The 171,991-nt window shown below is 72.0% G+C and carries 159 protein-coding genes and 4 pseudogenes (1 of these 163 cut by a window edge); 64 read left to right on the top strand and 99 right to left on the bottom strand.

Annotation, left to right across the window (positions count from 1 at the left end):
* Positions 1 to 229 precede the first annotated feature (229 nt).
* Entirely contained in the window at positions 230 to 415 is a 186-nt protein-coding gene (locus ACGFRB_RS02040) for a DUF1918 domain-containing protein (RefSeq protein WP_393237759.1), read from the bottom strand.
* A 433-nt stretch (positions 416 to 848) separates the two neighbouring features.
* Between ACGFRB_RS02040 and ACGFRB_RS02035 the strand changes: the two genes are divergently transcribed.
* Complete coding sequence (locus ACGFRB_RS02035; protein ID WP_393237756.1) at positions 849 to 1,499, top strand: dihydrofolate reductase family protein; 651 nt, start codon at positions 849 to 851, stop codon at positions 1,497 to 1,499.
* 82 nt (positions 1,500 to 1,581) lie between these two features.
* Here ACGFRB_RS02035 and ACGFRB_RS02030 read toward each other — a convergent pair whose 3' ends face one another.
* From ACGFRB_RS02030 to ACGFRB_RS02020, 3 genes are all read right to left on the bottom strand, one after another.
* Entirely contained in the window at positions 1,582 to 2,193 is a 612-nt protein-coding gene (locus ACGFRB_RS02030) for a hypothetical protein (RefSeq protein ID WP_393237753.1), read from the bottom strand.
* A 228-nt stretch (positions 2,194 to 2,421) separates the two neighbouring features.
* A complete protein-coding gene (locus tag ACGFRB_RS02025; RefSeq protein ID WP_393237750.1) occupies positions 2,422 to 3,294 on the bottom strand; it encodes a carbohydrate-binding protein in 873 nt (290 codons plus the stop codon).
* A gap of 47 nt (positions 3,295 to 3,341) precedes the next feature.
* Positions 3,342 to 4,322, bottom strand: coding sequence for an AraC family transcriptional regulator (locus tag ACGFRB_RS02020; RefSeq protein ID WP_393237747.1), 981 nt, complete (start codon positions 4,320 to 4,322; stop codon positions 3,342 to 3,344).
* 256 nt (positions 4,323 to 4,578) lie between these two features.
* On the opposite strand from ACGFRB_RS02020, the gene ACGFRB_RS02015 reads away from it, so the two are divergent.
* A complete protein-coding gene (locus tag ACGFRB_RS02015) occupies positions 4,579 to 5,082 on the top strand; it encodes a hypothetical protein (protein WP_393237744.1) in 504 nt (167 codons plus the stop codon).
* A 68-nt stretch (positions 5,083 to 5,150) separates the two neighbouring features.
* Here the strand turns inward: ACGFRB_RS02015 and nuoN are convergent, their stop codons facing one another.
* The 14 genes from nuoN to ACGFRB_RS01945 all read right to left on the bottom strand — a co-directional run bounded on the left by nuoN (position 5,151) and on the right by ACGFRB_RS01945 (position 21,322).
* Positions 5,151 to 6,812 carry an NADH-quinone oxidoreductase subunit NuoN gene (gene nuoN, locus ACGFRB_RS02010; protein ID WP_393237741.1) on the bottom strand — a complete coding sequence of 554 codons (1,662 nt, stop codon included), beginning with the start codon at positions 6,810 to 6,812 and terminating at the stop codon, positions 5,151 to 5,153.
* On the bottom strand, positions 6,809 to 8,425 hold the full coding sequence (locus tag ACGFRB_RS02005; protein WP_393237738.1) for an NADH-quinone oxidoreductase subunit M: 1,617 nt from the start codon (positions 8,423 to 8,425) through the stop codon (positions 6,809 to 6,811). Before ACGFRB_RS02005 ends, nuoN begins: the two co-directional genes overlap by 4 nt.
* 6 nt (positions 8,426 to 8,431) lie before the next feature.
* Positions 8,432 to 10,348, bottom strand: a complete 1,917-nt coding sequence (nuoL, locus tag ACGFRB_RS02000; RefSeq protein ID WP_393237735.1) for an NADH-quinone oxidoreductase subunit L — start codon at positions 10,346 to 10,348, stop codon at positions 8,432 to 8,434.
* 10 nt (positions 10,349 to 10,358) lie between these two features.
* Positions 10,359 to 10,658, bottom strand: coding sequence for an NADH-quinone oxidoreductase subunit NuoK (gene nuoK, locus ACGFRB_RS01995; RefSeq protein ID WP_361226907.1), 300 nt, complete (start codon positions 10,656 to 10,658; stop codon positions 10,359 to 10,361).
* Positions 10,655 to 11,605 carry an NADH-quinone oxidoreductase subunit J gene (locus ACGFRB_RS01990; RefSeq protein WP_393237732.1) on the bottom strand — a complete coding sequence of 317 codons (951 nt, stop codon included), beginning with the start codon at positions 11,603 to 11,605 and terminating at the stop codon, positions 10,655 to 10,657. Before ACGFRB_RS01990 ends, nuoK begins: the two co-directional genes overlap by 4 nt.
* A complete protein-coding gene (gene nuoI, locus ACGFRB_RS01985; protein WP_393237729.1) occupies positions 11,602 to 12,207 on the bottom strand; it encodes an NADH-quinone oxidoreductase subunit NuoI in 606 nt (201 codons plus the stop codon). Before nuoI ends, ACGFRB_RS01990 begins: the two co-directional genes overlap by 4 nt.
* Positions 12,200 to 13,555 (bottom strand): NADH-quinone oxidoreductase subunit NuoH, encoded by a 1,356-nt coding sequence (nuoH, locus tag ACGFRB_RS01980; RefSeq protein WP_393237726.1) that lies wholly within the window; start codon positions 13,553 to 13,555, stop codon positions 12,200 to 12,202. The genes nuoI and nuoH overlap by 8 nt, the downstream gene beginning before the upstream one ends.
* The gene (locus tag ACGFRB_RS01975; RefSeq protein WP_393237723.1) at positions 13,552 to 16,041 is read right to left on the bottom strand and encodes an NADH-quinone oxidoreductase subunit G; all 2,490 of its coding nucleotides are present in this window, start codon (positions 16,039 to 16,041) and stop codon (positions 13,552 to 13,554) included. The genes nuoH and ACGFRB_RS01975 overlap by 4 nt, the downstream gene beginning before the upstream one ends.
* The gene (gene nuoF, locus ACGFRB_RS01970) at positions 16,038 to 17,390 is read right to left on the bottom strand and encodes an NADH-quinone oxidoreductase subunit NuoF (protein ID WP_363002482.1); all 1,353 of its coding nucleotides are present in this window, start codon (positions 17,388 to 17,390) and stop codon (positions 16,038 to 16,040) included. The genes ACGFRB_RS01975 and nuoF overlap by 4 nt, the downstream gene beginning before the upstream one ends.
* Positions 17,387 to 18,172: an NADH-quinone oxidoreductase subunit NuoE gene (gene nuoE, locus ACGFRB_RS01965; RefSeq protein WP_393238215.1), complete on the bottom strand. Its 786-nt coding sequence runs from the start codon at positions 18,170 to 18,172 to the stop codon at positions 17,387 to 17,389. Before nuoE ends, nuoF begins: the two co-directional genes overlap by 4 nt.
* A gap of 113 nt (positions 18,173 to 18,285) precedes the next feature.
* A complete protein-coding gene (locus tag ACGFRB_RS01960) occupies positions 18,286 to 19,665 on the bottom strand; it encodes an NADH-quinone oxidoreductase subunit D (RefSeq protein ID WP_393237719.1) in 1,380 nt (459 codons plus the stop codon).
* Positions 19,662 to 20,393, bottom strand: a complete 732-nt coding sequence (locus ACGFRB_RS01955; protein WP_393237716.1) for an NADH-quinone oxidoreductase subunit C — start codon at positions 20,391 to 20,393, stop codon at positions 19,662 to 19,664. Before ACGFRB_RS01955 ends, ACGFRB_RS01960 begins: the two co-directional genes overlap by 4 nt.
* Positions 20,390 to 20,944: an NADH-quinone oxidoreductase subunit B family protein gene (locus ACGFRB_RS01950; protein ID WP_363002476.1), complete on the bottom strand. Its 555-nt coding sequence runs from the start codon at positions 20,942 to 20,944 to the stop codon at positions 20,390 to 20,392. Before ACGFRB_RS01950 ends, ACGFRB_RS01955 begins: the two co-directional genes overlap by 4 nt.
* Positions 20,945 to 20,962: 18 nt before the next feature.
* Positions 20,963 to 21,322: an NADH-quinone oxidoreductase subunit A gene (locus ACGFRB_RS01945; protein ID WP_003992243.1), complete on the bottom strand. Its 360-nt coding sequence runs from the start codon at positions 21,320 to 21,322 to the stop codon at positions 20,963 to 20,965.
* A gap of 680 nt (positions 21,323 to 22,002) precedes the next feature.
* Between ACGFRB_RS01945 and ACGFRB_RS01940 the strand changes: the two genes are divergently transcribed.
* From ACGFRB_RS01940 to ACGFRB_RS01930, 3 genes are all read left to right on the top strand, one after another.
* A complete protein-coding gene (locus tag ACGFRB_RS01940) occupies positions 22,003 to 22,893 on the top strand; it encodes a C40 family peptidase (RefSeq protein ID WP_363002474.1) in 891 nt (296 codons plus the stop codon).
* Positions 22,894 to 23,084: 191 nt separating this feature from the next.
* Positions 23,085 to 23,270, top strand: coding sequence for a hypothetical protein (locus ACGFRB_RS01935; protein ID WP_393237711.1), 186 nt, complete (start codon positions 23,085 to 23,087; stop codon positions 23,268 to 23,270).
* A gap of 207 nt (positions 23,271 to 23,477) precedes the next feature.
* Complete coding sequence (locus ACGFRB_RS01930; RefSeq protein WP_393237708.1) at positions 23,478 to 23,891, top strand: peptidase inhibitor family I36 protein; 414 nt, start codon at positions 23,478 to 23,480, stop codon at positions 23,889 to 23,891.
* 97 nt (positions 23,892 to 23,988) lie between these two features.
* Here the strand turns inward: ACGFRB_RS01930 and ACGFRB_RS01925 are convergent, their stop codons facing one another.
* From ACGFRB_RS01925 to ACGFRB_RS01910, 4 genes are read right to left on the bottom strand one after another with little or no spacing between them, the layout of a single operon-like run.
* On the bottom strand, positions 23,989 to 25,371 hold the full coding sequence (locus ACGFRB_RS01925) for an ABC transporter permease (protein WP_393237705.1): 1,383 nt from the start codon (positions 25,369 to 25,371) through the stop codon (positions 23,989 to 23,991).
* Entirely contained in the window at positions 25,368 to 26,132 is a 765-nt protein-coding gene (locus ACGFRB_RS01920) for an ABC transporter ATP-binding protein (RefSeq protein WP_393237702.1), read from the bottom strand. The genes ACGFRB_RS01925 and ACGFRB_RS01920 overlap by 4 nt, the downstream gene beginning before the upstream one ends.
* Entirely contained in the window at positions 26,129 to 27,712 is a 1,584-nt protein-coding gene (locus tag ACGFRB_RS01915; protein WP_393237699.1) for a peptidoglycan-binding protein, read from the bottom strand. Before ACGFRB_RS01915 ends, ACGFRB_RS01920 begins: the two co-directional genes overlap by 4 nt.
* Positions 27,705 to 28,232: a hypothetical protein gene (locus ACGFRB_RS01910; RefSeq protein WP_393237696.1), complete on the bottom strand. Its 528-nt coding sequence runs from the start codon at positions 28,230 to 28,232 to the stop codon at positions 27,705 to 27,707. The genes ACGFRB_RS01915 and ACGFRB_RS01910 overlap by 8 nt, the downstream gene beginning before the upstream one ends.
* Before the next feature lie 293 nt (positions 28,233 to 28,525).
* Between ACGFRB_RS01910 and ACGFRB_RS01905 the strand changes: the two genes are divergently transcribed.
* From ACGFRB_RS01905 to ACGFRB_RS01895, 3 genes are all read left to right on the top strand, one after another.
* A complete protein-coding gene (locus tag ACGFRB_RS01905; RefSeq protein WP_363002460.1) occupies positions 28,526 to 28,942 on the top strand; it encodes a peptidase inhibitor family I36 protein in 417 nt (138 codons plus the stop codon).
* A 163-nt stretch (positions 28,943 to 29,105) separates the two neighbouring features.
* The gene (locus ACGFRB_RS01900) at positions 29,106 to 30,044 is read left to right on the top strand and encodes a hypothetical protein (protein WP_393237693.1); all 939 of its coding nucleotides are present in this window, start codon (positions 29,106 to 29,108) and stop codon (positions 30,042 to 30,044) included.
* A 293-nt stretch (positions 30,045 to 30,337) separates the two neighbouring features.
* On the top strand, positions 30,338 to 30,661 hold the full coding sequence (locus ACGFRB_RS01895) for a helix-turn-helix transcriptional regulator (RefSeq protein WP_393237690.1): 324 nt from the start codon (positions 30,338 to 30,340) through the stop codon (positions 30,659 to 30,661).
* Positions 30,662 to 30,858: 197 nt separating this feature from the next.
* Here ACGFRB_RS01895 and ACGFRB_RS01890 read toward each other — a convergent pair whose 3' ends face one another.
* Together ACGFRB_RS01890 and ACGFRB_RS01885 are read right to left on the bottom strand one after the other, a co-directional pair.
* Positions 30,859 to 32,145 (bottom strand): geranylgeranyl reductase family protein, encoded by a 1,287-nt coding sequence (locus ACGFRB_RS01890; protein ID WP_393237687.1) that lies wholly within the window; start codon positions 32,143 to 32,145, stop codon positions 30,859 to 30,861.
* Between the two features lie 158 nt (positions 32,146 to 32,303).
* On the bottom strand, positions 32,304 to 32,996 hold the full coding sequence (locus ACGFRB_RS01885) for a demethylmenaquinone methyltransferase (RefSeq protein ID WP_361226852.1): 693 nt from the start codon (positions 32,994 to 32,996) through the stop codon (positions 32,304 to 32,306).
* Between the two features lie 146 nt (positions 32,997 to 33,142).
* Between ACGFRB_RS01885 and ACGFRB_RS01880 the strand changes: the two genes are divergently transcribed.
* The gene (locus tag ACGFRB_RS01880) at positions 33,143 to 33,697 is read left to right on the top strand and encodes a SigE family RNA polymerase sigma factor (RefSeq protein WP_393237684.1); all 555 of its coding nucleotides are present in this window, start codon (positions 33,143 to 33,145) and stop codon (positions 33,695 to 33,697) included.
* 9 nt (positions 33,698 to 33,706) lie between these two features.
* Positions 33,707 to 34,504: a hypothetical protein gene (locus tag ACGFRB_RS01875; RefSeq protein ID WP_393237681.1), complete on the top strand. Its 798-nt coding sequence runs from the start codon at positions 33,707 to 33,709 to the stop codon at positions 34,502 to 34,504.
* A gap of 44 nt (positions 34,505 to 34,548) precedes the next feature.
* On the opposite strand, the gene ACGFRB_RS01870 is transcribed toward ACGFRB_RS01875, so the two are convergent.
* Both ACGFRB_RS01870 and mqnC read right to left on the bottom strand, forming a co-directional pair.
* Positions 34,549 to 35,199 carry a hypothetical protein gene (locus ACGFRB_RS01870; RefSeq protein WP_393237678.1) on the bottom strand — a complete coding sequence of 217 codons (651 nt, stop codon included), beginning with the start codon at positions 35,197 to 35,199 and terminating at the stop codon, positions 34,549 to 34,551.
* An 18-nt stretch (positions 35,200 to 35,217) separates the two neighbouring features.
* The gene (gene mqnC, locus ACGFRB_RS01865) at positions 35,218 to 36,417 is read right to left on the bottom strand and encodes a cyclic dehypoxanthinyl futalosine synthase (protein WP_363002446.1); all 1,200 of its coding nucleotides are present in this window, start codon (positions 36,415 to 36,417) and stop codon (positions 35,218 to 35,220) included.
* A 350-nt stretch (positions 36,418 to 36,767) separates the two neighbouring features.
* On the opposite strand from mqnC, the gene ACGFRB_RS01860 reads away from it, so the two are divergent.
* Positions 36,768 to 37,871 carry an alpha/beta hydrolase gene (locus ACGFRB_RS01860; protein WP_393237675.1) on the top strand — a complete coding sequence of 368 codons (1,104 nt, stop codon included), beginning with the start codon at positions 36,768 to 36,770 and terminating at the stop codon, positions 37,869 to 37,871.
* Positions 37,872 to 38,028: 157 nt separating this feature from the next.
* Here the strand turns inward: ACGFRB_RS01860 and ACGFRB_RS01855 are convergent, their stop codons facing one another.
* Positions 38,029 to 38,895 carry a menaquinone biosynthesis protein gene (locus tag ACGFRB_RS01855; RefSeq protein WP_363002442.1) on the bottom strand — a complete coding sequence of 289 codons (867 nt, stop codon included), beginning with the start codon at positions 38,893 to 38,895 and terminating at the stop codon, positions 38,029 to 38,031.
* A gap of 271 nt (positions 38,896 to 39,166) precedes the next feature.
* On the opposite strand from ACGFRB_RS01855, the gene ACGFRB_RS01850 reads away from it, so the two are divergent.
* On the top strand, positions 39,167 to 39,370 hold the full coding sequence (locus ACGFRB_RS01850; protein WP_003948780.1) for a cold-shock protein: 204 nt from the start codon (positions 39,167 to 39,169) through the stop codon (positions 39,368 to 39,370).
* 132 nt (positions 39,371 to 39,502) lie between these two features.
* Here the strand turns inward: ACGFRB_RS01850 and ACGFRB_RS01845 are convergent, their stop codons facing one another.
* Positions 39,503 to 40,369, bottom strand: a complete 867-nt coding sequence (locus ACGFRB_RS01845) for a M23 family metallopeptidase (protein ID WP_393237670.1) — start codon at positions 40,367 to 40,369, stop codon at positions 39,503 to 39,505.
* Between the two features lie 157 nt (positions 40,370 to 40,526).
* Here ACGFRB_RS01845 and ACGFRB_RS01840 point away from each other — a divergent pair, with 157 nt between their 5' ends.
* Together ACGFRB_RS01840 and ACGFRB_RS01835 are read left to right on the top strand one after the other, a co-directional pair.
* Positions 40,527 to 40,934, top strand: a complete 408-nt coding sequence (locus tag ACGFRB_RS01840; RefSeq protein WP_363002437.1) for a DnaJ family domain-containing protein — start codon at positions 40,527 to 40,529, stop codon at positions 40,932 to 40,934.
* A gap of 265 nt (positions 40,935 to 41,199) precedes the next feature.
* The gene (locus ACGFRB_RS01835; protein WP_393237667.1) at positions 41,200 to 41,709 is read left to right on the top strand and encodes a DUF664 domain-containing protein; all 510 of its coding nucleotides are present in this window, start codon (positions 41,200 to 41,202) and stop codon (positions 41,707 to 41,709) included.
* A gap of 48 nt (positions 41,710 to 41,757) precedes the next feature.
* On the opposite strand, the gene ACGFRB_RS01830 is transcribed toward ACGFRB_RS01835, so the two are convergent.
* The 3 genes from ACGFRB_RS01830 to ACGFRB_RS01820 all read right to left on the bottom strand — a co-directional run bounded on the left by ACGFRB_RS01830 (position 41,758) and on the right by ACGFRB_RS01820 (position 43,885).
* A complete protein-coding gene (locus ACGFRB_RS01830; protein ID WP_393237664.1) occupies positions 41,758 to 42,093 on the bottom strand; it encodes a hypothetical protein in 336 nt (111 codons plus the stop codon).
* On the bottom strand, positions 42,090 to 42,959 hold the full coding sequence (locus ACGFRB_RS01825; protein WP_363002431.1) for an isocitrate lyase/PEP mutase family protein: 870 nt from the start codon (positions 42,957 to 42,959) through the stop codon (positions 42,090 to 42,092). The genes ACGFRB_RS01830 and ACGFRB_RS01825 overlap by 4 nt, the downstream gene beginning before the upstream one ends.
* 131 nt (positions 42,960 to 43,090) lie before the next feature.
* The gene (locus ACGFRB_RS01820; protein WP_393237660.1) at positions 43,091 to 43,885 is read right to left on the bottom strand and encodes an alpha/beta fold hydrolase; all 795 of its coding nucleotides are present in this window, start codon (positions 43,883 to 43,885) and stop codon (positions 43,091 to 43,093) included.
* A 271-nt stretch (positions 43,886 to 44,156) separates the two neighbouring features.
* Between ACGFRB_RS01820 and ACGFRB_RS01815 the strand changes: the two are divergent.
* Together ACGFRB_RS01815 and ACGFRB_RS01810 are read left to right on the top strand one after the other, a co-directional pair.
* Positions 44,157 to 44,326, top strand: a pseudogene (locus ACGFRB_RS01815) (DUF397 domain-containing protein).
* Between the two features lie 136 nt (positions 44,327 to 44,462).
* Positions 44,463 to 44,738: a hypothetical protein gene (locus ACGFRB_RS01810; protein WP_363002426.1), complete on the top strand. Its 276-nt coding sequence runs from the start codon at positions 44,463 to 44,465 to the stop codon at positions 44,736 to 44,738.
* 1,111 nt (positions 44,739 to 45,849) lie between these two features.
* Here ACGFRB_RS01810 and ACGFRB_RS01805 read toward each other — a convergent pair.
* The 5 genes and pseudogenes from ACGFRB_RS01805 to ACGFRB_RS01785 all read right to left on the bottom strand — a co-directional run.
* The gene (locus tag ACGFRB_RS01805; protein WP_393237657.1) at positions 45,850 to 46,140 is read right to left on the bottom strand and encodes a hypothetical protein; all 291 of its coding nucleotides are present in this window, start codon (positions 46,138 to 46,140) and stop codon (positions 45,850 to 45,852) included.
* A 7-nt stretch (positions 46,141 to 46,147) separates the two neighbouring features.
* Positions 46,148 to 46,612 (bottom strand): hypothetical protein, encoded by a 465-nt coding sequence (locus tag ACGFRB_RS01800; protein ID WP_393237655.1) that lies wholly within the window; start codon positions 46,610 to 46,612, stop codon positions 46,148 to 46,150.
* A 103-nt stretch (positions 46,613 to 46,715) separates the two neighbouring features.
* Complete coding sequence (locus ACGFRB_RS01795) at positions 46,716 to 47,348, bottom strand: hypothetical protein (RefSeq protein WP_393237652.1); 633 nt, start codon at positions 47,346 to 47,348, stop codon at positions 46,716 to 46,718.
* 593 nt (positions 47,349 to 47,941) lie between these two features.
* The gene (locus ACGFRB_RS01790; RefSeq protein WP_393238213.1) at positions 47,942 to 48,943 is read right to left on the bottom strand and encodes an XRE family transcriptional regulator; all 1,002 of its coding nucleotides are present in this window, start codon (positions 48,941 to 48,943) and stop codon (positions 47,942 to 47,944) included.
* Positions 48,944 to 49,081: 138 nt separating this feature from the next.
* Positions 49,082 to 49,213 (bottom strand): annotated as a pseudogene (locus ACGFRB_RS01785) (multiprotein-bridging factor 1 family protein); the annotation flags it as partial.
* Between the two features lie 218 nt (positions 49,214 to 49,431).
* Between ACGFRB_RS01785 and ACGFRB_RS01780 the strand changes: the two are divergent.
* Genes ACGFRB_RS01780 through ACGFRB_RS01765 form a run of 4 tightly spaced genes read left to right on the top strand, consistent with a single transcriptional unit; the run spans position 49,432 to position 53,036 of the window.
* Entirely contained in the window at positions 49,432 to 50,469 is a 1,038-nt protein-coding gene (locus tag ACGFRB_RS01780; RefSeq protein ID WP_393237649.1) for a dTDP-glucose 4,6-dehydratase, read from the top strand.
* Positions 50,459 to 51,472, top strand: a complete 1,014-nt coding sequence (locus tag ACGFRB_RS01775) for an ATP-grasp domain-containing protein (RefSeq protein ID WP_393237646.1) — start codon at positions 50,459 to 50,461, stop codon at positions 51,470 to 51,472. The genes ACGFRB_RS01780 and ACGFRB_RS01775 overlap by 11 nt, the downstream gene beginning before the upstream one ends.
* A complete protein-coding gene (locus tag ACGFRB_RS01770; RefSeq protein ID WP_393237643.1) occupies positions 51,469 to 52,602 on the top strand; it encodes a DegT/DnrJ/EryC1/StrS family aminotransferase in 1,134 nt (377 codons plus the stop codon). Before ACGFRB_RS01775 ends, ACGFRB_RS01770 begins: the two co-directional genes overlap by 4 nt.
* Positions 52,602 to 53,036, top strand: coding sequence for a low molecular weight phosphotyrosine protein phosphatase (locus ACGFRB_RS01765; protein ID WP_393237640.1), 435 nt, complete (start codon positions 52,602 to 52,604; stop codon positions 53,034 to 53,036). Before ACGFRB_RS01770 ends, ACGFRB_RS01765 begins: the two co-directional genes overlap by 1 nt.
* Positions 53,037 to 53,053: 17 nt before the next feature.
* Here the strand turns inward: ACGFRB_RS01765 and ACGFRB_RS01760 are convergent, their stop codons facing one another.
* Together ACGFRB_RS01760 and ACGFRB_RS01755 are read right to left on the bottom strand one after the other, a co-directional pair.
* Positions 53,054 to 54,229 (bottom strand): glycosyltransferase, encoded by a 1,176-nt coding sequence (locus tag ACGFRB_RS01760; RefSeq protein WP_393237637.1) that lies wholly within the window; start codon positions 54,227 to 54,229, stop codon positions 53,054 to 53,056.
* A gap of 1,087 nt (positions 54,230 to 55,316) precedes the next feature.
* Entirely contained in the window at positions 55,317 to 55,838 is a 522-nt protein-coding gene (locus tag ACGFRB_RS01755) for a hemerythrin domain-containing protein (RefSeq protein WP_393237634.1), read from the bottom strand.
* A 212-nt stretch (positions 55,839 to 56,050) separates the two neighbouring features.
* Here ACGFRB_RS01755 and ACGFRB_RS01750 point away from each other — a divergent pair, with 212 nt between their 5' ends.
* The 3 genes from ACGFRB_RS01750 (at position 56,051) to ACGFRB_RS01740 (ending at position 58,083) form a co-directional block, all read left to right on the top strand.
* On the top strand, positions 56,051 to 56,692 hold the full coding sequence (locus tag ACGFRB_RS01750) for a TetR/AcrR family transcriptional regulator (RefSeq protein WP_393237631.1): 642 nt from the start codon (positions 56,051 to 56,053) through the stop codon (positions 56,690 to 56,692).
* On the top strand, positions 56,689 to 57,291 hold the full coding sequence (locus ACGFRB_RS01745; RefSeq protein WP_393237628.1) for a DUF1707 domain-containing protein: 603 nt from the start codon (positions 56,689 to 56,691) through the stop codon (positions 57,289 to 57,291). Before ACGFRB_RS01750 ends, ACGFRB_RS01745 begins: the two co-directional genes overlap by 4 nt.
* A 201-nt stretch (positions 57,292 to 57,492) precedes the next feature.
* Positions 57,493 to 58,083: a YciI family protein gene (locus ACGFRB_RS01740; protein ID WP_393237625.1), complete on the top strand. Its 591-nt coding sequence runs from the start codon at positions 57,493 to 57,495 to the stop codon at positions 58,081 to 58,083.
* On the opposite strand, the gene ACGFRB_RS01735 is transcribed toward ACGFRB_RS01740, so the two are convergent.
* Positions 58,080 to 58,487 (bottom strand): Zn-ribbon domain-containing OB-fold protein, encoded by a 408-nt coding sequence (locus ACGFRB_RS01735; protein WP_393237622.1) that lies wholly within the window; start codon positions 58,485 to 58,487, stop codon positions 58,080 to 58,082. The two genes, ACGFRB_RS01740 and ACGFRB_RS01735, sit on opposite strands and share 4 nt — an antisense overlap.
* Positions 58,484 to 58,936 (bottom strand): DoxX family protein, encoded by a 453-nt coding sequence (locus tag ACGFRB_RS01730; protein ID WP_393237619.1) that lies wholly within the window; start codon positions 58,934 to 58,936, stop codon positions 58,484 to 58,486. Before ACGFRB_RS01730 ends, ACGFRB_RS01735 begins: the two co-directional genes overlap by 4 nt.
* Before the next feature lie 171 nt (positions 58,937 to 59,107).
* Between ACGFRB_RS01730 and ACGFRB_RS01725 the strand changes: the two genes are divergently transcribed.
* The 4 genes from ACGFRB_RS01725 (at position 59,108) to ACGFRB_RS01710 (ending at position 64,603) form a co-directional block, all read left to right on the top strand.
* On the top strand, positions 59,108 to 60,532 hold the full coding sequence (locus tag ACGFRB_RS01725; protein WP_393237616.1) for a flavin-containing monooxygenase: 1,425 nt from the start codon (positions 59,108 to 59,110) through the stop codon (positions 60,530 to 60,532).
* A 136-nt stretch (positions 60,533 to 60,668) separates the two neighbouring features.
* Positions 60,669 to 62,924, top strand: coding sequence for an acetate--CoA ligase family protein (locus ACGFRB_RS01720; RefSeq protein WP_393237613.1), 2,256 nt, complete (start codon positions 60,669 to 60,671; stop codon positions 62,922 to 62,924).
* Between the two features lie 14 nt (positions 62,925 to 62,938).
* Positions 62,939 to 63,766 (top strand): enoyl-CoA hydratase/isomerase family protein, encoded by an 828-nt coding sequence (locus ACGFRB_RS01715; protein WP_393237610.1) that lies wholly within the window; start codon positions 62,939 to 62,941, stop codon positions 63,764 to 63,766.
* Positions 63,767 to 63,952: 186 nt separating this feature from the next.
* Positions 63,953 to 64,603, top strand: a complete 651-nt coding sequence (locus ACGFRB_RS01710; RefSeq protein WP_393238210.1) for a flavin reductase family protein — start codon at positions 63,953 to 63,955, stop codon at positions 64,601 to 64,603.
* Here ACGFRB_RS01710 and ACGFRB_RS01705 read toward each other — a convergent pair.
* Both ACGFRB_RS01705 and ACGFRB_RS01700 read right to left on the bottom strand, forming a co-directional pair.
* Complete coding sequence (locus ACGFRB_RS01705) at positions 64,590 to 65,147, bottom strand: hypothetical protein (protein WP_393237607.1); 558 nt, start codon at positions 65,145 to 65,147, stop codon at positions 64,590 to 64,592. The two genes, ACGFRB_RS01710 and ACGFRB_RS01705, sit on opposite strands and share 14 nt — an antisense overlap.
* Positions 65,148 to 65,167: 20 nt before the next feature.
* On the bottom strand, positions 65,168 to 66,097 hold the full coding sequence (locus ACGFRB_RS01700) for a hypothetical protein (protein ID WP_393237604.1): 930 nt from the start codon (positions 66,095 to 66,097) through the stop codon (positions 65,168 to 65,170).
* Between the two features lie 371 nt (positions 66,098 to 66,468).
* Between ACGFRB_RS01700 and ACGFRB_RS01695 the strand changes: the two genes are divergently transcribed.
* The gene (locus ACGFRB_RS01695) at positions 66,469 to 66,771 is read left to right on the top strand and encodes a helix-turn-helix domain-containing protein (RefSeq protein ID WP_393237601.1); all 303 of its coding nucleotides are present in this window, start codon (positions 66,469 to 66,471) and stop codon (positions 66,769 to 66,771) included.
* An 11-nt stretch (positions 66,772 to 66,782) separates the two neighbouring features.
* On the opposite strand, the gene ACGFRB_RS01690 is transcribed toward ACGFRB_RS01695, so the two are convergent.
* On the bottom strand, positions 66,783 to 68,171 hold the full coding sequence (locus ACGFRB_RS01690) for an MFS transporter (protein WP_393237598.1): 1,389 nt from the start codon (positions 68,169 to 68,171) through the stop codon (positions 66,783 to 66,785).
* A gap of 169 nt (positions 68,172 to 68,340) precedes the next feature.
* A complete protein-coding gene (locus tag ACGFRB_RS01685; protein ID WP_393237595.1) occupies positions 68,341 to 69,777 on the bottom strand; it encodes an MFS transporter in 1,437 nt (478 codons plus the stop codon).
* Between ACGFRB_RS01685 and ACGFRB_RS01680 the strand changes: the two genes are divergently transcribed.
* The gene (locus ACGFRB_RS01680) at positions 69,776 to 70,765 is read left to right on the top strand and encodes a helix-turn-helix domain-containing protein (RefSeq protein WP_363002389.1); all 990 of its coding nucleotides are present in this window, start codon (positions 69,776 to 69,778) and stop codon (positions 70,763 to 70,765) included. The genes ACGFRB_RS01685 and ACGFRB_RS01680 overlap by 2 nt on opposite strands.
* A gap of 83 nt (positions 70,766 to 70,848) precedes the next feature.
* On the opposite strand, the gene ACGFRB_RS01675 is transcribed toward ACGFRB_RS01680, so the two are convergent.
* From ACGFRB_RS01675 to ACGFRB_RS01665, 3 genes are all read right to left on the bottom strand, one after another.
* Positions 70,849 to 72,132 (bottom strand): MFS transporter, encoded by a 1,284-nt coding sequence (locus ACGFRB_RS01675; protein ID WP_393237592.1) that lies wholly within the window; start codon positions 72,130 to 72,132, stop codon positions 70,849 to 70,851.
* Between the two features lie 153 nt (positions 72,133 to 72,285).
* Positions 72,286 to 73,341: an alcohol dehydrogenase catalytic domain-containing protein gene (locus tag ACGFRB_RS01670; RefSeq protein ID WP_393237589.1), complete on the bottom strand. Its 1,056-nt coding sequence runs from the start codon at positions 73,339 to 73,341 to the stop codon at positions 72,286 to 72,288.
* Entirely contained in the window at positions 73,338 to 74,396 is a 1,059-nt protein-coding gene (locus ACGFRB_RS01665) for an SDR family NAD(P)-dependent oxidoreductase (RefSeq protein ID WP_393237586.1), read from the bottom strand. Before ACGFRB_RS01665 ends, ACGFRB_RS01670 begins: the two co-directional genes overlap by 4 nt.
* Positions 74,397 to 74,497: 101 nt before the next feature.
* Between ACGFRB_RS01665 and ACGFRB_RS01660 the strand changes: the two genes are divergently transcribed.
* Complete coding sequence (locus ACGFRB_RS01660) at positions 74,498 to 75,508, top strand: cyclase family protein (RefSeq protein WP_393237583.1); 1,011 nt, start codon at positions 74,498 to 74,500, stop codon at positions 75,506 to 75,508.
* Positions 75,509 to 75,752: 244 nt separating this feature from the next.
* On the opposite strand, the gene ACGFRB_RS01655 is transcribed toward ACGFRB_RS01660, so the two are convergent.
* The 4 genes from ACGFRB_RS01655 to ACGFRB_RS01640 all read right to left on the bottom strand — a co-directional run bounded on the left by ACGFRB_RS01655 (position 75,753) and on the right by ACGFRB_RS01640 (position 80,192).
* A complete protein-coding gene (locus ACGFRB_RS01655) occupies positions 75,753 to 76,370 on the bottom strand; it encodes an ATP-binding protein (RefSeq protein WP_393237580.1) in 618 nt (205 codons plus the stop codon).
* A gap of 364 nt (positions 76,371 to 76,734) precedes the next feature.
* Positions 76,735 to 77,790, bottom strand: coding sequence for an acyl-CoA dehydrogenase family protein (locus tag ACGFRB_RS01650; protein WP_393237577.1), 1,056 nt, complete (start codon positions 77,788 to 77,790; stop codon positions 76,735 to 76,737).
* An 8-nt stretch (positions 77,791 to 77,798) separates the two neighbouring features.
* Positions 77,799 to 78,932 carry an acyl-CoA dehydrogenase family protein gene (locus tag ACGFRB_RS01645; RefSeq protein WP_393237574.1) on the bottom strand — a complete coding sequence of 378 codons (1,134 nt, stop codon included), beginning with the start codon at positions 78,930 to 78,932 and terminating at the stop codon, positions 77,799 to 77,801.
* Between the two features lie 69 nt (positions 78,933 to 79,001).
* Positions 79,002 to 80,192 (bottom strand): amidohydrolase family protein, encoded by a 1,191-nt coding sequence (locus ACGFRB_RS01640; protein ID WP_393237571.1) that lies wholly within the window; start codon positions 80,190 to 80,192, stop codon positions 79,002 to 79,004.
* A 162-nt stretch (positions 80,193 to 80,354) separates the two neighbouring features.
* On the opposite strand from ACGFRB_RS01640, the gene ACGFRB_RS01635 reads away from it, so the two are divergent.
* Positions 80,355 to 82,031: a class I adenylate-forming enzyme family protein gene (locus ACGFRB_RS01635; protein ID WP_393237568.1), complete on the top strand. Its 1,677-nt coding sequence runs from the start codon at positions 80,355 to 80,357 to the stop codon at positions 82,029 to 82,031.
* 59 nt (positions 82,032 to 82,090) lie between these two features.
* On the opposite strand, the gene ACGFRB_RS01630 is transcribed toward ACGFRB_RS01635, so the two are convergent.
* The 6 genes from ACGFRB_RS01630 to ACGFRB_RS01605 form a co-directional block, all read right to left on the bottom strand.
* Positions 82,091 to 82,759, bottom strand: coding sequence for a class I SAM-dependent methyltransferase (locus ACGFRB_RS01630; protein WP_393237565.1), 669 nt, complete (start codon positions 82,757 to 82,759; stop codon positions 82,091 to 82,093).
* 158 nt (positions 82,760 to 82,917) lie between these two features.
* On the bottom strand, positions 82,918 to 83,385 hold the full coding sequence (locus ACGFRB_RS01625) for a glycine-rich domain-containing protein (RefSeq protein ID WP_393237562.1): 468 nt from the start codon (positions 83,383 to 83,385) through the stop codon (positions 82,918 to 82,920).
* 134 nt (positions 83,386 to 83,519) lie between these two features.
* Positions 83,520 to 84,317, bottom strand: coding sequence for a helix-turn-helix domain-containing protein (locus ACGFRB_RS01620; protein ID WP_393237559.1), 798 nt, complete (start codon positions 84,315 to 84,317; stop codon positions 83,520 to 83,522).
* Positions 84,318 to 84,383: 66 nt separating this feature from the next.
* Positions 84,384 to 84,914: a DUF6879 family protein gene (locus ACGFRB_RS01615; RefSeq protein WP_393237556.1), complete on the bottom strand. Its 531-nt coding sequence runs from the start codon at positions 84,912 to 84,914 to the stop codon at positions 84,384 to 84,386.
* A complete protein-coding gene (locus ACGFRB_RS01610; protein ID WP_393237553.1) occupies positions 84,838 to 85,149 on the bottom strand; it encodes a hypothetical protein in 312 nt (103 codons plus the stop codon). Before ACGFRB_RS01610 ends, ACGFRB_RS01615 begins: the two co-directional genes overlap by 77 nt.
* A 168-nt stretch (positions 85,150 to 85,317) precedes the next feature.
* Positions 85,318 to 85,698 (bottom strand): STAS domain-containing protein, encoded by a 381-nt coding sequence (locus ACGFRB_RS01605; RefSeq protein WP_363002373.1) that lies wholly within the window; start codon positions 85,696 to 85,698, stop codon positions 85,318 to 85,320.
* Between the two features lie 262 nt (positions 85,699 to 85,960).
* On the opposite strand from ACGFRB_RS01605, the gene ACGFRB_RS01600 reads away from it, so the two are divergent.
* The 3 genes from ACGFRB_RS01600 to ACGFRB_RS01590 all read left to right on the top strand — a co-directional run bounded on the left by ACGFRB_RS01600 (position 85,961) and on the right by ACGFRB_RS01590 (position 88,627).
* Positions 85,961 to 86,554 carry a sigma-70 family RNA polymerase sigma factor gene (locus tag ACGFRB_RS01600; RefSeq protein ID WP_363002371.1) on the top strand — a complete coding sequence of 198 codons (594 nt, stop codon included), beginning with the start codon at positions 85,961 to 85,963 and terminating at the stop codon, positions 86,552 to 86,554.
* Positions 86,551 to 87,912: a zf-HC2 domain-containing protein gene (locus ACGFRB_RS01595; protein ID WP_393237549.1), complete on the top strand. Its 1,362-nt coding sequence runs from the start codon at positions 86,551 to 86,553 to the stop codon at positions 87,910 to 87,912. The genes ACGFRB_RS01600 and ACGFRB_RS01595 overlap by 4 nt, the downstream gene beginning before the upstream one ends.
* Positions 87,913 to 88,102: 190 nt before the next feature.
* The gene (locus ACGFRB_RS01590) at positions 88,103 to 88,627 is read left to right on the top strand and encodes a hypothetical protein (protein ID WP_363002367.1); all 525 of its coding nucleotides are present in this window, start codon (positions 88,103 to 88,105) and stop codon (positions 88,625 to 88,627) included.
* An 84-nt stretch (positions 88,628 to 88,711) separates the two neighbouring features.
* On the opposite strand, the gene purU is transcribed toward ACGFRB_RS01590, so the two are convergent.
* Both purU and ACGFRB_RS01580 read right to left on the bottom strand, forming a co-directional pair.
* Entirely contained in the window at positions 88,712 to 89,563 is an 852-nt protein-coding gene (gene purU / locus ACGFRB_RS01585; RefSeq protein ID WP_361226731.1) for a formyltetrahydrofolate deformylase, read from the bottom strand.
* 226 nt (positions 89,564 to 89,789) lie between these two features.
* Positions 89,790 to 90,236, bottom strand: coding sequence for a hypothetical protein (locus ACGFRB_RS01580; protein WP_363002602.1), 447 nt, complete (start codon positions 90,234 to 90,236; stop codon positions 89,790 to 89,792).
* Between the two features lie 183 nt (positions 90,237 to 90,419).
* Here ACGFRB_RS01580 and ACGFRB_RS01575 point away from each other — a divergent pair, with 183 nt between their 5' ends.
* The gene (locus ACGFRB_RS01575) at positions 90,420 to 91,745 is read left to right on the top strand and encodes an ABC transporter substrate-binding protein (RefSeq protein ID WP_393237545.1); all 1,326 of its coding nucleotides are present in this window, start codon (positions 90,420 to 90,422) and stop codon (positions 91,743 to 91,745) included.
* A gap of 120 nt (positions 91,746 to 91,865) precedes the next feature.
* Here ACGFRB_RS01575 and ACGFRB_RS01570 read toward each other — a convergent pair whose 3' ends face one another.
* Positions 91,866 to 93,218 (bottom strand): hypothetical protein, encoded by a 1,353-nt coding sequence (locus tag ACGFRB_RS01570; protein ID WP_393237542.1) that lies wholly within the window; start codon positions 93,216 to 93,218, stop codon positions 91,866 to 91,868.
* A 405-nt stretch (positions 93,219 to 93,623) separates the two neighbouring features.
* Entirely contained in the window at positions 93,624 to 95,006 is a 1,383-nt protein-coding gene (locus tag ACGFRB_RS01565; protein WP_361226724.1) for a transcriptional regulator, read from the bottom strand.
* Between the two features lie 411 nt (positions 95,007 to 95,417).
* On the opposite strand from ACGFRB_RS01565, the pseudogene ACGFRB_RS01560 reads away from it, so the two are divergent.
* The 3 genes and pseudogenes from ACGFRB_RS01560 to ACGFRB_RS01550 form a co-directional block, all read left to right on the top strand.
* Positions 95,418 to 96,068 (top strand): annotated as a pseudogene (locus ACGFRB_RS01560) (bifunctional DNA primase/polymerase); the annotation flags it as partial.
* 589 nt (positions 96,069 to 96,657) lie between these two features.
* Entirely contained in the window at positions 96,658 to 97,500 is an 843-nt protein-coding gene (locus tag ACGFRB_RS01555) for an ABC transporter ATP-binding protein (RefSeq protein WP_393237538.1), read from the top strand.
* Positions 97,497 to 99,164: a transporter gene (locus tag ACGFRB_RS01550; RefSeq protein WP_393237535.1), complete on the top strand. Its 1,668-nt coding sequence runs from the start codon at positions 97,497 to 97,499 to the stop codon at positions 99,162 to 99,164. Before ACGFRB_RS01555 ends, ACGFRB_RS01550 begins: the two co-directional genes overlap by 4 nt.
* 204 nt (positions 99,165 to 99,368) lie before the next feature.
* Here ACGFRB_RS01550 and ACGFRB_RS01545 read toward each other — a convergent pair whose 3' ends face one another.
* Positions 99,369 to 100,217 (bottom strand): alpha/beta fold hydrolase, encoded by an 849-nt coding sequence (locus ACGFRB_RS01545; protein ID WP_393237532.1) that lies wholly within the window; start codon positions 100,215 to 100,217, stop codon positions 99,369 to 99,371.
* A gap of 542 nt (positions 100,218 to 100,759) precedes the next feature.
* Positions 100,760 to 101,452, bottom strand: coding sequence for a metal-dependent transcriptional regulator (locus tag ACGFRB_RS01540; protein ID WP_363002354.1), 693 nt, complete (start codon positions 101,450 to 101,452; stop codon positions 100,760 to 100,762).
* Between the two features lie 150 nt (positions 101,453 to 101,602).
* On the opposite strand from ACGFRB_RS01540, the gene ACGFRB_RS01535 reads away from it, so the two are divergent.
* On the top strand, positions 101,603 to 102,358 hold the full coding sequence (locus tag ACGFRB_RS01535) for an SIS domain-containing protein (protein WP_363002352.1): 756 nt from the start codon (positions 101,603 to 101,605) through the stop codon (positions 102,356 to 102,358).
* 163 nt (positions 102,359 to 102,521) lie between these two features.
* Here ACGFRB_RS01535 and ACGFRB_RS01530 read toward each other — a convergent pair whose 3' ends face one another.
* Positions 102,522 to 103,952, bottom strand: coding sequence for a PAS domain-containing protein (locus tag ACGFRB_RS01530; protein WP_393237528.1), 1,431 nt, complete (start codon positions 103,950 to 103,952; stop codon positions 102,522 to 102,524).
* A 447-nt stretch (positions 103,953 to 104,399) separates the two neighbouring features.
* A complete protein-coding gene (gene pdxH, locus ACGFRB_RS01525) occupies positions 104,400 to 105,026 on the bottom strand; it encodes a pyridoxamine 5'-phosphate oxidase (protein ID WP_393238206.1) in 627 nt (208 codons plus the stop codon).
* 513 nt (positions 105,027 to 105,539) lie between these two features.
* On the opposite strand from pdxH, the gene ACGFRB_RS01520 reads away from it, so the two are divergent.
* Entirely contained in the window at positions 105,540 to 106,649 is a 1,110-nt protein-coding gene (locus ACGFRB_RS01520) for a citrate synthase 2 (protein WP_363002348.1), read from the top strand.
* Positions 106,650 to 106,880: 231 nt separating this feature from the next.
* On the opposite strand, the gene ACGFRB_RS01515 is transcribed toward ACGFRB_RS01520, so the two are convergent.
* The 9 genes from ACGFRB_RS01515 to ACGFRB_RS01475 form a co-directional block, all read right to left on the bottom strand.
* The gene (locus ACGFRB_RS01515) at positions 106,881 to 107,402 is read right to left on the bottom strand and encodes a TetR/AcrR family transcriptional regulator (protein ID WP_363002598.1); all 522 of its coding nucleotides are present in this window, start codon (positions 107,400 to 107,402) and stop codon (positions 106,881 to 106,883) included.
* Between the two features lie 251 nt (positions 107,403 to 107,653).
* Entirely contained in the window at positions 107,654 to 108,376 is a 723-nt protein-coding gene (locus tag ACGFRB_RS01510) for an enoyl-CoA hydratase family protein (protein WP_393237525.1), read from the bottom strand.
* Positions 108,377 to 108,429: 53 nt separating this feature from the next.
* Positions 108,430 to 110,037 carry an AMP-binding protein gene (locus tag ACGFRB_RS01505; RefSeq protein WP_393237522.1) on the bottom strand — a complete coding sequence of 536 codons (1,608 nt, stop codon included), beginning with the start codon at positions 110,035 to 110,037 and terminating at the stop codon, positions 108,430 to 108,432.
* A 287-nt stretch (positions 110,038 to 110,324) separates the two neighbouring features.
* Positions 110,325 to 110,948: an SMI1/KNR4 family protein gene (locus ACGFRB_RS01500; protein WP_393237520.1), complete on the bottom strand. Its 624-nt coding sequence runs from the start codon at positions 110,946 to 110,948 to the stop codon at positions 110,325 to 110,327.
* A gap of 120 nt (positions 110,949 to 111,068) precedes the next feature.
* Complete coding sequence (locus tag ACGFRB_RS01495) at positions 111,069 to 111,497, bottom strand: SsgA family sporulation/cell division regulator (RefSeq protein WP_393237517.1); 429 nt, start codon at positions 111,495 to 111,497, stop codon at positions 111,069 to 111,071.
* Positions 111,487 to 112,314, bottom strand: a complete 828-nt coding sequence (locus ACGFRB_RS01490) for an alpha/beta fold hydrolase (protein WP_393237514.1) — start codon at positions 112,312 to 112,314, stop codon at positions 111,487 to 111,489. Before ACGFRB_RS01490 ends, ACGFRB_RS01495 begins: the two co-directional genes overlap by 11 nt.
* Before the next feature lie 53 nt (positions 112,315 to 112,367).
* Positions 112,368 to 113,231, bottom strand: coding sequence for a helix-turn-helix domain-containing protein (locus tag ACGFRB_RS01485; protein WP_393237511.1), 864 nt, complete (start codon positions 113,229 to 113,231; stop codon positions 112,368 to 112,370).
* Positions 113,232 to 113,421: 190 nt separating this feature from the next.
* Positions 113,422 to 114,252 carry an alpha/beta fold hydrolase gene (locus ACGFRB_RS01480; protein ID WP_393237508.1) on the bottom strand — a complete coding sequence of 277 codons (831 nt, stop codon included), beginning with the start codon at positions 114,250 to 114,252 and terminating at the stop codon, positions 113,422 to 113,424.
* A 181-nt stretch (positions 114,253 to 114,433) separates the two neighbouring features.
* Positions 114,434 to 115,789, bottom strand: coding sequence for a PucR family transcriptional regulator (locus tag ACGFRB_RS01475; protein WP_393237505.1), 1,356 nt, complete (start codon positions 115,787 to 115,789; stop codon positions 114,434 to 114,436).
* Positions 115,790 to 116,329: 540 nt separating this feature from the next.
* Between ACGFRB_RS01475 and ACGFRB_RS01470 the strand changes: the two genes are divergently transcribed.
* Positions 116,330 to 116,833 carry an SsgA family sporulation/cell division regulator gene (locus ACGFRB_RS01470; RefSeq protein ID WP_393237502.1) on the top strand — a complete coding sequence of 168 codons (504 nt, stop codon included), beginning with the start codon at positions 116,330 to 116,332 and terminating at the stop codon, positions 116,831 to 116,833.
* A gap of 51 nt (positions 116,834 to 116,884) precedes the next feature.
* Here the strand turns inward: ACGFRB_RS01470 and ACGFRB_RS01465 are convergent, their stop codons facing one another.
* The 6 genes from ACGFRB_RS01465 to ACGFRB_RS01440 all read right to left on the bottom strand — a co-directional run bounded on the left by ACGFRB_RS01465 (position 116,885) and on the right by ACGFRB_RS01440 (position 125,637).
* Entirely contained in the window at positions 116,885 to 117,889 is a 1,005-nt protein-coding gene (locus tag ACGFRB_RS01465; protein WP_393237499.1) for a helix-turn-helix domain-containing protein, read from the bottom strand.
* 358 nt (positions 117,890 to 118,247) lie between these two features.
* A complete protein-coding gene (locus ACGFRB_RS01460; RefSeq protein WP_393237497.1) occupies positions 118,248 to 119,381 on the bottom strand; it encodes an acyl-CoA dehydrogenase family protein in 1,134 nt (377 codons plus the stop codon).
* Positions 119,378 to 121,306, bottom strand: a complete 1,929-nt coding sequence (locus ACGFRB_RS01455) for an acetyl/propionyl/methylcrotonyl-CoA carboxylase subunit alpha (RefSeq protein ID WP_393237494.1) — start codon at positions 121,304 to 121,306, stop codon at positions 119,378 to 119,380. The genes ACGFRB_RS01460 and ACGFRB_RS01455 overlap by 4 nt, the downstream gene beginning before the upstream one ends.
* Positions 121,307 to 121,403: 97 nt before the next feature.
* Entirely contained in the window at positions 121,404 to 123,005 is a 1,602-nt protein-coding gene (locus tag ACGFRB_RS01450; RefSeq protein ID WP_393237491.1) for an acyl-CoA carboxylase subunit beta, read from the bottom strand.
* Entirely contained in the window at positions 123,002 to 124,786 is a 1,785-nt protein-coding gene (locus ACGFRB_RS01445) for an acyclic terpene utilization AtuA family protein (RefSeq protein ID WP_393237488.1), read from the bottom strand. Before ACGFRB_RS01445 ends, ACGFRB_RS01450 begins: the two co-directional genes overlap by 4 nt.
* Positions 124,783 to 125,637 (bottom strand): TIGR03084 family metal-binding protein, encoded by an 855-nt coding sequence (locus ACGFRB_RS01440; protein ID WP_393237485.1) that lies wholly within the window; start codon positions 125,635 to 125,637, stop codon positions 124,783 to 124,785. The genes ACGFRB_RS01445 and ACGFRB_RS01440 overlap by 4 nt, the downstream gene beginning before the upstream one ends.
* 358 nt (positions 125,638 to 125,995) lie before the next feature.
* Between ACGFRB_RS01440 and ACGFRB_RS01435 the strand changes: the two genes are divergently transcribed.
* Positions 125,996 to 128,557 (top strand): FtsX-like permease family protein, encoded by a 2,562-nt coding sequence (locus ACGFRB_RS01435; RefSeq protein ID WP_393237482.1) that lies wholly within the window; start codon positions 125,996 to 125,998, stop codon positions 128,555 to 128,557.
* A 298-nt stretch (positions 128,558 to 128,855) separates the two neighbouring features.
* On the opposite strand, the gene ACGFRB_RS01430 is transcribed toward ACGFRB_RS01435, so the two are convergent.
* Positions 128,856 to 129,767: a DMT family transporter gene (locus ACGFRB_RS01430; RefSeq protein WP_393238202.1), complete on the bottom strand. Its 912-nt coding sequence runs from the start codon at positions 129,765 to 129,767 to the stop codon at positions 128,856 to 128,858.
* 233 nt (positions 129,768 to 130,000) lie between these two features.
* On the opposite strand from ACGFRB_RS01430, the gene ACGFRB_RS01425 reads away from it, so the two are divergent.
* From ACGFRB_RS01425 to ACGFRB_RS01415, 3 genes are read left to right on the top strand one after another with little or no spacing between them, the layout of a single operon-like run.
* Complete coding sequence (locus ACGFRB_RS01425; protein WP_393237479.1) at positions 130,001 to 130,264, top strand: hypothetical protein; 264 nt, start codon at positions 130,001 to 130,003, stop codon at positions 130,262 to 130,264.
* A gap of 30 nt (positions 130,265 to 130,294) precedes the next feature.
* Entirely contained in the window at positions 130,295 to 130,897 is a 603-nt protein-coding gene (locus tag ACGFRB_RS01420; protein ID WP_393237476.1) for a hypothetical protein, read from the top strand.
* On the top strand, positions 130,894 to 131,250 hold the full coding sequence (locus tag ACGFRB_RS01415; RefSeq protein WP_393237473.1) for a hypothetical protein: 357 nt from the start codon (positions 130,894 to 130,896) through the stop codon (positions 131,248 to 131,250). The genes ACGFRB_RS01420 and ACGFRB_RS01415 overlap by 4 nt, the downstream gene beginning before the upstream one ends.
* A 1,457-nt stretch (positions 131,251 to 132,707) precedes the next feature.
* Here the strand turns inward: ACGFRB_RS01415 and ACGFRB_RS01410 are convergent.
* From ACGFRB_RS01410 to ACGFRB_RS01400, 3 genes and pseudogenes are all read right to left on the bottom strand, one after another.
* Positions 132,708 to 132,952: pseudogene (locus ACGFRB_RS01410) on the bottom strand (DUF397 domain-containing protein).
* Positions 132,953 to 132,983: 31 nt separating this feature from the next.
* Complete coding sequence (locus tag ACGFRB_RS01405; protein ID WP_393238199.1) at positions 132,984 to 133,088, bottom strand: hypothetical protein; 105 nt, start codon at positions 133,086 to 133,088, stop codon at positions 132,984 to 132,986.
* A 626-nt stretch (positions 133,089 to 133,714) separates the two neighbouring features.
* On the bottom strand, positions 133,715 to 136,501 hold the full coding sequence (locus tag ACGFRB_RS01400) for an FAD-binding and (Fe-S)-binding domain-containing protein (protein ID WP_393237470.1): 2,787 nt from the start codon (positions 136,499 to 136,501) through the stop codon (positions 133,715 to 133,717).
* A 198-nt stretch (positions 136,502 to 136,699) separates the two neighbouring features.
* On the opposite strand from ACGFRB_RS01400, the gene serC reads away from it, so the two are divergent.
* A complete protein-coding gene (gene serC, locus ACGFRB_RS01395) occupies positions 136,700 to 137,818 on the top strand; it encodes a phosphoserine transaminase (RefSeq protein WP_393237467.1) in 1,119 nt (372 codons plus the stop codon).
* A gap of 85 nt (positions 137,819 to 137,903) precedes the next feature.
* Here serC and ACGFRB_RS01390 read toward each other — a convergent pair whose 3' ends face one another.
* Positions 137,904 to 138,962, bottom strand: a complete 1,059-nt coding sequence (locus ACGFRB_RS01390) for a WD40 repeat domain-containing protein (RefSeq protein ID WP_393237464.1) — start codon at positions 138,960 to 138,962, stop codon at positions 137,904 to 137,906.
* A gap of 74 nt (positions 138,963 to 139,036) precedes the next feature.
* On the opposite strand from ACGFRB_RS01390, the gene ACGFRB_RS01385 reads away from it, so the two are divergent.
* Positions 139,037 to 139,999 (top strand): GDSL-type esterase/lipase family protein, encoded by a 963-nt coding sequence (locus ACGFRB_RS01385; protein ID WP_393237461.1) that lies wholly within the window; start codon positions 139,037 to 139,039, stop codon positions 139,997 to 139,999.
* Positions 140,000 to 140,008: 9 nt separating this feature from the next.
* The gene (locus ACGFRB_RS01380) at positions 140,009 to 140,602 is read left to right on the top strand and encodes a GNAT family N-acetyltransferase (protein WP_393237458.1); all 594 of its coding nucleotides are present in this window, start codon (positions 140,009 to 140,011) and stop codon (positions 140,600 to 140,602) included.
* A 67-nt stretch (positions 140,603 to 140,669) separates the two neighbouring features.
* Here the strand turns inward: ACGFRB_RS01380 and ACGFRB_RS01375 are convergent, their stop codons facing one another.
* Positions 140,670 to 141,107, bottom strand: a complete 438-nt coding sequence (locus ACGFRB_RS01375) for a carboxymuconolactone decarboxylase family protein (protein WP_393237455.1) — start codon at positions 141,105 to 141,107, stop codon at positions 140,670 to 140,672.
* A 39-nt stretch (positions 141,108 to 141,146) separates the two neighbouring features.
* On the opposite strand from ACGFRB_RS01375, the gene ACGFRB_RS01370 reads away from it, so the two are divergent.
* Both ACGFRB_RS01370 and ACGFRB_RS01365 read left to right on the top strand, forming a co-directional pair.
* Positions 141,147 to 141,728, top strand: a complete 582-nt coding sequence (locus ACGFRB_RS01370) for a MarR family winged helix-turn-helix transcriptional regulator (RefSeq protein WP_393237452.1) — start codon at positions 141,147 to 141,149, stop codon at positions 141,726 to 141,728.
* Between the two features lie 141 nt (positions 141,729 to 141,869).
* Positions 141,870 to 142,457: a Uma2 family endonuclease gene (locus tag ACGFRB_RS01365; protein ID WP_393237449.1), complete on the top strand. Its 588-nt coding sequence runs from the start codon at positions 141,870 to 141,872 to the stop codon at positions 142,455 to 142,457.
* A 108-nt stretch (positions 142,458 to 142,565) separates the two neighbouring features.
* Here ACGFRB_RS01365 and ACGFRB_RS01360 read toward each other — a convergent pair whose 3' ends face one another.
* The 3 genes from ACGFRB_RS01360 to thpR form a co-directional block, all read right to left on the bottom strand.
* Positions 142,566 to 143,558 (bottom strand): aldo/keto reductase, encoded by a 993-nt coding sequence (locus ACGFRB_RS01360; RefSeq protein WP_363002280.1) that lies wholly within the window; start codon positions 143,556 to 143,558, stop codon positions 142,566 to 142,568.
* A 165-nt stretch (positions 143,559 to 143,723) separates the two neighbouring features.
* Positions 143,724 to 145,001, bottom strand: a complete 1,278-nt coding sequence (locus tag ACGFRB_RS01355) for a cytochrome P450 (protein WP_393237445.1) — start codon at positions 144,999 to 145,001, stop codon at positions 143,724 to 143,726.
* Between the two features lie 898 nt (positions 145,002 to 145,899).
* The gene (gene thpR / locus ACGFRB_RS01350) at positions 145,900 to 146,472 is read right to left on the bottom strand and encodes an RNA 2',3'-cyclic phosphodiesterase (RefSeq protein ID WP_363002276.1); all 573 of its coding nucleotides are present in this window, start codon (positions 146,470 to 146,472) and stop codon (positions 145,900 to 145,902) included.
* An 87-nt stretch (positions 146,473 to 146,559) separates the two neighbouring features.
* Between thpR and ACGFRB_RS01345 the strand changes: the two genes are divergently transcribed.
* Together ACGFRB_RS01345 and ACGFRB_RS01340 are read left to right on the top strand one after the other, a co-directional pair.
* Positions 146,560 to 147,075: a GNAT family N-acetyltransferase gene (locus ACGFRB_RS01345; protein ID WP_393237442.1), complete on the top strand. Its 516-nt coding sequence runs from the start codon at positions 146,560 to 146,562 to the stop codon at positions 147,073 to 147,075.
* Positions 147,076 to 147,162: 87 nt separating this feature from the next.
* Positions 147,163 to 147,642: a PH domain-containing protein gene (locus ACGFRB_RS01340; protein ID WP_393237439.1), complete on the top strand. Its 480-nt coding sequence runs from the start codon at positions 147,163 to 147,165 to the stop codon at positions 147,640 to 147,642.
* A 110-nt stretch (positions 147,643 to 147,752) separates the two neighbouring features.
* Here ACGFRB_RS01340 and ACGFRB_RS01335 read toward each other — a convergent pair whose 3' ends face one another.
* Complete coding sequence (locus ACGFRB_RS01335; RefSeq protein ID WP_393238197.1) at positions 147,753 to 149,186, bottom strand: MFS transporter; 1,434 nt, start codon at positions 149,184 to 149,186, stop codon at positions 147,753 to 147,755.
* Positions 149,187 to 149,488: 302 nt separating this feature from the next.
* Positions 149,489 to 149,932, bottom strand: a complete 444-nt coding sequence (locus tag ACGFRB_RS01330) for a MarR family transcriptional regulator (protein WP_363002270.1) — start codon at positions 149,930 to 149,932, stop codon at positions 149,489 to 149,491.
* 131 nt (positions 149,933 to 150,063) lie between these two features.
* On the opposite strand from ACGFRB_RS01330, the gene ACGFRB_RS01325 reads away from it, so the two are divergent.
* Positions 150,064 to 150,288: a toxin-antitoxin system HicB family antitoxin gene (locus ACGFRB_RS01325; RefSeq protein ID WP_363002268.1), complete on the top strand. Its 225-nt coding sequence runs from the start codon at positions 150,064 to 150,066 to the stop codon at positions 150,286 to 150,288.
* On the opposite strand, the gene ACGFRB_RS01320 is transcribed toward ACGFRB_RS01325, so the two are convergent.
* On the bottom strand, positions 150,258 to 151,706 hold the full coding sequence (locus ACGFRB_RS01320) for an NCS2 family permease (protein WP_393237435.1): 1,449 nt from the start codon (positions 151,704 to 151,706) through the stop codon (positions 150,258 to 150,260). The genes ACGFRB_RS01325 and ACGFRB_RS01320 overlap by 31 nt on opposite strands.
* Before the next feature lie 294 nt (positions 151,707 to 152,000).
* Between ACGFRB_RS01320 and ACGFRB_RS01315 the strand changes: the two genes are divergently transcribed.
* From ACGFRB_RS01315 to ACGFRB_RS01305, 3 genes are all read left to right on the top strand, one after another.
* On the top strand, positions 152,001 to 152,300 hold the full coding sequence (locus ACGFRB_RS01315) for a DUF2530 domain-containing protein (RefSeq protein WP_393237432.1): 300 nt from the start codon (positions 152,001 to 152,003) through the stop codon (positions 152,298 to 152,300).
* A gap of 235 nt (positions 152,301 to 152,535) precedes the next feature.
* A complete protein-coding gene (locus ACGFRB_RS01310) occupies positions 152,536 to 155,196 on the top strand; it encodes an HAD-IC family P-type ATPase (RefSeq protein ID WP_393237429.1) in 2,661 nt (886 codons plus the stop codon).
* A gap of 90 nt (positions 155,197 to 155,286) precedes the next feature.
* On the top strand, positions 155,287 to 156,189 hold the full coding sequence (locus ACGFRB_RS01305; RefSeq protein WP_393237426.1) for a hypothetical protein: 903 nt from the start codon (positions 155,287 to 155,289) through the stop codon (positions 156,187 to 156,189).
* A gap of 62 nt (positions 156,190 to 156,251) precedes the next feature.
* On the opposite strand, the gene ACGFRB_RS01300 is transcribed toward ACGFRB_RS01305, so the two are convergent.
* The 5 genes from ACGFRB_RS01300 to ACGFRB_RS01280 all read right to left on the bottom strand — a co-directional run bounded on the left by ACGFRB_RS01300 (position 156,252) and on the right by ACGFRB_RS01280 (position 162,639).
* A complete protein-coding gene (locus ACGFRB_RS01300) occupies positions 156,252 to 156,752 on the bottom strand; it encodes an LGFP repeat-containing protein (RefSeq protein ID WP_393237423.1) in 501 nt (166 codons plus the stop codon).
* Positions 156,753 to 156,857: 105 nt separating this feature from the next.
* Positions 156,858 to 157,307, bottom strand: a complete 450-nt coding sequence (locus tag ACGFRB_RS01295; RefSeq protein ID WP_393237420.1) for a hypothetical protein — start codon at positions 157,305 to 157,307, stop codon at positions 156,858 to 156,860.
* On the bottom strand, positions 157,307 to 157,525 hold the full coding sequence (locus ACGFRB_RS01290) for a hypothetical protein (protein ID WP_393237417.1): 219 nt from the start codon (positions 157,523 to 157,525) through the stop codon (positions 157,307 to 157,309). Before ACGFRB_RS01290 ends, ACGFRB_RS01295 begins: the two co-directional genes overlap by 1 nt.
* Before the next feature lie 266 nt (positions 157,526 to 157,791).
* Positions 157,792 to 161,133, bottom strand: a complete 3,342-nt coding sequence (locus ACGFRB_RS01285; protein WP_393237414.1) for a sacsin N-terminal ATP-binding-like domain-containing protein — start codon at positions 161,131 to 161,133, stop codon at positions 157,792 to 157,794.
* Positions 161,134 to 161,700: 567 nt separating this feature from the next.
* Positions 161,701 to 162,639: a DUF3027 domain-containing protein gene (locus ACGFRB_RS01280; protein ID WP_363002250.1), complete on the bottom strand. Its 939-nt coding sequence runs from the start codon at positions 162,637 to 162,639 to the stop codon at positions 161,701 to 161,703.
* A gap of 330 nt (positions 162,640 to 162,969) precedes the next feature.
* Here ACGFRB_RS01280 and ACGFRB_RS01275 point away from each other — a divergent pair, with 330 nt between their 5' ends.
* The 4 genes from ACGFRB_RS01275 (at position 162,970) to ACGFRB_RS01260 (ending at position 167,373) form a co-directional block, all read left to right on the top strand.
* Positions 162,970 to 164,775, top strand: coding sequence for a hypothetical protein (locus ACGFRB_RS01275; protein ID WP_393237411.1), 1,806 nt, complete (start codon positions 162,970 to 162,972; stop codon positions 164,773 to 164,775).
* 287 nt (positions 164,776 to 165,062) lie between these two features.
* Positions 165,063 to 165,545 carry a DUF2771 domain-containing protein gene (locus tag ACGFRB_RS01270; RefSeq protein ID WP_363002246.1) on the top strand — a complete coding sequence of 161 codons (483 nt, stop codon included), beginning with the start codon at positions 165,063 to 165,065 and terminating at the stop codon, positions 165,543 to 165,545.
* A gap of 14 nt (positions 165,546 to 165,559) precedes the next feature.
* Positions 165,560 to 166,525, top strand: coding sequence for a futalosine hydrolase (locus ACGFRB_RS01265; RefSeq protein WP_393238194.1), 966 nt, complete (start codon positions 165,560 to 165,562; stop codon positions 166,523 to 166,525).
* Positions 166,522 to 167,373 carry a 1,4-dihydroxy-6-naphthoate synthase gene (locus tag ACGFRB_RS01260; RefSeq protein WP_363002242.1) on the top strand — a complete coding sequence of 284 codons (852 nt, stop codon included), beginning with the start codon at positions 166,522 to 166,524 and terminating at the stop codon, positions 167,371 to 167,373. Before ACGFRB_RS01265 ends, ACGFRB_RS01260 begins: the two co-directional genes overlap by 4 nt.
* A 258-nt stretch (positions 167,374 to 167,631) precedes the next feature.
* On the opposite strand, the gene ACGFRB_RS01255 is transcribed toward ACGFRB_RS01260, so the two are convergent.
* Positions 167,632 to 168,015, bottom strand: coding sequence for a cold-shock protein (locus ACGFRB_RS01255; protein WP_363002240.1), 384 nt, complete (start codon positions 168,013 to 168,015; stop codon positions 167,632 to 167,634).
* 181 nt (positions 168,016 to 168,196) lie between these two features.
* Here ACGFRB_RS01255 and ACGFRB_RS01250 point away from each other — a divergent pair, with 181 nt between their 5' ends.
* Complete coding sequence (locus ACGFRB_RS01250) at positions 168,197 to 168,487, top strand: hypothetical protein (RefSeq protein ID WP_393237407.1); 291 nt, start codon at positions 168,197 to 168,199, stop codon at positions 168,485 to 168,487.
* Here ACGFRB_RS01250 and ACGFRB_RS01245 read toward each other — a convergent pair.
* Complete coding sequence (locus ACGFRB_RS01245; RefSeq protein WP_393237404.1) at positions 168,475 to 169,104, bottom strand: HAD family hydrolase; 630 nt, start codon at positions 169,102 to 169,104, stop codon at positions 168,475 to 168,477. The genes ACGFRB_RS01250 and ACGFRB_RS01245 overlap by 13 nt on opposite strands.
* A gap of 261 nt (positions 169,105 to 169,365) precedes the next feature.
* On the opposite strand from ACGFRB_RS01245, the gene ACGFRB_RS01240 reads away from it, so the two are divergent.
* The 3 genes from ACGFRB_RS01240 to ACGFRB_RS01230 all read left to right on the top strand — a co-directional run.
* Complete coding sequence (locus ACGFRB_RS01240) at positions 169,366 to 170,406, top strand: FecCD family ABC transporter permease (RefSeq protein ID WP_393237401.1); 1,041 nt, start codon at positions 169,366 to 169,368, stop codon at positions 170,404 to 170,406.
* Between the two features lie 143 nt (positions 170,407 to 170,549).
* A complete protein-coding gene (locus tag ACGFRB_RS01235) occupies positions 170,550 to 171,572 on the top strand; it encodes a FecCD family ABC transporter permease (RefSeq protein ID WP_393238191.1) in 1,023 nt (340 codons plus the stop codon).
* On the top strand, positions 171,569 to 171,991 hold the 5' end (the start) of the coding sequence (locus ACGFRB_RS01230; protein ID WP_393237398.1) for an ABC transporter ATP-binding protein. Its footprint extends 534 nt past the window's final position; only the first 423 of its 957 coding nucleotides appear in the window; its start codon is at positions 171,569 to 171,571; its stop codon lies off the right edge, out of view. Before ACGFRB_RS01235 ends, ACGFRB_RS01230 begins: the two co-directional genes overlap by 4 nt.

Below are 171,991 nucleotides of genomic sequence, written 5' to 3'. Positions count from 1 at the left end.
GGTGACGGGCTGTGGTGGGCCGTCGACCATGGGCGGGGGGGCGCGCCCGCCCATGACAACGGGTGGCGGCCCGGCACAGGAGTGCCGGGCCGCCACGCGTCAGAGGCCTCGCCGGGCGCGGGTCCGAACGGCTCCGGCTTCCGCGCGGAGTGCGTTCAGCGGCTCATTACCCGGATGGCATCTCGGCCTCCCCGGCCTCGACCGCCAGGCCGGGAGGGTCACACCGGTTCTAAGCGCCGGCGGGCAGGATCACAGCGTCGGGGCCCGGGCTGACGAGGCCCTCGTGCCCATCGGCGAACCGCACCAGGTACGGCGGCGCTCCGTCGAACCCCTTGACCTCGATGATCTCTCCGGCCCTTTCCTGGCCGGGGAGCCCGCCCTTGATGATGATGCGGTCTCCTATGGATGCCTGCATGATGCTGCCTCTCTGCTTGAGCGCGTCCCGCCGGATATCCGTGGGTCACGTGCGATCAGTGATGATCACCTTGGATTGCCTTGTCACTCGGAGCGCCATCGATTGACCGACTTCACCCAAACGAGTGATCGATTCCCAGCCTCGTCGCGGCACCCTGGCGACAACCGTCACGCCCAGGCGGCAGCGCACCCCGCCACGGGGACGCCACAACACCCCGACCGACTGCCGGCCCCAATAATCGAACATGTGTATGAGATGCTGCCGCCGGGGAGCACCGCGCGCGACGGCAGACGGCTGAACCCCGCCCCTTCACCGGTCACGACACCCGGCGTCCGGCCGGATCCCGGGCCGACCGGCCGATCATGGACGCACCGATGAGATTCCCCGACGCGGAGAGTCTCACCCCCTGTTGCCCGACGACACGGAGGAACACGTGGCCCAGCTCCTGAAAGTGCAGAACTTCAACGTCTCCAGCGACGGCGTCGCCGCCGGATTCGACGCGGACCAGAGCCTGGAGAGCCCCTTCGGGATCGAGAAGCCGGAGCGGCTGTTCGGCTGGGCCGGGGCCACCGCGAGCTGGCCCAATCGGACCGACCCCGGCGGCAGCCGGGGGCTCGACGACTACCTCACCCGGGACTTCCACCACAACATCGGCGCCGAGATCATGGGCCGCAACAAGTTCGGCCCGCAGCGCGGACCTTGGGAGAACTACGACTGGCAGGGCTGGTGGGGTGACAACCCGCCGTTCCACACGCCGGTGTTCGTGCTGACCCACCACACCCGGCCGTCGATCACGCTCTCCGACACCACGTTCCACTTCGTCGACGCCGACCCGGTCACGGCGCTCGCCCAGGCCAAGGAGGCGGCGCGGGGCAAGGACGTGCGGCTCGGCGGCGGGGTGAGCACCATCCGCGAGTTCCTCGACGCCGATCTCGTCGACACCCTGCACGTGGCGGTCTCGCCGTTCGAGCTCGGGGAGGGGCAGCGGCTGTGGGACTCCCCCGAGGACCTGCTCGACCGTTTCCACCGGGACGTGGTGCCCAGCCCGAGCGGCGTGACGCACCACCTGTTCTGGCGGAAGTGAACGCGTCTGTCCGCCCGGCCTGGAGGCCGGGCGGACAGAGGGACACACTCCGGGGCCGACACGCGCGCCCCGCACCGGCGCCCTACCCGCGCGCCCTCGCGGGCGTCTCGACGCAGTGGTCGTAGCCGGCGCCGTGGCCGGTGCCGTAACCGGGCTCGCACGGGGGCTCGGGCGGCTCCGGCGGACCCACGGGGACGACCTCCCACGCCGCATGGATGGTGCCGCTGGTGCCCTGCGCGACATTGCCGACCCACGGCGGCATCGCGGCGTTGATGGTGAACTGCGCCGAGCTCTCACCGGGCTGCAACGTCACGTCATGCCAGCCCTCGAATCCGAGCTCGATGAAGGGGGCGATCGTGCCCTCCAGCCACAGGCCCTCGAAGAACACCTCCATCGGCCGGTTGGTGTGGTTGACGACGACACCGGTCCAGCTGTCCCGCCAGCCCGGCTGAATGTTGTCGGCCCCCAGCGCGGAGAGCCCGATCCCGAGCTCCCCCGTGGCGAGCGGGATCGGTGTCATGGTCACTCGGTGCGCGGTCGGCGCGTCGATGCTCACGGTGATGTCGGGTACGGCGCGCGGCGCCCGGGCGTCGCGTTGACCGCCCTCGGCCGACGCGGCTCCCGCGGCGGTCAGGGTGAGCAGCAGGGACGCCAGGACGCTGCCCAGAGGGCGGATGATGCGTCGTAGGGTCATGGATTCATGCCCTTTCGGGGGGAGGAGGACTGGGGAGGACGTCGGGAAATCCTCGGGAATCCGAGAAAACCCGAGAGAACCCAAGAAAAACCCGACAAAACAGACGATGGTCGCGTCATCAGATATACGCGGACCGTCACGGCCCCGCCCCGGGGATGGGCCATCCGTGGCGGCCCTCTCCGGCACCCCGGCCCCGAACCCACCCTCGAACCCGCCCCCGCGCGTGCGTCAGGCCACGCGCCAGAGGGCCGGGACCGACGGCGGCTCCCAGCCGGGCTGGGCGGTGTGCGCCTGGAGGCAGACGTACGCGCGGCCCCCGTACGTGACGGTGTCGCCCGCGCGGTACGCGGTGCCGACCGCCCAGGTGCCGCCCGGCGCGGTCGGAGTGGAAGTCGGCGTCGGGGTCCCCGGGTCCTGGGGGAGGTCCAGGACGAAGTCGAAGGCCGCCTCCTTCGCGCCGCCGCCCGCGTCCCGCACCGTCATCAGCAGCCGCGCGTCGAAGATCGCGTCCGTGTTGTTGCGGGGCTCGCCCGGGAAGTACAGCTGCGTCGTGAGCACCGGGCGGCCCGGCGCCTGCACCTTGACGTGGAGGTGCCGGGTGCGGCCCGGATAGAGCCCCGGCACGATCGTGGTGAGCTTGAACGCCCCGTCGGCGCCGGTGAATTGGTGGCCTCGGAATCTGAACCCGGTGTTGTCGTAGGCGCCGTTGGTGTCGGCCTGCCAGAAGTCCAGCAGGACCCCGGACACCGGCCGGCAGGCGCGGCCGAAGACATAGCCGCTGACGGTCAGCGGCACACCCGGCGTCCCGGCCTCCAACAGACTCGTGCGCAGCGGGGAGTTGGGCTTGAAGTACGGGCCCTCGATCTGCTCGACGGTGGGTCCGTCGCCGTCGTGGCACTCGGGGGTGAGCTGCGGCGGGGTGGCCCCCTCGGTGAGGTTGCGGGCCAGCGCGGGGACGCCCATGAGGACGGCGGGCGCGGCCATGCCGGCCGCGAGGGCGGCCCGCAGCACCGTCTTGCGGGTGACGTGCCCGGCGCCCGTACGACCGCTGCCGCCTATGCCGCCACCGGCGTCGTCGTTTCCGATCTCGTCTCGGTTCATGCCTGCTCCTGGGGAGTGGGGGGTGGCTGAACGGAACGAGCAGAAACCTAGGCGGGACCCGGGCCCGCTTCGATGGACGGAGCGCGGCTGTCGTGGTGCTTTCGGAAGCCGCCGGGACTCATCCCGGTCTCCCGGCGGAAGAAGCGGCAGAAGTACGCGGGGTCGTCGAAGCCGGTCCGGGCGGCGACCTGGCGTACGGACAAGTCGGTGCGGGCGAGCAGGCGTTGGGCCTCGCGGGTGCGGGCCTCGCGGAGCAGGCTGCCGGGGGTGCGGCCGACGGCCGCCCGTAACGCCTCGGTGAGATAGCCGGGGGTGAGACCGAGCCGGTCGGCGCACTCCCGTACCGAACCGAGGGCGCCCGGCTCGGTCGCGGCCAGCAGCCGGGCGAACTCCTCGGCGACGGCGTGCCGTCCGGCCCGTACCTCGGCGCCCCCCGCGTCCGAACCCGCCCCCGAGCCCGCACCCTCGCCCGCCTCCGCGCCTAAAGACCCACCCGGCACCCCGTCCGCCGGCCGGTCCGGGAGCCGGGTCATCCGCACCAGCAGTACGCGCAGCAGCGAGCGCAGCACCGTGGCGAATCCGGGGTCCCCGTGCCCGTACTCCTCGCTCAGCTCGGCGAGCAGCCGGCCGGTGCGGGCGTGCGCGACCGGGTCGAGACGGTGCCAGGGCCGCGCGCCGATCCGGCGCAGCAGATCCGTGTCACCGCTCTGGCCGACCAGGAAGTCCGGGGTGAACAGGACGACGGAGCCGTCGAGCCCGCGGGTGTCCTCCCAGTGGTGGACCTGTCCGGGCACGATCACCCCCAGATGCGGCGGGCTCAGCTCCCAGCGGTCCAGATCGACGACATGGGTGCCGGTGCCCCGGGTGACATGGACGATCTCGAAGAAGGTGTGCCGGTGCGGGAAGGCGGCCCGGGAGTACGGGCCGATCTCGTCGAAGCTGCCGATGGCGAACGGCACATCGTCCGGCAGCCGCAGTTCCAGGCGGTGTACGGGCGGGGTGTCGGGTAACCGGGCGGTCCCGCGCATCGGGCGGCTCCCTCCTCGTCGGGGGCTCGATGGAGACATGGCGACAGAGACACGGTGGAGGCACGGTGGAGACACAGCACGACGCAATTGGTCGAGACCAATCCGTCGCCCCACGATGACACGCCTCACCCCATCGGGTCACCCCCGCGTGGACTCCCCCGGCATGCGCCCGCCCCGCCCTAGGGTGACGCTTCTGTCACCCGCGCCCACCCCACCCCTCTCACCCCGCCCCGTCTCGCCCACGAGGAGTCTCCGCATGCCCCGTTCCCTTGGTGCCGCCTCCGGCGCCGCCGTCCTGGCGCTCGCCGCGTCCCTGCTCCTGCCGGGCTCCGCCCGGGCGGCCGACGACGGCTCCGTGGCCCGTGACCTGGGGCGGGCGTACCACGCCACGGCGAAGTACCGGTACGAGCCGAACGCGGCCAAGGACGGCTTCCTCCCCGCCGACGACTGCAAGTCGGACCCGGTGCTGGGCGGCATGGGCTACCACTACGCCAAGCTCACGAACCTCGGCTCCACCGACCCGGACCGCCCGACCGCCCTCTTCTACGTCACCGGCGAGGACGGCAAGAGGCGGCTGGTCGGCGCCGAGTGGATCGTCCCGAGCACCGGGCAGCCGGCACCGCGGATGTTCGGCCGGAAGTTCGACGGCCCCTTCGACATCGCGGGCCTCGGCCGGGTCTACGACCGCCATGTCTGGCTCTACGAGAAGAACCCGGCCGGCTTCTTCGCCCGCTTCAACCCGCACCTGTCCTGCCCGTAGGCACCGGGGCGCCACAAAAGAAGAGGGGCCCGGCTGCGAAGCCGGGCCCCTCCTTGCCGAAATCGTGTCTACCGCACGAACACCCCCGCCTGGCTCGCCAAGTCCAGGAAGTACTGCGGCGCGAAGCCCAGCGCCAGCGTCACCACGACACCCGCCGTGATGGCGAACGACGTGAAGCCCGACGGCACGGCCACCGTCGGGCCGTCGGGCTTCGGCTCGCTGAAGAACATCAGCACGATCACCCGGATGTAGAAGAACGCGGCGACCGCCGACGAGATCACACCGACCACGACCAGGCCGCCCGCGCCGCCCTCCGCCGCCGCCTTGAACACCGCGAACTTGCCCGCGAAGCCCGAGGTCAGCGGGATACCGGCGAAGGCCAGCAGGAACACCGCGAAGACCGCCGCCACCAGCGGCGAACGCCGCCCGAGCCCGGCCCACTTGGACAGGTGCGTCGCCTCGCCGCCCGCGTCGCGCACCAGGGTGACGACGGCGAAGGCGCCGATCGTCACGAAGGAGTACGCGGCCAGGTAGAACAGCACGGACGAGACACCGCTCGGGGTCGCCGCGATGACACCGGCCAGGATGAACCCGGCGTGGGCGATCGACGAGTAGGCGAGCAGCCGCTTCATGTCGGTCTGGGTGATGGCGACGATCGCACCGCCCAGCATGGTGACGATGGCGACGCCCCACATGACCGGCCGCCAGTCCCAGGTGAGCCCCGGCAGCACCACGTACAGCAGCCGCAGCAGCGCGCCGAACGCGGCGACCTTCGTCGCGGCGGCCATGAAGCCGGTGACGGGGGTCGGGGCGCCCTGGTAGACGTCCGGGGTCCACATGTGGAACGGGACGGCGCCGACCTTGAAGAGCAGTCCCATGACCACCAGCGCGAATCCGATGAGCAGCAGGACATCGTTGCCCATGGTCCCGGCGAGCGCCGGGTCGGCCGAGGTGACGGCGCCGCTGACGACGTCGGCGATGGTGGCGTACGTGACGGAGCCCGCGTAGCCGTACAGCAGTGCCGTGCCGAACAGCAGGAAGGCGGAGGAGAACGCGCCGAGGAGGAAGTACTTGACCGCCGCCTCCTGCGAGATCAGCCGCTTGCGGCGGGCGAGCGCGCACAGCAGGTACAGCGGCAGCGAGAAGACTTCCAGCGCGATGAAGAGCGTCAGCAGGTCGTTGGCGGCCGGGAAGACCAGCATGCCGGTGACCGCGAACAGTGCCAGCGGGAAGACCTCGGTGGTGGTGAAGCCGGCCTTGACGGCCGCCTTCTCCTGCTCGCTGCCGGGGACGGCGGCGGCCTCGGCGGCGAAGGAGTCGACCTTGTGGCCGTGGTCGGCCGGGTCGAGCCGGCGCTCGGCGAAGGTGAGGACGGCCAGGATCGCGGCCAGCAGAATGGTGCCCTGGAGGAACAGGGCGGGCCCGTCGACGGCGATGGCGCCCATGGCCGCGATGTGGGCCTTGGTGGAGCCGTAGCCGCCGGCGGCGAGGCCGACGACCGCGGCGAACGCGGCGGCGAGCGCGAGGACGCTCAGGAACACCTGGGTGCCGTGCCGGCCCCGGCGCGGCACGAACGCCTCGACGAGGACGCTGAGGACGGCCGCACCGACGACAATGAGCACCGGGGACAGCTGGGTGTACTCGATGTGCGGGGCCGGGATCTTGTCGATCGGCCCGGCCGCCGCCGTCCACAGGCTGTGGACGGCGGGGGCGACGGCGGAGGAACTCACTTGGCCGCCTCCAGGTTCTTAGCGGGAACGGACGGAGCCGGGTCCTTCTGCTGGACGTCGGACATGGTGTGCCGGACCGACGGATTGACGATGTCCGTCAGCGGCTGCGGGAAGACCCCGAGGAAGATCAGTACGGCGATCAGCGGGACGACCACCGCGAGCTCGCGCGGCCGCAGGTCGGGGAGCTTCCTCACCTCCTCCTTCACCGGGCCCGTCATCGTCCGCTGGTAGAGGACGAGGGTGTAGAGCGCGGCGAGGACGATGCCGGTGGTGGCGATGATCCCGGCCACCGGATAGCGCGCGAAGGCGCCGACCAGGACCAGGAACTCGCTGACGAACGGGGCGAGTCCAGGCAGCGACAGGGTCGCGAGACCGCCGATCAGGAAGGTGCCGGCGAGCACCGGGGCGACCTTCTGCACGCCGCCGTAGTCGGCGATGAGCCGCGAGCCGCGCCGGGAGATCAGGAAGCCGGCGACGAGCATCAGGGCGGCCGTCGAGATGCCGTGGTTGACCATGTAGAGCGTGGCACCGGACTGGCCCTGGCTGGTCATCGCGAAGATGCCGAGGACGATGAAGCCGAAGTGCGAGATCGACGCGTACGCGATCAGGCGCTTGATGTCGCGCTGGCCGACCGCGAGCAGCGCGCCGTACACGATGCTGACGAGCGCCAGGGCGACGATCACCGGCGTGGCCCACTTCGACGCCTCCGGGAAGAGCCCGAGGCAGAAGCGGAGCATCGCGAAGGTGCCGACCTTGTCGACGATCGCGGTGATGAGGACGGCGACCGGGGCGGTCGCCTCCCCCATCGCGTTCGGCAGCCAGGTGTGCAGCGGCCACAGCGGCGCCTTCACCGCGAAGGCGAAGAAGAAGCCGAGGAACAGCCAGCGCTCGGTGTTGGTCGCCATGTCCAGCGTGCCGTTCGCCCGCGCCGCGATGATCTCGGGGAGCGAGAAGCCGCCGGCGACGACGTACAGACCGATGACGGCGGCCAGCATGATCAGTCCGCCGATCAGGTTGTAGAGCAGGAACTTGACCGCCGCGTACGAGCGCTGGGCCGCCGCGTTGCTGTCGCTGCCCGCGTGGGCGCGGTCGCCGAAGCCGCCGATGAGGAAGTACATCGGGATGAGCATGGCTTCGAACAGGATGTAGAAGAGGAAGACGTCGGTGGCCTCGAAGGAGAGGATCACCATCGCCTCCACCATGAGGATCATGGCGAAGAAGCCCTGGGTGGGCCGCCATCGGCTGTCGACGCGGTCATTGGGGTATCCCCTGCTCGAAGAGCTTGGGGAAGGGTCGGCGTCGTGCCAGCCGGCCAGCACGATGAACGGGATGAGCAGCGCGGTGAGCGCGATCAGCGCCACCCCGATGCCGTCCACGCCCAGTTCGTAGCGGACGCCGAACTCCCGGATCCAGGAGTGGGATTCGACGAGCTGGTAGCGGGCGCCGCCCGGTTCGAAGCGGGCGAAGACGACCGCGGCGCACGCGAGCGTGGCGAGCGAGACGAGAAGCGCCAGCCATTTGGCGGCGGTACGGCGGGCCGCGGGCACGGCGGCGGTGAGGATCGCACCGGCCGCCGGTACCGCTGCCGTCACCGTCAGGAGCGGGAAGGACATCGGGGATTACACCGCCCTCATCAGCAGGGTCACGGCGATGAGTACCGCCGCGCCTCCGAACATGGAGACCGCGTACGACCGCGCGTAGCCGTTCTGGAGCTTGCGCAGCCGGCCGGAGAGCCCCCCGACCGAGGCCGCACTGCCGTTGACCACTCCGTCCACGAGGGTGTGGTCGACGTAGACGAGGGAGCGGGTCAGATGGGTGCCGCCGGCCACGAAGACGGCGTGGTTCAGGTCGTCCTGGAGCAGATCGCGGCGGGCGGCCCGGGTGAGCAGCGAGCCGCGCGGGGCGACCGCGGGGACCTCGGCGCGGCCGTAGTGGAGATAGGCGAGGCCGACGCCCAGGAGCATCACCACGATGGTGGCGGTGGTGACGACTCCGGCGCTGATCGGCGGGTGGCCGTGGCTGAAGCCGGTGACCGGCTCCAGCCACTCCGTGAAGCCGCTGAACTCGAAGACCGCGCCGCCGGCCACCGAGCCGACCGCGAGCAGGATCATCGGCAGCGTCATGGAGCGCGGCGACTCGTGCGGGTGCGGCAGCTCGCCCTTTCCCGCGGCGGAGCCGCTATCAGACGCTGTGGGCTGCCAGCGCTTCTCGCCGAAGAAGGTCATCAGCATCACGCGGGTCATGTAGTACGCGGTGATGGCCGCGCCGAGCAGGGTGACCGAGCCGAGGATCCAGCCCTCGGTGCCGCCCTGCGCGAACGCCGCCTCGATGATCTTGTCCTTGGAGAAGAAGCCGGACAGACCGGGGAAGCCGATGATCGCCAGATAGCCGAGGCCGAAGGTGACGAAGGTGACCGGCATGTACGTGCGCAGGCCGCCGAACTTCCGCATGTCGACCTCGTCGTTCATGCCGTGCATGACCGAACCGGCGCCGAGGAAGAGCCCGGCCTTGAAGAAGCCGTGGGTGACCAGGTGCATGATCGCGAAGACGTAGCCGATCGGTCCGAGACCGGCCGCGAGGATCATGTAGCCGATCTGCGACATCGTGGAGCCGGCGAGCGCCTTCTTGATGTCGTCCTTCGCGCAACCGACGATCGCACCGAAGAGCAGCGTGACCGCGCCGACGATGGTGACGACGAGCCGGGCGTCCGGCGCCGCGTTGAAGATGTCGGCGGAGCGGACGATCAGATAGACGCCGGCGGTGACCATGGTGGCGGCGTGGATGAGGGCCGAGACCGGGGTCGGGCCCTCCATCGCGTCACCGAGCCAGGACTGCAGCGGCACCTGGGCCGACTTGCCGCACGCGGCGAGCAGCAGCATCAGACCGATCGCGGTCAGCTTGCCCTCGCCGGCACCGCCGGCGGCCTCCAGGACCGGCTTGAAGGCGAAGGTCCCGAAGGTGGTGAACATCAGCATGATCGCGATCGACAGGCCCATGTCGCCGACCCGGTTGACCAGGAACGCCTTCTTCGCGGCGGTCGCCGCGCTGGGCTTGTGCTGCCAGAAGCCGATGAGGAGGTACGAGGCGAGGCCGACGCCCTCCCAGCCGAAGTACAGCAGCAGGTAGTTGTCGGCGAGGACGAGCAGGAGCATCGCCGCGACGAACAGGTTCAGATATCCGAAGAAACGGCGGCGGCGCTCGTCGTGCTCCATGTACCCGATCGAGTACACGTGGATGAGCGTGCCGACGCCGGTGATCAGCAGCACGAAGGTCATCGACAGCTGGTCGAGCTGGAAGGCCATGTCCGCCTGGAAGCCCTCGACCGGGATCCAGGTGAACAGCAGCTGGTGCAGGGCCCGGTCGTCGGCGCTCTTGGAGAGCATGTCGGCGAACAGGACGACGCCGATGACGAACGAGACGCCGGCCAGCGCCGTACCGAGCAGATGCCCGATCTTGTCGAGCCGGCGGCCGCCGCACAGCAGGACGGCCGCTCCGAGCAGGGGCGCCGCGACGAGCAGCGCAATCAGGTTGTCCACGGTCAGCCCCTCACAGCTTCATCAGGCTGGCGTCGTCGACCGAGGCCGAGTGACGGGCACGGAAGACGGACACGATGATGGCGAGTCCGACGACGACCTCCGCGGCGGCGACGACCATCGTGAAGAACGCGATGACCTGACCGTCGAGATTGCCGTGCAGACGGGAGAAGGTGACGAACGCGAGGTTGCAGGCGTTGAGCATCAGCTCCACGCACATGAAGAGCACGATCGCGTTGCGCCGGATGAGCACCCCGACACCGCCGATGGTGAACAGCAGGGCGGAGAGATACAGGTAGTTGACGGGGTTCACCGGTGTGCCTCCTCTTCGTCCCGGCGGTCGGCCAGGCCCTCGCCGCGCACCCCGGGCTTGTCCCGCAGGCCGATGCCGGCCTCGCCCCGGACGTCCGCCGCGTCGCGGTTCTCGTCCCGGCCGCCTCGGCCGAGCCGCTCCGCCGAGCGCTGTTCCAGCGCCTTCAGGTCGGCCATCGCCTCGCGGGACACGTCCCGGATCTGGCCCCGCTTGCGCAGGGTCGAGATCACGGTCAGCTCGGCCGGGGTGCCGTCGGGCAGCAGACCGGCGATGTCCACCGCGTTGTGCCGGGCGTAGACACCGGGCGCGGGCAGCGGCGGCAGGTGCGCGCCCTCGCGGACCCGCTGCTCGGACAACTCGCGCTGGGTACGCGCGCGTTCGGTGCGCTCGCGGTGGGTGAGGACCATCGCGCCGACCGCCGAGGTGATGAGCAGCGCGCCGGTGATCTCGAAGGCGAAGACGTACTTGGTGAAGACGAGGGCGGCCAGGCCCTCGACGTTCCCGCCGTAGGCCGCGTTCGCCGCGCCGAGGCCGGTGAAGTCCTTCAGGGAGGCGTGCGCGATGCCCGCGATCAGCAGGATCCCGAAGCCGAGCCCGCACAGGGCGGCCCACCAGCGCTGCCCCTTGATGGTCTCCTTCACCGAGTCGGCGGCGGTGACGCCGACCAGCATGACGACGAAGAGGAACAGCATCATGATCGCGCCGGTGTAGACGACGATCTGGACGATGCCGAGGAAGTACGCGCCGTTGGCGAGGTAGAAGACCGCCAGGACGATCATGGTGCCGGCGAGGCAGAGCGCCGAATGGACGGCCTTGCGCAGCAGGATCGTGCCGAGGGCGCCGAGGACGGCGACGACTCCGAGGACCCAGAACTGGAACGCCTCGCCCGTGGAGGTCGTGTAAGCCGCGGCCAGCGGAGCGGTCGCGAGGTCGAGGTGCGCGCTCACGCGTCCACCTCCTCGTGCTCGCCCGTCTCGCCCTTCTCACCCTGCTCGCCCGTCTCCCCCTTGGAGACGGCGACCTGGCGGACGGTGCCGGGCGCGGCCTCCGTCACCAGGCCCCGGTAGTAGTCCTGCTCGTCCATGCCCGGGTAGATGGCGTGGGGGGTGTCGACCATCTGGTCGTCGAGCCCCGCGAGCAGCTGCTCCTTGGTGTAGATCAGGTTCTCGCGGGAGGAGTCGGCCAGTTCGAACTCGTTGGTCATCGTCAGCGCGCGCGTGGGGCACGCCTCGATGCACAGGCCACACAGAATGCAGCGGGCGTAGTTGATCTGGTAGACCCGCCCGTACCGCTCGCCCGGGGAGTAGCGCTCCTCGTCGGTGTTGTCCGCGCCCTCCACGTAGATGGCGTCGGCCGGACAGGCCCACGCGCACAACTCGCAGCCGACGCACTTCTCCAGACCGTCGGGGTGACGGTTGAGCTGGTGCCGGCCGTGGAAGCGGGGCGCCGTGGTCTTCTGCTGCTCCGGGTACTGCTCGGTCAGCCGCTTCTTGAACATGGCCTTGAAGGTCACGCCGAAACCGGCCACCGGATTCTGGAAATCAGACACCGTCCGTCTCCTTTCCCTCACTCGCAGTAGCAGTATCGGGGCCACCACTGACAATCAGCTCCCGCTCCTGGCGGGACCGGCGCCTCGGTACGGGCGGCAGGGACTGTCCGGGCTTGGGCGGTACGGGGAATCCGCCCGCCATCGGGTCGAAGGGCGTCTCCTCGGCCCCGGCGCCCGCCTTGGCCTTCTTGTCGCGGAAGACGTCCACGACGAAGGAGAGCAGGAGCACTCCGAGGACGGCTCCGGCGACGGACAGCACGATGGTCCGGAAGTCGTAGCCCTCGTTGCCGAGCGCCCGGACGGTGGCGACCATCATCAGCCACACCACGGAGACCGGGATGAGGATCTTCCAGCCGAGCTTCATCAGCTGGTCGTAGCGGACGCGGGGCAGGGTGCCGCGCAGCCAGATGAAGAAGAACAGCAGCAGCTGCACCTTGAGGACGAACCACAGCATCGGCCACCAGCCGTGGTTGGCGCCCTCCCAGAAGCCCGAGACGGGCCACGGGGCCCGCCAGCCGCCCAGGAAGAGGGTGGTCGCGACGGCCGAGACGGTCACCATGTTGACGTACTCGGCGAGCATGAACATCGCGAACTTGATGGACGAGTACTCGGTGTTGAAGCCGCCGACCAGGTCGCCCTCGGACTCCGGCATGTCGAAGGGGGCGCGGTTGGTCTCGCCGACCATCGTGACGATGTAGATGATGAACGAGACCGGCAGCAGCACGATGTACCAGCGGTCGGCCTGCGCCTCCACGATCTTCGAGGTCGACATCGACCCGGAGTAGAGGAAGACGGACGCGAACGCGGCGCCCATCGCGATCTCGTACGAGATCATCTGCGCGGCCGAGCGCAGACCGCCGAGCAGCGGGTACGTCGAGCCGGAGGACCAGCCCGCGAGGACGATGCCATAGATGCCGACGGACGCGACCGCGAGGACGTACAGCATCGCGATCGGCAGATCGGTCAGCTGCATCGTGGTGCGGTGGCCGAAGATCGACACCTCGTTGCCGGCCGGGCCGAACGGGATCACGGCGATGGCCATGAACGCGGGGATGGCGGCGACGATCGGGGCGAGGACGTAGACGACCTTGTCCGCCCGCTTGACGATCACGTCCTCCTTCAGCATCAGCTTGATGCCGTCCGCGAGGGACTGCAGGAGGCCCCAGGGGCCGTGCCGGTTGGGGCCTACGCGCAGCTGCATCCAGGCCACGACCTTGCGCTCCCACACGATGGAGAAGAGCACGGTCACCATCAGGAACGCGAAGCAGAAGACGGCCTTGACGACGACGAGCCACCAGGGGTCCGTGCCGAACAGGGAGAGGTCTTCGGCGGCGAGCGGCGTGTTCACACCTGCACCTCCGTCGGGGTGGCGGCCGGGGCGGCCGGACCGATCCGGACCAGGTCGCCGGGGCGGGCGCCGGTGTCGGCGAGGACGCCGCGGCCGCCCGAGTTCAGCGGGAGCCAGACCACCCGGTCGGGCATCTCGGTGACGGCCAGCGGCAGTTCGGTGGTCCCGGCGGGGCCGGTGACGGCGAGGATGTCGCCGTCCTTGACGCCGGTGGCCTCGGCGGTCGCGACGGACAGCCGGGCGACGGCGGCGTGCCGGGTGCCGGCCAGGGCCTCGTCGCCCTCCTGGAGCCGGCCGAGGTCGAGCAGCAGCCGGTGGCCGGCGAGCACCGCCTCGCCCTCGCCCGGACGGGCCGCGGACCGGCCCGGCTCCGAGGGTCCGGGGGCCCGCTCGCCGCTCCAGCCGCCCAGCCGGTCCAGCTCGCGCCGGATCGACACCAGGTCGGGCAGGGCGAGATGGACGTCGAGCGCGTCAGCGAGCATGTGCAGGACGCGCGCGTCGGTCGGCGCGAGCGCGCGGGTCATCTGCTCCGGCTTCAGCGCGGCCTCGAACGGCCGGGCCCGGCCCTCCCAGTCGAGGAAGGTGCCGGCCTTCTCCGCGACCGCCGCGACCGGCAGCACCACGTCGGCCCGCTCGGTGACCGCGCCCGGGCGCAGCTCCAGGGAGACGACGAAGGTCGCTTCCAGCGCCTCACGCGCGCGTAGCGGGTCCGGCAGGTCGTCCACGTCGACACCGGCGACGAGCAGCGCGGCGAGTTCGCCGCTCGCGGCGCCCTCCACGATGTGGCCGGTGTCGCGGCCGAACCCGGTGGGCAGTTCGCGTACGCCCCAGGCGGCGGCGACCTCCTCGCGCGCGCGGGGGTCGGTCGCGGGCCGGCCGCCGGGCAGCAGCGTCGGCAGGGCGCCCGCCTCGACGGCGCCGCGCTCGCCCGCCCGGCGCGGGATCCACACCAGGGACGCGCCGGTGGCGGTGGCGGCCCGGACGGCGGCGGTGAGCGCGCCGGGGACGCCGGCGAGCCGCTCGCCGACCGCGATCACGGCGCCCTCCTCGCGCAGCGCCTCGGCGGCGGCGACACCGCTCTGCGAGAGGCCGGCGCGGGAGGTGAGGGCGTCCAGCCACTCGGTCTCGGTGCCGGGCGCGGCGGCGAGCAGGGTGCCGCCCGCCTTCTCCAGACCACGGGTGGCATATGCCGCGATGGAGTAGGTCTTCTGCCCCTTCTTCCGCCATGCCTTGCGCAGCCGCAGGAAGACGCCGGGCGCCTCCTCCTCGGCCTCCAGGCCGACCAGGAGCACCGCCGGGGCGGCTTCGAGCGAGCTGTACGTGACACCGTTGCCGTCCAGATCCCGGCCCCGTCCGGCGACGGTGGCGGCCAGGAAGTCGGCCTCCTCGCCGGAGTGGACCCGGGCCCGGAAGTCGACGTCGTTGGTGTCGAGGGCGACCCGCGCGAACTTGGCGTAGGCGTACGCGTCCTCGACGGTCAGCCGGCCGCCGGTCAGGACGCCCGTACGCCCGCGCACCAGACCGCGGGCCGCCGCCTCCAGGGCCTCCGGCCAGGACACGGGTTCGAGCACGCCGTCCGCGTTGCGCACCAGGGGCGTCGTCAGCCGGTCGCGCTGCTGCCCGTACCGGAAGCCGAACCGCCCCTTGTCGCAGATCCACTCCTCGTTGACCTCGGGGTCCTCGGCGGCGAGCCGCCGCATGACCTTGCCGCGCCGGTGGTCGGTACGGGTCGCGCAGCCGCCCGCGCAGTGCTCGCACACGCTCGGCGACGACACCAGGTCGAAGGGGCGGGAGCGGAAGCGGTACGCGGCGGAGGTGAGCGCGCCGACCGGGCAGATCTGGATCGTGTTGCCGGAGAAGTACGACTCGAACGGGTCGCCCTCGCCGGTGCCGACCTGCTGGAGCGCGCCGCGCTCGATCAGCTCGATCATCGGGTCGCCCGCGATCTGGTTGGAGAAGCGGGTGCAGCGCGCGCACAGCACACAGCGCTCGCGGTCGAGCAGCACCTGGCTGGAGATCGCGACCGGCTTCTCGTACGTACGCTTGCGGCCCTCGAAGCGGGACTCGGCCTGCCCGTGCGACATCGCCTGGTTCTGCAGCGGGCACTCGCCGCCCTTGTCGCAGACCGGGCAGTCCAGCGGGTGGTTGATGAGCAGCAGCTCCATCACCCCGTGCTGGGCCTTCTCAGCGACCTTCGACGTCAGCTGGGTGCGCACCACCATGCCGTCGGTGCAGGTGATGGTGCACGAGGCCATCGGCTTGCGCTGGCCCTCGACCTCGACGATGCACTGGCGGCAGGCGCCGGCCGGATCGAGCAGCGGGTGGTCGCAGAAACGGGGGATCTCGATGCCGAGCTGCTCGGCGGCGCGGATCACCAGGGTCCCCTTGGGGACGGAGATCCCGGCGCCGTCGATGGTCAGCGTGACATGGTCCTCGGGCACTGCCTCGGCGCCGCTCCCGGAGGCGGCGGACGTGCTGACGGTCATGCGTTCACCTCCCGGTTCCTGTCGGCCCAGGCGGTCGACTTGGCGGGGTCGAAGGGGCAGCCCTTGCCCCTGATGTGCTGCTCGTACTCGTCGCGGAAGTACTTCAGGGACGAGAAGATCGGCGAGGCGGCGCCGTCGCCGAGGGCGCAGAAGGACTTGCCGTTGATGTTGTCGGCGATGTCGTTCAGCTTGTCGAGATCCGACATCACGCCCTTGCCGGCCTCGATATCGCGCATCAACTGGACGAGCCAGTAGGTGCCTTCCCGGCAGGGCGTGCACTTGCCGCAGGACTCGTGCGCGTAGAACTCGGTCCAGCGGGTGACGGCGCGCACCACACAGGTCGTCTCGTCGAAGCACTGGAGCGCCTTGGTGCCGAGCATGGAGCCGGCGGCGCCGACGCCCTCGTAGTCGAGCGGGACGTCGAGGTGCTCGTCGGTGAACATCGGGGTGGACGAACCGCCCGGGGTCCAGAACTTCAGCCGGTGCCCGGGCCGCATCCCGCCGCTCATGTCGAGCAGTTGGCGCAGGGTGATACCGAGCGGGGCCTCGTACTGGCCGGGCGAGGCGACATGGCCGCTGAGCGAGTAGAGCGTGAAGCCCGGGGACTTCTCGGTGCCCATCGACGTGAACCAGTCCTTGCCCCGGTTCAGGATCGCGGGAACAGAGGCGATGGACTCGACGTTGTTCACCACAGTGGGGCACGCGTACAGACCGGCGACCGCGGGGAAGGGGGGTCGCAGCCGGGGCTGGCCGCGCCGTCCTTCCAGTGAGTCGAGCAGGGCGGTCTCCTCGCCGCAGATGTACGCGCCGGCGCCGGCGTGCACGGTGAGGTCGAGGTCGAGACCGCTGCCCAGGATGTCCCGGCCGAGGTAACCCGCCGCGTACGCCTCCCGCACGGCCTCGTGCAGCCGGCGCAGCACGGGCACGACCTCGCCGCGCAGATAGATGAAGGCGTGGCTGGACCGGATCGCGTAACAGGCGATCACGATGCCCTCGATGAGGGAGTGCGGGTTGGCGAAGAGAAGGGGGATGTCCTTGCAGGTGCCGGGCTCCGACTCGTCCGCGTTGACGACCAGATAGTGCGGCTTTCCATCTCCCTGCGGGATGAACTGCCACTTCATGCCGGTGGGAAAGCCGGCGCCGCCGCGTCCGCGCAGACCGGACGCCTTGACGTACGCGATGAGGTCGTCGGGCGGCATCGCGAGGGCCTTGCGCAGGCCCTCGTAGCCCTCGTGCCGCCGGTAGGTCTCCAGGGTCCAGGAATCGGGCTGGTCCCAGAAGGCCGACAGGACGGGTGAGAGCAGTTTCTCGGGGCTGCTGTTGTTGATCTCGGCCGCCAAGGTCATCACTCCCCCTCCTCGCTGGCTGCCTCGCCGCGCGGGCTCACGACTCGGGCCTGCGACTGCTGCTGTTCCTGCTGCTGTGCTTGGCGTGTGGCCTGGCGGGCCGCCTGCCGCGTGGCCTGCTGCGGGGTCTCGCCCTTGGCGAGCCGCAGACCGACCAGCGAGGCCGGTCCCGCGCCACCGCTCTCCGCGACGGCGCCGGGGCGCTCGTCGGGGAAGCCGGCCAGTATCCGGGCGGTGTCCTTGAAGGTGCACAGTCGCGCGCCGCGGGTGGGCGAGACGGGGCGGCCGGCGCGCAGGTCGTCGACGAGCGCCGTGGCCGACTCGGGCGTCTGGTTGTCGAAGAACTCCCAGTTGACCATCACCACGGGCGCGAAGTCGCAGGCCGCGTTGCACTCGATGTGTTCGAGGGTGACCTTGCCGTCTTCGGTCGTCTGGTCGTTCTCGACGCCGAGGTGTTCCTTGAGCGTCTCGAAGATCGCGTCGCCGCCCATCACCGCGCACAGGGTGTTGGTGCAGACGCCGACCTGGTAGTCCCCGGACGGCTTGCGCCGGTACATCGTGTAGAAGGTCGCGACGGCGGTGACCTCGGCCGTGGTCAGGCCGAGCAGCTCGGCGCAGAACCGCATGCCCGTACGGGTCACATAGCCCTCCTCCGCCTGCACCAGGTGCAGCAGCGGCAGGAGCGCGGAACGGGAGTCCGGGTAGCGGGCGATGATCTCCTTGCCGTCCGCCTCCAGCCGGGCGCGGACCTCGGCCGGGTAGTCGGGCGCGGGCAGCTGGGGCATGCCCAGACTGGTCTGCCCGCGGGTCGCGCGCGCGGCGGACTCGGCCGGGGACTCGGACTCGAAACCGGGCCCGGCCGGGGGTACGGGGGTACGTCCGGCGGTGCTTCCGTCGGTCATCGGTCGACGCCTCCCATCACGGGGTCGATGGACGCGACGGCGACGATGACGTCGGCGACCTGGCCGCCTTCGCACATCGCGGCCATGGCCTGGAGGTTGGTGAAGGACGGGTCGCGGAAGTGGACCCGGTAGGGGCGGGTGCCGCCGTCGGAGACGACATGCACGCCGAGTTCGCCCTTGGGCGACTCGACCGCCGCGTATGCCTGCCCGGCAGGCACCCGGAAGCCCTCGGTGACCAGCTTGAAGTGGTGGATCAGGGCCTCCATGGAGGTGCCCATGATCTTCTTGATGTGGTCGAGGGAGTTGCCGAGGCCGTCGGGGCCGAGGGCGAGCTGCGCGGGCCAGGCGATCTTCTTGTCGCCGACCATGACCGGGCCGGGCTCCAGCCGGTCCAGGCACTGCTCGACGATCCGCAGCGACTGGCGCATCTCCTCCAGACGGATGAGGAAGCGGCCGTACGCGTCGCAGGTGTCGGCGGTCGGGACGTCGAACTCGTAGTTCTCGTAGCCGCAGTACGGGTCGGTCTTGCGCAGGTCGTGCGGGAGGCCCGCCGAGCGCAGGATCGGTCCGGTGGCGCCGAGCGCCATGCAGCCGGTGAGGTCGAGATAGCCGACGTCCTGCATCCGGGCCTTGAAGATGGGGTTGCCGGTGGCGAGCTTGTCGTACTCCGGCAGGTTCTTCTTCAGGGTCTTCACGCACTCGCGGACGGCGTCGACGGCGCCGGGCGGCAGATCCTGGGCGAGGCCGCCGGGCCGGATGAACGCGTGATTCATGCGCAGGCCGGTGATCAGCTCGTACAGGTCCAGGATCAGCTCGCGGTCCCGGAAGCCGTAGATCATGATCGTGGTGGCGCCCAGCTCCATGCCGCCGGTGGCGATGCACACCAGGTGCGAGGAGAGCCGGTTCAGTTCCATCAGCAGGACACGGATGACGCTGGCGCGGTCCGGGACCTGGTCGGTGATGCCGAGCAGCTTCTCCACGCCGAGGCAGTACGCCGTCTCGTTGTAGAACGAGGTGAGGTAGTCCATGCGCGTGACGAAGGTGGTGCCCTGCGTCCAGGTCCGGTATTCGAGGTTCTTCTCGATGCCGGTGTGGAGATAGCCGATGCCGCAGCGGGCCTCGGTGACGGTCTCGCCGTCGATCTCCAGGATGAGCCGGAGCACACCGTGGGTGGACGGGTGCTGCGGACCCATGTTGACGACGATGCGCTCGTCGTCGGCCTTCGCCGCGGAGCGGACGACCTCGTCCCAGTCGCCGCCGGTGACGGTGTAGACGGTGCCTTCCGTCGTCTCGCGCGCGGACGAGGCGTCGGGGCCGGGGGTGGCGTCGGGATCGGCATCGGGGGTGGTGCCGGGGGTGCTGTGGCTGGTGGTCACGAGTACGACCTCCGCTGGTCCGGAGCCGGGATCTGGGCGCCCTTGTACTCGACGGCGATGCCGCCGAGCGGGTAGTCCTTGCGCTGCGGGTGGCCCTGCCAGTCGTCCGGCATCATGATCCGGGTGAGGGCGGGATGGCCGTCGAAGACGATGCCGAAGAAGTCGTACGTCTCGCGCTCGTGCCAGTCGTTGGTCGGATAGACCGACACGATCGACGGGATCCGCGGGTCGGCGCCGGGCGCCGAGACCTCCAGCCGGATCGTCCGGCCGTGGGTGAGCGACCGCAGGTGGTAGACGGCGTGCAGCTCGCGGCCCTTGTCGCCGGGGTAGTGGACGCCCGAGACGCCCATGCACAGTTCGAACCGGAGCGCCGGGTCGTCGCGCAGGGTGCGGGCGACGCGGAGCAGGTGCTCGCGCTCGATGTGGAGGGTCAGCTCGCCCCGGTCGATCACCGTCTTGTCGATGGCGTTGTCGGGGACCAGGCCCTGTTCCTCCAGGGCGCCCTCCAGCTCGTCGGCGAACTCGTCGAACCAGCCGCCGTACGGGCGGGAGGCCGGCCCCGGCAGCCGTACGGGACGTACGAGCCCGCCGTAACCGGAGGTGTCCCCGCCGTTGTCGGCGCCGAACATCCCGCGCTGGACGCGGACCTCCTCGCCGTGGTCGCCACGCTGACCGGGAAGGTTCTGACGGCTCAGATCCTTCTCTGGATTCGGAGTCTCGTCACTCAACGGAGAAGGCCCTTCATCTCGATCGTCGGCAGCGCCTTCAGCGCCGCTTCCTCCGCCTCACGGGCCGCCTCCCGCGCGTTCACGCCGAGCTTGGAGGTCTGGATCTTCTGGTGCAGCTTGAGAATCGCGTCCATCAGCATCTCCGGGCGCGGCGGACAGCCCGGCAGATAGATGTCGACCGGGACGACGTGGTCGACGCCCTGCACCACCGCGTAGTTGTTGAACATGCCGCCCGAGGACGCGCACACGCCCATGGAGATGACCCACTTGGGGTTCGGCATCTGGTCGTATACCTGCCGCAGCACGGGCGCCATCTTCTGACTGACCCGGCCGGCCACGATCATCAGGTCCGCCTGGCGCGGGGAACCGCGGAACACCTCCATGCCGAACCGGGCCAGGTCGTAACGGCCCGCGCCGGTCGTCATCATCTCGATGGCGCAGCACGCCAGGCCGAAGGTGGCGGGGAAGACGGAGGACTTCCGTACCCAGCCCGCGGCCTGTTCGACGGTGGTCAGCAGAAACCCGCTCGGCAGCTTCTCTTCGAGTCCCATGAGTGCTCCTAAAGCCCCTCAGTCCCATTCCAGGCCGCCGCGCCGCCACACGTACGCGTAGGCGACGAAGACGGTGAGCACGAAGAGCAGCATCTCCACGAGCCCGAAAATCCCCAGGGCGTCGAAGGTGACCGCCCAGGGGTAGAGGAAGACGATCTCGATGTCGAAGACGATGAAGAGCATCGCCGTCAGGTAGTACTTGATCGGAAAGCGACCGCCTCCGGCCGGCGTCGGAGTGGGCTCGATGCCGCACTCGTACGCCTCAAGTTTCGCCCTGTTGTACCGCTTTGGCCCGATAAGCGTGGCCATGACCACGGAGAAGATCGCAAACCCCGCTCCCAGGGCACCGAGCACGAGGATGGGCGCGTACGCATTCACGCTCCTCGCTCCTTCCAGTCGTCCTTGACCGTTGGACCGCACTGCCGGGTCGCGGAGCTTCGGGGAGCCTCGCGGAAGATCGCCACCATGTGAGGCAGTTCACAAGCCCGACGTCCGCGTATCTTAAGCCTGACCTTCTGTGATCTGCGACACGGGGTACGCCAACAGCTTTGTGATCTTCACCACCTGACGAACGATCATGAAGCCATATGAGTGGTGATCTTGTCGCGCCAAGCGCGCAAGTGATCACTGGAGGTGAGATTCGCGCTCGAATTCGCTGGTCGGAAGGGGTGTCGCTCTATCAAGAGGTGGGGAGTGCACGCAAATTGGCGACGAGACGGGCCCTGATGATAAAGAACCGGCCATCGCCCGGTCGGGGGGCTCGCTGGACCGAGGTGGACGCGAAGGCTCCAGGGCGACCAAGATCGTGACCTGCGTCACACGCCCGTCGGGGCCTCAAGAACGGGGCTTGGCCATCGAAGTGAAGAGATGGTAAGTGGCGGGCAATTCGGACTTTTCATTGAAAGTGCGTGATCAAGAGCCTCCGAGGTCGTGCCCGTTTTGCCCGTTACGCCGTCAATAAGGCCCGGGAAGAAGCGGATTCAACCCCTCCGAGGGCAACTGTGGCGCAGACCACGTTTCTTGAAGGGAACCCTGATGCCCTGATAGCGGTTGTTCCCATGTCCCACACCACCGCTCACATACCCAGCCACCGGAAGCCCCGCCGCAGCGCTTCGAAGCTCTCGCTGCGTGCCGGAGTCGCCGGTGGCGTGCTCAGCACCATCGCGGTGGCCGGCGCCGCCACCCCGGCGTCCGCCGAAACGGTGACCGAGACGACCCTGGAGATGCCCACCCTGGCCTCCATCGACGTCGACATCGCCAGCGCGGTCTCCGCCTCCGTCGAGGCGAGCCAGCAGGAGGCCCTGCACCAGGACCTCGCGGAGCGGGAGGACGCGGCCCTCCAGAAGGCCGCGAAGGACGCCAAGAAGGCCAAGGCCGAGGCCGAGCGCAAGGCCGAGGCGGAGCGCGCCGAGAAGGCCCGCGCGGAGAAGGAGGCCAAGGCCCGTGCCGAGGCCGAGGCCCGCGCCTCCCGCGACGCCCAGCGCACCTCGCTCGCGCAGACGACCTCGTACTCCGCGGGCTCGACGGTCTCCTCCGCCCCGACCTCCAACGGGACTTCGGCCGGCTCCAGCTCCAGCAGCTCGCAGGTCGCCACCGGTTCCGCCGCCGCGATCGTGGCCTTCGCCCGCGCGCAGATCGGCGACGCCTACGTCTCCGGCGGCACCGGCCCCAACTCCTGGGACTGCTCCGGCCTCGTCCAGGCCGCCTACCGCCAGGCCGGCATCGACCTGCCGCGCGTCTCCAGCTCGCAGTCGATGCGGGGCACCGAGGTCTCCCTGAGCAACCTTCAGCCGGGCGACATCCTCTACTGGGGCGGCCGCAGCAGCTCGTACCACGTCGCCATCTACGTCGGCGGCGGCAACTTCGTCGGCGCGCAGAACTCCTCGACCGGCGTCGTCGAGCGCCCGCTGAGCTACGACCCGCCGTCGGGCGCGGTCCGGATCCTCTGATCCGACGACGTTCGGGCACGGTCCGGATCCGCTGATCCGGCACGGCTCGCACGGACGCACGCACGCATACGTTCGTACGGCGAAGGGCCGTCGCTCCTTGGGGGGAGCGGCGGCCCTTCGGCGTGGTCGGGGCATGGGAAGCTCCGCGTCACGTCGGAGGACTCTCACTCCCTGACGGTACGTTTCAGGGCGTGAGCAGCCACGTATCCCCTGAGGGCGCCGAGCGCACCCGCGAGAGGGGCTTCTTCTCCGCGCTGACCGAAGCCCTGAAGAATGGGCACGCGGCCCGGAGACTTCGCGAGGTCGTAGCCGCCGACCGCGAGGCGTTCGGTCCCGTCCCCGAAAGCGCGCGGCAGCAGGCGGAACGGGAGTGGTGAGGACCTCCGGCGCGCGGCGAGGCTCATCAGGAGGACGGGCGCAAGCGTCACCGGCCCGCCGTCGCACCCAGGACTGTCTCAAGGGGCAGTAGGCGCCGCCTGGTCGGGCTGATTCCATGAGGACCGGTCCATCGTCGGCCGCGGCGACCGCGTCAGCGGCGGCCGCCTCATGGAGAGCACCAACGACAGCACCGGAAAGGCACTGTCATGCAGAGCACCGCACTCCGCAGGATCGCCACCACGGCCGTCGCCCTCGCCGCACTCGGCGCGGGCGCACTCGTCACCGCCGGCTCCGCCTCCGCCGCCACCGGGAAGAACGGGGTGCTGGAGAGCGGCGAGATGGGGTTCTTCTGCTCCTCCAACCAAGCAGGTTCCGTGTTCGACCTGTACGACGGTGACGGAGACTTCAGGGACGACCGGTTCGTCGCCGGTTCGTGCCAGGGACAGCCGGTGTACGGCAATGTCTCGTCGGTCTGGAACCGCGACAGCATGACCTGGTGGGTCTACACCGATCTCCAGGCGGGCGGCATGGAAGGCAGTATTCCGGCCGGCTACGTCGGCAACATGTCGTCGACCTTCAAAAACCAGATCATCGCCGCCTACTCCTACAAGGCCCGCTGATCCTCCCAGCCCCCGTGCGGGTGCTCCGCCGCCTCGCGGAGGTGGCGGAGCACCCGCGTACCCGAGGGCAGCGGGGTGACGGGGTGACGGTGGGGGCTCAGCGGCGCAGCGCCTCCGCCGGTTCGATGCGCGAGGCCCGCCAGGCCGGGTACAGACCGGCGACGACTCCCGTGACGAGGCCGACGACCGGGGCCGCGGCCACCATCCCGGTGTGCATGACCGGGGTCCAGTCCCGTACGAGCGCCACCACGATCACCGTCGACACCCCGAGCGCCGTGCCGACGAGACCGCCCACCGCGCCCAGTGCCCCCGACTCCGTGAGGAACTGGACGGTGATGTGCCGGCCTCGGGCACCGAGGGCGCGTCTCAGGCCGATCTCCCCGGTCCGTTCGAGGACCGCGACGAGCGTGGTGTTGGCGATGCCGACCGCGCCGATCACCAGACAGATCGCCGCGAGCAGCAGGAACAGCTGGTCGAGGTCCCCGGTCACGCCCGCGCGCAGTGTCTTGGGATCCGGCGGCGGGATCGCCTTCAGATACTCCGGGTGGTCCGGGCGCAGCGCGACCGGCGCCTCATGGGCGATCTGGGCAGCGGCGCCCGTCGCCGTCGTGATCAGCATCTTCGCCTCGCCCGGGTCGGGCGCCCCCCACAGCTTCTCGGCGGTGGTCCTCGGCACGGTCACCGACATCAGGACGTCGGCCCGGCGCTTCACGTCGTCGATGATCCCGGCGACCGTGAAGGGCTCGTCGCCGATGAACACCGCCGGCCGGGTCTCCAGGGTCGTGATGCCGAGGCGGGCCGCGACCGACTTGCCGAGCACCGCGACCGGCTGCCCGGTCCGGGACGTGAACTCGTCGTACAGACGCCCCTGGGAAAGGGTCGGCGACGCCGCCCGCAGCACCCCGGGAGACGCCGCGACGACATCGATCTGCTCACTGCCCTGGCTGTCGCCGACCGGCGCCGAACGGACGGCCGTACCGGAAGCCAGCCGGACGGTCCAGTAGACCCCGGCGGCCTCGACCCCGCCGAGCCGCCCGATCCGGGCGTCCGCGTCCGCCGGGAAGGCGGGTCCGGCGAACTCGTTCTGTTCCTGGGCGACGTCCTCGACGCTCACCTCGGTGGCCGTCAGCAGGTTGAACCGCGCGTCGATCTGCGAGGACGTGGTCGCGGTCAGCCCGAGGATCGCCACGAACGTCCCGACGCCGAGGACGGTGCCGAGCGCGGTGAGCACCGAGCGGCCGGGCCGCTGGAGCATGCCGGCGACGGCCTCGGCGAGGACGTCGCGGGTGGTCAGCCGCGAGGGCTCGACGATCCGGTGCCGCCCCCGGCGGCCGGCCTTCCAGCGGGGGCCGGACTTCTGACGTGGGGCCTCGGCGCCGGGGCTGTCGTCTTCCTCGCGGGGGCCTTCGTCGGGTCGGCCGTCGTCCTCGCCGAGGAGGTCATCCAGAAGGGGGCGTTCTTCCTTGCGGGTTCGTCTCATTCCCGTGCCTCCCCCGCCGCTGCCTCACCCAACCGCGCGCCGGACAAGCCGCGTTCGCCCGCTCCACCCGACTCGCTCAGCATGCCGTCGCGGATCGTCACCGTGCGCTCGCCGCGCTCCGCCACCTCCGAGTCGTGCGTGATCACCACGATCGTCATGCCGGAGGCGTGCAGCTCGCCGAGGAGGTCCAGGACCGAACCGGCGTTGTCCGAATCGAGGTTGCCGGTCGGCTCGTCGCACAGCAGCAGCGAGGGCCGGCCGGCCAGGGCGCGGGCGATGGCCACCCGCTGGCGTTCGCCACCGGACAGCCGGCCGGGCTGCGCTTCGGCCCGGTGGGCGAGGCCCACCCGTTCGAGAGCCCTACGGGCCCGGACCCGGCGTTCGGCACGCGGCACCGCCGAGTACACCATCGAGAGCATCACGTTCTCGGTGGCGCTGCGGTGCGGCAGGAGGTGGAAGGACTGGAAGACGAAGCCGATCCGCCGCCCACGCAGGGCCGTCCGCTCGCCGTCGCGCAGCGCCGCCGTGTCGATGCCGTCCAGGAGATACGTCCCGCCGGTGGGCATGTCGAGCAGTCCCGCGACATTCAGGAAGGTCGACTTGCCCGAGCCGGACGGACCGACGACGGTGATGAACTCCCCTTTGCGTACGATCAGTTCGCACGGTCGCAAGGCGGCCACGGGCGGCGGGCCCGGGTAGGTCAGGCTCACCCCCCGGAACTCGATGACGGGGACGTCCCGGTCGCCGACGGCCCGGCTCACGACGACCCCTTGGAGTTCCCCGCCGCTCCGGCCGATCCCGCCGCCCCCGACGAACCGGCCGCCCCCGACGAACCGGCCGCCGCCGCACCCGGGTTCACCCCGGTGACCACCTTGTCGCCCTCCTTGAGGACGCCCGCGGTGCGCGGGACGATCTCGACGTAACCGTCGCCGGTGGTGCCGGTGCGCACCTCGATCCGGGTCTGCCGGCCGGTGCCGTCGACCGTGGTGACGACCGTCTTGCCGTCGACTCCGGCGGAGACCGCCGTGATCGGGACGACCAGTGCCTTGCCGTCGGTGGAGGCGGCCTCGATGGTGAGGCGCACCTCCTGCCCGGCGAGGCCGGAGGGGAGTTCGCGGGAGGGGTCGACGGTGAAGAGGTAGCCGGTGGCGCCGTTGCCCTGGGCGCCGTCCCCTCCCCCGCCTCCCGAGCCGTTGCCCCCGGATCCCGAGTCCTGCGGGGCGGACTGCTGGTCCTGCCGGGTGGGGTCGTTCGCGACCGACACCACCCGGCCGGCCGTCTCCCGCCCTGTCGACTCGTCGACGATCCGCACCTTCTGCCCGGAGCGGACCATGCCCTTCTGATAGTCCTGGAGATAGCCCTGGGCCATCAGCTTGCCGGAGGAGAGCGTCATCGCCGTGCCGGAGACCTGCGACCCCGGCCGGGCCGACACCCCGGCCACCCGGGCCGGGAAGGCCCGGACGAAGACGACCTCGGCCGCCGGGACCATCGGTCCGGCGGCGGCCTCCGCCTTCGCGAGCGCCAGGCGCGCGGTGCCGAGGTCCTCGATGGCCCGATCGCGGGCCTTCTTCAGCGGCTTGTCCTGCGCCTCGTCTTTGTTGGCCGCGAGCGCGTCGCGGGCGTCGACGACGGCCCGTTCGGCGCCGGTGACGGACGCCTGGGCGCCGGTCACAGCCGCGCCGTCGTCGTCGACGGCGGGCCTGGGGTCGTAGCCGATGGCGGAGTAGTACGCCCTAACCGCGCTCTTCGTACCGGGGCCGAAGGTGCCGGCGGCGTCGCCGCCCCGGCCATGGCCGAGGCCGGCGAGCGCGTCCTGGAGCTGCCGCACGTCGTCGCCGGTGGCACCGGGCTTGAGGTCCCGGTACACCGGCAGGCTGCCGGGCAGGACGAAGACGGGGCGGCCGGAGACCTCCATGAGGACCTTGCCCGCGCGCACCGCCTCCCCGCTCTTGACCGACACCTTGGTGACCACGGGAGCGGCACCGCCCTCGCCGCCGGCGGCGACGGGGGCGACCTGGACGGACTGGCCCGCCACGACCGAGCCGCGCAGCACGACGGTCTCCGCGAGGACCCGGTTCTCGACCCGCGCGATGAGCACGTCCTGCGGCGGCGGTTCGGCGTCCGCCGCGACCTGTGCGGGCGACCGGATCAGCGCGGTCGCCGCCACTCCGGCGCCGGTCAGGACGACCGCTCCCGCGACGAGGGCGACGACCCAGACGCGGCGCCGGGACATCCGGGCACCCCCGGCGTCGCCGCCGGGGGTGCCGGGGGCCCCCGAGGCCCCGGGGGTCCCCGGGGTCTCGGGAGCCTTCGCCGTACCGGGCGGGGTGTCGTCAGCCACCGACGACCGTCCCGCCGGAACCCGCGGCGGCGGGGCTGCACGCCTTCAGCGCGGCGATCACCTTCGGGTCGCTCTTCATCCGGGTGGCGAGGTCACCGCTGAGCGGGACGTCGCCGGTCGCCGGATCGGGGTCCGGGTAGTCGGCGATGCCCTTCCCTCGCACGCAGGCGGACACCTTCTTCGCCGCTTCCAGGCTCGCGGAGTCGGGCTTCGCCGGCCCGGGCCTCTTCGTGGCGCACTGCTTCTCCGCCGCGGCCACGGCCTCGCTCGTGTTGGCGTCCTTGTCGACGCGTTTCTCGCCGGCCTTGGTGTCCTGGAGCTTGAGCCCCTGGGCGCCGAGGCAGTCGTAGTACGCGGCCCAGGCCGCGGCGTCCGGCGAGGCACCCGCGGAGGGAGCCGCCGACGGTTCGGCGGGGGCGGCGGAGGTCTTGCCGGTGCTCGGTGCGGACTGGGGTGCGCCATCCCCGTCGCTCGAACACCCCCCGAGCCCGAGGGCGAGAATCAGCACGGGAACAGCCATGAGGCGTCTCATCAGAAACGGTCCTTCCAACGGGAGATCACCCGTCACGGGGCATCATGGGAACGCGCGGTGGGGGGCCGACGCGACGTTGCGCTACGCCACGTACAAGGCCCCTGCGCGAATGGCCGGGCGCCCGGCAGGCGCCCCGACAGTGCCGAGGATAGACCCGCTCGCCTCACCCCGGAACTGTCTCAACGGACAGTAGCGTCCTTCGAGTTGGCGGTGGTCGTATGTGAACCGGCCCGATCGGGCCACAGCGTTCACTCCATCACCAGCTTGGGAAAGGCAACGACATGCAGCGCACTGCACTTCGTCGGATCGCCGCCACGGCCGTCGCGCTCGCCGCGCTCGGCGCCGGCGCGCTCGCCACCGCCGGCTCCGCCTCCGCCGCCACCGGGAAGAACGGCTACCTGGAGAGCGGCGAGTTCGGCCTGTACTACAACTCCAACGAGGCAGGGGCCGTCTTCGACCTCTTCCTCGAGGACACCAACTTCAACGGCGACTACTTCGCGGGCCCGGGCAACGGCGCCGGCCAGTCGGCGAACGACAACACCGCGTCGTACTGGAACCGCGACAGCAACACGTGGTGGGTGTACACCAACGCCGGGGCGGGCGGTTACGAGGGCAGCCTGCCGGTGGGCCACATCGGCAACGCGTCCGCGACCTTCAAGAACGCGATCTCCTCCGCGTACTACTACAAGGCCCGTTGATCCTGACGGTCGGCTTCATCGCCGCGCCGTCGGGGTAGCCTCGCTCCCTTGAAGCACGCGGCAAGCAACACGCGGCACCACAGCAGCCGTTGCTCCGCCCGAATGAGGCGGGCAGAGCAACGGCTGCTCCCATGGTAGACACGCACACGCCCTTGGAGCACCCATGCGTCCCTTCGCCGCTCGCGCGACCGTCCTCTTCCTGAGTGCCGCGCTCCTCACCGCCTGTTCCTCCGAGCCCGGCGACAAGGGCGGCGACAACGCGAAGGAACCCGCGATCGGGACGATTCCCAAGCTGCTGTCGGCGGCCGACCTCTCGTACCCCCTCGACGGCTACGCGGCCACCGCCGAGCAGCGCCGCAAGCTGGACCATGCCCAGTCCCGGGTGACCACAGCCTGCATGGCACGCTTCGGCTTCACCTACACGCTGCCTCAGGTGCCCTCGTCCGGCCGCTCCAGCAACGAGGGCCACTACGGTCTCACCGACGCGGCGGCCGCGGCCCGTTACGGCTACACCCCGAACCGGGGCGTAGCGCCGCCTGCCAAGCCGATCGCCCCGAAGCTCAGCGCGAGCGGCGAACTCGCGCTGAACGGGCCGGACTACAAGGGTGCCCAGCCCATGAGCCTGGAAGAGTCCGAGGCCAAGGACAGCGGCAAGACACTGGGCGGGAAGAAGGTGCCCATCGGCGGCTGCATCCGGGAGGGCTACCTGAAGATCTACGCGCCGAAGAAGGGGGCGGTGGACGTCATGTTCGTCACCAACATGGGGATGGACGCCTTCTCCCGTGCCCACGACGACTCCCGGGTCAGCGCCGCCATCAAGGCGTGGTCCGATTGCATGGCGGAGAAGGGCTACAAGACCGACGATCCGGTCAGCCCGCAGCAGGATCTCGGTCTCGACGCCAACACGTACGGAAGTCCCCGGGCCATCGCCGCCGCCCGGCAGGACATCGCCTGTAAGGAACGGGCCAACCTTGTCGGCATCTGGTACACCGTCGAAACCGCCTACCAGAAGCGGAACATGGAGCAGAACGCGGAAGCCCTGAACCAGGCGAAGGCCGAGCTCGACGAGCGGTTGAAGCTCGCCGCCACTCTGGCCGGCTGAGTTCCGGGGCGGGACACGGGGCGGGGCGCTTCGCCCCCGGACCGCCCCCTTCCAGGGCAGTATCCGGCCACCGGGATGTCGCGGAAACATTTCGGTCCGTTGATATGGGCAATGGTCCGCGACGCGATCCGGTTACCGTTCCGCAAGGAGCCACGCCGGTCGACTCCGTCGTGCCGGTGTCCGCGAACGCCGTCTCTGGGGGGAGACACATGCTTCGTTGCTGCCCGTATTGCGGTCCCATTCCAGCTCAGCCGAACACCCGATCCGCCCGGATCAACCCGGTCACCCGTGCGTTGGACCACCTCGACTCGCTCACCGAGCGCGAGGTCGAGGTCCTCTCCGCGATGCCCGGCGGCGAGTCCAACACGGATCTCGCCGAGTACCTCGGCATCACCGAGCGCACCGTCAAATTCCATGTCACCAACATGCGGGAGAAACTGGGGGGTCTGTCCCGCGCCCAGCTCCATCTGCTCGCCCTGCTCACCGAGGCGGTCTGGCTGTGCCAGACGTGCCGCCAGAAGGTGCCGGAAAAGGTCCTGGGCGGAGCCCCGGCCGTGGCCACTGAGCTGCGCGTTCCCGCGCAGCGGGCCCCGGGGTCCCTGCTGCTCGCCGGCTGACACCGCGCACGCGCCGGCGCCCCGGTAGCCCCGGCCCGCCGCTGACCGGCCCGCCCGTCGTAGACCCTTGCGTCCAGGCCCGACGACCGTGGCCCGCCACCGTGCCCGCCAGCGACGGAGCACAGTGACGGGCCATGGTGACGGGCCACAGCAGCGGACCGTAGCGACGGGCCAGAGCGACGAGCCCCAGCCCCGCCCTACGCCTTCGGCGCCACCTTCGACAGACCGTTGATGATGCGGTCCATCGCGTCGCCGCCCGTCGGGTCGGTCAGGTTGGCCAGCATCTTCAGCGTGAACTTCATCAGCAGCGGGTGCGTCAGACCGCGCTGGGTCGCGATCTTCATGATCTTCGGGTTGCCGATGAGCTTCACGAAGGCGCGGCCCAGCGTGTAGTAGCCGCCGTAGGTGTCCTTGAGGATCTGCGGGTAGTTGCGCAACGCCAGTTCGCGCTGGGCCGGGGTGGAGCGGGCGTGCGCCTGGACGATGACGTCGGCCGCGATCTGGCCGGACTCCATGGCGTACGCGATGCCCTCGCCGTTGAACGGGTTGACCAGACCGCCCGCGTCGCCGACGAGCAGCAGACCGCGGGTGTAGTGCGGCTGCCGGTTGAAGGCCATCGGCAGCGCGGCGCCGCGGATCGGGGTGGTCATGTTGTCCGGGGTGAAGCCCCAGTCCTCCGGCATGGAAGCGCACCACGCCTTCAGCACCTCGCGCCAGTCCAGCTCGCGGAAGGCGGAGGAGGAGTCGAGGATGCCGAGGCCCACGTTGGAGGTGCCGTCGCCCATGCCGAAGATCCAGCCGTAGCCGGGCAGCAGCCGGTCCTCGGCGCCGCGCCGGTCCCACAGCTCCAGCCAGGACTCCAGGTAGTCGTCCTGGTGGCGCGGGGTGGTGAAGTACGTCCGGACGGCGACGCCCATCGGCCGGTCCTCGCGCCGGTGCAGGCCCATCGCGAGCGACAGCCGCGTCGAGTTGCCGTCGGCGGCGACGACCAGCGGCGCGCTGAAGGTGACCTGGCGCTTCTCCTCGCCGAGCTTCGCGGTCACGCCGGTGATCCGGCCCGTGCGCTGGTCGATGACGGGGCCGCTGACGTTGCAGCGCTCGTACAGCCGCGCGCCGGCCTTCTGCGCCTGCCGGGCGAGCAGCTCATCGAAGTCGTCGCGCTTGCGGACGAGACCGTAGTCCGGGTACGAGGCGAGGTCCGGCCAGTCCAGCTCCAGCCGGACGCCGCCGCCGATGATCCGCAGGCCCTTGTTGCGCAGCCAGCCGGCCTCTTCGGAGATGTCGATGCCCATCGACACGAGCTGCTTGGTGGCGCGCGGGGTGAGACCGTCGCCGCAGACTTTCTCGCGCGGGAACGCGGTCTTCTCCAGGAGCAGGACGTCGAGTCCGGCCTTGGCCAGGTAGTACGCGGTGGTCGAGCCCGCCGGGCCCGCCCCGACGACGATCACGTCCGCGGTGTGCTCGGACAGGGGCTGCTCGGTCACGGCAGAGTCTCCCGGAGAGGTCGAAGGAACAAAGGAACAAAGGAACGAAGGGACCCCAGGATCAGGGACCCGGGATCAAGGCCCCCCGGATCAAGGGATCGGAAGATCAGGGGGCGTGCGGTCGCGGAATCGCGGCGATCGCAGTCTATTGCGGCGGTTTACGCCTTGAAGCCCCGGTGCATGGCGACGATCCCGCCCGTCAGGTTCCGCCACGCCACCTTCGACCAGCCCGCCTTGGTCATCTTGCCCGCGAGGGTCGGCTGGTCGGGCCAGTCCTGGATGGACTCGGCGAGGTAGACGTACGCGTCGGGGTTGGACGACACGGCGCGCGCGACCGGCGGCAGGGCGCGCATCAGGTACTCCTCGTACACGACCCGGAACGGCTTCCACGTCGCGTGCGAGAACTCGCAGATCACGACCCGTCCGCCCGGCTTCGTCACCCGGTACAGCTCGCGCAGCGCGGCGTCCGTGTCCTGGATGTTGCGCAGGCCGAAGGAGATCGTCACCGCGTCGAAAACATCGTCCTTGAACGGCAGCCGCATGCCGTCGCCGGCGGTGAACGGCATCCACGGGTGGCGCTGCTTGCCGACCCGGAGCATGCCGATCGAGAAGTCGCAGGGCACGACGTACGCCCCGGCGCGGACGAACGGCTGCGAGGAGGTCGCCGTCCCGGCCGCCAGGTCGAGGACCTTCTGCGCGGGCCGCGCGTCGACCGCCTTCGCGACCTCCTTGCGCCAGCGCCGGTCCTGCCCGAGGGAGAGCACGTCATTGGTGAGGTCGTAGTTCGCCGCGACGTCGTCGAACATCGAGGCGACTTCGTGCGGCTGCTTGTCCAGGGATGCTCGGCTCACCAACCCATTGTGGCAGCCGTCCCCCGGCCGGGCGGGGACGGGCCCCGGGCCCGGCACTCCCGCCGGAAAAAATCTCGCGAACCGCTTCAACCTTTCCCCCACGAGCGTGCTCAAGGAGGGGTGACAGTGCAGACGAAGGGAGCGAGATGCCGTCACCGCTTGGCACGGAGGCCGGGTTCGAGGAGTTCGCCCGCTCCGCGCAGACGCGGCTGTACCGCACCGCATACCTGCTGTGCGGGGACGCGGAGACCGCCCGCGACCTCACGCAGACGACCCTCGCCAAACTCTTCCAGCACTGGCGGCGGGCCACGGCGGCGGACCACCCGCACGCCTACGCCAAGACCGTGCTCACCCGCACGTTCCTCGCCGAACGGCGACGCCGCCTGCGCGATCTGCTCGCCTTCACCAAGACCGGCGGGCTCGGCCCGGCGCGGACCACCGAGCAGCCCGACCTCCGGGTCACGCTGCTCGCCGCGCTGGCCGAGCTCCCGCCCAGAGCCCGCGCCATGGTCGTCCTGCGGTACTGGGAAGACTTGAGTGTGGAGACCGTCGCCTCGCTCCTGCGCTGCAGCGAGGCGACGGTCAAAAGCCAGTGTTCGCGCTCACTGGCCAGGCTCCGGGAACACCTTGGTGAGGCCGAGCTCTACACATCCACCGATCCCCGTCTCGACCACCACCACCGCCACCCCATCGGAAGCTGAGGAGCCCGAATGGACGACACCGACGTCATGATGCTCCGACGTGCCATGGACCGCACGACCGACGAGCTTCCCCCGCTTCCCGACCTCACGCCCGTCGCGGTGCGGCTGGGCCGCAAACGCCGCGCGCGGGCCCGGATCGCCACCGTCGGCGGGGTCTTCGGCACGGTGACCGCCGCCACGCTCGGATTCTCCCTGCTGTCCGGGGGCGACCCCGGCGGCGCGGCGCCCGCGGCCCCGCCCGCCGTCTTCCCCTCCGCGTACCACACGCCCGTACAGATCCGCCCGTCCCCGGGCCAGACCGCGCCCGAGAAGCTCCCGGAAGGGGAACGCACCCGGCGGGAGCAGTTCCAGCAGCAGGTGTCGGCACTCCTCGACGAACTGCTCCCGGCGTCCGTCACGGACATCCGGCCGGTCGCGGGCGAGGTGTCGGACTATCGGATCACGGTGGACGGCACGGCGTTCCCGGTGAAGCTGTCCATCCGGCCGGCCGAGGGCGAGCGGCTCCAGGGATGCCTGAACTCCCCGCAGAAGAAGACCACTTGCGAGGTCGTCGGCCTGGAGGGGAACCGGACCGCGCAGGTGTGGGCGATGCCCGTGAACAAGACCGAGACGCGGGGGGCGATGGTCGTCACCGCGTACGGCAGAAGCCATGTGCTGTTCTCCGTCGGCCCGTCGGAGAACGTCTCGGCGCCGGTGACGCCGGCGCAGTTGCTCGCGGTGGTACGCGATCAGCGCTTCACCGAGCTGCTGCACTACGCGGACGAGTATCCGGTGCAGCGGAAGGGGGAGCCGGTCAAGGGCGGGTGAGCCGGTCAAGGGCGGATGAGCCGGTCGGGGGACCGCCGTACCTCCTACCTCCGGCGGAACACCAGCCGTCCGGCGACCACGGTGGCCACACAGCAGCCCGCGCCCTTCGCGGCGAGGTCACGCGCGTCCTCGGCGTCGAAGGCGGCGAAATCGGCTCGCATGCCGATCAGCCCGAGCGGCATGAGGAAGGACTCCTCGACCGGTCGTCCCGCCTCCAGCGGGTCCAGCGCGGCGGGCCCGTCCGGTGTCGTGAACCGTTCCTCCTGAGAGAGACCGGCCCGGTCCACCGCGTCGACGACGGCCGGCCGCCGCAGGGTGCCCGCCACGGCGACGCACCCGTGCGCGAGCAGCCGCTGAACCCCGCGCCGGGCACTCGCTCCCCAGCGCTTGTCGTCCATGGCGAGCGCCGCGAGGGCCTCGCCCGTCACCGGCTCGACGCCGTGCTCGAAGGCGTCGGCCTCGCGCGGGTCCGGGTGATACGCCCGCTCCAGCAGCTCGGGCCCGTACGGGTTCACCAGACCGGGTGTCAGCACGCCCGGCCAGCGGCGCACCCGTGCCGTCGGATGGGCCGCCGCCAGTTCCTCGTACGGGCCGACGGCCGCGATCTCGCCGTCCCGTACGAGGACGGCGCCGTCGCGGACCGGGGACCGGTCCCCGCCCGGCAGCAGCAGATCGGCCGCGTGCAGCGTCAGCATGGTCGCGTCGCCCTCGGGTCAGTTCGCGTCGAGGAGCTTCAGCTCGGGGTGGGCGGTGCCGCCCTCGATCGCGATGGACGAGATGTGCGAGACCACGCGCTCGTCGACCGGGTCGTTCGCCGGGTCCTCGTGCACGACGAGGTGCTCGTACGTCGTGGAGCGCTGGGCCGGGACGCGGCCGGCCTTGCGGATGAGGTCGATGATCTCCAGGCGGTTCGAGCGGTGCTTGGCACCGGCCGAGGAGACCACGTTCTCCTCCAGCATGATCGAACCGAGGTCGTCCGCGCCGTAGTGCAGGGAGAGCTGGCCGACCTCCTTGCCGGTGGTGAGCCAGGAGCCCTGGATGTGGGCCACGTTGTCGAGGAAGATGCGCGCGATGGCGATCATGCGCAGGTACTCGAAGAGGGTCGCCTGGGTGCGGCCCTTCAGGTGGTTGTTCTCCGGCTGGTACGTATAGGGGATGAAGGCCCGGAAGCCGCCCGTCCGGTCCTGCGTGTCGCGGATCATCCGCAGGTGCTCGATCCGCTCGGCGTTGGTCTCGCCGGTGCCCATGAGCATGGTGGAGGTGGACTCGACCCCCAGCTTGTGGGCGATCTCCATGATCTCCAGCCAGCGTTCGCCGCTCTCCTTCAGCGGGGCGATCGCCTTGCGCGGACGCTCCGGCAGGAGCTCGGCGCCGGCACCGGCGAAGGAGTCGAGACCGGCCGCGTGGATCCGGGTGATGGCCTCCTCGACGGAGACACCGGAGATGCGGGCCATGTGCTCGACCTCGGACGCGCCGAGGGAGTGGATGACGAGCTGCGGGAACTCCTTCTTGATGGCCGAGAAGTGCCGCTCGTAGTACTCGACGCCGTAGTCCGGGTGGTGGCCGCCCTGGAACATGATCTGGGTGCCGCCCAGCTCGACGGTCTCCGCGCAGCGGCGCAGGATGTCGTCGAGGTCGCGGGTCCAGCCCTTCTTGGTGTCCTTCGGCGCGGCGTAGAAGGCGCAGAACCGGCACGCCGTCACACAGACGTTCGTGTAGTTGATGTTGCGCTCGATGATGTACGTCGCGATGTGCTCGGTGCCCGCGTACCGGCGGCGGCGCACGGCGTCGGCGGCGGCGCCGAGGGCGTGCAGCGGAGCCGAACGGTAGAGGTCGAGCGCCTCCTCGGGAGTGATCCGGCCACCCGCGGCGGCGCGGTCGAGAACGGACTGGAGTTCGGCCTTCTCGGTCACCGGGCGTGTCCCTTTCGGAGGAGTACGGAGGAGTGCGGATGCGTACGGAACGAACCGAACCAGCCTACGCCAGCGCCCCGCGCGGATTCGGGCCGGTCCCGCGCGGCCGGATCGGAGGGATGCGGCCGGATCGGGGTGATCGGAGGGGGTCGGGGCGATCGGAGGGAGGGAGACGGCGGGATCCGGCCGGATCCGATGGGTCCGCGGGGTCGGGGCGGGCGGCTTCGCCGATTTCCCGCTCCGTAAACGGCCCCACCGGCGTTAGGCAGGAAGAGCACATCTCGCGCCAGCGCCACCACAAGCCGACGCGGACGTACGGGCGTACGTCCGCACGCACCGCCGGAGCAGTCATGTCACGCCGCCGCCCTTTCCGTAGCCGGTACGCCTCCCCCGCCTCGGGCACCCCGCGCGCCTCCCGCACCCCGCGCGCCTCCCACGCCTCCCGCGCCTTCCGTACCTTCCGCGCCACCGCCCTCGTGATCGCCGCCGCCCTGCCGGCCACCGCCCTCGCCGGGTGCGCGACGCCGGACACGGTCGCCCCGCCGCGGGCCGGTCTGCACCCAAGCAAGGCCGCGGTGCCCCGGACGCTCTTCCCGACCGGCCCGGCGGCGAGCTTCACGACCGCCACCACCCTCGCCGACGGCACCCGGATCCGGGTCACGGACCTGCACGGCGCCAAGTCCGGATTCACCGGAAAGGTGTGGGTGTGGACGCCGAAGCAGTATTCCGATCCGGCGTACGCGAAGAGCGGCTTCCCGGTGCTGATCTCGCTGCCCGGAAGTTACGGCTATCCGGTGAATTACTGGAAAAGCACCCATCTCGGCTTCGAATCGAACGTCGCCCGCTGGTCGGAGCAGGGGAAGAGCGTTCCGTTCATCGTCGTAATGCCTGTACTCAATCCGAACAACAAGCATTATTACGACGGCAGCGATATCCCGGGGCAGCCGAAAATGGGCACCTGGCTGACCGAGGACGTGCCGGATTTCGTCCGGGCGAATTACCGTACATTCCAGTCCCGGGACGGCTGGGCCTTCATGGGCTCGTCCTCCGGCGGCTTCGCCGCGCTCAAGTCCGTGCTACAGAAACCGGACAAGTTCAAAGCGGCCATCGCCTCGGGTCCGGACACCGTCCCGGACTCGCCCCTGTGGAAGGGGTACGAGGAGGAGCGGGAGGCCAACGACCCGGAGGAGCTGGCCACCGCCCTGGCCCGGAAGCCCGACACCCCTGCCAACCGGGTGTACCTGGCCTTCCAGATCGGCACCCTGGAGACCGGGATCATGGAGTCGCTGAAGGACTTCATCCGCACCTATACGAACAAGGGTCCGGTGAAGTCCCACCTCCAGGTGATCGAGGGCGGCGCGCACAACGCCCGCAGCTATATGAAGGGGATGGACGAGGGCACGATCGCCTGGATCAGCCAGTACCTCCAGGGCCCGATCCCGGCCTCGTCCTGACCCGGTCGGCCCACCCCCGTACCCTCGCACCCCTGCCCGGGGCCCGGCGCGCAGGAGGGGCGGGGCCTTGTCGGCCCCGCCCCTGTCTCCAGCTCTCCTGCTCTCCAGCCGCCGGAGAGGCGGTGTCCTCCCGCTCGCCGGCCTGCCGCTCTCCGGCCTACTGCTCGCCGAGCAGCTCGACCCGTACGTCCGCCGGGAAGCCGGTCGTCGGACCGACCCGGCGCGCGAACTCGCGCACGCCCACCAGCTGGTCCGGACCGAAGCGGAAGTCGAGCGTCCGGAAGTATCGCTCCAGCAGCTCGGCGTCGAAGGACTCCCAGCGCGCCGCCTGCTCGGCCACCTTGGTGACTTCCTCCAGGGACAGATCACGGCTGGCCAGGAAGGCCTTGTGCACCTCGCGGACGGTCTCCGGCTCGCGCGCGAGGAAGTCCTTGCGGACGGCCCAGACGGCGAAGACGAACGGCAGCCCCGTCCACTCCTTCCACATCAGGCCGAGGTCGTGGACCTCCAGGCCGAGCCTCGGCGCGTCGTGCAGCGAGGCGCGCAGCGCCGCGTCGCCGATCAGCACCGCCGCGTCGGCCTCCTGCATCATCAGACCGAGGTCGGGCGGGCAGGTGTAGTAGTCCGGCGTCACGCCGTGCACCTCGGCGAGCAGGAGCTGCGCGAGCCGTACGGAGGTGCGCGAGGTCGAGCCGAGCGCGACCCGCGCGCCGTCCAGCTGGTTCAGGGGCCGCTGGGAGACGATCACGCACGACATCACGGGGCCGTCGCAGCCGACGGCGATGTCCGGCAGCGCGACGAGCTCGTCGGCGTGTCGCAGGAACTCGACGACGGTGACGGGGGCGATGTCGAGGTCGCCGCGCACCAGCTGCTCGCTGAGCTTCTCCGGGGTGTCCTTCGTCAGCTCCAGATCGAGGAGCGTCCCGGTGCGGGCGAGGCCCCAATAGAGGGGCAGGCAGTTCAGGAACTGGATGTGTCCGACTCGTGGCCGGCTGCTCTGGTGGTCATCGGTTGCATTGTCCACAACGCGAGGCTAGACCCGCCCCGCGCGCCGGGCAGCGCCGGGTCGTACGTCAGTCGTACGTCAGCGGCGGGGAGGCGCGTCAAACATGCGAGTGACGTGATCCTTCCCTCTACCCCTTCGCGGATGTCGCGTGCTAGGCTCGCCGCAAGTTGCAGTTTGGTTTCCCTTGCAGTACAGAGCCTGCGGAGCATGTAACCCGCAGGCTTTTGTAGTTTTCAGACTTGTTTGCAGGTTCTGGAGCAGGGCGACCCTTTGGCCCATAGGAGGGCTCATGGCTACCGGAACCGTGAAGTGGTTCAACGCTGAAAAGGGCTTCGGCTTCATCGCCCAGGAAGGCGGCGGCCCGGATGTCTTCGTCCACTACTCCGCGATCAACGCGAACGGCTTCCGTTCCCTTGAGGAGAACCAGGCCGTGACCTTCGACGTCACGCAGGGCCCGAAGGGCCCGCAGGCGGAGAACGTCACCCCGGCCTAAGGCCGCTGGGACGATCGCAGACTTTCTATAGCAGTACCCAAGGAGCCCCACTCCGCTGCGCGACGCGCACGAGTGGGGCTCCTGCCCTTTTCGGGACGGGCCCGCCGGGCGGGCCGGATCAGTGAGCGGACATCAGCAGGTGGGAATCACCGCTCCGTTGTTGTCCCGGGCCTCGTCGTTGCCCCAGCGGGACAGGTAGTACGCGGAGACATACGCGCCGCGCCCGTTCTTCCCCGCGTAGACGGTGTCCAGGTCGGTCTTGAGCCACCAGTGGTTGAAGCTCCCGGAGCTCCCGCGGACCTCCTGGCCCCAGACCTTGCAGGAGACGTAGTTCGTGCCGGCGTTCAGCACGCCCTGGGCGTCGTTCGTGTTGGCCTGGGCGTAGCCGATGGCGTTGGCGTAGGTGTCCACCCAGTACGTCCCGCCACCGCCGCCCGAGCAGCCGTTGTCGCTGGTCAGCGACTTCGAGCCGTACGAGCCGGGGTACGGCGCGAGCGAGGCCCCGTTGATCACGATGTTCTGGCCGACGCCGTTGTAGAGCTGCTCGTAGTGGATGTGGGCGCCGGAGCTGTTGCCGGTCGAGCCGGTGACTCCGATCTGCTGCCCCTGGCCGACCGAGGCGCCGTCGGCGACGGAGTACGCGCTGAGGTGGAAGTAGTACGTCGTCCAGCCGCCGCCGTGGTCGATGGCGATGTAGTTCCCGGCGCCGGTGGGCTGCGAGTAGCGGTGGGCCGTGCCGGCGGCGGAGGCCAGCACCGGGGTTCCGGCGGTGGTCCCGCCGTCGTTCCGTACGAAGTCGAGCGCCAGCCGGACCTCGGCCGAGTGATGGCTGTACGTCCAGTTCTGGCCGCAGGGGAACGGCGCCTTGAAGAGCGGCGCGGCCTGCGCGGGGGCGGCGGTAAGGACGGTGAGCAGTCCGGCGAGCAGGGCGAGCAGGCCGCCGAGCGCGGTGAGCCGGGTGATGCCGCTGCTTGGAGTGGGGGTGGTTCTGGAACGCATGCGTGGCTCCCATGGGGATTGAGAAGTTGACGCGCGTTGAACAGAGCCCGGCCTCGAAGGCGGATAGGTGTTCGAGGTCGGCCAGGACAGGGTGCCGGAAGATCAGGTGCCGCAACAGACCCTGGAGCGGATCGCCGGAACTCCCTACTCTGGAGTCATGACGGACCGCAAACCCCCCGGGGTCAGCTTCGAGTCCTTCGTGGACAAGCAGATCCGCGAGGCCACCGAGCGCGGCGAGTTCGCCCGGCTGTCCGGCTTCGGCAAGCCGCTCGCCGGCGACGACGCGCCGTACGACGAACTGTGGTGGGTCAAGCAGAAGATGCACCGCGAGGGCTTCGCCGCGCTGCCGCCGGCCCTGGCCCTGCGCAAGGCGGCCGAGGACGCCGCCGAGGCCGCCCGTACGGCCGCCTCCGAGTCCCAGCTGCGGCGCGTCCTGGGCGAGATCAACACCCGTATCGCCGAGGCCCTGGCCCGGCCCCCGGCGGGCCCGCCGCTGAACCTGAAGCCCTTCGACGTCGAGGCGGCGGTGGCCGAGTGGCGCCGCGACCACCCGGGGCGCCGCTGAGGTCACCCGCCGGCCGCCCGGGGCGCGGGGCGCGGGGCGCGGGGCAGGCTGCCGGAGCCTCGTGCCGGGCTGCCGCTGAACGGCGTAACCGGGGTACGACGGGCCCGGCGGGCCGCCCGCCCCCGTCGTACCGTGGCCGCAGAGCCGTGACGGACGGCGCCGGCCCCGGCGGTCCGTCGCATGGCGGGCTGTGCCACGGACCGGACCGCCACGGACCGCCACGGACCGCCACGGACCGGACCGCGACGAGGAGGCCGGAGGGCCCATGAAGAGCTCCGAGCTGCTGCTGGACGCCTTCGGCAGGATCCAGGAGGCGGTGCACGAGGCCGTCGAGGGCCTGTCGGTCGAGGAGCTGACCGTACGGGTCGACCCCGACGCCAACTCCATCGCCTGGCTGGTCTGGCATCTGACCCGGGTCACGGACGACCACTTCGCCGACGCGTTCGGCACCGAACAGGTGTGGACCGCCGAGGGCTGGTCCGGCCGGTTCGAACTACCCTTCGCCGACGGGGACATCGGCTTCGGCCACGAGAAGGAGCAGGTCGCGGCCGTCCGCGCCGACGCGGAGCTGCTTCTCGGCTATCACGACGCGGTGCACGCCCGCGCTCTCGACCACGTCGGCGGCCTCACCGACGCCGACCTGGACCGGGTCGTCGACACCCGCTGGACTCCGCATGTCACCCTCGGCCCGCGCCTGATCAGCCTCGTCGCCGAGGGCAACCAGCACGCGGGCCAGGCGGCGTTCGTGCGCGGCATCGTAGAACGGCGCCGCTGACCCCGTAGGCCCCGCACCCCCTTCCGGGTCCTTCTCCGGTGGTCACGGTCAGTCGCCGTCCGGCTCGACGTCGCCGAACAGGGCCTGGATGGCGTCGACCGCGCTGCCGTCGTGATCGCTGCCCGCCGTACTGCCGCTGCTGCCGGACTGCACGTTCGCCGTACGGTCGACCTCCAGGATCGAGTCGGCGTCGCGGTTGTCGATCACGGTGACGAGGCTGCCGTCCGCGAGGGCGGGCGCCGTCCCGGCAGCCAGCGCCGCCGCCGCGAGCCCGAGCACGACGAACGGCCGCACCCGCCGGGGACGGCCGGGACTCCCGGCACGGCCCGTACCCCAGGGGTCCCTCGGTTCTCTCAGCTCCCTCGGCTCTCTCGGGTCTCTCACGCGCCCACCCGCGTCCGCGCCCGCTGCTCCTGGTTGCGGGCGATGTTGCGTTCCAGGAGCCGGGTGGAGGCGGCGACCCCGACGCCGGCGGTCGCGTCGAAGACGGGCAACCGGCCGTCGGCCCGCTTCAGCTCGGACAGGGCCGAGTCCATGGCCACGTGCGCGGCGAACAGGCACGGCGTGCTGTAGATCGCGACGGCCACGCCGAGATCGGACAGCTCGCCGAGCGACAGGCGGGGCGACTTGCCGCCCGCGATCTGGTTGAACAGCAGCGGCTTGCCGTCGACGACCTCGTGGATCCGCCGGATCCATTCCACGCTCCGTACGCCGTCCACGAGCACGACATCCGCGTCCGTGGCGGCGAGGCGCTCCGCGCGGTGCAGGATGTCGTCCTCGTCCGTCGCGTCGGTGCGGGCCACGACCACCAGGTCCCGCCGGGTCTGGAGCACCATCTCCAGCTTGGCCAGGTACTCGTCCAGCGGCAGCACCTGCTTGCCGTCCGCGTGCCCGCAGCGGCGGGGCCGCTTCTGGTCCTCCAGGATCACGCCGGAGGCGCCGATCCGCTCCAGGCTCTCGACGACGTGGCAGGCGACCTCGGGGTCCACGTACCCGTCGTCGATGTCCACCAGCAGGTGGTGGCGGGGGAAGGCGCCGCGCAGCCGCTGTACGAAGCCGAGCATGTCGGGCCAGGCGATGAACCCGATGTCCGGCAGCCCGTAGTACGAGGCGGCGAACCCGAACCCGGACACGAACATCCCGTCGTAGTGCTCGGCCGCGACGGACGCCGAGTACATGTCGTACACACCGATCAGCGGGGTGGTCCCGGGCCCGGCGATCCGGTCACGCAGGGCGTTGCCGTAACTCATGCTCCGACTCCTCAGCAGGTCTTCGACACAAGGACTTTGCCAAAACCTGATCTTTTCTGGAGAGAAGGGGGAATGTCTCGTTACGCGCGCTTTACTCACTCTTCCGGGGGACCGGATTCACCGCAGAAACGTCACTGGAGGAAGGACAGCACCGTAGGCACAAGGAGCGGCGAGGACATCAGGTCGTAGTGCGAGGCCCCCGGAATGACGCTGAGCCGGGAGGCGGGGCGGCCGGCGCCGTCCCAGCCCGGGTCCTTCAGACCTCCGCCGAGCAGCGCGAACACCTCGACCATGTGGGCGGGGCGGATGCCGTCGGCGTCGGCGAAGACGAGCAGGACGGGCACGGTGAGCGCCGCGAGCTCGTCGGACCAGTCGTAGTCCTGCCGGTTCATCGCGGCGACCTTGCCGACGAGGACGGGCCAGTCCTCGGGGCGGGGCGCGATCCGCTCGTAGAGCTCGTACATCGGCGAGCCCTTCAGAGCCTCCGCCGCGCCCTCGTTCATCGCGTCCATCTGCGCCTTGATCTCGGGGAACCAGCCGTCGCGGCGCGCCGGCATCGACACCAGGACCAGGCGGTTCACCAACTCCTCGTGCTGGATGGCGAACCGCGCGGCGGCGCCGGCGCCGAGGGAGTAGCCGAGGACGTCGGCCTTCGCGACGCCGAGGTGGCGGAGGAGGGCGGCGATGTCGTCCCCCATCGCCTCCAGCGTCAGGGCCTGACCGGCGACATCCGGCGTACGCCCGTGCCCCCGCAGATCGACGGTGATCACCCGCCGCCCCTCCCCCAGCCCGGCGGCGAGCAGCGGCGCGAAGCTCTCCCCGGCGCCGAAGCCGCCGTGCAGCAGGACCAGGGGGACGGCCGCCGCGGGGGCGGAACCGTGCTCCTCGAAGTACAGGGACATTCCGTTGACGTCGGCGTAGGGCATCTCGGGTCTCCTCGCTGCTGCTGGCTTCGCTGCTTTCAGAGAAGTAGACGGGACCGGCGCCGAAAACTCATCGGTGTCTCGGCAGAATCGCCCAGACCGTCTTGCCGACCGAGCGGTCCTTCACCCCCCCCAGATGGTGGCGTTCACCCTGCTCCCGTCAAAGGGTCGCCATGAGTCGCGTACATCGAGAGCTTCGGTCATTCCTGGCTGATCACGGCGCCGGAAGAGGACTTCATCGAGAAGACGCCGGGAGAGCCATGAGTCCTCAGAACTGGCCTGGTTCAAGAGCAGCTACAGCGGCGGCGAAGGCGGCCAGTCGTGGAGGTCGCCGTGCACCCCACCACCGTCCACGTCCGTGACTCCAAGAACATCGACGGCCCTCAGCTCGCCGTTGCGACGGCGGCTTGGTCCGCCTTCGCGACCGAGGCCGCGACCGCCTGATGATGCCGCCGCCCACGGCAGCATGTGCTGCCGTGGGCGGGCAGGCGGTGGGGCAGGATTCTGCCGGGGTACGGCATGGCCCCGCCGGACGGTTGCTGCGAGCATGGTCGTAGAAACGGTTTTCGGGGGGAACACCATGATGATCTACACGGCCGTCATCACGCTGATGGCGCTGATTCTCGCGACGATGGGTGTACTGGCGCTCGTGAACGACCGAGTGCCTGTCGCCCGGTTGGGCCGCTCGGTGAACCGGCCCCGCGTCTGGGGTACGGGAGCACTGCTGCTGGCAGCGGCGGTCGGAGCCGCCCGCCTCCTGCCCATCGACGTCGACGTCACCACCCTCATGCTCGGCCTCGCACTGATCGGAACGTCCCAGGTCCTGACGGCCCCGAAGGGCCGGCGGACGGCGTAGCCCGTCGGGGCGACCCGCACGGGGTGGGCGGGGACGTGTCATAGCGCAAGGTCCGAGTGCGCTTGGCGTGGTGTCCGCCCTCCTTCCGAGAGTCGCACCTTCCAGCGCCGCGTCAAGGGCGCTCCCTTCGGTCGCGTCGCTCGCGCGATGGCCTTCGGCCACCCTTGACCCAGCGCCTCCAGGCGCGAAAGACACTCTCGGAGGGCGGACCGGGGGGAAGGTCCACGCGGGGGCGATGCTTTTGCGCTGGCCGCCGTGGGCGGGTGGCGGGCCGGGGGGTCGGGGCGGGGTCCGGGTATCGCTCCGGTGGTTCTGTTGCCCGTCCGCCGGCGGGGTGGGGCTGAGTTCGCGGTCCGAGCCGGTGGGACCGTGCCCGCTTGCCCGGGGTGCGCGGTCGTGGAATGGGGCGGCCCGGCTCGGCTCGGCGAGTGACGGCCGTCGGCAGGCTGGGATTCATGCCCCGCTGATCACCGCCGGTGCCACTGAAGAACCGGCAAGCGCCCGCATGGACATCACCCCCGCGTGTGCGGGAATCACAGGAGCCGACCTGCGGCTTCCCATCAGCAGACCCCGGATTTTACCCACTTCGCCACCCGTTTGACGTAAGGGGAAATCCCCGCCGGAAATGGGGCGGGTGGGAACTCCTGTGACAACAGAGGCACCCTCGGACGCTCGCGAGCGCACTTACTCACGCAGCCCGGGACGGAAGACGCTACTCCGCACCCGCCTTGAGGCCGGAGTGAACTCGTGTGACCCAGGGGGCGATTCAGGCGAGCCAGACGACCGTGCCTCTTACGCAGGCGCAGGCAGGCCCCGGTGCGGACCGCGAACTCTCTCAGCCCCTGCACTCGGGCTGGCGTTTTTATCGGGTCATTTGGGAGCCATGACTCCGGCGGTGATGAGAGCCGGGATTGGGCCGTTCGTGGAACGGATGTACTCGACCGCGGTGGGTGGACTCCATGGTGATCGAGAGCCACTCCGACGGGAAGGGGAGCCACTGATCGGGTGACCTGCCTGGGTGGGCGGAGTGTCCGAAGGTGTCGTTGCATGGGGCTGGATAGCTTGTCGGCGGTTACGGACTCTGTCTCGTGTGGCGTCATGGTGCAGGGGCTCAGATACGACCCAGGTCCAGCTCTTCGGTGAGGGCAGAGGAAAAGATGGTTCCTGCCAGCCACGCGTCCTTGTCGGGGCCTTGAGCCGGGATGATCAGGCGTCGCCGGACCCAAGGGTCTTTCCGCCTGGGAAGACGCACCACCGCCTCCGCCCAGACGCCGTCATCGTCCTCCGAGTACGAAAGATCACTCAGAGTGGCCAAGTGCTCAGCGAGCGTCGGCCTCAGCCCCTCGATGACCTCGGCGCGGAACTCTTCGAGATACGCTTGGTACTCTGCGATCTTCGTCATGCGATCCCTAGCATCCGCAGTTGTAGTAGTACGCAGTGATGACGCCGACGGGACGGCGATCCTTCGATCGCGAATCCACCCGTTCCGTGAATACCACTGTCATGCCGCTGGCGTTGGTGTTCCGGAAGGTGTGGCTGTTCAGCTTGCACGTGATCTTGCTGCCGCTGGTCGTGCACTTCCCCCGGTGCAAGGTCTTGTCGATGTCCTGCTTCATATTCGACCAGCTTGAGATCTGATCGGCATGACCGGACTCGATGTGGCGCTTTCCGAACCCGTCGACGCCGCCGGCATCCTTCTGCCCGACGCGGAGGGGGACGTCTTCTCCATGAGGACCGACGTGTGTTGAGTAGACGGTCCAGCTGATGGGGTTCGGATTGGTGGCCGCCTGCGCGGGTGAGGTCGCAGCACCGAACATGCCGGCTGCGGCTACCACGACCGCAACCGCGGTGTGACGGCGAATGAACGAACACATTCTTCCCCCCTACCGACACGTCGAGGCATCCCCACAACCGGGGCTTCGCCGAACAAGGCCACGACGTTCTGCCCGCTTCCTAGTGCTGTGACCGCACTAGTGCTCAGTACAGCTTCTTCACCGCGGTGTTCAGGGTGTTCTTCCACGGGATCACGGGCGGATCACCCCAGTAGCTCTGCCACAGGACCAGCGTCACCGTGTCGCCGTCGCGGCCCACGCCCCACAGGTAGTTGTAGTCGGGGCGCTCGGTGGCGTTGGAGTCGAAGGTGTGCATCCCCTGAAGGGTGGCGCCCTCCTCGACGTTGATCACCCCGTGGTCGCGGTAGGTCGCGGTCACGCCGGGCCGCTGCGGGGCGTGCGCGCACGCGATGTAGTCCTGCCGGGCCTTGTCAGCGAAGGCGATGGCCTCGGCTTCCGTGTCGAAGACCGCCACCTTCTGCTGGGCGAGCGCGGTCTCCGCAGTGGTGAAGTCCCGGTGCCATACGTTGACTTCGGCCGGCTCGGCGGGCCAGCCCACCGGACAGTCGAAATCGTCGCCCCACCCCCGGACGGTCGGCTTGGCGCGCCAGGACTCGGTCTTCGGCAGGTCGGAGATGTACAGGGTCCCCGGCTGGGGCCGCCATTGGTCGGCAGCCGCCGCCCGACTCGGAGCCACCCCGGCCCCCAGCGCCCCAACCGCCAGCACCACGGCCCCCATCGCGACCGCGCCCCCGCGCAGTCGTGCACGTACCTCCATGGCGTCCCTTCCTCCGTGCTCTTCGATCACCCCGTTCCGCCCCGAACCGGGACAGACTCCTTCCACGGTGGGGCGTCCACGCCCGCACGACAGGGCCTTTCTATCGGAATGACCGAAAAATCCACGAATGTTGACCGAGAACATGACCAGTGCGGCAGCCGTCGCCCGGACCGGGTGCGGGCCGACCAGGCGTACGACGCCCGCAGTAACCGCCTCTACCTGCGCGGACACGAAATCAAGGCGCCGATCCCGATCCCGGCGGACCGCCTGCGCGTGGATCACTCCGCCATGCCCTGGCAGAAGACGCCAGAGCTGGCCCCACCCCCGCGTGCGCGGGGACCACAGGAGCCGACCTGCGGCTTCACATCACCAGACCCCGGATTTTACCCACTTTACCAAGGCGCGACTTAAGCCAACATTTCATCCCTAAACAGGGCAATTGTGAACTCCTTTGACTCCAGAGGCACCCTCGGACGCTCGCGAGCGCACTCACCCACCCCGGGGCGGAAGACGCTACTCCGCACCCGCCATGGGGCGGATGTGAACTCGCGTGACTCCAGAGGCGATCCAGGCGGGCCCGGACACCCCACCCCCTACGCAGGCACGGCCCCGGTGCGGACCGCGAACTCTCTCAGCCCCTGCACTCGGGCTGGGCCGTAGAGGAGGTTCGCCGTCAGCGCGCGCAGCGCAGGGCGTCGGACCTCCTGCGTGGCTTCCTGTTCGACGTGGCGCAGCGCGGCGAACGTCTGCTCGCCGTTGCCGAGCGCGTGCCACATGCGGGCCGTGTCGGTCCAGGCGCGGGCCCGGCGTTCGGCGGTCGGCATGAGGTCGACGTTCAGACCCCGTGCGATCTCGACGGCCTCGTCCGGGGTGCCGAGGGTGGTGTGGACACCGATGCGGTAGACAGCGGCCTGGGTCATGGTCGCGTCGACGGTGAACAGCCCGGCGGGGGACTGCGGGCGGCGCTTGATGTCCTCGTCCGCCTGGTCGAGCAGGGCGAGGGCTGTCGTGCGGTCGCCTCCAACAGCCGCCGAATAGGCGCCGGTCAGCAGCAGCGTGGCCCTGACGGCGCCGGTACGGACCTCGGACGGGGCAAGCCCGGCCGCCTCGTGAGTAAGGAGCCGGACGGCGGAGGAGCAGTGGCCGGACCGGCGCATGCTGATGGCGAGCACCCGGGCGGCTTCGCCGACGGGTACCGGCATGCCGCTGGCTCGTGCGGCGGCAAGGGCGCGGTCTGCCGCGACCCATGCCGCGTCGGAGTGCGCTTTCGAGGCCAGTTCGGCGGCCAGAACGTAGACGCGGGCGAGGATGCCGTTCGCCTGCTGGCGGGCTCGGCCGCCGGCGGCGTCCCGGGTCGCCTCGGCGGCGGCCAGCAGGCCGGGCAGGACGGTGGCGAGGTGGCTGTAGCGGGCGGCGGTGAACGCCTCACGCGCGGCGGCGGTCCGGGCCGCCAAGGCATGGAGCGGTGCGGGCTCGGCGGCCGGGAGGTGGAACAGCGCGTCCTCCAGGCTTGCGGCCGCCGCTGTACCGGGACCGGCGGCGACGGCCGACGCACCAACAGCGAGCGCTCCGGCCAGTAGGTTCCGTCGACGCATCGCGTCCTCCTCGTCGGGCATCGGGCCGGTCACCACCGTATCGATCACAGGGTCCGCAGGGTCAGGAAACCCGCCCACCCTCTCGGGCGGGATACCCAGGACTCGGGCCAAGCGCAGCCGCGTATCGAGGTCTACCCGCATCCGGTTGCTCTCGATCCGGGAGATAGCCGACGCCGAGTAGCCAATCATCTCGCCAACCTGCGTCTGTGTCAGTCGAAGGGCGCTGCGCGCACCACGAATTACGGCCCCTAAGTCGTCCTTCTCGGGCATGCCCTGGCACCTCCTGCATACCGGCGGGGCGCACGACGCTAGCGCCGTTACCCCGGTGCGAACAGGGGCGTGCGGAAGCACGGCACGTGCCAGTCCCGCACACTGTGTGCGGGAAGCACTCTGACTAGTGCCAGCCGCATCAGGCAGGCGCCACGGTGGTCTCGCAGACGGACGGCACACCGAGCCGTCCCGCTGCTCGCACCTCCCCGGAGGCTTCCATGGACAAAGTCCTTGTGACGGGCGGAGCCGGCTTCATCGGCTCGCACTTCGTGAAGCGGATCATCCAGGCCGAGGATGTCACCCGCGTGACCGTCCTCGACGCGCTCACCTACGCCGGTCACATCGAGAACCTGGGCACGGCCTTCCTGTCCGACAAGCTGCGCTTCGTCCACGGCGACATCCGCGACGCCGCGATCGTCGACGCGCTGATGGGGGACGGGACCACCGCCGTGGTGCACTTCGCGGCCGAGTCCCATGTCGACCGCTCCTACGCCGCGGCCGACGGGTTCTTGTCCACGAACGTGCTTGGCACCCGAGTCCTCGTGGAGGCCGCGCACCGCCACGGTGTCGACCGGTTCGTCCACGTCTCGACCGACGAGGTCTACGGCCCGCTCGTCGAGGGCACGGCGACCGAGGAGGCGCCGCTGTGCCCCACCGTCCCCTACGCGGTGTCCAAGGCAGCGGGCGACCTGGTCGCGCTGGGCGCACACCGGACGCTCGGGCTTCCGGCGTGCGTGACCCGCAGCAGTAACAACTACGGGCCGTACCAGTACCCCGAGAAGATCATCCCTCTGTTCGTCACCCGACTCCTGCGCGGCATGCCCGTCACTCTCCACGACCGCGGTCAGCACGTGCGCAACTGGCTGCATGTCGAGGACAACTGCGCCGGGATCGAGGCGGTGCTGCGCAACGGCGAGGCCGGGGAGATCTACAACCTCGGTGGCGGAACCGACCTCTCCTCCAAGGAGCTGACCGGTCACCTGCTGGCCATCTGCGACGCCTCCTGGGACGCGGTCACCTACATCGCCGACCGGCCGGCCAACGACGTCCGCTACTCGATCGACTGGACCAAGGCCCGTGACCTGCTCGGTTACCGGCCACAACACAGTCTGGTAGACGGGCTCGCCGAGACCGCCGAGTGGTACCGCCGCAACCCCGACCGCTGGGCCCCGCTGGCGACCGCCGGCCCTCGCACGATCCAGCCCTCCGCCCCCCACCCGCTGCTTGCCCCAATGGAGATGCCCCGTGGCCACTGACCAGATCGAAGCGCGCCGCATCCTCGTCACCGGCGTCGGCGCCAACCCCGGCTTCGCGCTCACCCGCAGCCTCACCCGCATGGGCTGCCACCACGTCGTCGCCGCCGACGCCAACCCGCTCGCCCCCGGCTTCCTCCTGCCCTGCATCACCCCCCAGCGCATTCCCCTGGCCACCGACCCCGGCTACTGCGCCCGCCTGGCCGAGCTGTGCCGTATGCACAAGGTCGACGCGATCGTTCCGGCCATCGAGAACGACCTCCCGCCGCTGCTGCGCATGGCCGCGCGTCTGAAGGAGGCCGAAGTGCGGCTGTGGCTCCCCGAGCCCGCCTCCGTCCACGCGTGCATCGACAAGGCCGCCTTCCACCAGGTGCTCACCGAGCACGGCGTGCCCACCCCCCGCTCCTGGTGGGGTGACACCCTCGGTCAAGTCCCCGACGACACCGAGTTGGTGGTCAAGCCCCGGTGCGGCCACGGAGCCCAGCACGTCCACTTCGTCGACAACCGGCGCCACGCCCTGATGCTGGACGAGCTGGTGCCGGACGCGCTGGTACAGCAGCGGGTGCACGGCGTCGAGTTCACCGCCGACTGCCTCGTGGACCGCTCCGGACGGGCCTCGGCGATCCTGCGCCGCCGGGACCTGGTCAAGGCCGGACTCGCCGCGGTCTCCACTACCTTCCACGACCCCGCCGTCCTCGACCTCGTCCGCAGCACGCTGCGCGCCGTCCGCGCCGAGGGCCTGTGCTGCGTACAGGGCTTCATCCAGGACAACGGCGCCATCACCATCACCGAGCTGAACGTCCGGATCGCCGGAGGCTTCCCGCTGACGGAGGCCGCCGGCGCCGACCTCGTCGGCCAGATGGTGCGCGGGCTCTTCGGCCTGCCCGTCGACCACAGCCGGCTCACCTACCGGCCGGGGATGTACCTGACCAACTACGTCGAGACGCTGTCTGTCGGCGACGCCGCCGACTTGGAGCGCACCGCCGCTGAGGAGGACGCCGTATGACCCCGATCCGTCCCGACCACAGGCGCAACGCCAGCCCGTTCCTCAACGGGGCTGAGGCAGCGGCTGTCACCCGCGTGCTGGAGAGCGGCCAGTACGGGCACACCGACGTCACCGAGGAGTTCGAGCGGCGGATCGCCGCTTACCTCGGCGTGCCCGACGCGGTGGCCGTCACCTCCGGCACCGCCGCGCTCCACTGCGCCCTGCTCGCCGCCGGCATCGGCGCCGGTGACGAGGTGATCGTGCCGTCCATGACCTTCTGCGCCACCGTGCAGGTCATCCTCGCCACCGGAGCGACCCCGCGGTTCGTCGATGTCGACGCCGCCACCCTGTGCACCACGCCGCAGCTCCTCATGGAGGCGGTCACCGACAGCACGGCCGCCGTCCTTCCGGTCCTCTTCGGCGGCCGGGCCGTCGACCTCGCCCCGATCCACGAGAACCTGACCGAGCGGGGCATCAGCGTCATCGAGGACGCGGCGCACGCGTTCGGCTCCCGCAGCGGCACCGGGCTCGTCGGCGCCGACGGACAGGCCCTGACGTGCTTCTCCTTCGGGCCGATCAAGAACCTGACCTGCGGCCAGGGCGGCGCCATCATCCCCCGCACGCCCGAAGACGCCGCGACCCTCCGCGGGCTACGCCTCCTGGGTGTCGTCCAGTCCCAGAGCGAGCGCGCCGAGACCACCACCTACCAGGTGGCCGGCTTCGGCCTGCGCTACCAGCTCTCGGCCCTCAACGCCTCCATCGGCCTGGCCCAGCTCGACACCTTCGACACCACAGCGAACACCCGCCGCCACCTCTGGCACACCTACCAGGACGCTCTCACCGACCTCGAAGGCGTGAGGCTCATCGAGGTCGACCCCGACCACGCCGTGCCGCACCTGTGCCAGATTCGCGTGCAGCACCGGAACGAGGTCTTCGCGTACCTGCGCGAGGCGGGCATCGGCGTCGGCGTGCACTACCCGCCCAACCACCTCCAACCCGCCTTCGCACCCTGGCAGCGCCCCCTGCCGGTCACCGAGCAAGCCGGCGCGGAGATCCTGAGCCTGCCCTTCCACCAGCACCTCACCGAAGCCGACATCCACCACGTCGTGAACATCCTCCAGGACGCCCTCAAGCACGCCGGAGGTGCCTGATGCCCACCAAGGTGCTCACCGTGTGCCTCGGCAACTACTGCCGGAGCCCGTTCGCCCAACTCGCCCTGAGTCGCCGCGGCGGGCCGCGTCTGGCGGTCCGCTCCGCCGGACTCATCAGCAAGTGGCAGGACAAGCCCGCCCATCCGTCCATGGTTGAAGCGGCCCGGCGTCTGGGCTTCGACCTCAGCGCCCACCGTGGCCGGCACATCACCCTGGAGATGCTGGGCTGGGCGGACACCGTCCTCGCCATGGACGCCTCCGTCCTGGCGACGCTGCGGGCCGTCTTCGGCCCGCAGCACGACAGCAAACTGTGCCTCTACCTCGACGGCCGCGACGTCCCCGACCCGATCGGCGAGGACGACGCCGCGTTCTTCGACTGCGCCGTGATGATCGAGGCGGGCACCGCTCTACACGGCGGCGGCCTCATCACCTAGCGGCCCTCTCCGGGGCGTCACCCGGATGCTGCGGACAGGAGCACGTCGACCAGCCTGTCTGCGGCATCCGGGCGTCCGTGCGCCCGGGCCGCGGTCGCCATTGCCTCCCGACGTACCGGGTCCTCCAGAAGCGGTCCCACCGCGTCGCGGAGGTGTCCGCCGGTGACGTCGCCGAGCAGGGCGACCGCTGCTCCAGACGTCTCCAGGTGACGGGCGTTGTGCGCCTGCTCGTTGCCGGCTGCCGTGGCGAGCGGGACGAAGACGGCGGGCTTGCCCAGGGCGGTCAACTCCGCCAGTGTGCCCGCGCCGCTGCGCGAGATCACCAGATCGGCCAGCGCCAACACATCCGGCAGCTCCGGCCCGACGAACCCCGTGACGTGGTAGCGGGCAGCGAGAGCCGTGGGCAGCCCGGCCGCCCGCGCAGCCAGCGCCTCGCGGTGGGCGGGGCCGCACTGGTGGACTACATTCGCGCGCTCCAGCAGCCACGGCAGCTCGCCGGCGACCAGGTCGTTGATCTGCTGCGAACCCTGCGCCCCGCCGGTGACGTACACCGTGGGCAGCCGCCGGTCGAATCCGTCCAGCCCGAGCACCTGAACGGCCTTGTCGGCATGTCCGGTCAGTACCTCAGGACGAACCGGATTGCCGGTGACGACTGCGAGGCCGCGTACGGCTTCCGGTAGGAGTGGCAGTGACGACTCCGACGACACCGCGATCCGGGTCGCCGAGCCGGCGAGCTTTCGGTTGGCGAGACCGAGGCGCACCGTCTGTTCGTGCAGTACGAGGGGGCGCTTGCACATGCGGGCGGCGAGTCCTGCCGGGACCGCGACGTAGCCACCTGTGGCCAGCACCACGTGGGGCGCGAAGTCTGATACCAGCTTGCGCGCTTGGGCGACGCCGAGGGGGACCCTGGCCATGTCCCGCACGTTCGCTGCGGACAGCATCTTCAAGGGGTTACCTGACCGCCTGATCTTTCCCGTGGCGACCGTCGCGAACTCGATACCTTCGGCCGGCGCCACTCTGGCCTCAAGACCGTCGGCGGTGCCGATCCACAGCACCTCCAAACTCTGGCCGAGAGCTGCGAGGCGATCCCGCATCGCGCGGATCGCCGTGAGAGCGGGGTAGGTGTGCCCTCCCGTGCCCCCGCCTGTGACGATAAGGCGAAAGTCGTTGGGGATGCGGCGCTCGGTGCTCACAGGAAGGGCTCCAGACTGATGCTCAACCAGGAGAACGAAGCGTTGCACATCTGGAGGCCCGCTTCGACCAGCCTCACGTCAGCGCTGCTTGGCTGAGGCTGCTGCGTCAGACCCAGCCCGAAGCCGGCAACGCCCGGATCACCCGGCCAGCTTCCACGCCGGCCGGGGCTTCCGCATGCGGTCCGCAGCCGGCGTACGGCCGGACTCGCTCCGAGCTACGCACCCACCAGCCCATCAGCGGGAAGTTCGTCCTCAGCCCGAGAGCCTCACGGACAAGCGACAGGGACCACCCTCGCGTGCGCGGGGAGCACCACCTGGTCCGCATGCAGGATGACGGCTGGTGGGGACCACCCCCGCGTGCGCGGGGAGCACAGGAGCCGACCCGCGGCTTCCCATCGTCAGACCCCGGATTTTACCCACTTTGCCAAGGCCCGACGTAAGTCGAAATCCCCGCCGAAAATGGGGCCGGAGTGAACTCGTGTGACTCCAGAGGCGATCCAGGCGGGCTTGGCCGCCGCGCGAGCGGGGTTTCCCCCACCCCCACCCGCCGGGGGTGACCAGCGGGGCATGAATCCCCGCCGTACGACGGCGGCCGGCCGCCGAGACAGCCGGGGCCGGCCCACTCCACGACCGCGCACCCAGAACCGACGGATACAGCCCCGCCCACCCCGGCCACAAACCGAGCCCCCACCCCGCCCACGCGCACCCGACAAGCAGACCGGAGCGATACCCGGACCCCACCCCACCCACCGGCCTGCCACTCGCCTACGGCGGCCAGCGGACAGAACAGCCCCCGCGTGGACCCTTTCCCCGGGCCCGCCCTCCGAGTGTGAAAAGGCTCCCGCAGCCGGGCGGTCAAGGGTGGGCGCAGCCCATCGCGCAAGCGACGCGACCGAAGGGAGCGCCCTTGAGGGGCCGGCGGAGGGGGCCACACTCGGAAAGAGGGCGGGCCACCACCAGAACCCCACAGAAACGGCGGCCGGTCTCTACCCGGCGGGCCGGGCCGCCCGGCTGACCCCGACGGAGGCCTTGGGGGCGGTGTGAGGCAGGGGCCCGAGCCTGGGGCCTGGGCCTGGGGCCCGGGCAGCTACGGGGCCGCTCGGCGGCGGCTCGGCGAATCCGTCTCGCCCGCGAACCGGAACACCCGGTCCGACCAGCCGCCCTCCGCCACCCCGCTGTCGAGAGCCTGGCCGATCGCCCGTTCCTCGTAGCCGAAGTGGGATTCCATGATCGCGGCGAGTCCGTCCAACTCCCCGCCGATCGCTTCCAGCGTCGGCCCCTGCGATCCAACGGCCCGGTCGGCGAGTTCTCCGACACGAGACAGGATCGAGGAGATGAAGCCGTGGTCCTCGACGAGCTTCTCGATCGTCGGGGCGAGGTCCGGCCGTACCCTCACCAGCTCGGCGAACAGGCCCCCGTCCTCCCCCTCGTGGTGCGAGGTGAGGGCGGCGCAAAAGGCCAGGCAGTGGGTGAGAAGCACGTCGTCGTCCAGCCGGCGACGGCCGAGGTGGGAGCGGATCTCGCGGAGCCGGCGCAGCAGTTCTTCATGCGCTTGGGAGAGTTGAAGGCTCAGGGCGACGACACGGTCGCCCTCGTTACGGGAGGCCACGGAGGGCAGTCCCTTCGGTTCCGCACCTCCATGCCTGACGCAGACCGTCACCGGCACGCGATGCTGCCGCCAGCAGACCACATCTCCCCGTGAACCTTCAAGGAGATAGGCGACGGACAGAAGAGATCCCCCAACTCAACACCCCCAAGCCTTGTTGGCAGGGTGGACAACAGGTTATTGTCCACCCTGCCAACAAGGGGGGCTCATTCAGGATGGTCACGGAACCACCGCGCCGCCGCAGGCGGCGCACTCCCGAGCAGGCCCGCGCCGAGATCCTGGACGCCGCCACCGAACTCGTCGCCCGCCACGGGCCCGACGGAGCCGGACTGCGCAAGGTCGCCGAGGCGGCAGGGGTGACACACGGGCTGGTCACGCACTACTTCGGCACGTACCGCGCACTCGTGCGCGCCGTGCTGGACCGCGAGAACGAACGCAAGCGGGAACTCGTACGCGACCGCATGCGCGCGGACGGGCAGGTGCCGTACGCGGACGGGATGACACGGGTCCTCTTCGAGATCCTGGCCGACGAGCGGTACGTACGACTGTGGGCGTGGTCCCAGCTCCACGACGGGGACACCGACAAGACCCCCGGCACCCCCACCCATCTCTCCCGGCTCGTGGACGCCATCGAGGACGGCATCCACACCGTGCTCCCGCCGCCGGAGGGACCGGACCGGGCACGGATCGAGACGGTCGTCCTGCTCGCCATGTCCGGTGGGTACGGCTACGCCCTCGGCCGGCGCACCTGGCAGACCGACCTCGGACACGACCCGGACGAACCCGGCCGCGACGACGCGTTCCGCACCGCCCTGGCCGCCACGCTCGCCGACTATCTCGAAGGACGCACGCCATGACCCTGCCCCAGCCCGGACGTCCCGGCCCCGGCACCGACGACGTCCCCGGCCTCGGCATCCGCACCTCCGACGCAGAACGCGCCGCCGCCGAGGAACGCGTGCGCGCCGCCGTCGAGACGGGCCGGCTCGACCTCGCGGAACTCGACTCCCGCCTCGACCAGGTCCACGCTGCCCGCACCCTCGGCGACCTGGAGACCGCCTGCCGGGGCCTGCCCGTCCCCGGCCCGCGCGACAGCCTCGTGGTCGACCGGCCCGCCACCTCCCGGAGCTTCGTCGCGGCCGTCTTCGGCGGCTTCGAACGCGCGGGTTCCTGGGTCGTCCCCGCCCGCATGACCACCTGGACCATGTGGGGCGGTGGCCGGCTCGACCTCACCAAGGCCCGCTTCACCAGCCACGACACGGTCATCCGCGCGTTCGCCCTCTGGGGCGGCACCGCGATCGTCGTCCCCGAGGACATCGACGTCGACATCCGCGGCTTCGGCCTCTTCGGCTTCTTCGACAAGCGCGCCAAGAACCACATCACCACCCCGGGCACCCCGCGCGTGGTGATCAAGGGGCTGGCGCTGTTCGGGGCGGTGGTGACGAAGACGAGGAAGTGAGGGCGTGAGGGCGGCGGATGTCCCCGCGCACGCGGGGACCACACTTCCCGACCCGCATGTCCATCGCCGCCGCAAGGCTTTCAGCATCACCACCTACGGCCAGGCACGCCGAAGATCATCCCCACCCCATGTCCCGCCTCAAACCCCACCCCTCCCCCAAACCCCTCGACAGCCGGCCCCCTCCCCGCCCATCCTCGCCCCATGGAATTCCTCTGCTACCACCGCGACCGGCCCGGCTCCCTGCCGGTGCGCATGGATCTGCTGGAAGCGCACTGGACGTACATGGACGGCTTCGAGAAGGAGCTGATCGCGCGCGGGCCGACCGTCGCCGAAGACGGGGAGACCCTGACCGGCAGCGTGCACATCGTCGACCTGCCGGGCGGGCCAGCCGCCGCGCGGGCGTTCGCGTTCGAGGAGCCGACGTACCAGGCGGGCGGCTACCGGGACGTACTGCTGCGGCGGTGGCGAAACCTGCTGGGGCGCACGATGTGGGAGTTCCCCGGCGGGCTCGGCAGCCTCGGTGAGGACAGCGCCCTCTTCCTGGTCCTCGGCCTCGGCGTCCCCCTCCCGCTGGACGCGGGAAGGGCGCCCGACCTGGCCGTTCCGGCCGATCTGGGCGGGGACCTGATCGCGTACGGTCCGATGCTGTCCGACGACGGGACCACCTGGCTCGGTACGGCGGCGATCCTGCGGGCGCCGGACGCGGAGGCGGCGCGCTCCGTGCTGACGGCGGCGGACGAGCGGTACGCGGCGATCGAGGCGCACGCCTGGGGGCCTGGCGGGCGCCGTTAGCCGGGGCGGGGCCTGAACACCGGGACCGCGAACTCCCCTTCCGCCCCCTCCGGGCGGAAGGTCACCATCAACTCCATCCCGATCCGCAGCCGTTCCTCCGGGCAGTCCACCACCTCTGTCATCAGCCGCGGCCCCTCGGCGAGGTCGACCACCGCCGCCACGTACGGGACGCGCTCACCGAACGGCGGGAGGTCGTTGCGGTGGACGACGGACCAGGTGTAGAGGGTGGCGCGGCCGCTCGCCGGGTACCAGGTGACGGCTTCGCTCCAGCAGTACGGGCAGAACTCGCGCGGGTAGTGGTGGCTCCGGTCGCAGTCCGCGCAGTGGCGGAGCAGGAGGCGGCCCTCGGCCGCGGCGTCCCAGTAGGTGCGGCTGAAGGCGTCGGCTTCGGGGGTGGCCGTCATGTGAAGAGTCCGATCGCGTGGTCGAGGGACCAGGTCTGCCAGGAGACGGCGAAGAGGGCGACCAGCGAGATCAGCGCCATCATCGCGTTCTGCCCCTGCTCGGCCCAGTCGTGGATCATCAGGGTGAGGTAGAGCAGGTTGAGGAGCAGGCCGGCGGCGAGGGCGACGGGGGTGAGGAGGCCACCGATCAGGCCCAGGCCGAGGGCGAGTTCGGCGTAGACGACGAGATACGCCATGAGCCGGGGGCGCGGCGCCACGACCTTCCGGTAGCCCGAACCGACCACCGGCCAGCGGTGCTTGGCGGCGACGTCGGCGGCCCAGGCGATGCCCGTGCCGCGCTCGAACCAGCCCTTCTTGTCCTTGTGGCGCCAGCTCTCCAGCCACCACAGGCCGAGGCCGATCCGCAGAACGGCGAGCCATTCCGCCCCCGTGAGTCCGATCGCGCGCATGGCCACTCCCCCTCCACCCACTCGATCTGACGACACGTCAGATTCCTTCAGTGCAGCGGATGGCGGCCCCGGCCGCAAGACCCCGGAGTCCGGCGCCCGTGATCGATTCGCAACCGAACCCCCTCGCGACCGCAACCCCACGGCGTGTACGCGTCATTACCCTCAGCGTTCATGACCACCCCCCTGCCCCATCCCGTCTACGTCATCGGCGGCGGCCCCGGCGGACTCGCCGTCGCCGCCGCGCTCACCCGGCGCGGCGTCCGGACCGTCGTGCTGGAGCGGGCGGACGCCGTCGGCGCGTCCTGGCGCGGCCACTACGACCGGCTGCGGCTGCACACCACCCGCCGGCTGTCCGCGCTGCCCGGGCTGAAGATGCCGCGCTCGTTCGGCCGCTGGGTGGCGCGCGCGGACGTGGTCCGCTATCTGGAGCGGTACGCCGAGGTCCACGACCTGGAGATCGTGACGGGCGTCGAAGTCGAACGCGTCGAGCGCACCCCCCAGGACGACAACGGCGACGACAGCGGCACCGGCACCGGCACCGGCGCCAACCCCCGAGGCGGCGACGGCACCTGGACCCTCCACGCCACCGGCGGACGGCGGCTCGTCGCGTCCGCCGTGGTCGTGGCGACCGGGTTCAACCACACGCCCCGCATGCCGGAGTGGCCGGGCGCCGAGGCGTACGCGGCGACCGCCGGGCGGGAGTTGCTGCACGCCTCCGCGTACCGCACCCCGAAGCCGTACGCGGGCCGGGACGTCCTCGTCGTCGGCGTCGGCAACACCGGCGCCGAGATCGCCGCCGATCTCGCGGAGGGCGGCGCCGCCCGGGTGCGGCTCGCGGTGCGCACCGCGCCGTACATCGTGCGCCGCTCCACGCTGGGCTGGCCCAGCCAGCGCAACGGCATCCTGGCGCGGCGGCTGCCGGTGTGGCTGGTGGACGCGGGGATGCGGCTGTTCGGCCGGTTCCTGACCGCCGACCTGTCGGCGTACGGCATGGCCCGCCCGGCCGGCGGGCTGTACGCGCGGGCACGGGCGGGTGCGATCCCCGTACAGGACGTGGGCCTGGTCGCGGCGGTACGGGCGGGCAAGGTCGAGCCGGTCGGCGCCGTGACCGGCTTCGAGGACGGCGAGGTACTGCTCGTGGACGGCACCCGGATAGCCCCCGACACCGTGATCGCCGCGACCGGCTACCGGCGGGCCCTGGAACCGCTGGTCGGGCACCTCGGCGTACTGGACGAACGCGGCCGGCCGAGGGTGCGCGGCGGGCGGTGCGCGCGCCAGGCGCCCGGGATCTACTTCCAGGGCTTCACCAATCCGCTCAGCGGGATGCTGCGCGAGCTGGGCCTCGACGCCGACCGCATCGCGCGTCGCATCGCCCGGACCACCCACGCCCCCTCCCGCACGGGACAACCCCTGACGGCTCAGAGGAACCTGAAGACCCCGAAGAGCCCGAAGATCCAGAGGCACCCGAGGACCCGGAAGCTGCCCAAGCCGCCGAAGACCCCGAAGACCTCCAAGGCCCCGAGTCCGCCCAAGGCAGCGAAGGCGCGAGAGACGGGGAACACGGGGAAGGCGGAGAAGGCGCTGAAGCACGGATAGCGAAAGTCTGATAGGGGGAAAGAGGGCAACGGAATGGAGTCGCGTCACAAGCATTCCTGACTCTCCGTCAGTTCTGTAATCTGACGGAGAGTCAGAGCAGTTCTCGCCACGATCGGCAGACGGGCGGAGCGACACGATGCTTGGATCGACCCACGGCACCTTCACCTCGGACCTCCGCGCCCGCGTCGTCGCCTGCGGCGAACAGCCCGCCGGCGGCCGGGCGGCCGTGCACGGCACCGCCGCCGTCGAGGGCGACACCGACGTCAGCGGCCGTCCGCTGCACGCGCCCGTCCCCGATCTGGACCGGCTTTTCCGTCCCGAAGTCGTCGCCGTCGTCGGCGCGTCCGACACCGAGGGGCGGCCCCACACCGGGATCACCCGGCAGCTGATCGACTGGGCCGGGCGGGTCGGCGCGCGCGTGGTGCCGGTGCATCCGACCCGTACGACCGTGTTCGGGATCGACTGCGTGCCGTCGGTCACGGAACTCGAAGCGCGCGGCGCGTCCGTCGATCTCGCCGTCCTCCTCGTCGCCGACCCGCTCCCCGTCGTCGAGGAACTCGCCGCCACCAAGGTGAAGTTCGCGGTCGCGTTCGCCTCCGGCTTCGCCGAGACCGGGGCGGAGGGCGCCGCGGCGCAGGAGCGGCTCACGGCGGCCGTCACGCGGACGGCCTCGGCCGGCTCCGGGCTGCGGCTGCTGGGCCCGAACACCAACCTCAACGCCTTCGAACGGTTCCGCGACGACCTCGAAGGACCGGCGATCGCGCTGATCACCCAGTCCGGACACCAGGGCCGCCCCGTGTTCGCCCTCCAGGAGCTCGGCGTGCGGCTCTCGCACTGGGCGCCCACCGGCAACGAGGCCGATCTGGAGACCGCCGACTTCCTCTCGTACTTCGCGCACCGGCCCGAGGTCGGGGCGATCGCCTGTTACGTGGAGGGGCTCAAGGACGGCCGCTCGTTCCTGCTCGCCGCCGATCAGGCCGCCCGCCGGGGGGTGCCGGTGGTCGCGGTGAAGGTCGGACGCACCGAGACCGGAGCCCGGACGGCCGCCTCCCACACCGGGAAGCTGACCGGCGCGGACCGGGTCGTCGACGCGGCCATGCGGCAGTTCGGGGTGATCCGGGTCGACGGACTCGACCAGCTCCAGGACACCGCCACCCTGCTCGCCCGCGCCCGCCGGCCGGTCGCCGACGGTGTCGTCGTCTACTCCATCTCCGGAGGCACCGGCGCCCACTTCGCCGATCTGGCCACGGCCGCCGGGCTGCGGCTGCCCGTCCTCTCCCCCGCTCGGCAGGACGAGCTGCACCAGTGGATCCCCGAGTACCTCAGCGTGGCGAACCCGGTCGACAACGGCGGTCATCCGGTCGGCGATTGGCGGGGCCCGAAGATCATTGACGCGATCCTCGCGGACCCCGAGGTCGGCGTGCTGATCTGCCCGATCACCGGACCGTTCCCGCCGATGAGCGACAAGCTGGCGCGCGATCTCGTCGACGCCGCCGAGCGGACCGACAAGCTGGTGTGCGTGGTGTGGGGCTCGCCGGTCGGAACGGAGGACGCCTACCGGACGACGCTGCTCGGCTCGTCACGGGTGGCCACCTTCCGTACGTTCGGCAACTGCGTGACCGCGGTCACGGCGTATCTGGACCACCATCGCTTCAGCACCGGCTACCGCTCCCCCTTCGACGAGGCCCCGCGCACCCCCTCGCCGTCGCTGCGCAAGGCCCAAGCGCTGCTGCGACCCGGCGAGCGGCTGAGCGAGCACGCGGCGAAGCAGCTGCTGCGGGCGTACGGAATCCGCGTCCCGCGCGAGCAGTTGGTGACCAGCGCGGCGGCGGCCGTACGCGCGGCCGGTCTGGTGGGCTATCCGGTGGTGATGAAGGCGTCCGGCACCCGGATCGCCCACAAGACCGAACTGGGCCTGGTGCGGGTCGGACTGACCTCTGCCAGCCAAGTGCGCGATGTCTACAAGGAGTTGACCGACATCGCGCGCTACGAGGAGATCGATCTCGACGGCATCCTGGTGTGCCAGATGGTCGGCCGAGGCGTCGAGATGGTGGTGGGCGTCGGGCGCGACGAACTCTTCGGGCCGACCGTCACGGTCGGACTCGGCGGGGTCCTGGTGGAGGTCCTGGACGACGTGGCCGTACGGGTGCCGCCGTTCGGGGAACGCGAGGCCCGCGACATGCTGGCCGAGCTACGCGGCCGGGCCCTGCTCGACGGGGTACGGGGCGCACCGCCGGCAGATGTGGACGCCCTGGTGGAAGTGGTTCTGCGGGTACAGCGCATGGCCCTCGAACTCGACGGCGAAATGGCCGAGTTGGACATCAATCCGCTGATGGTGCTGCCGCGCGGGCAAGGGGCGGTGGCCCTGGACGCGCTCGCGGTGTGCCGCTGAGGAGGCATACGGACATGGCGGAGGCACAGCCGGACGCAGCGGAGGAGCCGCGGACGCCGGACGTCCTGCACACCGTCGAGAACGGCGTCTCCTGGATCACCCTCAACCGGCCCGAGGCGATGAACGCCGTCACCTGGGACCAGCGGGAACGGATCATCGCGCTACTCGCCGACGCGTCGGCCGACCCGGACATACGGGCGGTGGTCGTCACCGCGACGGGGCGCGGCTTCTGCGCGGGCGCGGATCTGCGCGGCGGCCCCGCCTCGGCCGGGGAACGCGTCCAGGGAGATGTGGCGCGGATGATCGCGCGTGGCGCGCAGCGCTTCATCGGTGCCGTACTGGACTGCGAGAAGCCGGTGATCGCGGCGGTGAACGGCACGGCGGCCGGGCTCGGCGCGCATCTGGCGTTCGCGTGCGATCTGGTGCTCGCGGCGGACACGGCGCGGTTCGTGGAGGTGTTCGTCCGGCGCGGGATCGTGCCGGACGGTGGCGGGGCGTATCTGCTGCCCCGGCTGATCGGTCCGCAGCGGGCGAAGGAGCTGATGTTCTTCGGCGACGCCGTGCCGGCGGCGGACGCGGCGGCGCTGGGGCTCGTCAACCGGGTGGTCCCGGCGGGAGAGTTGGAGAAGATGGCCCGCACCTGGGCCGAACGTCTCGCCCAGGGCCCCACCCGCGCCCTCGCCCTCACCAAGCACCTGGTCAACGCCTCCCTGGACGCGGACCGCACCGCCGCCTTCGCGGCGGAGGCCGCCGCCCAGGAGCTGTGCATGACGACGCGGGACGCGCGGGAGGGCGTGGCGGCGTTCGTGGAACGGCGGACACCGACGTACGAGGGACGGTGAGCGGGGCCGGGGCACGGGGGTCGGTTCCGTCGCGCGGGCGGGGGCGGGGGTGGGGTGCGGGCGGCGCCTCGGATGGGGCCTTCGGGAGACCTGGGGCGGCGCGGACGAAATGCGACGGGGCCGGCACAGGACTAGTCATCTGACAGCACTGCGGTTTCAATGGACGGTGTGATGGGACACGCGGAAATGGCGGCCACCGCCGTTCGATACCTCAGGTCGGCCGGTGCGCCCACGGCCATGGACGCACCGGCGCGCCACCGGCGGCCCGCGCTGCGGACGGTACGGGACGACGAGCGCGCTCCGGCGGTCGACGGCGCCGAATTCCGGCGTGTACTCGGGCACTTCGCGAGCGGGGTCACCATCGTGACGGCGCTGGACGAGGACGGGCCGACCGGGTTCGCCTGCCAGTCCTTCGCGTCGCTGTCGCTGGATCCGCCGCTGGTGGTGTTCATGGTGGCGCGTACGTCGACGACTTGGCCCCGGATCGCACAGGCCGGGCGGTTCTGCGTGAACGTACTGGGCGCGGAACAGGGCGAGTTGTGCCGGGCGTTCGCGGTGAGCGGGGCCGACAAGTTCGCGGGTGTGGCGTGGGATCCGGCACCGGCCACCGGCTCGCCCCGGTTGCCAGGCGCGCCGGCCTGGGTCGACTGCGTGATCTCCGCCGTCCATACGGGTGGAGACCATCTGATCGTGGTGGGCCGGGTGGAGGCCCTGGGGACGGCGGCCGACGCCGCCGGGACGGCCGGAAAGTCCGGGGCCGCCGAGGACCCCGCGACCGCCGAGGGCGGGCCGCTGCTGTTCCACCAGGGCCGGTTCGGGCGGTTCAGCCCCCGATGAGGCCGGTGGCCTCGCCGAGGCCACCGAAGACCAGGACGGCGACGACGACGAACAGGCCCCACAGGAACACCCGGAGGGCATAACGCTCGCCGGGTCGCGCGCGGCGGGCGATCAGCGCCGCGACGGACAGGCCGGCCCACCCCGCGAGGCACTCCCGCCAGCTCCCGAACGGCTCGATCACGAGCCCGGCCGCCACCGCCGTGAGCAACAGGTTCCAGACGAGCGCAGGCCCTCCGGCACGCCCCGCGAACCGCTCGCCGAGGAGCACCGACGGGACCACCAGTGCCGCCGAGACCGCCGCCGGCGGAACCATGACCGCCCCCAGCAGCAACGGCAGCAGGACGGCCCCGAACACGATCCCGAAGCCGCCCCCGCCGGTGTCCGGCCCGGCCCCGGCGCCCGCGCCCGTACCTGTCCCCCGCACGTCCCCGAACAGCACGATCAGGACCACGGCGAGCGCGGCCTCCAGGAACAGCACCAGCGTCGAGACCAGCCACATCTCCCGGAAGGAACGCCGAGTCCCCGTCTCCGTCCCAGCCGCCATCGGCCTCACCCCCACCTTCATCACGCGCCGGCCGGGGCTCCGCGTTCCAGGACGTAGAAATCCATGGAGTCCGGATCACCGATGCTGATGAAGAGCTTGGGGCGTTCGCCGGACCCGAACACCGACCACGCGCCGAAGTCGGGGCAGCCCTCGATGACCGCCTCCACCGTCTGATCCCACGGCCCGCGCCCCGGGGAGAAACTCCAGGACCCAATTCCATCGCAGGGCTCACCCGCTTCCCTGAAGCCCCCGTACCCCCGCACGCCACGCGCCGTGGCCTTGCCGTCCGCCATCAGGGTGAGCGTGCCGCCCTTGCCGTCGGAGTACGCGCCGACGGCACCCGCCCGCGTCAGCCGAGGCGGCTCGTACGCCATCCCCGCACACAGACCGATGCCGCTGAGCACAAAGACGGTGACGACGGCGAGCGTTCCCCACAGCCCCACCCGCAGGAACATCACGCCGCCGGTCAAGTGCGGGCGGCCGGGAAGCAGCAGACGGCGGGCCACCAGCGCCGCGATCGCGATTCCGGCCGTGCCCACGAGCCAGATCACCAGCGCCGCGAGGACGCCGGTCCCCAGCGCCGACAGCGCGCCGGGGACCGGCAGAAGAACGACGGCTGCCACCATCGGCACCCAGTACCAGGCCTCGCGTCCGCCGAACCGTCGGCCCGCCCAGCCCGCGAGCACGACCACCAGGGGCACCACCCCGGCCGACAGCACGACATTCCCCAGGGGCACGATCACGGCGGCGAACACCATGAGCAACACCAGGAACACCCAGCCGAGGAAACTGGCCGTGAAGGGCGGGACCGGACTCTCCTGGGTCAGGCTCCACATGACCAGCCCGATCCCGCCGGTCACCGTCTCGGACAGCAGAACGAGCATCGACGCCGAGAAGATCGCGCCTGCCCGTTCGTGCACCCGTGCCCAGGTCTGCGTGGGGGCGGGCACAGCCCCCGCCCCCGTCCCCCGCTCGCCCCACCGACTCCTCGGATTTTCTGAACGCATTCAAATCCCCTCCCGTCCCGCATCCTCCTCCTTGTGGGACGGGCCCATGCGACCGGGGCCCTTTCACGGCGCCCGGGGCGGCGTCGACCCAGGCCAGGGGCCAAGACCGGCGCGCCCCGGCCGCTCCTCACCGATTGCCCCACCTTCGGGGGAACCCTCACCTGTCCGCGTCCATGAGGGGCCAGGTCGGCCATAACGTCCGCGTTATGCCCTGGGGAAGCGACGAGTCAGGCCGGTGGAAGAGGGCGAGCGCGCCGTCCGGGCGTGGGCCCGGTGCGTCGCGCAGGAACACACCGCCGGCGAAGGGTGACGCCATGACCAGCCGCGGAAACCGGGACGCACTCAGGGAGGACGCCTTGCGCGCCCCCGAGGCCGCCGCCGGGTACGAGGCCGCCCGGGTCCGGTTCGAGCTGGGGCGCGCCGTGCGTGAGCGACGCGAGGCGCTGGGGATGACACAGACCGGTCTCGCCCGCCCGGCCGGACTCCAACAGCCCTCAATCGCCCGGTTCGAGGCCGGTGGCACCATGCCCACCCTCCCCATGCTCGAACGTCTCGCGGCAGCGCTCGGCATGCGCTTGCGCATCAAATTCGAGCCCAGGGACCGGGCCGCCGACTGAAGGCCTCTGCCTCAGGCGCCCGCCCCTCGCGCCGCGGATGCCTCCGGCGCGGGCAGCGCCCCGTCCCCGCCCGGACGGCGGATCACCAGGGCCATCAGGGCCGCCACCGCGCACAGCGCGCCGGAGGCGTACCAGACCACGTCATACGCGCCGAAGACGTCCCTGACCAGGCCGCCCGCGAAGGCGATCGCGGCGGCGCCGATCTGGTGCGACGCGAGGACCCAGCCGAAGACGATGGCGCTGTCGGCGCCGTAGTGCTCACGGCACAACGCGATCGTCGGAGGGACGGTGGCGACCCAGTCGAGGCCGTAGAAGACGATGAAGAACAGCATCGGCGGGTGGACGGACGGGGCGAGCAGCATCGGCAGGAAGAGTAGCGAGATCCCGCGCAGCGCGTAGTAGACGGCGAGCAGCCGGCGGGACTCGAAGCGGTCGGTGAACCAGCCGGAGGCGATCGTGCCGATCACGTCGAAGACCCCGATGACGGCGAGGAGTCCGGCGGCCGCCGTCATCGGCATGCCGTGGTCGTGGGCGGCGGGCACGAAGTGGGTCTTGACCAGTCCGTTCGTCGACGCGCCGCAGATCGCGAAGGAGCCGGCGAGCAGCCAGAACGGGCCGGTGCGGGCCGCGCGGAACAGCACGGTGACCGCGCGGCGGGCGGCGCCGGGCACGGGCGCGGGCTTGGGGACGAACTCACCGCCGTACGGGGCCAGTTCCACGTCCGCCGGGTGGTCGCGCAGCAGCAGCCAGACGAACGGTACGGCGGCGAGCGCGGCAAGTGCCGTGGTGACGGCGGCGGGACGCCAGCCGTGGTGCTCGACCAGCCAGGACAGCAACGGCAGGAAGATCAGCTGACCCGACGCGGCAGCCGCCGTGAGGATGCCGGTGACGAGACCGCGCCGGGCCACGAACCAGCGGTTGGTGACGGTCGCGGCGAAGGCCAGCGCCATCGAGCCGCTGCCGAGGCCGACCAGCACGCCCCAGAGCAGGACCAGCTGCCAGGCGGCCGTCATCCACACCGTGAGCAGCGAGCCGAGCGCGATCACGGTCAGGGCGCACGCCACCACCCGGCGGATGCCGAACCGGTCCATGAGCGCGGCGGCGAACGGCGCCGTCAGGCCGTACAGCGCGAGGTTCACCGACACCGCGAACCCGATCGTGCCGCGCGACCACCGGAACTCCTCGTGCAGCGGCTCGATCAGCAGTCCGGGGAGGGAGGCGAACGCCGCCGCCCCGATGATCGTGACGAAGGTGACGGCCGCGACGAACCACGCCCGGTGCACGCGCGCGGGGCGGCCGGGGGCGGGGGCGGCGGATCGGAGAGACGGGGAGGGTGAGGCGGACGGAGAGGACGGGGACGGCGAGGCGGAGGACGAAGAGGTCCCGGTTGTCTGGGTCACGTCACACAGCATCCGGCCCCCCGCCCCCGCGATCCATTGGCCCGGATGACAGCTTTCCAAAGGATCGGGCCAAAGGATCGGGCCAACGGCTCCGGCACCCGGCCGCCCATCGCCTCGGGCCGCTCGGACCGCCCGCCCCGCGCCGGTCCCCGCCCCGCCGGCCCCCGCCTCAGGCCACCCGCCGCAGCGTACGGATCGGCCGCACCAGGAGCAGCGCCGCCACCACCAGCAGCGCGACCCCTGACCCGGCGAGGAGTACCCGTTCCGTGCCGACCTGAGCCGCCACCGGCCCCGACAGGGTGCGCCCGACGCCCATCATGAGCAGCGAGCCGGCGACGTCGTACGCGTGCATCCGGTTGAGCGCGTCCTGCGGTACGTGGGTCTGCACCGTCGTCGACCACATCACCAGCCAGAACGCGAAGGCGGCGCCCTCGACGAGCGCGCCCGCGTACAGCAGCGGCACCGGGGCGCCCGTTCCGAGCAGCACCAGGAACACCGGCAGCCCGAGCAGCGCCAACGCGCCTGCCGCGAGCGGGCGTTGGGGACGCAGCCGGACCGCGAGGAGGCCGCCGACCGCGCTGCCCGCACCCTGGACGGTCATGAGGATGCCGTACGTGGTCGAGCCGTGGTCGCCGGTCACCAGCGTCGCGGTCAGCGGGACCATCGGCCCGCCGACCACCAGACCGTGCACCGTCCAGATGGCGATGACGCCCCACAGCCAGCTTCTTGAACGGAACTCGCGCCAGCCTCCGGCCAGTTCGCGCCCCAGCGACTCGCGCCGCACGGAATCGGCGGGAACGGCCGGCAGCCGCATCAGGGTGAAGCAGAGGGCACTGACGGCGAAGCAGGCGCCGTTGACGGCGAACACCGGGCCCGCGCCGGACAGCGCCACGAGCAGACCGGCGGCGGCCGGGCCCGCCATCACCATCAGCGCCTCGATGACCCGGATGACGGCGTTCGCGCGCTGCACGTCGGGCGCGATCCGCGGAATGGTGGAGGCGACGCCCGGCTGGAAGAGGGCCGAGCCGACACCGCTGAGCGCGGACAGCGCGTAGACGGCCCACAGCGGCGGGCTGCCGAGGCTGAAGGAGACCGCGAGGACGGCGGCGCCGGGCAGCCGCAGCAGATCGGCGAGGATCATCATCCGGCGGGCCGTGAACCGGTCGGCGAGGACCCCGCCGAAGAGGACGAAGAGCGCGAAAGCGGCCGTCCACGCGCCGAGGGTGTAGCCGACGGAGGCGTCCGGGTATCCGGCGCCGGTCAGCGCGGCGGCGAAGGCCACCGGGACCATGCCCTCGCCGAAGACGGCGACCGCTCGGGCGACGAAGAAGAGTCGGAAGTTACGGCCCCAGAGGGACGCGGGCGCCTCCGCGCCCGGCTTCGCGCCGGCGGGCCCGCCTGAACCACCGGGTTCGGCGGAGCCGGAGGATCCGGAAGGGGCGGAAGGTGCGGAAGGTGCGGCGGAAGAGGAAGGGGCGGCGAGCGGGCCGGACCGGGCCGGAAACGGTCCGGTGGCCTCAGACTGATGGGTGTTGTCCGTCACGAACAGACACACGTACCAGCGTGTGGTCTGGACCACCACTGAATTACGGAGGCCGTCCGCCATGCGTCCGCACCGTGTCGTCGTCCTCGCCCTGCCCGGTCTGCTCCCCTTCGAACTCGGCATACCGCACCGGATATTCGGCCGGGCGAAGGACGCCCCGGATCCCCACGGCCGCCCGCTCTACGAGATCCTCACCTGCGCCGTGGCCGCCGCCGGACCGGTCGCGACCGACGCCGACTTCGCCGTCCACGTCGAGCACGGCCCCGAGATCCTGGCCACCGCCGACACGGTCGTCATCCCCGCCTCCTACGAGCTGGGCCCGGTGTACGAGGAGGGCAGGCTCACCGCCGAACTCGCCGCCGCGCTCGCCCACATCCGCCCCGGCGCCCGGCTCGTGTCCATCTGCAACGGCAGCTTCGTACTCGCCGCCGCCGGCCGGCTCGACGGCCGTCCCGCCACCACCCACTGGGCCCTCGCCGACCACTTCCAACGGCTGTTCCCCCGGACCCGGGTGGACGCCGACGTCCTGTTCGTCGACGACGGCGACGTGCTCACCTCCGCCGGCGTGGCCGCCGGGATCGACCTGTGCCTGCACATCGTGCGCCGCGACCACGGCGCGGCCGTCGCCAACCGGGTGGCCCGCAGCACCGTCGTGCCGCCGCACCGCGACGGCGGCCAGGCCCAGTACATCGCCCGCCCACTGCCCGAACCCGGCAGCAGCGGTACGGCCGCCGCCCGCGCCTGGGCGCTGGCCCGCCTCGACGAACCGCTCCAGCTCCGCGACCTGGCGGCCCAAGAGGCGATGAGTGTACGGACCTTCACCCGCCGCTTCCGCGAGGAGGTCGGCCTCAGCCCGGGGCAGTGGCTCACCCAGCAGCGCGTGGAACGGGCCCGTCACCTGCTCGAATCCACCGACCTGCCCATCGACCACATCGCCCGCGACGCGGGCTTCGGGACCGCCCAGTCGTTGCGCACCCACCTCCAGACGGCCATCGGGGTGACACCGCGGGCCTACCGGCGCACCTTCCGCACGGGCGCGCCGGTCGGCTGACCGGCGCGGCGCCGGGCGCCGGGCGCCGGGCGCCCAGCCGCCTTCCGTCTCCGCCAACCCGCCAACCCGCCGTCCGGCTCCGCTCACGCGGTCGGACGCGGCTTCTCCTCCTCGTAGGCCCCCTCGTGGACCTCCTCGCGCACCTCGCTCTCCCCTGCCTCCCCCGGCCGGCGCTCCCCGCGCGCCGGGAGCCCGCGCTCGCCCCAGAATCCGAGGACCGTCAAGGTCACCGTCAGCGCGACGCCGCACAGGATCGCCGTCGAGGGGGCGACGACCTTGAGAAGGCCGCCCGCGAGGGTGCCGCTGGCGGCGTAACCGGCGCCGACGGCCGCGTACATCACCGAGTACCCGGCGGCGACGGCCCCGGGCGGCAGGACCGCGCGCAGGGCGAGGTTACGAGTCAGCATGGCCGGGGCCTGGAGCACTCCGGCGACGGCCAGGGCGACGGCCATCGCGGCGGTCCACGGCAGGACGGCCACGAGCGCGACTCCGACCGAGACGGCCAGCGTCAGGACGGCCGCCTGGACCGGCAGCCGCCCAGGCCAGGAACCGCGCAGACCGTAGAGGAACGCGCCGACCGCCGAACCGAGGGAGAAGCCGGCGAGCAGGGGCCCGGACCAGCCGATCGTGATGGCGCGCTGTTCGAGCAGGGCGGGCAAGATCAGCTCGGCGAGCGCGAGCAGGCTGAGCCCGGCGGCACCGGTGACGTACACGGGCCAGGCGCGGGCGATCAGACGGCCCAGCGAGCTGTCGCTCTTCTTCCCCCGGCCCGCGCGCTTCGCCGTGCCCTCGTCCTGCCAGCCGACCGGCAGCAGCCACAGCCCGGCACCCCCGAGGGCCTGGAGCACCGCCTGGAGCAGCAGCGGTACGGCGGGGTCCATGCCGAGCGCCAGACCGGTGACGAGGGCCGGGGCGACGGACCAGGTGGCGAAGGTCAGCATCGACTCCATGCTCATCGCCTGGGTGACGGCCCGCTCCGGCACCAGGCTGGTCAGCAGGGCGCGCAGCCCGCCGGGTACGGCCGCCGGACCGGCCCCGGCGAGGAACGCGAAGACGCCGAGCAGCACCGGTTGCCCACCGCCGCCCAGCAGCCCGAGCCCGCCGAAGCCGATCGCTCCGGCGGCGAGTCCGGCCGCCAGCTGGGGGCGCGCCCGTTCCGGGTTCATCCTCAGTCCGAACAGAGGCGCGGCGACGATCTCGCCGATCACGTACGCGGCGGCGAGCACCGCGCCCAGGCTGTAGCCGCCGGGCTGCTCGCGGACGAGGAAGACCAGCGCGAGCGGGGCCATGGCGACGGGCAGACGGGAGAAGACGACGACGCCGGACCAGGAGAGGACGGAACGCGTGGCGAGCTGGCGGTAGGACATGGGTGCGACCGTAGGGGAGGTGCGCCGGAGCGCGCATGCCGGAAAGGCCGTTCCCGCCGGATGAACCGCGTATGTCCAACCGCCCGGACCGCCCGGACCGCCCGGACCGCACGGACCGCGCGCCCCGCACTCCGCCCCCGCACGCCCCCCTCCTCAGAACGTGAGCACCGCGCGCGCCACCCTCCCCGCCTCCGCGTCGGCGACCGCCCGCGTGAACTCTTCGACGGGATAGACGGCCGTGACGAGTTCGTCGAGCAGCAGCCGCCCGGCCTGGTAGAGGTCCGCGTACAGCGCGATGTCCTTCTGGGGGCGGGAGGAGCCGTAGCGGCAGCCCAGGATCGCCTTGTCGAGGAACATCGCGGCGGGCGCGAACGCCGCCTCGGCGGCGGGGGCGGTCATGCCGAGCAGGACGGCCTGGCCGTGCCGGTCGAGCAGGTCTATGGCGGTCCGGACGAGTCCGGTGTGGCCGACGCACTCGAAGACGTGGTCGGCGCCGGTGGGCAGGATCTCCCGGACGGCGGCGGGGTCGGCCGAGGTCAGGAAGTGGGTGGCACCGAAGCGGCGGGCGGTGTCCGCCTTGGCCGGGTTGGTGTCGGCGGCGACGATCGTCGCCGCGCCCGCGATCCGCGCGCCCTGGAGGACGTTGAGACCGACGCCGCCGGTTCCGATCACGACGACGGTGTCGCCGGGCGCGACGCGGGCACGGTTGAGAACGGCGCCGACGCCGGTGAGGACACCGCAGCCGAGCAGGGCGGCCGGGGCGAACGGGATACCGGTGGGGATCCGTACGGCCTGGACGGCCTGGACGACGGTGCGTTCGGCGAAGGAAGAGTTGGAGGCGAACTGGAAGAGCGGCACGCCGGCTTGAATGAACGGACGGCCCGGCCGCCCGATCGCCCTCCGGCACATCGTCGGCCGGCCCCGGTCACAATCGGCGCAGGCCCCGCAGTTGGCGAGGGTGGACAGGGCGACATGGTCGCCGGGCGCGACATGGGTGACGCCGGGGCCGACGGCCGCGACGACCCCGGCGCCCTCGTGGCCGAGGACGACGGGCACCGGGAACGGGATCGTGCCGTCGACGACCGCCAGATCACTGTGGCAGAGCCCGGCGGCCCGGATCGTCACCGCCACCTCGCCGGGGCCCGGCTCCCGTACCTCCAGATCGTCGACGACCCGCACCTCCGCGCCGTCGAACACGACCCCTCTCACGACCCGTCCTCCTCAAGGGAGTTCACGTGACCCGAACCCTCCGTACCCTCCGAACCCTCCGTACCCTCCGAACTCTCCGAACCGCCCGAGCCCTCCGAACCGCCCGCGCCTTCCGCGCCTCCCCCACGTCCCGCTCGGTTCGGCCGCGCGCCGGACGCCGCCGCGCGGGCCATCGCCTCCACCTGTCGCAGCAGGGGCATCGGGTCCGTGCCCACGGTCCCGGGCAGGAAGTCCGCGATCCGTTCCGGCGTCCACGGGCCGCCCTCCGCGTACCCCGCCCGCAGTTCCCTGGGCTGCGCCCACACCGCGAGCTTGGGCCCGGCGATCGTGTAGACCTGCCCGGTGATCCGCTCGCCCCCGGCGTCCTTCGCGCGGTCGGAGAGCAGATAGACGACGAGGGCCGCCACGTCCTCCGGTTCGCCGATCTCGGTGAGTTCCACGGGTACGTTGGCGGACATCCGGGTACGGGCGACGGGCGCGACCGCGTTGGCCGTGACGCCGTACTTGTGGAGCCCGAGCGCCGCGCTGCGGACCAGCGAGATGACACCGCCCTTGGCGGCCGCGTAGTTGGCCTGGGCGACCGAGCCCTGGTGATTGCCGCTGGTGAAGCCGATGAGGGTGCCCGAGCCCTGGCGGCGCATCACGGCGGAGGCGGCGCGGAAGACGGTGAAGGTGCCCTTGAGGTGGGTGGCGACGACCGGGTCCCACTCCTCCTCCGACATGTTGAAGAGCATCCGTTCGCGCAGGATGCCCGCGACGCACACGGCGCCGTCGATCCGGCCATACGCGGCGAGTGCCACATCGACGAGCCGCTGCCCGCCCGCCATGGTCGAGATGTCGTCGGCGACGCCGACCGCGGTGCCGCCGGCCGCCTCGATCTCCTTGACGACCGCCTCGGCGACCGCGCTCGTCGGCTCGCCGCCCTCGATCGAGACCCCGTAGTCACCCACGACGACCTTGGCCCCGTGGGCCGCGCAGGCCAGGGCGACCGCGCGGCCGATCCCCCGCCCCGCGCCCGTCACGGCGACGACCTTTCCTGTCAAGAAGTTCCCCACGCCGACCCCTTCCCGCACTTTCTGACGGCCCGTTAGATTCATGCGTGGGCTGGATTCTACGACCCGTCAGATACCGGAGAACAAGACCCCGGAGCCGCCCGATGCCCTCTCCCGCACCCTCTCCCGCCCCTTCCCCCGAACCGCGCCCCGCGACGCCGCCCGCGTCACCGCTCGCCCCGCCGCCCGCATCCCTCCCCGCCGAGTTCCACGAGATCGCCGCACGCGTCAACAACTGGGGCCGCTGGGGCCGGGACGACGAGATCGGCACGCTCAACCTGATCACCGACGAGTCGGTACGGGAGGCCGCCGTGACCGTCCGCCGCGGGCTGCGCATACCGCTCGCGCTGGAGCTGAAGCAGGACGGCGTCCAGACCGGGGTGATCCCCGGGCGGATCAATCCGCTGCACGTCATGGTCCAGGTCAATCAGGAACTCTTCGGCCCCGGCACCATCGCGACCAGCGACGACATGGTGACCCTCGGACTCCAGGCGGGCACCCACTGGGACGCCCTCACCCACGCCTCGCACTCCGGCCGGATCTACAACGGACGCCCCGCCGCGACCGTCACCGCCCACGGCCGGTCCGCGTTCAGCGGCATCCACACCGCCCGGCATGTGATCGGCCGGGGCGTGCTGCTCGACGTGGCCGCGGCCAAGGGGGTCGACCGGCTGCCCGGCGGTCACGCCGTCACGCCCGAAGACCTGGACGAGGCAGCCGAGTTCGGGCGGGTCGCCGTACGGCCCGGGGACCTCGTCCTCGTACGGACCGGTCAACTGCGGTCCTATCTGGGCGGCGACCGGCACGGTTACGCCTTCCCGTCCCCCGGCCTGTCCGTCCGTACACCCGAGTGGTTCCACGCGCGGGATGTGGCGGCGGTCGCCAACGACACGCTCACCTTCGAGATCTTCCCGCCTGAGATCGAGGATTTGTGGATGCCCGTGCACGCCCTCGACCTGGTCGAGATGGGCATGCTCCAGGGACAGAACTGGAATCTCGAAGAGTTGTCCACAACCTGTGCACAGGAAGGCCGTTACGCGTTCCTGCTGTCGGCGACGCCCGAACCCTTCGTGGGTGGCACCGGCGCACCGGTCGCACCGGTGGCCCTGCTGTGAACCGGACCCCGCGGCCGCGCACCCACGCGTCCGCCGGCACGTCGGCGCGCCGTGAACTGTAGCGCGCGCACCGGGCGCGCGGACCGGGCGGGAAGACCGCGGGTGGCGGCGCACTCGCGCGCGCCCCGAGCACGGCACGACAGCCGCCACCCGTCACGACCCGCGCTCGCCGAGGGGGCACGCCCCTCGACTCCCCTCGCACAACGAATCGCTCACCCCAGGGTGATCAGTGCGCCATGGCCCGTCAACAGTGCACCCGACCGGGTGACATCCACCACGCCGGTCCCGCGCCTGTCCCCTGGGCCGTCCCCGCGCTGGGGGCCGGCACGGCGGGCCGCTCGTCGCGGGGTCCAGTGACGGCGGGCCCGGTGACGGCAGGCCCGGCGGCGGACTCGGTACGGCCGGACCCGGCCACCTCACCCTCCTCCGTCCCGGCACGTCCGGACTCGACACCGACGGTCTCGGTACGCACGGGCTCCACCCGGTCGACCTCGCACCAGATGCTCTTGCCCGCGCCCTCGCGCTGCCAGCCCCACCGGTCGGCCAGACCGTCGACCAGTTCCAGACCGCGCCCGTTCGTCGCGTCGCCGTCCGCGCGCCGGGGTGCCGGCGGCCGGTCGCTCACATCGACGACCTCGACCCGCACCCCCGCCCCGCCGAACAGCATCCGCAGCACGGCCGGGCAGCCCGTGTGCACCACCGCGTTGGTCACGAGCTCGGAGATGAGCAGCACCAACGTCTCCGCCAGCGGCTCGTCCTCCTCTATGCCCGACCGGGCGAGCCGCGACCGCGCCCACCGGCGGGCACGCCCCACCTCGGCCGGGTCCGCCCCGACCTCCAACTGAACCTGAAGCACCTGCACCGTTCACACCATCCGAACCGGCGTCACCGACGACCTAACGGAACGTGATTCCCTTGTGGGACAGCATGGTTGACGTACAGTCACCGCAACAAGCGCTTCGGGCATATTCCAGCGCGAAGGAGTACGCATGGTCCATACTGTGCGACGCACGCTGCGGGGAGTCGAACGAGGGCGCGTAAACCCCCTCGAAAGGGCGTGAATCGCGGGCATCCCGGGATCCGGAGCCGCCTCGGTGGCGGCACCGGCGTGATCCGGGCCCACAAGCACTCGCATCCAACGGAGCGTACCGGAGCAGGCCGCCGACTCCAGGCCGTGACGGCTCCGGTACGGGCCCCGATCGGGCGCGGACGCTGCGTGACGCCCGCTAGAAGGTGCCCGGCAGGCTCGCCGCCACCGCCTCCTCCGCCGCCGCGCCGCCCCCCGGGCGGGCGGCCCGCACCCAGGCTCGCTTCAGATGCAGATGGACCTCTGCTTCCCAGGTGAAGCCCATTCCGCCGTGCACCTGAAGGCAGTCGCGGGCGCACTCCACGGCGGCCTCGTCGGCGAGCAGCCGGGCGCCCGCGATCTCGACCGGGTCGGCGGTGACGGCGGCGGCGTAGACGGCGGCGCGGGCTACTTCCGTTCGGACGAGCATGTGCGCGCACATTTGCTTGACGGCTTGGAAGGCGCCGATCGGCTGCCCGAACTGCTCGCGTACGCGCGCGTGGGCGACGGCGAGGGCGGTGGTACGGCCCGCGCTCCCGAGCTGTTCGGCGGCGGAGAGCAGGGAGGCCTCGCGCGCCCGGGTCTCCTCGGCACCGGGCTCATCCCCGTGCCCGTACTCATCCCCGCACCCGTACCCATCCACGCTCCCGTACCCATCCACGCTCCCGTACCCGTCCCCGGCATATGCCTCGCCGCGCTCGCCTCCCCGGCCGGCCCCGCCCCCCGGCAGCCGGTGCAGGGGCGTGAGCGGGTCGACCGACCGAATCGGCACCGCTTCCCCGTCCCTCGCGTCCCCCAGCACCACGTCCGCCGCGTCCCGCCACTCCACGAGCCCGCCGGCGGCCCGGGTCACCACCACCGCCCCCTCCGCCGCGCCCGGCACCCGCCCCGCCGCCAGGTGGGTCGCGACGAGCGGCCCCGGCAGCAGCGCCCGGCCCGCCTCCTCGAAGAGCAGCACCGCCTCGGGCAGCCCGAGCCCGACCCCGCCCGCGTCCTCAGGGAGCCGCAGCGCGAAGAACCCGGCCGCGCCCAGCTCCCGCCACAGCCCCCGGTCCAGCGCCGCGCCACCCCCGCCGCCCCCGCCGCCCGCGACACCGCACCCGTCGACAGCGGCGTCGACGGCGGCCCGTAGCACCTCCGGCCCGAAACGGCGGCCGAGCACATCCCGTATCCCGCGCACCAGCGCCCGCTGGTCGTCGGTGAGCCGGAAATCCATGGGGTGTCTCACCGGCCCTTCGGCAGGCCGAGCACGCGCTCGGCGACGATGTTCCGCTGGATCTGCGAGGTCCCGGCGGCGATCGTGTACGACAGCGAGGACAGCCGGTCCCGGTTCCACTCCCGCCCGAGGTCGAGCGCGTCGGGGCCGAGGACGGCGGCGGCCGCGTCGTACAGCTCCTGACGGACGTGCGAGTAGCGCAACTTGAAGACGGAGCCACCGGCCCCGGGCACCCCGCCACTGGCGGCGGCCTCGCTCACGTTCCACTGGATCAGCCGCCACAGGGCCTGGAACTCGGCGCCGAGCCTGCCGAGCCGGCGGCGCAGGACGGGGTCGCCCCAGCGGCCGTTCTTCCTTGCCGCGACCGCGAGTTGGCCGAGGACGCGACGGCAGGCGACGACCTCGCCGACGAAAGCGGTGCCGCGTTCGAAGGAGAGCGTGACGAGGGTGACGCGCCAGCCGTCGTTCTCCGCTCCGACCCGGTTGCCGACCGGGACGCGTACCTCGTCGAGGAACACCTCCGCGAACTCGGCCGTCCCGGCGAGGGTGCGCAGCGGCCGTACGGTGATCCCGGGGGCGTCCATGGGCATGGCGAGCCAGCTGATGCCGCGGTGCTTCGGGGCGTCGGGGTCGGTGCGGACGAGGAGTTCGCACCAGTCGGCGACCTCGGCGTGCGAGGTCCAGATCTTGTGGCCGGTGACGACGTAGTGATCGTCGTCGCGGACCGCACGGGTGCGCAGCGCGGCCAGGTCGGAACCGGCCTCGGGTTCACTGAAGCCCTGGCACCACACCTCGTCGCCGCGCAACACCGGCTCCAGCCAGCGGCCTTGTTGCTCGGGGGTGCCCTCGGCGGCGATGGTGGGGCCGGCGTGGAGCAGTCCGACGAAGCCCGCGCCGACGTACGGGGCGCCCGCCCGTTCGGTCTCCTCCAGGAAGATCAGCCGCCGGGTCGGGGAGGCGTCCCAGCGGACGTGGCCGTATCCGGCATCGTAGAGCCGCCGTTGCCAGCCGCAGTCGTACGCGCGCCGGGCGGGCCAGTCCGACGGGTCGGGGCGGGGCGGGAGTTGGGGCAGTGCGCGGCCGAGCCAGTGGCGCAGCCGGGCTCTGAACTCTTCTTCCTCGGTGGAATAGGCGAGTTCCATCGGACAAGGCCCCCCAGTCGAGATCCATCAGACGAGGTCCATCAGGCAAGACACCTCGGACAAGCTCCATCAGACGAGGTCCAGGCCGAGCATGCGGATGGCGTTGCCGCGCATCAGCTTGTGGATCGTCGCGTCGTCCAGGCCGCGGACGTGGTCGAGGGCGACCTGCTTGGTGTGCGGGAAGGTGGAGTCGACGTGCGGGTAGTCGGTCTCGAAGGTGGCGTTGTCGCGGCCGACGACGTCGAGCGAGGCGATGCCGTGCTTGTCGCGGAAGAAGCAGCAGAAGATCTGCCGGTAGTAGTACGTGGACGGCGGCTCGGGGATCAGCTCGCGCACCCCGCCCCAGGCGCGGTGCTCCTCCCAGACGTCGTCGGCGCGTTCGAGCGCGTACGGAATCCATCCCATCTGCCCCTCGCTGTAAGCGAGTTTGAGCTGCGGGAAGCGCACCAGGACGCCGGAGAAGAGGAAGTCCATCATCGAGGCCATGGCGTTGTTGAAGCTGAGTGACGCCTGGACGGCGGGCGGGGCGTCCGGGGAGGCGGCCGGCATCTGCGAGGACGAGCCGATGTGCATGTTGACCACGGTCCCGGTCTCCTGGCACACGGCGAAGAAGGGATCCCAGTAGCCGGAGTGGATCGACGGCAGCCCGAGGTGGGTGGGGATCTCCGAGAAGGTGACGGCCCGGACGCCGCGGGCCGCGTTGCGCCGGATCTCGGCGACGGCGAGCCCGATGTCCCACAGCGGGATGATGCACAGCGGGATGAGCCGGCCGCCGGAGCCGCCGCACCACTCCTCCACCATCCAGTCGTTGTACGCGCGTACACAGGCGAGCGCGACCTCCTTGTCGTGCGCCTCCGCGAAGGTCTGGCCGCAGAAGCGCGGGAAGGTCGGGAAGCACAGGGACGCCTCGACGTGATTGAGGTCCATGTCCGCGAGCCGGGCGATCGGATCCCAGCAGCCGCGCCGCATCTCCTCGCGGGTGATGCCCTCCAGGGTCATCTCGTCGCGGTCGAAGCCGACGGCGGCGATGTTGCGCTTGTACGGGAACCGGAGGTCCTCGTAGATCCACCAGTCGGTGGGCGGCCCGTCGGGGTCCATCGTGATGCGGTACGCGCCGCCGACGTAGGCGAGTTCGCCGATCCCCGCGGTGAGCGGCCGGGGGCCGCGATCGCGGTATCGGGCCGGGAGCCAGGTCGCGAAGAGATGGGCGGGCTCGATCACATGGTCGTCGACGCTGATGATGCGGGGCAGTTCCGTCATGACCCCTCCCGGGATCTGATGGTGCGTCAGATGGCGACTGAGCCAGGCTAGCCCCGCACCCCTGGACCGACAAGGACCCTCCCCCTACGCTCTCCCCCATCGATCTGACGCGGCGTCAGGATGTGTGGGTGTGCCGTACGTCCGGGGCGAGGGGGAACGGATATGTCCGAGAGCGACGGCGGTGCGGCCGGGGTGGACGGCGCGGCCGACGTGACCGGGGTGGACGACGTGCACGGGGCGGACGGGGTGGCCGCGGCAACCGAGGCGGACGATCCGGTCGCGGAGGCGTACGCCCTCGGCGCCTCCCGCACCCTGTGGGAACTCGTCGTACGCCGCGCCGAGCGCACCCCCGACCGCCCGGTCCTTCTCCAAGGCGACCGCGTTCTCACCTTCGGCGGCCTGCGCGACCGCGCCGAGCGCGTCGCCGCCGGTCTGTACGGCAAGGGCGTACGCGCCGGGACGGTCGTCGCCTGGCAGCTGCCCACCCGTATCGAGACGGCGGTCCTCGCCCTCGCGCTCGCCCGCCTCGGCGCCGTACAGACCCCGATCGTCCCGTTCTCCCGCGACAAGGAGACCGGCCACGCGCTCCGCGCGTCCGGCGCCGCGTTCTTCGCCGTCCCCGGCCTCTGGCGCGGCTTCGAGCACACGGCGATGGCCCGGCGGCTCGGCGCGCGCGGAGTCTTCGAGGTGTACGGGCCAGGCACCCTCCCCGACGGCGACCCGGCCGCCCTCCCACCGCCGCCCGCGCCCGCCGACGGCACGGCCGTGCGCTGGATCTACTGGACCTCGGGCACCACCTCCGACCCCAAGGGCGTACTGCACACCGACCGTTCACTGATCGCGGGCGGCTCCTGCCTCGCCCACGCGCTGCGCCTCACGGCCGGCGACGTCGGCTCGATGGCCTTCCCGTACGCGCACATCGGCGGCCTCGACTACACGGTGATGCTGCTGTTGTACGGGTTCCCCGCCGTCATGGTCGAACACTTCGCGCTTCCCGCCGCCCTCGCCGAGTACCGCCGCCACGGCGTCACGACGGCCGGCGGCTCCACCGCCTTCTACGCGATGTTCCTGGCCGAGCAGCGCAAGCGGCCCGGCGAACCGCTCCTCCCCGCCCTCAGGCTGCTCGCCGGCGGCGGCGCGCCGAAGCCGCCCGAGCTCCACCACGCGGTGGTCCGCGAGCTGGGCTGCCGGCTCGCCCACGGCTACGGCATGACCGAGGTCCCGATGATCACCATGGGCGACCCGGCCGACACCCCCGAGAACCTGGCGACGACCGAGGGCCGCCCGCCCGCCGGCATGGAGATCCGGATCACCGCCGGCGACGGCGGGCCCCGCGCGACCGGCGAGGTGGGCGAGGTCCGGCTGCGCGGCGAGGCGGTGTGCCGGGGGTATCTGGACCCGGACCAGACGGCCGAGGCCTTCGACGCGGACGGTTTCCTGCGCACCGGCGACCTCGGGCGGCTGACACCAAGCGGTCATCTCGTCCTCACCGGGCGCCTCAAGGACGTCATCATCCGCAAGGGCGAGAACGTCTCGGCGAAGGAGATCGAGGACCTGCTGCACGAACACCCCGGCGTCGGGGACGTGGCCGTGATCGGGCTCCCGGACGCCGAGCGCGGCGAGCGGGTGTGCGCGGTGGTCGAGCAGCCGCCGGGCGCCACGCCGCTGACCCTGGAGACGGTCACGGACTTCCTGCGCGGGGCGGGCCTGTCCCCCGTCAAGCTGCCGGAGCAGCTGGAGGTGGTGGACGCGCTGCCGCGCAACGACACCCTGCGGAAGGTGCTCAAGTACAAGCTGCGTGAGTGGTACGGGACGGGGGCGGGCCCGGGGCCGGACTGAAGCGGAAACGGAGGCGGAGGCAGAGGAGGAGGCGGACCGCGACGGAGGAGACGCGGGGCTCAGGCAGCCTTCGCCGTGGCCATCAGGGTGCCGAGGGAGCCATCCGGCGATGGGATGACATCGGCTTGGACGTCGGTGAAGCCGTGGCGCTTGAGGGCATCGGCCCACTGCTCGGGGGTGTACTGCCAGCGCAATACCGTCAGCTCGGTCTCGCGGCCTTCCAGCCATGGGCCGCCCATCTTTTGGGCGCCGTACTGGCCGGTGAGGGGCTCGCGGTGAGAGAAGCCGAAGACGCCGCCGGGGGCGAGGCGGCGGGCGATGCGGGGGAACAGTTCGTCGGGGTCCGTGAACCAGACGGCGCCCCACGTGGAGTAGATCGCCTCCCACAGCCGCATGTCCTGGTCGAGGAAGGCACAGGCTTCGGCGTGTACGAATTCCAGGCCGGCGGTGTCGTGCCAGAACCCGCGGGCGCGGTCGACCTGAACGGCGGAGAAGTCGACGGCGGTCACCTCGATGCCGGAACGAGCAAGGAAGGCGGCGTTCCCACCTTCGGCCGGACCGAGGTCCAGCGCGGTCTTGGGGGTGCCGAGGATCTCGGCGCCGGGGCCGATACCGGGCAGACCCGTCCAGTCGAACCGGTCGGCCGCCGGGCGCCGCTGGGGCACCTCGCCGCGGTGGGGGTGGTACTTGTCCCAGTATTCGGCGGGGGTGTCGGGGGCGCTGGACATGAGGCTCCTCGGGAGGTTCTCGGTTCCGGTGCTCGCGACGCTACCGCCGGCACTCCCGTGGCGGAGGAGAAAGCCGAGAACTCCCACATACAGGGATAAAGGGAGCCCGGAGGCGCGCGGGGCGCCTCCGGGTGTGAGCGGGCCTCGCGCCTACGGGATCAGTGGCACTTCGCGCCGGGGCGGCACGGGCCGCACTTGGCGTAGTCGGCCTCCCACAGCTTCCAGTCCACCTCGAACCCGTTGCCGTGGATGATCTGCGCGGTGCGCTCCACCGAGCCGTCGTGCTTGAACGCGACCTCGGGGATGTGCTCCAGGAACCGGCCGTCGAAGTGCTCGTGGGAGAACTCGCGGTAGTTCTTGGTGTCGAGGATGAACACGTGCACGGCGATGTCGACGATCCGGCCGCAGCACATCTCCGACGGCGTCGGCTCGTCCCACTTCTCCATCGCGGTGATCAGGTAGGTGATGGCCGCGTGGAACAGGCGGGTGGCCATGACCTCGTCGAACGGGTAGTCCCGCATGAGGAGGGTGACCTCGCGGTCCCAGACCTCGGGCTTCACGTAGTCGCGGGGATCGCGGTACTCGCCGACGTCCTGCTTCACGGGGGTGTCGAGCGCGATGGTCATGTGGTGCTCCTCTCGATCGTGCTTCGAGTGGTGCAGGGGTGATTCCACCCGGAGCAAGTGGACGGCTCCGGGGTGGAACACCGTAGAAAGCCAGAGGAGTCGATCTCAACGAAGTTGCGACTTATTGCGGAAATTCATCCCAGGGAGCCGAGCGCCGCGGTGATCAGCGCGCGAGCGTCGTTTCCGTAGACCGCCATCTTCGACAGCTCTTCGAACGCCTTCGCATAGTCGGCGAGTTCGCATGGCTGAACGACACCGATTCTCGCGGTGAGGGTTTCCACTGCCACCCGACGGTCGTCGTACAGGTAGAACGCCTCAAGAGGCCAGACCGTGCGCTCGGCGGTGAAGGGGATGATCCCGAGGGAGACCGAGGCCAGCGGCATGACGGTGAGCAGGTGGCGGAGTTGACCGGCCATGGCCTCCGCGTTCCCGACGCGGGCGCGCAGCACCCACTCCTCCATGAGCACCGCGTACCGGTGGCCGCCCTCGTAGAGGAAGCGGGACCGGGCGACGCGGGCCGCGACTGCTTCGGCGACATCGTCGGGGGTGCCCTGGAAGCGGGTGATGCTTCCCAGGAGGGCCGTCGCGTAGGCGGGGGTCTGGAGGAAGCCGGGCACGACGTTGGAGACGTAGACGCGCTGGAGGGACGCCTGGGCGTTGGAGGTGTAGGCGTTCTCCTGAGACTGGCGAAGTCCGTTCCGGTGGAGTCTGCGCCACTCCTGGTACATCGAATCGACGGCACGGGAGATGGCGATCAGGTCGTCCACCTGGTCCTCGGCACCGCAGGCAGCGCACCAGGCGCGGATGTCCGCGCCGGACGGCGCAGCCTCGCCCTTCTGGATACGGGTGGTCTTCGCGGGATGCCAGCCGCACCGGGCGGAGAGTTCCCGACCGGTGAGAGCGGCGTCCTCGCGGAGGTGCGACAGGCGCACGCCGAGGGCTTCCCGGCGGCCTGGGCGCTGGAGGAGGGGGATGCGGCCATGGGAACGCGCCGAGGGTCAGACGGCGTACTGGTCGTGCGGGATGCCACGCTCCCACACCGTCTCGAACGCCACCTCGCACAGTTTCACCACGGCGGGCTCCTCGCTCCACACCTTCGGCTCATCGGGGTGCCAGTCGCCGTCACCAGTCCAGTTGTGCAGCTGGACCAACCGGCCGTCGAACAGCCAGAAGTCCGTCCCCGGCAAGGCGATGTCGAAGGCGCGGCGGCGGGGCAGCCAGCGGACACTCTCGCCCGCGTCGATGTTCATCCGGGTGCCGGCGTGCTCGTATCGGATGTAGTCGGTGACCGGTTCGGAAACGATCCGGGCCCGGCGGATGACGACGCCACGGGAAGCGGCGGACGAGACCATCTCCAGCCAGTTCCGGCGTTCTGCCCGCTGCGCTTCCTCGTCCCACTCGCCGCGCCGGAACGCCGCGAAGATGTCGGCCTCGCCGGCTACCCCGTAGCTGTCACGCATCTCCAGATGAACCGCTGACGTCTGTGTCCGCTCCAGTAGATCCGCGAAGCTGGGCACGTTCTGCGGCATTGCACGCCTCCCTCAACATCGGCACCATGCGGGCCGGGATACGGATCACTGACTCGTGCGCGGGGATGCCTGGAGCGTGGCCGGGGACCCACTGGGTCCGGTCGATCCGGGCCCGAAGTACCTCCTCGGCGGTCACCCCCTGGATGACCAGGTCGGCGGTCTCCTCCTCCACCCACACCGTGGGAGAGCCCTCCTCACCGGTGTGGGGATCCATCCCGACGAACTGTAGATCCATGGCGATCTCCCCTGTCCAGCAGTTGCGGACGCTTGCGCATGATGACGCTGGTCGAGGGCACCGTGGTGGTCAAGGCCGGGGGACAGGATTGACCCGATCCGGTACGCAGAGGCGGGCGGCAGCCCCCGCGCCCCGATGAGTGCCGGGGCGAGGGCTGCTGTCCGAGGGTCAGGCCGACATCGGCCGGGGCCGGCCCTCGACCGCGACGGCCGCGGGGACGTCCGCGTACACGTCGAACAGGCGGCGCACCCCGAGCGCGGCGAGCACCCGGTTCATCTGCGCGCCGTCGTCGAGGCCCGGCGCGGGCAGGATCAGCCGGAGCCGGCCGCCGCACGAGCGCATCAGCCGGCGGGCGGCGATCAGCACACCGACGCCGCTGGAGTCGCAGAAGCGGACGGCCGACAGATCGAGGACCACGTCGTGCCGGCCGCCGGCGACGGCCGCGTGCACCCGCTTGCGGATCAGGGGGGAGGTGACGAGGTCGAGTTCCCCCCGGACGCGCAGCACGGTCCACGGTTCCTGCTCGTCCTCGTCGAGCTGGATCGTCACGAGCGGCACCTCTCGGGGTGGGGCGGCGGGGGCGGTGGAGCAGAGGAGGAAAGGCCCGAACGGGGGCAAACGGAGGCGAGTCTTCCTGTCCCCTCCCGCTGCCCGCTCCCGGCCGTCCGAAACCCCCGCGGTCGCCCTTGACGCGTTCCTTACCACCCCGTACCCCCTCAAGGGAGCACTTGCGACAAACCGGAGTGCGCCGCCCCGGAGCGCACTACTTTGGAAGGGACAAAGGCCGGACGCGCTGTCGGGAGGGCATCGGATGGCGGCGAAGGACACGCCCCTGCGCTGGGACCGCAGGATGCAGCAGCGACTGGCGCGCGGAGAGGCGGCGGCGCTCGGCGAGCTGTACGACAAGTTCGCCAGCCTCGTGCACAGCCTGGCCCACCGCGTCCTCGACGACGACGAAGCCGCCGACCAGGTCACCCGCGAAGTCTTCGGCTACATCTGGGAGAACCCCGACGCCTACGACCCCAAGGAGGGCAACCTCCGCGCCTGGGTGGCCCGGCTGACCCAGCGGCAGGCCGTCTACCGGCTGCGGGAGGCGGAGGCACGGGCGTACGCGGAGCGCGGCGAGGGATCGGCGGAGGAAGTGGAGCTGAAGGTACGCCGGGCCTCGGTCGCGGCTCGCGCCGACTTCATCGTGACCTCCATGCCGACGCCGCTGCGCCAAGCCCTGGAACTGGCGTACTTCCAGCGCCGGGACTACCGGCAGACCGCCGCCGACCTCGGGGTGACCGAGGACGAGGCGCGCCGCCGGCTGCGGCTCGGTCTCCAGCTCCTGTCGACCGCGAACGCCAGGCCGCTGGAGGGCTCCTCGCCGCCCGGCCACGGTGGTTACGGACGGGCGCTGTGAGCACCGGGCGTGACGATCACGAGGGGGTCGCCCGCGCTCCGTGGATACCGGGGCCGCGCCTGGCGGCCGACGACCACGCGGATCTGACCGCGCCGCCGGTGCCCGGCTCTTCGCCCTCGTCGTCATCGGGACCGGTGCCGGCACCGGCATCGGCGCCATCGGGCACGCTGCCGGGAGCGGACACGGGAAGGGGCACGGGAGCGGAATCCGAACCGCGATCGGAACCGGAACCGGAACCGGAACCGGAACCGGAACCGGAGCTGCCGCACCGGGTGCTCACCTCACTGCTCGGGGCCTGGGCCCTGTCGGCCTGCTCGGCCTCGGAGACCCTGGCCGTCGAGGCCCATCTGACCGAGTGCGCGACCTGCGCGGACGAGGCGCTGCGGCTGCGCGACGCCGTCGGACTGCTGCACGCCGAACGCGATCTGGACCTGGACCCGCTGCTGCGCTCGCGCGTCCTGGAGAACTGCCTGGGCCGCCGCCCGGCCCGGATCCCGGTGCCCACGTGGGCGACACCGTACGACGCGGAGACCGCGCGGCTCGACGCGCTGCTGCGGGACATCGGCGAGGCGGAGTGGCACGCGCCGCTGCGGCTGCGCTGGTTCGAGGGCGAGCGGAGGGTGAACCGGAAGACGACGGTGGCCGGGGTGATCGGCCATCTGCTCGCCGTCGACGGGCTGGTCGCGGCCTCCCTCGGCCTCGACGACCCGCTCGGTCCCGGCATAGGCGAGCTGTCGCCGGCCGAGCGGACGGAGGCGTACTGGGGCGGCTCCGCCGAGCCGCCGACCCGCGCGGTCCGCGAGCCCTGGCGGGAGCAGAGCCACACCCTGATCCGTACGGTGTCGTTCGCGGGACGCGGGATCGCGGACCTGACGGTCACCTACGGGGACTTCGCCATGCCGCTGCGGGACGCGCTCCTGGAGCGGGCCTTCGAGTGCTGGGTGCACGCCGAGGACATCGCGGACGCGGTGGCGTATCCGTACGAGCCGCCCAGCGGCGCCCATCTGCACGGCATGATCGACCTCGCGGCGCGGCAGCTCCCGGCGGCCCTGGCCGGGCGCCGGCGTTCGGGTCTCGCGGCACCGGCCCGCGAGCTGGTGGCGGCGGGCGCGCCGGGGCGTTCGCTGCATCTGGAGATCGAGGGCGCGGGCGGCGGGCACTGGTTCATCGCGCTCGACTCGCCGGCGGCGCGGGGCTCGCGCGAGCACACGGTGGCGCAGGTGGCCATGGACGGGGTCGAGTTCTGCCAGCTGGTCGCCGGGCACGTACCGCCGGAAGAGGCGGCGGTGGGTCAGGACGGCGACCGCGAGGCCATCCGCGACGTCCTCTCGGCGGCGGCTGCCCTGAGCCGTATCTAGTGCTGCGACCGCCGGGCCTGCCCGTATCCGACGGACCCGCCGTACCTGCCGTGCGGGTGAGGGCGCGCGCGGGCGCCGCGCGGCGGTGGCCCGGCCGGTCCCGCCGCGCGGCATAGTTCTCCGCGCACGCGGCCCGGACCGAGGCTGGACCGAGGCCGGACCGAGGGGGGGCAGACCAGGAAGGCACCTCGTGGACACCTCGACTCTGGCTCGGATCGAAGCCGCCGTCGGCGGCGGCAAGGTCGTCGTCGCCGCGGACGACGACACGATCGTGGCCCTCGTCCAGCAGGCCATCAAGAGCGGCAGGACCGCTTCCTTCTACCTCTCCCGCGCGCAGGCCCGCACCCTCCGGGAGCTGCACTGGACGCCCGAACTCGTCCGGGCTTCCCACCTGAAGGAGGTGTCGGCGGAGGAGAAGGCGCTGATCGAGGCGGAGCTGGGGGTCGCGGACCTCGGTACGTTCCGGTTCGGCCGCTTCAGCTGCAAGAACGGCCATGTCTTCACCGCGCTCGACTTCCTCCGGCACGGGGTGCGGGCGCACGGCAGGGACACGGTGAAGGCGATCTTCGAGCTGCGCGACACGGCCTTCGTGCGCGTCAACCCGCACTTCGACGTCCGCTGCGCCACCTGCGACGAGCCGATGGAGGGCGGCATCACCTACGAGGGCGACACCTACGGCGGCTGCTCCTACCCGGACCCGCCGGTCTGCCAGTGACCGACCGCCCCCGTCCCCTGCCCCCGTGCGTACGGGAGTGGGGGCAGGGGACGGGGCGACGGGGAAGGCAGTGGGGAGAAGACGTCAGTCGAAGACGACGGTGCGGTGGCCGTTGAGCAGGATGCGGTGCTCCGCGTGCCACTTGACCGCGCGGGCCAGCGCCTGGCACTCCACGTCGCGGCCGATCGCCACCAGCTGGTCCGGCGTGACCTCGTGGCCGACGCGGGCCACCTCCTGCTCGATGATCGGGCCCTCGTCGAGGTCGGCCGTCACATAGTGCGCCGTCGCGCCGATCAGCTTCACGCCCCGGGCGTGCGCCTGGTGGTACGGCTTCGCGCCCTTGAAGCTCGGCAGGAAGGAGTGGTGGATGTTGATGATCCGCCCGGTCAGCTGCTTGCACAGGTCGTCGGAGAGCACCTGCATATAGCGGGCGAGGACGACCAGTTCGACGTTCTCCGTCCGCACCAGGTCGAGAAGCTCGGCCTCGGCGCTCGCCTTGGTGTCCTTGGTGACGGGAATATGCCGGAACGGAATCCCGTACGAGCCCACCAGTTCGGCGAACTCGGTGTGGTTGGAGACCACGGCGACGATCTCGACCGGCAGCGCGCCGATCCGCGAGCGGAACAGCAGATCGTTCAGGCAGTGGCCGAACTTCGACACCATCAGCACGACGCGCATCCGGTCGTCGGCCCGGTGGAGCTGCCAGTCCATCGCGAAGGAGTCGCCCACCGCGGCGAAGCTCGCCCGCAGCTTGTCCACCGTCACCGGCGCCTCGGCGGAGAAGTGGACCCGCATGAAGAAGAGACCGGTGTCCCGGTCTCCGAACTGCTGACTGTCCTCGATGTTGCAGCCGGTGATGAAGAGATAGCTCGACACGGCGTGCACGATGCCCTGCTTGTCGGGGCAGGAGAGGGTGAGGACGTACTGGTCGGTCATTGGCCCAGCCTGCCACACCCGATGGGCCGCTTCACCGAACCGTCCGTCAGACGGACGGTTCGGACGGATGTCGGAGGGACGGTTCGGACGGGCGGTTCGGACGGACGCCGGACGAGCACCGACGGACGCCCGAGCCGGCCGGCCGGGGGGCCTTGGGCCGAGGGGCCGGAGATCGCTCCTGCCCCCTCCCGCCTCGGCCGCGCCCCAGCCTCGCCTCAGCCGCGCCTCACGCCGCCCGCGTCATGATGCGGATGACGTCGAGCGAGTGCGGCGGCGCGTCCGGCTCGTCGCCGTCCGCCGCGGCCATCCGTATGTGCGCCTCACGGGCGGCCTGGACGGCGTCCGGCCACTCGGGGTGGTCGAGGAACGCGGAGACCGGGGCGTCCGTACCGACCTGGTGCATGATCCGCAGGACGCGCAGCACGACCATGTCGACGAGCGCCGCCTCGCCGGAGTCGCGGAATATCGCTCCCACGTATTTCTCCGCGGACCAGTTGTCCAGCCAGGTGTCCTCCACCAGTCGGTAGACGGCGTCGGTGACGTCGCCGTACCCCTCCTGGCCGGTCCGCCAGGTCGTCTCGTGGAACCCCGGGTCCGAGAGCATGTGCAGCGCCGAGCGCACGTTCACGCGCCAGCGCCACCACGGCATGTCGTTGAGAGGCATGCCGCCCATGGTGGAGGAGCGACGGCCGCGGCGGGAAGGGTTCTCGGAAGGGGAGGTGGAGCTGGACACCGGTCGATCGTACGTTCCGGGTCCGACAGGCCCGGTGCCGACTCTCGTAATTCACCCCGTGGTCACCCTGCGTTGGGCCCGGCTCACTCCCGCGTTACCTATCGGGAGGAATGGTGCGTGTCCATGACCGGCAGGCGACTCACCTCACTTCTCGCATATGCGACAACCATGGCGGCAGCGGCGTCCCCGCTGACCGGCTGTGGCGTACTCCCCGGAGTGACGGCGGGCTCCAGGGAGCCCGTCACCGTCATGACCTGGGCCCCGGACCGTACGCGCGCCACAAATATGCCCGGCATGCCGGCCATGGCCCAGGCATATGCCCGTTGGGTCAACGCCAACGGCGGCATCGACGGACACGAACTGCGCGTCCTCACCTGCAACGAGCGGAACACCGGCGCCGGGGCCGCCGCGTGCGCCCGCCGGGCCGCCCGCGAGGGGGCCGTCGCCGTCGTGGGCTCGTACAGCCAGCACGGCAACGCCTTCATGGCGCCGCTGGAGGCCGCCGGCATCCCCTATATCGGCGGCTACGGGATCTCGGAGGACGAGTTCACCAGCTCGCTGTCCTATCCGGTCAACGGCGGGGTGGCCGCCCTGGTCGCCGGCCACGGCACCCAGCTCGCCGCGTCCTGCCGCGAGGTCGCCCTGGTCCGGCCGGACACCATCGCCGGCGACCGGCTGCCCGATCTGCTGAACGCCGGGCTGCGCGGGACCGGCCACGACGGCGCGTTCGACATCCCGGCGCCCGAGGACGCCGACGAGTACACCCGGCAGGCCGGCCAGGCACGCACCCGCGCGGGCGGCACGGACGGCTGTGTCGCCGCCGTCCTCGGCGAACGCACCCAGGTGTTCTTCGACTCCTACCGGCGGCTGCCCGCCGACGGGCAGGGGGCGGCGGACGGGCAGGGGGCGGCGGACGGGCAGGCGGACGGCGGGACCGTGTCGCCGCCGGGCGAGGGCGCCCCGCGGATCTCCTCCGTGCTCGGCAGCGTCGACCAGCCGCTGATCGACCGTACGGGCGGCGCGCACGGCCCGTTCGAGGGCGCGTACGTCACCGGCTGGTACCCGCAGGCCGACGACCCGGCGTGGCAGCCGATGCGGAAGGTGATCAAGGAGCACGCCTTCGCCGACAACCGCGTCGACCCGACCGACGCCGGTGTGCAGACGACCTGGATCGCGTACACCGTGCTGCGCCGGCTCGTCGAATCCCTCGACAGTGACCGGATCACCCCGCTCCAGCTGTCGCACGCGCTCGACCAGGGCGCGCGGATCGAGACCGGGGGCCTGACGCCCCCGCTGCGCTGGCGGTACGACGATCTGCTCGGCGCCCCCGACTTCCCCCGGATCGTCAACCACGCGGTGACGTTCCAGGTGGTCCGGCAGGGCCGGCTCGTCACACAGCGGCCGGGCTTCGTCGACGTCGGGAAGACGATCGTGGCCGGCCCGTCCTGACGCCCGGTCCGTGAAGGAGCGGGCGGACGGACAGACAGACCCACGGGCGGTCAGCCGGCAGTCGACAGGCGACAGCCGGACCGGCCTACGGCCGGCAGCCCCGCCGGCCGAACCGCCCGCTCAGAGCTGGGACCACTCGCGCCGCGTCAGCTCGTACTTGTCGGCGGTCGGGTTCCAGAGCCCGGAGGCCTCCTTCTTGGCCGCGGTCGCCTCGCCGCTCTTCCTGTCCCCCGCCTTGGACTGGCTGGTGGCGCCGGCGTGGCCGCCCTTGCAGACCTTGTGGTTCTTCTTCGCCTGGACCGCCCACCCCGCGTAGTAGTCGTCGGCCGCGGCCGACGCCTGCCAGGCCTTGATGAGGGAGACCTTGAGCGCCGCGTTGTTCGGGATCTTGTCCACGGGCAGCGCCTGGAGGCGGGTGACGAGACCGCGCCGCTGGGCGGCGGCGCCGCGCAGATCGGTGGCGGCCTGGTCGAGGTCGTCGCACCGCTTGATCAGCTCGACCGAACGGATCACCGCGTCGCGGCTGCTGTTGCTGTCCGCGAGAAGCTTGTCGAGCCCTTCCGCCTGGGTCTTCACGGGGTCGACGGGCGCCGGCTCCGACGGCTTCTCCTCCGTGGCGGTGGGCGGCGCGGGCGAGCCGGCGGCCACGTTCTGGCTGTCCTTGGCGGCGGTGTCCTTCTTGTCGTCGCCGCCACCGCCGCTGAGCAGCGCGCCCGCGCCGAGCCCGACCGCGGCGCAGCCCGCGACGACGGCCGCGATCAGCTTCACCGGCGGCTTGCGGCGCGGCGGTTCGGGCTCGGCGTACTGCGGGGGCTGGTAGCTGTCCTGGTAGCCGCCGTACGGCTGCTGCTGCGGCGCCGGGGCGGCGGCCTGCGGATGCGGATAGCCGTAACCGGGCTGCTGTCGCGGCGGGCCGGCGGGCGGCGCGGCCTGCGGGTGCGGGTAGCCGTACCCCGGCGGCGGGGTCTGCGGCGCCTGCCGCGGGGTGTCGCTGCGGAAGAGGTTGTCGAAGTCGGCGAGCGGCGGCCGTTCCTGCGTCGCGTGCGGCGGCGGTACGGCGCCGGGCGGCGGGCCCTGCGGCGGCTGCCCCTGCGGGAGCCCCTGCTGGGGTACGGGCGGGAGGTACTGCGTCGCCGCCTGGTTGTCCTGGGCCGCGGGGACCGGCGGCAGGTACTGCGTGGACTGGTTGTCCGGGGTCGCCGCGACCGGCGGCAGGTACTGCGTGGACTGCGCGTCCGGGCCGACCGGGGCGGCCGGGTGCGGGTAGCCGTAGCCGGGCTGCGGGGCGCCCTGCTGCGGGGCGGCGTGCGGGTGCGGATAGCCGTAGCCGGGCTGCGGCGGCGCCCCCGCGCCCGGTATCGGCGGCAGGTACTGCGTCGCCTGGGCGTCCGAGGAGCCACCAGGGGTCACCTCAGGGGGGAGGGGCTGAGCGGCCGGATACTGCTGCTCCGGCCCCTGTCCGCTGTGCGTCACCGGGACTCCTACTGCTGGACTGTGTCTGCGTCGGCCTACCTACGGAACCGTCGGCTCACGCTACCGGGTGGGCCAGGGACCCCGCACACACGTCCGACCCAGGTGTAACGGAGGTGTGATGTCGGTGATCTCCGTCACGCCTCCTTCTTCACACCGCCTCCCCGGGGCCGCCTTCTCCGTGTCCCGCTCCTTCACGCGGCCTCCGCCCCGGCGCCCGGTACCCGCGCTTTCACTCCTCTTCACACCTTTCACCACCCCGGCGCGCCCCCTCCAGACACCTCCAGACGCCTCCCGGCGCATCCCCGGCGCCCGCTGACCGCCCCTGCCCCTTCCTTGTCCCTTCCTTGCCCCTTCCCGATACACCCCCGGCGCCTCCCCGGCGCTCCCCACGGCCGCGCGCGCCCCTCACGCCGCGTACAGATCCAGCCGGGTCCCGAACTCCCGTACCACCACCTCCCCCGCGAACGGCTCCAGACGCTCCTTCAGATCACCCAGGTACTCCATCCCGCGTGAGGACCGCAGCGACCGCAGCAGCTCCAGCGCCCGTCCGCCGGTGTGCACCGCCTGTTCCACCTCGCGCTGCTGCACCTGCGCGGCGGCGAGCAGCGCGAGCCCGATGGCGCGCCGCCGGGCCCGCCCCTCCGGGTGCCCGGCCAGCGACTTCCGGGCCGCGAGCGCAGCCTCCCGCCCCCGCCCGAGGTCCCGGTGACCGTGCGCCAGCTCGTCCGCGAGGTACGCCTCGTCGAAGTGGGCGATCCAGTCCGGGTCGTCGCCCTGCTCCGGATCGGCCCGCTCCAGCGCCTCCTCGGCCCGCCCGCCGACCAGGTCGAAGGCGTGCCCGTCGCCCAGCAGCGCGTGCCCGCGGGCCTCGGCGGCCAGGAACATCGCCTGGGCGCGCGGCGGCACCTGCCCGCGCGCCCCCTCCTGCGCCGCCCGCGCGAGCTGGGCGATCTCGCGCGGGTTGCCGAGCTGGGCGGCGAGATGGCTCATCGACGCGGCGAGCACATAGCCGCCGTACGCCCGGTCCCCGGCCGCCTGGGCGAGCCGCAGCGCCTGGATGTAGTAGCGCTGGGCGAGCCCCGGCTGACCGGTGTCGACGGCCATGTACCCGGCCAGCTCGGTCAGCCGCGAGACCGCCGCGAACAGATCGCGCCCCACGGCCTCCCGGTAGGAGCCGGAGAGCATCCCCGACACCACGCTGTTGAGGTAGTGGACGACCACCGGACGCACATGCCCGCTGCCGAACTGCCGGTCGAGCCGGACCAGCGCGCCCGTCATCGCCCGTACCGCCGCCACGTCCGAGGCCCCGACCCGCGCCCCGGCGGCCCGCGCGACCATCGGGTCGGGCCCGGTGATCAGCCAGTCGCGGCTGGGCTCGACGAGCGCGGAGGCGGCGACCGCCGAGCCGGACAGGAAGTCCCGGCGGCCGACGTCGCTGCGCCACAGCTCGCACACCTGCTCGATGGCACCGAGGACGGTCGGCGCGAACTGGAGGCCGACGCCGGAGGCGAGGTTGCGGCCGTTGGCCATGCCCACCTCGTCGATGGTGACCGTACGGCCCAGCTTGCGGCCCAGCGCCTCCGCGATGATCCCGGGCGCCCGGCCGCGCGGCTGCTGCCCGCGCAGCCAGCGCGCCACGGACGTCTTGTCGTACCGCAGGTCGAGGCCGCGCTCCGCGCCGACCATGTTGACCCTGCGGGCGAGGCCGGCGTTGGAGCACCCTGCCTCCTGGATGAGCGCCTGCAGCCGTTCGTTGGGCTGGCGGGCGACGAGTGGCCTGACTGCCATGGTTGTTACCCCCTGAGGCCGGCGTACGGTGCGGGCCTGCCTGGTCGTCCCGGCGGTTCCGGTCCGCGGTCCCGGCGCTTCGGCCGGGCCCGTCGGTCGCGTTCGTCGGTCACGTTCGTCGATCCGGCCGGTCGGTCGGTCGCCTTCGTCGATCCCGTCGATCGACTGGCTGATCACTGCCCGGCCGAATTCCGGTCAATGCAGATGTGAACACGCGAAACCGGACACGCCGGCCGCGACGGTCTCCAGGGCTCCCGCGTCGGTGCCCCAGCACTGCGTACCCGCCCCACCGCCCCCACCTCACCACGCGCCCCCGCCCGTGCACCCGTGCGCCCCGTGCAGGGGAACGATGCGCCACCCACCAGAGCGTGACGCCCGTAACCCCGGGTGACGGCGGCAGTTGAGTGCGGTGTGGAAGAGACCATCGGAGTCACGAAATCCGCACAGATCCCCAAGGAACGACGAGAGTCGCTTCTGGACAACGCCGTGCGGTACGCGGAAGAGCGGCACTGGGACGTGTTCCCGGGGACCTGGCTGGAGGCCGTGCCAGGCGGCCTCATGCGCTGTTCCTGTGACGCGGAAGCATGTCGCATGCCCGGCGCCCACCCGGTCAGGCCCGACTGGTCGACCCAGGCCACGGGCAGCGCCGGCGGTGCGCGCCGGTTGTGGTCGAAACATCCGACCGCGTCCATCCTGCTGCCCACCGGCCGTACGTTCGACGCCATCGAGGTCTCCGAGACGGCCGGGCTGCTCGCGCTGGCCCGGATGGAGCGGATGGACGCGATGCTCGGCCCGGTGACCCACACCCCCGACCGCCGGATGTACTTCTTCGTCCTGCCCGGCTCCGCCGGCAAAATGCCGGACCTGGTGCGCAGCCTGGGCTGGCTGCCGTCCGTGCTCGGGCTCGTCGGATACGGCGAGGGGCGGTACGTGGTGGCCCCGCCGACCCGGGTCGGCGGCTACGGCCTCGTGCAGTGGGCGCGCAAGCCGACCCCGGCGAACCGCTGGCTGCCCGATGTCGAGGAGCTGATCGCCCCGCTCGCGTACGCGCGCGGCCGGGAGATGGCGGACGCCCGGGACCGGGACGAGGAGGAGGCGCGGCGCATCGACCGGGTCGAGCGCGCCGGGCGTACGTACGCCGCCGAGCGGGCCGCACGCGCCGAGCGCAGGGAGCACGCCGAGCGCCGCGAACACGCGGAGCGCAAGGAGCGCATGGAACGGATGGAGCGGGTCTCGCGCGCCGACCGCCGGGAGCACGCGGACCGGGCGGAGCGCGCCGAGGCCACGAGGCGCCCGGGGCCGCCGGACCGGCCCCGGCTGCCGCAGCGCCCCGGACCCACGACCCGGCACACCGGGCCCGCGACTCCGCACCTGTAACGAGGCCCGCCAAAGGCGGCTCCCCTCGCCCGTGCCCCTCCCCGCGTCCGTGCCCCTCCCCGCGTCCGTACCCCTCCCCGCGTCCGTACTCCTCCCCGCGCCCCGCCGTATCGCCCCCGCGTCTCCCCGCCCCTCCCCGCTTCTCCTCATCCCTCCTCGTCCCTCCTCGCTCTCACGCTTCACGCGCTTCTCGACAAAGTGGCTAAATGGCCTGATCCCACCCCGCCCGTAAGGTTGTCCCGACCACATGGGGCAACGGAGGGGGTAGACGCATATGGCACCTGACCAGGCATATGACGGTTCGTTGGATACGGAGGGTGGTGCGCCGGAGACCGGCGCCACGCCCGCCGTCCAGGTCGAGGGGCTGTGGAAGCGATTCGGCCAGCAGATCGCGGTGAACGGGGTCGATCTGGTCCTGCCCGCAGGCAAGTTCATCGGTCTGGTCGGCCCGAACGGGGCGGGCAAGACCACCACGCTGTCGATGATCACGGGCCTGCTGCGACCCGACGCCGGACGCATCCGGGTCGCGGGGCACGACGTCTGGGCCGACCCCGAGTCGGTCGCCCAGGTCAAGACGCGCATCGGCGTGCTGCCGGAGGGGCTGCGGATGTTCGAGCGGCTCTCGGGCCGTGAACTCCTCGCGTACAGCGGGCGGCTGCGCGGGCTGCCCGGCGCCGAGGTCGACAAGCGCGCGACCCAGCTGCTCGACGTCCTCGACCTCGCGGGCTCGCAGCACAAGCTGGTCGTGGACTACTCGACCGGCATGCGCAAGAAGATCGGCCTGGCCGCCGCGCTGCTGCACAACCCCGAAGTCCTCTTCCTGGACGAGCCGTTCGAGGGAGTCGACCCGGTCTCCGCGCAGACCATCCGCGGTGTCCTGGAGCGCTACACCTCCTCCGGCGCCACCGTCGTCTTCTCCAGCCATGTCATGGAGCTGGTGGAGTCGCTGTGCGACTGGGTCGCGGTCATGGCGGCCGGACAGATCCGCGCGCAGGGCCCGCTGGAAGCCGTACGGGGCTCGGCGCCGTCGCTCCAGGCCGCCTTCCTGGAACTGGTCGGCGCGAACGGGCGGGACAGCGGCGAGTCCCTGGACTGGCTGGGCGGGCCTGCCCGATGACCACCGCCACTCCTCCCGTGTCCCCTTCGGCGCCCTCCCCCGCGTCCTCTCCGGCGTCCGCCGCGAAGGCGCCGTCACTGACCGCGGTCTTCGTCCGGCTCAAGCTGTCGATCCTGAAGAACGGGCTGAAGCAGTCGGGCGGCCGGACGGCCGCGTTCATCGCCTCGGTCGTCTTCGCCGCGCTCTTCGCCGCCGGCATGCTGCTCTCCTTCCTCGGGCTGCGCGGCCACACGGACGCGAGCACGGTGGCGGTGCTGCTCACCGGCGTGTTCGCGCTCGCCTGGACGGTCATGCCGCTGTTCGTGCCGAGCGGCGACGAGACGCTCGACCCCTCGCGTCTGGTGATGCTGCCGCTGCGGCCCCGGCCACTGACCCGGGCCCTGCTCGTGGCCTCGCTGGTCGGCATCGGCCCGGTGCTCACCCTGGTGCTGATACTGGGCGCGGCGCTGGCGCTCGCGCACGGCGCGGTCGCGACGGTCGTCGCCGTGCTCGCCGTCCCGCTGGCGGTCGTCGGCTGCGTGGCCCTGTCGCGCGCCGTCGCCGCCGCGAACATCCGGCTCCTCACCTCCCGCAAGGGACGCGACCTCGCCCTGCTGTCCGGTCTGATCATCGCGGTCGGCATGCAGCTGGTGAACTTCGGCGCGCAGCGGCTCAGCCAGGCGGGCGGGCTCTCCACGCTCCGGCCCGCCGCCGAGGTGGTGGGCTGGCTGCCGCCGGCCTCCGCCCTCTCCGCGATCGACGCGGCGGCCGACGGTGACTACGCGATCGCCGTCGTGAAGCTGCTGATCGCCGGGGCCGCCCTGGTGGGGCTCGTCGCCTGGTGGCAGCGCAGCCTCGTACGGCTGATGACCGAGCCGGACGGCTCGACGATCGGCGCGGCCGGGGGCGGCGCGGGCGCCAAGGACGCGAAGGCCGGCTCGGGCCGGCTCGGCCGGATGCTGCCGGCCGGGCGCACCGGCGCCGTGATGGAGCGCAGCCTGCGCTACATCTGGCGCGACCCGAAGACGAAGGCGTCGTGGGTGACCTCGCTCGCCGTCGGTCTGATCATCCCGGTGGTCAACGCCGTGCAGGGCGTCGGCACGCTCTACTGGGCGTGCTTCGCCACGGGCATGCTCGGCATGCAGATGTTCAACCAGTTCGGCCAGGACACCTCGGCGTTCTGGATGGTCGCGCAGACCATCTCCACCAAGGCCGACGCGTACGCCGAACTGCGGGCGCGGGCGCTGGCGCTGCTGGCCATCACCGTGCCGTACACGCTCCTGGCGTTCGTGATCACGGCGTCGGTCCTCGGCGACTGGAGCGGCTTCGCGAGGATCCTGGGCGTGGCGTTCGGGATACTCGGCGCGATGGTGGGTCTCGGCGCGCTGGCGTCGGCGAACTTCCCGTACTCGATCCCGCAGGACAGCGCCTACAAGAACGTGGCGCCGGGGCAGGGCGGGCTCGCCTGGCTGTCCATCTTCGGCAGCATGATCGCGGCCTCGGTGCTGTGCGGGCCGCTGATCGCGGCGTCGCTCCTGCTCGACCAGGGCGCCGTGACGAGCGTGTGGCTGCTGCTCGGCGGCACGCTGTACGGCGCGTTGATCGTGTGGGCCGGGGTGAAGCTGGCGGCCCCGCGCGTCGCGAAGCGGCTGCCGGAGATCCTGGCGGCGGTGAGCAAGGGCTGACGGCTCCAGGGCCGACAGTGCCACCGGGCCGGTGTTGACGAGGCCCCCGCTTCGGCGGGGGCCTTCGCGCTGTCCGGGGCGGGGCGCGGCTCGGGAGCGGGGGCGCGGGGCGTGGATAAGGGCGCGCCGGGGGGTACGGGCAGCGGGGGTACGGCTCCGGGGGCGCGCGCTGTGTGCGTACGCCCCCCGCCCCCGCCCCCGGGCTCAGACGGCGAGGACGCCGTTCAGGAACGGTTCGACGACCTCACGCCACGCCTCGGCGTGCTCGTAGTGCAGCAGATGGCCCGCGTCGGGGATCTCGGCGTACTCGCCCCGGGGCAGGACCCGGACCATCTCCTGGGCCTCGGCGCGGCCGAGTTCGCCGTCGAGCCCGCGGACGACGAGGGTCGGGCAGGCGACCTGGGCCAGTGAGTCCCAGTGCGCCTCACGGGCCCAGATCTCGCGGGAGGTGAGCATCTGGGAGGTGTCGAAGACGGGCCGCCAGCCGTCGGCGTGCTCGGCCATCACCTCGGCGAAGAACGCGCCCCGGGCCGGCCGGGGCCGCTCCACCCAGGGGTCGTCCTCGCCGAACCAGCGGTGCACGGCGTCGAGCGAGGGGAACGGCACCGGCCAGTGGTGGAACCAGTCCTGCCACTCGCGCTGCGAGGCCGCGCCGAGCGCGGAGGGCCGCATGTCGCAGATGACCAGCGCGCGGACCAGGTCGGGGCGCTCGGCGGCCAGCCGCCAGGCGGTGAGCGCGCCCATGGAGTGGCCGACCAGCGTCACCGGGCCGATGCCGAGATCCTCGACGACGGCGGCGGCGTCGGCCACGTACGCCTCGCAGGTGTACGGGCCTGTCGGCTTCTCACTCGCGCCGTGACCGCGCTGGTCCAGGGCGATCGTGCGATGCCGCGGCGCCAGCCACTCGGCGGCCGGCGCCCAGTGGGAGGCGCTGCCCATCAGCCCGTGCAGCAGCAGCACGCCGGGGCCGCTCGCGGGCGCGCCCGGTTCCGTGAAATCCCAGGCCACCAGGCGTACGCCGTCGGCTCCCTTGACGTCGAGTCGTCGCACCATGCCCCTCGACACCCCCTCTTTCCCCATGACCCCGCCTGATCCGTGGAACTGCGTCAGATTATCGAACCCGTATTCGAAAACACTCTTCTGCCACGTGACACCCCACCTTCGAGTGACAGCCCTCAAGGGTTGACGACCTCGGCCGGGGGGAGATCTTGAACGGGGGGCGGACCGCTCGGGGAAACCGGTCCGCGGGGAATGACCTTGAGAGCTCGGGGCTCCGGGTCAGCACAGGGGAGGACGAACCCCGGCGCCATGCGGCGCCGGGGTTCTCTGTCGCGTCCGTGTCCGTGTCCGTGGTCGGGAGGGCGGCCCTCATCCCCTCAGCGTGGCACAAAAAGGGGCGTACGCGCGGCCGTTCCGCCGTGAATAGTGGCGGGAAGCGCCGGGGTCACAGGAAAAACACTTCCCAGGGGCCGGGTCGGCGGACGGCGTCGGGATCCGGGCCGGGTGCGTGGCTCGGGTCGGGGGCGCCTCGGGGCGGCCCGGGTCGGGGGCGCCTCGGGGCCGGCTCGGGTCGGGGGCGGAGGGCCGGCTCCGGCTCAGCGCTTGGCGACGAAGACGTGCGCCGCGATCTCCGCGTTCAGCTCGGCCGCCTCGCCGCTGCTGCCCACGAGGACACCGCCGGGCGACTCCGTCACCGACACCACGGAGCCGGGCTGCACGCCCGCCCGCCGCAGCGTGTACATCAGCTGCGCGTCCGTCTGGATCGGCTCGCCGATCCGCCGCACGATCACCGTCTTGCCGTCGACGCCGGCCTCCAGGTCCGCGAGCGACACCATCGACTCGTCCAGGAAGGACTCCGCCTCGGACCGCTCGCCCAGCTCTTCGAGACCCGGGATCGGGTTGCCGTACGGCGACTCCGTCGGGTGCCGCAGCAGCTCCAGGACGCGGCGCTCCACGGCCTCGCTCATCACGTGCTCCCAGCGGCACGCCTCGGCGTGGACCTGCTCCCACTCCAGGCCGATGACGTCCACCAGCAGGCACTCGGCGAGCCGGTGCTTGCGCATCACGCGCGTGGCCATGCGGCGGCCCTCGTCGGTCAGCTCCAGGTGGCGGTCGCTGGCGACGGCCACCAAGCCGTCCCGCTCCATGCGGGCCACGGTCTGGCTCACGGTCGGACCGCTCTGGTCCAGCCGTTCCGCGATCCGGGCACGCATCGGGACCACACCTTCCTCCTCCAGCTCCAGGATGGTGCGGAGATACATCTCGGTGGTGTCGATCAGTCCGGACATACGTGCCCCTCGATGAGTCGTGCGCTGGCCCTGCCCCAATTCTGACGCATCGCACCGACAACCGTGGCGCGCCGGACGAGGCGGTATTGACAGAGCAATGGTCCGGACCGCACCGTGATCCGCGACCACGAGGGAGAAGGAGCCGCCGCCATGGGCGAGAGCAAGCTGGCCGGGCAGTTCTTCGACGCCGCCATCGGCCTGCTGGAGAAGGTACGGAACGAGGAAACGGCGTCCGTCGCCGCCGCCGGAACCGCCATCGCCGACACCGTCGCCGCGGGCGGCCGGCTCTTCGCGTTCGGCGCGGGCCACTCGTCGCTGGCCGCGCAGGACGTGGTCTACCGCGCGGGCGGACTGGCCCTGATGAACCTGCTCGCGGTGCCGGGCACCGTCGGCGTCGACGTCGTACCCGCGACCCTCGGCTCGGCCCTGGAACGGGTCGACGGCCTCGCGGGCGCGGTCCTCGACTCCTCCCCCGCCCGGGCCGGCGACGTCCTGGTGATCATCTCCCTGTCCGGGCGCAACGCCCTGCCGGTCGAGATGGCGATGAACGCGCGCGCCCTCGGCCTGACCGTGATCGGGGTGACCTCGGTGGCGTACGCGACGAAGACCCGCTCCCGGCACGCCTCGGGCACGTACCTCATGGACCACTGCGACATCCTCCTCGACTCCAAGATCCCCGTCGGGGACGCGGAGCTCTCCCACGAGGCCGTCGACGCGCCGTTCGGCCCCGCCTCGACGGTCGTCACCAGCGCCCTGATGCAGGCCATGACGGCGGCGGCGGTCGAGGAGCTGGTCCGGCGGGGCATCGAGCCGCCGCTGCTGCGCTCGGGGAACGTGGACGGCGGCCACGAGTGGAACGGCCGGGTGATGACGGAGTACGGGGACCGCATCTTCTACCGCCACTGAGGCGGCGGCAGGGCCGGGGCGGCGGGCAGGCGGCCGGACCGATGCGCCGGCCCCGAGATCCCGATCCTGAGGCGGTGTCACCGCCGGGGTCGGCCCCTGGGCCCGGAAACTTCAGCCGTACGGGGGTCGTGGCGAGTATCCGCCAGGGCCCCCGCTCCTTTGTTCAGGTCTCGTCGGCCCGCGGCGCCGTCCCGGCCGCCAGCCGCGCCGCTACCTGGGCCGCCACCGTTTCGGCATATGCCGTGTCCTCACGGCAGAAGGCCGGCCGGAACGCCGAGCGCAGGAAGGTGAGGACGCCGAGCGTACGGCCGCCGGCCCGCAGTGGCAGGCACAGGGCGCGCACCGTGTCCGCCGGCCAACGGTGGTCGGCGGCCCAGCGCGGCGCGTCGGCGGCGGAGGTGCCTGGGGCAGGGGTTCCGGAGGCGGGCGTGCCGGGCGTGGCGGAGGTTCGGGGCGTGGCGGCGCCGGGTGCCTCGGCATGGGCCGGGGCCGGGTGGGCGAGCGCCAGGAGCGCCGGATGGGCGGCGGGGTAGCGGGTCGGGATGCCGCCGGAGGAGACGGTCGCGACGGGCCCGGGAGAGGCCGTGCCGGACAGGCTGGCGAGGATCCGCACCAGCCGTCCGTCCGAGGTCGCCCGGTCGACCAGGACGTGGTCCGCGTAGCCCGTGAGCACCGTGTCGAGGAGCGCGGCGGCGGCCCGCTCCGGGTCCTCGCACTCGGCGGCGGCGGCACACGCGCGGTGCAGCCGGGCGAAGCGCAGGGTCAGCCGGTCGGCGTCCCGGGCGGCCCGGCGGGCGTCGGTGACGTCCTGGAAGATCCAGCCCGCGCCCAGCGGTACGGGGTCGTCGGCCTCGGCGAACGGCGAGGCGAGCCGGACGAAGCCGCAGCGCCAGCAGCGGCGGCGGTCGCCGTGCGGGCCGCGCAGGGTCACCCAGACGTCGGCCGGTTCGGGCGCGCTGCCGGTGGCGAGGACGTGCAGGAGGGCACTCTCCAGTTCGTCGACCCCTTGGCCGACGAGATCGCCGAGCGGGCGGCCGAGCAGGGTGGCGCGGGGCGCGCCGAACGCGCGCGCGGCGTGGCCGTTCAGCACGGCGGGCCGCAGATCCGGGTCGACGAGGACGACCCCCCAGGCGGCGTCCGCGAGCAGCGCCTCGCCGAGCGCGAGCGAGCGTTCCAGGTCGATCTGGACGTGCGTCTCGCCGAAGGCGCAGTACACCCCGGCCGGGCGCTCGTCGGCGCCGCGCACCCCGGTGGTCTGGGTGCGGACCAGGACCCGTCCGCCGTCCTTGCGCAGCAGGGCGAACTCGTGGACCTGCCGGCCGGGCGCCGACATCGCGCACATCAGCCGCGCCAGGATCTCCTCGGCGTCGGCGCTGCGGGCCGCCCATCCGTCGAAACCGCGCCGCCCGACGGCCTCCCGGGCGCTCCAGCCGAGAATGCGTTCGGCCTCGCGGTTCCAGTGGGTGATGGTGCCGGTGGCGTCCAGCGCGCAGAGCGCCGCGTCCATCCCGTCGAGCAGAGCGGCGAGAAGATCGACGCCCGGAACCTCCGGGACGCTCGCCGTGTCGGTCGTGTCGCGCATAGAGCCACTCATCAGGCCACCCCCTGTCTCATTCAACTCGAAACGTGACCCAGGACACAGCCCCTTCGGTGAAGTTCGGCGTAAGTAAGCCACAAAAAATCCGCCGCCGGATCCACGGGGGAGGAAGGACGGGAAAAACCGGTTGAGCCGGCCGGCGGCCGCTTCCTAGGGTGGGGCTACACGCGAAAGGAGGTGATCCGGAAAAATGATTTCTTTTCGGACTCGTGAGGTGACTGCGGGCTAAGGCCTGCCGTCGCACTCCTGTGCGGTTCGGCAGGCTGTCTGCCGACACCACCGCAGTCACCCGACCCGTGGGCCGCCGGTCAGTCCGACCGGCTCCCGTCCGAACCTAGGCGGACGAGACCAAGGCCCACGGGTCGTTCGCGTTTCCGGGACGGTCGCCCGGCCCGGCGAGAGACAGGCCCGGCCGGAGTCAGGCCTGTACGCCACGGGGCTACGTCACGGGGACAGGCGCTCGACCCGCCAGGACCCGCCCTCGGCCACGTACCGCAGCCGGTCGTGCAGCCGGTTCTCGTGCCCCTGCCAGAACTCCACCGTCTCCGGCACGACCCGGAAGCCGCCCCACTCCGGCGGCACCGGCACCTGCTCGCCCTCCGGGTAGCGGGCGGCCAGTTCCTCGTACCGCGCGAGCAGTTCGGCCCGCGACCCGATCACCGTGGACTGGCAACTGGCCCAGGCGCCGAGCTGGGAGCCGTGCGGGCGGGTGCGGAAGTACGCGACGGTCTCGTCCCGGCCGGTGCGCTCGGCGCGACCGCCGACGATCACCTGGCGGGCCAGTGGATGCCACGGGAAGAGCAGCGAGACATACGGATTGGCCGTCAGTTCACGGCCCTTGCGGGAGCCGTAGTTGGTGAAGAAGACGAAGCCGGCCTCGTCGTAGTGCTTCAGCAGCACCGTACGGGAGGAAGGGCGGCCGTCGGCGTCGGCGGTGGAGACGATCATGGCGTTCGGCTCGTGGATCGCCGGGTTGCCGGCGGTCTCCTTGAACCAGCGGGCGAACTGTCCGATCGGCCCGGGTGCGAGATCCTCCGCGGCCAGCTCCCGGGTCCGGTACTGCTCGCGCATGTCGGCGGGGTCGAGCGGATCAACGGCGGCGGAAGCGGAACCGAGGCGATCGGCGGGGCCCGGCGGGGCGGTGGGATCGAGCGGGTCGAGGGAAGCGCGAGAGCCGCCGGATTCGCGGGAGTTCGGGCAATCGCGGGAATCGCGGGCAGGGCGAGGCGCGTCGGCGGGATCGAGGGCGTCGGTCACATGCCCCATCCTGCCGCAGCGCTTCATTCTGCCCAGTGGCACGCAGTGCCAATCCTTCTCCGCTGGATTGGCGCAGTGTGCCGGATGTCACGCTTCCCCGCATCGTCGGAACCGTACAGACTCGTCCCCTGAATCGCTTCGAATCACTGTCGCTCTCCCCCAAGCCGGCGTGAGTCGACGACCGAATGATTGATCATCGATCAAACGTTCCCGACCGTCCGGCTGTCCGGCTGTCCGGCTGCCCAACGGTCCATACCGTCCGCGCCGCAGCCCCGCCCATCAGCCAGACCATCAGCCAGCACCATCGATCGACCGAGGAGCCGCCCCATGTCCGACTTCGTACCCGGGCTCGAAGGAATCGTCGCGTTCGAGACCGAGATCGCCGAACCCGACAAGGAGGGCGGCGCGCTCCGCTACCGCGGGGTCGACATCGAGGACCTGGTCGGCCATGTCTCCTTCGGCAACGTCTGGGGCCTGCTCGTCGACGGTGCCTTCAACCCCGGACTGCCGGCCGCCGAGCCGTTCCCGATCCCGGTGCACTCCGGCGACATCCGCGTCGACGTCCAGTCCGCGCTCGCCATGCTCGCGCCCGTCTGGGGCCTGAAGCCGCTCCTGGACATCTCCGCCGAGCAGGCCCGCGACGACCTCGCCCGGGCCGCCGTCATGGCGCTGTCGTACGTCGCCCAGTCGGCCCGCGGCCAGGGCCTGCCGATGGTGCCGCAGAGCGAGATCGACAAGGCGGGCTCGATCGTCGAGCGGTTCATGATCCGCTGGCGCGGCGAGCCGGACCCGAAGCACGTCAAGGCCGTCGACGCCTACTGGACCTCGGCCGCCGAGCACGGCATGAACGCCTCCACCTTCACCGCCCGCGTCATCGCCTCCACCGGCGCGGACGTGGCCGCCGCCCTGTCCGGCGCGGTCGGCGCGATGTCCGGCCCGCTGCACGGCGGCGCGCCGTCCCGCGTCCTCGGCATGATCGAGGAGATCGAGCGCACCGGCGACGCGACCGCGTACGTGAAGCAGACCCTCGACAAGGGCGAGCGGCTGATGGGCTTCGGCCACCGCGTCTACCGCGCCGAGGACCCGCGCGCCCGCGTCCTGCGCCGCACCGCCAAGGAGCTCGGCGCGCCGCGCTTCGAGGTCGCGGAGGCCCTGGAGAAGGCGGCCCTGGAGGAGCTGCACAACCGCCGCCCGGACCGGGTGCTCGCGACGAACGTGGAGTTCTGGGCCGCGATCATGCTCGACTTCGCCGAGGTCCCGGCGCACATGTTCACCTCGATGTTCACGTGCGCCCGTACGGCCGGCTGGTCGGCGCACATCCTGGAGCAGAAGCGCACCGGCCGGCTGGTCCGCCCGTCCGCGCGCTACATCGGCCCGGGCCAGCGCGACCCGCGCGAGATCGAGGGCTTCGCCGACATCGCCGACTCGGTTCGCTGAGCGGAGGGCTGTTGATGAGGGGCTGCCCGTAGGGGTCTTCCGGTAGGGAACTGCCCGTAGGGATTCGCCAGTACGGGATTGCCCGTACCCGCCAGCCGGTACGGGTCGGCCGCTACGGGTGGCGGGTGCGGGGCGTCCGTCGGGGACGCCCCGCGACGTCGTCCCTCGGCCGGCGGGGCCTGTCACTCCCCCGACCCCTTGGCCCCCGCCACCCCCTCAGCCCCGGGCCTCTCAGCCCAGGGCCTCGTCCAGGAGCCGGGCCCATTGCGCGACGACCCGCTCGCGGCGGGCCCGGTCGTCGGTGAGGAGGGTGGCGAGGCCCAGGCCCCGGGCCATGTCGAGAAGGCCCTGGACGGACTCACGGACGCCGGGGCGGGACTCGTCGGCACCGAGCAGTTCGACGGCTATCCGGTGCGACTCGCGGCCCACCCGGGCCTCCAGCTCGGCGACCCGGGGCCGCAGCTGCTCCTCGTCGGAGGCGGCGACCCACAGATGGAGCGCGGCGCGGAAGAGCGGGCCGGTGTAGAGGTCGACGAGGCCCGCGACGACCGTGTGCCGGTCCTGGGTGGGCAGGGTGCGCAGGGCCTCGGAGCGCTCCTCGGCGACGTACTCGACGGCGGCCGTGAACAGGTCCTCACGGGTGGGGAAGTGGTGCTGCGCGGCACCACGCGAGACCCCGGCACGTTCGGCGACGACGGCGACGGTGGAACCCGCCCAGCCGTACTCGGCGAGGCAGGCGACCGCCGCTTCCAGGAGCCGCTGGCGGGTGGCCCGGCTGCGGTCCTGCTTGGGCCCGGCACCGCGGCCGGCGCTTCCCGGGCCCGGAGATCCGGTGGAACTCTTACGGCCCGTAGGGGTCGCGGAGTCCTCTGGACCCGCAGGGGCCGCAGATCTCCTAGGGGCCGTGGAACCCGCAGGGCTCGCATATCCCGTAGGGCTCGTAGGGGCCGTGGAACCCGTACGGGCCGTAGGGGTTCCCGGCTGTCCGGTGGAGCCGCCGCCACTCACAGTCGCCACGCGGGGTCCCGTCGCTCGAGGAAGGCCGTCATCCCTTCTCTCGCCTCGGTGGAGGCGAAGAGCGTGGCGGACAACTGGACCAGTTCCTCCGCGTCGCGCTCGAAGGTTTCCAGGACTCTAGCCGTGACCAGTCGCTTCGTCGCGCGCAGCCCCTGCGGGGAGGCCCGCCGCAGCCCGTCGAGGACCGGTTCGAGGTCGGCGAGCGGCCCCGTCACCAGGCCCATCGCCCGCGCCTCGGCCGTACCGAAACGCTCGCCGGTCAGGAAGTAACGGGCCGCCGCGCGGGGTTCGAGCTTCGGCAGCAGGGTGAGGGCGATGACGGCGGGGGCGACCCCGATCCGTACCTCCGTCAGCGCGAAGTCCGCGCCGTCCGAGGCCAGTACGACATCGCAGGCACCAAGCAGACCGAGCCCGCCGGCCCGGGCGTGCCCGTCGACCACGCCGACCACGGGTTTGGGGAGTTCGACTATCTGTCGGAGCAGATCGACGAAGGCGTACGGGCTGGGCGGCGCCTTCAGGTCGGCACCCGCGCTGAAGGTGGTACCGGTGTGGGCGAGGACCACCGCGCGGACGGCCGGGTCCTCGCCACAGGCGGCGAGAGAGTCGGAGAGTTCGGTGACGAGTGCCGCGGACAGCGCGTTGCGAGCGGCTGGGGAGTCGAGCGTGAGAGTGGTGATCCCGCGCTCGGACGCCGTGCGGACGAAGCTCATGCGTGGTCCCCCTGCTCGCTCGTCACTCTTGCTCCCTGTGGTTCATACCATTCCTACCGTGCGCGCAGCTCCCTGCGGAGGATCTTTCCCGACACCGCCCGGGGCACGGTGTCGATGAACTCGACCTGCCGGACCTTCTTGTACGGGGCGACCCGCGCCGCGACGAACGCCGCGACCTCCTGCGCGCTCAGCTCCGCCGCGTGCGGCTGGCGTACGACGAACGCCTTGGGGATCTCGGTGCCGTCCGTGCCGTCGACCCCGATGACGGCGGCGTCCGCGATGCCCTCGTGGGTGAGGAGCAGGGCCTCCAGCTCGGCGGGCGGGACCTGGTAACCCTTGTACTTGATGAGCTCCTTGACGCGGTCGATGACGTACAGCCAGCCGTCCTCGTCGACCCGCCCGATGTCGCCGGTGCGCAGCCAGCCGTCCGCGCCGATCATCTCCGCCGTGGCCTCGGGCCGCCCCAGATAGCCCTTCATGACCTGCGGGCCCCGGATCACGATCTCGCCCGCCGCGCCGGGCGGCACGTCCTTCGCGGGGTCGTCGAGGGAGACGATCCGCATCTCGGTCGACGGCAGCAGCTTGCCGACCGTGCCGGGCGGCGGGGCGACGGCGGCGAGCGGCACCAGGTGGGTGGCCGGGGAGAGTTCCGTCATCCCGTACGCCTGGCGGATCGGCGGCAGACCAAGCCGCGCGGAGCACGCCTCGGCGAGTGCCGCGTCGAGCGGGGCGGCGGAGCAGACGATGTACTCCAGGGACGACAGGTCGTGGTCGGCGACCGCAGGGTGCTTGGCGAGAGCGAGCACGATGGGCGGCGCCACGTACAGGGCGGTGATGCGGTGCCGTTCGATGGCGGCGAGGAAGCCGTCGAACTCGAAGCGCGGCTGGACGACGACGGTGGCGCCGAGCCGTAGCGGGGCGTTCATCAGGGCCGTCAGGCCGTACGCGTGAAAGAAGGGCAGGATCGCGAGGATCCGGGTGCCGGGGCCCATCGGCACGAGCGGTTCGAGCTGGGCGAGGTTGGTGGCGATGGACGCGTGGGTGAGCATCACGCCCTTGGGGACGCCAGTGGTGCCGGAGGAGTACGGGAGCGCCGCCAGGTCCGTGGCCGGGTCGACGGCGACGTCCGGGACGGGCTCCGCCGTTCCCAGGAAATCCTGCAACGACCGCACGCCGGGCCCGCTCCCGGCCTCGTTCCCGTCCCGTTCGGGCGCGCGGTCGCAGACGAAGATCTCCGCGACACCGCCCGCGAGCCGGGCCGCCGCCCGCGCTGTCGCGAGCAGCGGCGACACGGTCACGATCCAGCGCGCCGCCGAGTCCCGTAACTGCTTGGCGAACTCCTCGGCGGTGGCGAGCGGATGCACGGTGGTCACGGCGGCGCCGGCCCGGGTCGCCGCGTAGAACGCCACGGGGAACAGCACGCTGTTGGGGCTGTGCAGGGCGACCACGTCTCCCTTGCCCACCCCGGCCCCGGCGAGCCCGGCCGCCACCTGCCGGTGCAGGGCGTCGAGTCGGGCGTAGCTGAGGCTCAGCGCCCCGTCCCCACCACTGCCGTCGACCAGCGCCGGCGTCTCCCCGAACTCGGCGGCGCGCCCGAGGACGACGTCGTGAATGGGAAGGGAGAGGACCGGGACATCCGCGTACTCGCTGCGAAACACCATGCGTGGCCCTTCGAATGGGACGGTGACGGTGGTGGCGAAGGATGGATCGGGATCGGGTGGTGCGGCGGCTCGGTGAGACCTTGGCACCGGCGCCAGAAACAAGCAAGCGCGCATGCATGGTTTGCTGACGGACACCTGTTCCCGGGCCGCCCGACCGGACCGGAGACCGCCCGGGACCGCCTCATCTCCGTCAACGCCCCGAAGGTCTATGGCCTCCATGGGCACGACCTCGACAACCTCACCGACCCGCCCTTCGAGTAGGCCGGCGCCGTACCTTCCCGGCGAGTTCACCAGGTGAGCAAATTCATCGACCCCCGAGCGAGCCAGTCCATGAACGACACAGGCCGGCCGTTCAGGTTCAGAGGAAGAATCTTGTCGCAGGTGGCCCGGGCGTCGAACCACAGCGAGCCCCGGTGGGGACCGGTGACGACGAGCAGGGTCGAGAAGCCGCAGCCGTTCTCCTGGAGGACGACAGCGCCGGATGTCTTGCGCTCCTGGAGCACCCCGAATTCGCTGTCCCACTGATCCCAGGCCGCTTGGTAGGCGTCGCGGTCAGGAAAGTCCCGCTCCCTCGGTTCGCGCGCGTCCAGCTCGGCCTCGTAGGCACGGTAGGAGTCCGGATGTGGGAAGTCGGTGGTGAGCAAGTCGTAGTTGGTGAGCGAATCCCCGCTCCAGCCCCAGCCTGCCGCGGACCGGCACAGCCGGTTCACCGCACCGCCGGCGCTCTGCCGGAGCAAGTACTCCCGGTACTGGTCGGGGAACGTGATGCCCAGTTCCGCCTCCGCTTCGGAGATCTCCGCTTCGGACAGCGGCGGTGGGGCGGGGGCCCGCCGCGCGGGTGGATGGTTGTGCTCACCGAGGCGCCGCCCGTCAGCGACGCGTCGCTCTTCTGCCACCCAATCGGTCGTCATACAGGTGAGAGTAGAGGCGAGCGATCTGGCAGGACGCCGCAAGAACGGGGGCCCGGGATTCCCTCCGCCGACCCGGGGAGCGCCGGGCCGGGGGACCCAGCCCGGTCGAAGCGGGTCACCTCAGCGGCCCCGGACCAGGCGGGTCAGTTCCGCGTCCCAGTCGACGGCCGCGCGTTCGGACTCGCGGCCGCGGGGGACGAGGGCGAAGCTGCGCCCCCGGAGCCAGGACCGCACCGGCTTGGCCGGGACCTCGACCATCGCGGTGCCGTCCTCGCCCTGGAGCATGATCCGCAGTCGGCGCAGGCCGTGGGTGGGGCACGGCGGCCAGATCCGTACGTCCCCGACGCCCGCCGCCGTGTGCAGGCCCTCCCACAGCAGGTCGCGGGAGAACTCCCAGGCCCCGACGGCCGCGTCGAAGCCGGGGAACTCCATCACGACGGAGTACGGCGCCTCGGGAAGGTAAAGGAAGCGCACCGGGAGTTCGATGAACTTCCCCTCGTCCAGGAGCAGTCGGCCCGCCAGGACGGGGGTCGCGCAGTCAGTGGGCATGGCCGACCCCAGTCCCAGTCCCGGTCCCGATCCCGATCCCGGCCCCGGACCCCGTCGCCACGCGGGCGGCGTCGTGGATGAACTCGGCCACCGCCGTCGGCTGGGAGACGGCCACGGCGTGGCAGGCCTCGGGCAGTTCGAGCACGGTGGCGTCGGCGCGATCGGCCGTGAAGCGCTGGAGCTGGGGCGGCAGCACCTGGTCCGCGCCGGTCACCAGGGCCCAGGCGGGCTTGTGACGCCAGGCCGCCTCGGTCGGGGCGTCGCTGAACACCCGCTCTGCGACCGGGCGTTGGACCGCCGCGAGGGCGCGGGCGACTTCCGGATCGAGGTCGGCGGCGACCAGCTCGCGGAACGCGTCGGCGGGCACGGTGAGTTCCGCCTCCAGTAGGCCCGTCGATTCGCCCGCCGAACCGGACGCCGGGCCGGACGCCGGGCCCGACTCGTTTCTCCCCAGCGGGGTGCGCCGCAGGCACGCGAGGATCGGCGCGGGGGCGAAGCGGCTCGCGAGCGCCCGGTAACTCTCGCCCTCGACCGGGAGGTACGCGGAGACGTAGACCAGCGCGACGACGCCGGGGGCGGTTCCCGCCTGGGTGATCACCGCGCCCCCGTAGGCATGGCCGACCAGGACGACGGGGCCGTCGATGCCCGCGACGACGGAGGACACGTAGGCGGCGTCGTGGGCGAGGCCGCGCAGCGGGTTCGCGGCGGCGAGGACGGTCAGCCCGCGCCGGTGGAGTTCGGCGATGACACCGAACCAGGTGGTGGCGTCGGAACAGCCGTCGTGAACGATCACGACCGTGGGCCAGGTGGAGGGCATGGTGGTCTTTCGGGCGGGGCGGAGGAGGCGAGGGGAAGGGAAGGGGGGCGGGGTCAGGAGGCCGGGCGGTCCGGGGCGCCGTCGGCCCTCGTGGCGTACATCTGCCACTCCCGGGGCGACAGCCCGTACGCCGCCCGGAACGCCCGGCTGAAGTGCGACGGACTCACGAAGCCCCAGCGCTGCGCGATGGCGGCGACGCTGGTCCGCCAGCGGGGCAGGCGTTCCAGCTCCCGGCGGCAGGCGTCAAGGCGTCGCTGCCGTACCCACTGCCCCACCGTCGTCCCGTCCTGCTGGAAGAGCCGGTGCAGATAGCGCACCGAGATGTGCTGCGACCGGGCGATCGCGTCGGGCGAGAGGTCCGGGTCGGCGAGATTCTCGTCGATGTGGGCGTGGACGCGCGCCAGGATCCCGGCCGCGGCGGTCGGCGCCTCCGGCTGTTCCTTTTCGAGGAGTTCGGCCACCAGGACGGCGACGATGTCGCACGCACTGCGCGCGAGATGGCGGCACGGCGGGGAGAGATGGTTGCGGCGCTGGGACGCGAGGGTCTTGAGGAACTGGGAGGCCAGCGAGCCGACTCCCTCGCTGCCCCGCGCCATCAGCCCGCCCGTACGCCGGATTTCGCGGACCCGCACCCCCAAGTAGAAGCAGGGCACACGGAACCGGAGCATCCGCGCCTCGGCGTCCTGGAGCAGGCCTACCGGGTTCGGGGTCGTACCGATCAGCAGGTCGCCGGGGGCGAGGGCGGTGCTGACGCCGTCGCGCCGGAGGGAGGCCGCACCCTGCACGTGGAGGGTGACGTACAGGCAGTCCTCGGGGTCGGTGCCGGGCGGCGGGGAGAGGACGTCGATGCAGCCGTTGCCGACGTCGTGGGTGGCGACGGCGGCCCGGTCCTGCTGGGGGAAGTCGATTTCGGGCATGGGTGAGGCACCCGACGGGATCATGGGGGCTCCGATCGGTTCAGACTGCGCGGGGGGATGCAGGGGGATACAGGGGGATACAGGGGGTCGCCAAGAACGGCTCGTCGCTCGACGACAGGGGGAGGGGAGACGAAGGGGGAGATCGCCGTGGCGGCGGCAGATCAGAGGCGGATCTCGTACCGGAGGAAGGTCAGGAGAGGAACTTCTCCACGACGGCGTTGAACTCCGCCGGATTCTCCAGGAACGGGAAGTGCGAGCTCGCGACGCTCGACGGAAAGACGTGGAGCCGGGCGCCGGGGATCCGCTCGGCGATGAACCGCTGCGAGGCGGGGTCCACATGGCTGCCCTCACAGCCGAGCACCAGCGTCGGTACGTCGATCCGGCCGAGCAGGTCGCGCCAGTCCTGGGCGCAGTGGTCGAAGAGCAGCGGCACGCCCGCGTACGCCGGGGTGGCGCGGATCTCCTCGGTCACGAACGCCAGCAGCTCCGGGTCGGTGTCCCCACTGAACATCGAGCGGACGAAGTCCTCGCGGGCCTTCTCGCCGTCCGGGCCGGCCAGCGCGGCCCCCAGTTCCAGGAGCCCCGCCACGTCGAAGATGGCTCCGCTCGCCCGCTGTTCGTCCGGCGCCATCCACGGCACCGCCGCCACCGCCGCCGGCTGGTCGACGCAGACGAGCCGGCGGACGCGCCCGGTGCCGTACTGGTCGGCGAAGCTCCACCAGACCGAGGCGCCCATCGACCAGCCCAGCGCGTCGAAGGTGTCGAGGCCGAGGTGGTCGACCAGTTCGAGGACGTCGCGGGACAGGCGAGCGATGCGGTAGCCGTGCCGGGGCTTGGCGGAGCGGCCGTGGCCGCGGAAGTCGACCGTCACGACGCGCCGGCCCGGCGCCAGCCCCTCGACCTGATGGCGGAACATCTCCTGTGTCTGGCCCCAGCCGTGGAGCATGACCAGGGGGACTCCGTCGCCCCCGCTGTCCCGGTAGGCCAGGGTCACACCGTCGTTGGTGATCAGTTCGCGCATGGTGCTCGTCGTCGTCCGTTCCTCGTCGAAGCCGGGTGGCGGCTCGTAAGAATTCTTGCCGCGGACCCGCCCCGTTGACCACCGACCACCGTAGGAATTGCCCACCGAAGCTTCCTCGCTCTGTAGCAACGCAGGCAGGGGGACGGGCGCACGGCGGCTCGGGGCTTGGCGGCTCGGCCGCTCAGGCCCGATCGGCTTCCCTGGGCGCCTGGATCAGGTCCCACAGCCGCAGCCCCATGTGCAGGGAGAGCCGGTGCGCGCCGTTGTCCAGGTCCATGCCCGTGATCTCGTGGATCTGCCGCAGCCGGTAGTACAGCGAGGTGCGGTGGACGCCCAGGGCCTCCGCGGTCTTGGGTACGGAGCCGGCGTTCTCCAGGAAGCAGCGCAGGGTCTCCTCCAGCCGGGACCCCGCCCCGGACCCCGACCCGGACCCCGACCCCGACCCGGACCCGGACCCGCCACCACTGCCATGACCGGCGCCGTTGGCGTTGCTGTTGCCGTTGCCATTGCCGCTGCCGCCCTCGTCCAGCAGGCTCCGCAGCTGCCGGGGTACGAGGGACGCACCGAGCGCGCTGTCGGGCAGCTGGAGGAGCACCGCGTACTCCCCCAGCCGCTCCCAGTCCCCGACGCCCCCGAGCCGGGGCAGCCGGCGAGCGGCCCGCACCGCCACCCGGGCCTGGTCGTCTGAGACCCACGCGTCCAGGAGTTCCGTCCGCCGCCCGCCCACGCCCACGAAGGCCGTCGACTCCGCGTCCAGGAAGGTCTCCAGGGAGCGCAGGACGGCACGGGACTGGACCTCCAGTTCCTCCTCCGACGGCTCCCGCCGGAAGACCTGCACCAGTACCGCCCGGTCCTGTTCGACCCCGAGCAGACCGCGGGCCGTACGGGTCTGCTGGTACGGTTCCAGCGCGCCGCGCAGCGCCACCGCTCCCCGCCCGGAGGGACCCCGCCGCCCGGCGACGACCACCCGGGTCACCACGACGTGCGGGCCCGCCGGGAGCAGACCGTCGTCCAGTACGCGCTGGTGCGCCTCGCAGCGCAGCGCCGCGTCCGAGCCGACCAGCCGGAACACGAGGTCGCGGGTGCGCTCCTCGTCGGCGTCCGAGGCCAGGTGCTCGGCGTACATCTCGGTGGCCACGGCGCGGGCGGCCTTGCCGATGGCCTCGATCTCGGCGTCCGTGAGGGGGGCGCCGGTCGCCACGACCATGAGGATGCCCAGCATGTGGCCGCGCTCGCGGATGGGAACGCAGTAGCGCGGCAGCAGCCCGAGATCGTCACGCCCCGGCAGGATGCCGGGGGCGGTCCACTCGGCGACGCCCTGCGACAGCACGTAGCGGATGGCCTCGTCGTCGGCGATCCCCTGGAGCAGGGTGCGAACGCGCACCCCGTCCTCGTCGCCGAAGTGCCGGCTGGAACAGATGAGCCGTACCAGCGGGTCGTCGAGGACGACGGAACGCCCCAGGTCCTCGGCCAACCCGTCCACCAGCGACTGGAGCACCTCGCCTGCCGAGCGGGCGCGCTGTATCCACCTCTTCATCTTCGAATGCCTCCTTCCGGCATTCATACAAGACGCGGAATGGAGCACGACCCCTTTCTACAAACCGTGAAATCGGGCCTCCGGGCGGTGGGAGACCGCTGCCGCGCTCGGGTCCAAGATCCCCGGGGGAGGTCGATGGACCCAACCACCGGAGCCCCAACTCACCTGTAAATAAAGGGACTTGCGATCCAGCGGCGATACACATCCGGCCGGGCCGCCGGCCGGGGCGCGAGCGGCTCCACGACGCCCGTGGGGCGCGGCGGGGCCCGCCACCCCACCCTCTTAGTAGTTGAACGATGCACGGAATGGCGCATCTCCGTGCACCGACGGAACATCGGCGCCGGCCCCGCGCGCCCTAACCTGACCGTCCCCGGCAGCCCCCGAGCCCGAGGCGGGAACGCCGGCCACCACCCCATGCCGCGCACCCACCGCGCACGCCCCGGGCACGCCCCGGGCCCCGCGTCACACCCCACGCGTCACACCCCGCGTACGGGCCGGCCGCCTGGCCACCCCACCCGTTCGACCGTCCCTGGAGACCCCATGTCCGCCCCTCACCCGCCGCCCGGCCCCCAGCCCTGCCCCGAGGCCGGCGGCACCGAGATCCCCGGCACCGAGATTTCCAGCCCCGCGATCCGCAGCACCGAGATCCACCTCGACGCCCGGCTCGTCCTCGGCGAGCACGACTCCGCCGACGTCCCCGTGCGCCTCGGCTACAGCGGCGACGACCCCTTCTCCGTCGCGCTCGAATTCCTGGGGGACGCGGCCGGCGCCGGCGTCTGGCGGTTCTCCCGCGACCTCCTGTGGGACGGGCTGCACCGGCCCAGCGGCCTCGGCGACGTGCGCGTCTGGCCGCCCTGCCCCTGCCAGGGCCGTACCTCGCTGCGGGTCATGCTGCGGGGGCGCGAGCGGACCGTACTGATCGATCTGCCGGTCCGGGAGGTACGCCGCTGGCTCCGCCGGGAGAGTTTCGCGCTGGTCCGCCCCGGCACGGAAGGCGACGCGATCGACTGGGACGGCGCCCTGCGGGACCTGGCCGCCGACTGACACGGCTACCCCGCCCCCGACCCGCGATCCCGCCCCCATCCCCGCCCGCCGTCACGCCGCCCACGCGCCGCGCTCCGTCTGCCAGTCGCGCGGCGTCATCCCGTACGCCGCCCGGAAAGCGCGGCTGAAGTGGCTGGAGTTGGCGAACCCCCAGCGCCGGGCGATCCCCGACACCCCGACCTCCTCCGCCAGCGGCCGCAGCAGATCCCTGCTGCACCGCTCCAGCCGCTGTGCCCGGATCCAGCCGCCGACCGAGACGTCCTCGCCCTGGAACAGCTTGTGCAGATAGCGGACCGACATGTGGTTCGCCTCCGCGATCGCGGCCGGGGTCAGGTCCGGGTCGCGGAGATTCCGCAGGATGTAATCCTTGACCCGCTCAAGGATGGCCTCGGTGTGCTGCCCGCGCGGCCGGGCGTTCCCGGTGCGGTCGTCGACGAGCATGGCCAGCAGATCGAGCGCCGTGGCCGCGGCCCGGCGGCCGACCGTGTCGCTCAGGCTGGGCGCCTGGCGCGCCATCCCCGCGAGATACGACATCACCAGCGCCGCGCTGCCCTCGGTCGTACCGAACGCCGTCGCGGTCAGGGCCCGCAGGTCGCTCTCCCGTACGTCCAGCTCCGCGCGCGGGAAGTGGAAGGACGTGAAGGCGAACTCCTCCGCGATCACCTTCCGGAAGGCCCGGGAGGAGTCGCTGAGGGAGAACTGGCCGGGCCGGATGACCGACTCCCGCCCGTCCTGCTCCTTGAAGGCGGTGCCGTGTTCCTGAACGCTGAGGATGAGCACCGAACGGTCGTCGTCGGCGATCAGACGTCTGCTCCGTGTCACCACCTGCGGGCCCGCCTGGACCCGCGAGATCCGCATCGGGCCGAGCTGGTGGCTGACGATCGTCCCGGCCGCCGGCTCGTCCTCCAGGAGCTCCACCGTCATCGGTACGAAGGTGTGGGACACGGCCTCGTGCCAGCTCTCCGCCCGGTCGGAAGCGGACAGCTCCCCGGTGGAGAGCGACACCGCGGAGGGTTCGACGGGGGAAGGCGCGACAGAGAAGGGCGCGACGGTCACGGGGTCCTGTCCTCCCGGTTCGAGGGGTCGTCGGGCCCGGACCGGCGCCGGTTCGCTGGTGTCCTGACGCGCGGATGTCCTGATACGCGGACGCCCTGACGTGCGGGTGTGCCTGACGAGCGGGCGTCCTGACGCGCAGGTACGCCGGTACGCCGGTGCCGGGGACGTCAGCATAATGACCGGCCCGGCGCACCGGACCGGCGCCGACCGCCCGCGGCAGCGGCCCCCTCGGCCCTTACGGGGCGCCCCCGATTCGCTCGCAGGGGCGCCCGAGCGGATGCCCGCGCGCCCCTGATACCCCTCAGGCGTTCCTCAGGGGCCCCTCAGGGCTCCCGCCAGAGCCGTCAATCCGCACCTCTCAGTACGATTTCGGCAGCCCGAGCGTCTGGTGGGAGACGAAGTTCAGGATCATCTCGCGGCTCACCGGCGCGATCCGTGCCACCCGCGCCGCCGTGATCAGCCGGGCGAGACCGAACTCGCGGGTGAGGCCGTTGCCGCCCAAAGTGTGCACGGATTGATCGACGGCCTTCACGCACGCCTCCGCGGCGGCGTACTTCGCCATGTTCGCGGCCTCGCCCGCGCCGAGGTCGTCACCCGCGTCGTAGAGGGCGGCGGCCTTGCGCATCATCAGGCGGGCGAGTTCGAGTTCGATGTGGGACTGAGCGAGCGGGTGGGCGATGGCCTGGTGGGCGCCGATGGGGGTCTTCCAGACCTGCCGGTCCTTCGCGTACTCCACCGCCCGCGCGAGGGCGTACCGCCCCATGCCGATGGCGAAGGCGGCCGTCATGATGCGCTCGGGGTTGAGGCCCGCGAAGAGCTGGAGGAGTCCGGCGTCCTCGTCGCCGACGAGCGCGTCGGCGGGTAGCCGGACGTCGTCGAGCGTCAGCTCGAACTGCTTCTCGTGGGCGTCGAGTTCCATGTCGATGGCGCGCCGGCCGAAGCCCGGGGTGTCGCGCGGGACGATGAAGAGACAGGCCTTGAGCTTGCCGGTGCGGGCGTCGGACGTACGGCCGACGATCAGGGTCGCGTCGGCGATGTCGACGCCGGAGACGAAGACCTTGCGGCCGTCGAGGACCCAGCCGTCCGCCGTCCGCGTGGCGGTGGTGGTGATGCGGTGGGAGTTGGAGCCGGCGTCGGGTTCGGTGATGCCGAAGGCCATGGTGCGGCTGCCGTCGGCGAGGCCGGGCAGCCAGGCGGCCTTCTGCGCGTCCGTGCCGAAGCGGGCGAGGACGGTGCCGCAGATCGCGGGCGAGACGACCATCATCAGGAGCGGCGCGCCCGCCGCGCCCGCCTCCTCCAGGACGATGGAGAGCTCGGCCATGCCGCCGCCTCCGCCGCCGTACTCCTCGGGCAGATTGACGCCGAGGTAGCCGAGCTTGCCGGCCTCGGCCCACAGATCGGCGCGGTCGAAGCCGGGTCCGTGGCGGCGGCCGAGGGCGGCGACGGCGGCGCGCAGGGCCGTGTGTTCGGCCGGTTCGATGAGGGTGCTCATACGGACGGTTCCTCCTGTGCATCGGTCGAGGTCGAGACGACGGCGAGCAGGGTGCCGACCTCGACCTGGCGGCCGGGGGCGGCATGGAGCGCGGTGAGCGTGCCGGAGGCGGGTGCGGTGACGCGGTGTTCCATCTTCATGGCCTCCAACCACAGCAGAGGCTGCCCGGTCTCGACCCGTTCGCCGACGGCCAGGCCCTCGGCGACGCGGACGACGGTGCCGGGCATGGGGGCCAGCAGGGAGCCGGGCTCCCGCTGATCGTCGGGATCGGGGAAACGGGGTACAGGGGTGAGCCGGTGCGGTCCGGCGTACACGACCTCCCGCCCACCCTGCCCGTACCGCGCGATGTCGAAGTGCCGCACGAGACGGCCGACTTCGAGACTCACCCGGTCGGCGGCGACCGCCACCACCCGGACTCCGGGCGGGCTGGTCACCCGGTGGCCGCCGTCGCGGGTCGGGCGGTACGTCACCTCGTACGCACCCTCCGCCCCGGCGCGCACTCCCGCGTACTTCCGGCACTCGTCCTGCGAGCGCACATTGCGCCAACCACCCCCGAAACGAGAGACGTTGGCAACGGCATCGGCGAGCGCGACGGCGACCGCCGCATACTCCTCGCCCGGGGGCTGGGCGGTCAGCGCGTCCAGGTGTTCGGCGTAGAACCCGGTGCCGAGCCGGTCCGGTTCGGTGAAGCCGGGGTGGCGGAGGGAGGCCACGAGCAGGTCGCGGTTGGTCGACGGGCCGTGCAGACGGGCGCGTTCGAGGGCGCGGGCGAGCAGCCGGGCGGCGGCGGCGCGGGTCGGGGCGTGGGCGACGACCTTGGCGAGCATGGCGTCGTAGTGGACGCCGACGGTGTCACCGGAGGCGTAGCCGGTGTCGACCCGCAGGCCGGGCCCGCCGGGCACCTCGAAGGTGTGCAGCGGGCCGGTCTGCGGGGCCCAGCGGGCGGCCGGGTCCTCGGCGTACAGACGGGCCTCGACGGCGTGGCCGGACGGCCGCGGCGGCTCGGGCGGCAGCGCCTCGCCCTCGGCGACGGCGATCTGGAGCGCGACCAGGTCGACGCCGAACACAGCCTCGGTGACGGGGTGTTCGACCTGGAGACGGGTGTTCATCTCCAGGAAGTGCGCCCGGCCGTCCGCCACCAGGAACTCGACCGTGCCCGCGCCCGTGTAGCCGACGGCCTTCGCCGCCGACGCCGACCGCTCGTACAGCGACTCGACGAGCCCGGGCGGCAGACCGGGCGCCGGGGCCTCCTCGATCACCTTCTGATGGCGGCGCTGGAGCGAGCAGTCACGGGTGCCGAGGGTCCAGACGGTGCCGTGGATGTCGGCGAGGAGCTGCACCTCGATGTGGCGGCCGTTCTCCACGTACGGCTCGACGAACACCTCGCCGTCTCCGAACGCGCTCAGCGCCTCCGCCGAGGCCGCCGCCAACTCCCCGGCCAGATCGTCCAGATGCCGAACGACCCGCATGCCCCGGCCACCGCCGCCCGCCGCCGCCTTCACCAGGACGGGCAGGTCGGCCTCGGTGACGGCGGCGGCCGGGAGCGGCGGCACCCCGAGGAGTTCCTTGGCGCGGGTCTTCGACGCCATGGCCTCGATCGCGGCCGGCGGCGGGCCGATCCACACCAGTCCGGCGTCGGTGACGGCCCGCGCGAAGCCGGCGTTCTCGGACAGGAAACCGTAGCCGGGGTGGACGGCGTCGGCCCCGGCCGCGAGCGCGGCCTCCACGATCAGGTCGCCGCGCAGATAGGTGTCGGCGGGGGTGGCGCCGGGCAGCCGTACCGCCGTGTCCGCCTCCCGTACGTGCAGGGCGTCGGCGTCCGCGTCGGAGAACACGGCGACGGTCGCGATGCCCAGGTCACGGCAGGTGCGGAAGATCCGGCAGGCGATCTCGCCCCGGTTCGCCACGAGAAGAGTCGACAACATGGCGCAATGCCTCACCTTCGGGTCACAGGTCACGGTCACGGTCACGGTCACGGGTCGCATGCGGGATACGGGATGCGGGTCGCGTGCGGCGCTCGGGTCACATACGGAAGACACCAAAGCCGCCGCGCGCGCCCTCGACCGGTGCCGTGTGGATCGCGGACAGGCAGAGCCCGAGGACGGTGCGGGTGTCCCGGGGGTCGACGACCCCGTCGTCGTACAGCCGCCCGGACAGGAACATCGGCAGCGACTCGCTCTCGATCTGCGCCTCGACCATCGCGCGCAGTCCGGCGTCCGCCTCGTCGTCGTACGGCCGCCCCTTCGCCGCCGCGCTCGCCCGCGCCACGATCGAGAGCACCCCGGCGAGCTGCTGCGGGCCCATGACGGCGGACTTGGCGCTCGGCCAGGCGAAGAGGAAGCGCGGGTCGTAGGCCCGGCCGCACATGCCGTAGTGCCCGGCCCCGTACGAGGCGCCCATGAGGACGGACAGATGCGGGACGCGCGAGTTCGCCACCGCGTTGATCATCATCGCGCCGTGCTTGATGATGCCGCCCTGCTCGTACTCCTTGCCGACCATGTAGCCGGTGGTGTTGTGCAGGAAGACAAGCGGGATGTCGCGCTGGTTGGCGAGCTGGATGAACTGCGCGGCCTTCTGCGACTCCGCCGAGAAGAGGACGCCCTGCGCGTTGGCGAGGACGCCGACCGGATAGCCGTGCAGCCGCGCCCAGCCGGTCACCAGACTCGTCCCGTACAGCGGCTTGAACTCGTCGAAATCCGAGCCGTCGACGATCCGTGCGATCACCTCGCGCGGGTCGAAGGGGGTCTTGAGGTCGCCGGGCACGATGCCGAGGAGTTCGTCCGGGTCGTACTTCGGCGGCTGGACGGCAGCGTCCGGATCGGCGTGCGCCTTACGGTGGTTGAGGCGGGCGACGATCCGGCGGGCCTGGCGCAGCGCGTCGCGCTCGTCGGCGGCGTAGTGGTCGGCGAGACCGGAGACGCGGGCGTGCATCTCGGCGCCGCCGAGCGATTCGTCGTCGCTCTCCTCGCCCGTCGCCATCTTCACGAGCGGCGGACCGCCGAGGAAGACCTTCGACCGCTCCTTGATCATCACGGTGTGGTCGGACATACCGGGGATGTACGCGCCGCCGGCGGTCGAGTTGCCGAACACGACGGCCACGGTGGGGATTCCGGCGGCTGACAGCCGGGTCAGGTCGCGGAACAGCGCCCCGCCGGGGATGAAGATCTCCTTCTGGGAGGGCAGATCCGCGCCACCGGACTCGACGAGCGAGATCACGGGCAGCCGGTTGGCGTACGCGATCTCGTTGGCGCGCAGCGCCTTCTTCAGCGTCCAGGGATTGGAGGCGCCGCCGCGCACGGTCGGGTCGTTGGCGGTGATCAGACACTCGACCCCCTCGACCACCCCGAGACCGGTGACCAGGGACGCCCCTACGGGATAGTCGCTTCCCCAGGCGGCGAGCGGGGACAGCTCCAGGAAGGGGGTGTCGGGGTCGACGAGGAGTTCGATCCGCTCACGGGCAAGCAGCTTGCCGCGCTTTCGGTGCCGGGCCACGTACTTCTCGCCGCCGCCCGCGAGCGCCTTGGCGTGCTCGGCGTCGAGCGCGGCGATCTTGTCGAGCATGGCCGCGCGGTTGCCCGCGTACTCCGGTCCGGCGGTGTCGAGTGCGGAGGCGAGGACGGTCACAGCAGTTCCTCCGGGATGTCGAGATGGCGGGAGCGCAGCCATTCACCGAGGGCCTTGGCCTGCGGGTCGAAGCGGGCCTGGGACGCGACGCCCTCGCCGAGAAGGCCGGTCACGGTGAAGTTCACCGCCCACAGATTCGGCAACACATGGCGCAGTACGGGGAGTTCGGCCGTCTCCGGCAGCAGGGCGCGGAAGCGGTCGACGGTGAGGGTGTGGACGAGCCAGCGCCAGGCCGGGTCGGTGCGGACCCAGACGCCGACGTTCGCGTCGCCACCCTTGTCGCCGCTGCGCGCCCCGGCGATCCGCCCGAGCGGCACCCGCCGGGCCGGCTTTCCCTCTCCGGGCGGGGGCTCGGGCAGAGGCTCGGGCAATGGTTCAGGCAGCGGCGGTTCCGGTACGGGCTCCAGGGGCCGGGTGCGCGCCGGTACGGGGACGGGGACGCGGGTCCCGTCGGGCAGGACGGCCGTGTGCGCGACCTCGTCCGCCGGGACGTACGCGGTCTCGAAGACCCCGTAGGGGGCGCCCCGGCCGGGTGGGGCGGTGACATGGAAGCCCGGGTAGCTCGCGAGCGCCGGCTCGATGGCGGCGCCGGTGACCGCGCGGCCGACGGCCTCCTGGTCCGGGTCGCGGACGACGAGGCGGAGCAGCGCGCTGGCGGTCTCCTCGGTCGGCGCGTCCGGACGGTCGGTACGGGCCAGTTCCCACGTGACCTGGCGGGGGCGGGACGTGCCGAGCGCGTCCTCGACCTGGGCGCGGACCAGAGCGGCCTTCGCCTCGATGTCGAGGCCCGTGAGCACGAAGACGACCTCGTTGCGGAATCCGCCGAGGCGGCACAGGCCCGCCTTGAGCGTGGGCGGCGGCGCCTCGCCCCGTACGCCGTCGATCCGTACCCGGTCCGGCCCCTCTTGGGTGAGCCGTACGGTGTCGAGACGGGCGGTCACGTCGGGGCCGGCGTAGCGGGCGCCCGCCGTCTCGTACAGCAGCTGGGCGGTGACGGTGCCGGTGTCGACGAAGCCCCCGGTGCCGGGGTGCTTGGTGATCACGGCGGTGCCGTCGGCGTGGAGTTCGGCGAGGGGGAAGCCGGGGCGGCGGAACGCGGCCGGGTCGCCGAACCGCTCACTTAAACGCTCACCTGACTGCCCGCCCAACCGCTCACCCAACAGCTCGCCTAACCGCTCGGTGAAGAAGGCGTAGTTGCCGCCGGTGGCCTGGGTGCCGCACTCCAGGACATGTCCGGCGACGACCGCGCCCGCCATCTTGTCGTGCCAGTCCGGGTCCTCCGGCCGCCAGCCGAAGAACCACTGCGCGGGCCCGGTGACGAGCGCCGCGTCGGTGACGCGCCCGGTGACGACGACATCGGCGCCGGCGGTAAGCGCGGCCGCGATCCCGCCGCCGCCGAGGTAGGCGTTCACCGCCAACGCCCCTGGGCGGGGCGGGAGTCGGTCGCCTTCGACATGGGCGACCCGGGCGGGGACGCCGAGCCGGGCGGCGAGGGCGCGGAGGGCGTCGGCGAGCCCGGCCGGGTTGAGGCCGCCGGCGTTGGCGACGATCTTCACCCCGCGCTCGTGGGCGAGCCCCAGCCCTTCCTCCATCTGCCGCAGGAAGGTCTTGGCGTATCCGGCCGAGGGGTCCTTGAGGAGGTCGCGACCGAGGATCAGCATGGTCAGTTCGGCGAGATAGTCGCCGGTGAGGACATCGAGCGGGCCGCCCGTCAGCATCTCGCGGACGGCGTCGAAGCGGTCGCCGTAGAAGCCGGAGGCGTTGCCGATCCGCAGGATCACGCGCCCTCCCCCACGTCCTCCCCCATGCCTGCCCCCGCGCCTGTCCCCGCGCCACCGTTCTGCGCCGCCCCGCCGGGCGCGCGGCCCGGTCCCGCCGGTCCCGCGAACGCCTGCGCGATGTCCAGCCACCGCTCGGCGTCGGCGCCGTGGGCGACGAGCGCGGTGTCGGTGCGGTGGACGCGCTGGGCGACCAGAAGGCAGAAGTCGAGGGCCGGGCCGGTGACGGTCTGCGGCGCGCCCTCGGGGCCGTACGCCCACATCTCTCCTTCCGGAGAGGTGAGTTCGAGCCGGAAGGGTTCGGCGGGCGGGGTGAGGCCGCGCACGTGGTACGCGTAGTCGCGGGAGCGCAGCCCGATCCACGCCACATGCCCGAGCCGGGCCGTCGGCACCCGGTCGACCCCGAGGGCGTCGGCGATGTCCTGCCCGTGCGCCCAGGTCTCCATGAGGCGCGCGGTCGCGAGCGAGACGGCGCTCATGGCGGGCCCGTACCAGGGGAACCGAGTGCCGGGCGGGGCCTCGGCGAGGACCCGGTGGAGCTTGGCGCGGCCCACGCGCCAGCGGGCGAGCAGTTCGGCGGGCGGCAGCGCCGCGCCCTCCTCGGCGCCGTCGTCCACGAACCGGTCGGGTGCGTCGAGGGCCTTCGCCACCTCCCCGGCGAACGCGTCCGGGTCGGTCGCCGCGAGCAGCGCGGCGTTGTCCGTCCAGGCGAGATGGGCGATCTGGTGCGCGATGGTCCAGCGTGGCGCGGGTGTGGGCGACGCCCACTCGCGCTCGCTCAACTCCCGTACAAGCGCGTCGACTTCCTCACTCTCGGCACGCAAGTCGTCGAGCACGACGGCAGGGTCGGACACGGAGCGCTCCCCTCGGGTCGGGGCGGGGACGGGCGGGTCACGGACGTGCGTGAGGAGCATGGCAGCCGCCATAGAAACAATCAAGCGTGCTTGCTTTGAGTTTTCGGGCGCACGGAAGCGCGAGGGCGCGAGCCCGGCGCCCCGCCGCGTGATCCGCGCCGGGCCCCGCACCGCCCCCGTGCACGCGCCTCCCACCTGACCGTCCGGCCCGGCGCCGACCCTGCCCCACGCCCCGAGTCGTACCCCCGCTCATCCCCGAGAGGTACGCCCCCGCCCCCGGACCGCCGACTCCGGGATGACCCCGAATCGTGCCTGATGGGGCCGACCTCCAAGGCCTCTGCTCTCTAGCGTTATCGCCATGCCGCCCTCCCGCTCGTCCCGCTCCTCCCTCCTTGCCTTCACGCTCAAGGACTTCCGCGCCCAGCTGCGCCGGCTCGTCCTCACAGGCGCCGCCGTCGCCGTCGGCGTCGCGTTCCTCGTCCTGTCCGTCGGCGGCGCGGGCGCGCTCGTCCAGTCGTACGAGCAGTCGGCGGCGATCGACGTCGGCGACGCGCCCGTCCAGGTCACCCCGCGCGGCAACGTCCCGGGCGCGCCGCTCCCGGCGGACGCCGCCGCCAAGGCCGCTCGGGTCCCGGGAGTGGCGGCCGTCGCCCCGCGCGTCGCCGGCCACGCGAACGTCCTCACCCCCGCCGGCCGCCCGCTCGACGACCGCGCCATGGTGACCTCCATCGCCGCCCGCCCCGACCTGCGCTGGCAGCGCCTGGCCACCGGCGCCTGGCCCGAACACCCGGGCGAGATCGCTCTGGACGAGGACAGCGCGACCCGCGTCGGCGCCCGCACCGGCGACACCGTCCGCATCACCACCGCCAAGGGCACCACCGCCCGCGTCCGCGTCACCGGCCTGCTCGACACCGCCTCCTCGCAGACCCTCGGCTCCCACCCGGCGCTCGGCATCCCCGAGGCCGCCGTCGCCACGTACGCCACCGGCTCGCGCACCACCCACCTCGATCTCGCGCTGCGCCCCGGCGCCGACCCTCACGACGTCGCGAAGGACGTACGCCACGCGCTCGGCGACGGCGTCGCCGCCCGCACCCACGCCGCCTCCGTCGAGGAGGCGAAGAGCAGCGGCCGGACGATGTACGCGGTCGTGCTCACCGCCGCGCTGTCCTTCGTCCTCATCGCGATGGCGGTGGCCCGGATGGTCGTCACCAACACCTTCTCCGTCGTCCTCGCCCAACGCGCCCGGCAGCTCGCCCTGTTGCGCTGCGTCGGAGCCGACCGCGACCAGATCCGCCGGATCATCCGCCGCCAGGGCCTGCTCCTCGGCGTGCTCGCCTCGGCCGCCGGACTCGCGGCGGGCGCGGGCGCCTGCGCCCTCGGCACGGCGCTCCTGAACGGTCTGGCCGACCTCGGCCCGGTCGAGATCTCGCTGATGCCGGGCCGCTGGACGTTCCTCCTCGGCGGGCTGTTCGGCGTCCTGCTCACCCTGTGGGCGGTGCGCCGCCCGGCGCGCGCCGCCTCCGCCGTACCGCCGGTCGCCGCCCTCGCCGCCAGCGGCGCGGCGACCCTGCCCGAGCCGGGCAGCCGGTCGGTGCGCGAGGTGGTGTCCGTCCTGATGCTGGTCGCGGGCGGGGGCCTGCTGGCCATCGGCGCGTTCGGCGGGTCGGCGATCGCGCTGCTCGCGGTGACGCTCGGCGCGATCCTCACCTTCTTCGCCGTTCTGCGGTACGCGCGCCACCTGCTGCCGCCGGTCGTCGGTCTGATCGGACTCGCCCTGCGCCGCCCGTTCGGCACGGTCGGCCGGCTGTCCGTGCAGCAACTGCGCGCCAACGGCGCCCGGACCGCGGCCGCCGCCTCCGCGATGCTGGTGGGCGTGACCGTCGCCATCTCGGCGGTGACCGCCATCGGGATCACCAAGGGCGGTCTGGAGGAGATGCTGACCGACCGGATGCCGGCCGTCTTCGCCCTCGACCCGGACGACGCCTCCGTCCCGGCCGGCGCGCTCGCCGCGCTGCGCGCCGAACCGCACCTGACGGTCACCCCCGTCCGTACCACCACCCTCACCGTCGACGGCCGCCGCACGGTCGTCGCCACCGCCGACCCGGCGGGCCTCAACCCGCGCGCCGACGGCGTCGCCCAGGCGCGGGCACTGCGGGACGGCGAGGCGCTCGGGCCGCTGCGCCGGGCCGGGGCGGGGCTCACGGTCGTACGGGGCGGGGAGACGCTGCCGATGGGGATCCACCCGGACGCGTCGCTGTACGTGACGGGGGCGACGTTCGCCCGGCTGGCGGGGGCCTCGGGCGGGAGCGCCGCTGGGGCGGCGGGGTCGGGATCGGGGGCGACCTCGGGATCGGCGCGGGTGTCCACGGTGCTGGTCAACCCGGCGGACGGGACGAGCCACGACGAGGCCCGGGCGGCACTGGACCGCGCGCTCGGCGCGTACCCCGGCATCGGCGTCGCGGACACCGGCTCCGACGCGCGGCTCGTACGCGCGATGCTGGACCGGCTGATGCTGGTGGTCACCGTACTGCTCGGCTTCTCGACGGCCATCGCCGCACTGGGCGTGGCGGCGACCCTGATGCTGACGGTGGAGGAACGGACCCGCGAGTTCGGGATGCTGCGGGCGATCGGCCTCCTTGGCGGGCAGCTGCGCCGCATGCTGACCCTGGAATCCGTCCTGCTCGCCCTCTCGGGCGCGCTCGCGGGCACCCTGCTCGGCCTGGTGTACGGCACCCTCGCCGCCCGCTCCGTCCTGGGCGGCCGGATCTCCCCGCTAGCCGTCCTGGGCTCGTCGGGCGGTACGGCCCTGACGATCCTGGGGCTGCTCGCCGCCACCGTCCTCACGGGGGTCGCGGCGTCGGTGCTGCCGGCCCGGCGGGTGCGGCGGATGGTGATCGTGGAGGCGCTGCGGGAGGCGTGAGCGGGCGGGCCCCGGGCGGGGCGGCACGGGCGGGGCGGCCGTACATCCGTACATCTGCATGCGAGAGCGGGGGGGGGGGGGGGGGGGGGGGGGGGGGCCCCGCGGCGGGGGGGGGGGGGGGGGGGGGGGGGGGGGGGGGGGGGGGGGGGGGGGGGGGGGGGGGGGGGGGGGGGGGGGGGCCCCCCCGCCCGCGGGGCGGGGGGGGGGGGGGGGGGGGGCCCCCCCCCCCCCCCGCCGCTCGGTGTTCGGTGTTCGGTGTTCGGTGTTCGGTGTTCGGTGTTCGGCCGGTCCGCGGGCGTCACTGGGTGGCGCGGGCCACCTGGGTCCGTACCGCGCCCATGCTCGCCGCGATGACGAGCGCGATCGCGAGGGCGTCCAGCAAGCCGAGCGCCTGGTGCAGGACGAGGAAGCCGGCGGTGGCGGCGATGGCCGGTTCCAGGCTCATGAGGATGGCGAAGGTCGCGGCGGGCATCCGGCGCAGGGCGACGAGTTCCAGGGCGTACGGGAGGACGGAGGACATCAGCGCGACGGCGAGACCGAGCCCGACGGTCGACGGGACGACCAGCCGGTCACCGGCCGCGACGATGCCGAACGGCAGGCTGATGACCGCGCCGACTGCCATCGCGAGGGCGAGCCCGTCCATCTGCGGGAAACGACGGCCGGTGCGGGCGCTGAAGACGATGTACGCGGCCCACATGGAGCCCGCGGCGAGCGCGAAGCCGGCGCCGAGCGGGTCGAGCCGGTCGAAGCCGCCGCCGCTGAGCAGGGCGACGCCCGCGAGCGCGAGTCCGGCCCACAAGAAGTTGACCAGGCGGCGCGAGGCGAGGACGGAGAGGGCGAGCGGGCCGAGCACTTCGAGGGTGACGGCGGCGCCGAGCGGGATCCGGGCGACGGAAAGGTAGAAGAGGATGTTCATCGCGGACATCGCGGTGCCGAACACGACGACGGTTCCCCAGTCGGCGCGGCTGTAGCCGCGGATCTTGGGGCGGCAGGCGATCAGCAGCACGGCGGCGGCGAGGACGAGCCGCAGGGTGACGACGCCGAGCGCGCCCGCGCGGGGCATGAGGAGAACGGCGACGGCGGAGCCGAACTGGACGGAGAGCCCGCCTGCGACGACGAGCGCGACGGGCCCGAAGCGGCCGAACCGCCCGAGCGGGCCCGCGCCGGGGGCGGCGGGGGCCTGGGGCTCCGTGGGCGTGGCGGACGCCACGGATATGTCCTTGACCGGGCTGTCCACCGGCTCACTCCTCTGCCTGTCACCGACCGTCACGACGATCATGAGTTCAGTGAGCTGAACTCACCGGTGCAGAGTAGTGCACCAGTCGCTCACTCCTCCATCCTTACCGGCGAGAAGGTCTCGGGCAAAGGGGGTGGATCACTCTCACGGGTGGTCATATGCCAAAAGCAACCCCGGACGGGCCGTCGGCTCCTAGCTTCGCCCTCATGGTCACCTCATCCCATGAGACCGCGCACCGGATCTTCCAGGACCGCCCGGAACTCCTGCCGCCGGTCTTCGACCTCCTCGGCGTACCGCTGCCGACGAAAGCGGAGATCGACGTCATCAGCCCGGACACCACCGAGATCCGCCCGCTGGAACGCCGGGTCGACACCGTCCTGCGCGTCAAAGTGCCCGGCAAAGACGGCTTCCTGCTCGCGATCGAGGCCCAGGGCCGCCGGGACCGGGCGAAGGCGTCGAGCTGGACGTAATACCTCGGCTACCTGCGCGCGAAGTACGACATGCCCGCGCTGCTCCTGGTGGTCTGCCAGGACCGCCCGACGGCCCGCTGGGCGGCGGGCCCCTTCCGCACGGGTTACGGCGACTGGTCGGCGCTCACGCTCCACCCGCTCGTCCTCGGCCCGGGCAACGTCCCGGTCATCACCGACCCGGACACCGCCGCGAAGAACCTCGCCATGACCGCGTTCTCGGCCCTGACACACAGCACTCAGCCGGAGGCCCCGGCCATACTGGAAGTGCTGGCGAAGGCGCTCGGAACGGCGGACGAGGACTCTTTCCGGTACTACTCCGAAATCATGGAAATCGGCCTGAACGAGACCCCGGTCAGGGACAACTGGAGGAAACTGATGAAGAACGGAAGCTACTTCCCGGGCCGAGGCACCCTCGTCGAGGAGACGTTCCTGGAGGGCAAGGACGTCGGCATGGCCGTAGCCACGGCCAACGCAGTGGTCAGCGTCCTGAAGACCCGAGGCATCGATGTCGACGCGAACGCTCTTGAGCGCATTCAGAGCTGCACCGACACCGCGACCCTCGACCGCTGGCTGGCCCTCGCCGTCACCACCCCCCGGGCGGCCGACCTCTTCGAGAGCGAGGCCGCAGCATGACCGGAGTGGGAAACCCGTGGGCTCCCAAGCCGATCGCGAGCTACTTCCCGGGCCGCGGGACTCTGGTCGAACAGACCTTCTACGAAGGCAAGGGCGCGGGGCTGGAAGAGGGCAAGGCCGTGGGCCGGGCCGAAGGCAGGGCCGAGGGGGAGGCATGGGGCATGGCGCAGGCCGTGGTCCGCATCCTGACGGGCCGGCGTATCGACGTCCCGGCGGTGGTCCTCCAGTACATCCACGAATGCACGGACATCCCCCGGCTCCAGTGCTGGCTGGACCTCGCCGTCACCGCCACCCGGGTCGAGGACCTCTTCGACCTCGGTTCTGAAGCGGAACCGGAGAAGGCGGAGGACTGACGAATAGCGGGGCAGACGAGAAGGGTTGCCCCGCAGGAAGTGGGCGGGCACGTGTCATAGCGCGAGGTCCGAGTGCGCTTGGCGTGGTGTCCGCCCTCCTTCCGAGAGTCGCACCTTCCACCACCGCGTCAAGGGCGCTCCCTCCGGTCGCGTCACTGCGTGATGGGCTACGCCCACCCTTGACCCGGCGCCTCCAGGCGCGAAAGACACTCTCGGAGGGCGGCCCGGGGGGGGAAGGTCCACGCGGGGGCGGTGCTTTTGCGCTGGCCGCCGTGGGCGGGTGGCGGGCCGGTGGCGGGGTGGGGCCCGGGTATCGCTCCGGTCGGCTCGTTGGCCGCGCGCCGGTGGGGTGGGGCTCGGCTTGCGGCCCGGGCCGGTGGGACCGTGCCCGCCGGCCCGGGGTGCGCGGCAGTGAAATGGGGCGGCCCGGCCCGGCTCAGCGAATGACGCCGTCGGTGAGCTGGGATTCATGCCCCGCTGATCACTGCCCGTGGACTGAAGAATCGCCGAGCGCACGCACGGGCACGACCCCCTGCGTGCGCGGGGATCACAGGAGCCGACCTGCGGCTTCACATCGCCAGACCCCGGATTTTACCCACTTTACCAAGGTGCGACTTAAGCCAACATTCTCACTTCAAATGGGGCAAATGTGAACTCCCTTGCCTCCAGAGGCGCTCCCGGACGCTCGCGAGCACACTAACTCGCACGGCCGGGCGGAAGGTGTCGCTCCGCCCCTCGATGGGGCGGGTGTGGCTCGCGTGATGGCAGGGGCGAACGGGGGTGCTCGCGTGCGCAGTTCCCTCGTCCGGCGGGTGGGTAAGTCGAAATCCCCGCCGATGGGACCGGAGTGAACTCCTGTGACTCCAGAGGCACTCCCGGACGCTCGCGAGCGTACTTACTCACACGGCCCGGGGTGGAACGCGATACTCCGCACCCGTCATGGAGCTGGTGTGAACTCGTGTGACTCCAGAGGCGATCCAGGCGAGCCCGGTCACCGCGCGAGCGGGGTTTCCCCCGTTCCCGCCCACCGGGGGTGACCAGCGGGGCATGAATCCCAGCCCACTGACGGCGGCTGGCCGCTGAGCCGGCCCGGGCCGCCCCACTCCACGACCGCGCACCCCAAACCAGCGGACAGAGTCCCGCCCACCCCGGCTACAAACCGAGCCCCACCCCACCGGCCCGCACCCATCAAGCCGACCGGAGCGATACCCGGGCCCCACCCCGACCACCGGCCCGCCACCCGCCCACGACGGCCCGCCGACAAAACAACCCCCCGCGTGGCCCCTTTCCCCCGGCCCGCCCTCCGAGTGTGAAAAGGCCCCCGCAGCCGGGCGGTCAAGGGCGAAGCGCAGCGAAGTCGCGCAAGCGACGCGACCGAAGGGAGCGCCCTTGAGGGGCCGGCGAAGGGGGCCACACTCGGAAAGAGGGCGGGCCACCGCCAGAAGCCGCCTTGGGCCTCAGCCCGTAGTGGCCTCGTTCACGAAGGCGGACCAGGCTTCCGGAGTGACGGCGAGCTGAGGGCCGGTGAGGTTCTTGGAGTCGCGGACGTGGATGGTGGTGGGGTGGACGGCCACCTCGACGCAGTTGCCGCCTTCGGCATCGCTGTAGCTGGACTTGCGCCAGTCGTAAGCGACCTCGATGCAGTTGCCACCCTCCTGCTGCTGTAACTGCTCTTAAACCAGGACAGTTCGGCAGAATTCATACCTCTCCCAGCAATGGCATGATCTGGAGCTCTACCGTCCGCCGCTGCGCCACTCTCCTCGTCCAGCATGGGGCGATGTTCTCGAAGAGGAGCGTGCATACGCCGGCGTCTGCAACAGCCCCGGCACCGCCTGCACCTCGTAATAGTGCAGCGCCAGCGCCCTCGCCTCCTCCGCCGCGAAGTCCTGGAACCAGTCCGGGTGGCGCACCCGCGCCCGCGCCAGTTGTCCGTTCTCAACGAACCCAGTCGACCCCGAGCTGCTGACCAGGCGCGACTAAGTTCGTTGAGACGCACGCCCGCTGGCCGGACCGGAGATTCCAGCCCTCCGGCCTGCGGCGACTGGGTTCGATGAGACGAATCCGCACTCGACTCGGTTCGTTGCGACGGGACACCAGTGCCTCCCGCACGTCCTCCACCGCCGCGATCAGGACCCCGTCCGCCTTGAGCACGGGGTCCGCCCGGCACGTCCGCGAGCTGCGCCTGGCTCATGCCCGCGTTCGAGCGCAGCTTCTTGATGATTTTGCCCAGCGCCCTGAACAGATGCGCCGTACCGTCGACTTCGGACGGCCGTGCCGGCCGCCCCTCCGGGTTTCCCGACATACGTACCGCCCTATTCGGCGTACTCGTGCAGTGACTCAGAGTCGTCGTGCCATCACCGGTCAGCGTGCGACCGGGGCGGCTTCCGCGTGGCCACGAAAGCCGAAACGGCCACCCCAATCAGTGACAGACCGCGACATCGCCGCACCCCACCCCACCTCAACCTCACCCGTCCAGCGCCTCCGCCACCACCTCCGCCAGATGCCGGGGCCGCCGGTCCGGTGACAGGTGGCCGATCTGCGTGCGGCAGGAGAAGCCGTCCGCGAGGACGACGGCGTCCTCCGGCGCGGCCCGCAGCGCGGGCAGGAGCTGATCCTCGGCGCAGGCGCGGGAGACGTCCTCGTGGCCCGGTTCGAAGCCGAAGTTGCCCGCCAGGCCGCAGCATCCACCGGCCAGTTCGCCCTCCATCCCGATCTTCTGCCGCAGTCGGCGTTCCGCCGCGTCCCCCAGGACCGCGTGCTGGTGGCAGTGGGTCTGGCCGGTCACGGTGGCGGCATGCCGGAGCCGAGGAGGAGCCCAGTCCGGTGCGAGTTGTTCCAACGCCTCGGCGAAGGTGCGGACGGAGGCCGCGAGGCGGGCCGCACGCGGGTCGTCCGGGAGCAGTTCGGGCAAGTCGGTACGGAGGGTCGCCGCGCAGGAGGGTTCCAGGACCAGGACCGGGCGACCGTCGAGAGCGCTCGGGGTGCCCGCCATGACGTCGAGGGTGCGGGTCATCACCCTGCGCGCCGCGTCGAGACGGCCCGTGGACACGTACGTGAGCCCGCAGCACACCCGCCCCGGCGGCAGCGCGACCCCGAGGCCCGCCGCCTCCAGGACCGTCAGCGCGGCCATCCCCACCTGGGGCGCGAGGTGGTCGGTGAAGGTGTCCGGCCACAGGGTGAGCACGGGCGGGCGGCCCGAGGCCCGTTCGGTGAAAAGCGAGGTGAACGTGCGCTCCGCCACCCTCGGCATCGCCCGCTCCGGCGTGACCCCGGCGAGGCGGGCCGCGAACGGCAGCCTCATCGCCCCGTTCAGCCCCCGCCCGAACACGTCGAGCAGATGGGGAAGCCCGCCCATCGTCCAGTGCGAGCGTGGCCGCCTCAGCGCCCGCCGGCCCGCGTAATACCCCTCCAGAAAACGGGACTTGTACGCGGCCATGTCGACACCCACCGGGCAGTCGCTACGGCAGCCCTTGCACGACAGGCACAGGTCCAGCGCCTCCCGGACCTCCTCCGACCGCACACCGTCCGTGATGACCTCACCGAGCGCCATCTCGTGCAGCAACCGGGCCCGACCGCGTGTGGAGTGCCGCTCCTCTCCCGTCGCACGGTACGAAGGACACATCACGCCCGGCCCCGAACTCGGGCCGTCCACGCGGCACTTCGCCACCCCGACGCAACGGGCGGCCTCACGCCCTAGCTCGCCCTCCACCACCTTCAGTCTCGTACGCGGCGTGTCCGTGCGCCGCAGCCCCGTGAATCGCAGCCCCGAGTCCAGCGGTTCCGGTCGTACCAGCATCCCCGGGTTCAGTCCGCCGTCCGGGTCCCACAGATCCTTCACCGCACCGAACAGACCGACGAGTTGGTCCCCGTACATCCGCGGCAGCAGTTCCGCCCGCGCCTTCCCGTCCCCGTGCTCACCGGACAGCGAGCCACCGTGGGCCACCACCAGGTCCGCGACCGCTTCCGAGAACTCCCGGAAGCGGGCCACGCCCGCCCCCGTCCACAGGTCGAAGTCGATCCGTACGTGGACGCAGCCGTCGCCGAAGTGCCCGTACGGCGTCCCGCGCAGCCCGTACTCCTTCAACAGGCCCCGGAACGCGCGGAGATAAGACCCCAGCCGGGCCGGTGGCACCGCACAGTCCTCCCAGCCCGGCCAGGCGTCCGTCCCGTCCGGCATCCGGGTCGCCGTACCCGCCGCGTCCTCGCGGATCCGCCACAGCGCCCGTTGCCCCGCCGCGTCCCGTACGACCGTGGCGTCCAACGCGTCGGCCGCCCGCACCAGTTCGGCCGCCGGGCCCGCGCCGTCCATCTCGACGAACAGCCAGGCTCCACCGCGCGGCAGGCCGGCCGCCACCTCATCCGGCACCAGATCGGCGGCCATGCCCTCCACCGTCAGCGGCCGGTGCGGCAGCAGGCCCGCCGCCGCGTCGGCGGCGGCGCTCTCGTCCGCGTACCCGAGCACCACCAGGACGGGATCGGCCGGCAGCGGCACCAGCCGCACCTCCGCCTCGGTCACCACCCCCAGCGTGCCCTCGCTCCCGCAGAACGAACGGGCCACGTCCGCGCCGCGCTCCGGCAGCAGCGCGTCGAGCGCGTACCCGGAGATCCGGCGCGGCAGCCCCTCCGGGTAGCCGGTCCGCAGCGACGCGAGGTGGGCCGTGACGAGTTCACGCAGCCCCGCGGGCGCGCCCTGCCAGTCCTGCCCGAGGCGCGCACGGCGTCCGTCGTAGGTCACGACGTCCAGCGCCCGGACGTTGTCGGCGGTCGTCCCCCAGGCCACCGAGTGCGCCCCGCACGCGTTGTTGCCGATCATGCCGCCGAGGGTGCAGCGGCTGTGGGTGGAGGGGTCGGGGCCGAAGGTCAGACCGTACGGGCGAGCCGCCTCCCGCAGCCGGCCGAGGACGAGACCGGGCTGGACGAGCGCCGTACGCGCCCCCGGGTCGATCGACACCAGCTCCCGCAGATGGCGGGTGAAGTCGAGGACAACGCCGGTTCCGGTCGCCTGCCCCGCGATCGACGTACCGCCGCCTCGGGCGACGACCGGCACCCCGTATGTCCGGCAGACGGCGAGGGCCGCGGCGACGTCGTCGGCGTCGCGCGGGGCGACGACGCCGAGCGGGACGCGCCGGTAGTTCGAGGCGTCCATCGTGGTCAGAGCGCGGGCGGTGGCGGAGAAGTCGACGTCCCCGGCTACGGCGGCACGCAGCGCCTCCGCCACTTCCCGGCCCTCGGCCGCCTCCCGGCGCACCACGGCCCCCGCGCCCCCCGCGCTTCTCCGCGCCCCCGCGCCGCTCCCCCTCACCGCCTCGCTGTCCGAATTCTTGCCCGAATTCCGGCCTGATTCCTCGCCCGCTTGGTGTGATCCCACGATCCCAGGATGTCCCACTCCTCATCTCATCGGGCGGACGTGCCGCGTCCCCGCCCCCCTGGACCCGATACGCTCCGCCTCGTGGCCGATATCCAGATTCCCGCTGACATGAAGCCCGCCGATGGCCGTTTCGGCGCGGGCCCCTCCAAGGTGCGGACGGAGGCGCTGGACGCCCTGGCCGCCACCGGCACCTCCTATCTCGGCACCTCCCACCGCCAGCCCCGGGTCAAGGACCTGGTCGGCGAGGTGCGTGCCGGACTCCGCGACCTCTTCTCGCTGCCCGAGGGCTACGAGGTGATCCTGGGCAACGGCGGCTCCACCGCCTTCTGGGACATCGCGACCCACGGCCTGATCGAGAACAAGTCGCAGCACCTCACCTTCGGCGAGTTCTCGTCCAAGTTCGCGAAGGCGTCGAAGCTGGCCCCGTGGCTGGCCGAGCCGACCGTGATCTCCGCCGACCCGGGCCAGTGCCCGCAGCCGGTGGCCGAGGCGGGCACCGACGTCTACGCCTTCACCCACAACGAGACCTCCACCGGTGTCGCCGCCCCGCTGAAGCGGGTCGCGGGTGCCGACGAGGACGCGCTGGTCCTGGTCGACGCCACCTCGGGCGCGGGCGGTCTGCCCGTCGACATCACCGAGACCGACGTCTACTACTTCGCGCCGCAGAAGTCCTTCGCCGCCGACGGCGGGCTGTGGCTGGCGGCGTTCTCGCCGGCCGCCCTGGAGCGGGCCCGGCGGATCCACGCGTCCGGCCGGCACATTCCGGAGTTCTTCTCGCTGCCGACCGCGATCGACAACTCGCTGAAGAACCAGACGTACAACACCCCGGCGCTCGCCACCCTCTTCCTGCTCAACGAGCAGGTGAAGTGGCTGAACGGGCAGGGCGGCCTGGACTGGGCGGTCGCCCGGACCAAGGAGTCCTCGCAGGCGCTGTACGGCTGGGCGGAGGAGTCGAAGTACGCGACGCCGTTCGTCACCGACCCGGCGCTGCGCTCGCAGGTCATCGGCACGATCGACTTCGCGGACGACATCGACGCGGCCGCCGTCGCCAAGGTGCTGCGCGCCAACGGCATCGTCGACACCGAGCCGTACCGCAAGCTGGGCCGCAACCAGCTGCGGATCGCGATGTTCCCGGCGATCGACCCGGCGGACGTGCGGGCCCTGACGGCCTGCGTCGACTACGTCATCGAGAAGCTGTAACCCCCAGGGCTGTACGCGAAAGGCCCGGCGATGGAGCGAGCACATGGCTCCAGCGCCGGGCCTCTTCGTGTTCCGGGCGGGCGGATCAGTCCCGGCGGAACAGCCGCTTGAGGCCGAACCAGGCCGCGAAGGCGACGCCGAGGACGATCACTCCGACCCCGAAGTTCCCTTGCTCCTCAGCGGAGTTCGGGGCGGCTGACCCCGCACCGGGGGTCTTCGGGTCCTTGGCGGACGAGCCGCCGCCACCGCTCCCGCCTCCGTCGCCCTGCCCGGGTCCGCCGTCCGTACGGTCGACCCGCACCACGCGGCTCTTCTGCCCCTCCGAGCCGAACATGAAGGCCGAACCGTCCGTCGTGTACGTCACGGACTCCGCCTGCCCCTGGAACGGCGCCACCACCGCCGTGCCGTCACCGGCGATGCGGCCGTCCTTCCACGTGTACTCCTTGGCGGCGAAGTAGCCGCGCAGGACGAGCCGCCCGCCGTCCGGTGAGAAGGCGCCGTCGGTCACCCAGGGGACTTCCCCGATACGTCGGAAGACGTTCGTCCCGGAGGTGGTGAGGTGCGCCGGGCCCTCGTACAGGCCGCCGCCCTTCTGGTTCTTGCTCGCGATGTAGATCCGGCCGGTCTTCGGATGGACCATCAGGGCCTCGGCGTTGCGGGCCCCGTCGGCGTACTTCACGACGTACTGGGTGGCCTGGACGGTCTGGTCGCGCAGCGTCTTGGGCTCGGGGAAGCGGTAGATCCACACGTGGTCCCAGGTGCCGTCGAGGTTGTCGCCGATGTCGCCGACGTAGATGTCGCCGTCCGGGCCGATGGAGATGGCCTCCATGTCGCGCGGGGTACCGACGCCCTTCATGGTCAGGGTCGCGACCGTCTTGCCCGTACGGGAGTCGACGCCGTAGATCAGGGGCGCGTCCTGGTCGTTGTGCGTCCAGTAGATACCGGGGTGGAGACGGCTGGCGGCGAGACCGCTGGACTCGGTGATCCGGGGGTCCTCGATGGTGAAGTCCCGGTCGGGGCGTTCGTCCGTGACCGCCTGCGCCGTCGCCGCCACCGCCGCGTGCGCGGGGGCCGCGACGGCGCAGGCGGCGAGGACGGCGAGAGCGGTGGCCCCGAGGGCGCGGCGCGGCGCGGCAGATCGCATGCCCTCCAGCGTGCCATGGGCCGCCGCCCGACCCGCCCGTTACCGCGAGGACGGGGTCGGTGATGATGTGCCCCATGCGTTTTCTGTTCGTCGGCGACAGCATGACCATCGGACGCGCCGGCGACTTCACCTGGCGGTACCGGATGTGGCAGCACCTGGAGCGCCTGGGGTGCCCGGAGCGTACGGAGCACCTGGAGCGTGTGGAGTCCCTGGAGCGCCTGGAGCACCTGGGGTTCGAAGCCACTCCCGCCGGGGATGCTCAGGCTGGGGGCCTCCCTGCTCCGGTCGGGCATATGCCACTCGTGCCGACACCGGCCCGGCATATGCCTCTCGTCTCGCCCCGCTCTCCCCACCATCCCGGCTCCCCTGGTGCGTACGAGATCGTCGGCCCGCGCACCACGCTCTACGAACCCGGCGACGACGCCGCGACCTCGCACGCATATGCCGACCCGGGCTTCCCCGCCGCCGCCCGCCGTCATCTGGCCGGCTGGGGCGAGGGCTGGCTGCACATGGCGCCGCTCGCCGGCCCCGTGGTCGCCGAGACCCGCGCGGACATCCTGTTGATCTCGCTGGGACTGATCGACCTCGGCTGGTACACCAACAGCGACCAGACGATCGAGAACGTCCACGCCTTCGTGACCGCCGCCCGCGCCGCGAACCCGCGCGTCCGGATGGTGCTGCTGCCCGTCATCCCGAACATCCGCGCCGAGGCCGAGGCCCCCTTCGCCGCCGAGTGCGCGCGGTTCAACGAACTGCTCGCGAAGGCGGTCGCCGTCCTCGATACGGCGGCCTCGCCGCTGCTGCTCGCGACGATCCCGGAGTCGTACGACATCCACACGGACACCTACGACGGCACGCACCCGGGCCCCAGCGGCGAGCACAAACTGGCGGCGGCCTTCGCGGACGCGCTGTACCGGTCCTGGGGCATCGGCGGCCCGTACCACCCCGACCTCCGGCAGGAACCGGAACAGAGACCGGAGCCGGAGCCGGGGCAGGGGCCGGAACTGGGGCTCGTCGGGGCCGCCGCCGCTGGCTAGGCTCCGATCATGAGCAGCCACGCGTTCACGGGGCATATGACAGACCGGCATCCCGCCGGTGAGCCCGTCCTCCTCGGCGCGGAGGAACTGGCCGCCGATCCGGATCTCACGGCCGGTTTCCCGGACGCCGCGCACCAGGTTCTGGCGGAGCTGGTCGACGGGGGCGCCCCGCTCGGCTGGGTCGATCCGCCTTCCCTGGACGAGGTGACGGAACTCCTCGGCCGGGTGCTCGCCGCGGCACGGGTCGGCGATGCCGCGCTGCGCGCCGTCTACCTCGGCCGGCGGCTCGTGGGCCTCGGGTACTGGGTCCGCTACGGCCGGCCGACCAACCGGCCGCACGCCGACATCGAGAAGATCGCGCTCGCCCCCGCCGTCCACGGCCGCGGGCTCGGCCGGGCCCTGACGACCGCCGTGGTCGCCGACGCGCGCGAGGCGGGGATCGAGGTCCTCACCCTGGACGCGCGCGCCGACAACGAACGGGCCCTGACCCTCTACCGTTCGCTGGGCTTCACCGAGTACGGCCGGCTGCCCCGCTTCGTCGCGGTCGGCGATGTCCGTTACGACAAGGTCTTCTACATGCTCGACTTCCGCGAGGAGGTCTGACCGCCCTGCCGTGCCCCGGCTCCCCGCCCTGGTCCGTGATCGACGGAACCGGTGGGGCCGGCGGCCATCAGGCCGCCCCGACGAGGCGGTTGGCGAAGGCGGAGAGCGTGTAGGTGCCGATGCCGAGCACGACTTCGAGGGCGTTCTGCCGGGTGTAACCGTGGGCGAGGAACGTATCGAAGTCGGCGTCGCTCACCGCGCCGGACGCGGCGAGGACCTGAAGGGTGAAGCGGCGCACGGCGTCGAGGCGTTCGGCGGACGGGGCGGCGGCCGGGTCGAGCGCGGCCAGTTTGGCCTCGTGCATGTCGACGCACAGATGGCACTGGTTGCGGGTGGCGACGGTGAGGATGACGGTCTCGCGGGCGTACGGGTCGAGCGTCGTGGCCTCGAAGAGCGCGCTGAGCTGGAGGAAGGCGTCGAGGGTCTGCGGGGACGCCTCCTTGAGGAGTACGACGGCGGCGGCGGTACGGGCGGGCAGGTCGTGCGGCTGGGCGGTGAGCGGCATGGAAATCCCCCTGGGGCACACTTCGATAGACTCGACAACATGGTTGACCATGTCGGTGAGGGAAACGTAAACCAGGTTGTCGATACGGGCAAGGGGGTTCCCCCGGCCACGGGAGCCGAAGGGAACCCGCCCGAGGCCCCCAACGGCTCGGACACCCCCGGATACGAGCTGCCGCTCCTCCTCTTCGCCGGCTTCCGCACCCTCATCGACCGCGTCCACACGGAACTCGCCCGCCAAGGCCACCCCGACCTGCGCCCCGCCCACGGCTTCGCCCTCCAGGCCATCGGCGCGAGCCCGTACGGCGCGACCGCGAGCGACATCGGACGGCGGCTCGGCGTCTCCAAGCAGGCGGCGGGCAAGACCGTCGACCGGCTGCTCGCCCTCGGCTACGCCGAGCGCGCCGACGACCCCGCCGACGCCCGCCGCAAACTCGTCTTCCTCACCCCGCACGGCACCGACGCCCTGGCCCGCTCGGCCGCCGTCTTCGACTCCCTGCGCGCCGAGTGGGCCGCCCGGCTCGGCCCCGACCGCGTCCGCGACCTCGAATCGGCCCTCCGCACCGTCGTCCCCGCCGAGACCGCCTATCGCCTGGACGCCACCAGCTGGCTCGGCGGCGCCTGATCGGCCCCCGCGCCCGGCGGCGAATCAGGGCCCCCCGGCACTTGATGGCGAGCCCCCGCCATCGGCGTGACCATGGCGCCGTGCGTGTCGTTTCCGACGACGGCTGCATGCGAACGCGCGGCAGCGGGGAGGAGCGCCACGGTGACCGTCGTAGAGAACGACAGGATCGAGTGGGCCATGAGCGATCGCGAACTGCCCTTGGACGAGCTGTTCGAGTGGCTGGAGACCGCCCCCGAGGGACACAAGGCCGAAGTCGTCGGAGGGGTCGTCTACGCGGTTCCGCAGCGGGACACGCACTGGGAGATCGTCCGCTGGATCGTCCACGCGCTGCAGGTGCGATTCGGGATGCACGTCAAGGTGAAGTCGGACGTACGGATCGACTTCCCGGGCCACCGCAACGCGTTCTGCCCGGACGTCGCCAAACTCCGGGACGACGCGGAAAAGAACGACAAAGGCCGCTGGGACTGGGCCGATGTCGAGTTCGTCGCCGAGGTGATCTCCCGGGGCACCAGCCTGAACGACTACGGGCCGAAGAAAGCCGCCTACACCACCGCCGGCGTGGCCGTCTACGTCATCGCCGACCCCTACACCGGCCGGTGTATCGCCTACACCAAGCCCGAGGAGGGCGAGTACACCGAGGTGGTCCGCGTGCCCTTCGGGACGGATCTCGACCTGACCAAGACACCGCTCGGCCTCGTCCTCAAGACCGACGCGTTCCCCCGCGACTGACCGTCGCGAGGGAACGCACCAACCGCCTACTCCTCGGCGCGCGAGCCTGTCGGCGGGCCGGAGACGGTAGCCCCGGCCTCCGGCGCGCGCACCGCTACGAGGTCGCCGTCACCAGGCGAAGGCCTCCGGGGAGGGGCCCGGGCCGGGGAGGATCTCGTCGAGGGCGGCGAGGAGTTCGTGGCTCAGCTTCGTCTCCACGGCGCGCAGGGCACCCTGGAGCTGCTCCGGCGTGCGGGGGCCGACGATCGGGCCCGTCACGCCCGGGCGGGTGAGCAGCCAGGCGAGCGCGGTCTCGCCCGGGTCCATGCCGTGCTTGTCCAGCAGGTCCTCGTACGCCTGGATCCGGGCCTTCTGGGCCGGGTCGGCCAGCAGTTCGGCGGTACGGCCGCTCGCGCGGCGGACGCCCTCGTTCTGCTTGCGGATGACACCGCCGAGCGCGCCACCGTGCAGCGGGGACCACGCGATGACGCCGAGGCCGTACTCCTCCGCCGCCGGGATCACCTCCATCTCGGCGCGCCGCTCGTACAGGTTGTAGAGGCACTGCTCACTGACCAGGCCGACCATTCCGCGCCGCGTGGCGGCCTCGTTGGCCTGCGCGATCTTGTAGCCGGGGAAGTTGGACGAACCGGCGTAGAGGATCTTGCCCTGCTGGATCAGGACGTCCATCGCCTGCCAGATCTCGTCGAAGGGCGTCGCGCGGTCGACGTGGTGGAACTGGTAGATGTCGATGTGGTCCGTGCCGAGCCGCTTGAGGCTGGCGTCGACGGCGCGGCGGATGTTCACGGCGGAGAGCTTGTCGTGGTTCGGCCAGTCCGGCGCGCCGTCGGGCGCCATGTTCGCGTACACCTTGGTGGCCAGGACCACCTTGTCGCGGTGGGCCGGGTCCTTGGCGAGCCAGGAGCCGACGATTTCCTCGGTGCGACCCTTGTTGTCGCCCCAGCCGTAGACATTGGCCGTGTCGAAGAAGTTGACGCCCGCTTCGAGCGCGGCGTCCATGATCGCGTGGCTGGTCTGTTCGTCGGTGTGCGGACCGAAGTTCATCGTCCCGAGGACGAGCCGGCTGACCTTGAGTCCCGTACGTCCGAGCTGCGTGTACTCCATGGCCACCAGCCAACGCCTTCGAGTGGGCTCGAAGCAAGGGCACTTGGCCGTGCCACGCCGGGTTCCTCGGCGCGGCCCCGGGCGGTCGGGCGCTCTGTTCCGGCCACGGGACCGCGCCCGGGACGGGGACGCGCCGCCGCCGGCGGTCCAAGGCACGGCAGGCGGTCACCACAGGACCGGGACGCGTTCCGGCACCCGCTTGCCGCCGCCCTTCGTGAGCTCCGCCTGCCCGGCGGGCAGGGCGAGCCGGAGCCCCGGAAGACGTTCGATGAGCACCCCGAGAGCCTCCGAGGCGTGGACCCGGGAGAGCGCCGACGCGGGGCAGAAGTGCCGGCCCGCGCCGAAGGACAGGTGCGGGTTGGGCGCGCGGTCGAGGTCGAAGCGCTCGGGGTCGGTGAACTGCGCCGGGTCGAAGTTCGCCCCCTCCACGCACACCAGCACCAACTCCCCTTCCCTGACCAGCACATCGCCGACCCGCACGTCCGTCCGCGCGATCCGGGGCAGCCCCTCCCCGATCGGGAGCGTGACCCGCATCAGCTCCTCCACCGCCAGCGGCACCTTCTCCGGCTGCTCCCGCAGGTGCTCCACGGCCCGCGGGTGCCGGATCAGGGTGAGCGTGGCATGCAGCAGGAAGACGTACGTGCTCATCACGCCCGCCATGAAGAGCGTGGTGACGGTCGCCGCCAGCAGTTCGTCGGACAGACCCGCGCCGGCCCGCGCCCGCTCCGTCTCGTCGCGCAGCTCGCACAGGGTCCGGATCAGCCCCCGCTGCTCCTCGCGCGGCGCGCGCACGTGCCTCAGGACGAAGGCGAAGTCCTTGCCCCAGTTGGCCGCGGATCCCTCGGGCACGACGGGGCTGGTGAGGAAACCGAGATCGAGGCCGGACATCAGCCGCAGCCCCTCCTCGTAGGGCAGCCCGAGGATCTCGCAGATCAGAGCGGCGGAGTACGGCTCCGCGAACCGCGCGCGCAGATCGACCGGCGCGCCCTCCTCGACCATCGCGTCCACCAGGCCGTGCGCCCGCTCGCGCAGCCACCGCGCCGAGACCGGACCCGACCGGGGGCCGAAGGCGCGCAGCACCTCCTCGTGCAGCCCCGCGTTGTTCATCGTGCCCATGGCGTTGACGATCTCGGGCGGGATCGTCAGCGCGTACGGGCGCGGCACCCCCGGCTTCGCCGCGTCGCGCAGGCTGAAGCGCTCGTCCTCCAGGACCTGCTTGGCCAGCGCGTAGCCGGTGACGAGCCACGCCTCGTCACCCGTGGGCGTACGGACGCGGGCGACCGGGCATTCCGCCCGCAGTCGCGCGCACTCGGCGGCCAGGGCCTCCCCGTGCCCGGCGGGCGGCCACTCGACGGGGTCGGTGGGGGTGGCAGGGGTGGCGGAAGGCACAGGTGAGGGTGCGGGCGGCGGGGCGGGTGGGGTCGCGTCGGCGGTGGTGGACATGGCGGACGTGCTCCTTCTGAAGGGAGAAGAGAAACCAAAAGACCAACGAGGGGGGAGGGAGGAAGGAAAGGGGACGGCGCGGATCAGTCAAGGAAGGCCGTGGTCAGGTACCCCTGAACGGCGCAGGGGCGCTCCGATCGCTCCGGCTCGCGCCGCCCGGCGACGCACCGGCGGAGGGGTCGGCGGAAGGACCGGATCGGGCCCGAGCCCCAGGCCCGGCGGAGGGGCGGGGGCGCGCGGTGACAGCACGGGGCCGGGCCCACGGGCGGGATCGCGTGGCGACAACGTGAGGCCGGGCGATGCCCGGGATCGGCGGGCCGGGGGCCGCGTGCCTCTCCGGCACCGCTCACGTCCACCACGCCCCGCGACGGCGAAACGCTTCGTCGCACGGTTCGGGGACTCCCCGCCCCCGTGACCGCGCATGCGCCCGTACCGATCGGCTGGGCAGGCGCGAAAGGTACCGGAACCGGCACCGCCACCGGCCCCTAAGGCCGTATCCGGCGGGCGGGCGGGCGCATGACGAGACGCGCCGGAGGCTCCGGCGCGAAAGAGCGAAAGAGAACGGAGGGAAAAACGAAGGAAAAAGGGGCGGGCGTCGGTCAGGATCGGCCGCTTGACGCACTGCTTCTGGTCGGACACATCGTTCTCATGCCCACGCGCAGTGACCGTGAAGCCAGCAACACCCCAAAAGGATGACTCTGTGTAATCAAAGGCGACAACGGTACGCCGGGCGGCGCGTCACAGCGCCCCGACACGCCGCCCGGGACATACGCCCGGAAGGGGCACCGCTCCGCTTCAGGCGTCATCCCACCACGGAGGTCACCGCAATGATCGCGAACATCAGGACGAGCACACCGGCCATGATCCGGTTTCGGGTTTTCGGGTCCACGCTTCGAGGTTAACCCGACCCGCCCAGTGGCCACGCGTCGACCGTCTCGTAGCGCGGCTGCTCCCCCGGCGTACCGCCGCCGGGAAGCCGGCTGCGCACCAGCGCCAACTCCCCGACCCGCCAGCGGCTGCCCTCGAAGGCGTCGAGCGCGGCGACGTAGGGCCGCAGGTCCAGATCCTCCGTACGACACCGGGCCACCGTGAGGTGGGCCTGATAGCGGCGGTGCCGGTCCATCGGCACCCCGGCCCGGCGAGCAGCCGCGTCGGCGCGCTCGGCGAGCAGGCGCAGCTCGTCCAGGCCGCCCGCAGCCCCGGTCCACAGCACCGCCTTCCCGAAATGGCCGCCGCCGTGCAGCCGGAGCGGGAACGGTGCCGTACGGCCGGCCGCCCGGCCGAGCCGGGCCCGCAGGTCCGGAAGCAGCTCGTCGTCGACCTCGCCCATGAACGCGAGGGTGAAGTGCCAGCCGGGTCGCGAGGTCCAGCGCAGTCGGCCGGATCCTGGCATATGCCCGAGCAGATCGATCTCACGGCCCAGCTCGGCCAGCTGCTCAGGCGGCGGGATCACGGCGGCGAATAGCCTCATGGGGAGAGTGTGGCAGTCCCCCGGGGCCCGCCGTGGATCACTCCGAAGGCCTGGCCTGACCGGCTTCCCGCCCCTAACCTCTCTCCGATGGACACCGGGATCACGATCAGACAGGGCGGGCCGGACGATGTCGCCGCCGTCCTCTCGCTCCTCGACAGCGCGGTCGACTGGCTGGGCGACAAGGGCATCACGGCGCAGTGGGGCACCGAGCCCTTCTCCTCGCGCCCGAAGACGGCCGCGCTGGTCGAGCAGGTGGTGACCGAGGGCTCCCCGTGGATCGCCGAGATCGACGGCGTCCCGGCGGGCACCCTGACCCTCACCCCGCACCCGGGGTCGTACGTGGCCCCGGCCGACGAGCCGGAACGGTATGTGCGCTTCCTCGCCACCGGCTCCCGCTTCCACGGGCGCGGCGTGGGCGCCGCCTTGCTCGCCCACGCGGCCGACGAAACCCGCCGCCTCGGCGTCTCACTCCTGCGCGTGGACTGCTTCGCGGGCAGCGAGGGCCGGCTGGTCGCGTACTACGAGCGCCAGGGCTTCACCCGTACGGAGACCTTCGCCGTCGGCGACTGGCCGGGCCAGATCCTGGAGATGCGCGTCCGCTGACAGTGGCAAGACCTCCGGGCCAGGCCGCGCCCCGAGGCCCCGACCCGGGTCGGTCACCGCGCCGAACCCGCCCGTAGCATCGCGGCCATGCCTGATGTGTGGATCGTTTTCAGCCCGGCCGACCGGCGGCGGTACTGGTGGCGGACCGGTGTCGTGGTGACGGTGCTCGTCGGTGCGACGGTGGCCATGGGCCTGGCCGAGATCGGATCGGGCCCGTGGGTCGGCGTCTTCGGGATCCTCTATCTGGTCGTGATCTTCGACATGGTCAACCGGATCTACGGCCGGACACTCCTGACCGCGGCCGGGATGGAGCTCCGCACCCTCGTCAGCAGGCGCCGCGTTCCCTGGAGCGAGATCGCCGGGGTCGAGGAGCGGCTGCGGACGACCCGGAGCGGAACCTGGACGGATCTGCGGATCACCAGGCACCGTGGGCGTCCGCTCGCCCTTCCCGGGACCCTCACCAACCGGATCTGGGACGCGGAACTCGACCACAAGCAGGTCGCCATCCAGGAATACCGATCCCGCGCGACCGCCGCCGCCCCCACGAGCGCTCAAGCCACCGATTAGCCCTGGCGATACAAGGAAGGGGGCGGAACCCTTGCCGGGTCCCGCCCCCTCTCCGTACGTCCGCACAGGTCTCCGTACGTCCGCCCGAGCCGCGCGGTCGCGACCGGGCGTCAGACCGCCGCGACCAGCTCCCGGCCACGGTGTCCGGTCGGGACGAAGCGGACCCTCGGGTGGCCGTGGTGCCAGCCCACCGAGAGCTTCAGCCCGCCCGTGCGGGCCAGGACCGCCCCGATCACGACCGCCGAGAGCAGCGAGACCAGACCGCCGGTCGCGAAGCCGATCCGCGGACCGAAGCTGTCCGTGACCCAGCCCAGCAGTGGCGCGCCGATCGGGGTGCCGCCCGCGAAGACCATCATGTAGAGGCTCATCACACGCCCGCGCATGATCGGGTCGGTGGCCATCTGGACGGCCGAGTTGGCGCTGATGTTGACCGTCAGACCGATCATGCCGATCGGTACGAGCAACAGCGCGAACAGCCAGAACGCCGGCGACAGGGCCGCCACGATCTCCAGCACGCCGAACACGCCCGCCGCGATCACCAGCATCCGCAGCCGCGTCGAGCCGCGGCGCGCCGCGAGCAGGGCGCCCGCGAGGGAGCCGGCCGCCATCAGGGTGTTGAGCAGGCCGTACGTACCGGCGCCGACGTGGAAGATCTCCTCCGAGAAGGCGGTCAGCCAGATCGGGAAGTTGAACCCGAAGGTGCCGATGAAGCCGACGAGGACGATCGGCCAGATCAGATCGGGCCGCCCGGCCACGTACCGCAGCCCCTCGCGCAACTGGCCCTTGCCGCGCGGGGCGCGCTCCACCTTGTGGAGTTCGTTCGTCCGCATCATCAACAGGCCGACGAGCGGGGCGAGGAAGGACAGGCCGTTGAGCAGGAACGCCCAGCCGCTGCCGACGGTGGCGATCAGCACACCGGCGACGGCGGGGCCGACCAGCCGGGCGGACTGGAAGTTGGCCGAGTTCAGCGAGACCGCGTTGCGCAGCTGGTCCGGGCCGACCATCTCGGAGACGAAGGCCTGCCGGGTCGGGTTGTCGATGACGGTGACCATGCCGAGCAGGAAGGCGATCAGGTAGACGTGCCAGACCTGGACGTTGCCGGTCAGGGTCAGGACGGCCAGGATCGTGCCGAGCACGCCGAGCGCGGCCTGGCTGACGAGGAGGATGGCGCGCTTGGGGTAGCGGTCGGCGAGGACGCCGCCGTACAGGCCGAACAGCAGCATCGGCAGGAACTGGAGGGCCGTCGTGATGCCGACGGCCGTGGCGGAGCCGGTGATGCTCAGGACCAGCCAGTCCTGGGTGATGCGGGCCATCCAGGTGCCGGTGTTGGAGACGATCGCTCCGGCGAAGAACAGCCGGTAGTTGCGGATCGCGAGCGAGGAGAAGGTTCCTTTGCCCTGGCTGCGGCTGCGGCTCTTGCTCCGCTGCTCGCCCTGGGCCTTCTCCGGGCCGGTGCCCGGACGGTCCGCCCCAGGGGCGGAGGCAGGGAGGGGAGCGGGTACGGCGGCGGGGGCCGCGGCGGCGACTTCGGCCGCCTCGCCGATGCCGGCGCTGGTGCTGACGCTGACGCCGACGCTGTCGTCGGCGCTGGTGCTGGTGCTGGTGCTGGTGCTGGTGCTGGTGCCAACGTTGACGCCGGCGTTGACGCCGGCGCCGTTACTGCTGCTCGTGCTCGTGGGGCCGGCGTCGTTCGTGGTGTCGCCGGCGGCGCCTTCGGCGCCTGTGCCTATGCCGCTACCCGGCTCGGTAACGGACTCGGTGTCGGTGTCGGGTTTTCGGACGGGGGCGGAGTCTCCTCCGGATCCCGTACTCAAAGTGCTTCGCCTCCTCGGCGCCTCGCGTGCGGTTACAGGTGCGCCAGCTTCTCGAGGACGGGGGCGGCGGCGCGCAGCTTCGCCCACTCCTCCTCGTCCAGGCCCTCGGCGAGGGCGGCCAGCCAGGCGTTCCGCTTCGTACGGGACTCCTCCAGCATGGCCTCGGCCTGCTCGGTCTGGCTGACGACCTTCTGGCGGCGGTCGTCGGGGTGCGGTTCGAGCCTGACCAGTCCCTTGGCTTCGAGCAGCGCGACGATCCGCGTCATCGACGGCGGCTGGACGTGCTCCTTGCGGGCCAGCTCGCCGGGGGTCGCGGAACCGCACAGCGACAGAGTGCCGAGCACCGACATCTCGGTGGGGCTCAGCGACTCGTCGACGCGCTGATGCTTCAGGCGTCGGCTCAGCCGCATGACGGCGTTACGGAGCGCGTTCACGGCCGCGACGTCGTCGTCGGAGCCGTGGGACAGATCGGGCATGTCCTTAGCGTAACTCATTACTCTACCTAAAGACCAATTGGGAAGATGCGGCTCACATCTATCACTCGAACGGGTGAGAGCGGCCCGGAAAGTGACGCGCACGGCCGTTCCTTAACGCAAACCTGACGGGCATGGATTCGACCGTGCTCAGCCTGCGTATCGAGGGGGAGCTGTCCGAGCGGCTCCGCGCCCATGCCGCCAAACGCGGAATGAGCGTCCAGGACTATGTCGTCCGGACGCTCATTCGCGAGGATTTCGACGAGCGGTTCCAGACCGCGGTCGAGGAGACGGAGAAGTTCTACGGGGCCTTTGACGCCCCCGGCGATCAGGTCAGGCCGAGCGCCGGCATCGCGTAGTAGAAGACGAAGACCGCCGAGACGGCGTACATCGCCGCCGGGACCTCACGGCCTCGGCCGGCCGCGAGCCGCAGCAGGCTGAAGGAGACGAAGCCGATGCCGATGCCGTTCGTGATCGAGTACGTGAACGGCATCATCAGCATCGCCAGGAAGGCCGGCATCGCGATGGTGTAGTCGCTCCAGTCGATCTCCTTGATCGACCCGGCCAGGATCAGGAAGCCGACCGCGAGCAGCGCGGGGGTGGCCGCCTGCGAGGGCACCATCGTGGCCAGCGGCGTGAGGAACAGCGCGACCGAGAAGAGGGCGCCGGTCACCACGGAGGCGAAGCCCGTACGGGCACCCTCGCCGACACCGGCCGTGGACTCCACGAAGCAGGTGGTGGCGGAGGAGGAGGTGGCGCCACCGGAGGCGACGGCCAGGCCGTCGATCAGCAGGACCTTGTTGATGCCGGGGAAGTTGCCGTCCTTGTCCATCAGCTTGGCCTCGTCGCCGACGCCGAGGATCGTGCCCATGGCGTCGAAGAAGCAGGACAGCAGGACGGTGAAGACGAACAGGACACCCGTCAGCACGCCGACCTTGTGGAAACCGCCGAACAGGCTGAACTCGCCGAAGAGACCGAAGTCGGGGGTGGCGATCGGGTTGCCCGGCCACTCCGGGGTGGTCAGACCCCAGGACGGGACCTTGGCGACGGCGTTGACGATCATCGCGACGATCGTCATGACGACGATGGAGATGAGGATCGCGCCCGGGACCTTGCGGACCATGAGGGCGAGGGTGAGCAGGGTGCCCACGATGAAGATCAGGACCGGCCAGCCGGTGAGGTGACCGTCGCCGCCCAGCTGGAGCGGCACGGTGGTGTGCGCGATGTCGGGGATACGGGTGACGAAGCCCGAGTCGACGAGGCCGATCAGCATGATGAACAGACCGATACCGATGGCGATGGCCTTGCGCAGGCCGGCCGGGACGGCGTTCATGACGCGCTCGCGCAGACCCGTCGCGACCAGCATCATCACGACGATACCGGCGAGGACCACCATGCCCATGGCGTCCGCCCAGGCCATCTTCGGCGCGAGCTGGAGGGCGACGACCGTGTTGACGCCGAGGCCGGCGGCGAGCGCGATCGGCACGTTGCCGATGACACCCATGAGGAGCGTCGAGAGCGCGGCGGTCAGGACGGTCGCGGTGACGAGCTGGCCGCTGTCGAGCTGGTGCCCGTACATGTCCTTGGCGCTGCCAAGGATGATCGGGTTCAGCACGATGATGTAGGCCATCGCGAAGAAGGTGGCGAAGCCACCGCGGACCTCACGCGCGACCGTGGAGCCGCGCTCGGTGATCTTGAAAAAGCGGTCGAAACCGGAGACCGGACGCTGATCCTGCGGCTCCGGGGCGAGGGCCTCGGCGGTGGCCGTCGAACTCATGGGGGTTCCTCTTCGAGAGAGTCAAAGGAGAGAAGAAGTTCCTTTTGGCGGTTCATACGAAGGAAACCGGCCATAGGCATACGTTTTTCAGTATGAACACATGAGCGAGCGAACGTCTATCTCCGCGCGTAGACCCCACTCCCGCAAGGGTTCATCGTCACCGAATGCGGGCTGGGTGCGCACGGACGGTGCGCGGAGCAAGATCATTATTGGAGCTTCCCACAAGAGGCCTCTGTGGGCTCATGCGAAAACATGAAAACCAGCCTTACGGCCTGGCCACCTAGACTGAGCCCCATGGCGAAGTGGACACCGAAGCACGAGGCACCCGAGCCCCTGGAGGGGCCCGTCGTCGCCACCATCACGGGCGGCACGATCCTTTGGTTCGTCCTCTTCCTCGCCCAGGTCCCCTTCTACGGCTGGTTCGACGACCGCGACCTGACCTGGTGGGTGTGGACCTGCCTGGCCGGGGCGGGGCTCGGCCTGATCGGCATCTGGTACGTACGCAAGCGCGACGCGGCGATCAAGCGGTACGAGGCCGCGCGCGAGGCCGAGGCGAAGGCGGACGCCGGAGCCGGGCACACCGCGGGTCAGTAGCCCGGCCCGCGGCGACGGGCGGACCGGGAGCGGCGGGAGCCGCAGGCGGACCGGAACGGCGGGAGTCGCGGGAGCGGCGGTCGGCGGGATCAGGAGTTCAGGCGTCACACCAGGGCCGTAGACCCTTCTCTTCACGGGACGGCGTCGTGCCTGAGGACCATCCCGCTCCTCCCCCGGTCTGATCTTCCGGCCTTTCGGTGGGTGGGAGGCCATAACCGGTCGTACCGTCGAAAACATGACTCAGCGGGCGAAGATCAACACCGGGGACGGCGGAGCCGACGACCACGGCTCCACCGGCGGCGGATCGGAACGACGATCCGGCGGTACGGAGAAGGGCGGCGACCCCGTGTCCGCCGAGCCCGGCCCGGATCGCGGCCCGAATCGCGGCCCGGGCTCCGGTCCCGAGCGCCCGAATCCCGATCCCGGTCCGGGCCCCGGTCGCGGCCACGGTCCCGAGGACTCCGCCGCCGTCGCGCCCCGGTCCACCGGTCTGACCGCCACCGAGGTCGCCAAGCGCGTCGAGCGCGGCGAGGTCAACGACGTACCCGTCCGCAGTTCCCGCTCCACCGCCGACATCGTCCGCGGCAACGTCTTCACCCGCTTCAACGCGATCATCGGCCTGCTCTGGCTGATCATGCTCTTCGTCGCGCCGGTCCAGGACAGCCTCTTCGGCTACGTCATCATCGCCAACACCGGCATCGGCATCGTCCAGGAGCTGCGCGCCAAGCGCACCCTCGACGGGCTCGCCGTCATCGGCGAGGCGAAGCCGACCGTCCGCCGCGACGGGGTCGCCGCCGAGATCTCGACCTCCGAGATCGTCCTGGACGATCTCATCGAGCTCGGCCCCGGTGACAAGGTCGTCGTCGACGGCGTCGTGGCCGAGGCCGACAGCCTGGAGGTCGACGAGTCGCTGCTCACCGGCGAGGCCGACCCCGTCATGAAGCACCCCGGCGACCGGATGATGTCGGGGTCGTTCGTCGTGGCGGGCGGCGGCGCCTTCACCGCCACCAAGGTCGGGCGCGAGGCATATGCCGCACAGCTCGCCGAGGAGGCGTCCCGCTTCACCCTCGTCCGCTCCGAGCTGAGCGGCGGCATCTCCACGATCCTCAAATACGTGACGTGGATGATGATCCCGACCGCCATCGGTCTGATCATCAGCCAGCTCGTCGGTGAGCACAACAACCTCAAGGACGCCATCGCCCGTACGGTCGGCGGCATCGTCCCGATGATCCCCGAGGGCCTGGTGCTGCTCACCTCGGTCGCTTTCGCGATCGGGGTGATCCGTCTCGGCCGCAAACAGTGCCTCGTGCAGGAGCTGCCCGCCATCGAGGGGCTCGCCCGCGTCGACGTCGTCTGCCTCGACAAGACCGGCACGCTCACCGAGGGCGGCATGGACGTCACCCGCCTCCAGGTCCTGAACGGCGCCGACGAGCCGTACGTACGCAGAGTGCTCGGCGCGCTCGGCGCGTCCGACCCGCACCCCAACGCCTCCCTCCAGGCCCTCATCGACGCGTACCCGGACGACGGGAACTGGCGGCGTACGGCCACGCTGCCGTTCTCCTCGGCCCGCAAGTACAGCGGCGCCGCCTTCGAGGAGGAGGGCGGGGCGCGCTCCGCCTGGCTGCTCGGCGCGCCGGACGTCCTGCTGCCGGCCGGCGACCCGGCCCTCGCCGAGGCGGACCGGCTGGGCGAGCAGGGCCTGCGGGTCCTGCTCCTCGCCCGCGCGGCCACGGGCGGCGAAGACGGAGACGACAACCCCTTCGCCGCAGCCACCGCCACCGCCACCGCCTCCGGCACCGGGACCCCCGCCTCCGGGACCGGGGCCGACATCGCCGCCGGTGCCCGCGCCACCGCGCTCATCGCCCTCGAACAGCGGCTGCGTCCCGACGCCGCCGAGACCCTCGCCTACTTCGCCGACCAGCACGTCACCACGAAGGTCATCTCCGGCGACAACGCCGTCTCCGTCGGTGCCGTCGCCGGCAAGCTCGGCATGCCCGGCGCCGCCGACACGGTCGACGCCCGCACCCTGCCCACCGACCGCGAGGCCATGGCGACGGTCCTCGACAAGAACGCCGTCTTCGGCCGGGTCACCCCGCAGCAGAAGCGCGACATGGTCGCCGCGCTCCAGTCGCACGGCCACACGGTCGCCATGACCGGCGACGGCGTCAACGACGTCCTCGCCCTCAAGGACGCCGACATCGGCGTCTCCATGGGCTCCGGATCCGAGGCCACCCGCGCGGTCGCCCAGATCGTCCTGCTGAACAACTCCTTCGCCACCCTCCCGTCCGTCGTCGCCGAGGGCCGCCGGGTCATCGGCAACATCACCCGAGTCGCCACCCTCTTCCTGACGAAGACGGTCTACTCGGTGCTGCTCGCGATCCTGGTCGTCGTCACCGGCGTCGAGTACCCCTTCCTGCCCCGGCACCTGACCCTGCTGTCCACCCTCACCATCGGCGTCCCGGCCTTCTTCCTGGCCCTCGCCCCCAACAAGGAACGCGCCAAGCCGAACTTCGTCCGGCGGGTCATGCGGTACGCCATCCCCGCCGGCGTCATCGCGGCGGCGGCCACCTTCACCACCTATCTGCTGGCCCGCCGCTACTACGCGGGCTCCGGCGCCCTCGATGCCGAGACCAGCGCCGCGACCCTCACCCTCTTCCTGGTCTCCATGTGGGTCCTCGCGATCATCGCCCGCCCCTACACGTGGTGGCGGATCGCGCTCGTCGCGTCCATGGGCGGCGCCTTCCTCCTCGTCCTCGTGGTGCCCTGGCTCCAGCAGTTCTTCGCGCTGAAGCTGGTCGGGGTGACCATGCCGTGGACGGCCGTGGCGATCGCGGCGGCCGGCGCGGCGGTCCTGGAGTGGGCGTGGCGGTGGGTGGGGCGGCGCTTCCCCGCCTGACGCCACGGCCCCTCTCTTCACCCGCCACCTCGGAGAACCCCAACCCCTGGCCCCAGACGAGGGGTTGGGGATTCTGGCACGATGGCGGCCGTGAATCAGGAACACGAGGGAACCATGGCCGAGCGGCGCGCTTTCGCCCGTCGCGCCTGGAAGATCACCGAACCGGCGCACGCCGTCACGTACTTCGCGCCGGAGAGCCGCGAGGCGAACCGGGCCATCGGGCTGCGGGGCCTCTGGATGGCTTACTTCGCCGCCCGCGCCGCCCCGCTGGGCGCCGTGTCCGCCGGGGTGGTGGAGGCCGCGTTCCACAACTTCCACCCCTCGGTGGTACGCCGCACGCTCCCGGACGCCTGGACGCACGCCACCCCTGAAGCCGTCCTCCGTGCCCGGCGGGAGGCGGCGGCCGCGGCACTGCGCCGGGTGGCGCCGTCGGCGGCGGACGCCGCCGGGGAGCTCGTCCCGCTCCTGCGGCGAGTGATCGCCGCCGCGGACGGCGCCGGACGGCCGCTGTTCGCCGCCAACCGCCCCCTGGCCCTTTCCGGTTCGGACGCCGACGATCCGGTGGCCGCCCTGTGGCAGGCCACGACGGCCCTGCGCGAACACCGCGGCGACGGCCACGTGGCCGTGCTGACGTCCGAGGGGATCGACGGCTGCGAGGCCCATGTCGTCTTCGCCGCCGCCGAGGGCGGAGCACTCACGCGAATCCTGCGTGAGACCCGGGGCTGGACCGAAGACGACTGGCGGGCGGCCACCGAACGCCTCGTCGCCCGCGGCCTGCTCGACCCGGCCGACGGCCGTCTCACCCCCGAGGGCCACGCCCTTCGTACCCACGTCGAAGCCCGCACGGACGACCTCGCCGCCCGGCCGTACTACGAGGCGCTGGGGCAGGAGGAACGCGAGCGGATCACCGGGCTGCTCGCACCGGTAGCCCGCGAGGTGACGAACTCCGGGACGATCCCGTTCCCGAACTCGATGGGGCTGCCGAGGGAGTGAGCAGCGGAAGCGAGACGCCGGGGGCGCCCGGGCGGGAGCGCCACGGGTCCGCCCCCTGGGCGTCACACGCAGGTGTTGTCGCTCCAGGTCTTGGAGGTGGTGCCCGACGTCTTCTGCCAGTGGATGACGGCGCACTGGAAGTTCTGCCGGGTCTCCTGGCCGACGGTGTACTCGTAGGACGTCGGGTAGCGCATCCACCCTGCCTCGCACCCCTGGCCGCACCAGTACGCGCCGATCTCTCCCCACACGGGCCACGCGCCGCTGCGCGGGGACCAGTAGATGGTCCCGTTCTTGAACTGCGTCCGGCGGCCGGCCCCGTCGGGGTTGGTCAGCTCCCCCGTGAGCGGGCAGCCGAGTGATCCCGTGGGGCCGCCCATCTCGATGTAGCGCTTCTCGATGGCACCCAGCACCTTGAAGCCGCAGTAGTCGCCGTCGGCCCGCGCGGCCGGCGAGGACGACACGACGAGCGCGCCGGCCAGCAGGGCGAGCACACCCGCCGCCGAAGCGGCCTTTCCTGCCTTCCCCGGCTTCCCGCTCCGGTCGATTACCTGGATGTGTGCCATGTAACTCCCCTTGTCGCGAGCTGAACAGGTGCCTCATCGAGTGGAATTGGCACGTGCTCAGACCAACGACGCGTCCTGAGCGGGGAAACGGGGCTCACCCGGCCGTCAGGCGGAGGCCGCAGCCGTCGTGTGGACGACGCCCGGGCAGATCCGGCAGGCGTCGGCGCCGCCCTGGGCCCACCAGCGGCAGGTGGAACGGATCGCGCACGGTGGCGGGGCGGGCGCCTCGGCGTCGCCCTGCGCGGCACTCTCGGCGCGCTCGGCGCGGCCCCGCTGCGCCACCTCGTCGCCCACCGAGCACCGGCCCTCGGCCCATTGGCGGCACGCCGACTCGGCACACGGTCCGGCGAAGCGGAACCGGGCCTCGGGCGGGCGTGCCCCCGGCGCCGCCGCGCGCTCGGCGAACGCGGCGCTCACCGGCAGCGGCGGGTGGAGCGCGGCCACGGTCCCGTCCGGCCGAACGATGCCGAGCAGCAGATGACCGGCGGTACAGGAGCTGCTGGGGCAGGTCGCCCCGCTCCCCGCGCCCGACCGGAGGGGGTCTTCCCCGGCCACTACTCCTCCGGTTCGAGGATGATCCCCATGATCGTCGGACGGGGCGGTACGGCCCCCGGCTTCCCCGGTTCGGCGGGGGCCACCTCCCGCAGCGGGGGCGCGAGATCGAGTTCCGCGACCTCGTCGAGGACCGTCCGCCGTACGGCGTCCGTGATCCGCTCCATCGTGTCCGCCGGCAGGTCGCCCTGCACGGTGACCCGCAGCCCTTCCTTCGCCATGTCCTGCCCCTCATCCGGTAGCGCTCGCCGGTGCCGTCTCGCCCGGCCCACCGGCGACGCTGCCACCGGGCCCGGGGGCCCGCAAGCGCGGTCGGCCGGCCGGGGGAGGCGGGGCGGGCGCCCGGTGGCGGACGATCGAGCGTCCCCGCCGCACTCGCCCGGGCCCCTCACGTACGGCCCCGCTCCAGGGCCACAGCTGCCGTACGGGCCACGGAAGCGCGCACCGCGCCCCCGCACCAGCTCGCCGCCCCCGCCGGACGCCCCCCTTAGTCGAACCAGCGGTCCCGCGCCAACTCCTCCGTACGCGACGGGTCTTCGAGCAGCGCGGCCACCTCGAAGCGGCGCGGCCACTGCCCCGCCGCCCAGGCCAGGCCCGCGGCGACGCCCTCCAGGGTGGCGGCGTGGAGGGTGCCGTCGGGGGTGCGGCGCCAGTCGAGTTCGACGCCGGCGGCGCGGAGTTCGTCGTGTTCGACGTACGTGGCCGGGGTGGCCGGGCCGAGGAGGGCGTGGACGGCGGGCGGGACCTCGTGCTCCTCGCCGTCCGTCGTCACCTCCGCCTCGACGGCCTCGCTCAGCCGGCGTACCTGGAACAGCTCCGCCAGATCGGCCGCCCGGTCGGGGGCGACCGGGAGGAGGGGCAGGCCCGCGGTGAGGGGCAGCAGGTCGGGGGCGTCGGCGACGAGTGCGTCCGCCGCGTCCACGACGGCCAGGGTGCCGTCGACGACCGCGCGCAACTCGTCGGGCAGGGTGACCTGTTCCGGGTCGAGGTCGGCCAGGGCCGTGTACAGGGCGTGGAGTTGGGCGCCGCTGACCTCACGGGACGGGTCGGCGAGGCGGGCGAGGAGTTCGGCGGCGCCGCCGGGCTCGTCCAGGAGGGCGGCCACGGAGGTACGGACACCCAGGGCCCGCAGTACCTGCTCGTCCTCGAAGCCGGTGGCGTCGGCCGCGTCGTAGAGCCCGGCGAGCAGCGGATCCGTACCCGCCGCGCGCAGACCGGCGGGCCGGCGCCCGTCGAGGACGGGGTGGTCGCGCAGCCACCAGGCGGTGTACGACCGTACGGTCTCGGTCGTACCGTCCGGCAGCAGGACGCGTACGGGCTGGGTCAGCGCGTCGCGCAGCGGCGGCCGGGAGAGCAGGGCGAGCGCCTGCGGCCAGGCGTCGTCGTCCACGAGGTCGAGGTCGCGTACGGCGACGATCTCCGTCGCGACCGGCGGCACCGGGGTGTCCGGCAGCCGGTCGAGGACGTCCTCGCACCACACGTCGACGGCGTCGAGCAGTCCGGCGTCGTCGGGCTCCGCGAAGTCGCCTTCGCGGGGCTCCAGTTCGTCGGGGTCGAGGACTAGGTCGGCGGCGCGGACGAGCTGGAAGGAGGCGAGCACGCCACAGGCGGCGAGCGGCTGTTCGCCCCACCGCTCGGCCAGCTCGGCGTCCACGAGCGGGAGTTCGTCCTCACGCATCACGGAGGCGAAGGCCGAGCCGGGCATCACCAGTTCGCCCGCCGGGGTCAACTCGCCGTCCTCGTCGGGCAGGGCGAGCGCGCCGAGCCACGGCTCGTCGCCGGGCGCCAGGTCGGCGTCCCGGACGAGCGCGAGGACGGTCTCGGCGAGTTCGTCGGCGTCCAGGGTGTCGCCGTCCTCGTCCCAGATCTCGCCCACGTCGAGCGAGGCGGCGACCGCCGCCCGTACCTGCGGCGTGGTCAGGACGGCGCGCGGGGTCGCCGGCACGGCGCCGAGCTTCTCCAGGATCGGGTGCGCGGCGTCCGGGTGGGCGATCTTCAGGCCGAGCCGGGCCAGCTCGGCGGGGGTGTCCGCCTGCGGCAGCAGGACCTGGCGGGGGCCGATGGTGGTGCGGATCCGGGCCCCGGGCACGGTCCCGGCGTCCGCGCCGGCGGCCGGTGCCGTCAACGGATCCGCCGGCCCGTCCGCCGGCCGGCCCGCCCCCGAGTCCACCCCTGAGTCCATCCCCGAGTCCGCCGCCGTCAGGATCGCCGCCGTCGCGTCCGCCGACAGTTCATCGGCCGGCAGGCCGTCCGTCGACGGTTCGCCCGCCGGGCCCTGCAGCGGTACCGGCAGGCCGGTCAGCCGTTCCGGGTCGACGCCCGCCAGCGAGTCGTACAGCCGCCACCACCACTCCGGCGTCCGCCGCACGCCCGCGAGCCGGTCCACGGCCTCCGTCAGCGGCAGCCGTCCCACGCCCAGCGTGCGCAGCTCCACGCGCCGCTCCAGGCCGGCCGGCAGCAGCGTCGGGAACACCTCGGCGAGCACCTCGACCGTCGCGGCGCCCGCGCCCTCCACGACCTCGGCCTCGATCGGCCGCAGCGCGGGCAGGTCCTCCGAGGCGAGGGCGGGGGCCAGGAACGCGATCCGCGGCAGCCGGTCCAGGATGGCCGCGCGCAGCGCGCCGTCGAGCGCGCCCTTGCCGAGCGGGCCGGGGACGAGGTCGAGGGTGCCGGTGGTGACGGGCCGCCAGTCGGCGAGCAGTTCGGCATATGCCTCACCGGCCCGGTCCACCAGGAAGTCGGTCAGCGGGCCCGGCGCGGGGTGGCGGCGGGCGGTGTCCAGCGGGAACGACGCGATGAGCAGGGCGGGAATGCCGAGCGGCTCGTCGGTCGGGGTCGGGGCGTGCACGACCGGCGTGGTCCGGGGGTAGCGGGGCGCGCCCTCGTCGTCCACCGGGACGGCCCAGGTGACCGACCAGTGCGGGCGGAGCCGTTCCTCGACCGGGCGGTCCTTGAGGAGGGCCGGGTCGAGCGGGCCGCCGTGGCTGACCGTGCGCCAGCGGTGGGCGCCGGTCGCGGAGTCCTGGATGTGGACGTAGCCGTCGCGCTCGGTGCGGGTGACGGTGCGGACGCCCTCGGCGGTCTCGACGACGACCTCGGTCAGTCCGGGCAGGGTGAGCAGCAGGGCGTCGTCGACGGCGGCGAGCAGCCGCTCGGCGAGATCGACGGCCGCGGCGTCGCGCAGCGGCAGCACGACGACCGTGTCGTAGCCGTCGGGCGCGGTGCCCTCGGCGGGCAGCGGGAGCCGCAGCAGGGGGACGTGGCCCTCGCGGCGGCGCAGTTCGTCGCCGAGTCCGGGGCTGTGCCGGGCGACGTCGGAGGCGAGCGCGCGGGCCTCGGCGAGGGACCAGCGGACGCCGCCGTGGCGGCCGAGGACGGCCGGTTCGTCGGAGACGGCGAGGACGGCGGCGAAGCCGACGCCGAAGCGGCCGACGGTGCCGGCGGTGGCATCGGCGTCGTGCTCGGTGCGCTTGGCGGAGGCGCGCAGCGTCGACAGGGACTCGACACCGGTGGCGTCGAGCGGGGCGCCGGTGTTGGCGGCGGCGAGGACGGCGGGGCCGTCGGCGCCGGCCGGGTGCAGGGTGAGCCGGAGCCGGCCGGGGACACCGGCGCGGCGGGCGGCGTCGGCGGCGTTCTGCGCGAGTTCGACCACGAGCCGGTCGCGGTAGCCGCCGAGGACCAGGTCCTCCTCGGCGTTGGCGTCCTCGCGGAACCGCGCCGGGCCCGCGGCCCACGCGTCGAGCACGCCTCTGCGGAGCCGTGCGGTACCGAAGGGGTCGGCTCCGTCGGTCGACGTCCTGACGCTGACGACGCTCACGTCTGACTCCACTCTGCGGTGTGGGGGGCGGGTCGGCTCGGGCCGGTCCGGTACTCCGGGCCCGGCCCGCGACCGGGCGACTGCCCGGTGCCGGTGCCCGAAGGTACCGTGCCCGCGACCGCTCCGACGGCCGGGGCACGATCACCCGGGAGGGCGTGCGAGGGGACGTACGCGCCCCCGAGGACCTGTCCGGGTGCGGACCCCGACAACCCCGGCCCCACCGGTTCCGTCCTCGGCCCCTACCCCGTCGGGGCAGGGGGATGCGGTCGTGCGGGGTGTGGGCTCGGGGCGCGTACGGCAACCGTGGGCGCAGGGCATGGGGCGGGACCCGTACGGGACGCGCATGTACGGGCCGTACGTGCGGGACACGGCCGGCATACGCCGCGCGGCGGCACGTACCTCCCGCGCTCCCTACGAGGCAGGGCCCGCCGGCACGTACGACCGCCACCGCACGTCAGGGGGTACGGGCTCGCGCCTCACGGACGTACGGGCCCGCCCTCCTGGAACCCAGGGCAGGACCGACCCGAACACGCCCCCTACGGGTCACGAGACGGACCGCGAGACGAGTCCCGAGACGGGCTACGAGTGCCCCAGGTCCTCCGAGGTGTCGTCCGGCTCCGAAGTCGAGCCCGAGTCCTTCGCCGGGCGGAGCGGGAACTCGTCCGCCGAGACCGAGTCGAGGACCGGCGCCGCCGGACGCGGCGGCGTCGGCATGACGGCAGCCTCGGAGTGCCCGCCACAGCCGTACGCGAGCGACACGACCCGGCCGTCGGCCGGCGAGAAGGCATTGGCGCAGACGCCGAACCCCTGCTTCAGGGAGCCCGCCATCGGCACCAGGAAGGCGCAGGAGACACAGGTCGCGGGGGCGGCCTGGGCCATCGGCGTGTTCGGGCCGAACGCCTCGTCCCAGCGGTCGGCCGCGAGGCGCAGCCCGTACCGGGACAGCACCCGGGCCCGGCGCATGCCCAGCTCGTCGGCGACGGCCGCGACGGTACCGCGCGACGGGGCGCGGCCGGTGATCTCGGCGTCCTCGGCGTCCAGGTGCTCGGCCATCTCCTCGGAGAGGGCGGAGTTCGGCGGCGGCGTGTCCTCGCCCGTGTAGCCCGGCTCCAGACGCAGATCGTCCTGGTCGGTCGGGAGCAGGTCGCCGGGCCCCATGTCGCCCGGGCGCAGCCGCTCGCTCCACGGCACCCACTCGGGCGCGAGGAGCGCGTCGGGGCCGGGCAGCAGGACGGTCTCGTCGAGCGTGACGTTCTTGGCGCGGGACGCGCGGGTCACGGTGACGGCCCAGCGCCAGCCCCGGTAGCCGGGCTCCTTCGACTCGAAGAAGTGCGTGACGACCCGGTCGCCCTCGGCGACGGTCTCCACATGCTCGCCGACCACGCCCGGCGCGGCCGCCTCCTCGGCGGCCTCCCTGGCGAGGTCTACCGCCTCGGCGCAGAGACGGTCTGGGGTACGCGCGGCTCGCGGGGCACGCGGGGCTCGCTGGGTACGGCTTCGCGTCGTCGCAGCACTCACAGGTCTCGCTTCTCTCCTACGCCGTCTCACGGGTGCGCCGGCCGAGGAGCGGGAGCGAAGGCCTGGGCAGTGGGCGGAGCGGACCTGAGGGCCGCATCGACGTCCACGCCCGACGATCTCTCGATCTCTCGATCTCTCGCATGACTCGGGCACACCTATCGTCATCCATTCTGCGGGATGCCGAAGAGGCGCGCGGCCGAGCACATCCGCCGGTGGCGCGCTACGCACGCTACCCCGTTCGCCGCGCTCAGCCCACCTGCGCGCCCCAAGTGGCCCGCATGCCGGACGCCGCGCGGCCCGCCGGAGCCGCGCGTGGGGCACTATGGCGAGGTGGCAGCCGCACGGTCTCCCGCACGATCCCACGATCATGCCGGACCGCTCAGCCGAGCGGGCCGGAGGGTCGGGCGCGCCCTGCGACTGCCGTTCACCGCCGCCGCGCGGGGCATTCGCCGCGTCACGCACGCGCACGGCGCGGGCGAGACGGGCCTGGGCAAACTGATCGAACTGCACGCCGTGAACGGCGCCGGCGACGTGATGATCACCGTCGCCCTCGCCTCCACCGTCTTCTTCGCCGTGCCCACCGACGAGGCGCGCGGCCGGGTCGCCCTCTACCTGGCCATCACGATGGCTCCGTTCACGCTTCTCGCACCCGTCATCGGCCCGCTGCTCGACCGGCTCCCGCACGGCCGCCGTGCGGCCATGGCGGCCTCGATGCTGGCCCGCGCGATGCTCGCCGTCGCGCTGTCCGTCACGATCGCGCACGGCGGAATCCAGATGTACCCGGTGGCGCTCGGCGTGCTCGTGGCGTCGAAGGCGTACGGGGTGGTGCGCAGCGCCGTCGTGCCTCGGCTGCTGCCACCGGACTTCTCGCTGGTCCGGGCCAACTCGCGGGTGACGCTCGCGGGCCTGCTGGCGACCGGCGCCGCCGCGCCGATCGCGGCCGGGCTCCAACTGGTGGGACCGGGCTGGCCGCTGTACGGGGCGTGCGCCGTGTTCCTCCTGGGCGGGTACTGGGCGCTGCGGCTGCCGCCCGGTGTGGACTCCGCGAAGGGCGAACGGCGCGCCCGGCTGCTCACGACCGGAGAGGGCGGGGACGGCGGAGAGGGCGCGAACGGCACGGCCGGCTGGGGAGGCGGCGGAACGGTCCCGGGGACAGCGGGGGCCGACGGGCCCTCAGGAGCCTTCGGGGCCGCCGGGGCTGCCGGGCCTTCAGAGACCACAGGGGCCGTCGGGGCCGCCGGGACCACCGGGACCACCGGGGCCGCCGAGCCCCGCGCGTACCCCGCGACCTCCTCTACTACGGCTCCCGCGGCTTCCGCGACCCCCACGGCCTCCACGGCGCCTTCCGAGGCGACCCCCGAGCCGCAGACCCCCGCCACCCCCCCAGCGGCCCCAGGTGGCCCCAGGAAGGGCCCTGAGGCCCCTGGCGGGGACATCCCCGGGATGATCCCGTCGGCGGCGCCCCAGGGCCCCCCAGGCCGCCGTTACGGACGGAGCCGGACGCGCGGCGAACGGAAACCGAATCTACGGACGGTCGGCCCGGCCGTCCTGCACGGCCTCCAGGCGAACGCCGCGCAGCGCATGCTGGGCGGCTTCCTGATCTTCTTCCTGGCGTTCCTGCTGCGCGTGCACCCGCTGCCGGGGCAGAGCGCGGCGGTGTCGCTCGGCATCGTGGGAGTGGCGGCGGGCGTCGGCAACGCCTGCGGGACCGCGATCGGCTCCCTGCTGCGCGGCCGGGGCCGGCGCCCCGAGGTGATCATCGCCACCATGCTGTCGGCCGTCCTCGCCACCACGGTCCTCGCGGCGGTGTTCTTCGGCGGCCCCATGGTCGCGGTGCTCGGCGGGACGGCGGGCCTGACGCAGGCTCTGTCCAAGCTGTCGCTCGACGCGCTGATCCAGCGGGACGTGCCGGAGTCGGTGCGCACCTCGGCGTTCGCCCGTTCGGAGACGGCGCTTCAGATGGCGTGGGTGGTGGGCGGCGGCATCGGCATCGCGCTGCCGCTGAACGGCCCGCTGGGCATGGCGGTCGCGGCCGGCATCCTCGGCCTCGGCGCGCTGCTGTCCCTGCGGGGCCTGATCGCGGAGTCCCGGCGGCACGGGCCGCACGGGAACACTCCTCGGCCCCAAGTGGCATAGGCGAACCACCGCCCCTCCGCCGCCGGGCTGCCGCGGCGGGGCGTCCCGAGGCCGTTCGCGGTGCCCTCGCGGGGCGGCCGCGGGGCCTCCCATGTGGCCGCACGCACGCGTACACGCGGATGCGCGGAGTACGTACGGCATATGCGGTACGGAGGGCGGCACCGCCCCGTACGGCGTCACGCGCGCCTCCCCGTGCCGCCGTTCCGGTGGGGCGAGGCGGGGGTCTGTCAGGCGGCACGCCGTACCCCCGCGTGTCGTGGACGCGGCGGACCGATAGCCTTCGGGCCATGACCGTTGCGTTCCTCACCCCCAAGCGCCGCCGGGCCGCCCTGGCCGTCGGGGCCGTCTCCGCGGGGCTCCTCGTCCTGTCCGCCTGCGAAAAGCCGACCCCGCTCGCGACCGTGACGGTCGGGACCACGTCGGTGAACACCGGGGCTGCCTGCTACAACGACGGCAAGCCGCTCCCGGAGAAGGACATCCCGGGCTGCCTCAACAAGAAGCCCACCCAGTCCATCTCCGTGGACCCCGCCATGGACCAGGTCCGCTTCGGCGTCGATCCCAAGATCGCCGACATGGGCTGGACGATCTTCCTCGGGGGCCGGAACGCGGAGCCGGAGCCGTTCAAGGGCACCTTCCGCTCCATCCCGGCCAGCGCCTTCTTCTCCAGCCAGATGGGCCAGGCCCCGGAGGAGACCCAGGTGACCATCGTCGCGAACTCCGGCAAGAACGTGGCCGGGATCTGGCACTTCGAGCTCAAGAAGAAGTCCTGACCCTGTCCCCTCGCATTCTGGTCGTGACGGCCGTGGCGGCGGAGGCTGACTCCGTCGTCACGGGCCTCGGCCACCCCGCGGAACCGGCCGGCGCCGGCGCCGCGGACTCCCTTGCCGCCGCCGCTGCCGGAACGATCCGGCTGCCCGGCGGCCTGGTGGTGCGCCGCCTCACGGTCCCGGACACCCTCGGCACGCCTGACACTCCCGGCGTATCCGACACTCCGGACACGCCCGGCGCGCCCGGCGCTCCGGGCACCCTCGCCACGCCGGGCCTCACCCGCCCCACTGGCCTCACGAGTCTTACCCGCCCCACTGGCCTCACTGTCGACGTGCTCGCCGCAGGCGTCGGTCCCGCGGCGGCCGCCGCCGCGACCGCCACGGCCCTGGCCATCGCGGCCACCGGCGCCTCCCCCGCGAACAGCGGCCCCGACGGGGGCCTGAACGACGCCCCGGACGGCCGCCCGTACGACCTCGTGATCTCCGCCGGGATCGCCGGCGGCTTCGCGCCGCGCGCGCCCCTCGGGAGCGTCGTCGTCGCGGACCGGATCGTCGCCGCCGACCTGGGGGCCCAGACTTCCGACGGCTATCTCGCCGTCGAGGAACTCGGTTTCGGGCGGTCCGCCCACCCCGTCGCACCCACGCTGACCAGCCGGATCGCGCGAGCCCTCGCGGACGCCGGCCGGCCGGCCGTCGTCGGCCCGGTGCTCACCGTCTCGACCGTGACCGGTACCGCCGCGCGCGCCGCCGAGCTGGCGGCCCGTCACCCGGGTGCCGCCGCCGAGGCCATGGAGGGCTTCGGGGTGGCGGAGGCCGCCGCCGCGTACGGCGTGCCCGTCGCCGAGATCCGCGCCGTGTCCAACGCCGTCGGCCCGCGCGACCGCGCCGCCTGGCGGATCGGCGAGGCCCTGGCCGCGCTGCGCGACGCCTTCCAGCAGCTTCGCCACACCGTCTTCGTGGACCCCGAGGGAATCCCGCAGTGAACCTGAAGATCGCCTACTCGCCCTGCCCCAACGACACCTTCGTCTTCGACGCCTGGGCCCACGACCGCGTCCCCGGCGCGCCGCGCCTCGACGTGACCTTCGCCGACATCGACCTCACCAACGGGTGGGCCGAGCGCGGCGACGGGGCATATGACGTACTGAAGGTCTCGTACGCCGTCCTGCCGTGGATCCTCGACGAGTACGCGCTGCTGCCCTGCGGCGGCGCGCTGGGCCGAGGCTGCGGACCGCTCGTCCTCACGCGCGAGACGACCGATCCGGCGGAGCTGGCGGGGAAGACGATCGCGGTGCCGAGCGAGCGCTCGACCGCGTATCTGCTGTTCCGGCTGTGGGCCGCCGACACCATCCCCGGCGGGGTCGGCGAGATCGTGGTGCTGCCGTTCCACGAGATCATGCCGGCCGTCCGGGACGGCAAGGTGGACGCCGGGCTCGTCATCCACGAGGCACGGTTCACCTATCAGGATTACGGGCTGCACGCGCTTGCCGACATGGGCGCGCACTGGGAGCTGACCACCGGCCTGCCGATCCCGCTCGGCGCGATCGTGGCCCGGCGCTCGCTGGGCGAGGACACCCTGCGGCTGCTCGCCGACTCGGCGCGCGCCTCGGTTCGGATGGCCTGGGACGACCCGGCCGTCTCCCTGCCGTACGTACTTGAGAACGCGCAGGAGATGGACCCCAAGGTCGTCGATCAGCACATCGGTCTCTACGTCAACGAGTTCACCGCCGACCTCGGCGAGAACGGCTACGCCGCCGTCCGGGGGCTCCTCACGCGCGCGGCGGCCGAGGGTCTCGTCCCGGCGCTCGCCCCGGACGCGCTCCGCTTCCCGTAGGACCCGTAGGACCCGTAGGACCCGTAGGGGACATCCCCTCGGGGCCCCCTACGGGGAAGCCCCGGGTACGGCGAAGGGCGCACACCCGTAGGGGTGCGCGCCCTCGCGTCTCAGAAGGAGAGCCGGCGGAGTCTGTGGTGCCGGTGGTGCCGGTGGTGCCTGAACCCCCAGGTCACCGGCCCGTACGGGTCACACGGTCGCACGGTCACGCGGTCACACACCTCACGGGGACCGCGCCGGTCGCGGGAACGACCGGCGTCACACGTCGAGCTGGTCGGCGACCGCCCGCAGCAGGCCGGCGATCTTCGCGCCGTGCGCCTTGTCGGGGTAGCGGCCCCGCTCCAGCATCGGAGTGATGTTCTCCAGGAGCGTGGTCAGGTCCTGGACGATGGACGCCAGTTCGTCGGGCTTACGGCGCTGCGCCGCGGCGACGGACGGGGCCGGGTCGAGGACGACCACGGAGAGCGCCTGGTCACCACGCTGACCCGCGACGACACCGAATTCCACGCGCTGCCCCGGCTTCAGTGCGTCGACTCCGGCGGGGAGCACCGACGAGTGCACGAAGACGTCGCCGCCGTCGTCACGGGAGAGAAAGCCGAAGCCCTTCTCGCTGTTGAACCATTTGACCTTGCCGGTAGGCACGTCCGTCCTCGTCCTCGTACTCGATGGGGGCGCCGGGAGCCCGGCTCTGCGGAAAAGTTCTCGTGAGAGACAGAGAGCGGGTCGCGATGACGACCCGCCGGGGACCAAGGCTAATGGCCTCAGGGCCGCTGACAAGACGCCATCGGCGCGTTCCACCCGGCCAGGGAACTACCCTGGCCGAATGCGTAGTGAAACCCCCTCGGCCCCGGCCCCGGCCCCGGCGGACGACAGCGCCGCCGGAGACGGTCTGGTCCGCGCCGGTGTGATCGTCTTCATCGTGGGCGCGGTCGCGACCCTCGTCACCGTGGCGCCGCTACTGCTCGGCACCGCCCCGTTCCCGACGGTCGCCTACCTCGTCTCCATGCTGATGGGCGTCGGCTTCCTGGTCGCCGCCGCCGGCGTGCTGCGCTCGATCGCCGTGCAGCGCCGCCGGGCACGGGCCGTCCAGGCCGCCGCGGTTCAGCCCCGGTAGCCCTCCCACCAGCGGCGGAAGTCCGTCAGATCGCGCAGGACGACCTGCGCGCCCGCGGCCCGCAGCTCCTCGGCGGCGCACGGCCCGGTGGTCACCGCGACCGACAGGGCGCCGGCCGTGGCCGCGCCGCGCACGTCGCCTATGTGGTCGCCCACGTACACCTTCGCACCGTGCGCGCTCAGGGCCTCCGCCTTGCCCTCGGCCCACAGTCCGCCGACGACCTCGTCGGCCTCGATACCGAGGTGGGACAGGTGCAGCCGCGCGAGCGGCGCGTTCTTCGCGGTGACGACGATCGCCCGGCCGCCCGCCTCGCGAACGGCTTGAATCGCATCCTTCGCACCGGGCAGCGCCGGGCTCGGCTCGATGGCGTGCACCGGGTACAGCGCGCGGTAGCGCTCCGCCATCTCCGTCACCCGCTCCGCCGGGAACCACTCCGCCAGCTCCCGCTCCAGCGGCGGCCCGAGCCGGGAAACCGCCAGGTCGGCATCGATCGGAACGCCGGTCTCGGCGGCGATCACGAGGTAGGTCGCCTTGATGCCGGGGCGCGAGTCGACGAGCGTCATGTCGAGATCGAAGCCGACGGTGGGTGCCGCGTAGGTGCTCTGCATAGGGCCCATTGTGCCCGCGTACGCGAAAACGCCGGGGTCTAGACTTAGCCAAGCCTTACCAAACCTCCCCCGCGTTTCTCCCTCGTTTCCCTCTCTTTTCAGCCCTGCGCGGCCCCACCCGGCCGTGGACCGTCGCACCATCGAACGGCCCGTCCGTCCGCACGCTTCACCAGCCCGTCTGTCCGTCAGTTTCGCCAGTCCTTCAGCCCGTCAGTTTCGCCAGTCCGTCAGTTCGTCAGTTCGTCAGTCCCGAGCCTCCGGTGGGTGCCGATGACCGCCACGTCCCCCTCGTCCGCCATACGCACCCGGGGCGCGCCCCGGCGAGTCGTCGCGATCACGGCGGGGGTCGTCGCCCTGCTGCTCGCGGTCGTCCTCAGCCTCGCAGTGGGTGCCCGCGCCATCGCGCCGTCGACGGTGTTCGACGCTCTGACACACAGCGGCCCCGGCGCGCTGAGCCCCGACGCCGAGGTCGTACGGGAACTGCGCCTGCCTCGTACGCTCATCGGACTGATGGTCGGCGCGGCCCTCGCCCTCGCCGGAACCGCCCTCCAGGGCATCACCCGCAACCCGATCGCCGACCCCGGCATCCTCGGCATCAGCCAGGGCGCGTCGGTCGGGGTCGTCCTCGCCATCGCCTTCGCCGGGGTGCACACCCTTACGGGTTACGTGTGGTTCGCCTTCGCGGGCGCCGCGCTCGCCTCCGTCGCCGTCTACGCCATCGCCGCCGCCGGACGCGGCGGCGCCACGCCGGTGAAACTGGCGCTCGGCGGGGCGGCCGTCAACGCGCTTCTGCTGTCGGTGACGACCGGTGTCCTGACGACGAAGGCCTCGGCGCTCGACGAGTTCCGGTTCTGGCAGATCGGCTCGCTGGACGGACGGGACGCCCAGATCGTCGGCCAGGTCTGGCCGTTCCTGCTGCTCGGCGCGGCCTTGGTGGTGTCGGTGGCGCGCGGGCTCGACGCGCTCGCGCTCGGCGAGGACGTCGCCCGGGGGCTCGGGCAGCGGGTCGCCACGGTGCGGATCGTGGGCGGTCTCGGCGCGACCGTGCTGACCGGCGCGGGAGTCGCGGCGGCCGGCCCGATCGCGTTCGTGGGGCTCGCCGTACCGCACATCGCCCGCGCGGTCGTCGGCTCCGACCACCGCTGGGTGCTGCCGATGGCGGCGCTCATCGGGCCGGTGATGCTGCTGGTGTCGGATGTCGTCGGCCGGGTCCTGTTCCCGCCGGGCGAGGTGCCGGCCGGGGTGATGACGGCGCTGATCGGGGTGCCGTTCCTGGTGACGCTGGTACGGCGCAAGGCGGTGCCCGCGTGAGCGCCCCCGAGAACACGGCCGCCGCCCCGGCGACCGCCGCGAAGGCCGGGAGCGCCACGGCGAAAACGGGGAGTGCCGCCGCCGATCCCCGCGCCCGGCACGACCACCACGCCCACGCGCGCGTACGTCCGTACGGCCACGCGCTGGTACGCGCCGGCCGCTTCTCCTTCCTCCTGCACCGGCGTTCCGTCCTCGTCGGGGCGGGCCTGCTGCTCCTGCTGGCCGCCGCGTCGGTCGCGTACCTCTGCGTCGGCGAGCGGTTCACCGCCCCCTCCGAGGTCCTGCGGATACTGCTGACCTCCGAGCGCTCGCCCGCCCGCTTCGCCGTCGAGGAACTGCGGCTGCCCCGGCTCGTGACCGGTCTGATGGTGGGCGCCGCGTTCGGGATCGCGGGCGCGCTCATCCAGACCGTCGCCCGCAATCCGCTCGCCAGCCCCGACGTCATCGGCATCAGCCAGGGCGCGGGCGCGGTGACGGTCGCCGCGATGACCTTCGGGCTCGTGTCGTTCGACCTGATCCCCTACGTGTCGATCGCGGGCGGACTGCTGGCCGCCGGCCTCGTCTACGCGTTCGCGTGGCGCGGCGGGCTGCACGCCACCCGGTTCGTCCTCATCGGCATCGGTTTCGCGATCGCGCTGCGCTCGCTGATCCATCTCTTCATGACGAAGGGCGACTACCTCGTCGCCCAGCAGGCCCAGATCTGGATGACCGGCTCACTCAATGGGCGCGGCTGGGACGAGGCGGCGCCGCTGCGCTGGGCGCTGCTCGCGCTCCTCCCGGCGCTCGTGTGGGCGGCGCGGGCCCAGCGGACGGTGTCGCTGGACGACGACACGGCGACCGCGCTCGGCGTGCGGCTGGGGCGGGTCCGGCTCGGGCTCGTGGCCGTCGGTGTGACGCTCGCGTCGGTCGCGACGGGGGTGGCCGGGCCGGTGGACTTCGTGGCGCTGCTCGCCCCGCAGATCGCCCGCCGCACCACCCGTACCGCGCAGATCCCGCTCTTCGCGTCGGCCCTGCTCGGCGCGCTGATCGTGGTGCTCGCCGACCTGCTGGGCCGGCGGTTGTTGTCCCCCACCGAACTGCCGGTGGGTGTCCTGACGGCGGCGGTCGGCGCCCCGTACCTGATCTGGCTGATCGTGCGCGGCCGTGGAGTGGGAGGCAGGTCATGAGCGTTCGGACGGAACAGTCCGTGAAGAAGCCGGGCGGGGCAGGCGGAGCGGGCGGGACGAGCCGGCTGACGGCGCGCGGGCTGACGCTCGCGTACGAGGAACGGACGGTCGTCGAGGAGCTGGACCTCGCGATCCCGGACGGGCGGGTGACGGTGATCGTCGGCCCGAACGCGTGCGGCAAGTCGACCACCCTGCGCGCCCTCGGCCGGCTGCTCAAGCCGAAGGGCGGGGCCGTCCTGCTCGACGGCGAGGAGCTGGCGAAGCTGCCGACGAAGCGGATCGCCCGCTCCATAGGGCTGCTGCCGCAGACCCCGGTCGCGCCGGAGGCCATCACGGTCGCGGACCTGGTAGCGCGCGGCCGGCAGCCGCACCAGGCGTGGTGGAAGCAGTGGTCGGAGGAGGACGAGCGGGCCGTCGTC

This window comes from Streptomyces sp. NPDC048718 (assembly GCF_043198875.1).
In the GTDB taxonomy this organism is placed as follows: Bacteria; Actinomycetota; Actinomycetes; order Streptomycetales; family Streptomycetaceae; genus Streptomyces.
The sequence above is the reverse complement of the archived record's forward strand: the minus strand, read 5'-3'. Positions and strand labels throughout refer to the sequence as shown.

What these genes read in the sequence shown, in the direction of transcription:
- ACGFRB_RS02040 (WP_393237759.1), bottom strand. Translation starts at nt 415, where the DNA reads ATGCAGGCATCCATAGGAGACCGCATCATCATCAAGGGCGGGCTCCCC.
- ACGFRB_RS02030 (WP_393237753.1), bottom strand. Translation starts at nt 2,193, where the DNA reads ATGACCCTACGACGCATCATCCGCCCTCTGGGCAGCGTCCTGGCGTCC.
- ACGFRB_RS02025 (WP_393237750.1), bottom strand. Translation starts at nt 3,294, where the DNA reads ATGAACCGAGACGAGATCGGAAACGACGACGCCGGTGGCGGCATAGGC.
- ACGFRB_RS02020 (WP_393237747.1), bottom strand. Translation starts at nt 4,322, where the DNA reads ATGCGCGGGACCGCCCGGTTACCCGACACCCCGCCCGTACACCGCCTG.
- ACGFRB_RS02015 (WP_393237744.1), top strand. Translation starts at nt 4,579, where the DNA reads ATGCCCCGTTCCCTTGGTGCCGCCTCCGGCGCCGCCGTCCTGGCGCTC.
- ACGFRB_RS02005 (WP_393237738.1), bottom strand. Translation starts at nt 8,425, where the DNA reads ATGTCCTTCCCGCTCCTGACGGTGACGGCAGCGGTACCGGCGGCCGGT.
- ACGFRB_RS01975 (WP_393237723.1), bottom strand. Translation starts at nt 16,041, where the DNA reads ATGACCGTCAGCACGTCCGCCGCCTCCGGGAGCGGCGCCGAGGCAGTG.
- nuoE (WP_393238215.1), bottom strand. Translation starts at nt 18,172, where the DNA reads ATGCCCCAGCTGCCCGCGCCCGACTACCCGGCCGAGGTCCGCGCCCGG.
- ACGFRB_RS01950 (WP_363002476.1), bottom strand. Translation starts at nt 20,944, where the DNA reads ATGGGACTCGAAGAGAAGCTGCCGAGCGGGTTTCTGCTGACCACCGTC.
- ACGFRB_RS01940 (WP_363002474.1), top strand. Translation starts at nt 22,003, where the DNA reads ATGTCCCACACCACCGCTCACATACCCAGCCACCGGAAGCCCCGCCGC.
- ACGFRB_RS01930 (WP_393237708.1), top strand. Translation starts at nt 23,478, where the DNA reads ATGCAGAGCACCGCACTCCGCAGGATCGCCACCACGGCCGTCGCCCTC.
- ACGFRB_RS01925 (WP_393237705.1), bottom strand. Translation starts at nt 25,371, where the DNA reads ATGAGACGAACCCGCAAGGAAGAACGCCCCCTTCTGGATGACCTCCTC.
- ACGFRB_RS01910 (WP_393237696.1), bottom strand. Translation starts at nt 28,232, where the DNA reads ATGGCTGTTCCCGTGCTGATTCTCGCCCTCGGGCTCGGGGGGTGTTCG.
- ACGFRB_RS01905 (WP_363002460.1), top strand. Translation starts at nt 28,526, where the DNA reads ATGCAGCGCACTGCACTTCGTCGGATCGCCGCCACGGCCGTCGCGCTC.
- ACGFRB_RS01900 (WP_393237693.1), top strand. Translation starts at nt 29,106, where the DNA reads ATGCGTCCCTTCGCCGCTCGCGCGACCGTCCTCTTCCTGAGTGCCGCG.
- ACGFRB_RS01880 (WP_393237684.1), top strand. Translation starts at nt 33,143, where the DNA reads ATGCCGTCACCGCTTGGCACGGAGGCCGGGTTCGAGGAGTTCGCCCGC.
- ACGFRB_RS01875 (WP_393237681.1), top strand. Translation starts at nt 33,707, where the DNA reads ATGGACGACACCGACGTCATGATGCTCCGACGTGCCATGGACCGCACG.
- ACGFRB_RS01870 (WP_393237678.1), bottom strand. Translation starts at nt 35,199, where the DNA reads ATGCTGACGCTGCACGCGGCCGATCTGCTGCTGCCGGGCGGGGACCGG.
- ACGFRB_RS01860 (WP_393237675.1), top strand. Translation starts at nt 36,768, where the DNA reads ATGTCACGCCGCCGCCCTTTCCGTAGCCGGTACGCCTCCCCCGCCTCG.
- ACGFRB_RS01850 (WP_003948780.1), top strand. Translation starts at nt 39,167, where the DNA reads ATGGCTACCGGAACCGTGAAGTGGTTCAACGCTGAAAAGGGCTTCGGC.
- ACGFRB_RS01845 (WP_393237670.1), bottom strand. Translation starts at nt 40,369, where the DNA reads ATGCGTTCCAGAACCACCCCCACTCCAAGCAGCGGCATCACCCGGCTC.
- ACGFRB_RS01840 (WP_363002437.1), top strand. Translation starts at nt 40,527, where the DNA reads ATGACGGACCGCAAACCCCCCGGGGTCAGCTTCGAGTCCTTCGTGGAC.
- ACGFRB_RS01835 (WP_393237667.1), top strand. Translation starts at nt 41,200, where the DNA reads ATGAAGAGCTCCGAGCTGCTGCTGGACGCCTTCGGCAGGATCCAGGAG.
- ACGFRB_RS01825 (WP_363002431.1), bottom strand. Translation starts at nt 42,959, where the DNA reads ATGAGTTACGGCAACGCCCTGCGTGACCGGATCGCCGGGCCCGGGACC.
- ACGFRB_RS01820 (WP_393237660.1), bottom strand. Translation starts at nt 43,885, where the DNA reads ATGCCCTACGCCGACGTCAACGGAATGTCCCTGTACTTCGAGGAGCAC.
- ACGFRB_RS01810 (WP_363002426.1), top strand. Translation starts at nt 44,463, where the DNA reads ATGATGATCTACACGGCCGTCATCACGCTGATGGCGCTGATTCTCGCG.
- ACGFRB_RS01805 (WP_393237657.1), bottom strand. Translation starts at nt 46,140, where the DNA reads ATGACGAAGATCGCAGAGTACCAAGCGTATCTCGAAGAGTTCCGCGCC.
- ACGFRB_RS01800 (WP_393237655.1), bottom strand. Translation starts at nt 46,612, where the DNA reads ATGTGTTCGTTCATTCGCCGTCACACCGCGGTTGCGGTCGTGGTAGCC.
- ACGFRB_RS01795 (WP_393237652.1), bottom strand. Translation starts at nt 47,348, where the DNA reads ATGGAGGTACGTGCACGACTGCGCGGGGGCGCGGTCGCGATGGGGGCC.
- ACGFRB_RS01790 (WP_393238213.1), bottom strand. Translation starts at nt 48,943, where the DNA reads ATGCGTCGACGGAACCTACTGGCCGGAGCGCTCGCTGTTGGTGCGTCG.
- ACGFRB_RS01780 (WP_393237649.1), top strand. Translation starts at nt 49,432, where the DNA reads ATGGACAAAGTCCTTGTGACGGGCGGAGCCGGCTTCATCGGCTCGCAC.
- ACGFRB_RS01770 (WP_393237643.1), top strand. Translation starts at nt 51,469, where the DNA reads ATGACCCCGATCCGTCCCGACCACAGGCGCAACGCCAGCCCGTTCCTC.
- ACGFRB_RS01765 (WP_393237640.1), top strand. Translation starts at nt 52,602, where the DNA reads ATGCCCACCAAGGTGCTCACCGTGTGCCTCGGCAACTACTGCCGGAGC.
- ACGFRB_RS01750 (WP_393237631.1), top strand. Translation starts at nt 56,051, where the DNA reads ATGGTCACGGAACCACCGCGCCGCCGCAGGCGGCGCACTCCCGAGCAG.
- ACGFRB_RS01745 (WP_393237628.1), top strand. Translation starts at nt 56,689, where the DNA reads ATGACCCTGCCCCAGCCCGGACGTCCCGGCCCCGGCACCGACGACGTC.
- ACGFRB_RS01740 (WP_393237625.1), top strand. Translation starts at nt 57,493, where the DNA reads ATGGAATTCCTCTGCTACCACCGCGACCGGCCCGGCTCCCTGCCGGTG.
- ACGFRB_RS01735 (WP_393237622.1), bottom strand. Translation starts at nt 58,487, where the DNA reads ATGACGGCCACCCCCGAAGCCGACGCCTTCAGCCGCACCTACTGGGAC.
- ACGFRB_RS01730 (WP_393237619.1), bottom strand. Translation starts at nt 58,936, where the DNA reads ATGCGCGCGATCGGACTCACGGGGGCGGAATGGCTCGCCGTTCTGCGG.
- ACGFRB_RS01725 (WP_393237616.1), top strand. Translation starts at nt 59,108, where the DNA reads ATGACCACCCCCCTGCCCCATCCCGTCTACGTCATCGGCGGCGGCCCC.
- ACGFRB_RS01720 (WP_393237613.1), top strand. Translation starts at nt 60,669, where the DNA reads ATGCTTGGATCGACCCACGGCACCTTCACCTCGGACCTCCGCGCCCGC.
- ACGFRB_RS01715 (WP_393237610.1), top strand. Translation starts at nt 62,939, where the DNA reads ATGGCGGAGGCACAGCCGGACGCAGCGGAGGAGCCGCGGACGCCGGAC.
- ACGFRB_RS01710 (WP_393238210.1), top strand. Translation starts at nt 63,953, where the DNA reads ATGGCGGCCACCGCCGTTCGATACCTCAGGTCGGCCGGTGCGCCCACG.
- ACGFRB_RS01705 (WP_393237607.1), bottom strand. Translation starts at nt 65,147, where the DNA reads ATGGCGGCTGGGACGGAGACGGGGACTCGGCGTTCCTTCCGGGAGATG.
- ACGFRB_RS01695 (WP_393237601.1), top strand. Translation starts at nt 66,469, where the DNA reads ATGACCAGCCGCGGAAACCGGGACGCACTCAGGGAGGACGCCTTGCGC.
- ACGFRB_RS01680 (WP_363002389.1), top strand. Translation starts at nt 69,776, where the DNA reads ATGCGTCCGCACCGTGTCGTCGTCCTCGCCCTGCCCGGTCTGCTCCCC.
- ACGFRB_RS01685 (WP_393237595.1), bottom strand. Translation starts at nt 69,777, where the DNA reads ATGGCGGACGGCCTCCGTAATTCAGTGGTGGTCCAGACCACACGCTGG.
- ACGFRB_RS01675 (WP_393237592.1), bottom strand. Translation starts at nt 72,132, where the DNA reads ATGTCCTACCGCCAGCTCGCCACGCGTTCCGTCCTCTCCTGGTCCGGC.
- ACGFRB_RS01660 (WP_393237583.1), top strand. Translation starts at nt 74,498, where the DNA reads ATGCCCTCTCCCGCACCCTCTCCCGCCCCTTCCCCCGAACCGCGCCCC.
- ACGFRB_RS01650 (WP_393237577.1), bottom strand. Translation starts at nt 77,790, where the DNA reads ATGGATTTCCGGCTCACCGACGACCAGCGGGCGCTGGTGCGCGGGATA.
- ACGFRB_RS01645 (WP_393237574.1), bottom strand. Translation starts at nt 78,932, where the DNA reads ATGGAACTCGCCTATTCCACCGAGGAAGAAGAGTTCAGAGCCCGGCTG.
- ACGFRB_RS01640 (WP_393237571.1), bottom strand. Translation starts at nt 80,192, where the DNA reads ATGACGGAACTGCCCCGCATCATCAGCGTCGACGACCATGTGATCGAG.
- ACGFRB_RS01635 (WP_393237568.1), top strand. Translation starts at nt 80,355, where the DNA reads ATGTCCGAGAGCGACGGCGGTGCGGCCGGGGTGGACGGCGCGGCCGAC.
- ACGFRB_RS01630 (WP_393237565.1), bottom strand. Translation starts at nt 82,759, where the DNA reads ATGTCCAGCGCCCCCGACACCCCCGCCGAATACTGGGACAAGTACCAC.
- ACGFRB_RS01625 (WP_393237562.1), bottom strand. Translation starts at nt 83,385, where the DNA reads ATGACCATCGCGCTCGACACCCCCGTGAAGCAGGACGTCGGCGAGTAC.
- ACGFRB_RS01615 (WP_393237556.1), bottom strand. Translation starts at nt 84,914, where the DNA reads ATGCCGCAGAACGTGCCCAGCTTCGCGGATCTACTGGAGCGGACACAG.
- ACGFRB_RS01610 (WP_393237553.1), bottom strand. Translation starts at nt 85,149, where the DNA reads ATGGATCTACAGTTCGTCGGGATGGATCCCCACACCGGTGAGGAGGGC.
- ACGFRB_RS01600 (WP_363002371.1), top strand. Translation starts at nt 85,961, where the DNA reads ATGGCGGCGAAGGACACGCCCCTGCGCTGGGACCGCAGGATGCAGCAG.
- purU (WP_361226731.1), bottom strand. Translation starts at nt 89,563, where the DNA reads ATGACCGACCAGTACGTCCTCACCCTCTCCTGCCCCGACAAGCAGGGC.
- ACGFRB_RS01580 (WP_363002602.1), bottom strand. Translation starts at nt 90,236, where the DNA reads ATGGGCGGCATGCCTCTCAACGACATGCCGTGGTGGCGCTGGCGCGTG.
- ACGFRB_RS01575 (WP_393237545.1), top strand. Translation starts at nt 90,420, where the DNA reads ATGACCGGCAGGCGACTCACCTCACTTCTCGCATATGCGACAACCATG.
- ACGFRB_RS01565 (WP_361226724.1), bottom strand. Translation starts at nt 95,006, where the DNA reads ATGGCAGTCAGGCCACTCGTCGCCCGCCAGCCCAACGAACGGCTGCAG.
- ACGFRB_RS01555 (WP_393237538.1), top strand. Translation starts at nt 96,658, where the DNA reads ATGGCACCTGACCAGGCATATGACGGTTCGTTGGATACGGAGGGTGGT.
- ACGFRB_RS01550 (WP_393237535.1), top strand. Translation starts at nt 97,497, where the DNA reads ATGACCACCGCCACTCCTCCCGTGTCCCCTTCGGCGCCCTCCCCCGCG.
- ACGFRB_RS01545 (WP_393237532.1), bottom strand. Translation starts at nt 100,217, where the DNA reads ATGGTGCGACGACTCGACGTCAAGGGAGCCGACGGCGTACGCCTGGTG.
- ACGFRB_RS01540 (WP_363002354.1), bottom strand. Translation starts at nt 101,452, where the DNA reads ATGTCCGGACTGATCGACACCACCGAGATGTATCTCCGCACCATCCTG.
- ACGFRB_RS01535 (WP_363002352.1), top strand. Translation starts at nt 101,603, where the DNA reads ATGGGCGAGAGCAAGCTGGCCGGGCAGTTCTTCGACGCCGCCATCGGC.
- ACGFRB_RS01530 (WP_393237528.1), bottom strand. Translation starts at nt 103,952, where the DNA reads ATGAGTGGCTCTATGCGCGACACGACCGACACGGCGAGCGTCCCGGAG.
- pdxH (WP_393238206.1), bottom strand. Translation starts at nt 105,026, where the DNA reads ATGCGCGAGCAGTACCGGACCCGGGAGCTGGCCGCGGAGGATCTCGCA.
- ACGFRB_RS01520 (WP_363002348.1), top strand. Translation starts at nt 105,540, where the DNA reads ATGTCCGACTTCGTACCCGGGCTCGAAGGAATCGTCGCGTTCGAGACC.
- ACGFRB_RS01510 (WP_393237525.1), bottom strand. Translation starts at nt 108,376, where the DNA reads ATGAGCTTCGTCCGCACGGCGTCCGAGCGCGGGATCACCACTCTCACG.
- ACGFRB_RS01505 (WP_393237522.1), bottom strand. Translation starts at nt 110,037, where the DNA reads ATGGTGTTTCGCAGCGAGTACGCGGATGTCCCGGTCCTCTCCCTTCCC.
- ACGFRB_RS01500 (WP_393237520.1), bottom strand. Translation starts at nt 110,948, where the DNA reads ATGACGACCGATTGGGTGGCAGAAGAGCGACGCGTCGCTGACGGGCGG.
- ACGFRB_RS01495 (WP_393237517.1), bottom strand. Translation starts at nt 111,497, where the DNA reads ATGCCCACTGACTGCGCGACCCCCGTCCTGGCGGGCCGACTGCTCCTG.
- ACGFRB_RS01490 (WP_393237514.1), bottom strand. Translation starts at nt 112,314, where the DNA reads ATGCCCTCCACCTGGCCCACGGTCGTGATCGTTCACGACGGCTGTTCC.
- ACGFRB_RS01485 (WP_393237511.1), bottom strand. Translation starts at nt 113,231, where the DNA reads ATGCCCGAAATCGACTTCCCCCAGCAGGACCGGGCCGCCGTCGCCACC.
- ACGFRB_RS01480 (WP_393237508.1), bottom strand. Translation starts at nt 114,252, where the DNA reads ATGCGCGAACTGATCACCAACGACGGTGTGACCCTGGCCTACCGGGAC.
- ACGFRB_RS01475 (WP_393237505.1), bottom strand. Translation starts at nt 115,789, where the DNA reads ATGAAGAGGTGGATACAGCGCGCCCGCTCGGCAGGCGAGGTGCTCCAG.
- ACGFRB_RS01470 (WP_393237502.1), top strand. Translation starts at nt 116,330, where the DNA reads ATGTCCGCCCCTCACCCGCCGCCCGGCCCCCAGCCCTGCCCCGAGGCC.
- ACGFRB_RS01460 (WP_393237497.1), bottom strand. Translation starts at nt 119,381, where the DNA reads ATGAGCACCCTCATCGAACCGGCCGAACACACGGCCCTGCGCGCCGCC.
- ACGFRB_RS01455 (WP_393237494.1), bottom strand. Translation starts at nt 121,306, where the DNA reads ATGTTGTCGACTCTTCTCGTGGCGAACCGGGGCGAGATCGCCTGCCGG.
- ACGFRB_RS01435 (WP_393237482.1), top strand. Translation starts at nt 125,996, where the DNA reads ATGCCGCCCTCCCGCTCGTCCCGCTCCTCCCTCCTTGCCTTCACGCTC.
- ACGFRB_RS01425 (WP_393237479.1), top strand. Translation starts at nt 130,001, where the DNA reads ATGGTCACCTCATCCCATGAGACCGCGCACCGGATCTTCCAGGACCGC.
- ACGFRB_RS01420 (WP_393237476.1), top strand. Translation starts at nt 130,295, where the DNA reads ATGCCCGCGCTGCTCCTGGTGGTCTGCCAGGACCGCCCGACGGCCCGC.
- ACGFRB_RS01415 (WP_393237473.1), top strand. Translation starts at nt 130,894, where the DNA reads ATGACCGGAGTGGGAAACCCGTGGGCTCCCAAGCCGATCGCGAGCTAC.
- ACGFRB_RS01390 (WP_393237464.1), bottom strand. Translation starts at nt 138,962, where the DNA reads ATGCGATCTGCCGCGCCGCGCCGCGCCCTCGGGGCCACCGCTCTCGCC.
- ACGFRB_RS01385 (WP_393237461.1), top strand. Translation starts at nt 139,037, where the DNA reads ATGCGTTTTCTGTTCGTCGGCGACAGCATGACCATCGGACGCGCCGGC.
- ACGFRB_RS01380 (WP_393237458.1), top strand. Translation starts at nt 140,009, where the DNA reads ATGAGCAGCCACGCGTTCACGGGGCATATGACAGACCGGCATCCCGCC.
- ACGFRB_RS01375 (WP_393237455.1), bottom strand. Translation starts at nt 141,107, where the DNA reads ATGCCGCTCACCGCCCAGCCGCACGACCTGCCCGCCCGTACCGCCGCC.
- ACGFRB_RS01370 (WP_393237452.1), top strand. Translation starts at nt 141,147, where the DNA reads ATGGTTGACCATGTCGGTGAGGGAAACGTAAACCAGGTTGTCGATACG.
- ACGFRB_RS01360 (WP_363002280.1), bottom strand. Translation starts at nt 143,558, where the DNA reads ATGGAGTACACGCAGCTCGGACGTACGGGACTCAAGGTCAGCCGGCTC.
- ACGFRB_RS01355 (WP_393237445.1), bottom strand. Translation starts at nt 145,001, where the DNA reads ATGTCCACCACCGCCGACGCGACCCCACCCGCCCCGCCGCCCGCACCC.
- thpR (WP_363002276.1), bottom strand. Translation starts at nt 146,472, where the DNA reads ATGAGGCTATTCGCCGCCGTGATCCCGCCGCCTGAGCAGCTGGCCGAG.
- ACGFRB_RS01345 (WP_393237442.1), top strand. Translation starts at nt 146,560, where the DNA reads ATGGACACCGGGATCACGATCAGACAGGGCGGGCCGGACGATGTCGCC.
- ACGFRB_RS01340 (WP_393237439.1), top strand. Translation starts at nt 147,163, where the DNA reads ATGCCTGATGTGTGGATCGTTTTCAGCCCGGCCGACCGGCGGCGGTAC.
- ACGFRB_RS01330 (WP_363002270.1), bottom strand. Translation starts at nt 149,932, where the DNA reads ATGCCCGATCTGTCCCACGGCTCCGACGACGACGTCGCGGCCGTGAAC.
- ACGFRB_RS01325 (WP_363002268.1), top strand. Translation starts at nt 150,064, where the DNA reads ATGGATTCGACCGTGCTCAGCCTGCGTATCGAGGGGGAGCTGTCCGAG.
- ACGFRB_RS01320 (WP_393237435.1), bottom strand. Translation starts at nt 151,706, where the DNA reads ATGAGTTCGACGGCCACCGCCGAGGCCCTCGCCCCGGAGCCGCAGGAT.
- ACGFRB_RS01315 (WP_393237432.1), top strand. Translation starts at nt 152,001, where the DNA reads ATGGCGAAGTGGACACCGAAGCACGAGGCACCCGAGCCCCTGGAGGGG.
- ACGFRB_RS01310 (WP_393237429.1), top strand. Translation starts at nt 152,536, where the DNA reads ATGACTCAGCGGGCGAAGATCAACACCGGGGACGGCGGAGCCGACGAC.
- ACGFRB_RS01300 (WP_393237423.1), bottom strand. Translation starts at nt 156,752, where the DNA reads ATGGCACACATCCAGGTAATCGACCGGAGCGGGAAGCCGGGGAAGGCA.
- ACGFRB_RS01290 (WP_393237417.1), bottom strand. Translation starts at nt 157,525, where the DNA reads ATGGCGAAGGAAGGGCTGCGGGTCACCGTGCAGGGCGACCTGCCGGCG.
- ACGFRB_RS01270 (WP_363002246.1), top strand. Translation starts at nt 165,063, where the DNA reads ATGACCGTTGCGTTCCTCACCCCCAAGCGCCGCCGGGCCGCCCTGGCC.
- ACGFRB_RS01250 (WP_393237407.1), top strand. Translation starts at nt 168,197, where the DNA reads ATGCGTAGTGAAACCCCCTCGGCCCCGGCCCCGGCCCCGGCGGACGAC.
- ACGFRB_RS01245 (WP_393237404.1), bottom strand. Translation starts at nt 169,104, where the DNA reads ATGGGCCCTATGCAGAGCACCTACGCGGCACCCACCGTCGGCTTCGAT.
- ACGFRB_RS01240 (WP_393237401.1), top strand. Translation starts at nt 169,366, where the DNA reads ATGACCGCCACGTCCCCCTCGTCCGCCATACGCACCCGGGGCGCGCCC.